The sequence below is a fragment of the Neisseria bacilliformis genome, assembly GCF_014055025.1.
GTDB classification, from domain to species: domain Bacteria; phylum Pseudomonadota; class Gammaproteobacteria; order Burkholderiales; family Neisseriaceae; genus Neisseria; species Neisseria bacilliformis.
The window spans coordinates 1,985,810-2,208,420 of sequence record NZ_CP059571.1 but is presented as its reverse complement, the minus strand read 5'-3'; the positions used below and the strand labels follow the sequence as shown (position 1 = coordinate 2,208,420).

General features: G+C 60.4%; 216 protein-coding genes, 2 tRNA genes, 2 other RNA genes, 4 pseudogenes and 1 riboswitch (2 of these 225 running past the window's edge). Of the genes and pseudogenes, 114 read left to right on the top strand and 110 right to left on the bottom strand.

From position 1 onward, the window contains the following. The 7 genes and pseudogenes from mutM to hrpA form a co-directional block, all read right to left on the bottom strand. A protein-coding gene (gene mutM / locus H3L91_RS10720; RefSeq protein ID WP_007343900.1) for a bifunctional DNA-formamidopyrimidine glycosylase/DNA-(apurinic or apyrimidinic site) lyase crosses the window boundary here: on the bottom strand, positions 1-541 show its 5' portion. The gene continues 278 nt to the left of window position 1, outside the view; 541 of the gene's 819 nt are visible here — the first part of the coding sequence; it begins with the start codon at positions 539-541; the stop codon falls past the left edge of the window. Positions 542-562: 21 nt separating this feature from the next. Then, on the bottom strand, positions 563-1,042 hold the full coding sequence (locus tag H3L91_RS10715) for a DUF4747 family protein (protein WP_483406984.1): 480 nt from the start codon (positions 1,040-1,042) through the stop codon (positions 563-565). Positions 1,043-1,124: 82 nt separating this feature from the next. Beyond that, on the bottom strand, positions 1,125-3,380 hold the full coding sequence (locus H3L91_RS12580) for a GNAT family N-acetyltransferase (protein WP_169310114.1): 2,256 nt from the start codon (positions 3,378-3,380) through the stop codon (positions 1,125-1,127). A 246-nt stretch (positions 3,381-3,626) separates the two neighbouring features. Beyond that, positions 3,627-5,720, bottom strand: a pseudogene (locus tag H3L91_RS12575) (GNAT family N-acetyltransferase); the annotation flags it as partial. Positions 5,721-5,948: 228 nt separating this feature from the next. Then, positions 5,949-6,476, bottom strand: a complete 528-nt coding sequence (locus H3L91_RS10705; protein WP_007343896.1) for an REP-associated tyrosine transposase — start codon at positions 6,474-6,476, stop codon at positions 5,949-5,951. A gap of 96 nt (positions 6,477-6,572) precedes the next feature. Further along, positions 6,573-7,148, bottom strand: a complete 576-nt coding sequence (locus tag H3L91_RS10700; RefSeq protein ID WP_081458618.1) for a cold shock domain-containing protein — start codon at positions 7,146-7,148, stop codon at positions 6,573-6,575. A 93-nt stretch (positions 7,149-7,241) separates the two neighbouring features. Beyond that, positions 7,242-8,639 carry an ATP-dependent RNA helicase HrpA gene (gene hrpA, locus H3L91_RS10695; RefSeq protein WP_007343893.1) on the bottom strand — a complete coding sequence of 466 codons (1,398 nt, stop codon included), beginning with the start codon at positions 8,637-8,639 and terminating at the stop codon, positions 7,242-7,244. A 134-nt stretch (positions 8,640-8,773) separates the two neighbouring features. On the opposite strand from hrpA, the gene H3L91_RS10690 reads away from it, so the two are divergent. From H3L91_RS10690 to H3L91_RS10680, 3 genes are read left to right on the top strand one after another with little or no spacing between them, the layout of a single operon-like run. Continuing rightward, positions 8,774-9,085 (top strand): TonB-dependent receptor plug domain-containing protein, encoded by a 312-nt coding sequence (locus H3L91_RS10690; RefSeq protein WP_007343892.1) that lies wholly within the window; start codon positions 8,774-8,776, stop codon positions 9,083-9,085. After that, on the top strand, positions 9,082-9,837 hold the full coding sequence (locus H3L91_RS10685) for a TonB-dependent siderophore receptor (RefSeq protein WP_154647225.1): 756 nt from the start codon (positions 9,082-9,084) through the stop codon (positions 9,835-9,837). Before H3L91_RS10690 ends, H3L91_RS10685 begins: the two co-directional genes overlap by 4 nt. Next, complete coding sequence (locus H3L91_RS10680) at positions 9,822-10,934, top strand: TonB-dependent receptor domain-containing protein (RefSeq protein ID WP_007343890.1); 1,113 nt, start codon at positions 9,822-9,824, stop codon at positions 10,932-10,934. The genes H3L91_RS10685 and H3L91_RS10680 overlap by 16 nt, the downstream gene beginning before the upstream one ends. Here H3L91_RS10680 and H3L91_RS10675 read toward each other — a convergent pair. Together H3L91_RS10675 and efeB are read right to left on the bottom strand one after the other, a co-directional pair. Then, complete coding sequence (locus H3L91_RS10675; RefSeq protein WP_040659723.1) at positions 10,922-11,707, bottom strand: hypothetical protein; 786 nt, start codon at positions 11,705-11,707, stop codon at positions 10,922-10,924. The two genes, H3L91_RS10680 and H3L91_RS10675, sit on opposite strands and share 13 nt — an antisense overlap. 135 nt (positions 11,708-11,842) lie before the next feature. Continuing rightward, positions 11,843-13,135, bottom strand: coding sequence for an iron uptake transporter deferrochelatase/peroxidase subunit (gene efeB / locus H3L91_RS10670; RefSeq protein WP_040659153.1), 1,293 nt, complete (start codon positions 13,133-13,135; stop codon positions 11,843-11,845). Positions 13,136-13,407: 272 nt separating this feature from the next. On the opposite strand from efeB, the gene H3L91_RS10665 reads away from it, so the two are divergent. Then, positions 13,408-13,893 carry a CinA family protein gene (locus H3L91_RS10665; protein WP_007343886.1) on the top strand — a complete coding sequence of 162 codons (486 nt, stop codon included), beginning with the start codon at positions 13,408-13,410 and terminating at the stop codon, positions 13,891-13,893. A gap of 199 nt (positions 13,894-14,092) precedes the next feature. Continuing rightward, positions 14,093-14,968, top strand: coding sequence for a DegV family protein (locus H3L91_RS10660; protein WP_007343884.1), 876 nt, complete (start codon positions 14,093-14,095; stop codon positions 14,966-14,968). Between the two features lie 405 nt (positions 14,969-15,373). On the opposite strand, the pseudogene H3L91_RS12395 reads toward H3L91_RS10660, so the two are convergent. From H3L91_RS12395 to folP, 7 genes and pseudogenes are all read right to left on the bottom strand, one after another. Further along, positions 15,374-16,222, bottom strand: a pseudogene (locus H3L91_RS12395) (amidohydrolase family protein). Between the two features lie 729 nt (positions 16,223-16,951). Next, on the bottom strand, positions 16,952-17,377 hold the full coding sequence (locus H3L91_RS10645; protein ID WP_370992039.1) for a DDE-type integrase/transposase/recombinase: 426 nt from the start codon (positions 17,375-17,377) through the stop codon (positions 16,952-16,954). Then, positions 17,358-17,918 carry a helix-turn-helix domain-containing protein gene (locus H3L91_RS10640; protein ID WP_218915629.1) on the bottom strand — a complete coding sequence of 187 codons (561 nt, stop codon included), beginning with the start codon at positions 17,916-17,918 and terminating at the stop codon, positions 17,358-17,360. Before H3L91_RS10640 ends, H3L91_RS10645 begins: the two co-directional genes overlap by 20 nt. Positions 17,919-18,133: 215 nt before the next feature. Beyond that, a complete protein-coding gene (locus H3L91_RS10635; RefSeq protein WP_007343876.1) occupies positions 18,134-18,838 on the bottom strand; it encodes a DedA family protein in 705 nt (234 codons plus the stop codon). Between the two features lie 120 nt (positions 18,839-18,958). Then, complete coding sequence (gene glmM, locus H3L91_RS10630; protein WP_007343875.1) at positions 18,959-20,299, bottom strand: phosphoglucosamine mutase; 1,341 nt, start codon at positions 20,297-20,299, stop codon at positions 18,959-18,961. 34 nt (positions 20,300-20,333) lie between these two features. After that, positions 20,334-20,714, bottom strand: coding sequence for a hypothetical protein (locus H3L91_RS10625; protein ID WP_007343874.1), 381 nt, complete (start codon positions 20,712-20,714; stop codon positions 20,334-20,336). Between the two features lie 270 nt (positions 20,715-20,984). Further along, positions 20,985-21,830: a dihydropteroate synthase gene (folP, locus tag H3L91_RS10620; protein WP_007343872.1), complete on the bottom strand. Its 846-nt coding sequence runs from the start codon at positions 21,828-21,830 to the stop codon at positions 20,985-20,987. 220 nt (positions 21,831-22,050) lie between these two features. Between folP and rnc the strand changes: the two genes are divergently transcribed. After that, on the top strand, positions 22,051-22,779 hold the full coding sequence (gene rnc, locus H3L91_RS10615; RefSeq protein ID WP_040659150.1) for a ribonuclease III: 729 nt from the start codon (positions 22,051-22,053) through the stop codon (positions 22,777-22,779). A 532-nt stretch (positions 22,780-23,311) separates the two neighbouring features. Here rnc and H3L91_RS10610 read toward each other — a convergent pair. Both H3L91_RS10610 and H3L91_RS10605 read right to left on the bottom strand, forming a co-directional pair. Beyond that, complete coding sequence (locus H3L91_RS10610; RefSeq protein WP_007343869.1) at positions 23,312-24,625, bottom strand: CAP domain-containing protein; 1,314 nt, start codon at positions 24,623-24,625, stop codon at positions 23,312-23,314. Positions 24,626-24,770: 145 nt separating this feature from the next. Next, on the bottom strand, positions 24,771-26,066 hold the full coding sequence (locus H3L91_RS10605) for a D-alanyl-D-alanine carboxypeptidase family protein (RefSeq protein WP_040659719.1): 1,296 nt from the start codon (positions 26,064-26,066) through the stop codon (positions 24,771-24,773). A gap of 226 nt (positions 26,067-26,292) precedes the next feature. Here H3L91_RS10605 and ilvA point away from each other — a divergent pair, with 226 nt between their 5' ends. Then, positions 26,293-27,813: a threonine ammonia-lyase, biosynthetic gene (gene ilvA, locus H3L91_RS10600; RefSeq protein ID WP_007343867.1), complete on the top strand. Its 1,521-nt coding sequence runs from the start codon at positions 26,293-26,295 to the stop codon at positions 27,811-27,813. A gap of 387 nt (positions 27,814-28,200) precedes the next feature. On the opposite strand, the gene argA is transcribed toward ilvA, so the two are convergent. From argA to pyrE, 3 genes are all read right to left on the bottom strand, one after another. Further along, positions 28,201-29,535: an amino-acid N-acetyltransferase gene (gene argA, locus H3L91_RS10595; RefSeq protein ID WP_007343865.1), complete on the bottom strand. Its 1,335-nt coding sequence runs from the start codon at positions 29,533-29,535 to the stop codon at positions 28,201-28,203. Between the two features lie 9 nt (positions 29,536-29,544). Then, the gene (locus H3L91_RS10590) at positions 29,545-30,003 is read right to left on the bottom strand and encodes an MJ0042-type zinc finger domain-containing protein (RefSeq protein ID WP_049255526.1); all 459 of its coding nucleotides are present in this window, start codon (positions 30,001-30,003) and stop codon (positions 29,545-29,547) included. Positions 30,004-30,071: 68 nt separating this feature from the next. Further along, positions 30,072-30,710 (bottom strand): orotate phosphoribosyltransferase, encoded by a 639-nt coding sequence (gene pyrE, locus H3L91_RS10585; protein WP_007343862.1) that lies wholly within the window; start codon positions 30,708-30,710, stop codon positions 30,072-30,074. Positions 30,711-30,867: 157 nt separating this feature from the next. Here pyrE and H3L91_RS10580 point away from each other — a divergent pair, with 157 nt between their 5' ends. From H3L91_RS10580 to H3L91_RS10535, 10 genes are all read left to right on the top strand, one after another. Further along, positions 30,868-31,644: an exodeoxyribonuclease III gene (locus tag H3L91_RS10580; protein WP_007343861.1), complete on the top strand. Its 777-nt coding sequence runs from the start codon at positions 30,868-30,870 to the stop codon at positions 31,642-31,644. Next, positions 31,634-32,050: a hypothetical protein gene (locus tag H3L91_RS10575; protein WP_007343860.1), complete on the top strand. Its 417-nt coding sequence runs from the start codon at positions 31,634-31,636 to the stop codon at positions 32,048-32,050. Before H3L91_RS10580 ends, H3L91_RS10575 begins: the two co-directional genes overlap by 11 nt. Positions 32,051-32,116: 66 nt before the next feature. Beyond that, on the top strand, positions 32,117-32,626 hold the full coding sequence (locus H3L91_RS10570) for a hypothetical protein (protein ID WP_007343859.1): 510 nt from the start codon (positions 32,117-32,119) through the stop codon (positions 32,624-32,626). A gap of 108 nt (positions 32,627-32,734) precedes the next feature. Beyond that, complete coding sequence (locus tag H3L91_RS10565) at positions 32,735-33,400, top strand: hypothetical protein (protein ID WP_049255521.1); 666 nt, start codon at positions 32,735-32,737, stop codon at positions 33,398-33,400. 356 nt (positions 33,401-33,756) lie between these two features. Continuing rightward, positions 33,757-36,033 carry a bifunctional acetate--CoA ligase family protein/GNAT family N-acetyltransferase gene (locus H3L91_RS10560; RefSeq protein ID WP_007343856.1) on the top strand — a complete coding sequence of 759 codons (2,277 nt, stop codon included), beginning with the start codon at positions 33,757-33,759 and terminating at the stop codon, positions 36,031-36,033. Between the two features lie 57 nt (positions 36,034-36,090). Beyond that, positions 36,091-36,339 (top strand): 30S ribosomal protein S16, encoded by a 249-nt coding sequence (gene rpsP / locus H3L91_RS10555; RefSeq protein ID WP_007343855.1) that lies wholly within the window; start codon positions 36,091-36,093, stop codon positions 36,337-36,339. 3 nt (positions 36,340-36,342) lie between these two features. Then, a complete protein-coding gene (gene rimM / locus H3L91_RS10550) occupies positions 36,343-36,852 on the top strand; it encodes a ribosome maturation factor RimM (RefSeq protein ID WP_007343854.1) in 510 nt (169 codons plus the stop codon). Beyond that, complete coding sequence (gene trmD / locus H3L91_RS10545) at positions 36,852-37,622, top strand: tRNA (guanosine(37)-N1)-methyltransferase TrmD (protein ID WP_007343853.1); 771 nt, start codon at positions 36,852-36,854, stop codon at positions 37,620-37,622. The genes rimM and trmD overlap by 1 nt, the downstream gene beginning before the upstream one ends. After that, entirely contained in the window at positions 37,619-37,990 is a 372-nt protein-coding gene (rplS, locus tag H3L91_RS10540; protein WP_007343852.1) for a 50S ribosomal protein L19, read from the top strand. The genes trmD and rplS overlap by 4 nt, the downstream gene beginning before the upstream one ends. Before the next feature lie 236 nt (positions 37,991-38,226). Further along, positions 38,227-39,936 carry a molecular chaperone HscC gene (locus tag H3L91_RS10535; RefSeq protein WP_007343850.1) on the top strand — a complete coding sequence of 570 codons (1,710 nt, stop codon included), beginning with the start codon at positions 38,227-38,229 and terminating at the stop codon, positions 39,934-39,936. A gap of 76 nt (positions 39,937-40,012) precedes the next feature. Here the strand turns inward: H3L91_RS10535 and H3L91_RS10530 are convergent, their stop codons facing one another. Beyond that, positions 40,013-40,306 (bottom strand): chaperone modulator CbpM, encoded by a 294-nt coding sequence (locus H3L91_RS10530; protein WP_007343849.1) that lies wholly within the window; start codon positions 40,304-40,306, stop codon positions 40,013-40,015. Positions 40,307-40,329: 23 nt separating this feature from the next. Further along, on the bottom strand, positions 40,330-41,286 hold the full coding sequence (locus tag H3L91_RS10525) for a DnaJ C-terminal domain-containing protein (protein ID WP_007343848.1): 957 nt from the start codon (positions 41,284-41,286) through the stop codon (positions 40,330-40,332). A 198-nt stretch (positions 41,287-41,484) separates the two neighbouring features. Between H3L91_RS10525 and H3L91_RS10520 the strand changes: the two genes are divergently transcribed. Next, positions 41,485-42,273 carry a transferrin-binding protein-like solute binding protein gene (locus tag H3L91_RS10520; RefSeq protein ID WP_007343846.1) on the top strand — a complete coding sequence of 263 codons (789 nt, stop codon included), beginning with the start codon at positions 41,485-41,487 and terminating at the stop codon, positions 42,271-42,273. 373 nt (positions 42,274-42,646) lie between these two features. On the opposite strand, the gene pnp is transcribed toward H3L91_RS10520, so the two are convergent. The 3 genes from pnp to H3L91_RS10505 all read right to left on the bottom strand — a co-directional run bounded on the left by pnp (position 42,647) and on the right by H3L91_RS10505 (position 47,438). Further along, complete coding sequence (gene pnp / locus H3L91_RS10515; protein WP_007343844.1) at positions 42,647-44,752, bottom strand: polyribonucleotide nucleotidyltransferase; 2,106 nt, start codon at positions 44,750-44,752, stop codon at positions 42,647-42,649. A gap of 570 nt (positions 44,753-45,322) precedes the next feature. Next, complete coding sequence (locus H3L91_RS10510; protein ID WP_007343842.1) at positions 45,323-46,720, bottom strand: HAMP domain-containing sensor histidine kinase; 1,398 nt, start codon at positions 46,718-46,720, stop codon at positions 45,323-45,325. A 40-nt stretch (positions 46,721-46,760) separates the two neighbouring features. After that, the gene (locus H3L91_RS10505) at positions 46,761-47,438 is read right to left on the bottom strand and encodes a response regulator transcription factor (protein ID WP_007343841.1); all 678 of its coding nucleotides are present in this window, start codon (positions 47,436-47,438) and stop codon (positions 46,761-46,763) included. Between the two features lie 222 nt (positions 47,439-47,660). Between H3L91_RS10505 and trmA the strand changes: the two genes are divergently transcribed. Next, positions 47,661-48,755: a tRNA (uridine(54)-C5)-methyltransferase TrmA gene (gene trmA / locus H3L91_RS10500; RefSeq protein ID WP_007343839.1), complete on the top strand. Its 1,095-nt coding sequence runs from the start codon at positions 47,661-47,663 to the stop codon at positions 48,753-48,755. Positions 48,756-48,853: 98 nt separating this feature from the next. Here trmA and H3L91_RS10495 read toward each other — a convergent pair. From H3L91_RS10495 to H3L91_RS10465, 7 genes are all read right to left on the bottom strand, one after another. Then, positions 48,854-48,929, bottom strand: a tRNA-Asn gene (locus H3L91_RS10495). Between the two features lie 150 nt (positions 48,930-49,079). Beyond that, the gene (locus H3L91_RS10490) at positions 49,080-49,415 is read right to left on the bottom strand and encodes a DUF4298 domain-containing protein (protein ID WP_040659711.1); all 336 of its coding nucleotides are present in this window, start codon (positions 49,413-49,415) and stop codon (positions 49,080-49,082) included. A gap of 84 nt (positions 49,416-49,499) precedes the next feature. Beyond that, the gene (gene hemW / locus H3L91_RS10485) at positions 49,500-50,675 is read right to left on the bottom strand and encodes a radical SAM family heme chaperone HemW (RefSeq protein ID WP_007343837.1); all 1,176 of its coding nucleotides are present in this window, start codon (positions 50,673-50,675) and stop codon (positions 49,500-49,502) included. After that, positions 50,672-51,034 (bottom strand): DUF6568 family protein, encoded by a 363-nt coding sequence (locus H3L91_RS10480; protein ID WP_007343836.1) that lies wholly within the window; start codon positions 51,032-51,034, stop codon positions 50,672-50,674. Before H3L91_RS10480 ends, hemW begins: the two co-directional genes overlap by 4 nt. 226 nt (positions 51,035-51,260) lie before the next feature. Next, positions 51,261-52,064 carry a carbon-nitrogen hydrolase family protein gene (locus tag H3L91_RS10475; protein ID WP_007343835.1) on the bottom strand — a complete coding sequence of 268 codons (804 nt, stop codon included), beginning with the start codon at positions 52,062-52,064 and terminating at the stop codon, positions 51,261-51,263. A gap of 68 nt (positions 52,065-52,132) precedes the next feature. Further along, positions 52,133-53,002 (bottom strand): DUF808 domain-containing protein, encoded by an 870-nt coding sequence (locus H3L91_RS10470; RefSeq protein WP_007343834.1) that lies wholly within the window; start codon positions 53,000-53,002, stop codon positions 52,133-52,135. Positions 53,003-53,071: 69 nt separating this feature from the next. Then, the gene (locus H3L91_RS10465) at positions 53,072-53,968 is read right to left on the bottom strand and encodes a LysR family transcriptional regulator (protein WP_007343833.1); all 897 of its coding nucleotides are present in this window, start codon (positions 53,966-53,968) and stop codon (positions 53,072-53,074) included. Between the two features lie 234 nt (positions 53,969-54,202). Between H3L91_RS10465 and H3L91_RS10460 the strand changes: the two genes are divergently transcribed. The 3 genes from H3L91_RS10460 (at position 54,203) to H3L91_RS10450 (ending at position 56,319) form a co-directional block, all read left to right on the top strand. Then, positions 54,203-54,859, top strand: a complete 657-nt coding sequence (locus tag H3L91_RS10460; protein WP_007343832.1) for an NAD(P)-dependent oxidoreductase — start codon at positions 54,203-54,205, stop codon at positions 54,857-54,859. A gap of 219 nt (positions 54,860-55,078) precedes the next feature. Further along, positions 55,079-55,558 carry a nuclear transport factor 2 family protein gene (locus H3L91_RS10455; RefSeq protein WP_007343831.1) on the top strand — a complete coding sequence of 160 codons (480 nt, stop codon included), beginning with the start codon at positions 55,079-55,081 and terminating at the stop codon, positions 55,556-55,558. Positions 55,559-55,800: 242 nt separating this feature from the next. Next, positions 55,801-56,319 (top strand): Lrp/AsnC family transcriptional regulator, encoded by a 519-nt coding sequence (locus H3L91_RS10450; RefSeq protein WP_007343829.1) that lies wholly within the window; start codon positions 55,801-55,803, stop codon positions 56,317-56,319. 292 nt (positions 56,320-56,611) lie between these two features. On the opposite strand, the gene lpxB is transcribed toward H3L91_RS10450, so the two are convergent. Then, positions 56,612-57,769 (bottom strand): lipid-A-disaccharide synthase, encoded by a 1,158-nt coding sequence (lpxB, locus tag H3L91_RS10445; protein WP_040659707.1) that lies wholly within the window; start codon positions 57,767-57,769, stop codon positions 56,612-56,614. A gap of 188 nt (positions 57,770-57,957) precedes the next feature. On the opposite strand from lpxB, the gene prfB reads away from it, so the two are divergent. The 11 genes from prfB (at position 57,958) to H3L91_RS10390 (ending at position 65,711) form a co-directional block, all read left to right on the top strand. Continuing rightward, on the top strand, positions 57,958-59,061 hold the full coding sequence (gene prfB / locus H3L91_RS10440) for a peptide chain release factor 2 (protein WP_040659147.1): 1,104 nt from the start codon (positions 57,958-57,960) through the stop codon (positions 59,059-59,061). 90 nt (positions 59,062-59,151) lie between these two features. After that, complete coding sequence (locus tag H3L91_RS10435; RefSeq protein WP_007343826.1) at positions 59,152-59,583, top strand: hypothetical protein; 432 nt, start codon at positions 59,152-59,154, stop codon at positions 59,581-59,583. Positions 59,584-59,675: 92 nt separating this feature from the next. Continuing rightward, entirely contained in the window at positions 59,676-59,981 is a 306-nt protein-coding gene (locus H3L91_RS10430; RefSeq protein ID WP_007343825.1) for a GIY-YIG nuclease family protein, read from the top strand. Further along, entirely contained in the window at positions 59,974-60,513 is a 540-nt protein-coding gene (gene ruvC, locus H3L91_RS10425; protein WP_007343824.1) for a crossover junction endodeoxyribonuclease RuvC, read from the top strand. The genes H3L91_RS10430 and ruvC overlap by 8 nt, the downstream gene beginning before the upstream one ends. A gap of 278 nt (positions 60,514-60,791) precedes the next feature. After that, a complete protein-coding gene (locus H3L91_RS10420) occupies positions 60,792-61,538 on the top strand; it encodes a UDP-2,3-diacylglucosamine diphosphatase (protein ID WP_040659706.1) in 747 nt (248 codons plus the stop codon). 151 nt (positions 61,539-61,689) lie between these two features. Then, a complete protein-coding gene (gene rpmB / locus H3L91_RS10415) occupies positions 61,690-61,923 on the top strand; it encodes a 50S ribosomal protein L28 (protein ID WP_040659145.1) in 234 nt (77 codons plus the stop codon). A gap of 30 nt (positions 61,924-61,953) precedes the next feature. Further along, entirely contained in the window at positions 61,954-62,109 is a 156-nt protein-coding gene (gene rpmG / locus H3L91_RS10410) for a 50S ribosomal protein L33 (protein ID WP_003684373.1), read from the top strand. A gap of 657 nt (positions 62,110-62,766) precedes the next feature. Beyond that, positions 62,767-64,134 (top strand): Na+/H+ antiporter family protein, encoded by a 1,368-nt coding sequence (locus H3L91_RS10405; RefSeq protein WP_040659704.1) that lies wholly within the window; start codon positions 62,767-62,769, stop codon positions 64,132-64,134. Further along, complete coding sequence (locus H3L91_RS10400; protein ID WP_007343817.1) at positions 64,135-64,353, top strand: SlyX family protein; 219 nt, start codon at positions 64,135-64,137, stop codon at positions 64,351-64,353. Positions 64,354-64,547: 194 nt separating this feature from the next. Next, a complete protein-coding gene (gene rpmE, locus H3L91_RS10395; RefSeq protein WP_040659702.1) occupies positions 64,548-64,766 on the top strand; it encodes a 50S ribosomal protein L31 in 219 nt (72 codons plus the stop codon). 135 nt (positions 64,767-64,901) lie between these two features. Next, entirely contained in the window at positions 64,902-65,711 is an 810-nt protein-coding gene (locus H3L91_RS10390; RefSeq protein ID WP_007343814.1) for a competence/damage-inducible protein A, read from the top strand. A 246-nt stretch (positions 65,712-65,957) separates the two neighbouring features. Here the strand turns inward: H3L91_RS10390 and H3L91_RS10385 are convergent, their stop codons facing one another. Then, positions 65,958-66,431, bottom strand: a complete 474-nt coding sequence (locus H3L91_RS10385) for an FKBP-type peptidyl-prolyl cis-trans isomerase (protein ID WP_040659141.1) — start codon at positions 66,429-66,431, stop codon at positions 65,958-65,960. A gap of 497 nt (positions 66,432-66,928) precedes the next feature. On the opposite strand from H3L91_RS10385, the gene H3L91_RS10380 reads away from it, so the two are divergent. The 6 genes from H3L91_RS10380 to H3L91_RS10355 all read left to right on the top strand — a co-directional run bounded on the left by H3L91_RS10380 (position 66,929) and on the right by H3L91_RS10355 (position 71,214). Further along, complete coding sequence (locus H3L91_RS10380) at positions 66,929-67,195, top strand: hypothetical protein (protein ID WP_007343810.1); 267 nt, start codon at positions 66,929-66,931, stop codon at positions 67,193-67,195. Positions 67,196-67,370: 175 nt separating this feature from the next. After that, positions 67,371-68,738, top strand: a complete 1,368-nt coding sequence (locus H3L91_RS10375) for an FAD-binding oxidoreductase (RefSeq protein WP_007343809.1) — start codon at positions 67,371-67,373, stop codon at positions 68,736-68,738. A 151-nt stretch (positions 68,739-68,889) separates the two neighbouring features. Beyond that, the gene (gene rnhA, locus H3L91_RS10370; RefSeq protein WP_007343808.1) at positions 68,890-69,336 is read left to right on the top strand and encodes a ribonuclease HI; all 447 of its coding nucleotides are present in this window, start codon (positions 68,890-68,892) and stop codon (positions 69,334-69,336) included. Positions 69,337-69,358: 22 nt separating this feature from the next. Then, positions 69,359-69,808 carry a DciA family protein gene (locus H3L91_RS10365; RefSeq protein ID WP_007343807.1) on the top strand — a complete coding sequence of 150 codons (450 nt, stop codon included), beginning with the start codon at positions 69,359-69,361 and terminating at the stop codon, positions 69,806-69,808. A gap of 113 nt (positions 69,809-69,921) precedes the next feature. Continuing rightward, positions 69,922-70,521, top strand: a complete 600-nt coding sequence (azu, locus tag H3L91_RS10360; protein ID WP_007343806.1) for an azurin — start codon at positions 69,922-69,924, stop codon at positions 70,519-70,521. Between the two features lie 183 nt (positions 70,522-70,704). Next, entirely contained in the window at positions 70,705-71,214 is a 510-nt protein-coding gene (locus H3L91_RS10355) for a hemerythrin domain-containing protein (protein ID WP_040659700.1), read from the top strand. A 763-nt stretch (positions 71,215-71,977) separates the two neighbouring features. Here H3L91_RS10355 and H3L91_RS10350 read toward each other — a convergent pair. Both H3L91_RS10350 and H3L91_RS10345 read right to left on the bottom strand, forming a co-directional pair. After that, positions 71,978-72,478: a MarR family transcriptional regulator gene (locus H3L91_RS10350; RefSeq protein WP_040659139.1), complete on the bottom strand. Its 501-nt coding sequence runs from the start codon at positions 72,476-72,478 to the stop codon at positions 71,978-71,980. 508 nt (positions 72,479-72,986) lie between these two features. Beyond that, positions 72,987-74,216, bottom strand: a complete 1,230-nt coding sequence (locus H3L91_RS10345) for a YihY family inner membrane protein (protein ID WP_007343803.1) — start codon at positions 74,214-74,216, stop codon at positions 72,987-72,989. A gap of 291 nt (positions 74,217-74,507) precedes the next feature. On the opposite strand from H3L91_RS10345, the gene H3L91_RS10340 reads away from it, so the two are divergent. After that, positions 74,508-75,953 (top strand): subtype B tannase, encoded by a 1,446-nt coding sequence (locus H3L91_RS10340; RefSeq protein ID WP_007343802.1) that lies wholly within the window; start codon positions 74,508-74,510, stop codon positions 75,951-75,953. A gap of 77 nt (positions 75,954-76,030) precedes the next feature. Here the strand turns inward: H3L91_RS10340 and H3L91_RS10335 are convergent, their stop codons facing one another. Further along, complete coding sequence (locus tag H3L91_RS10335) at positions 76,031-76,273, bottom strand: hypothetical protein (protein WP_007343801.1); 243 nt, start codon at positions 76,271-76,273, stop codon at positions 76,031-76,033. 284 nt (positions 76,274-76,557) lie between these two features. Here H3L91_RS10335 and H3L91_RS10330 point away from each other — a divergent pair, with 284 nt between their 5' ends. Together H3L91_RS10330 and pepN are read left to right on the top strand one after the other, a co-directional pair. Next, positions 76,558-76,806, top strand: a complete 249-nt coding sequence (locus H3L91_RS10330; protein ID WP_007343800.1) for a helix-turn-helix domain-containing protein — start codon at positions 76,558-76,560, stop codon at positions 76,804-76,806. Between the two features lie 121 nt (positions 76,807-76,927). Next, on the top strand, positions 76,928-79,537 hold the full coding sequence (gene pepN / locus H3L91_RS10325; protein WP_007343799.1) for an aminopeptidase N: 2,610 nt from the start codon (positions 76,928-76,930) through the stop codon (positions 79,535-79,537). Between the two features lie 368 nt (positions 79,538-79,905). Here pepN and H3L91_RS10320 read toward each other — a convergent pair whose 3' ends face one another. The 8 genes from H3L91_RS10320 to rpsT all read right to left on the bottom strand — a co-directional run bounded on the left by H3L91_RS10320 (position 79,906) and on the right by rpsT (position 87,383). Next, positions 79,906-80,142, bottom strand: a complete 237-nt coding sequence (locus H3L91_RS10320; RefSeq protein WP_244958462.1) for a hypothetical protein — start codon at positions 80,140-80,142, stop codon at positions 79,906-79,908. Positions 80,143-80,251: 109 nt separating this feature from the next. Then, complete coding sequence (pyrC, locus tag H3L91_RS10315) at positions 80,252-81,286, bottom strand: dihydroorotase (protein ID WP_007343797.1); 1,035 nt, start codon at positions 81,284-81,286, stop codon at positions 80,252-80,254. A 374-nt stretch (positions 81,287-81,660) separates the two neighbouring features. Beyond that, positions 81,661-83,469: an aspartate--tRNA ligase gene (aspS, locus tag H3L91_RS10310; protein ID WP_007343795.1), complete on the bottom strand. Its 1,809-nt coding sequence runs from the start codon at positions 83,467-83,469 to the stop codon at positions 81,661-81,663. Positions 83,470-83,661: 192 nt separating this feature from the next. Then, complete coding sequence (locus H3L91_RS10305) at positions 83,662-84,189, bottom strand: Ivy family c-type lysozyme inhibitor (RefSeq protein ID WP_007343793.1); 528 nt, start codon at positions 84,187-84,189, stop codon at positions 83,662-83,664. 116 nt (positions 84,190-84,305) lie between these two features. Next, positions 84,306-84,782, bottom strand: a complete 477-nt coding sequence (locus tag H3L91_RS10300) for an Ivy family c-type lysozyme inhibitor (RefSeq protein WP_007343792.1) — start codon at positions 84,780-84,782, stop codon at positions 84,306-84,308. 227 nt (positions 84,783-85,009) lie between these two features. Continuing rightward, on the bottom strand, positions 85,010-85,693 hold the full coding sequence (locus H3L91_RS10295; RefSeq protein WP_007343791.1) for a DUF502 domain-containing protein: 684 nt from the start codon (positions 85,691-85,693) through the stop codon (positions 85,010-85,012). Positions 85,694-85,856: 163 nt separating this feature from the next. Beyond that, positions 85,857-86,993, bottom strand: coding sequence for a phospholipase A (locus H3L91_RS10290; RefSeq protein WP_007343790.1), 1,137 nt, complete (start codon positions 86,991-86,993; stop codon positions 85,857-85,859). A gap of 126 nt (positions 86,994-87,119) precedes the next feature. Continuing rightward, complete coding sequence (gene rpsT, locus H3L91_RS10285; RefSeq protein ID WP_007343788.1) at positions 87,120-87,383, bottom strand: 30S ribosomal protein S20; 264 nt, start codon at positions 87,381-87,383, stop codon at positions 87,120-87,122. A gap of 295 nt (positions 87,384-87,678) precedes the next feature. Here rpsT and H3L91_RS10280 point away from each other — a divergent pair, with 295 nt between their 5' ends. The 4 genes from H3L91_RS10280 (at position 87,679) to H3L91_RS10265 (ending at position 91,486) form a co-directional block, all read left to right on the top strand. After that, the gene (locus H3L91_RS10280) at positions 87,679-88,818 is read left to right on the top strand and encodes an extracellular solute-binding protein (RefSeq protein WP_040659135.1); all 1,140 of its coding nucleotides are present in this window, start codon (positions 87,679-87,681) and stop codon (positions 88,816-88,818) included. Positions 88,819-88,994: 176 nt separating this feature from the next. After that, positions 88,995-89,327, top strand: a complete 333-nt coding sequence (locus H3L91_RS12195) for a hypothetical protein (RefSeq protein ID WP_220457344.1) — start codon at positions 88,995-88,997, stop codon at positions 89,325-89,327. A gap of 22 nt (positions 89,328-89,349) precedes the next feature. Further along, positions 89,350-89,958 carry a transferrin-binding protein-like solute binding protein gene (locus H3L91_RS10270; RefSeq protein ID WP_040659131.1) on the top strand — a complete coding sequence of 203 codons (609 nt, stop codon included), beginning with the start codon at positions 89,350-89,352 and terminating at the stop codon, positions 89,956-89,958. Positions 89,959-90,070: 112 nt separating this feature from the next. After that, a complete protein-coding gene (locus tag H3L91_RS10265; RefSeq protein WP_007343784.1) occupies positions 90,071-91,486 on the top strand; it encodes a porin family protein in 1,416 nt (471 codons plus the stop codon). A 358-nt stretch (positions 91,487-91,844) separates the two neighbouring features. Here the strand turns inward: H3L91_RS10265 and H3L91_RS10260 are convergent, their stop codons facing one another. Further along, a complete protein-coding gene (locus tag H3L91_RS10260; RefSeq protein WP_040659129.1) occupies positions 91,845-91,946 on the bottom strand; it encodes a methionine/alanine import family NSS transporter small subunit in 102 nt (33 codons plus the stop codon). Next, entirely contained in the window at positions 91,943-93,469 is a 1,527-nt protein-coding gene (locus tag H3L91_RS10255; RefSeq protein ID WP_007343782.1) for a sodium-dependent transporter, read from the bottom strand. Before H3L91_RS10255 ends, H3L91_RS10260 begins: the two co-directional genes overlap by 4 nt. 396 nt (positions 93,470-93,865) lie before the next feature. Between H3L91_RS10255 and H3L91_RS10250 the strand changes: the two genes are divergently transcribed. From H3L91_RS10250 to H3L91_RS10230, 5 genes are all read left to right on the top strand, one after another. Further along, entirely contained in the window at positions 93,866-94,105 is a 240-nt protein-coding gene (locus H3L91_RS10250) for a hypothetical protein (protein ID WP_040659695.1), read from the top strand. A 41-nt stretch (positions 94,106-94,146) separates the two neighbouring features. After that, entirely contained in the window at positions 94,147-94,464 is a 318-nt protein-coding gene (locus H3L91_RS10245) for an NGK_0946 family protein (protein WP_040659127.1), read from the top strand. Between the two features lie 336 nt (positions 94,465-94,800). Continuing rightward, positions 94,801-95,184 (top strand): hypothetical protein, encoded by a 384-nt coding sequence (locus H3L91_RS10240; protein WP_154647223.1) that lies wholly within the window; start codon positions 94,801-94,803, stop codon positions 95,182-95,184. Then, on the top strand, positions 95,181-96,659 hold the full coding sequence (gene ubiD, locus H3L91_RS10235; RefSeq protein ID WP_040659693.1) for a 4-hydroxy-3-polyprenylbenzoate decarboxylase: 1,479 nt from the start codon (positions 95,181-95,183) through the stop codon (positions 96,657-96,659). Before H3L91_RS10240 ends, ubiD begins: the two co-directional genes overlap by 4 nt. Before the next feature lie 303 nt (positions 96,660-96,962). Continuing rightward, positions 96,963-97,505, top strand: coding sequence for a hypothetical protein (locus H3L91_RS10230; RefSeq protein WP_007343775.1), 543 nt, complete (start codon positions 96,963-96,965; stop codon positions 97,503-97,505). Between the two features lie 65 nt (positions 97,506-97,570). Here H3L91_RS10230 and H3L91_RS10225 read toward each other — a convergent pair whose 3' ends face one another. After that, on the bottom strand, positions 97,571-98,050 hold the full coding sequence (locus H3L91_RS10225; RefSeq protein WP_007343774.1) for a DUF2004 domain-containing protein: 480 nt from the start codon (positions 98,048-98,050) through the stop codon (positions 97,571-97,573). 202 nt (positions 98,051-98,252) lie between these two features. Here H3L91_RS10225 and H3L91_RS10220 point away from each other — a divergent pair, with 202 nt between their 5' ends. Further along, the gene (locus H3L91_RS10220; protein ID WP_040659125.1) at positions 98,253-99,593 is read left to right on the top strand and encodes a DUF2868 domain-containing protein; all 1,341 of its coding nucleotides are present in this window, start codon (positions 98,253-98,255) and stop codon (positions 99,591-99,593) included. Positions 99,594-99,957: 364 nt separating this feature from the next. Here H3L91_RS10220 and H3L91_RS10215 read toward each other — a convergent pair whose 3' ends face one another. Together H3L91_RS10215 and pqiB are read right to left on the bottom strand one after the other, a co-directional pair. Further along, entirely contained in the window at positions 99,958-101,688 is a 1,731-nt protein-coding gene (locus H3L91_RS10215) for a Na/Pi cotransporter family protein (RefSeq protein WP_244958461.1), read from the bottom strand. Between the two features lie 869 nt (positions 101,689-102,557). Further along, entirely contained in the window at positions 102,558-104,183 is a 1,626-nt protein-coding gene (pqiB, locus tag H3L91_RS10210) for an intermembrane transport protein PqiB (protein ID WP_007343770.1), read from the bottom strand. 211 nt (positions 104,184-104,394) lie between these two features. Here pqiB and H3L91_RS10205 point away from each other — a divergent pair, with 211 nt between their 5' ends. Then, the gene (locus H3L91_RS10205; protein ID WP_007343769.1) at positions 104,395-104,841 is read left to right on the top strand and encodes a four-helix bundle copper-binding protein; all 447 of its coding nucleotides are present in this window, start codon (positions 104,395-104,397) and stop codon (positions 104,839-104,841) included. Between the two features lie 568 nt (positions 104,842-105,409). On the opposite strand, the gene H3L91_RS10200 is transcribed toward H3L91_RS10205, so the two are convergent. From H3L91_RS10200 to H3L91_RS10185, 4 genes are all read right to left on the bottom strand, one after another. Further along, positions 105,410-106,204, bottom strand: coding sequence for an ABC transporter ATP-binding protein (locus tag H3L91_RS10200; protein ID WP_007343766.1), 795 nt, complete (start codon positions 106,202-106,204; stop codon positions 105,410-105,412). Then, positions 106,201-107,106: an ABC transporter permease gene (locus H3L91_RS10195; protein WP_007343765.1), complete on the bottom strand. Its 906-nt coding sequence runs from the start codon at positions 107,104-107,106 to the stop codon at positions 106,201-106,203. Before H3L91_RS10195 ends, H3L91_RS10200 begins: the two co-directional genes overlap by 4 nt. Before the next feature lie 118 nt (positions 107,107-107,224). After that, complete coding sequence (locus tag H3L91_RS10190; protein WP_007343764.1) at positions 107,225-108,235, bottom strand: ABC transporter substrate-binding protein; 1,011 nt, start codon at positions 108,233-108,235, stop codon at positions 107,225-107,227. A gap of 122 nt (positions 108,236-108,357) precedes the next feature. Continuing rightward, positions 108,358-108,633: an accessory factor UbiK family protein gene (locus H3L91_RS10185; RefSeq protein WP_040659122.1), complete on the bottom strand. Its 276-nt coding sequence runs from the start codon at positions 108,631-108,633 to the stop codon at positions 108,358-108,360. A gap of 220 nt (positions 108,634-108,853) precedes the next feature. Here H3L91_RS10185 and H3L91_RS10180 point away from each other — a divergent pair, with 220 nt between their 5' ends. Together H3L91_RS10180 and H3L91_RS10175 are read left to right on the top strand one after the other, a co-directional pair. Next, a complete protein-coding gene (locus tag H3L91_RS10180) occupies positions 108,854-109,417 on the top strand; it encodes a YceI family protein (protein ID WP_040659691.1) in 564 nt (187 codons plus the stop codon). A 560-nt stretch (positions 109,418-109,977) separates the two neighbouring features. Further along, a complete protein-coding gene (locus H3L91_RS10175) occupies positions 109,978-111,177 on the top strand; it encodes an IS4 family transposase (RefSeq protein ID WP_182109834.1) in 1,200 nt (399 codons plus the stop codon). Positions 111,178-111,623: 446 nt separating this feature from the next. On the opposite strand, the gene bamC is transcribed toward H3L91_RS10175, so the two are convergent. From bamC to H3L91_RS10155, 4 genes are all read right to left on the bottom strand, one after another. Then, positions 111,624-112,748, bottom strand: a complete 1,125-nt coding sequence (gene bamC, locus H3L91_RS10170; protein WP_007343760.1) for an NlpB/DapX family lipoprotein — start codon at positions 112,746-112,748, stop codon at positions 111,624-111,626. Between the two features lie 16 nt (positions 112,749-112,764). Further along, positions 112,765-113,640, bottom strand: a complete 876-nt coding sequence (gene dapA / locus H3L91_RS10165) for a 4-hydroxy-tetrahydrodipicolinate synthase (protein ID WP_040659120.1) — start codon at positions 113,638-113,640, stop codon at positions 112,765-112,767. A 229-nt stretch (positions 113,641-113,869) separates the two neighbouring features. Then, positions 113,870-114,733, bottom strand: coding sequence for an RNA polymerase sigma factor RpoH (rpoH, locus tag H3L91_RS10160; protein ID WP_007343757.1), 864 nt, complete (start codon positions 114,731-114,733; stop codon positions 113,870-113,872). A gap of 440 nt (positions 114,734-115,173) precedes the next feature. Next, the gene (locus H3L91_RS10155; protein WP_007343756.1) at positions 115,174-117,591 is read right to left on the bottom strand and encodes a penicillin-binding protein 1A; all 2,418 of its coding nucleotides are present in this window, start codon (positions 117,589-117,591) and stop codon (positions 115,174-115,176) included. Positions 117,592-117,740: 149 nt separating this feature from the next. Between H3L91_RS10155 and pilM the strand changes: the two genes are divergently transcribed. The 7 genes from pilM to H3L91_RS10120 all read left to right on the top strand — a co-directional run bounded on the left by pilM (position 117,741) and on the right by H3L91_RS10120 (position 126,070). Then, a complete protein-coding gene (gene pilM / locus H3L91_RS10150) occupies positions 117,741-118,838 on the top strand; it encodes a type IV pilus assembly protein PilM (protein WP_007343755.1) in 1,098 nt (365 codons plus the stop codon). Positions 118,839-118,840: 2 nt separating this feature from the next. Then, positions 118,841-119,503, top strand: a complete 663-nt coding sequence (locus H3L91_RS10145; protein ID WP_007343754.1) for a PilN domain-containing protein — start codon at positions 118,841-118,843, stop codon at positions 119,501-119,503. Position 119,504: 1 nt separating this feature from the next. Continuing rightward, positions 119,505-120,140: a type IV pilus inner membrane component PilO gene (locus H3L91_RS10140; RefSeq protein ID WP_007343753.1), complete on the top strand. Its 636-nt coding sequence runs from the start codon at positions 119,505-119,507 to the stop codon at positions 120,138-120,140. After that, positions 120,137-120,646 carry a pilus assembly protein PilP gene (locus H3L91_RS10135; protein WP_007343752.1) on the top strand — a complete coding sequence of 170 codons (510 nt, stop codon included), beginning with the start codon at positions 120,137-120,139 and terminating at the stop codon, positions 120,644-120,646. Before H3L91_RS10140 ends, H3L91_RS10135 begins: the two co-directional genes overlap by 4 nt. Before the next feature lie 29 nt (positions 120,647-120,675). Further along, the gene (locus H3L91_RS10130; protein ID WP_007343751.1) at positions 120,676-122,763 is read left to right on the top strand and encodes a type IV pilus secretin PilQ; all 2,088 of its coding nucleotides are present in this window, start codon (positions 120,676-120,678) and stop codon (positions 122,761-122,763) included. 119 nt (positions 122,764-122,882) lie between these two features. Then, positions 122,883-124,085, top strand: coding sequence for a tryptophan synthase subunit beta (gene trpB / locus H3L91_RS10125; RefSeq protein ID WP_007343750.1), 1,203 nt, complete (start codon positions 122,883-122,885; stop codon positions 124,083-124,085). A 107-nt stretch (positions 124,086-124,192) separates the two neighbouring features. Then, a complete protein-coding gene (locus tag H3L91_RS10120; protein WP_007343749.1) occupies positions 124,193-126,070 on the top strand; it encodes a monovalent cation:proton antiporter-2 (CPA2) family protein in 1,878 nt (625 codons plus the stop codon). A gap of 168 nt (positions 126,071-126,238) precedes the next feature. Here H3L91_RS10120 and H3L91_RS10115 read toward each other — a convergent pair whose 3' ends face one another. Both H3L91_RS10115 and H3L91_RS10110 read right to left on the bottom strand, forming a co-directional pair. Continuing rightward, the gene (locus H3L91_RS10115; RefSeq protein WP_154647222.1) at positions 126,239-126,427 is read right to left on the bottom strand and encodes a hypothetical protein; all 189 of its coding nucleotides are present in this window, start codon (positions 126,425-126,427) and stop codon (positions 126,239-126,241) included. Between the two features lie 360 nt (positions 126,428-126,787). After that, positions 126,788-127,114: a pirin-like C-terminal cupin domain-containing protein gene (locus tag H3L91_RS10110; protein ID WP_007343747.1), complete on the bottom strand. Its 327-nt coding sequence runs from the start codon at positions 127,112-127,114 to the stop codon at positions 126,788-126,790. Positions 127,115-127,172: 58 nt separating this feature from the next. On the opposite strand from H3L91_RS10110, the gene miaA reads away from it, so the two are divergent. Beyond that, positions 127,173-128,114 carry a tRNA (adenosine(37)-N6)-dimethylallyltransferase MiaA gene (miaA, locus tag H3L91_RS10105; RefSeq protein ID WP_007343746.1) on the top strand — a complete coding sequence of 314 codons (942 nt, stop codon included), beginning with the start codon at positions 127,173-127,175 and terminating at the stop codon, positions 128,112-128,114. Positions 128,115-128,332: 218 nt separating this feature from the next. On the opposite strand, the gene H3L91_RS10100 is transcribed toward miaA, so the two are convergent. The 10 genes from H3L91_RS10100 to era form a co-directional block, all read right to left on the bottom strand. Then, positions 128,333-128,408 (bottom strand) — tRNA-Ile (locus H3L91_RS10100). 76 nt (positions 128,409-128,484) lie between these two features. Beyond that, positions 128,485-128,844, bottom strand: coding sequence for a YkvA family protein (locus H3L91_RS10095; protein WP_007343744.1), 360 nt, complete (start codon positions 128,842-128,844; stop codon positions 128,485-128,487). Positions 128,845-129,171: 327 nt separating this feature from the next. Next, positions 129,172-130,464, bottom strand: coding sequence for an MFS transporter (locus H3L91_RS10090; protein WP_007343743.1), 1,293 nt, complete (start codon positions 130,462-130,464; stop codon positions 129,172-129,174). Beyond that, the gene (ccoS, locus tag H3L91_RS12390; RefSeq protein ID WP_007343742.1) at positions 130,461-130,679 is read right to left on the bottom strand and encodes a cbb3-type cytochrome oxidase assembly protein CcoS; all 219 of its coding nucleotides are present in this window, start codon (positions 130,677-130,679) and stop codon (positions 130,461-130,463) included. Before ccoS ends, H3L91_RS10090 begins: the two co-directional genes overlap by 4 nt. A 1-nt stretch (position 130,680) precedes the next feature. Beyond that, positions 130,681-130,998 (bottom strand): HLGFF motif protein, encoded by a 318-nt coding sequence (locus tag H3L91_RS10080; RefSeq protein ID WP_007343741.1) that lies wholly within the window; start codon positions 130,996-130,998, stop codon positions 130,681-130,683. A gap of 65 nt (positions 130,999-131,063) precedes the next feature. Beyond that, positions 131,064-132,176, bottom strand: a complete 1,113-nt coding sequence (locus H3L91_RS10075; RefSeq protein ID WP_040659683.1) for a PilT/PilU family type 4a pilus ATPase — start codon at positions 132,174-132,176, stop codon at positions 131,064-131,066. Positions 132,177-132,353: 177 nt separating this feature from the next. Next, positions 132,354-132,725, bottom strand: coding sequence for a SirB2 family protein (locus tag H3L91_RS10070; RefSeq protein ID WP_007343738.1), 372 nt, complete (start codon positions 132,723-132,725; stop codon positions 132,354-132,356). 10 nt (positions 132,726-132,735) lie between these two features. Further along, positions 132,736-133,323: a tRNA 5-(aminomethyl)-2-thiouridylate-methyltransferase MnmM gene (mnmM, locus tag H3L91_RS10065; RefSeq protein ID WP_040659681.1), complete on the bottom strand. Its 588-nt coding sequence runs from the start codon at positions 133,321-133,323 to the stop codon at positions 132,736-132,738. A gap of 351 nt (positions 133,324-133,674) precedes the next feature. Continuing rightward, a complete protein-coding gene (locus H3L91_RS10060) occupies positions 133,675-134,037 on the bottom strand; it encodes a hypothetical protein (protein ID WP_007343736.1) in 363 nt (120 codons plus the stop codon). A 20-nt stretch (positions 134,038-134,057) separates the two neighbouring features. Further along, the gene (gene era / locus H3L91_RS10055) at positions 134,058-134,969 is read right to left on the bottom strand and encodes a GTPase Era (protein WP_040659118.1); all 912 of its coding nucleotides are present in this window, start codon (positions 134,967-134,969) and stop codon (positions 134,058-134,060) included. Between the two features lie 150 nt (positions 134,970-135,119). Here era and H3L91_RS10050 point away from each other — a divergent pair, with 150 nt between their 5' ends. Beyond that, the gene (locus H3L91_RS10050) at positions 135,120-135,947 is read left to right on the top strand and encodes a basic amino acid ABC transporter substrate-binding protein (protein ID WP_007343734.1); all 828 of its coding nucleotides are present in this window, start codon (positions 135,120-135,122) and stop codon (positions 135,945-135,947) included. 78 nt (positions 135,948-136,025) lie between these two features. Here H3L91_RS10050 and H3L91_RS10045 read toward each other — a convergent pair whose 3' ends face one another. Beyond that, positions 136,026-136,295: a hypothetical protein gene (locus H3L91_RS10045; RefSeq protein ID WP_007343733.1), complete on the bottom strand. Its 270-nt coding sequence runs from the start codon at positions 136,293-136,295 to the stop codon at positions 136,026-136,028. Positions 136,296-136,537: 242 nt separating this feature from the next. Between H3L91_RS10045 and H3L91_RS10040 the strand changes: the two genes are divergently transcribed. Beyond that, the gene (locus H3L91_RS10040; RefSeq protein WP_040659116.1) at positions 136,538-136,948 is read left to right on the top strand and encodes an MliC family protein; all 411 of its coding nucleotides are present in this window, start codon (positions 136,538-136,540) and stop codon (positions 136,946-136,948) included. A 133-nt stretch (positions 136,949-137,081) separates the two neighbouring features. Here the strand turns inward: H3L91_RS10040 and H3L91_RS10035 are convergent, their stop codons facing one another. Then, positions 137,082-138,146, bottom strand: a complete 1,065-nt coding sequence (locus tag H3L91_RS10035; RefSeq protein ID WP_007343731.1) for a 2,3-butanediol dehydrogenase — start codon at positions 138,144-138,146, stop codon at positions 137,082-137,084. 253 nt (positions 138,147-138,399) lie between these two features. After that, positions 138,400-140,748, bottom strand: a complete 2,349-nt coding sequence (gene recQ / locus H3L91_RS10030) for a DNA helicase RecQ (protein WP_007343729.1) — start codon at positions 140,746-140,748, stop codon at positions 138,400-138,402. A gap of 58 nt (positions 140,749-140,806) precedes the next feature. Here recQ and H3L91_RS10025 point away from each other — a divergent pair, with 58 nt between their 5' ends. From H3L91_RS10025 to H3L91_RS10010, 4 genes are all read left to right on the top strand, one after another. Beyond that, the gene (locus tag H3L91_RS10025; RefSeq protein ID WP_007343728.1) at positions 140,807-141,244 is read left to right on the top strand and encodes a surface-adhesin E family protein; all 438 of its coding nucleotides are present in this window, start codon (positions 140,807-140,809) and stop codon (positions 141,242-141,244) included. 104 nt (positions 141,245-141,348) lie between these two features. Beyond that, positions 141,349-141,669 carry a hypothetical protein gene (locus H3L91_RS10020; protein ID WP_040659114.1) on the top strand — a complete coding sequence of 107 codons (321 nt, stop codon included), beginning with the start codon at positions 141,349-141,351 and terminating at the stop codon, positions 141,667-141,669. A gap of 175 nt (positions 141,670-141,844) precedes the next feature. Continuing rightward, an RNA gene (gene rnpB / locus H3L91_RS10015) (RNase P RNA component class A) lies at positions 141,845-142,208 on the top strand. A 72-nt stretch (positions 142,209-142,280) separates the two neighbouring features. Next, positions 142,281-142,964 (top strand): 2,3-diphosphoglycerate-dependent phosphoglycerate mutase, encoded by a 684-nt coding sequence (locus H3L91_RS10010; protein ID WP_040659112.1) that lies wholly within the window; start codon positions 142,281-142,283, stop codon positions 142,962-142,964. A 334-nt stretch (positions 142,965-143,298) separates the two neighbouring features. On the opposite strand, the gene H3L91_RS10005 is transcribed toward H3L91_RS10010, so the two are convergent. Beyond that, a complete protein-coding gene (locus H3L91_RS10005) occupies positions 143,299-143,946 on the bottom strand; it encodes a tetratricopeptide repeat protein (RefSeq protein WP_050783144.1) in 648 nt (215 codons plus the stop codon). A 149-nt stretch (positions 143,947-144,095) separates the two neighbouring features. Here H3L91_RS10005 and truA point away from each other — a divergent pair, with 149 nt between their 5' ends. Both truA and H3L91_RS09995 read left to right on the top strand, forming a co-directional pair. After that, on the top strand, positions 144,096-144,905 hold the full coding sequence (gene truA / locus H3L91_RS10000; protein WP_007343724.1) for a tRNA pseudouridine(38-40) synthase TruA: 810 nt from the start codon (positions 144,096-144,098) through the stop codon (positions 144,903-144,905). A 58-nt stretch (positions 144,906-144,963) separates the two neighbouring features. After that, positions 144,964-145,590, top strand: a pseudogene (locus H3L91_RS09995) (phosphoribosylanthranilate isomerase); the annotation flags it as partial. A gap of 580 nt (positions 145,591-146,170) precedes the next feature. Here the strand turns inward: H3L91_RS09995 and H3L91_RS09990 are convergent. Further along, complete coding sequence (locus H3L91_RS09990; RefSeq protein WP_007343721.1) at positions 146,171-147,538, bottom strand: DEAD/DEAH box helicase; 1,368 nt, start codon at positions 147,536-147,538, stop codon at positions 146,171-146,173. After that, positions 147,535-147,804, bottom strand: coding sequence for a hypothetical protein (locus H3L91_RS09985; RefSeq protein WP_007343720.1), 270 nt, complete (start codon positions 147,802-147,804; stop codon positions 147,535-147,537). Before H3L91_RS09985 ends, H3L91_RS09990 begins: the two co-directional genes overlap by 4 nt. Before the next feature lie 157 nt (positions 147,805-147,961). Between H3L91_RS09985 and H3L91_RS09980 the strand changes: the two genes are divergently transcribed. The 5 genes from H3L91_RS09980 to pta all read left to right on the top strand — a co-directional run bounded on the left by H3L91_RS09980 (position 147,962) and on the right by pta (position 154,943). After that, a complete protein-coding gene (locus H3L91_RS09980; RefSeq protein WP_007343718.1) occupies positions 147,962-150,163 on the top strand; it encodes a TonB-dependent siderophore receptor in 2,202 nt (733 codons plus the stop codon). A gap of 248 nt (positions 150,164-150,411) precedes the next feature. Continuing rightward, positions 150,412-152,280 carry an ABC transporter ATP-binding protein/permease gene (locus H3L91_RS09975; protein ID WP_007343715.1) on the top strand — a complete coding sequence of 623 codons (1,869 nt, stop codon included), beginning with the start codon at positions 150,412-150,414 and terminating at the stop codon, positions 152,278-152,280. Between the two features lie 165 nt (positions 152,281-152,445). Beyond that, positions 152,446-152,934 carry a ribonuclease E activity regulator RraA gene (gene rraA / locus H3L91_RS09970; RefSeq protein WP_007343713.1) on the top strand — a complete coding sequence of 163 codons (489 nt, stop codon included), beginning with the start codon at positions 152,446-152,448 and terminating at the stop codon, positions 152,932-152,934. Between the two features lie 15 nt (positions 152,935-152,949). Then, entirely contained in the window at positions 152,950-153,372 is a 423-nt protein-coding gene (locus H3L91_RS09965; RefSeq protein WP_007343712.1) for an OsmC family protein, read from the top strand. Between the two features lie 89 nt (positions 153,373-153,461). Beyond that, on the top strand, positions 153,462-154,943 hold the full coding sequence (gene pta / locus H3L91_RS09960; RefSeq protein WP_007343711.1) for a phosphate acetyltransferase: 1,482 nt from the start codon (positions 153,462-153,464) through the stop codon (positions 154,941-154,943). Positions 154,944-155,534: 591 nt separating this feature from the next. Here the strand turns inward: pta and dnaJ are convergent. Then, on the bottom strand, positions 155,535-156,692 hold the full coding sequence (gene dnaJ / locus H3L91_RS09955) for a molecular chaperone DnaJ (RefSeq protein WP_007343708.1): 1,158 nt from the start codon (positions 156,690-156,692) through the stop codon (positions 155,535-155,537). 112 nt (positions 156,693-156,804) lie between these two features. Then, positions 156,805-157,299: an FxsA family protein gene (locus tag H3L91_RS09950; RefSeq protein ID WP_007343707.1), complete on the bottom strand. Its 495-nt coding sequence runs from the start codon at positions 157,297-157,299 to the stop codon at positions 156,805-156,807. Positions 157,300-157,689: 390 nt separating this feature from the next. Here H3L91_RS09950 and H3L91_RS09945 point away from each other — a divergent pair, with 390 nt between their 5' ends. The 12 genes from H3L91_RS09945 to rpsI all read left to right on the top strand — a co-directional run bounded on the left by H3L91_RS09945 (position 157,690) and on the right by rpsI (position 166,836). Continuing rightward, a complete protein-coding gene (locus H3L91_RS09945; RefSeq protein WP_007343705.1) occupies positions 157,690-157,899 on the top strand; it encodes a helix-turn-helix transcriptional regulator in 210 nt (69 codons plus the stop codon). Further along, entirely contained in the window at positions 157,880-158,386 is a 507-nt protein-coding gene (locus H3L91_RS09940; RefSeq protein WP_007343704.1) for a hypothetical protein, read from the top strand. The genes H3L91_RS09945 and H3L91_RS09940 overlap by 20 nt, the downstream gene beginning before the upstream one ends. A gap of 333 nt (positions 158,387-158,719) precedes the next feature. After that, entirely contained in the window at positions 158,720-159,583 is an 864-nt protein-coding gene (locus H3L91_RS09935) for a murein hydrolase activator EnvC family protein (protein ID WP_050783143.1), read from the top strand. Positions 159,584-159,815: 232 nt separating this feature from the next. Beyond that, complete coding sequence (locus H3L91_RS09930) at positions 159,816-160,079, top strand: hypothetical protein (protein ID WP_007343701.1); 264 nt, start codon at positions 159,816-159,818, stop codon at positions 160,077-160,079. 79 nt (positions 160,080-160,158) lie between these two features. Then, positions 160,159-161,526 (top strand): bifunctional UDP-N-acetylglucosamine diphosphorylase/glucosamine-1-phosphate N-acetyltransferase GlmU, encoded by a 1,368-nt coding sequence (glmU, locus tag H3L91_RS09925; protein ID WP_007343700.1) that lies wholly within the window; start codon positions 160,159-160,161, stop codon positions 161,524-161,526. A 162-nt stretch (positions 161,527-161,688) separates the two neighbouring features. Next, a complete protein-coding gene (glmS, locus tag H3L91_RS09920) occupies positions 161,689-163,527 on the top strand; it encodes a glutamine--fructose-6-phosphate transaminase (isomerizing) (protein ID WP_007343698.1) in 1,839 nt (612 codons plus the stop codon). Positions 163,528-163,826: 299 nt separating this feature from the next. Beyond that, positions 163,827-164,816 carry an NAD(P)H-dependent glycerol-3-phosphate dehydrogenase gene (locus H3L91_RS09915; RefSeq protein ID WP_007343696.1) on the top strand — a complete coding sequence of 330 codons (990 nt, stop codon included), beginning with the start codon at positions 163,827-163,829 and terminating at the stop codon, positions 164,814-164,816. 212 nt (positions 164,817-165,028) lie between these two features. Next, positions 165,029-165,388 (top strand): hypothetical protein, encoded by a 360-nt coding sequence (locus H3L91_RS09910; protein WP_007343695.1) that lies wholly within the window; start codon positions 165,029-165,031, stop codon positions 165,386-165,388. Beyond that, the gene (locus H3L91_RS09905; protein WP_007343694.1) at positions 165,385-165,684 is read left to right on the top strand and encodes a cell division protein ZapA; all 300 of its coding nucleotides are present in this window, start codon (positions 165,385-165,387) and stop codon (positions 165,682-165,684) included. The genes H3L91_RS09910 and H3L91_RS09905 overlap by 4 nt, the downstream gene beginning before the upstream one ends. 18 nt (positions 165,685-165,702) lie before the next feature. Continuing rightward, positions 165,703-165,882: non-coding RNA, 6S RNA (ssrS, locus tag H3L91_RS09900), on the top strand. Positions 165,883-166,002: 120 nt separating this feature from the next. Beyond that, positions 166,003-166,434 carry a 50S ribosomal protein L13 gene (gene rplM, locus H3L91_RS09895; RefSeq protein WP_007343693.1) on the top strand — a complete coding sequence of 144 codons (432 nt, stop codon included), beginning with the start codon at positions 166,003-166,005 and terminating at the stop codon, positions 166,432-166,434. 9 nt (positions 166,435-166,443) lie between these two features. Then, positions 166,444-166,836, top strand: a complete 393-nt coding sequence (gene rpsI / locus H3L91_RS09890) for a 30S ribosomal protein S9 (protein ID WP_007343692.1) — start codon at positions 166,444-166,446, stop codon at positions 166,834-166,836. Between the two features lie 552 nt (positions 166,837-167,388). Here the strand turns inward: rpsI and argB are convergent. The 5 genes from argB to H3L91_RS09865 all read right to left on the bottom strand — a co-directional run bounded on the left by argB (position 167,389) and on the right by H3L91_RS09865 (position 172,107). After that, positions 167,389-168,267 (bottom strand): acetylglutamate kinase, encoded by an 879-nt coding sequence (argB, locus tag H3L91_RS09885; protein ID WP_007343691.1) that lies wholly within the window; start codon positions 168,265-168,267, stop codon positions 167,389-167,391. Positions 168,268-168,848: 581 nt separating this feature from the next. Then, complete coding sequence (ptsP, locus tag H3L91_RS09880; RefSeq protein ID WP_007343689.1) at positions 168,849-170,600, bottom strand: phosphoenolpyruvate--protein phosphotransferase; 1,752 nt, start codon at positions 170,598-170,600, stop codon at positions 168,849-168,851. A gap of 1 nt (position 170,601) precedes the next feature. Next, positions 170,602-170,871, bottom strand: coding sequence for an HPr family phosphocarrier protein (locus H3L91_RS09875; protein WP_007343688.1), 270 nt, complete (start codon positions 170,869-170,871; stop codon positions 170,602-170,604). Positions 170,872-170,875: 4 nt separating this feature from the next. Further along, the gene (locus H3L91_RS09870; RefSeq protein WP_007343687.1) at positions 170,876-171,286 is read right to left on the bottom strand and encodes a PTS sugar transporter subunit IIA; all 411 of its coding nucleotides are present in this window, start codon (positions 171,284-171,286) and stop codon (positions 170,876-170,878) included. Between the two features lie 380 nt (positions 171,287-171,666). Then, positions 171,667-172,107, bottom strand: coding sequence for a hypothetical protein (locus H3L91_RS09865; RefSeq protein WP_007343685.1), 441 nt, complete (start codon positions 172,105-172,107; stop codon positions 171,667-171,669). A gap of 259 nt (positions 172,108-172,366) precedes the next feature. Next, positions 172,367-172,476: riboswitch (TPP riboswitch) on the top strand. A gap of 95 nt (positions 172,477-172,571) precedes the next feature. On the opposite strand from H3L91_RS09865, the gene cytX reads away from it, so the two are divergent. The 9 genes from cytX to glnA all read left to right on the top strand — a co-directional run bounded on the left by cytX (position 172,572) and on the right by glnA (position 182,789). Next, the gene (gene cytX, locus H3L91_RS09860; RefSeq protein WP_007343683.1) at positions 172,572-173,765 is read left to right on the top strand and encodes a putative hydroxymethylpyrimidine transporter CytX; all 1,194 of its coding nucleotides are present in this window, start codon (positions 172,572-172,574) and stop codon (positions 173,763-173,765) included. A gap of 91 nt (positions 173,766-173,856) precedes the next feature. After that, entirely contained in the window at positions 173,857-174,948 is a 1,092-nt protein-coding gene (locus H3L91_RS09855) for an FAD-dependent oxidoreductase (protein WP_007343682.1), read from the top strand. A gap of 236 nt (positions 174,949-175,184) precedes the next feature. Continuing rightward, complete coding sequence (locus tag H3L91_RS09850; protein ID WP_007343680.1) at positions 175,185-175,631, top strand: META domain-containing protein; 447 nt, start codon at positions 175,185-175,187, stop codon at positions 175,629-175,631. 117 nt (positions 175,632-175,748) lie between these two features. Next, on the top strand, positions 175,749-176,372 hold the full coding sequence (locus tag H3L91_RS09845; RefSeq protein WP_239669485.1) for a nuclease-related domain-containing protein: 624 nt from the start codon (positions 175,749-175,751) through the stop codon (positions 176,370-176,372). Between the two features lie 103 nt (positions 176,373-176,475). After that, the gene (gene thiE, locus H3L91_RS09840; protein WP_007343678.1) at positions 176,476-177,090 is read left to right on the top strand and encodes a thiamine phosphate synthase; all 615 of its coding nucleotides are present in this window, start codon (positions 176,476-176,478) and stop codon (positions 177,088-177,090) included. A 77-nt stretch (positions 177,091-177,167) separates the two neighbouring features. After that, complete coding sequence (gene thiS / locus H3L91_RS09835) at positions 177,168-177,362, top strand: sulfur carrier protein ThiS (protein ID WP_007343677.1); 195 nt, start codon at positions 177,168-177,170, stop codon at positions 177,360-177,362. A 59-nt stretch (positions 177,363-177,421) separates the two neighbouring features. Continuing rightward, positions 177,422-178,210: a thiazole synthase gene (locus H3L91_RS09830; RefSeq protein WP_007343676.1), complete on the top strand. Its 789-nt coding sequence runs from the start codon at positions 177,422-177,424 to the stop codon at positions 178,208-178,210. 366 nt (positions 178,211-178,576) lie between these two features. Further along, positions 178,577-181,048 carry a heavy metal translocating P-type ATPase gene (locus tag H3L91_RS09825; protein WP_007343675.1) on the top strand — a complete coding sequence of 824 codons (2,472 nt, stop codon included), beginning with the start codon at positions 178,577-178,579 and terminating at the stop codon, positions 181,046-181,048. Between the two features lie 322 nt (positions 181,049-181,370). Continuing rightward, positions 181,371-182,789, top strand: coding sequence for a type I glutamate--ammonia ligase (gene glnA / locus H3L91_RS09820; protein WP_040659109.1), 1,419 nt, complete (start codon positions 181,371-181,373; stop codon positions 182,787-182,789). Positions 182,790-182,990: 201 nt separating this feature from the next. On the opposite strand, the gene mltG is transcribed toward glnA, so the two are convergent. Then, positions 182,991-183,983 (bottom strand): endolytic transglycosylase MltG, encoded by a 993-nt coding sequence (gene mltG, locus H3L91_RS09815; protein WP_007343671.1) that lies wholly within the window; start codon positions 183,981-183,983, stop codon positions 182,991-182,993. A 162-nt stretch (positions 183,984-184,145) separates the two neighbouring features. On the opposite strand from mltG, the gene H3L91_RS09810 reads away from it, so the two are divergent. The 4 genes from H3L91_RS09810 to H3L91_RS09795 all read left to right on the top strand — a co-directional run bounded on the left by H3L91_RS09810 (position 184,146) and on the right by H3L91_RS09795 (position 187,468). Beyond that, entirely contained in the window at positions 184,146-184,520 is a 375-nt protein-coding gene (locus tag H3L91_RS09810) for a DUF4870 family protein (protein WP_040659667.1), read from the top strand. Between the two features lie 79 nt (positions 184,521-184,599). Beyond that, positions 184,600-184,998, top strand: coding sequence for a DUF4870 family protein (locus H3L91_RS09805; RefSeq protein ID WP_007343669.1), 399 nt, complete (start codon positions 184,600-184,602; stop codon positions 184,996-184,998). A 163-nt stretch (positions 184,999-185,161) separates the two neighbouring features. Further along, positions 185,162-186,505: an NCS2 family permease gene (locus H3L91_RS09800; RefSeq protein WP_007343668.1), complete on the top strand. Its 1,344-nt coding sequence runs from the start codon at positions 185,162-185,164 to the stop codon at positions 186,503-186,505. Positions 186,506-186,610: 105 nt separating this feature from the next. Then, on the top strand, positions 186,611-187,468 hold the full coding sequence (locus H3L91_RS09795; protein WP_007343667.1) for a DUF817 domain-containing protein: 858 nt from the start codon (positions 186,611-186,613) through the stop codon (positions 187,466-187,468). Between the two features lie 411 nt (positions 187,469-187,879). On the opposite strand, the gene H3L91_RS09790 is transcribed toward H3L91_RS09795, so the two are convergent. From H3L91_RS09790 to H3L91_RS09775, 4 genes are all read right to left on the bottom strand, one after another. After that, positions 187,880-188,677, bottom strand: coding sequence for a BUD32 family EKC/KEOPS complex subunit (locus H3L91_RS09790; RefSeq protein WP_007343666.1), 798 nt, complete (start codon positions 188,675-188,677; stop codon positions 187,880-187,882). Positions 188,678-188,785: 108 nt separating this feature from the next. Then, complete coding sequence (locus H3L91_RS09785) at positions 188,786-189,445, bottom strand: hypothetical protein (protein ID WP_040659107.1); 660 nt, start codon at positions 189,443-189,445, stop codon at positions 188,786-188,788. A 175-nt stretch (positions 189,446-189,620) separates the two neighbouring features. Beyond that, a complete protein-coding gene (gene thrC, locus H3L91_RS09780) occupies positions 189,621-191,033 on the bottom strand; it encodes a threonine synthase (protein WP_007343663.1) in 1,413 nt (470 codons plus the stop codon). 75 nt (positions 191,034-191,108) lie between these two features. After that, positions 191,109-191,519 (bottom strand): hypothetical protein, encoded by a 411-nt coding sequence (locus tag H3L91_RS09775; protein WP_007343662.1) that lies wholly within the window; start codon positions 191,517-191,519, stop codon positions 191,109-191,111. A 121-nt stretch (positions 191,520-191,640) separates the two neighbouring features. Between H3L91_RS09775 and H3L91_RS09770 the strand changes: the two genes are divergently transcribed. Next, positions 191,641-192,954: a replication-associated recombination protein A gene (locus H3L91_RS09770; protein ID WP_040659105.1), complete on the top strand. Its 1,314-nt coding sequence runs from the start codon at positions 191,641-191,643 to the stop codon at positions 192,952-192,954. A 277-nt stretch (positions 192,955-193,231) separates the two neighbouring features. On the opposite strand, the gene murB is transcribed toward H3L91_RS09770, so the two are convergent. The 4 genes from murB to H3L91_RS09750 all read right to left on the bottom strand — a co-directional run bounded on the left by murB (position 193,232) and on the right by H3L91_RS09750 (position 197,079). After that, the gene (murB, locus tag H3L91_RS09765) at positions 193,232-194,251 is read right to left on the bottom strand and encodes a UDP-N-acetylmuramate dehydrogenase (RefSeq protein ID WP_007343659.1); all 1,020 of its coding nucleotides are present in this window, start codon (positions 194,249-194,251) and stop codon (positions 193,232-193,234) included. Continuing rightward, positions 194,252-195,631, bottom strand: coding sequence for an MATE family efflux transporter (locus H3L91_RS09760; protein WP_007343658.1), 1,380 nt, complete (start codon positions 195,629-195,631; stop codon positions 194,252-194,254). It abuts the gene before it with no gap. Positions 195,632-195,960: 329 nt separating this feature from the next. Beyond that, on the bottom strand, positions 195,961-196,401 hold the full coding sequence (locus H3L91_RS09755; RefSeq protein ID WP_007343656.1) for an acyl-CoA thioesterase: 441 nt from the start codon (positions 196,399-196,401) through the stop codon (positions 195,961-195,963). Between the two features lie 102 nt (positions 196,402-196,503). Further along, complete coding sequence (locus tag H3L91_RS09750; protein WP_040659661.1) at positions 196,504-197,079, bottom strand: opacity family porin; 576 nt, start codon at positions 197,077-197,079, stop codon at positions 196,504-196,506. A 185-nt stretch (positions 197,080-197,264) separates the two neighbouring features. Here H3L91_RS09750 and H3L91_RS09745 point away from each other — a divergent pair, with 185 nt between their 5' ends. From H3L91_RS09745 to mtgA, 3 genes are read left to right on the top strand one after another with little or no spacing between them, the layout of a single operon-like run. Continuing rightward, entirely contained in the window at positions 197,265-198,800 is a 1,536-nt protein-coding gene (locus tag H3L91_RS09745) for an AmpG family muropeptide MFS transporter (RefSeq protein WP_040659102.1), read from the top strand. Then, on the top strand, positions 198,797-199,609 hold the full coding sequence (gene aroE, locus H3L91_RS09740; protein WP_007343653.1) for a shikimate dehydrogenase: 813 nt from the start codon (positions 198,797-198,799) through the stop codon (positions 199,607-199,609). The genes H3L91_RS09745 and aroE overlap by 4 nt, the downstream gene beginning before the upstream one ends. 1 nt (position 199,610) lies before the next feature. Next, complete coding sequence (mtgA, locus tag H3L91_RS09735; protein ID WP_007343652.1) at positions 199,611-200,294, top strand: monofunctional biosynthetic peptidoglycan transglycosylase; 684 nt, start codon at positions 199,611-199,613, stop codon at positions 200,292-200,294. Positions 200,295-200,847: 553 nt separating this feature from the next. Here mtgA and H3L91_RS09730 read toward each other — a convergent pair. The 11 genes from H3L91_RS09730 to H3L91_RS09680 form a co-directional block, all read right to left on the bottom strand. After that, entirely contained in the window at positions 200,848-201,468 is a 621-nt protein-coding gene (locus H3L91_RS09730) for an alpha-ketoglutarate-dependent dioxygenase AlkB family protein (RefSeq protein WP_007343650.1), read from the bottom strand. Then, the gene (locus H3L91_RS09725; RefSeq protein ID WP_007343649.1) at positions 201,465-202,148 is read right to left on the bottom strand and encodes a methylated-DNA--[protein]-cysteine S-methyltransferase; all 684 of its coding nucleotides are present in this window, start codon (positions 202,146-202,148) and stop codon (positions 201,465-201,467) included. The genes H3L91_RS09730 and H3L91_RS09725 overlap by 4 nt, the downstream gene beginning before the upstream one ends. Positions 202,149-202,277: 129 nt before the next feature. Continuing rightward, positions 202,278-202,454: an AraC family transcriptional regulator gene (locus H3L91_RS09720; protein ID WP_007343648.1), complete on the bottom strand. Its 177-nt coding sequence runs from the start codon at positions 202,452-202,454 to the stop codon at positions 202,278-202,280. A 181-nt stretch (positions 202,455-202,635) separates the two neighbouring features. Then, positions 202,636-203,163, bottom strand: coding sequence for a hypothetical protein (locus tag H3L91_RS09715; protein WP_007343646.1), 528 nt, complete (start codon positions 203,161-203,163; stop codon positions 202,636-202,638). A 311-nt stretch (positions 203,164-203,474) separates the two neighbouring features. After that, complete coding sequence (locus tag H3L91_RS09710) at positions 203,475-204,236, bottom strand: SDR family oxidoreductase (RefSeq protein ID WP_007343644.1); 762 nt, start codon at positions 204,234-204,236, stop codon at positions 203,475-203,477. Between the two features lie 255 nt (positions 204,237-204,491). Further along, the gene (locus H3L91_RS09705; protein ID WP_182109832.1) at positions 204,492-205,145 is read right to left on the bottom strand and encodes an IS1595 family transposase; all 654 of its coding nucleotides are present in this window, start codon (positions 205,143-205,145) and stop codon (positions 204,492-204,494) included. 467 nt (positions 205,146-205,612) lie between these two features. Beyond that, the gene (locus H3L91_RS09700; protein ID WP_007343642.1) at positions 205,613-206,359 is read right to left on the bottom strand and encodes a peptidylprolyl isomerase; all 747 of its coding nucleotides are present in this window, start codon (positions 206,357-206,359) and stop codon (positions 205,613-205,615) included. A 233-nt stretch (positions 206,360-206,592) separates the two neighbouring features. Further along, positions 206,593-207,465 (bottom strand): peptidyl-prolyl cis-trans isomerase, encoded by an 873-nt coding sequence (locus H3L91_RS09695; RefSeq protein ID WP_007343641.1) that lies wholly within the window; start codon positions 207,463-207,465, stop codon positions 206,593-206,595. 16 nt (positions 207,466-207,481) lie between these two features. After that, on the bottom strand, positions 207,482-207,766 hold the full coding sequence (locus H3L91_RS09690; protein ID WP_007343640.1) for a BolA family protein: 285 nt from the start codon (positions 207,764-207,766) through the stop codon (positions 207,482-207,484). A gap of 1 nt (position 207,767) precedes the next feature. After that, the gene (locus tag H3L91_RS09685) at positions 207,768-208,064 is read right to left on the bottom strand and encodes a YciI family protein (RefSeq protein WP_007343639.1); all 297 of its coding nucleotides are present in this window, start codon (positions 208,062-208,064) and stop codon (positions 207,768-207,770) included. Then, a complete protein-coding gene (locus tag H3L91_RS09680) occupies positions 208,057-208,608 on the bottom strand; it encodes a septation protein A (RefSeq protein WP_007343638.1) in 552 nt (183 codons plus the stop codon). The genes H3L91_RS09685 and H3L91_RS09680 overlap by 8 nt, the downstream gene beginning before the upstream one ends. A 316-nt stretch (positions 208,609-208,924) precedes the next feature. Between H3L91_RS09680 and H3L91_RS09675 the strand changes: the two genes are divergently transcribed. Then, the gene (locus H3L91_RS09675; RefSeq protein ID WP_169310112.1) at positions 208,925-211,858 is read left to right on the top strand and encodes a FimV/HubP family polar landmark protein; all 2,934 of its coding nucleotides are present in this window, start codon (positions 208,925-208,927) and stop codon (positions 211,856-211,858) included. A gap of 189 nt (positions 211,859-212,047) precedes the next feature. Here the strand turns inward: H3L91_RS09675 and H3L91_RS09670 are convergent, their stop codons facing one another. From H3L91_RS09670 to folB, 3 genes are all read right to left on the bottom strand, one after another. After that, positions 212,048-212,260: a hypothetical protein gene (locus H3L91_RS09670; RefSeq protein WP_007343635.1), complete on the bottom strand. Its 213-nt coding sequence runs from the start codon at positions 212,258-212,260 to the stop codon at positions 212,048-212,050. Positions 212,261-212,336: 76 nt separating this feature from the next. Then, a complete protein-coding gene (locus tag H3L91_RS09665; RefSeq protein WP_007343634.1) occupies positions 212,337-212,540 on the bottom strand; it encodes a cold-shock protein in 204 nt (67 codons plus the stop codon). Positions 212,541-212,851: 311 nt separating this feature from the next. After that, positions 212,852-213,202, bottom strand: coding sequence for a dihydroneopterin aldolase (folB, locus tag H3L91_RS09660; RefSeq protein WP_007343633.1), 351 nt, complete (start codon positions 213,200-213,202; stop codon positions 212,852-212,854). A 59-nt stretch (positions 213,203-213,261) separates the two neighbouring features. On the opposite strand from folB, the gene plsY reads away from it, so the two are divergent. The 4 genes and pseudogenes from plsY (at position 213,262) to H3L91_RS12565 (ending at position 216,345) form a co-directional block, all read left to right on the top strand. Next, a complete protein-coding gene (gene plsY / locus H3L91_RS09655) occupies positions 213,262-213,867 on the top strand; it encodes a glycerol-3-phosphate 1-O-acyltransferase PlsY (protein ID WP_040659100.1) in 606 nt (201 codons plus the stop codon). Between the two features lie 106 nt (positions 213,868-213,973). Continuing rightward, complete coding sequence (locus tag H3L91_RS09650) at positions 213,974-214,693, top strand: hypothetical protein (RefSeq protein WP_007343631.1); 720 nt, start codon at positions 213,974-213,976, stop codon at positions 214,691-214,693. A 154-nt stretch (positions 214,694-214,847) separates the two neighbouring features. Next, a pseudogene (locus tag H3L91_RS12570) lies at positions 214,848-215,720 on the top strand (patatin-like phospholipase family protein); the annotation flags it as partial. A 118-nt stretch (positions 215,721-215,838) separates the two neighbouring features. Next, positions 215,839-216,345 (top strand): hypothetical protein, encoded by a 507-nt coding sequence (locus tag H3L91_RS12565; protein ID WP_007343629.1) that lies wholly within the window; start codon positions 215,839-215,841, stop codon positions 216,343-216,345. A gap of 91 nt (positions 216,346-216,436) precedes the next feature. Here H3L91_RS12565 and H3L91_RS09640 read toward each other — a convergent pair whose 3' ends face one another. Beyond that, the gene (locus H3L91_RS09640; protein ID WP_040659657.1) at positions 216,437-216,970 is read right to left on the bottom strand and encodes a GbsR/MarR family transcriptional regulator; all 534 of its coding nucleotides are present in this window, start codon (positions 216,968-216,970) and stop codon (positions 216,437-216,439) included. A 96-nt stretch (positions 216,971-217,066) separates the two neighbouring features. Here H3L91_RS09640 and upp point away from each other — a divergent pair, with 96 nt between their 5' ends. From upp to H3L91_RS09625, 3 genes are all read left to right on the top strand, one after another. Next, on the top strand, positions 217,067-217,693 hold the full coding sequence (gene upp / locus H3L91_RS09635; RefSeq protein ID WP_007343627.1) for a uracil phosphoribosyltransferase: 627 nt from the start codon (positions 217,067-217,069) through the stop codon (positions 217,691-217,693). Between the two features lie 105 nt (positions 217,694-217,798). Next, positions 217,799-218,116 carry a DUF2322 family protein gene (locus H3L91_RS09630; RefSeq protein WP_007343626.1) on the top strand — a complete coding sequence of 106 codons (318 nt, stop codon included), beginning with the start codon at positions 217,799-217,801 and terminating at the stop codon, positions 218,114-218,116. A 164-nt stretch (positions 218,117-218,280) separates the two neighbouring features. Beyond that, the gene (locus H3L91_RS09625; RefSeq protein WP_154647220.1) at positions 218,281-218,466 is read left to right on the top strand and encodes a hypothetical protein; all 186 of its coding nucleotides are present in this window, start codon (positions 218,281-218,283) and stop codon (positions 218,464-218,466) included. A gap of 373 nt (positions 218,467-218,839) precedes the next feature. On the opposite strand, the gene H3L91_RS09620 is transcribed toward H3L91_RS09625, so the two are convergent. Continuing rightward, complete coding sequence (locus H3L91_RS09620) at positions 218,840-219,880, bottom strand: nuclease-related domain-containing protein (protein WP_007343623.1); 1,041 nt, start codon at positions 219,878-219,880, stop codon at positions 218,840-218,842. A gap of 259 nt (positions 219,881-220,139) precedes the next feature. Then, on the bottom strand, positions 220,140-222,044 hold the full coding sequence (gene mutL, locus H3L91_RS09615) for a DNA mismatch repair endonuclease MutL (protein WP_040659655.1): 1,905 nt from the start codon (positions 222,042-222,044) through the stop codon (positions 220,140-220,142). A 304-nt stretch (positions 222,045-222,348) separates the two neighbouring features. Here mutL and H3L91_RS09610 point away from each other — a divergent pair, with 304 nt between their 5' ends. After that, positions 222,349-222,611, top strand: the start of a protein-coding gene (locus tag H3L91_RS09610) for a DUF2339 domain-containing protein (protein WP_182109830.1). The gene runs 3,169 nt beyond the window's last position; only the first 263 of its 3,432 coding nucleotides appear in the window; it begins with the start codon at positions 222,349-222,351; its stop codon lies off the right edge, out of view.

Here is a 222,611-nt window from a genome sequence, read left to right as displayed (position 1 = left end):
GAAACAGGCTTTCGTTGGCATAAATATTGCCCACGCCCACCACGATTTTGTTGTCCATCAGCGCGGTTTTGATGGGGCTACCGCGCTTTTGCAGGGCTTGGAACAGGTAATCCGCCGTAAAATCATCGCTTAACGGCTCTACGCCTAAATCTTTCAATAAATCATGATGTTCCGCCACGCCCGCCAGCCACAAAATTGCACCAAAGCGGCGCGGGTCGTGGTAGCGCAGCAGCGTGCCGTTGGCAAACGCAATGTCCACATGATCGTGCTTGTCCGCTGCGGGCGCGTTGCCCTGCCAAATCCGCAGGCTGCCCGACATGCCCAAATGTATCAGCAGCACGCCTGTGTCAAAACGAATCAGCAGGTATTTGGCGCGGCGGCGGCATTCGCGCACCGTAAGCCCGTGCAGGGTTTCGGGCAGCGCGGGCGGGATTTGCCAGCGCAGCTTGGGCTGGCGGATGGTTACGGCAGAGACGGTTTGGTTAAGGATATGCGGCGCGATACCGCGCAGGGTGGTTTCTACTTCGGGGAGTTCGGGCATGGTGGAGTATTTTGTAAGTTTCTAAGAGATATTACTATATGTGTAGTGCAATCTGATTGCATTATACTCTTTTGAGAATAAGGTAGTAAATAATCGTTCTACAAAATTGGGAGATAATGTTTCAGTTTTCTTGGAGTTTGAATTTCGTGATTTACTAATATAAAACAATCTATGTGAGGTTCTTCTTCCAGTTGTGTGGAAGATAAAAGGAAACAATGCACCATTGGGACGAAGATGTGAAGGGAGTTTAGGGACATCTCCGTCTTCTGCAAGTTTCCCAGATGTAATATCAACCCATTGGGCATGTTCATCAATATTGGAGAATTTTACCAATTCTCCCTCTATACCTGTTGACCAATCATTATTCAGATGAGGACGAAGACCTGAAATCATCAAATATTCATTTCCACGAACAGGAACAGCTTTTTGATTAATAGAACGAATAATTTCAACATATTTATTAGGAGAGTGTGGTTGAGTAACAATATTAACTCCTGATATCTCAATGGTTTTTTTTGCGAGACATAGATAAAATCCTTTGGTAGAGTTTGTTAATAAAGGCTAACAATAAATGTCCGTTATTCTACACGTACTTTTCCCACTCCTTCATCAACCGCTTCACCGACACCGGATACGGCGTCTTCAACTCCTGTGCAAACAGCGACACTCTCAATTCTTCAATCATCCATTTAAACGCGGCGAGGTCGTCTGAAACGGGTTGTCCTTGTTTCACCAAGCCGTCGGTTTTTTCCTGCCACATCTGTTCCAGCTCTTGAATATCGGCTTCGCGGGCTGCGTCGCGGGCGGGGTTGCTGCTGTATTTGTCTAGGCGCAGGGTCATGGCTTTGAGGTAGATGGGGAGGCGCGGCCATTGTGCCCACGGGGTGCGGGTGGCGAAGCCGGCGGCGAGCAGGGTTTGCAGGCGTTGGCGCAGAAGGTGGGTGAGCGGGTGTTTGCCGAGTTTGCCGTTGAGTTCGGCGTAGGCGGCAGCGGTTTCCTGCAAGTAGCGGCTGAGGGCTTCTTTGACGGCAGGCAGGCGGCTGCGGGCGCGTTTGATTTGCTCTTTGAAGGCTTTTTCGTTGCGCGGCAGCTCGTCTTCGCCGATAAAGGCGCGGTCGCAGACGGCTTGGGTGAGGTCGTCGCGCAGGGTGTCGGCATTGATGTGTTTGAGCAGCATGGCGGCTTGGGTGAAGCCTTGGATGCCTTTGTTCAGGTATTTAACTTGTTCTTTTAGTTGTAGTTTCATGAGTTCGATCACGCCTAATCTGTGGGCTTGTTCGGCGGCGGCGGACGTGTCGAACAGGCGCAGGGCGATGCGGCCGTCTTTTTCTTTTTGCAGGCCGAGGTAGCCGGTGAGCTGTTGTTTGCCGCGGGCGAATTTGATGGATTCGGGCAGGGTGCCGATGTTCCATGCGGTAACGTTGTCGCGCTCGAATTCTTGGGTGTTGTCGCGGAAGGTGGTGGCAGCAGCTTTGCCAAGTTGTTGTTGGATTTGGATTAAATCGCGTCCCATGGCTAATTCTTGCCCGCCGTCGTCGATGATGCGGAGGTTGAAATAGCAGTGTTCGGGCAGCCTGAACGCGGCCCATTCGTCTTGGTTGATTTGCTCTAGTATGCGAATGTCGCCTGCGGTTTTGGCGATGGTTTGGGCGAGTTGGGGCAGGATGGGGGCGTTGCGGTCGGGGTTTTGGCTTAAAAATTGGGTGATGAATTCGGGCACGGGCACGCAGATGCGGCGGATTTGTTTGGGCAGCACTTTGATTTGCAACTGGATTTTTTCGCGTATCATGCCGGGCACGAGCCATTCGAGGGCGGCGGGGCTGATGCGGTTGAGCACGGTAAGCGGCAGGGTGAGGGTCACGCCGTCGAGCGGGTGGTGCGGCTCGAAGCGGTAGCTGAGTTTGAATTTGCCGTCTGCGGTTTGCCAGTGTTTGGGGAATTGTTCTTCGGTGATGTGCGCGGCGGCGTGCTGCATGAGGTCGTCGCGGCTGAGGAACAGCAGGCGCGGGTTGTCGCGCTCGGCGGTTTTGAGCCAGGCTTGGAAGGTGCGGATGTCGGCAAGGGGTTTTTCAGACGGCGTTTGGGGTTTCAGGCTGCCTGAAAGGCGTGTAGGTCGGATACTCGTATCCGACGTTTGTGCAGCGTCAAAAGTTTTGTCGGATTCAAGAATCCGACCTACGGTTTCAGGCTGCTTTTGGGCATGGTTTGCCTGACGAACCATGCGGTAATTGGTCAAAACCAAGCCGTTGCGCGGGATTTGGTTTTCGTGTTGCCGCACAAAGCCTTGTTTTTGAAAAAATGCCAATGCGGCTTTGGACACGTCTGCCGTTATGGTTTTGCCGCTGTCTGCCGATGGCAAAACGGCATTCAGCAGCGCGGTAGCGATGCCCTGCCGCTGGTGGTGCGGGTCGGTAAAGAGACAGTTTAGGTGGCTTTGTTCGGGCTGGTATTCAATGAAACCGAGCACGCGCCCGTTGTGCGTGGCGACGCGGACATTGCCGCCGTCGATGTGTTTTTGCCAGAAATCGGCATCGTCTGCGCCTTGCAGCCATGCGTTTTTTTCCTGCTCGCTGTAATGGCTGTTTGAAATATGTTTGACGGCGCGGCGGAATAATTCGGCAACGGCGGCGGCATCGCTAGTTGTGGCGGGGCGAATATGGGGTTTCAGGCTGCCTTTGAGGTCGTCTGAAAGGTGGTTTTCAGGCTGCCTGTTGTCTTTTAGGCTACCTGAAAAGTGTGTAGGTCGGATACTCGTATCCGCTCGTGCCAATAAGATGAGTTCGCAGGCAGTCTCAGCATCGGGATAGTGCACCAAACCTGCTTCATCAAATTGCGCCATTACGCCGCTTTGTAATGTCGCCCATTCTTCGGCAGAACCGATGGACGGGTCGCATTGCTGCTCGGCAATCAAGGCAACGATTTTGCCGTGCCATTGTTTGCTGTCGATCGTTACACGGTCACCCAGCAGGATAGGTTGACCGTCAGCGTAGCATAGGGGGTTTTCAGGTAGCCTTTGGGCTTTGGGGGCGTTTGAAACCGTTGAAACTCCGGCACCTTGTTCCCTCTCCTGCGGGAGAGGGTTTGCTGTGGCTGCGGAAAAGTTGGTTTGGGCGGCAACTGTTTTGCCCCCTCCCCGGCCCTCCCCCACGGGGGAGGGGGCAGTTTGCTGAGGGTTTGCAGGACGCAGGTCGTCTGAAAGTGTTGAAATTGCGGCACTCTGCTCCCTCTCCTGCGCTTGCGCGGGGGAGGGTTGGGGTGGGGGTGCTGTTTCGGCAGAAACAGAATTTGCGGGTGCATCGGATGTTTGCCCCCACCCTAGCCCTCCCCCGCAAGCGGGAGAGGGGTCGTCGCGGGTTGCAGGATTGGTAGTTTCAGACAGCGTTTTACGGTTTTCAGGCTGCCTTTCAGACGGCAAACATCGCGACATGGTTATTAAATTTGCGCCGCCCTGTTCTTCTGCTTCATCGATTTCGCCTGTTTCGGCAAAGCCGTTTTTTAACCAAAATGCGCGGCTTTGGGCGTTGCCTTCGGCGTAACTCAAAATGATTTCGCGGCAGCCTGTTTTAGCCGAAAACGCCGCCAAGTTTTGCACAATGTTTGAACCGATGCCCGCGCCTTGGGCAGATTTGTCCACCATCAACAAGCCGATTAACAAGGTTTTTTCATCGGGATAGGCAAAAATGATTTCCAGCGCGGCTTTCAGGCTGCCTTGCTGCCAAAAGCCGATGAAATGTTTGTTTTCACGGCAGGCTTGTGGTGGCAGTGCGGTAAGGCTGCGGGCAAGTTTTTCGCGCGTGAGCGGTTCGCCCAAATGGCGGTAATAATCTGGCTGGCTTTGGCACAAGCCGTAAAGCGCATCTAAATCGGCGGCGGTCATTTGGCGTGCAGCGAAACCTTTGGGCGCAAGGCATTCGGCGCGGAACGGGGTTTCAGACGACCTTTGCCCGTTTTCAGCCTGCCCGACAATCTCGCCGCGCTCTTTAAACACGGCTTTCGGCAGCCGCGCATCGTAAAAAGCGAACAGGGCTTCTTCATCCACCAGCACATCTTGGCGGCGCGATTTGTGTTCCAGCTCGGCGATTTCGCGTATCAATTTTTGGTTGTGCACGAAAAACGGCGCGTTGAAATCCGCAACTTCTTGGGCGACGAGTGCGCTGCGGATAAAGATTTCGCGGGCTTCTTCGGGCGCGATTCTGCCGTAGGCGACGGGGCGGCGCGGCAGCACGGTCAGGCCATAAAGCGTAACGCGTTCGCTGGCGACGACTTCGCCGCGTTTTTGCTCCCAATGCGGCTCGAAATAGTGGTAGCGGACGAGGTGCGGCGCTTCCTGCTCGATCCATTCGGGCTGGATGGCGGCTACGTCGCGGGCGTAAAGTTTTGTCGTTTCAACGAGTTCTGCCGCCATCACCCATTTGGGTTTGGCTTTGAACAGGGCGGAGGCGGGGAAAAGGTGGAAGCGGCTGCCGCGCGCGCCGGTGTAGTCGTTGCCGTCGGGCGATTTCATGCCGACGTTGGCGATGAGGCCGGTGAGCAGAGCGCGGTGGATTTGTTCGTAGCCCGCTTCTTTGGCGGCGCGGCGCTCGTTGCGGGCGTGTTTTTTGTCGAGTTCTTTTTGTTTTAAGCGGGCGGACAGGTCGGCAGACTGTTTTTCAGACGGCGTTTGTGCTTTCAGGCTGCCTGAAACCTGCGGCGCGGGAGGCAAAGGTCGTCTGAACGCACGCTCCTTATCCGTCAAACCCATTTCAACCGCAATCTGCGCCAACTGCGCGTGCAGCTCGCGCCATTCGCGCATCCGCAGGTGCGACAGGAAATACTGATGGCACCACGCCACCATCTGACGGTTGGACAAACCCTTGTCGCGCTCGCGCTGGAAACTGTCCCAAATATTCAGATAGGTAAGAAAATCCGACTGCTTGTCGGTAAACCGCTCGTGCGCCTTGGCAGCGGCTTCACGGGCTTCCAGCGGGCGTTCGCGCGGGTCTTGAATCGACAGCGCGGACACGATAACCAGAATTTCCGCCATGCAGTCGTGCTTTTGCGCGGCAATCAGTATGCGGGCAACTTTGGGGTCGATAGGCAGACGCGCCATTTGCTCGCCGAGGCGGGTGAGGCGGTAGCGGGGTTTGGGGCTGCCTGAAAGGTTTTCAGACGGCGTGTTGGGGGTTTTGGTGTTTTGCATAAATTTAGTTGTAGGTCGGGCATTTATGCCTGACGGTTTTTAAATTGGTTGGTGGGCGTCGGGCATAAATGCCCGACCTACCCGAATTTTCTAGATAAATACCTGTTTCCACATTTTTGAAATATGGAAAACGGCTAATTTTTGCCTAGCGGGGCAACTTGTAGGTCGGGCATAGATGCCCGACGTTTTTAACATTTGTCGGTTATCAGTCGGGCATAAATGTCCAACCTACTCGTAATCGAAATTTTGGGCAACTCCACCCCAATCTTCCGGATAAATGCCCTGTTGCACATATTTTTGAAACGTGGAAAACGGCCAATCTTTGGCCGCCTGCACATAACCGTGCTTCACAGGGTTGTAATGAATGTAGTCCATACAGTTTGCCAAATCTTCATCATCGCGTATGCAATGCTCCCAAAACCGCTGCTGCCAAATGCTGCTTTGACGCTTTTTGACCTCGTTGGCGGTTTTTTCAATGCTGTCGTAATGCCTGCAATGATAGCTGACATAACGCTTGATTTGGTTCCAGCGTGTTGAAAAATCGGCATCGTTGGCGGGCATTTGCCAAATGGTGTGCAGATGGTCGGGCAAGATAACTAGGGCCTCTATTTTAAAAGGATATTTCTGCCGCACCGTTTTCAATGCCGTTTTTAAAACGGGCATCACATCAGGATTGGTTAATATCGGGCGGCGTTGGTAAGTAACCACCGTAAAGAAATATAACGAGCCTTGTCGGTAAAAGCGGCGGTATTGCATGTTTGTTTCGTGTGTGTTTGGCGGGGCGGGCATTGATGCCCGATGTTTTTTAATTTGTTGGCGGGTGTCGGTTTTTGTCGGGCATGAATGCCCGACCTACTCACTGCATAAGCTGCTTTCGCAGGGGATACCGTCTCCATCGCCATCTATTTGCGTATCTGCACAGTTGCGTAGAAACCATTTTGCTTCTTCACAAGATTTCATTTGCGAACAATGTTTTCGTCCGTCACAGCGATATTGTGTATTGTTCAATGGAATAGATGTATTGATGGGTTGTGGATTGTTTTCTTGTTTGGGTGTCAATTTGGCAGCGGCAAACTGATAAACTTGATAACCGATTAATCCTACAAAAATCAAGCCTAATATGCCTGACACCAAATCACCCAATGATGTGGTGTTGTTCTGATATTTGTTTCCCGCATTTTTTCTTTTATGACGTATTGGTGGCACAAATTCTTGATGAGCTGGTCGGTCAAGGTAACGGATTCCCTTTGCAGAAGTTTTTCCTTTTTCATCGGCAACAACATCAAAAGAAACATTTTCTCCTTGAGTCGGACGCGGTTGTTTTTGAACAAAGTTTGAAATATGGCAAAAGACTTTTTGACTACTGTTATCTATTTGAATGAACCCGTAACCTTTATCATCATGCCACTGCGTAATTTTACCTTTCATTTTCATCCCTTCTTAATATCGTAGGTCGGGCATTCATGCCCGACATTTTTCAATTTATCGTTTGTCAGTTTTTGTCGTGCATAAATGCCCGACCTACTTACATTCTTCTACCGCCCCTAATTCCAACAACACCTGAAACCCGTCATTGATATACCTTTGGTCGGGCGCTTCGAGAAACGGAAACGCCGCCACGTCGCCCAGTTTCAAGGCGGTCATGCGCAGAATCACGGCGGCGAGGTTGCTGCGGACGATTTCGGGGTCGGTGAACGGGGGGCGTTGGTTGAAATCGTCTTCGCCATACAGGCGGATGCACACGCCGGCGGACACGCGCCCGCAGCGGCCGGCGCGTTGGCGGGCGGCGGCTTGGGAGATTTTTTCTACGTGAAGCTGTTCCACTTTGGCGCGGGCGGAATAGCGTTTGACGCGCGCCAAACCGGTGTCAATCACGTACTTGATGCGCGGCACGGTGAGAGAGGTTTCGGCAACGTTGGTGGCGAGGATGATGCGCCGCCGCGAGCCGCTGGGGTGGAAGATTTTGTGCTGCTCCTGCGCGGAAAGGCGGGCGAACAGCGGCAGGATGTCGTCGTTGCGCCGCAGCGGGGATTTGCGCAGGGCTTCGGCGGCTTCGCGGATTTCGCGCTCACCGGGCAGGAACACGAGAATGTCGCCCTCGCCCAGTTGCGCCAGTTCGTCCGCCGCGTCTGCGATGGCTTCGGGGATGTCGATTTCCGCTTCGTCTTCGTCGTGCTCGTTAATCGGGCGGTAGCGGATTTCCACGGGATAGGTGCGCCCGCTCACTTCCAGCACGGGCGCGTTGTTGAAATGTCGGGAAAAGCGCTCGGCGTCAATGGTGGCGGAGGTGATGATGACCTTTAAATCGGGGCGGCGCGGCAAAAGCTGCTTCAAATAGCCCAACAGGAAATCAATATTCAGGCTACGTTCGTGCGCTTCGTCGATAATCAGCGTGTCGTAGGCGGCAAGGTAGCGGTCAGTTTGGGTTTCGGCGAGCAGGATGCCGTCGGTCATCAGCTTGATGTTGGCATCGCGCGAGGTGTTATCGTTAAACCGTACTTTGTAGCCCACCGCCTGCCCAATCGGCTGCCCCAATTCTTCGGCAATGCGCTCGGCAACGGAACGCGCGGCAAGGCGGCGCGGCTGGGTGTGCCCGATTAAACCCGCCGCCCCGCGCCCGAGTTCCAAGCAGATTTTGGGCAACTGCGTGGTTTTGCCCGAGCCTGTTTCGCCGCAGATGATGGTTACTTGGTGGTTGGCGATGGCGGTTTTGATGTCGTTTAAACGTTCGTGGACGGGGAGGGTGTGGTCAAACGAGGGCTTGGGGAGGGCGGCTTGGCGTTTGAGAAAAAGGGCGTGGGATTTTTGGTATTTTTCTTCAATTTTGGGCAAGCCGCCGTATTTTTTCGGGTTTTTCAAGGCAGATTGCAGGAAATGGCGGTCTTTGGAGAGGACTTGGGAAAGATCGGGCTGGGACATGGTTGAGGTGTGGAATTTGTAGTAAAAACAAGGGGGGGATTATAGCAGAGAGGCTGTCTGAAAAGCCCTGCTGCGGTTTACCGACACGCGGGAGGCCGTCTGAAAACTAAAATCCCGCCGAAACTACCGCAGCCGTGGAAGCCGAAGGCCGCGTAGTCGCCGTGGTGGTGCGCGGCAGCCGCAACACCCCGCGCCAGAGCGGCGACAATTACACCGTCAAAGGCAGTACCTCCGCCGCCAAGCTCGATTTGAAACTCAAAGAAACCCCGCAAAGCCTCAGCGTGTTCACCCAGCAGCAGATGCAGGATCAGAATCTGAAAAGCCTCAACGACATTCTCGAAGAAACCCCCGGCATCACCGTTTTGAACGATTCCATACCCGGCGTGAGCGATGCGGAGTATTACTCGCGCGGCTTTCCGGTAAACAACTACCAGCTCGACGGGTGATGGTCAGCCGTGCCATGCTCGGCAACCGCACCATGCAGGACAGTTTTCTTTACGACCGTGTGGAAGTGGTGCGCGGCTCGATGGGGCTGACAACGGGCGCGGGCGATCCGTCCGCCAGCATCAATTTCGTGCGCAAACGCCCCATCGCCGAAAAAGCCGGTGCGCTGAATCTGAAATACGGCTCTTGGAACGACAAGCGCATCGAATTCGACTACGGCGGCGCATTAAACGAATCGAAAACCCTCAAAGGCCGCTTTGTTTCCACGTTCGGGCATGGCGGCAGTTTTATGGACAGGGTGAAACAGCGGTCAAACGCGCTTTACGGCGTAATTGAATGGTCGCCCGGCGACAAAAATTTCCTCACCATCGGCCATCGGCATCAATATCAAATCGTGCGCGGTGCGCCGCGCAAGGGGGCATCTCGCTATTCCAAACTGACATTCGGACTTGATCCGAATACTGGGGAAGTCATTGAGAAATGGATAAATGCCGGCAACACACCGCCCAGTTTCAACAATGGTGCAAACTGGGCGTTCGACAAACAAAAAACCGAAAATTCCTTCATCGAATACAAACACTTCTTTTCCCCCGATTTTTCCCTGCAAGCCTCCTACAACCGCACCCACTATAAGACCACTTTCTCTACGGCGACATCGGTACGCTTACCTATACGCCTGAATACAATGCTGCCACTTATACATGGGGCAGGGAAAAACACAGCTTTACCGGACAGGCATTGGATATTTTCTTAGACGGTAAATTCAAACTTTTTCATCAGGAACAGCAGATTATCGCCGGCATCAGCGGCGAACGCTCGACGGTGCGCGGCTTGTATTATCCCGAAAAATCAGCACTGCCGGATTTGGATATTGATAATATCCGACCCGAGGCTATTGCTTGGAACGGAAGACCCTATGTCAATCATAACTACCTTGTCAGAGCAATGCCTTTGGATTATTGGAATAACGGCGATTTTCCAATGATGGCTTGGCCAAAACTTGCTTATGTGGCTCTTGTTGGCCCGGAAGACACTATATCAGGCGGCATTAAAAGCACGGTGCGCCAATTCGGCCCGTATTTTGCTCTCAAACTGAAACCGCACAAACGGATTACCGCCGTTTTAGGCGGTCGCTGGCTGAATTGGAAGATTAGAGGGGGTAAAGAGTGGTTTGATCCGACCAAACGTCCCTACCGTAAACGAGAAGACTTTCAAAATAGCGATGTAAACGATATTTACGAGCTGGATATAGGCACGCATTCCCTGCGCAAATTCGTCCCCTACGGCGGCCTGATCGTCGATATTACGCCGTCGCTGACGGCCTACGCCAGCTATACGGGCATCGTCAAACTGCAAGACGCACTCCAAGACGGTTACGGCGGCTACCGCAAAGACGGCGGCGAACCGCCTCCGATTACCGGCAACTCGAAAGAAGTCGGCCTCAAAGGCGGCCTGTGGAACGACAGGCTCAATTTTTCGCTGGCTTATTTCACCATGACGCAGAAAGGCTATCCGTCGTTTGAAGCCGAATGGATAGACGAGGCTAAGCTGGGCTACGACTTCGGCAGAGGCTACAAAAACAGCGGCTACTACATCAACATCGCAGGGAAAATTACGCCCAAGTGGCTGGTGAATGCGGGTTTCACAAAATTGAAAATGGGCAGGCCTTTTGAAGACCAACCGGCCTCTGCAAATGATATGGGTGCGGATTTGAATCTGGATTGTGGCTGTGCCACACACCCTACCTTAGCGGAGAGGCCGTCTGAAAACGCAGCGGGTAGCTTGGGTTGCAAACCTAACATCGGCGGGTTGCTCGGGTATCGGGGTCTCGACCCAATCTACCTTGGCTGATAATAACCACCATATTCCTGCTCTATCTGCTGCAATAAGGTTTTAGCAGGCAAGGGCAACCAATCTGGGGAAAGATGAAATTCTGGCTTGTTGAGAAACGCTTTGCGCTCATGCGGGGGAATGTTGCTTAGATACGGCTCGGGGTGTTTGAGTTTGATGGTTAAGCCATGAGAATAAGGCAATTCAAAAAACACCTGTATGCTTTCAATATCTTGCCATGCGATTGTGCCAAGCTGCGCAGCGGTTAAGCCGTGTTCATCAAGATGAAACAGGTAATAGCTGCCGTATTCTTGCGCGATTTGTTTCACTATTTTCTTAGCGGTCAGTGGCAATAATACTCGGGGAATTTTCAAGATGTGAAGCCTCTGAAACGATTTGCGTTTGTGAGGCTTGATTTTGCCAGCATAAATCTCAGGATTTTTAATTTTGATTTCAACACCATAAATGTAAACAGGACCTCTGTTATTTTCCAAATAGGGCTGTATATATTCAATATCTTGCCATGCGATGATGCCAACGGGGGCGTAGTTTATGCCCTGCTCATCAATCACAAACAGCGATTTTTGGCGATAAGTATCTAATACATCAACTACATTACGAAAGGATATGCCAACAGTCAAAATGAAAAGCAAAGCGCAAAAAACCATTATCCCAAAGGACGAAGCGTTAGATGCTTTGTATAAAATTAATAGCAGGGTAAATAACCCAAACAGTAATGACGAGGTAATTAAAAAGCGGTTAAATGGTACAACAATGGGCTGGGGTTTAGACATGGTTTTCTCCTGTTTCAACAAGCGTAGCCTTATGGCTTAAAGCAGAGTATGCCGCCCTAGCAACGCACGCGCCCTATACCATAAAGGCCGTCTGAAAAGCTATAAAACGCGTTTTCAGACGGCCTGTTGCCGTGTTTACTCCGCCAGCAGCCTTTGGGCGAGGAAGCCGCCTTTTTCCACGCCCGGGAGGGTGAAGAAGTAGCCGCCGCCGAAGGGTTTGATGTATTCCTCCAAGGGTTCGAGGTTGAGGCGGTTTTGTACGAAGATGAAGCCGTCGTCGAGGTTGGCCTGGTACATAACGAGGATAAGGCCGACGTTGAGCTGGCCGTTTTTGGCCAGGCCGAGCGAGTAGTTGAAGGGGCGGCGGAAGAGCAGGTGTTTTTTCATGAACTCGGGGTCGCGCGGGTCGCCCAGGCGGATGTGGCTGTCTTTGGGGATGACTTTGCCTTCGGGGTCGGCGGCGTAGTTGGGGATGTCGCTCTCTTTTTTCTGTCCCAGCGGCGCGCCGCTGTATTTTTCGCGGCCGAAGATGTCGTTTTGTTCCTGCAAGGGGGTTCTGTCCCAGAATTCGACGAAGTGGCGGATGAGGCGCACGGCCTGATAGCTGCCGTTTTTCGCCCATGCGGGTTCGTCGAGGCTGTTGGCGGCCACGCCCGTCCATAAGACCTGATCGGCAATTTTGGGGTCGGACACGTCGGGGTTGCCGGTGCCGTCGCGGAAGCCCAAGAGGTTGCGGGCGGCAATCGCGCCGGGTTCGGGCTTGGGCAGCCAGCCGTCAAGCGACCAGCGGATGACGGCGTATTTGGCGGTTTGTTTGATGATGTCGCGCAGGGCGTTTTGGCAGGTTTCGGGGGAGAAGGCGCAGATTTGGATGCCGATGTCGCCGTCGCACCATTCTTTGCGTAATTCGTCGTTGGGAAAATCCTTCATTTCTTGCAGGTGTTTGGGCTTTTTGCCGGCGAGGCCGAAGCGGTCGTCGAACAGGCTGTTGCCGACGGACACGGTTACGGTGAGGCCGTCGGGCGGGACGGTTTTGCCCAACAGGCCGCTGCCGGCGGGGGGGAGTTTGTCGTCGCCGTCGATGAGTTCGCCGCCTTTGGTGAGAAATTCGATGCGGGCGGTGAGGGTGCGGAAAAAGTCGGTGAGGCGGGCGCGGCTGTCGGCGGTGATGTCGAAGGCGCAGAGGATGCCGAAGGGCTGGTGCGGGGTGGTGATGCCGGCCTGGTGGACGCCGTAGCAGTCGTAGGCGGTTTGGCTGTGGCGGTCGAACTGCCCGCCTTCGCCGTTGCCGCCCGGGTTTTCAGACGGCCTCTGCGCGGCATCGCCCGTGCGGGTGTTCTGCCCGCAGGCGGCCAGCGCGGCAGCGGCGGCCGTGGCGACGGCGGTTTTGAGCAGGCGGCGTTTGGCGGGGTCGTTGGCGTGTTTCATTCTGTGCTCCTTGTATCGTGTTTCGGTAAACATAAAGCAGAGGCCGTCTGAAAAACAGCGGCCGTGCGGCAAATGCGAATTATATAGCGAAACGGGTTTCCGCCGCCTGTTTGCGCCGCCGCAAAGCGCATTGGTTTTTTTCAGACGGCCTGTGTTCTACAATCGCGCCGTTTGCCATACACGGTGAAACAACGTCAAACGCAGGCGCGGATGTGCCGTACAGGCCGTCTGAAAACGCGTGCCGCACCAACTATAAATAAGGAGTGTCCGCCATGAACCAAATACTATTGCGCCAAGCCGCCGCCGCCCTTGCCGCAGGCCGCCTGAAAATCACCTGCGCCGAATCGTGCACCGGCGGCCTGCTCGCGGCGTCGTTCACCGAACTGCCCGGCAGCTCGGCCTGGTTTGAAACCGGCTTCGTTACATACAGCAATGAGGCGAAACAGCGGCTCTTGGGTGTATCCGCCGAGAGCCTGCGGCGCGAAGGCGCGGTGAGCGAAACCGTGGCGCGGGAAATGGCCTCGGGCGCGTGCGCCGCCGCCGCCGCCGATTACGCTCTCGCCATCACCGGCATCGCCGGCCCTGGTGGCGGCAGCGCGGAAAAACCCGTCGGCACAGTATGTTTCGGCCTCGCCTGCCGCGAGGGCGCGTCTGCCCGTACTGCCCACTTCTGCGGCACGCGCAGCGAAATCCGCCGCCAAGCCGCCGACTTCGCCATCGCCTGGCTGGCGCAAACCCTTGCGCAGCGGCAAGGATAGGCGGCGCGGCGGCACGTTTTCAGACGGCCTTTGCGCCCCGTTGCGCGGTAAAATCTATCGCGCATATTTTTTACATAAATTTCACTCGTTTATACCGAACATCCCGCTGGACAACCGCCCGTAAAAGCCGTAGTATCCGCGCCCATCGCCATCCGGCCATATCTTTAACCGATTGATTTTTGAATTTTAAAAACAACACATGCCCGACACACAAAACGAACCGCCCATACGCTGCGCCGTCGTCGCCACCTCCACCGGCTCGCTCGACGAGCTGCCCGAACTCGACGACCTGCTCTACATCCTGCGCCTGAACGTCCACATGGACGGGCTGGTGTACGCCGACGGCTACGACCTCCACCCCGAAGCCTTCTACCTCTGGCAGGCCGAAACCCCCGAAGGCACCGCCTCCATCTCGCCGCCCGCCGAATCCGCCGTGCGCGACCTGTTCAAAGAAATCATCGACCTGGGCTACCGCGAAATCATCGTAACCACCCTCAGCGGCCGCATCAGCGGCACCGTGGACACCGTGCGCAAAGTGGCTGCCGAAATGGCGCGCGACATCCAAACCTACATCATCGACACCGGCACCGCCTGCATCGCCGAAGGCCATTTCGCCCTCGAAGCCGTGCGCCTGTTGCGGCTCGGTTTCGCCGCCGCCGACGTGGCCGAACACCTCGAACGCCTCAAACCCACTGCCGAAATCGTATTCAGCGTCAACAGCCTGCGCCGTCTGCACCATCTGAACACCACCGAAAAATTCTTCGCCGGCCTGCTCGACCTCAAACCCGTGCTGCGCTTTTACGACGGGCAGTTTTCCCGCGCCGGCATCGGCATGGGGCGCAAAACCGAAGACACCCTCGACGCGCTGGCCGACACCGCCGCCCGCGCCGCCCGCGCCAAACCCGTCCGCCTCTACGGCCTCTACGGCGGCGACCGCGCCCTCTACGAACGCCTCGCCGAAAAACTGAAAAACAAAACCGGCCTCACCCCCGCCGCTTTCCCCATCTCCCCCGTTATCGGCGCGCACATCGGCGCGAACGCGGTGGGTGTGTGCTGGGTGGACGAACCGCTGTAAACGCCCGCGCACCGTGCGCCGCCACAGGCAAAGGCCGTCTGAAAACACCGTTTCGCCGCAGTCAAATCCGTTTTCAGACGGCCTTATCCCAATCCCGACAGCGGCCCGCAACCAAAAAAATGCCGTCATTCCCGCGCAGGCGGGAATCTTGGTTGGTATTCGGTATTTTAAAAAAAACAAAGATTTGCTTGGATTCCGACAAGATTCCCGCCTGCGTGGGAATGACGGCGGTCGGAAAGGTTGGGGGGGCAAGTTGGTAGGTCAGGTATTGATGCCCGACGTTTTTGAAATGTGCCGGTTTTCGGGCATAAATGCCTGACCTGCTTTGAATGTTGCCAACCGCGTGCGCGGCAGAGCCGCACACCCTACGGCGTTTTCCGGATAACGTTTGCGCTTCTCTCTGCCTCACAGCCCCAGCAGTTTCTCCGCATTTTTATACGCAATCATCTCTTTTTCAGACGACGCAACCGGCAGGCTGTCGATAAATTCGTGCGCACCGTCAAGGCTTTGATAGGGATAATCCAGCGAGAACAGAATGCGCTCCGCGCCCAGCAGCGTGTAGATAAAGTCAAAATGCGCTCGGGTGAGCATACCGCTGGGGGTTACATACACCTGCTCGCGGAAGGTGTCGGTGATGCTGCGGCGCAAGCCCGAAGCTGCTTGCGGAATGGAATCGTCCAGCCGTTGCAGGTAAAACGGCAGCATTTCGCCCCAGTGGCCGCTGATGATTTGCAGATTGGGGTTGCGGTCTAACGCGCCGCTTAAAATCAGGCGCATTAAATGAATGCCTGCTTCGTTGTGCCAGCCTCATGCAAACATGGACAATCGGGCGGTGAGTTCGGGCGTGAAACCGCTGTAATAGGCAGCCTGAACGGCGGGCACGGGGATGCCGGGGTGCAGATAGAGTGGTACGCGCAGTTCGTTGAATTTGGCGAGCAGTTCGGCGTATTCGGGCGCGTCTAAAAAATGGTCATTGGGGCGACCATTCAAGAGTGCGCCTTTTAGCCTGAGCTGTTTGACGGCGCGTTCCAGTTCGGCGACGGCGTTTTCAGGCTGCCCCCACGGCAGGGTGGCGAAGGCGGCGAAGCGGGTGGGGTGGTCGGCAACGGTTTGGGCGAGGCGGTCGTTCACGCTTTGGGCGAGCGACAATTCTTTGTCTTTGGGGGCGAACTGCGGAAAGCCGCCGAGCGAGAGGATTTGCATGTCCACGCCCGCCGCGTCCATATCGGCAAGGCGTTCGCCCGTCCAGTCCATGCCCTTGCGCAGGAAGTCGGCATTGTCGATCACTTGCGGGCGGGTGCGCGGGCGGTTGCCGTCTTTCACGGTTTTGCTCCAATCGCTCAGATAGGGCGCGGCTTTGAGGGCGGCAGACATGGCCTGCAAAAAGGTGCGGCGGGTGAGCTGCATCAGGTTTCCTTTCAGACGGCCTGTTTGGAAACGAGATGATAGGCGGCGTGTGGCGCGGCTGCTAATCGTAAAACGGTATGGGCGGTATCGTGCTGGGCGATGGTCGTCTGAAAGGGTTTCAGACGGCGTTTGCAGTTTTCAGGCTGCTTTTGAGGCCGTCTGAAAACCTGTGTGCAACACAGACATCCTTTACACCTTTCCTTAAAGACATCCTTTACATCATCAAGGCTTTGAAGGTTCCGCATGCCAGTGTGTTGCAGGAATAATTTTCCCTTCCCGCTCATCAAACTGACCGAGAAAGTGAAAACGGTAAAAAATACGCCACACCCTATCCGCATAAGGCACAAACGCCACCGCTTCATGGGCAGGTACTTGGCTTAAATACAAGGTGTTACCCTTCCATTTGATTTCGCCGCCGCCTTTCACTTGGCGTAATGCAACACCCTCGCCATAGTCATAAGGCTCTATCCTGCCTGTGTATAAACGGTTGGACGGGGTATAGCATTCGGATGGCGTTTTACGTCCGATACCCTTGTGGGAACGTTCATGGTTGTATTCGCGGACAAAGGCATCAAACTACACTTGTTGGGCGCACAAGTCTTGTTCCATTTTGTCCAGACGAGCATGAAGACTGTCTTTCAGGCTGCGGTGCATTCGTTCGTGCCGTCCGTTTTGTTCGGGATGGGCAGGTTGAATACGCTCCGGGCGAATGCCCAAGTCAATCCACCATTTAGACAAGTGGCTGATACCGCCCAATGCGGTTGAAGCAAAGGGTGCGCCGTTGTCGGAACAGATTGCCCGTGGTAAGCCGAATTCGGTAAACAGACGCTCAAACAAAGCGGTTACGGGCGCACGCTGAGTGCCGCTTAACGCCTGACACAGCAACAGGTAACGGTTGAAATTATCGGTTACGGTCAAGGGATAGCAGAGTTTGTTGTTCCCTAGGGTCTGTTGACATTCAACTTTTGACGCGGATTTTGCGTCATAAAACGGCAGATGCAAGGCGAAAATGCGAACCTATGCCGTCCATAGGCGAGTATTTGCAACGCGGCAGATGCCGTTTTAGGGCGTAAAAGCCGCCAAAACGTTGATTGTCAACAGACCCTGGCAGAAACTGTCCTTTGAAGTCTGCGCTCCATGTGCTGTTGGCGGCGGTGCATTCGTTAAAGGGCTGTGTATCTGCGCTGACTTTGCGGCGGCGTTTGCGCGGTTTCACCAAACCTGCGCGGGCAAGGATTAAGTCGCCGGTGCTGTCTGCGGGTTTGTGTTGCTCGGGAAAGGTGTGGACAAACAGGTTAAGTGCGCTCCAATCGGGACGTTTGAGCTTCTCGGCAACCAGCCATTCGCTTATCCATTGCGGTGTGGCATTGGGGCTGTGTTTGGGTCGGCGGGATAGCTCAGCCAGTCCGTCAACCCCCACCTGTTGATGGCGTTTGATCCATTTGTCAGCCGTCGGGCGGCTGATGTTGAATTGTCTGCATAGCTCGGTTTTGGTGTAACGTCTGGTGAGCCATGCTTGGATAAATCGGATGCACTGCTGCATGATGTTCGTTTCTTTCCAAGGTAGTGTGGCTTTCATCATTTTGTGGCGGGCTGAATGATGAAAATCTGCCTGTGGATGTAAACGATGTCTTTGGGGTGTAAAGGATGTTATCGGGTTGTACCCGCGCAGGGCGCAGGGGCGCAGGGGAGGGAGGATTGGCGGCGGGTGCGAAAAAGGTTTTCAGACGGCCGTCTGAAAACCTTGCGTGTGGCGGGTCAGGGTTGCCCGGTGTTTTGCCGCGCGTTTTGCTTGGCGGCTTTTTTTTCCGCTTTGGCGGCTTTGCGGCGGGCGCGGGATTCGGCGAGTTTTTCGCGGTAGAAGCGGCGGCGGCTGCGGGTTCTCCACCAGAACCAGCCCAGCAGCACCGCGCCGATGCCGATGGCGGCAAAGAGGCCGTGCTGCACTTGGTGCACGGTTTTCATCAGCCATTCGCGGTTGGTCGCGCCGTAGTTGCCCAGGTACACCCAAAGCGGCACGGAGATGAGGGCGGCGAGGCCGTCCATCAGGATGAAGCGCAGCACGGACACTTTGCGGCTGATGCCGGCGGTCATATAGATGGGGGTGCGCAGGCCGGGGAGGAAGCGGGCGACGAATAAAACCCAGTTGCCGTATTTTTCAAATTTTTCTTCCACTTGGGCGTAGCGTTGCGGGGTCATGACGCGGGCGATGAAGCGGAAACGCATGATGTTGTCGCCCCAGAAGCGGCCGGCGGAGAACACGAGGCCGTCGCCCGCCAGCACGCCGGCGATGCCGACGGCCACCATGATGTGCGGGTCGGTGTAGCCGAGGCCGGAGATGATGCCGCCGGTTACGAGGGTGATGTCTTCGGGTATCGGCACGCCGAATCCGCAGGCGATGAGTACGGAAAATACGGCGGCGTAGCCGTATTGGAGGAAGAAACTTTCTAGAAAGGCTGCCATAAATCCTGTTTCCTCGTAATTGCGTGTTTCGGTGCGAACCTGTGCGGCAAAAGGCCGTCTGAAAAGCGCGGATTATACCGTAACGCCTGTTTTTCAGACGGCCTTTCAGACGGCCTTATCCTATTTTTGCGCGGCTTGGCGGATGGCCTCGGCGATGCGTTCGGCGGCGCGGCGGGCGGCGTCGGCGCGGCGGGCTTCGGCCATGACGCGCACCACCGGTTCGGTGCCGGAGGCGCGCAGGACGATGCGGCCTTCGGCGGCCAGCTCTTTTTCGGCTTCGGAGAGCGCGGGCGCGGCGGCGGCCTGCCAGTCCTGCCCTTTGCTGATGCGCACGTTGATCATGGTTTGCGGGAAGGCTTTCCAGTCTACCGCCGCTTCCAGATCCTGCCCCAGCGTTTTGAGGGCGGCGAACACTTGCAGGGCGGAGATGATGCCGTCGCCGGTGTTGTGTTTGTCGAGGCACAGGATGTGGCCGCTGGCTTCGCCGCCCACCTGCCAGCCGCGTTCGTGGAGCTGTTTGAGCACGTAGCGGTCGCCGACTTTGGCACGGGCGAAGGGGATGTTTTTTTCGGCGAGGGCCAGTTCCATCGCCATATTGGTCATCACCGTGCCGACCACGCCGCCGCAGAGCCGGCCTTCTTGGGCGCGGGCTTTGGCGATGACGTAGATGAGTTTGTCGCCGTCGTACACTTTGCCGTTTCTGTCCACCATTAAAAGGCGGTCGCCGTCGCCGTCGAGGGCGACGCCGTAGTCGGCTTCGTTTTGCAGCACGGCCGCTTGCAGGGTTTTGGGGTGGGTTGCGCCGCATTTGTCGTTGATGTTGTAGCCGCTGGGCGCGTCGGCGATGCTGACCACTTCCGCGCCCAGTTCGTGAAACACTTTCGGGGCGACGTTGTAGCCCGCGCCGTTGGCGGTGTCGACGACGATTTTCAGGCCGTAGAGGTCGAGCTGGTTGGGGAAGGCGGATTTGCAGAACTCGATGTAGCGGTCGTCTGCGCCGCTGATGCGGCGGGCGCGGCCGAGGCGGTCGGAGTGTTCGGTGGCGATGGCTTTGTCCAGCTCGGCTTCGATTTCCAGCTCGATTTTGTCGGAGAGCTTCACGCCGCCTGCGGCGAAGAATTTGATGCCGTTGTCGGCATAGCCGTTGTGCGAGGCGGAAATCATCACGCCGGCGGCCAGGCGCAGGGCGCGGGTGAGGTAGGCGATGCCGGGGGTGGGCAGCGGGCCGGTTTGGATGACGTTCGCGCCGGCGGCGGTGAAGCCGGCCACCAGCGCGGCTTCGAGCATGTAGCCGGAAATGCGGGTGTCTTTGCCGATAATCACCGTCGGCCTGCCCTTGCCGTCGTGCTGCACCAGCACCCGTCCGGCCGCGTAGCCGAGTTTCAACACGAAATCGGGGGTAATCGGAAACTGCCCCACTTCGCCGCGCACGCCGTCGGTGCCGAAATATTTTTTGGCCATAAGCCGCTCCTTGGTTGGAAATACGATAAAACAATCAGTTGGTCAAATAGCGGTTGAACGCGTAGTAAACCGCCATGTTGAGGCACGCCGCCAAAAACGGCAGCGTGATAAACAGAGCCGCGCCGCCGCCGTCTGTGTCGCCGTAATGCACCCAGGCAGCCATGGGCAGCAGGGTGAGGGGAAACAGCGCGCCGCGCCGCGCGGCGTCTTTCTTGCGGCCGTCGGCAAACTCGTCGAGCAGGCCGTCTGAAAATCCGCGCACGAAGCCGAAGCAGAGATAAACGGCTGCCGCCGTGAGCAGGAAACCGTAAGGGCCGATGCCTGCGCCGATATGCCGCCACACGGTCAGGCCGCCGCACACGGCGGCTGCGGCGGCGCAAACGGGCGGCAGGTATTTTCTGATTGCCGGATTCATGCAGTGTCCTTTTCTTGCTTTTGTTTGGCGGCGGAGGCCGTCTGAAACCTTTGTTTCGGGCAAGCGTTTGCGTTCCGAAGAATATCGGCGGGGCCGACGTAGGGTGTGTGGCGCAGCCACGCACGCGGTTTGATTGTTGGGGAAACGTGCGGATTTGTTATGTGGCAGGGAACGCGTGCGTGGCTTGCGCCGCACACCCTACGCCATCCCCGCCTGCCGGTGCATCAACGTGAAAACGCCAAACCGTTTTTCAGACGGCCTGTTGGCCGTTCAATCCAAATCCCCGCCCAAGGCCGCCCATACGTTCAGCGCGTCGGCGGTGGCCTTCACGTCGTGCACGCGCAGGATGCTTGCCCCGCGCGACACCGCCGCCAGAGCCGCCGCCACGCTGCCCGCCGCCCTTTCAGACGGCCTCTGTTCGCCCGTGAGCTCGCCGATCATGCGTTTGCGCGATACGCCGATCAAAAGCGGCAGGCCGCATTCGGCCGCCAGCGCGCGCAGGCCGCGCATCAGGGCGGTGTTGTGCGCGAGCGTTTTGCCGAAACCGAAGCCGGGGTCGAGCACCAGCCGCCGCCGCGCGATGCCCGCCGCTTCGCAGGCCGCCGCCCGATCGTTCAGATAGGCCGCCACTTCGGCGGCCACATCGCCGTAAGACGGGTTGTTTTGCATGGTTTGCGGCAGACCTTTCATGTGCATCAGGCACACGCCGACCGTCGGATGCCGTGCCAGCAGTTCCGCCGCGCCCGCGTCTTCCAGAGCCTGCACGTCGTTGATAATGTCCGCCCAGCCCGCATCGAGCACGCGGCGCATGATTTCGGCGCGGCGGGTGTCCACGCTGAGCGGCACGCCCCAGCGCGCCATTTCGGGCAACACCGCCGAGAGCCGCCGCCATTCCTCTTCGGGCGGCACGAAATCCGCGCCCGGGCGCGTGGATTCGCCGCCCGCGTCCAAAATGTCCGCCCCCCCGCGCAGCAGCTTTTGCGCGTGTTCGAGCGTGTGTTTCACGCTTTGCGCATAGGTGCCGCCGTCGGAAAACGAGTCGGGGGTAACGTTGACAATGCCCATGATTTTCGGCTTGTCCAAAGCCAATTCAAAGCGTCCCGCCTGCCACATCATGCCGCCCTCCGCGCGCGTTATACCGAAACGCGCGATTATACATGCAGGCGCGGCGCAAAACCGCCCGATCCGCTACAATGCCGCGTTTTCCGGACGCGCCCCGAGGCCGTCTGAAAACGCCGTCCAACGAAGTTTGAACCGCCCCAATGCTTTTGCGCTTTCCGTTTGCAAAACGAGTGTGCAAAAGCATTCGGGTTTTTCCCTACCGGAAAGGAAACCGATGAAACCCAGCCCGCGCGATGCCGCCGTGCGCCGCCTGCAAGCGGCCATAGGCCACACCTTCGCCGATCCCGCCCTGCTCGACCGCGCCCTCACCCACCGCAGTTTTTCCTCGCGCCACAACGAACGCTTCGAGTTTGTCGGCGACGCCATCCTCAACTACACCGTCGCCCGCATGCTGTTCGACGCCTATCCCCAGCTGCCCGAAGGCCGCCTCTCCCGCCTGCGCGCCAACCTCGTCAACCAAACCGTGCTGGCCGAAACCGCCGCCGCGCTCAATATCGGCGACGCGCTGCTTTTGGGTGCGGGCGAACTCAAAAGCGGCGGTTTCAGACGGCCTTCCATCCTCGCCGACGCAATGGAGGCGGTGTTTGCCGCCGTATCCTTCGACGCGGATTTTGCCGCCGCCGAAGCCGTCGTCCGCCGCCTGTTCGCCGAGCGCGTGGCCAACATAGACTGCGGCGAAAAAGAGGCCAAAGACGCGAAAACCCGCTTGCAGGAAGCCTTGCAGGCGCAGCGTTTCGCCCTGCCCAAATACCGCATCGACAAGCAGGAGGGCGAAGGCAGCGGGGCGTGGTTCACCGTGTCCTGCGACTTGGGCGAGCTGGGCTTCGTCTCCACCGCCCAGGCCGCCGGCCGCCGCGCCGCCGAACAGGAAGCCGCCAAAACCGCCCTCGAATGGTTCGCCGCCAAATATCCGGCGGCGGGGGCGAAACACAGGCGCAGGTAGCAATACGGTTGAGGCCGTCTGAAAACACGAATTTTGGTTTTTCAGACGGCCTGTTTGCATCCCGCCATACCGAACATGCCGTAGGGTGTGTCGCCCTGAGGCGACGCACGCGTTCTCTGCTGCATAACGGATTTTGTCTTCTTCAAAAGCCGAAACCGCGTGCGTGGCTTGCGCCACACCCTACCTCGATGGTGGAGGCCGTCTGAAAGCGCAGCTTCGGCGCAGCCAAAACCTTGTTCCATCATTCCCGCACAGGCGGGGATCTTTCCTTTCGTTTGCTCATGTTTGAATAAACAATAAGTTGTCTGAATCCGACAAGATTCCCGCCTGCGCGGGAATGACGGCGGGAGGGCGGACGTAGGGTGTGTCGCCCCTAGGCGACGCACGCGTTCTCTGCTGTGCAGCGAATCCGTGTTTTCCCGCAAACCCGAAACCGCGTGCGTGGCTGCGCCACACACCCTACCTTAACGGCGGAGGCCGTCTGAAAACCTGTTTTTGGTTTTTCAGACGGCCTGTTGTGTCTGCGGCAGGTTTACTGCACGAGCAGGGCGGTTTCGCGTTCGCTGTTTTTGGGGCGCACGCGCACGCCGCTGCCTCTGCTGCCGGTTACGGCGAGGACGATGCCGTCGTATTCGCTGAGGTGGACGGCGAGGGCGGCGTCGCCGTATTCGGTGTATTGGACGGTGCCGCAGTCGGGGGCGCAGTCGGCGGGGTTCCAGCGCAGGTAGTAGGTTTTGCCGGATTCGACGGCGAGGTTTTCGCCGCCTTTGAGTTTGAAGTAGGGGTAGTCGGGCTTGCGGGTGTGGAAGCTCCATTGGGCGGTTTTGTCCTGCGTTTTGGCGGTTTCCCAGTCGGTTTCGCGGTAGCGGAAAACGGCGCGGTATTCGGTGTCGTAGTCGAGGGGGTCGAGGGGGAAAAGGGCGAATTGTTGTTCGGTGAGGTGTTTGTTGGGGTCGGTGGCGGCGGTGAGGATGCGGGTGTTGGTGATTTCGCGTTTGCCTTGGAAGAGCCGGAAGGACTGCATTTCGATGAGTACGTCGCGGTTGTTGAAGGAGATGCTGACGGGGTTGCCGCTGTATTCGCGGTCGGGCAGGGGGTTGGGGGTTTCGTTGGAGAAGACGGGGTGGGCGAGGTGGCCGACGGGGTAGACGGTGTATTCGGGCGGGTTGTAGTCGATTTCGTCGCTGTATATGACGGCGTTGTTGGCGCACCAGTCGTCGTAGTAGGGGCGCTCTTCCTGAACGTGGGTGCGCGCTTTGCGGCAGAGCCGCTCGCCGGTGCGGTTGCCCTGGTTGACGACGAGGGCGTGGCGGTTGCGGCGGCTGGAAAAGCCGATGCCGGCTTCGTCGGCGGCGGGGTCGAGCAGGGAGAAGCGGTGGTAGATGGCGGTCATGAGGCCGTCGAGGTATTGCTGTTGCAGGCGGCGCGCGCCGGTGAGGTTTTCGTGTTCGCCGGTGCTGAGGTTTTCCTGTACGCCGAGATAAAGATAACCCGCGCGTTTGGTGCGCTGGTCGAGTTCTTTGCCGCGAAAATGGGGGTTGCCGGGGTGGTTTTCGTCGTGCATGTCGGCGGGGTAGTCGTTGAGGTAGCGGGCATGGTCGGCGGCGGCGCGGGCGAGCAGGGAGGAGTGGGCGAAGGGGGTGAGGCCGGCTTCGCGGCGCAGGTGGTTGAGGTAGCCGAGGGCGTCGAGGCCGGCGTAAGGGGCGGGGTCCTGGCCGGGGCGGGGGTAGACGAGTTCGACGGGTTCGGGTTTGAGCAGGCGGGTGGCGGCAAAGAGGAGCAGGGCGATCAGGGCGAGCCAGACGAGCAGGGCTTTGAGCCAGCCGCCGGTGTGTGTTTGTGCCATATCATTCGAGGATGTAGAGCCCCACGGCGAGGGTGGTTACGGTGAGGCAGAAGAGGAGGATGACGGAGATGATGAATCGTTTCATGGCATTGGGAGGCCGTCTGAAAAGGGGTGCGGGGTGTTTTTCAGACGGCCTTTGCGGGGATTAGTTGTCGGCGAACATGTTTTTGAACCAGAGTTTGACGCTGTCCCACAGGCGGCCGAAGAAGCCGGCTTCCGGCACGGCGTCGAGGGCGACGACGGGGCGTTCGGCCAGCACTTTGCCGTCGTAGGAGATTTTGAGTTTGCCCAGCACCTGGCCTTTTTCCACGGGGGCGACGACGGGCTGGACGGTTTCGAGCACGGTTTTGACTTTGCTGCCTTCGCCGTGGGGGATGGTTACGTAAACGGGTTCGGCAAAGCCGACGTTCACCGTGTCGGCCTTGCCTTTGTATACCTGGGCGGCGGAGACGGCTTTGCCGGCGTCGTAGGCTTTGGGGGTGTCGAAGGCCTGCAAGGCCCAGTTGAGCAGTTTGCTGCTTTCGCCGGCACGCGCTTCGATGCTTTCGGTGCCGACGACGACGGAGACGACGCGGCGGCCGTTGCGTTTGCTGGACGCGACGAGGTTGTAGCCCGCGCTGTTGGTGTGGCCGGTTTTGAGGCCGTCCACGTTCGGGTCGCGGTAGAGCAGCAGGTTGCGGTTGGGCTGTTCGATGTTGTTGTATTTGAAGGACTGCATCGAGTAGATGGGGTAATACTTGGGATAGTCTCTGATGATGGCGGCGGCGAGGATGGCAAGGTCGCGCACGGTGGTGAAGTGGCCGTCGCCGGGCAGGCCGGTGGCGTTGGTGAAGTGGGTGCCGTTCATGCCCAGCCGCTTGGCTTCGGCGTTCATCATTTTGGCGAAACCCTCTTCGCTGCCGCCGAGGGCTTCGGCCAGGGTGATGGCGGCGTCGTTACCCGACTGGACGATCAGTCCTTTGAGCAGATCGCCCACGGCAACGGGTTTGCCCGCGTTGAGGAACATGCGCGAGCCCTCGGCGCGCCAGGCTTTTTCGGAGGGCGTGAGGGTGTCGGTTGCGTTGAGCTTGCCGCTTTCGAGGGCTTTGAAGGCCAGATAGGCGGTCATCAGCTTGGTGAGCGAGGCCGGTTCGACCGGTTTGTCCAAATCGCGGCCGGTGAGGATCTGGCCGCTTTGCAAATCCTGCACCAGATAGGCGGCGGCGGCGATTTCCGGCGCGGCGGCGGCCTGCGGCTTGGGCTCGTCGGGCAGCACGTCTTCCGGCGCGGAAGCCGCCTGCTCGGGCGCGGAGGCCGCTGCTGCGGCCGCGCCCGCCGCTGCGGGGGCGGCGGCAACGGCGGCGCGTTTGTAACGGGAATGGCGTTTTTTGTAATGGGCGGCGGAGGCCGTCTGAAAAGAGAGCGCGGCGGCAAGGGCCGTCAGAACGAGGTATTTTTTCATCATGCTGGGAAACTGCTACACGGATTGCGGGAGAAGGCGGCGCGAACCCGTTTGAGGCCGTCTGAAAACGCGCCGCGCGGCAGCGGCGCGGCGGCAGAAGCGGCACGGGCATCGTGCGCGAAAAGCGGGCATTATACCCACGAGCCCCGTGTTTGCTAACTTTTTCTTGCCTTTGCCCTGCACCGCAGGTATGGTTTTACCTTTCGTAAAATAATTTAACATCATCATGGACACCCGCCATTCGCACTACCTCACCGCCATCCTCACCTCCGCCGTTTACGACGCCGCCGCCGAAACCCCGCTCGAAGCCGCCCGTAACCTTTCAGGCCGTCTGAAAAACAACATCCTGCTCAAACGCGAGGATTTGCAGCCCGTTTTCTCCTTTAAAATACGCGGCGCGTACAACAAAATGGCCGCGCTGGGCGAAGCGGAGCTCAAACGCGGCGTCATCACCGCCAGCGCGGGCAACCACGCCCAGGGCGTCGCCCTCTCGGCGCAGAAACTCGGCTGCGAAGCCACCATCGTCATGCCCGAAACCACCCCGCAGATCAAAGTGGACGCGGTTAAATCGCGCGGCGGCAAAGTCGTCCTCCACGGCACCTCCTACAACGACGCCTACGACCACGCCATGCGCCTCGTCGCCCAAAGCGGCCTCACCTACATCCCCCCCTTCGACGACCCCGCCGTGATTGCCGGACAAGGCACCATCGGCATGGAAATCATCCGCCAGCACCCCAAACACATCGATGCCGTCTTCGTCCCCATCGGCGGCGGCGGCCTGGCCGCCGGCGTGGCCGCCTTCATCAAAAACGTCCGCCCCGAAATCAAAGTCATCGGCGTGGAAACCTATGACGCCTGCGCCATGAAACAATCCATAGACGCGGGGCAACGCATCGAACTCAAAGACGTCGGACTGTTTGCCGACGGCACGGCGGTCAAACTCGTCGGCGAACACACCTTCGCCCTCTGCCGCGACCTGCTCGACGAAATCATCCTGGTGGACACCGACGACATCTGCGGCGCGGTCAAAGACATCTACGACGACACCCGCAGCATCACCGAACCCTCCGGCGCGCTCGCCCTGGCTGGCCTCAAAGCCTACATCGCCCGCGAAGCCTGCGAAGGCCGCACCCTCATCGCCATCAACAGCGGCGCAAACATGAACTTCCACCGCCTGCGCCACGTTTCCGAACGCAGCGAACTGGGCGAAGGCAACGAAGGCATCTTCGCCGTCTCCATTCCCGAGAAGCCCGGCAGCTTCCTCAAATTCATCAACCTCCTGGGCAACCGCAGCATCACCGAGTTCAACTACCGCTACGGCGACGAGGCCGCCGCCCACATCTTCGTCGGCATCCAAACCACCGGCGCGGCCGACCGGCGCACCATCGGCGCGGAACTCACCGCCGCCGGCCTGCCCAACACCGACCTCACCGAAGACGAAATCGCCAAAATCCACATCCGCTACATGGTGGGCGGGCGCAGCCACAAAGTGCGGCACGAACGCCTCATCAGCTTCGAATTCCCCGAACGCCCCGGCGCGCTGCGCCACTTCCTCAACCACATGCAGAGCGGCTGGAACATCACCCTCTTCCACTACCGCAACCACGGCGCGGACTACGGCCGCATCCTCGTCGGCATCGACGTCCCCCCCGCCGACACCACCGCCTTCGCCGCCTTCCTGCAAAATGTCGGCTACGTCTGCGAAGACCAAACCGCCAACGCCGCCTACCGCCTGTTTCTCAACTGAACGGGCACAAAGGCGAGAGGCCGTCTGAAAACCGCAAATCCGGTTTTTCAGACGGCCTCTCTTTGCAACGAACAGCCGAAACCGCGTGCGTGGCTGCGCCACACACCCTACCTTCGCGGCCGAGTCCGCCCGTGCCGAACCCGCCGTAGGGTGTGTCGCCCCAAGGCGATGCGCGCGGTTTTTGTGCCGCAGCACATCCGCGCGTTTCCAGAGAAATACAGCAAAGCAGGCGTGCCGCCCAAACGGTTGCGGGTTTGGCGGTGGGTGTCTGAGTTGATAGGAAACATTGAGGCCGTCTGAAAAACGTTTTTCAGACGGCCTCTTTGCGGCAAACAGCGAAACCGCGTGTGTGGCTTGCGCCACACGCCCTGCCTTGGCGGCTGCTTTTTATTTTGTTTCGCTGTGGAGCTGCCGCACGAATACGGCCGATTGGCGGCCGCTTTGGCGGTGGTCTTCGCGGCGGGTGGGGGGGAGGTCGGCGGGGGAGGCCGTCTGAAAACCACGTTCGGCGAACCAGTCGCCGGTTTGGGTGGAGAGGGCGAAGAGGCGTTTGAGGCCGCGTTGGCGGGCTTGGGCGAGCAGGTGTTCGAGCAGCATTTCGCCGAGGCCGCCGCGCTGGGCTTCGGGGGAGACGGCCAGGCAGGCGATTTCGCCGCTTTCGGGGGCTTCGGGGAAGGTTTTGAGGGCGGCGCAGCCGTAGATTTGGCGGTCGTATTCGAGGACGAAGAAGCGGCGGATGTGGGTTTCGAGGTATTCGCGGCTGCGGTGGATGAGGATGCCGGCTTGTTCCAGCGGGCGGATGAGGGCGATGAGGGCGGGGATGTCGCCTGCGGCGGCGGGGCGGATGGCGGCGAAGGGGTTTTGGGAGACGGATGTACCGGTGCCGCTGCGGGTGAAGAGTTCGCCGATGAGTGCGCCGTCGCTGCGGCCGGAGAGGATTTGGCAGCGGGGCACGCCGCCGGCGACGGCTTCGAGGGCGGTGCGCAGGAGGTTTTGCTGGGGGGGAAGGATGCGGCCTTGTTGCAGGAGGGTTTCGGCTTCTTGGGCGGAGAGGTTGGCGAGGCGGCGGCCTTGTTCGTCCAAGATGCCTTCTTCTTCGATGAGGAAGAGGAGTTTTTCGGCTTTGAGGGCGCAGGCGGCGGCGCGGGCGGTTTCGGTCATGGAAAGGTTGAAGGTTTTGCCGCCGAGGGAGGGGGCGAGGGGGCCGATGAGGGCGAGCGCGCCGCTGTCGAGGGCGGCTTCGAGAGCCCGGGTGTCGGTGTTGCGCACGCATCCGGTGTGGCACATGTCGATGCCGTCGATGATGCCGGCGGGGCGGGCGCAGACGAAGTTGCCGGCGGCGGTGCGCAGGCGGCTGCGGCGGGGGGCGTGGGGAAGGGCGGCGGTGAGGGCGGCGGTGATGTCGGCATCGAGGCGGCCGCAGACTTGTTTGGCGATGTCGAGGATTTCGGGTGTGGTGATGCGGCGGTTGCGGTGGTAGCGGGTTTGGATGCCGGCTTGGTCGCAGGCCGCGCTGATTTGGCTGCGGCTGCCGTAGACGAGGACGAGGCGGATGCCGAGGGCGGCGAGGAGGGCGAGGTCGGCGGCGATGGGGCGGAAGGTGCCGGTGTCGAGCAGGCTGCCGGTAACGCCGACCACCAAGGTTTTGCCGCGCAGCCCTCCGATATATGGGGCGGCTTCGCGGAAGTGGCGGGCAAAGGCGGGGAAGTCGGCAGTATCCATCGGTGCGGGTCAGCGGGTGAGCAGGATGTAGAAGAGTTGCAGGATGAGGATGGTGAGGGCGACGAGGGTGGCGAGCGTCCAGTTGGTGTCGCCGCTTTTGGCCGCTGCGGGGGCGGCGCGTTCGGGCGGCGCGGGCAGGGGGACGGCGCGGGCGGCGAGGCGTTCGCGGTCGTGCGGCACGGCGGCGGCTTGGCCGCCGTCGGCGGGGTGTTCGAGCAGGTAGTCGATTTGCTGTTTATCGAAGGCGTTGCGCCCGCGCACGTAGGTGCCGAGGCGGCGCACGGTTTCGATGTCGCTCACGCCGTCGGCCATCCAGTCGATGGAGGAGACTTGCTGTTTGGCGACGAAGTCTTTGGCTTTGAACAGACCCTGGCAGTCGGTGCAGCGCACGAAGCCTTGGGCGACGTTGAGCTGGCTTTCTTTGACTTTGAGGAAGGTGTTGCAGTGGGGGCAGGAGCAGATGGGCATAATGTGTTTCGGTTTTTATGTGTTTGGCGTGAGGCCGTCTGAAAACCTGTTTTCAGACGGCCTGCGGTTTATGCGCCGTAGCGTCGGCGGTAGGCTTGCACCGGCTCTAAGAAGCGGGCGAATTCGGCGTTGTTTTGCAGCAGAGTGAACAAATCGTCGAGGGTGGCGATGGCGACGACGGGCAGGCCGTACTGCCGTTCCACTTCCTGTACGGCGGATAGTTCGCCGGTGCCTTTTTCCATGCGGTCGAGGGCGATGGCGACGGCGGCGGGGGTTGCGCCTTGGGCTTGGATGAGGTTTACCGATTCGCGCACGGAGGTGCCGGCGGAGATGACGTCGTCGATGATCAGCACGCGGCCTTGAAGCGGCGCGCCCACCAACACGCCGCCTTCGCCGTGGTCTTTGGCTTCTTTGCGGTTGTAGGCGAAGGGGACGTTCACGCCCTGTTCGGCCAGCATCATGGCGGTGGCGGCGGCGAGGACGATGCCTTTGTAGGCCGGGCCGAACAGCATGTCGAATTTTATGCCGCTTTCAAGGACGGTGCGGGCGTAAAAACGCGCCAGCGCGAGGGTGGACGCGCCGTCGCGGAACAGGCCGGCGTTGAAGAAATAGGGCGACTGCCGGCCGGCTTTGGTGGTGAACTCGCCGAATTTGAGCACGTTTTGCGCCAGGGCGAATTTTAAAAAATCTTGACGGAAATCGGACATTCTCGCGCTTTCTGTTGGCACACGGAAAGGGCGGATTATAGTGGAATAGGGCGCAAACGGGCAGACTTTACTTTTTCAGACGGCCTCTGATGCGCAGAGGCCGTCTGAAAAATCGGTTACAATGCCGCCGTCCTGAATTTACCCGTTTTCACCGTTCATGCTCAAAATCGTCTCCGCCAATGTAAACGGCATCCGTTCCGCCTATAAAAAAGGCTTTCTCGACTACATCGCCGCCTCGGGCGCGGACATTGTCTGCGTGCAGGAGCTCAAAGCCCAAGAGGCCGACCTCGCGCCCGAAATGAAAAACCCGCACGGGATGTACGGGCATTGGCACTGCGCGGAAAAACGCGGTTACAGCGGCGTGGCGGTGTACAGCAAACGCGCACCCGACCGCGTGCAGGTGGGCATGGGCGTGGAAGAGTTCGACCGCGAAGGGCGGTTTGTGCGCTGCGATTTCGGCAATCTTTCGGTGATTTCGCTGTACCTGCCCAGCGGCAGCAGCGCGGAAGAACGCCAGCAGGCCAAATTCCGCTTTCTCGACGTGTTCTACCCCATGCTGGCCGACCTGAAAGCCGAAGGGCGCGACATCGTGGTGTGTGGCGACTGGAACATCGCCCATCAGAACATCGATTTGAAAAACTGGAAGGGCAACCAGAAAAACTCGGGCTTCCTGCCCGAAGAGCGCGAGTGGATCGGCAAGGTGATCAACGATTTGGGCTGGACGGACATCTGGCGCACGCTCTACCCCGACCACCCGGGCTACACATGGTGGAGCAACCGCGGGCAGGCGTATGCCAAAGACGTGGGCTGGCGCATCGACTACCAAATGGTAACGCCCGAACTGGCCGCCAAAGCCTTGAATGCCCACGTTTACAAAGACGAAAAATTTTCCGACCACGCGCCCTTGGTTGTGGAGTACGACTATGGCTGCTGACCGACGCAACAGGCCGTCTGAAAAACGGCAGGCCGCCGCGCAGAGGCCGTCTGAAAAGCCCGCCGCGCAAGGCAAAGGCCGCGTAATCGCTTTCACCCCCGCCTTCAAAAGCGGCCTGCTGTGGATGGCCGCCGCCTTCCTGCTGCCGCTGCTTTTGTGGACGCTGTTTACCGCCGCCACCTTCGCCGGCCTGATTCCCGTATACCGCCCCAACCCCGGCTGGGCGGCCGCCTGGCTCTTCATCGCGCTGCCCTGCCTCCTGAACGCCGCCCGCCGCTTCAATTGGCGCGGCTTCGACAAATTTGGCTGGCTCGTTTCCGCGCTGGCCGGATTCGCCATCCTCACCCTCCCCGCCGCCCTGCTGGTTTATTTCACACTGGCGCAGTGGATGGGCGTGAAGCTGTGAACACGGTTTGAGGCCGTCTGAAAAAGTTTGCGCCGCTTAAAGGCCGTCTGAAAAAAGGAGCAAAACATGACCCCCGCCGAACGCCGCGACTTCCTGTGGGAGCTCGCATCCGGCATCTTGTGGAGCTTCGCCATCACCGCCCTGTGGATATGGACGGACGCGGGCATGTTCGCCTTCGCCTCCATCGCCCTCGTCATGCTGCCCGCCATCGCCTCCTGCCTGTTCAATGCCGTTTTCAGACCGCCGCAGCGCACGTTCTACCTCGCCAAAGCCGCAATCTGGTTCTGCGCCGCCGCCCTCACCGCCCTGTGGATCAAATACGCCGACGACTTCGCCCAAACCCGCGCCCTCGAAGCCGCCGCCAAAATCGAAAAATTCCACGCCGAACAAGGCCGCTGGCCGGACAGCCTCGCCGCCGTCGGCGTAGAACAAGAAGGCCGCCCCCGCCTCTACTATCTCCCGCCCAACCCGCCCGCGCAACCGCAGCCTTTCCTGTTCTACCCCGCCTTTACCAGCCCCTCCGACCGCTACTTTTACGACTTCGACCGCCGCCGTTTCGAGTTTCAGCCCGATTAAGCCCTTACATTAAACCTTTCAGACGGCCTCAAAGCACAAAAGGCCGTCTGAAAGCGCAGCTTCAACGAAGTTAAAACCGACCCGCCCCAACCCAAAGGAAAACGCAACATGAAAAAAGCCCTCCTCCTCTGCGCCCTCGCCGCCACAGCCACAGCCGCCGCCGCGCCCGCCGCCGCCAAACGTTACGCCACCGCCGAAGGCGACGACGTCGAAGGCATGCTCACCATCACAGGCAGCCGCTTCGGGCTGGTGTCCTTCGCCAACGGCGACGAATGCGAACTCGAAGGCCGCATCAAAAACGGCACTTGGCGCGACGGCAGAGGCTGCGTCGTCCGCTTCAAATTCAGCGGCAAAAACCAAGACACCGTCGAAGTCCGCGACGATGGGGAATGCAGCAGCTACTGCGGCGTCAAAGCCCGCTTCGAGAGCGTCTACACCGCCCTCCCCGCCCTGTGCACCAAAGAGGGTAGCAAAGCCAGCGACCAACGCTACCGGGCCGCCTACCGCGCCAAACGCTACCCCGAAGCCCTCAAAATCAAACAGCAATACGTAGACCGATGCATCCGCTTCAACGGCTACACCGCCAGAATCCGACCCTACAACGACCTCGCCGAAAGCCAGCTCCACACCGGCGACAAAGCCGCCTGCCGCAGCACCCTCGCCCAAATCGAGCACTGGTTCGAGCCAGAAATCCCCTCCACCTACCTCGACGACAAAACCTTCCGCCGCGAACAAAAACGCTACGAAGCCGCCGTCAAAGCCTGCGCCAAATAAAGCCGCGCGGCAGAGGCCGTCTGAAAGCACAGCTTCGGCGCAGCCAAAACGGGATTTCGGTTTTCAGACGGCCTCCGCCGCTCAGGTAGGGTGTGTGGCGCAGCCACGCACGCGGTCGGACGTTTGGAGCTGACGGAGAATGTCGAGGCTGTCTGAAAACAGGTTTCGGCTGCACCGAAGCCGCGCTTTCAGACGGCCTCAACACATACCGAACCTGATGTAGGGTGTGTCGCCCGAGGCGATGCACGCGTTCCCTGCCGCAACACGAACGCCGCCCACATCGGGCAAACCCGCTTTTCAGACGGCCTCAAACAGAATCTATAATAGAGGCCGCCTGAAAACGCAGTTTCAACGAAGTGAAAACCGAAAACCCCGCCAAACAGGAGTCCGCCATGCTTACCCCGCCGCTGCACGAGCTGTTTGAAGCCCGCCACATCGCCGTCGTCGGCGCGAGTGCGCGCATGGAAACGGCGGGCGGGCGGGTGTTTGCCGCGCTGCTGCGCCGCCCCTTCGCCGGCCGCCTCACGCCGGTGAACCTGCGGCGCAAAACCGTGGCCGGTCTGCCCGCCTTCGCCCATGTCGGGCAAATCGGCGAAAAGCCGGATGCGGTCGTGGTCGCCGTGCCGCCGCAGGCGCAGGCGGGCGCGGTGGCGGCCTGCGCGGCCTCGGGCGTGCCCTATGTACTGCTGCTGGCCGACGAGGGCGGCGAGCCGGACGACGAGCAGTGCGCCAAACTCTTTAAGGCGGCTGCGGGCGGCGCGGGGAAAACGCAGCTGGTGTTGTGCGCGGGCGACGGCTTCAACCTGCCGCACGCGGGGCTGTATGCCGACTGTTTCGGCGGCTTTCCCGCAGCGGGGCGGGTGGCCGTGCTGGGGCGGCAGGCGGGCTTCTGCGGCGGCGTACTGCGCGCGCTGGCCGGTGTGCCGGTCGGTTTTTCCTTTACCGCCAACCTGTTGCCGCAGTCGCCCGCCGCGCCCTGGCTCGACCGTTTTCGCGAGGACGGCCACAGCCGTCTGCTGGTCTGCCAGTATCTGCCGCAGCAGCCTGCGGCGTTTTTCTCTGCGCTGCGGCAGGCGGCGCAGGACAAAAACGTGCTGCTTTACGCGCCGCAAAGCCTGGATGCGCGGGAAGACGCGCTGTTTCGCGCGCTGGCGGAACACTGCGGCGCGCTGCCGGTGCGCACGCCGCAGGAGTTGCAGGCCGCCGTCCGCGCCGCCCTGCTGCCGCGACGGCCGGGGCAGGGCGGGGTGTGCATCCTGTCCGACGGCGAAAGCGGCTGGCTGGCCGACGCGGCGCAGGCAGCGGGCGTGCGCGTGCAGGTGCTGCCCACTCTGCCGCGCCGCGCCAACCCGCTGCAAATTCGCGATGCCGCTGCTGCCGCGCTGCAAGACGACGGCTGCCGCGCCCTGTTGCTGCGGGCAAACGATGCCGACACGGCGGCGCAGCTGGCGCAGTTGCAGCAGGGCAGCGACACGCCGCTGTATGCCGTGCTGCCGCCCGACAGCGGCGCGGAACACGCGTTTTCAGACGGCCTCTGTGCGTTTTCCGGCGAAGAAGAGGCCGTGCGCACCCTCGCGGCGCAGGCGGCGTGGCAGCGGCTGCACAAAATGCGGCAGACAACCGCCAAGCCGCACAGGCCGCCCTGCCTGACCCCCGATTTGCGCCAGGCCGCGCTGCTGGTCGGCCGCCCCGCCGGGCTGGCCGCCGTGCTGCACCTGCCGCCGCAGGATGCGGGCGGGTTTTCAGACGGCCTGTTGTCCTACACCGTCCTGCCGCACACGGGCGCGGTGCTCGAAGCGCGTTACAACGGAGAAACCCGCCTGCTGCTGCCGCCTTTCGACACCCGCCACGCCCTGCTGCTGGGGCGTTTTTTCGCCGCCGCCGCGCTGCGCCCCGCGCTCGAACAGCTTTTATTGTCGCTGAACGCCGCCGCCTACGGCCTGAGTGCCCTGCAATCGCTGCGCATACGTGTTGACACGCAAAACGCGCGGCTCTGCACCGAAAGCCTGTCCGCCGACGCAGACGTGCCGCCCGTCGCGCCCCTGTTCGCCGCCGCCCCGTTTTCAGACGGCCGCTTCTTCACCGCCGCCAACGGCGAAACCCTGCTCGTGCGCGCCCTCCTGCCCGAAGATGCCGAAGCCTTGCAGCGGTTTGTGCGCGGCATGGACGAGGCCGACCGCAGAACCCGTTTTATGAGCCACATCAAAGAGCTGCCGGCCGGCCGCCTCGCCCGTTTCACCCTCATCGACCACGCGCGCGACTGCGCAATCGCCGCCTGGCGCGGCAGCGGCGAAATCGCCGGTTGGGCGCAGTACGCCTGCCTGCGCTTCCCCGAAGCCTGCGAGTTCGGCATCGCCGTGGCCGCCGACATGAAAGGGCAGGGGCTGGCCGCCTTCCTGCTGCGCCAGCTCGTCGCCCAAGCGGGCAGGCAGAGCTACCGCGCCGTGTGCGCCGAAATCCTCGCCGACAACGCCGCCATGCGCGCGCTGGCCGCCAAACTCGGCTTCAAAACCGCCCCTTCGCCCGAAGACGCGCGGCTCGTTGCCGCCCGCCTCGCCCTACAACGCGAAAAACGCCCGAAAAGCCGCCTGCTGCCCAACAAAGGCTTGCGCGGCGGCGGTAAAACAGTCTAAAATCCGCGCTTTTGCATATCCGGCAGACTTTTGTCTTTCATTTAAGGAAAAAATAATATGGTAGTTATCCGTTTGGCCCGAGGCGGCTCGAAAAAACGTCCCTTTTACAGCGTCGTCGTAACCGACAGCCGCAACCGCCGCGACGGCCGCTTCATCGAGCGCGTCGGCTTCTACAACCCCGTCGCCAACGAAAAACAGGAACGCGTCCGCCTGAACGCCGAACGCCTGAACCACTGGGTCGGCCAGGGCGCGCAGGTCAGCGATGCCGTTACCAAACTGATCAAAGAACAGCAGGCCGCCGCTTAATCCATGGCGCAGGAAACGCAATGGGTGGCCATGGGCTACATCAAAGGCGCGTTCGGCATCAAAGGCTGGGTGAAAGTCGCCGTCGACACCGAATACGCCGACAGCCTTTTGGACTATCCCGAATGGCGTTTGAGCAGAAACGGTAAAGCCGTTTCTGTCGTTTTGGAGGCCGGCAAAACCGCCGCCGACGGCCTGCACGTCAAATTCCAAGGCATCGGCGACCGCGACGCCGCGCAGCTGCTGCGCGGTTATACCGTCGAAATCAACCGCGCCGACTTTGAAGAAACCGAAGAAGGCGAATACTACTGGGCGGATCTGGTCGGCATGACCGTCATCACGCCCGCCGGCGAAACCCTCGGCACGGTCAGCGGCCTGATGGAAACCGGCGCGCACGACATACTGGTCGTGCGGCATGAAGGCGGGGAAACCCTGATTCCGTTCGTGGCGCAGTTTGTCGGCGAAGTCAACCGCGAAACCCGCACCATCACCGCCGACTGGGCCGCCGACTACTGATGAAAATCCAAGCCGTTACCCTGTTTCCCGAAATGTTCGCCGCCATCACAGGCTGCGGCGTAACCGGACGGGCTTTCAAACAGGGCATATGGCGGTTTGAAACAATCAACCCGCGCCGCTTCGCCGACAACAAGCTCGGCTACATCGACGACCGCCCCTTCGGCGGCGGGCCGGGCATGATTATGATGGCGCCGCCGCTCGAAGCCGCCATCCGCGCCGCGCAGGCGCAAACCGAAAGCGGGCGGGGCAGGGTGGTGTACCTCAGCCCGCAGGGGCAGCCGATGAGCCACGCCAAAGCGGCCGAGCTGGCCAAACTGCCCGACCTTATTTTGCTGTGCGGCCGTTACGAAGGCATAGACGAACGCCTGCTGCAAAGCAGCGTGGACGAGGAAATCGCCATCGGCGACTTTGTCGTCTCCGGCGGCGAACTGCCCGCAATGATGCTGATGGACGCAGTGCTGCGCCTCGTTCCGGGCGTATTGGGCGACATGCGTTCGGCCGAGCAGGACTCGTTTTCAGACGGCCTCTTGGACTGCCCGCACTACACACGCCCGACAGAATTTCAGGGCATGGCTGTTCCGGCGGTTTTACGCTCGGGCAACCACGGCCTGATAGCCGAGTGGCGGTTGGAACAATCGCTGCGACGCACTTTGGCGCGCCGGCCGGATTTGCTGGCACGGCGCAGTTTGATCCCACAGGAAGCCCGCCTCTTGCGCAAAATTGAAGAAGAGCAACGGGCAATCCCATTAGACTTAGGAAATAAACAATGAACCTGATCCAGCAACTCGAACAGGAAGAAATCGCCCGCTTGGGCAAACAAATCCCCGAATTCGCACCGGGCGACACCGTTGTCGTGCACGTGCGCGTGGTCGAAGGCACCCGCAGCCGCTTGCAGGCTTACGAAGGCGTGGTTATCGCCCGCCGCAACCGCGGTCTGAACAGTAACTTCATCGTGCGCAAAATTTCCAGCGGCGAAGGCGTGGAGCGTACCTTCCAGCTCTACTCGCCCACCGTTGAAAAAATCGAAGTCAAACGCCGTGGCGACGTGCGCCGCGCCAAGCTGTACTACCTGCGCGGCCTCACCGGCAAAGCCGCCCGCATCAAAGAAAAACTGCCCACCCGCAAAGCGCAGGGCTGATACGCCAAGACCGAACCTGCCGCCTCTGCGGCAGGTTTTTTTGCACCATGCGGCGGCTGGATGGGAATAGGCCGTCTGAAAACCGGTAAAAGCGTTTTCAGACGGCCTTTCCGTTACAAATCCTCCCTAAACCGCCGTTTCCGCCACACGGCAGCGCAGCAGGCAAGCAAAAGCCAGCGTTTCCGGCTGCATTGCTTTACAATGCGCCCTTTCTTCACAAACACTTAACGGACACCATGACCCTGCAAATCGGCATCGACCTGGGTACCACTAACAGCCTCGTCGCCCAGTTTCTTGACGGCGAAACCCGCCTGATTCCCAACCGCCTCGGCCACTTCCTCACCCCATCCGTCGTCAGTGCCGACGACGCGGGCAACATCCTGGTCGGCCTTGCCGCCCGCGAGCGGCTGCGCACCGCGCCGCAGTCCACCGCCTCAGCCTTCAAACGCTTTATGGGCACCGACAAAACCTTCCGTATCGGCGGCAAAACCTTCCGCGCCGAAGAATTGTCCGCGCTGGTTTTGAAACAGCTCAAAGAGGACGCCGAAGCCTTTTTGGGCGAAACCGTTACCGACGCGGTGATTACCGTGCCCGCCTATTTCAACGCCATCCAACGGCAGGCCACGCGCAACGCCGCGCAGATGGCCGGGCTGAACGCGCTGCGTCTGTTGAACGAGCCCACCGCCGCCGGTCTGGCCTACGGCTTGCAGGAACGTCCCGACGATACCCGTTTTCTGATTTACGACCTCGGCGGCGGCACGTTTGACGTGTCCGTGCTCGACTATTTCGACGGCGTGGTGCAGGTGTCCGCCAGCGCGGGCGACAACCATTTGGGCGGCGAAGACTTCGTGCAGGTGCTGCGCCACTGCTTTTTGCGCCAGTGCAAGGATCTGAACGACGACGAGCGCGCCAGACTCGCCGACAGCAGCGAATTGTGGCAGGCACTGGAAACTGCCAAACGCAAACTCGGCGAAGAAATGCAGGCCGAAATCGCCGTCAACGTCGGCGGCCGCATGGTTGCCGCCACCGTTACCCGCCACGAGTTCCACGAAGCCGCCAAGCCGCTGATGGCGCGTCTGCGCCGCCCGCTCGAACGCGCCCTGCGCGACGCCAAGCTGCGCCCCGACCAGATCGACAGCATCATCCTCGTCGGCGGTGCGACCCGTATGCCATTGATTCGCCAGAGCATCGCCCAACTGTTCCGCCGCATCGCCAATGTTTCCGTCAACCCCGACGAAGCCATCGCGCGCGGCGCGGCGGTTCAGGCCGCCCTGATTGCTCGCGACCAAAGCGTGGACGAAGTGGTGCTCACCGACGTGATGCCCTTCTCGCTGGGCGTGAACAGCAGTATCACGGCGGATGACGGCGAGCTGATCGTCGGCCGCTTTTCGCCGATTATCGAGCGCAACATGCCCGTGCCCGTTTCCCGCGTCGAACGCTACGTTACCGTGCGCGACAACCAGGACGCGCTGGAATTTGAAGTGTTCCAGGGCGAATCCGCCATCGCCCGCGAAAACCTGCTGCTGGGCACGATGAAAATCAAAATCCCGCCGCGCCCCGCCGGCGAAGTGCATGCAGACGTGCGTTTCAGCTACGACATCAACGGCCTGCTCGACGTGGACATCACCAACGACGAGTTCGACATCCGCGCCAACCAGACCTTCCGCCACAACAGCGCGAATTTGAGCGAAGCCGAAATCCAAGCCTCGCTGGCCAAACTCGCCGCCCTTAAAGTGCACCCGCGCGAGCAGCAGGAAAACGTTTATCTTTTGGAAAAAGCCAAACGGCTTTACGAGGAATACCTCGGCGACCAACGCCAAACCATCAGCCACGCCCTCGCCCAATTCGAGCGCGTGCTGGAAGGCCAGGATCCCACCGCCATCCGCAGGGCGCAAAAAGAATTCGGCGAGTTTCTCGAACACTACGACGGCGGCTGGCTGTTGTAGAGGGTGTTGTCCCGCACGCCGAAAGGCCGTCTGAAAAGGTGTTTTGATGCTTTTCAGACGGCCTCTTGCCTATCGTTTAGCGGCTTTCGTCCAGTAAAACCGTCGGCGGCTGCGATTTGCGCAGTTCTTCCACTTCGTCCAGCAGCCGCATAATCAGGCCCAGCGCGGGGATGCCGGCTTCAAAATCGCGGCTGAGGCGTTGGGCGCGGCGGATGCGGGCGAGTTGGAAGCCGCTGAACAGGGTGTGTTCGGGTGCGCCGTCGATGCTGATGATGTCTTCTTCGATCAGTTGCAGCAGCCAGTCGCGGCGGCAGCGGCTGGCGGCGATGATTTCTTCAAAGGTGAGGGTGATGTCGGTGTGCTGCGTCATGGGGTATCCTTTCGTATCGTGCCTTATGCGGTTTTGGCGGCGAAGTGTTCGGCAAGCCGCGCCCATGCGGCGCGGTCGGCTTCGCTCTCGGCGGGCGGAACGCTGATGCGGATGTTGAGATACAGATCGCCCGCTTCTTTAGCGGGGATGCCTTTGCCTTTGAGGCGGATGCTTTTGCCGTTTTGGCTGTTGGCGGGCAGGTTCACCTGCAAACGGCCTGCGGCGGTGGGGACGATGATTTTGCCGCCGAGCACGGCTTCCCACGGCTTCACGTCTATGGTCTGGTACACGTCTTTTTTGTTTTTAACATATAAATCGGGGCGGTCGTGAAACTTGATTTTCAAGTACAAATCGCCGTTCGCGCCGCCGTTGTAGCCCGGCAGCCCCTGCCCGCCGAGACGGATTTGCTGGCCTTCGCTGATGCCTTTGGGGATTTTGACGTTCAGGGTTTTGGCCTGATAGGCGGCGCGGCCGTATTCGTCGATGGTGGGCACGTTCAGCGTCAGCGTGCGCTCCGCGCCGACGTAGGCGGCGTAAATATCGACGGCCAGCTCGGCGTGCTGGTCTTCGCCTTTTTGCGGGCCGGTTTGGCGCGGCGGCTCCTGATAATGACTGCGGCCGAAGTGTGAAAACAGGTCTTCAAAATTGAAATCGCCCGCGCCGAAAGGCTCGCCGCCACTGCGGTATTCGTAATGGAAGCCGCCGCCGTCCTGCGCGCCGCCGAAGCCTTGTCCGAACGGGCTGCCGCCCGCGCTGCGGCCGTAGGGGTTGGCCAGCATTTCGTCGTATTCGGCGCGTTTGTCCTTGTCGGACAGGGTTTCGTAGGCGCGGTTGATTTCGGCGGTGCGCTCGGCGGCGTCGGGCTCTTTGCTGACGTCGGGATGGTATTTGCGCACCAGTTTGCGGTAGGCTTTTTTAATGGTGTCGGCGTCGGCGGTTTTTTCCACGCCGAGTATGTCGTAATAGGTTTTTTCTGCCATGTTTTTTATCGCTGCAAAAGTTGTCCAATGTGCGCCATTGTTGGGGCAGGCGCGGCGAATTCAACCGCAGAGGCCGTCTGAACACCTTTTCAGACGGCCTGTATGAGAAAAATGGCGCGGCGGTTTGCCTAAAACGCCTGTTTTCTTTACAATGACCGACGCATTTTGCTGTTTTTTAACGACAACCGGAGGGGAACCATGAACAAAACGTCTTTGGGCATTCTGATTGGCGCGGCTGTGCTGCTGGCGGCATGCGGCGGCGGGGGCGGCGACGGCCCCAATGTTTCGCTGAACGAAAACGGCGGCAGCCAAAACCAGAACGGCGGCAGCAACAGCGGCAACAACGGCAGCCAGATGCAAAATCCCATCGCGGGCAACTACTACACCGCCAAAATCGGCGGCAGCGTCGAAGCCAACAAGGCCACGCCGGCCACCAATGCCGTCAACGTGCTGAAAATCGGTAATCAGGAAATCCCCTTGGATTTTGGCGGCGGCATCAGCGCGGGAACATTTTATGTCTTAAACGGCAACACGACGATAAACGGCAAACAGGGGTTTGCCGGCGCGGTGAGCGGTGATCATGTGCGCAGCATGAAATACGGCGTGATTGAAAACGGCAGCGGAGGCAAAACCGTGTTCGCGCAGGGCGAGCTGACGCAGAATATGCCCGCAAGCGGCACGGCCAAGTTTTCCGGCTATCATGTTTACACCGACGCATCCGGCGCAATCGTAACCGCCGCCGACAACGGCAAAAGCGCGAATTTCGATGTCGATTTTGGCAAGAAAACGCTGACCGGCAAGCTGGCTTCGGCGGCCAATACGTTTAATGTGTCCGCCAACATCAACGGCAACAGCTTCAAAGGCACGTCGTCCGACAAAACCGTGGTGCAGGGCAATTTCTTCGGCAGTGGTGCGGCCGAGATGGGCGGCACCTTCCGCAACGACGCGAAGAAAATCACCGGCGCGTTCGGTGCGGCAAAGCAGTAAACGTTTGACGTATAAGGTAAAGAGGCCGTCTGAAAGGTTTTAACTTCGTTGAAGCTGCGCTTTCAGACGACCTCTGTGTTTGTAGGGGCTGTTGACAATCAGCCTTGCGGCGGTATTTTTGGCAAAAAACACCCGACTACCGCGTCAAAAATGCTCACAAGGTGTCCAACCTTGCTGCGTTTTTTTCCTTGCAGTGGCGCAGCCGCGCACCGGTCTTGTGGTGCGGACGTTCCGAAACCGTGTGCGCCGCAGGACGATGCTCCCTGCATCGGCGGCGCAAATCCGGTGCAGGCAGGCTTGCCGTATGTTTGAGGCCGTCTGAAAACCTGTAAAACGGGTTTTCAGACGGCCTTTTTGCGCTGCGGATGCTGCCTTATTCTTCGGCGGGCGCGTCAATCAGGGCTTTGATCGATAGGCGCACGCGGCCTCGGTCGTCCACTTCCAAAGCCTTCACTTTCACGACTTGGCCGACTTTGAGGTAGTCGTTCACGTCTTTCACGCGCTCGTGGGCGATTTGGCTGATGTGCACCAGGCCGCCTTTGCCGGGCAGGACATCGACAATCGCGCCGACGTTGTTGTCGAGGATTTTGACTACGGTGCCGTCGTACACTTTGCCCACTTCCACTTCGGCGGTAATTTCTTCGATGCGTTTGCGGGCGGCTTCCACGGCATCCGCGCTGACGGCGGCGATGGTGATGGTGCCGTCGTCTTCGATGTTGATTTCGGTGCCGGTTTCGGCAGTGAGGGCGCGGATGGTTTCGCCGCCTTTGCCGATCACGTCGCGGATTTTGTCCTGATTAATCTTCATGGTGAACAGACGCGGGGCGTGTTGCGACAGTTCCTGCGGGCCTTGCACCGCTTCTTTCATCTGGCCGAGGATGTGCAGGCGGGCTTCTTTGGCCTGTGCCAGCGCGATCTGCATGATTTCTTTGGTGATGCCCTGGATTTTGATGTCCATTTGCAGGGCGGTTACGCCGTCGGTGGTGCCGGCCACTTTGAAATCCATGTCGCCAAGGTGGTCTTCGTCGCCCAGAATGTCGGTGAGCACGGCGAATTTGTTGCCTTCCAAAATCAGGCCCATGGCAATGCCAGCCACGTGGGCTTTCAGCGGCACGCCGGCGGAGAGCAGGCTCAGGCAGCCGCCGCAGACGGAGGCCATCGAAGACGAGCCGTTGGACTCGGTGATTTCGGACACCACGCGCATGGTGTAGCTGAAATCTTCCGGCTCGGGCAGCACGGCCAGCAGGGCGCGTTTGGCGAGGCGGCCGTGGCCGATTTCGCGGCGTTTGGGCGCGCCCATGCGGCCGCATTCGCCGGTGGAGTAGGGCGGGAAGTTGTAGTGCAGCATGAAGCGGTCGGTGTATTCGCCGGAGAGGGCGTCGATAATCTGCTCGTCGCGCTGGGTGCCGAGGGTGGTCACGGCGAGGGCTTGGGTTTCGCCGCGTGTGAACAGGGCGGAGCCGTGGGTGCGCGGCAGCACGTTGGTTTGGATGTTGATGGGGCGCACGGTGCGGGTGTCGCGGCCGTCGATGCGCGGCTGGCCGTCGAGGATTTGGCTGCGCACCACGTCGGCTTCCAAGTGTTTGAAGATACCTTTGATTTCGTTGGCGGCGAGGGTGTCGGTGTCCTCGGTAATCAGGGCAGCCTGAACGGCGGCCCAGGCTTCGGCGATTTTCGCGCCGCGCGCCTGTTTGGAGCGGATTTTGAAGGCTTCGGCGATGGTGTCGCCGGCGATTTCTTTCACTTTGGCAATCAGTTCGGCGTTCGGCTCGGGGGCTTTCCAGTCCCACACTTCGGGGTTGACTTCGTCGGCCAGCTCGTTGATGGCGCGGATAACGGCCTGCATCTGTTCATGGCCGTACACCACCGCGCCGAGCATCACGTCTTCGGGCAGGATTTGCGCTTCGGATTCCACCATTAAGACAGCCTGTTCGGTACCGGCCACCACCAAATCAAGCTGCGATTTTTCGAGCTGGGTTTTGGTCGGGTTCAGCACATAGCCGCCGTCCACATAACCCACGCGCGCCGCGCCGATGGGGCCGGCAAAGGGTACGCCGCTCAACACCAGCGCGGCGGAAGCCCCAATCATGGCGGGGATGTCGGAATCGATTTCGGGATCGACAGATACCACCATCGCAACGATTTGGATGTCGTGGTAGAAGCCTTCGGGGAACAGCGGGCGGATGGGGCGGTCGATCAGGCGGCTGGTGAGGATTTCCTTCTCGCTCTGTTTGCCTTCGCGTTTGAAGAAGCCGCCGGGGATTTTGCCTGCGGCGTAGGTGCGTTCGAGATAATCGACGGTGAGCGGGAAGAAGTCCTGTCCGGCTTTGACTTCTTTGTTGGCGGTAACGGCCACCAGCACTACGGTGTCGCCCATAGCCACTTTCACCGCGCCTGCGGCCTGGCGGGCGATTTCGCCGGTTTCGAGGGTTACGGTTTGGCTGCCGTATTGGAAGGTTTTGACGTGCTTGTCAAACATTTGGGATTCCTTAATGTTGGGATTGCGCCAGTCTAAAACGCTAACGGTGCGTGCTGGGGTTTGTTGGTTGCCAACAGACCCTGAGGCCAACAGGCACGGTTAGGGTTTCAGGCTGCGCATCGGGTTGGAAAAAAGGCTGCGGCGGCCGCCGAAGCCCAGGATATGTTTTACGTTTTCAGACGGCCTAATGTTATGAACAGGCCGTCTGAAAGCGGCGGATTATGCCATAAAAAGGCAGCTTTGCGGCGGCACGCAGGCAGAGAGGCCGTCTGAAAAGCGGTTTCAATTTCGTTGAAGCTGCGCTTTCAGACGGCCTCTTGATATTTGGCGGTTAGCTTGGTTTGCAGACCCAAAACCGGTGGGTTGCACGGATGTCGGGTCTCACTCCAAGCTCCCTTTTGAACCTTTATGCGTGGGAAACCGCGTGCGTCGCCTCGGGGCGATACACCCTACGTAAGCGGCGGGGTGGCTGTTTGTTTTGGCGGGGGGTGTTTGAAAGGTATGAGGCCGTCTGAAAAGCGGTTTTAACTTCGTTGAACTGCGCTTTCAGACGGCCTCTGCCCGCCGCGCTTATTCTTTCGCGTCGTCGGTTTTGCAAGGCTGTTTCGGGAAAACAAAGCGCATCCGCAGGCCGTTGGGGGCGATGTTTTCGGCAAAGATGCGGCCGCCGTGCTGCTCGACGATGTGTTTGGCCAAGGCCAGGCCGAGGCCGGTGCCGGGTTTGCTGCCGCTGCTGTCGGCTCGGTAGAAGGCGGTGAAGATGTGCGGAAGCTGGTTTTCCGCCACGCCCGGGCCGTTGTCGGTGATGTCGACCAGCCAGTTTTTCGCGTCCTGCCGCATTTCCACGCGGATGCTGCTGCCTTCTGGGCTGTAATTCATCGCGTTGCGGATGACGTTGTCGAAGGCGCGGTAGAGGTAGCTTTCGTTGGCGGGCATTTCGGCGTTTTCGGGCATTTTTTCCAGGGTCAGCTCGATGGTTTGGTGGTTTTTCTCGGCAACGGCCTGGCTGTCGTCCACCAGATTGCGCATGAAGGGGATGAGTTTGAGCGGCTCTTTTTCGATTTTGACGTTGGCGGTTTCGAGGCGGGAGAGGGTGAGCAGCTCGCCCACCAGCGTGTCCATGCGCACCAGCTCGTTTTCCAGTTTTTGCAGGTATTGTTCCTGCTTTTGCGGCTGCGACTGGATAAGGCCGACGATGGCCTGCATCCGCGCCAGCGGGGAGCGCATTTCGTGGGAAACGTGGTGCAGCAGGTGGCGTTCTTTGGCGACGAGCTGTTGCAGTTTGTCGGCCATTTTGTCGAATTGGGCGGCAAGCTGGGAGAGTTCGTCGTCGCGGTTGTCCATCTGCTGCGCGATGCGGGTTTCAAAATCGCCTTCGGCCAGCCGGTTCATGCCGCGCCCGAGGATGCGGATGGGGCGGGTGATGTTGCTGGCGAGGATGTAGGCCAGGGTGAGGCCGACCAGGAAGATGAAGCCCAAAATGATGATTTCGTGCCAGGTTTGTTCCAACGGCAGGCCGGGGATGAACAGCGGGCTGGGGCGACGTTGGATTTCGGTGTTGTCCCAGTTGCGGATGAAGAACAGGTATTCTTCGCCCCAGCGGCCGTATTCGAGGTGGACGCTTTTGCTTTCGGGGTTTTCCAGCGCAAAGGCGCGGGCTTTTTCGATGCGTTTGGGATCGACTTTGCGCCCGAGCAGATCGGCCTGGTCGTCGCCGCTGATGATGAAGATTTTTTCCGGCCCCTGCGCTTCGTGCCAGCCTTCGAGCATTTCGCGCGCGCCCGCCTCGCCCCGGACGCGGAAGGCGGCCACGGCGTTGGAGAGCAGGATTTCGTCGATTGCCCGCTGCTGGTTGAAATGGGTTTCGGCCTGCGTCTGCTGCACCAGCCAGAAAGAAAAACTCGCCACGAATATGGCGCAGATGATGACGGCGCAAAACGTGGCGAAAATCCGTTGAAAGAGCTTCATTTAAGCGTCTGCTTTCAAATGGTTTGGGTGGTTTGGAAAATCAGTTTTTCACAAACAGGTAGCCCAGCCCGCGCACGGTCTGGATCAGCGAGGGGTCGCCGAGCTTGTGGCGGATGCTGGAAATGTGCACGTCGATGCTGCGGTCGAACTTGGCCAGCTTGCGGTCGAGGGCTTCGATGGAGAGGGTTTCTTTGCTGACGACCTGTCCGGCGTGGCGCATCAGCACTTCCAAAAGGTTGAACTCAGTGCTGGTGAGTTCCAGCGGCGCGTCGCCGACGGTGGCCTGGCGTTTGGAGGGGTGCAGGGTAACGTTGCTGACGGAAATGCTGTTGGAAATGTTGTTTTGGTCGTGCGTGTGCTGGGCGCGGCGCAGGATGGCGTTGATGCGCGCCAGAAGTTCGCGCGGCGTGCTGGGCTTGGGCACATAGTCGTCCGCGCCCATTTCCAGGCCGATGATGCGGTCGATGTCGTCGCCTTTGGCGGTGAGCATGATGATGGGGATGCTGCTTTGCGTGCGCACGGTTTTCAAAACGTCCAAGCCGTTCATTTTCGGCATCATGGAATCCAGCACCACCACGTCGTACTGCCCCGACAGGATTTCGTGCACCCCGGCCTCGCCGTCGGGCACGCTGCGCACTTCCAAGCCCTCGGCGGTCAGGTATTCGGTCAGAAGCTCGGTCAGTACGGCATCGTCATCTACTAATAATACGCGGCTCATGTTTCTCAATCCTATATGGTTAAAATCCGGTTTGGAAAAAATCTTTACAATTCTATCTTAACACGCGGTTTGCGGTTTGAGATAGCGCAGCCGCCCCGCCGTTTGCGCTTTTTTGCAATAATGCGGCCGTCTTAACATTTTCCGCCTTTTTCAGACGGCCTCTGCCGTGTTTCTGCCGAAAGCCGCTATAATCCGCCCCTTTTTCCCGCCTGTGAAACCGCCATGACTGATTCCGGCTACGCCCGCCAGCTCGCAGACAAAACCGACTTCCTCCGCCGCCTGTTCGCGGGCGTCGCCATGCCCGAATGGGCGGTGTTCCCCTCGCCCGAGAGGCATTACCGGATGCGCGCCGAGTTCCGCATCTGGCACGAGGGCGGCGGCACCAGCTACGCCATGTTTGAAAATGGCAAAAAGGCCGGTGGCGCGTCGGTTGTCCGTCTGGCACAGTTTCCCGCCGCCTCCGCCGCCATCAACGCCCTGATGCCCGAATTGCTGGCCGCCTTGTCGACCAAGCCTGTGCTGAAAAACCGCCTGTTCCAGTGCGAATTTCTTTCCACCTTGTCGGGCGACATGCTGGTGAGCCTGATTTACCACCGCAAACTCGACGACGCATGGCAGGCGGCGGCGCAGGATTTGCAGCGGCGGCTGGGCATCGCCCTCATCGGCCGCAGCAAGGGGCAGAAAATCGTTTTGTCGCGCGACTTCGTAACCGAAGAGCTTGAAGCGGGCGGCCGCATCTTCCGCTACCGCCAACCCGAGGGCGCGTTCAGCCAGCCCAATGCGGCGGTGTGCGCCAAAATGCTGGAATGGGCGTGCGGCTGCGCGGCTGGCCTGGGTGGCGACCTGCTCGAACTCTATTGCGGCAACGGCAATTTCACCCTGCCGCTGGCGCGCCATTTTGGCCGCGTGCTGGCCACCGAAGTGTCGAAAACCTCCGTGCGCGCCGCGCAGTGGAACATCGAAGCCGACGGCGCGGACAACATCCGCATCGCGCGGCTCTCAGCGGAAGAGTTCGCCCAAGCCTACGGGGGTGGCCGCGAATTCCGCCGCCTGCGCGAACAGGGCATCAGCCTGTCCGACTACGCCTTTTCCACCATTTTCGTCGACCCGCCCCGTGCCGGCGTCGACGAGGCCACCCTGCGCCTGATGCAGGGTTTCGACAACATCATCTATATCTCCTGCAACCCCGAAACCCTGCGCGCCAACCTCGATGTGCTGCTGCAAACGCATGAAATCAAAGCCGCCGCGCTGTTCGACCAGTTTCCGTTTACCGCGCACATCGAAAGCGGCGTGCTGCTACGGCGCAAGGCCGTCTGAAAACACGCTCCGGCCAAAGTGGCGTTTTCAGACGGCCTCTTGCCAACAAAACGGCAAAAGAAAAAGCCAAATCGCAAAGATTTGGCTTTTTCCGTATCTGGCTCCCCGACCTGGGCTCGAACCAGGGACCTGCGGATTAACAGTCCGTCGCTCTACCGACTGAGCTATCGGGGAAAGAAGCCGCGCATTCTATAAACGTGTTTTTGCTTCGTCAAGCCGTTTTTTATGGGCGTTTTATAGATGTTTGTTTACAGATGATATTTGAAAACCGTTTGCCGTGTTTGTTCCGGCGGTGCAAGGCCGAAACGCCGTTTTCAGACGGCCTCACGCGCGGTTTTCGGGGTCAAGCGCGGCGGTGGCTTCGCGCAGCCATTGCCATGCAAGGCGGTAGTGGTCGCCGAACGCGTCAAACAGCGCGTCTTCGCTCAACACGCTGTATTCGCCTTCGGTGCGCAGCGACACGGGCAGCCCGTCCGCCACGGCATTCGCGTATGCCATATATTCGGTGGCGTAAAACTTGTCCAGCTCCGTCATGATTTGCGCCGCCTGCCGCCATTGCTGCTGCGCGGCTTCAAGCTGCGGCAAAAGTTGCAGCCAGCGGCGGTAAAGGGCTTGGATTTCGTCAATGCGCTGCTGCGCCTGTTCGGGGGTGGGTAGCATGGTTTTCCTTTCTGACGGTTTCGTGCCGGTCATTATCAAGGCCGTCTGAAAATCGTAAAAACGGGTTTCAGACGGCCTTTGCGTTCACAAAAAGCATTGCAATAAATCGTTTAAAAACAACCGTCCCTGCTCAGTCGGGCAGAACACAGTCGGGTTGGTTTCCAGCAAGCCTTTTTGCCTTGCCGTTTCGATCTGCGCCATGATTTTGGCGGCGGGTACGCCCGTGCGCTCCTGCAACATCGCGGCAGGTACGCCGTCGGTCAGGCGCAGGGCGTTCATCATGAATTCGAACGGCAAATCATCGGCGGCGACGGTTTTGCGTTCGACGGCTTCACTCGGTTGGCTTTGCATTAGGGCGAGATAGTCGTTGGGATGGCGGCGGCGGACGGTGCGCTCGATGCGGTCGGGATAGGAGATTTTGCCGTGCGCGCCCGCGCCTATGCCCAAATAATCGCCGAACTGCCAGTAGTTCAAATTGTGGCGGCACTGCATGGCAGGTTTCGCAAAAGCCGATGTTTCGTAGTGGATAAAACCCGCGCCCTCCAGCGCGCCGTGTACCGCGTCTTCGATGTCGAGAGCCGCTTCGTCTTGCGGCAAACCTTTCGGCGGCGTGTGGCCGAACGGCGTGTTCGGCTCCATCGTCAGATGATACGCGCTGATGTGGGTCGCGCCCGTAGTGATGGCGGTTTGTACGTCGTTTAAGGCCGTCTGAACGGTCTGGTTCGGCAGGGCATACATCAAGTCGATATTGACTTTATCAAATAATTTCAAGGCGGTAGCTATGGCGGTTAAGGCTTCTTTGCCGTTGTGGACGCGCCCCAACCGCGCAAGCATATCGTCGTTGAAACTCTGCACGCCAATAGAAAGCCGCGTAATGCCTGCGTCTTTAAATCCTTGAAATTTCTCGATTTCAAACGTACCCGGATTAGCTTCCAACGTAATTTCCGCTTCGGGCTGCAAGCGCAACAGCGAACGCACGCCGCTCAACAAACGGTCAATCGATTCCGCCTGAAACAGGCTGGGCGTACCGCCGCCGAAAAATATCGTTTCCACCGGCCTGCCCCAAATATTGGGCAATTCAAGCTGCAAGTCGGTCAGCAGCGCGTCGATATAGGCGGCTTCGGGCAGCCCGTTTTTCAGGCTGTGGGAATTGAAGTCGCAATACGGGCATTTTTTGATGCACCACGGGATGTGGATATAGAGCGATAGGGGCGGCAGGGCGGCGAGATGGCCGGGTTTTTGGAAAGTGATTTGGGTCATGACGTTAAAAATTTTTCGATGTCCTGTTCGGACAATTTGGAATTACACACCACATGCAGGCCGTCTGAAAGGATTTTAATCAGCGCGGGCACGGTGTCGATGTCGTGTTCTTCGCGAAAATCCGCCCATGCGGCTTTGTCGCTGCTGTCGGCAAAACGCACGGATACGCCGGTTTGCGCGGCAGCGCGTTGGAGCTTGGGCGCGAAACGGCGGCAGTAGGAGCAGCTTGCGCGGCCGAGGAAAACCACGGCGGTTTGTCTGCATTTGATGATGTGCGCCAACTCGGCGGGGGTAACGGGGGCGAATGCGGCGGTGTGTTCGGCAAAGGTTTGCTGCTCGGCGGCGGTGGGTTTGGGCATGGTCGGGTGTTTTGTGTTTGGGTTGAGGCCGTCTGAAAAGCGTAAAACGGGTTTTTGGCTGCGCCGAAGCTGCGCTTTCAGACGGCCTCAATGTATTTTTGGCAAATCTCCGTTGGTTTGCTTTCTGCACTGCGGCGGGAATGCGGCCGGCGTGTGTTTTCAGACGGCCTTGCATCTGCCGTTTTATGATGCAAAATCCGCTGCAAAAGTTGAATGTCAACAGACCCTACAAGATGCGGTGCGACAGGGCGGGGAGGCGGGTGCGGACGCTGTGCAGGCGGACGGGGTCGAGGGTGGCGGTGATGACGCCTTCGCCTTCGGGCAGGAGGGCGAGGGTGTCGCCCCAGGGGTCGATGATCATGCTGTGGCCGAAGGTGCGGCGGCCGCTTTGGTGATGGCCGCCTTGTCCGGCGGCGAGGACGTAGCATTGGTTTTCCACGGCGCGGGCGCGCAGCAGCAGCTCCCAATGGGCGCGGCCGGTGGTGTGGGTGAAGGCGGCGGGCAGGACGAGGGCGTCGAAGGGGGCTTGGGCGCGGAAGAATTCGGGGAAGCGCAGGTCGTAGCAGATGCCCTGCGCCAGCAGCCAGCCGTCGGCGGCAAGCTGCGGCACGCTTGTGCCTGCGGCGATGGTGTCGGCTTCGGCGTAACGCTCGCCGAGGCCGGAGTAGCCGAAGAGGTGCATTTTGTCGTAGCGGCCGAGCAGTTCGCCGCCGCGCCCGTAAACGAGCATAGTATTGAGCACTTTGCCCGCGTCGCCGCTGTGCAGCGGGACGGTGCCGCCGAAGAGGATGAGGCGGCATTCGGCGGCGGCTTGGGACAAGGCCGTCTGAAAACGGCCTACGCCGAAGGGTTCGGCGAGGGCGAGTTTGTCGCTGTCGCTGCGCCCCATTAGCGGCCAGTATTCGGGCAGCACTGCCCAGTCTGCGCCTGCGTCGGCGGCCTGGCGCACGAGGCGGCGCATGGTGCGGATGTTGGCTTCGGGGTCGGTGGTGGAAACGGTTTGGATGACGGCGGCGCGGATGTTTTGCATGTTTTCTTTTTTCAGACGGCCTGTTGCCGTTGCAGGTATTTGTTTGCGGAGTCGGGGGGTTGCCTGCCTTAATGTCTGCCGAACAGCTTCATCAGCGGCAGCACCACGGCGCAGGCGGCCGTGCCTGCGGCGAGGCCGGTGAGCAGGGAGGCAAGTGCGCCGGGGAGGCCGTCGTGCCAGTGCATGTGGTGCAGCCAGTCGGACAGGACGGGGGCGTTGTGGGCAATGAGGCCGCCGCCGACGAGGAACACGGCCAGTGTGCCGGCCACGCTCAGGCCGCGCATCAGCCACGGCATGGCGGCAATCAGCCCTTCGCCGGTTTTTTTCAGCGCGCCGCCGCGTTTGACGAGGAAGAAGCCGAAGTCGTCGAGTTTGACGATGACGGCCACCAATCCGTACACGAACACGGTCATGCCGATGCCGATGGCCAGCAGCACCAGCGTGCGGTCGGCCAGCGTGGCCTGCGGGGCGAGCGTGCCCAGGGCGATGATGATGATTTCGGCGGAGAGGATGAAGTCGGTGCGCACCGCGCCTTTGATTTTGTCGTCTTCGCTTTCCAACTCGTCGGGCACGGCCTGCGGCGAGTGGCCGGGGGCGGGGCGGTGGAGGAATTTGTGCAGAAGTTTTTCCACGCCTTCAAAGCAGAGGAAGAGGCCGCCGAGCATCAGCAGCGGGGTGATTAAAACGGGCAGCAGGGCGGAGAGCAGCAGGGCGGCGGGGATGAGTATCAGCTTGTTTTTAAACGATCCTTTGGCCACTTTCCACACTACGGGCAGCTCGCGTTCGGCGGCCACGCCGGTTACTTGTCCGGCGTTGAGCGCGAGGTCGTCGCCCACCACGCCGACGGTTTTTTTGGCGGCGGCTTTGGCCATCAGGGAAACATCGTCGAGTACGGAGGCGATGTCGTCGAGCAGGGTGAAGAGGGAGGCGAAGGCCATAGGGCAACCTTTCGATTGAAACGGAAAGCGGCGGATTATAAGGGAAAAGGCCGTCTGAAAACCGCGTTTTCAGACGGCCTTTGCGCTTGTGCGGGCGAATTCTTCCAGCAGGATGCGCAGCACGGCTTCGGTGCGGGCGGACTGCACGCGGTAGGGCGTTACCGCGTACACGTCCACCGCCGACAGCGTCCAGTCGGGCAGGATGCGTTTCAGACGGCCTGAGGCCAAGTCGTCCGCCACGTCGCCTTCGAGGAACACCGCCAGCCCCAGACCCGCGCGCACCAGTTCGAGCAGCGCGCCAAGCTGGGTGCAGCGGATGCCCTCGTCGCCGATCAGCAGGTCGGCAAATTCCGCGCCGCGCCGCATGGGCAGGCGGGCGGGCCGGTAATACAGCCAGCGGCAGGCGGCCAAATCGTGCGGCGCGGACACGCTGTGGCGGGCGGCGTAGGCGGGGGCGGCGCAAATCACCCAGTGCTGGCGGGTAAGAAGGCGGGCGACCAGGTTTTCGTCGTCGAGCGCGTGTTCGCCGCCGCGCAGGGCGATGTCGGCGTTGGCGCGCTGCAAGTCGAGCAGGCCGTCGTCAAACAGCAGCTCGGGGCGCACGGCGGGATGTTCGGCCAGCAGGCGTTCGAGGCTGCGGCGCAGCGCGGGATGGGCGGCCATGCCCGAGGGCAGGGCGATGCGGACGGTGCCGGCGATTTCGCCGTTTACCTGCGCAAGCAGCGCGAAGGCGTCTTCCGAGCAGCGCAGCAGGCGGCGGCAGGACTCGGCCATGGCGCGCCCCGCGTCGGTGGGCGTGAGCGTGCGTGTGCTGCGGTTGAGCAGCTTCACGCCGTATTCGCGCTCCAAATGGGCGACATGCTGGCTGACCGCCGGCGCGCTCATGCCGAGCTTTTGCGCGGCGGCGGTCATCGTGCGGCATTCGAGCAGGGTGGCGAACACCAATAAGGGCTTGATTTCGCGCATGGCGGGGTTCCTTATTTTTGCTTGTTTGAGGCCGTCCCCGCCTGCGCGGGGATGACGTTTCTGAAAACCGATTTTAACTTCGTTGAAGCTGCGCTTTCAGACGGCCTTTTCAGACGGCCATTGTTAAGCGCGGCTTAATCCGCGCATAAGCCGACACGCTATTATCATGCGGCGGCAAAGTCAATAAAATGCACGGCATCGATTCGACAACAGCACTTAAAGAAAGGCAGCATCATGAAAATCGCAGTCATCGGCGCAACCGGCCTGGTCGGCAACGCAGCCGTACAGGAACTCGCCGCACGCGGCCACGAAGTAACGGCTTTCGCCCGCAACACCGACAAAGTGTTCCAAGCCCCAAACGTTACCGCCCGCGCGGCGGATGTGAACGCGGCGGATTTCGCCGAACAGCTCAAAGGCTTCGATGCCGTCGTCAGCGCGTTCAACCCGGGCTGGGACAACCCGAATCTGGCGGCCGATTTCACGCGCGGCGCAAACAGCATTAACGAAGCGGCCAAAGCCGCCGCCGTGCCCTATCTTTTGATTGTCGGCGGCGCGGGCAGCCTGAATGTCGCACCCGGCGTGCAACTGGTCGACACACCCGAATTTCCGCAAGACATCTACCCCGGCGCAAACGCCGCCCGCGAGCTGTTGGACGGTTTGCGCGAACGCCGCGATGTGAACTGGGCCTTCCTCTCGCCCGCCGCGATGTTCGGCAGCCACCCCGACAACACGGCACGCAGCGGCCGATACCGCACCGGCCGAGACGACGTATTGTTTGACGCAAACGGCGCACCCGCCGACATTTCCACCGCCGACCTCGCCTGCGCCATCGCCGACGACGTGGAAAACAAAGCGCATTTGTTTGAACGCTTTACCGTGGCCGAAATGTAAAATACAGGCCGTCTGAAAGCGCAGCTTCAACGAAGTTAAAACCGTTTATCCCCTCTCCCGCTTGCGGGGGAGGGTTAGAGTGGGGCAAACGCCCGACGTACCCGCCGATTCGGTTTCTGCCGAAACCGCACCCCCACCCCGGCCCTCCCCCGCGCAAGCGCAGGAGAGGAGCAAATTTCAGACGGTCTTAAACATTCCATACATTAAAAGGAAACCGACATGAAAAAAACCTTCGCCCTCATCCTCACCGCCGCCGCGCTGGCCGCCGGCACCGCCCACGCCGCGCCCAAAGCCAAAGCCGCCGCGCACAGCCAGAGCCGGGCGCAGCGCAACAAAGCCAATGTTTTGGCGTTTTACGATTTGGCGTTCAACCAACACAAACTCGACGAAGCCGTGCGCAAATACGTGGCCGAGCCCTACATCCAGCACAACCCCACCGTGGCCGACGGCGGCAAAGCGTTTATCGACTCGTTCGTGCCGTTTCTGAAAGAAAACCCGCAGTCCCGCGCCGAAGTCAAACGCGCGGCGGCCGACGGCGATCTGGTGTGGCTGCACGTGTTCAGCCGCACCTCGCCGCAGGATCGGGGCGAAGCCGTGGTGGATATTTTCCGCGTGAACAAAGCGGGCAAAATCGTCGAGCATTGGGACGTGATCCAAGCCGTGCCCGAAAAAACCGCCAGCGGACACTCGATGTTTTAACCGTTGCCAAAACAACAGGCCGTCTGAAAACCGCAAACGGGTTTTCAGACGGCCTTTTTGCCGCGCCCCATTCTTTACACTTCGCCGTTCGCATCGTTTCTCACGGAACAATCTTCGCAAGAGCGCGGCGCAACCGACGGTTTATGCCAACGAAAGCGTGATTTTGGTCTATTGTGCGTTAAGCGGATTTACTTTATATTGCACGGCACTCATCCCATCAGAAAAAACACAAGGAAAACAGTATGGCGCAGTTTGCAATAGACAAAACCGATTTGCGGATTCTGCACGTGGTACAGGCCGAGGGCAGGCTCACCAACGTGGAGCTTTCCGAGCGCGTATCCCTCTCGCCCTCGCCCTGCCTGCGGCGGCTCAAACAGCTCGAAAGCGAGGGCTACATACGCGGCTATGCCGCGCTGCTCTCGCCACAAGCCCTGAAACTGGGCTTGCAGGCGTTTATCCGCGTGTCCATCGACAAATCGGTGGCCGCGCGCGAAGACTTCGCGCAGGCGGTGGGTCTCTGGCCGCAGGTGCTCAGCTGCTTCGCGCTGACCGGGGAAACCGACTACCTGCTGCACGCCTTCTTCCCCGACATGACCGCGTTTTCCCATTTCGTGCTCGACGTGCTGCTCTCGCACCCGGGCGTGCGCGACGCGAAATCCAGCTTCGTGCTCGACGAGTTGAAAAACACGACCGCGCTGCCGCTGGAACATCTGTATGCGGGCATGGAAGCCGAAACGGAAACGGAAGCGCGGCAGGCGTAAGGACGCGGGCTGCGCAAATAATCAGAGGCCGTCTGAAAGCGCAGCTTCGGCGCAGCCAAAACAGGTTTTTCAGACGGCCTCTGTTGCTTTTGTAGGGTGTGTGGCGCAGCCACGCACGCGGTTGGGGTTGTTAGGAAACGCGCGGATTGGTTGAAACAGCAGGGAACGCGTGCGTCGCCTTGGGGCGACACACCCTACGTTTGGTTCGGTATGGGCTGGATGGCAAATAGGCCGTCTGAAAACCTGTTTTGGCTGCGCCGAAGCTGCGCTTTCAGACGGCCTTTTCGCACCTTCAAACCGCCACGCCCGCTTCTTCCAGCACGTTTTGCGCCGCCAGCGCGGCGGTGTCTTTGCGCAGGGTGAGGTGCAGTTCGCGGAAGTCGTTTTCCAGCGCGGCGACGGCTTCGGGCGATTCGTACCACTTGATCAGCGCGTCGGCCAAAAGCGCGGGTTTGGCTTTGCCCTGCAACAGCTCGGGCACGGCTTCGCGTCCGAGCAGGATGTTGGGCAGGCCGACGTGCGGCACTTTGATTTTGCGCTTCACATAGGCGTAGGTGAGCGGCGAGATTTTGTAGCTGATCACCATCGGACGCTTGCACAGGGCCACTTCCAGCGTGGCCGTGCCGCTGGTAACCAGCACGGCGTCGGCGGCGGTGCAGGCCAGGTCGGCGTGGGTGGTCATCAGCTGCACGGGCAGGCGTTTGTATTCGTCTTTGGCCAGGATTTCGAGCAGGCGCACACGGGTGGCGTGGGTGGCCACGGGTAGTAGGAAGCGGGCTTGGGGCAGGCGTTGCAGCACCAATCCGGCCGTCTGAAAAAAGACCGGTGCCATGTAGTCGATTTCGCTGACGCGGCTGCCGGGCAGCAAGGCGAACACGGGCGTGTTTTCGTCGAGTTTCATGCGTTTGCGGGCGGCGGCGCGGTCGGCGTCCAGCGGCAGGGTCTGCGCCATCGGGTGGCCGACAAATTCCGCCCGTCCGCCCGCGTCGCGGTAAAGCTGCGGCTCCATCGGGAAGAGGCAGAGCACGCGGTTGGCCTGTTTCACAATGCTGTTGACCCGCCCGCGCCGCCACGCCCACACCGAGGGGCTGACGTAGTGCACGGTGGCGATGCCCGCCGCTTTCAGACGGCCTTCAACGGCGAGGTTGAAGTCGGGCGCGTCGATGCCGACGAACACGTCGGGGCGCAGGCGCAGCATGTCGGCGGTCAGCCCTTTGCGGATTTTGTGGATTTCGGGCAGGCGTCTGACCACTTCGGCAAAGCCGCGCACGGCGAGTTTTTCCTGTTCGTACAAACTCTCGAAACCGAGCGCGGCCATGCGCGCGCCGCCGATGCCGGTAAAGCGCGCCTGCGGGCAGCGGGCACGTATGGCTTCGATCAGATGCGCGCCGAGCAGGTCGCCGGAGGCTTCGCCGGCGCACAGGGCGATGAGGGGGGAGGGGGCGGTCATGTGTTTGGCCAAAGGGTTTGTTTTTGTAAAGCGGCGCATTGTACTGGAAAACCGCGTTTGAAGCCGTCTCCGCCTGCGCGGGGATGACGTTTCTGAAAGGCTTTCAGACGGCCTCAAATGGCAAGGCGGGGCGAAATCCTTTAAAATGCGCCCCTTATTTCAACAATAGAACCCACAGCAGAACCACTATGGAAGCCGAACGCATCAACCAGTTAAACAACCATCTGAACGACCTCGAACAGCGCAGCGCGGCCATCCGCAGCTATATGGACTATCAGGGCAAAAAAGAACGTTTGGAGGAAGTAATCGGCCTCTCCGAAGATCCGGAATTGTGGAACGACCCCAAACGCGCCCAGGAAATCGGCAAAGAGCGCAAGCTGCTCGAAGGCGTGGTGCTCACGCTGGACAACATCGGCGGCGGCATCGAAGACAACCGCATGCTGATTGAAATGGCGGTCGAAGAAAACGACGAAGACGGTTTCGCCGCCATCGAAAGCGACGTGGCCGAACTCGAAAGCCAAATGGCCGGCCTCGAATTCAAGCGCATGTTCAACCAGCCCGCCGACCACAACAACTGCTTTGTGGACATCACCGCAGGCGCAGGCGGCACCGAAGCCGAAGACTGGGCGGGCATGCTGTTCCGCATGTACAGCCGCTACGCCGAGCGCAAGGGCTTCAAACTCGAAATCATCGAAGAAGACGACGGCGAAATCGCCGGCATCAACCGCGCCACCCTGCGCGTGGAAGGCGAATACGCCTACGGCCTGTTGCGCACCGAAACCGGCGTGCACCGCCTGGTGCGCTACTCGCCCTTCGATTCCAACAACAAACGCCACACCTCGTTCGCCTCCGTGTTCGTGTATCCCGAAGTGGACGACAGCTTCGAGATCGAAATCAACCCCGCCGATTTGCGCACCGACACCTACCGCGCATCCGGCGCGGGCGGCCAGCACATCAACAAAACCGACTCCGCCGTGCGCATCACCCACATTCCCACCGGCATCGTCGTCCAGTCGCAATCCAGCCGTTCGCAGCACGAAAACCGCCGCATCGTGATGGAAATGCTGCGTTCCAAACTGTTCGAGCTGGAAATGCGCAAGCGCAACGAAGAAAAACAAGCCCTCGAAGAAGGCAAGGCCGATGTCGGCTGGGGCAGCCAAATCCGCTCTTATGTGCTCGATTCCTCGCGCATCAAAGACCTGCGTACCGGCTATGAAGTCGGCAATACCAAAGCCGTGCTCGACGGCGACTTGGACGGCTTCATCGAAGCCAGTTTGAAACAGGGCGTATAATGCCCTTCGAGGCCGTCTGAAAACGGCGGATAACGTGTTTTCAGACGGCCTCAACGTTCCACCAACCTGCAAAGCAGAAAGGAAACCCGTATGAAAAAAACCGCCGCAGCACTCCTCGCCCTCGCCGCCGCCGCGCAGCTTGCCGCCGCCCCCCTCACCGCCGCCGACCAGGGCGACTACGTCCTGCTCGACCAAAACGAAAACCCCACCCCCATGCAGATGCAGTTTGCCCTGCAAGGATCGCAATGGATTATGAACGGGCGCGAAGCCGGCGGCCAATGGCAGCCCGTATGCAGAGGCACGGGCGAGTGCCGCCTTGTCGTTTCGTCCAAAGCTGACGTGGACAAATGGAAAAAACACCTGCCCGCAAGCTGGCAGCCGCACAACTTCGGCTGCATCAACAACAAAGCCTTCGCCTTCTGCCGCGTCGACCACGCCAGCGAAGCCGGCCGCACCGGCTACTGGTGGTTTGCCCTCACCGACGGCCGCGTCGTCCCCCTGCCGGCCAACCGCATCAAATAAACCGCAGAGGCCGTCTGAAAACCCCGCTTCGGTACGCCTGAAACGGGTCTGCCCTTTTCAGACGGCCTCTTTGCTTTTTCAGACGGCCTCAAATGACCCAAACCCCGCCCGATGCCGACGGCACGTGGAGCGTCTACCTCGTCCGCTGTGCAAACGGCGCACTCTATTGCGGCATCAGCAACCGCCCCGCGCAACGCTACGCCGCCCACCTCGCCGGACGCGGCGCGCGCTACACCCGCATGCACAAACCCGAAGAAATGCGCCTCACCGACAGCGGCCTTACCAAAAGCGCGGCACAAAAACGCGAAGCCGCCATCAAACGCCTGCCCAAAAGCGCAAAAACCGCGCTCTGGCACACCGCCGCCCCGTTGGTCGGTACGGAAAAACCAAATGAATAACAAACCCCTGCGCATCCTCGGCATCGACCCCGGCAGCCGCACCACCGGCTTCGGCATCATCGACCTTATCGGCCGCGAACACCACTATGTCGCCTCCGGCTGCATCAAAACCATCGCCGGCGACGAACTGGCCGGCCGCATCGGCGTCATCGTGGAAAACCTCGCCGAAATCATCGACTGCTACCGCCCGCAGCAGGCCGCCGTGGAAAAAGTGTTTGTCAACGCCAACCCCGCCTCCACCCTCATGCTCGGCCAGGCGCGCGGCGCGGCCGTCGCCGCCCTCGTCATGCGCGGCCTGCCCGTGTACGAATACACCGCCCTGCAAGTCAAACAGGCCGTCGTCGGCCAGGGCAAAGCCGCCAAAGAACAAGTGCAGCACATGGTGGTGCGCATGCTGCGCCTCTCCGGCACCCCCCAGCCCGACGCTGCCGACGGCCTCGCCACCGCCCTCACCCACGCCCTGCGCAACAACAGCCTCGCCGCCCGCCTCAACCCCGACGGCCTGCAAATCAAAGGCGGGCGTTTCAAATAGCAAACAGGAAGACATAAACGGCATGCGCCCGCTGCCGTGCAACAAAAAAAGGCCGTCTGAAAGCGCAGCTTTCAGACGGCCTCATGCTCGCCAACCGGACAAAAAAATCCCGCAAAACACAAAATTTTGCGGGCGATTAATTAAGAAAGGAATTTACGATGAAATGTGAGGCCGGATTATACCGATAAAACCGCGCCTGTCAAATCACGTCTGCCCCCGTTTTCAGACGGCCGCCGATGGCGGGTATAATCGCCGCCCGCCTTCCCCGCCCGACTGCCATGCGCCAAACCGTCTTCATCGCCGACCTCCACCTCTCCGACGACACCCCCGACCTCAACCGCCTGTTCGCCCAAGCCCTAAACCTCTGGCGGGAAAACACCGACGCGCTTTATATCTTGGGCGACCTCTTTGAAGCCTGGCTGGGCGACGACATGCCCGACGCGGCGGCACGCGACGCGGCGGCGCGGCTCAAAGCCTTTTCCGCCCATGCCCCCGTGTACTTCATCTGCGGCAACCGCGACTTCCTGCTCGGCCGCCGCTACGCCGCGCAGGCGGGCATGACCCTGCTGCCCGAAGTGCGCCAAATCAGCCTCTACGGCCAAACCTACCTGATTTCGCACGGCGACGAAATGTGCACCGCCGACACCGCCTACCAACGCTTCCGCCGCATCATGCGCAACAGGGCCGTGCAGAAAATCCTGCTGTCGCTGCCGCAGAAATGGCGCAGGAAAATCGCCGCCGACATGCGCGCCGCCAGCCGCCGCCGCAAACGCGAAACCGGCCTTAGTGCCGTCTCCGACGTCAGCGAAAGCGGCGTGCAGGCCGCCCTCGCGCGCCACCCAGAGGCCGACGCCCTCATTCACGGCCACACCCACCGCCCCGCCATCCACAGCCACAGCTTCGCCGGCCGCGAAGTCAAACGCTACGTGCTGCCCGACTGGCACGACGGGCGCGGCGGCTATCTTGCCGTGTCCGAAGCGGGCTGCGAAATCCGGCCGCTGGCAAACCGGGCAGAGTCCGTCTGAAAAGCGGGTAGGGCAGGGCGGTTGGCAAAAAGCCACATTTTCAGCGGTTTGGCAGACAGATTGCACCGCGCAGGCAAACGCGGGCTTGAAGCGGCGGGCGGATTCGTGGTATAAACCGCGTTTTATTTTTTCAGAAGTTTGGAGTCCAACCATGGCACGAGTTTGTAAAGTGACCGGAAAACGCCCGATGAGCGGGAACAACGTGTCGCATGCCAACAATAAAACCAAACGCCGTTTTTTGCCTAACTTGCAAACACGCCGTTTTTGGGTTGAAAGCGAAAACCGCTGGGTGCGTCTGCGCGTATCCAACGCCGGCCTGCGCACTATCGACAAACTGGGCATCGACGCCGTTCTGGCCGATTTGCGCGCGCGCGGCGAAGCCTGATTTTCACGATTTTCGATAAGGAATTAAGCAATGCGCGACAAAATCAAACTGGAATCGAGTGCGGGTACCGGTCATTTCTACACCACCACCAAAAACAAACGCACCATGCCCGGCAAACTGGAAATCAAAAAATTCGATCCCGTTGCCCGCAAACACGTTATCTATAAAGAAACCAAATTGAAATAATCCGGTTTCTGCCGCCGCCTCCCGCCAGCCACACGCCTGCGGGAGGCTGTTTCGTTTGCGGCCGTGCCGTTTTGCCGCATGAGGCTGTCTGAAAACACCGTCCGCCGCGCTCCCGTTCTGCCGTTCGCACTGCGGGCAGAAACTTTGCTAAGCCTGGTACTTCATAAAAGCCGTCATTCCCGCGCGGGCGGGAATCTTGGTTGGATTTCAATAATTTCCGAATAAACAAACTGTTGAAATTCTGGCAAGATTCCCGCCCGCGCGGGAATGACGCCGTTTGGCAACACCCGAGGTTTGCCGAGGTTTCTGCCTGCCGCGCAAACGGCGGGACGGATATTTTCGTGCCGTTCCGTCGTGTCCCGCCAAACAAAACATTGCAGGGCGCAGGGGATTCCCGCCCGCGCGGAAACGACGTCGCCCGAACGAATCCCGTGGCTTTTCAAAGTTGCGGATTGTTGGTGCGGCTGCGGCAATATGTTAATATTCGCAAAATGTTTACAATCTGAAATCCGCCGACAGCGGATTTCGCCGGATGCCGGTTCCGTCTGAAAACGCCGCACGCAAACGCCCGCGCGCCCCAAACCGTTTTTCAGACGGCCTTTTTGCTTTCCCAATCCGCAAAACAAAGGAGTGAAGATGGATTTTATCGCAGCACACCTGAACGCCGTGGTGGCCGCCGTCGTCATCATGCTGGCCTTGTCGCTGGCGCGGGTGCATGTGGTGTTGAGCCTGACTGTGGGCGCGTTTGCCGGCGGCCTGCTGGCGGGAATGCCGCTGGCCGACACGGCCGACGCCGCCGGAAACGTATCGCGGCAGGGCATCATCACCGTGTTTCAAAACGGCCTGTCGGGCGGGGCGAAGATTGCACTCTCCTATGCCATGCTGGGCGCGTTTGCCATGGCGATTACCCATTCCGGCCTGCCGCAGCAGCTTGCCGGCGCGGTGGTGCGCAGGCTGAACCAAAACAGCGCGTCGGGCGCAGGCGCGGTGAAGTGGACGCTGCTGATATTGTTGTTGGCGATGGGCATCATGAGCCAGAACGTCGTGCCCATCCATATCGCCTTTATCCCGATGGTGGTGCCGCCGCTGCTGCTGGTGTTCAACCGCCTGAAAATCGACCGCCGCCTGATTGCCTGCGTCATTACCTTCGGGCTGGTAACCACCTATATGTTCCTGCCCTACGGCTTCGGCGCGATTTTCCTAAACGAAATCCTGCTGGGCAACATCAAATCCTCGGGCATGAACGTGGACGGCATCAACGTGATGGAAGCCATGGCGATTCCCGCGCTGGGCATGGTGGCCGGGCTGCTGCTGGCCTTTGTCCATTACCGCAAACCGCGCGTTTATGAAGACAACCAGGTCGATGCCGACGACAACCGCGCCGCCGCCGACCAGCCCGAACCCTCGTCTTACCGCAGCCTGGTGGCGGGCGTGGCCATCGCCGTCTGCTTCGCCATCCAGCTTGTTTACAACGACGCGCTGCTCTTGGGCGCGATGCTCGGCTTTGCCGTGTTCATGACCCTGGGCGTGGTCAAACGCCACGACGCCAACGACGTGTTCGGCGCGGGCATCCGCATGATGGCGATGGTCGGCTTCATCATGATTGCCGCGCAGGGCTTCGCCGCCGTGATGCAGGCCACCGGCGACATCCAGCCGCTGGTGGACGGCAGCATGAAAATGTTCGGCGGCAGCAAAGGCATGGCCGCCTTCGCCATGCTGTTTGTCGGCCTTTTGGTAACCATGGGCATCGGCTCCTCCTTCTCCACCCTGCCCATCATCACCGCGATTTATGTGCCCCTGTGCATCAGCCTCGGCTTCTCGCCGCCGGCCACCGTCGCCATTGTCGGCACCGCCGGCGCGCTGGGCGACGCCGGCTCGCCCGCCTCCGACTCCACCCTCGGCCCCACCATGGGCCTGAACGCCGACGGCCAGCACGACCACATCCGCGACTCCGTCGTCCCCACCTTCATCCACTACAACATCCCGCTGCTGATTGCCGGCTGGATTGCCGCGATGGTGCTGTAAATGGACGAACTCGAACAACGCATCACCGAATTGGAAATTCAGACGGCCTTACAGGAAGACACCATCGCCGACCTTAACGGCACCATCGCCAAAATGCGCGAAACGCTCGACTTGCAGCAGGCGCAGCTGAGGCTGCTCTACCGCCGCATGCAGGACAAAAGCACGGACGGCGGCGCAGAAACATACAGCCTGCGCGACGAAATCCCGCCGCATTATTGACTGCCTTTAAACGCAGGCCGTCTGAAAGCGCAGCTTCAACGAAGTTAAAACCCGCCCCCGCATTTTTCAGACGGCCTCACTTGCCAAAACAACGCATTTGCGCAATAATCCGCCGCTTTCCCGACGGCACGAAGCCGCCGTTTCTTTGAAGCATAGGCACAACCCCTATGCCCGCCACCCGAAAGGACAAACACATGAAACAAAACATCCACCCCAACTACCACGAAGTCAAAGTAACCTGCTCCTGCGGCAACCAATTCGTTACCCAGTCCGCCATGGAAAAAGACAACTTCACCATCGAAGTCTGCTCCCAGTGCCACCCCTTCTACACCGGCACCCAGAAAATCGTCGATACTACCGGCCGCGTCGACAAATTCAACAGCAAATTCGGCAAACTGTTCAAACGCAGCTAAACCCGCCGGAGAAACAAAAAAAGACTGCTCCGGCAGTCTTTTTTTACAAACCGGACAAAGCAGACCGTCTGAAAACACAGCAAAACCCCATTTCAGACGTCCGCCCGCCGCAACCCATTTCAGACGGCCACCAACATGACCCGCGACTTCAACCTCATCATCATCGGCGACGAAATTCTCCACGGCAGCCGCCAAGACAAACACTTCCCCTACTTCAAAAACCTGCTCGAAACACACGGCCTGCGCCTCAACAGCGTCCAATACCTCCCCGATGAACGCCCCCAGCTCGCCAAACAGCTCGAACGCAGCTTTTCAGACGGCCTGCCCGCCTTCGTAACCGGCGGCATCGGCGCCACACCCGACGACCACACCCGCCAGGCCGCCGCCGAAGCCGCCAAATGCCCGCTCCAACGCCACCCCGAAGCCGCCGCCCTAATCGAAGCCGTAACCCGCAAACGCGGCGAATCCACCGACTCCCCCGAACACCGCCAACGCCTGCACATGGCCGATTTCCCTCAAGGCGCGCAAATCATCCCCAACCCCTACAACGGCATCGCCGGCTTCACCCTCCTGCACCACCACTTCCTGCCCGGCTTCCCCGTCATGGCGCACCCCATGGCCGAATGGGTGCTGCACACCCACTACGCCGAGAGCTTCCACCGCGTCCCAACCGACCAACGCGCCATCCTCGTTTACGGCCTGCCCGAATCCCGCATCACCCCACTGATGGAACACATCGAACACACCTACCCCGGCATCCGCACATACAGCCTACCCAGCGTCGGCTGCACCACCCCCGACGGACAACACACCCGCCCCCACATCGAATTCGGCCTCAAAGCCGAAGGCGAAGCCTGCACCTATATCGACACTGCCTGGACATACGCCCTCGACACCCTGCGCCGCCTCGGCGCACAACTGCACGACACGCAAGAGGCCGTCTGAAAGCGCAGCTTCTGCGCTTTCAGACGGCCTCTTGCGACAAGCAGCCTAAATCGTGGGCATGGCTTGCGCCACACTCCTATCTTTACAGCCGAATCCGCCCGCGCCGAAGCATCCGTAGGGCGTGTCGTCCCAAGGCGACGCACGCGGTTGCGGGCTTGGGCGGATGTTTGGGCTGATAGGAAACGTTGAGGCCGTCTGAAAACCGTAACGGATTTTTCAGACGGCCTGTCCGTATTCATGCCGATGCTAATGATGATGACCGTGCGGGCCGTGGACGTGGCCGTGTTCGGTTTCTTCCTTGGTGGCTTCGCGGATGCTTTCCACTTTGGCTTTGAAGCGGATTTTCATGCCTGCCAGCGGGTGGTTGCCGTCCACAACCACTTTGCCCTCGGCCATATCGGTAACGCGGAACACCACCACATCGCCGTCGGGCATGTCGGCCTCGAACATCATGCCCGGCTTCACTTCCGACGGGAAGGCGTCGGCCGGCTCGATGCGCACCAGCTCGGGATCCTGTTCGCCGAAAGCGTCGTCCGGTTGCAGGACGATGTCCACTTCGTCGCCGACGGTTTTCCCGTGCAGGGCTTCCTCCACCAGCGGGAAAATGCCGTCGTAACCGCCGTGCAGGTACACGATGGGCTGCTGTGTTTCGTCGATAAGCTGGTCGTTGGCATCGAACATTTGGTAATGCAGGCCGACAACGGTGTCTTTTTTAATCATGGCTGTCTTTCGGAACAGGAATTGGAAAGCGGGCATTGTAACATCATGGTGGCGGCGCGGCCTGTTTATTTGCCCCGCGCCGCGTGCATGCGCGGCCTTGCGGCGGCGGCCTGCGCGCGGCGTTTTTCAGACGGCCGGCAGGAAAATGTTGCTTTTTTGCCACCGAAGCGGCGGCGGGGATAGGCGGCGGCAAAGCTCACTCGGGCGGCATATCGGGGCGATACAGGATAACAATAAACCGTCAAATTTGAATAAGCGGTCGGATTATTGCGCCGGACGGCGTGAAAAGGTATTTTGCTGTCGCAAAAAACCGCGCATCGTATCCCGCGCTGCGGCGGCGCATTGTGATTCAAATCAAGGCGCGAATTGATTTTAGGCGTGCACATGGGCATAATGGCGGCGTTCAGCACAAGCAAAAGCCCGTAACCATGCTGTTGCGGGCAACATTATTTGCTGATGTTTTATCAATTTAGTTTATTTCGTAAGGTATTTGAAAAATGAAAAAATCCCTGTTAGCCGCTACCCTGATGTCCCTGTTCCTGGCCGCCTGCGGCGGTGAAAAAGCCGCTACCGATGCTGCAAACGCAGCATCCGAAGCTGCCACACAAGCCGCTTCTGCCGCCGCTTCCGCAGCCGAAGGCGCGGCTTCTGCCGCCGAAGGTGCCGCTTCCGCAGCCGAAGGCGCAGCTTCCGCCGCTATGGATGCCGCCGCCGCCGCTTCTGCTGCCGATGCCGCCGCTTCCGACGCAGCCGCCAGCAAATAAGCCGCTTTTGCAGCATGGCAAACGGGACGCGCAAGCGTCCCGTTTGTCTATCCGCCGCCTTTATTCCTTTATATTTGGGATACGGGCGGCAGGCCGTCTGAAAGCACCGCTTCGGCGCAGCCAAAACGGCTTTCGGCAAAGCTCCAACCCGTCTGCACATCAAAAAACACAAACCATGCACACCCCCTACCGCCGCCTCGCCGCCCTGCTTGCGCCCGACGAAATTTCCGACAACGCCGCCCTGCTCACCGACCAACGCCGCCGCTACACCGGGCGGGCGGATTTGCTTTTGCAGCCGCGCGACACCGAATCCGTGCGCAAAATCATGCGTTTCTGTTTTGAGCGCCGCCTGCCCGTTACCCCGCAGGGCGGCAACACCGGCCTGTGCGGCGCGGCCGTGCCGCAGGGTGGCGTTTTGCTCAATTTAGGCCGTCTGAACCGCATCCGCAGCGTCAGCACTGCCGACAACGCCCTCACCGCCGAGGCCGGCTGCATCCTGCAAAACGTGCAGGACGCGGCGGCGGCTTCGGGGCGGCTGTTTCCGCTGAGTCTGGCCAGCGAAGGCTCGTGCCAGATCGGCGGCAACATCGCCTGCAATGCCGGCGGGCTGAACGTGCTGCGCTACGGCACGATGCGCGATTTGGTGATGGGTTTGGAAGTGGTACTGCCGGACGGCGAACTGGTGTCCCACCTCGCGCCGCTGCACAAAAACACCACCGGCTACGACCTGCGCCAGCTTTTCATCGGCAGCGAGGGCACGCTGGGCGTGATTACCGCCGCCACGCTGAAACTCTTCCCCCTGCCGCAAACGCGCGAAACCGTTTGGGCGGGCGTGGGCAGTATCGCGCAGGCGGTGGAGCTGCTGGCTTTGGTCAAAAGCCGTTTCGGCGAACGCCTGGTCAGCTTCGAGTTGGTCGGGCGTTACGCGCTCGAATTGTCGTCCGCCTTCTGCCGCGCCGCGCCGCCCGCCGATGCGCCGTGGCACGTCCTGCTGGAACTGACCGACAGCGAGTCGCGCGCCGACCTTGGCGGCCTCTTGGCCGAGTGCCTTCTGGAAAACGGCTTTGACAACAGCGTGTTGGCGCAGTCGGAAACCGAGCGGCGTACCCTGTGGGCTTTGCGCGAAAACATCTCCGCCGCCCAGCGCGGTCTCGGCGCGAGCATCAAACACGACATCGCCCTCCCCATCGCACGCGTCGCCGAATTTGTCAAACGTTGCGGCGCGGCCTTGCAAGCGGCCTTCGACGGCATCCGCATCGTCGTGTTCGGCCACCTCGGCGACGGCAGCCTGCACTACAACACCTTCCTGCCCGGTGTGTCCGACAACGGTGTATACGCCTTTGAAAACGCGGTGAACGACATCGTGTACGCACACGTCCTCGCCTGCGGCGGCACTATCGCCGCCGAGCACGGCATCGGTCAAGTCAAACGCCACCGCCTGAGCCAAGTACGCAGCGCGGCGGAAATCGCCCTGATGAAGGCTGTAAAAACCGCCTTCGACCCGCACGGCATCATGAACCCCGGCAAACTGCTGCCCGATTGAACACAGGCCGTCCTCACCTGCGCGGGGATGACGTTTCTGAAAATACCGTTTTCAGACGGCCTCCAAGCATTCCGCAGCGGCCGCGCCGTGTTTTTCATACGGCCTGCTATAATCCGCCGCCTCCGTCCGAGCCATACGAAAGAAAACCCATATGGAACAAACCGTTTACCTCTACACCGACGGCGCGTGCAAAGGCAACCCCGGCGCGGGCGGCTGGGGCGTGCTGCTGCGCTACGGCCGCCACGAAAAAGAACTGTTCGGCGGCGAAGCCGAAACCACCAACAACCGCATGGAGCTCACCGCCGTCATCGAAGGGCTCAAAGCCCTCAAACGCACCAGCTGCGTGGAAATCTGCACCGACTCTCAATACGTCAAAAACGGCATGCAGAGCTGGATACACGGCTGGAAGAAAAACGGCTGGAAAACCTCGGCCAAACAGCCGGTGAAAAACGAAGACCTGTGGCGTGAACTCGACCGCCTCGCCGCCGCCCACAACGTCAGCTGGAAATGGGTCAAAGGCCACGCCGGCCATCCCGAAAACGAACGCGCCGACGCGCTGGCCAACCGGGGCGCAGCAGAAGCGGCAGGACGCGGGTAACAAGACAGAGGCCGTCTGAAAAATGGATTTCGCACACATCGGCAAACGCAGCGGGACGGGCGACGACCCCTCCGCCGCCGCCCAACTCAAATTCCTGCTGCAAAGCGCGCAGGCATGGCGGCAGCTCGACCAAGCCGTCAAACAGCACCTGCCCGCCAACCTCCATCCCCACATTCGGACGGCCTGCATCGACCCCGACGGCAGCCTCGTGCTGCTGGCCGCCAACAGCACCGCCGCCGCCCGCCTCAAAATGCTCGCCCCCGCCCTCCTGCCACAGTTACAGGCATACGGCGGCCTGATTCGCGCCGTGCGCGTCAAAACCGTTCCCAAACCGTCCGCCCCGCCCAAACAAAACACCCTCAAACTCAGCCCCGCCGCCCTCGAAGCCCTCGCCGACGGCGCAGACAGGCTGCAACACCACCCCGGACTGGCCGCCGCCCTGCGCCGTTTGGTCGGCAAATATCAAAAATAGTTATCCCTCAATTGCCGAATCGTGGTACATTGCGCCCGGTTCCGTTGGTTGTTTACGACGGATTGTTTTTTGTTTCCGATTATTTTCCACCATCATCATTAAGGAGCTAAAACATGAAAGCATATCTGGCACTGATTTCCGCAGCGGCACTGGCATTGAGCGCGTGCGGCGACAACAAACCCGCCGAAACCCCGGCCGCCCCGCCCGCCGCCTCCGAAGCGCCCGCCGCCCCGGCCTCCGAAGCACCCGCTTCCGAAACCCCCGCCGCGCCCGCCTCCGAAGCCGCCCCCGCCGCTTCCGAAGCGGCCGCAGCCCCTGCCGCCGGCGCGTGTGAAACCGTGGTCGAATCCGACGACGCGATGAACTTCAACACCAAAGAGCTGGTCATCGACAAAACCAACTGCAAAGAATTCAAAGTAACCCTCAAACACACCGGCAAAATGCCCAAAACCGCAATGGGGCACAACATCGTGATTTCCAAAGCCGAAGACACCAAAGGCGTGCTTGCCGACGGCGCGGCTGCCGGCGCGGATGCCGACTACGTCAAAGCCGGCGACGCGCGCGTCATCGCCCACACCAAACTGATCGGCGGCGGCGAAGAAACCAGCGTTACCGTGGACACTTCCAAACTGGCCGACGGCGGCAAATACGAGTTCTACTGCTCCTTCCCCGCCCACTCCGCGCAAATGCTCGGCCACGTTACCTTGAAATAAGGTTTGCGCCATTTTCAGACGGCCTGCACACGCAGGCCGTTTTTGCGTGCGCGGCCTGCACGACACAGAGGCCGTCTGAAAAGCCCGTGCGGCGCGGCGCGCGATTCACTATACTGCGCCCTTCGCCAATCAAGAGGAAAGGCCGCCGAAACCATGTTTTCAGACGGCCTCAAACGGAAAAACATGAATCTTTTCAACACAAAAAGCGTAACATTCGACGAGCCGGTGGAAATGCTCTACGCCTGCCACGGCAAAGTGCGCCGCTTCTGCGAACAGGTCGGCATGCTCGACAACTACATCGCCGAACACGGCCGTAACGACATCGTGATGCAGGCCGTGCGCCAGATCGCCCAGTATTTCAACGTTGCCGCCCCGCTGCACCACGAAGACGAAGAACAGGACTTCTTCCCGCTGCTGCTGCGTTACGCGCCGCAGGCGCAGGCCGACGTGGACGAACTCCTGCGCCAGCACGGCCTGCTGCACGCCAACTGGTCTGCTGTGGCCGCCGAGTTCGCCAAACTCGAAGCCGACGCGGCCTACCGCCCCGACGCCGCCGCCTTCAAAGCCTTCACCGACGGCTACGCCGTGCATCTGGCCCTGGAAGAAGGGCTGTTCGAGCTGGGCAAAACCCACATCCCCGCCGACGAGCTGGCGCGCATCGGCAAAAACATGGCGCGGCGCAGGAAAGGGTAGGGCGCACGGGCGGCGGATTCCGCCGTAAAGGCAGAATGCGCGGCACAGCCGCACCGTGTTCATGCCGCAACGGCGCAAAAGAGGCCGTCTGAAAAGCGGGTTTGCTTTTTTTAGACGGCCTCTGCCGCCAAGGTAGGGTGTGTGGCAAGCCACGCACGCGGTTTGGACTTTGGGGAAATGCACGGATTGGTTATGCGGCAGGGAACGCGTGCGTCGCCTCGGGGCGGCACACCCTACCTTAGGGTGGAAACCGCATGTGTGGCTTGCGCATACCCCACCCCAACGGCAGAGGCCGTCTGAAACCCCTATCCTGTCATTCCTGCGCAGGCGGGAATCTTCTTTGGCATTCGGCACTTTTTGGGAGGAACAACCATTTGCCCAACCCTGCCGCGCGGGTGTCGGATACAAGTATCCGACCTACGGCTTAACGGCAGCGGGTAGCTTGGGTTGCAAACCCAACATAGGCGGCTTGTGCGGGTGTTGGGTCTCGACCCAAGCTACTTTGCTGAAAAACAAGTTTTCAGACGGTCTCTTATCGTACCGTAGGCCGGGCTTCAGCCCGGCGAACCCGCTGTTACCCGCTATTTTGCCGGGCTGAAGCCCGGCCTACATTGCCTCCGTTTGCCAATGCGCCCAACGACCGCCGCACCCGGAACCGCGTGCGTGGCTTGCGCCACACACCCTGCATAAACGGTAAACGGCAGAGGCCGTCTGAAAATCTGTTTTTCAGACGGCCTTTTTATTGCGATTGCGGCGGGGCGGTTCAGTCTTTGAATTTTTCGAGCAGGCGGCCGAGGAGGTGTTGCAGTTCGGCGTGGTCGGCGTCGGTGAAACCGGCCCAGATGCGGTCGCGTTTGGCGGTGATGAGGGGCTGGATTTTGCGGATGAAGGCTTCGCCTTCGGGGGTGAGGCGCAGGAGGATTTGGCGGCGGTCGCAGTTGTTGCCGCCGCGTTCGCGCCGTATCCAGCCGCGCGCGGACATTTCGTCGGCCAGGCGGGTGGCGCTGGTGCGGGTGAGGTTGAGCAGGTCGCTCAGGTGGGAGGGCATGATTTCGCGGTTGGGGCTGACGTAGACGAAGAGGAGGGCGTACCACAGGCTTTCGGTGATGCCTTCGGCTTTGAGGCAGCGGTTCATGTGGGTGCTGAGGCATTCGGCGGTTACGCGCAGCAGTTGGGCGGTGAGGGTGCGGGGAAGGTTGAATTCGGGCAGGCTGCCGGCGAGGAGGGCGAAGCGTTTGCTCAGTTCGGTGTGGGAAAAACTCATGTCGGTTCCGGTTCGTTAATGGATTTTAGCGGGGGATTTTGTGGGAAATCCGTGTCTTTGGGTGGAAAATCATAAGCTCGGTAACAGGTGAATGAGTTGCGCCGCCGATAATCGGTTGCGGATTTTTTTCCGGCGGTAGGCAGGACGGGTGCTGTGCCAAGCGGTGTATGCGTTCTTTGTCAGGCGGGGCGGAGGCCGTCCCCGCCTATGTTTCTGAAAGCGCAGCTTCGGCGCAGCCAAAACAGCAGTAGGGTGGGTCTTGACCCGCCACAATCACTGCAACCATGCCGCTTCCCGCAAACGGTGGGTCGAGACCCACCCTACCCAATCTCTGCCGATGTGGAGTGTGCAGCTCCGAGGCAACGCACGCGGTTTGTGCCGTGCAATAAATCCGCGCGTTTCCCGAAAAATCCAAACCGCGTGCGTGGCTGCGCCACATACCCTACCTCAACGACAGAGGCCGTCTGAAAAACATGAAAACGGGTTTTGGCTGCGCCGAGCGGTGCTTTCAGACGGCCTCTGTGCCGTTTTCGGTTTGGACGGCGGCGAAGGCTTCGAGGCTGGTGTCCATGTTGGCGAGGGCGGGGGCGAGGAGGCGGGAGACGGCGTCGGCTATGCGGTCTTGGCCCGGGGGGGCGGGGCGGTAGACGAAGAGGGCGAAGAGGTCGGCGAGGCGGATGCGGGCGGCGTCGGTTTTGAGCGCCCAGCCGCGCCGGCCGCTGCAAACGTAGCCGTGGCGGGCGAGTGTGTCGAGCAGGTCGCCCAGTTCGTCGTAGCCCATGCTGATGCGGCGGCGGAAGTCTTGGATGCGCAGGCTGCGGCTTTGGCTTTGGGCGCGGTGGAGCAGGAGGAGGATTTTGAGTACGTCGTCGAAGCGGGTGCGCGCGCCGTAGGTGGTGCGGAAGGCGTCGCCCTGCCAGTAGGAGAGGGAGGAGGTGAACACTGCGCCGGTGAGCAGCAGGGTCCAGACGAGGTTGAGCCAGAGGAGGAAGACGGGGATGGCGGCGAACGCGCCGTAAATGAGGGTGTAGCTGTTGAAGGTGCCGATGTACCAGGCGAAGCCGCGCCGCAGCATTTCGAGCAGGACGGCGGTGGCGGCCGCGCCGGTGAGGGCGTGGCGGGCGGGAACGTGGCGGTTGGGGACGAGGCGGTAGAGGAGGAAGAGGGCGAGGGTGCCGCCGGCGGCGGCGGCGAGGGTGCGCAGGGCTTCGGAGAGGGGGTTTTGCGCGGAGAGGATGTTGTCTTTGATGAGGATTTCCCAGGCGGCCAGCCCCGCGCCGACGGCCAGGGGGGCGAAGGCGAGCAGCAGCCAGTAAACAAGAAACTGCATCCATAAGGGGCGCAGGTTTTGCACCTGCCAGATGCGGTTGAAGGTGTGGTCGATGGTGCGGATGAGCAGCAGGGAGGTGAGGGCGAGGAAGGCGAGGCCGATGGCGGTGAGGTTGGCGGCGTTGCTTTGGAAGGTGGCGAGGTAGCCGCGCACCGCGCCTGCGCCCTGGGGGACGAGGTTGCTGTCGATGAAGTGGAGCACGGCGGCGGCGAGGCGGTCGTACATAGGGAAGGCGGAGAGGACGTAGAGGGCGACGGTGAGCACGGGCACGAGTGCCAGCAGGGTGGTGAAGGTGAGGCTGGCGGCCACTTGCGGCACTTCGAGCGCGTCGAAGCGGCGGCAGAGGAAGGCGGCGAAACCGAGCGTGCGCGAGCGGCGCAGGGCTTGGCGGAGACGGGGGAGGGGCATGGGTTTTCCGTAATGCGGGCGGCCGTTTGAAAGTTGAAAGTTGAAAACGCGGCGGCGGCATTGTAGCGGAAAAGGGCGGCAGAGGCCGTCTGAAAACGGGTTCCGGCTGCGCCGAAGCCGCCCGGATGTATTGAAAGGCCGTCTGAAAAGCGTGAAACACGGTTTTCAGACGGCCTTTTGTATCCGCCGCGCGTTCGCAGCCGCCTGAGACCCGCCGCCCGCCTGCCGTTTGACAGGCCCCCCCGCCGCGCCTACCCTGCCGCCTTTCCCACCCTGAAACGGAGTTTTACCATGCCATTCAAACCCTTTGCCCTTGCCGCCCTTACCGCGCTGGCCACCCACGCGCAGGCGGCGGATTTGGATTTTTCCAAACAGCCCTACACCGCGCAAACCGCCGAGGTAAACGGCCAAACCGTGCAGTACCGCGCCTTTGAAAACATCCCCTATGTGAAAAACCCCGTCGAAGCCGACTATCAGACCATCAACATCTACATCCCCGAAGCCTATTTCAACGGCGGCAGCGTCAACGGCTACACCGCTGCCACCGCGCCCGTGTTCCTGCCCAACCGGATCGGCGGCTACATGCCCGCCAAAGCCGGCGTGCCGGGCAAAGGCGGCCACGGCCAAAGCAAAGGCGCGGACGCGATGCAGACCGCCCTCGCACGAGGCCTCGTCGTCGCCAGCCCCGGCGCGCGCGGGCGCACTTCGTCCACCGGCAAAGCCCCCGCCGCCATCGTCGATCTGAAAGCCGCCGTGCGCTACCTCAAAGCCAACGACCGCGCCATGCCGGGCGACGCGCGCAAAATCATCTCCAACGGCACCAGCGCGGGCGGCGCGTTGTCGGTTCTGCTCGGCGCGTCCGCCAATCAGGCCGACTACGAAGGCAGCCTGAAAGCTCTCGGCGCGGCTGAAGCCGACGACAGCATCTTCGCCGTGTCCGCCTACTGCCCGATTTCGATACTCGACCATGCCGACGCGGCCTACGAATGGCAGTTCAACGGCGTAAACGACTATCAGAAAATGGACATCTCCATGCTCGATTACAAAGTCGAACGCAAGCTGGTCAAAGGCACGCTCAACGAAGCCGAACAATCCCTTTCAGGCCGTCTGAAACCGCTGTTCGCCCCCTATCTCAACAGCCTCAAACTCAAAGACGCGCAAGGCCGAGTGCTCACGCTCGACAAAAACGGCAACGGCAGCTTCAAAAACTACGTCGCCTCCTTCCTGGCCAAATCCGCGCAAGGGCAGCTTGACGCAGGCAAAAACCTCTCCGACCGCCGCTGGCTCACCGTGAAAAACGGCAAAGTAAGCGCCGTGGATTTCGACAAATACGCAGCCGCCGCAGGCCGCCAGAAAACCCCGCCCGCCTTTGATGCCGTGGATTTGTCTGCCGGCGAAAACCAGCTTTTCGGCAGCGCAACGCAAGACACGCGCCACTTCACCGAGTTCGGCGCGCAAAACAGCACCGTCAAAGGCGCGGGCAGAGCCGACGCGCAAACCGTGAAAATGATGAACCCCATGCACTACATCGCCAAAACGCCCACGCAGCACTGGCGCATCCGTGTCGGCACCGCCGACCGCGACACCTCGCTGGCCGTGAGCGCGATTCTGGCCGCCAAACTGCAAAACAGCGGCAAATCCGTCGATTACGCCCTGCCGTGGGACGTGCCGCACAGCGGCGATTACGATTTGGACGAGCTGTTTGCCTGGGTGGACAAAGTGGCCAAAGGAAAATAGGCCGTCTGAAAGCTGTTGCATAAAAAGGCAGCCTGAAAACCGGATTGGGGTTTTCAGGCTGCCTTTTTACATCGGGGTTATTCGTCGTTCTCTTCCCGGCTTTCCTGCGCCTTTTGCCTACGCGCTTTCAGAATTTTTACGGCAATCGCTTTTTCTTCATCCGATGGAGAAAACCAACCGTCTGATTTGACAATATTTACTAAATCAGAAGAGTCTTTTTCTTCATATCGCATTCTCGTAGCTTCTCTTCTGTTGTTATTCTCCTCTGCCATGGCAGCGAAATCCTTTAATAATGAACCCAGCATACTCCAAAAGCCCATTTTGCTTCCTCCTTAGCCGATCGGACTGGAAGAAATACGTTTACTGTTGCATTTCGGGCAGCGGTCAGGCGTTCCCCGCCCTTGCCTGCTTGTCCATTCGTGTTTGCAGTCTAAACATTTTGCCCTGTAAAGGATGCTCATTTGATATTCCTTATGGTTGGTTATGGAAAGTAGGATGAATGGCCGAAATTTTATCTCTACCTGCTTTAAAAGTCAATTATAGTTGTCTTTATGAAATTTATGGTTGATTGTTTGTAAGGCGGATAAAATCAATACTGCCGTACATGGATGAAACACAAAACTCCCCGCACGCGTATCGGATGATCTTCGCGCAAAACATCAGGCAAATAAGGAGAATGAAGGAAATCTCCCAAGAAGAATTGGCTTTTGCTGCGAATATCAGCAGGGTTTATATCGGAGAAGTGGAGCGTGGAAGCAGAAATGTAACCATCGACGTAATGGGCAGAATATCCGATGCTTTGGAAGTTCCTTTGGACAAACTGCTGTTACAGGATTTGACAAAAATCGGATAAGCTAAAACAGAGGCCGTCTGAAAACCGCAAAACGCGTTTTCAGACGGCCTTCTGCCTTTCTCCGCCGCCGCCGAAAGGCTAGAATGCGCGTTTTCGTTTACATTGCATTGGAAAGCGCGTCATGAGTAAAACCGTACATTATCTGAAAGACTACCAAGCCCCCGCCCATTCGGTTTCCCGCACCGATTTAACCTTCGACATCCAAGAGAGCCACACCGACATCACCGCCCGCCTCGCCATGCGCGGCGAGCGCGCGGGCGCGCCGCTGGTGTTGGACGGCACGGCGGAGCTTATATCGTTCAAAATCAACGGTGAAGACGTGCCCTACACGCTGGACAACGGCCGGCTCACCGTGGCCGCGCCGCCCGAGGGTGAGTTTGCCGTTGACATCCGCACCTGCGTGAAGCCGTCTGAAAACAAAACCCTGATGGGGCTTTACGAGAGCGGCGGCAATCTTTACACCCAGTGCGAGCCGGAGGGCTTCCGCAAAATCACCTTCTATCCCGACCGCCCCGACGTGATGGCCAGGTTTTCCACCACCATCATTGCCGACGAAAAACGCTATCCGGTGCTGCTCTCCAACGGCAACAAAGTGGGCGGCGGCCGCTTTTCAGACGGCCGCCACTGGGCCAAATGGGAAGACCCGTTCAAAAAGCCGTGCTACCTCTTCGCGCTGGTGGCGGGCGATTTGGTCTGCACCGCCGACCGTTTCCTTACCCGCAGCGGCCGCAGCGTGGCCATCGAATTTTTCACCCGCAAAGAAGACGCAATCAAGGTGCGCTTCGGCATCGAGTCGCTCAAACACGCGATGAAATGGGACGAAACCCGCTTCGGCCTCGAATACGATTTGGACGTTTACATGGTCGTGGCCGTGGGCGACTTCAACATGGGCGCGATGGAAAACAAGGGCTTGAACATTTTCAACACCGCCTGCGTGCTGGCCGACAGCCGCACCGCCACCGATGCCGACTTCGAGCGCGTCGAAGGCGTGATTGCCCACGAATACTTCCACAACTGGACGGGCAACCGCGTAACCTGCCGCGACTGGTTCCAGCTCTCCCTCAAAGAGGGTCTCACCGTGTTCCGCGACCAGGAATTCTCCGCCGACCGCGCCAGCCGCGCCGTGCGCCGCATCGAAAACGTTTCCCGCCTGCGCGCCTTCCAGTTTCCCGAAGACGCCGGCCCGATGGCGCACCCCGTGCGCCCCGCCAGCTATGAAGACATGAACAACTTCTACACCATGACCGTCTATGAAAAAGGCGCGGAAGTGGTGCGCATGTACCACACCTTCCTCAGCGAAGCGGGCTTCCAAGACGGCATGAAACTGTATTTCCAACGCCACGACGGCCAAGCCGTAACCTGCGACGACTTCCGCGCCGCCATGGCCGACGCCGACGGCTTCGATTTCAACCGGTTTGCCCTGTGGTACAGCCAGGCCGGCACGCCCGTTTTGGACGTTTCAGGCCGTCTGAAAGACGAAAATTTCGTCCTCAACGTGAAACAGACCGTGCCGCCCACCCCCGACATGGCCGCCAAACAGCCCATGCAGATGCCGCTCAAAACCGGCCTCATCGGCCGCGACGGCGCAAGCCTCGAATTCGAATACCAAGGCAAACGCGGCCGCGAAGCCGTGCTCATGCTCACCGAAGCCGAACAGGAATTCGTCCTCGGCGGCGTGGCGCAGGACGCCGTCCCCTCCCTGCTGCGCGGCTTCTCCGCCCCCGTGCGCCTCAATTACGCCTACACCGACGCCGAACTCGCCCTGCTGCTCGCGCACGATCCCGACCCCTTCGCCCGCTGGGAAGCCGGCCAAACCCTGTTGCGCCGCGCCGTGTCCGCCAACATCGCCGCCGCCGCCGAAAACCGCCCGCTGCCCGACCATGCCGCCCTGCTCGAAGCCCTCGGCCACGTCCTCGCCGCCGACATCGACCCCGCCTACAAAGCCGTGCTGCTTGCCGTGCCGCCCGAAGCCGAGCTGTGGTCGGACATGGAAAACTTTGACCCGCTCGCCGTCCACCGCGCCCGCAAAGCCCTGCTCGACCTTATCGCCGCACGCTTCCTCAACGAATTCCACGCCCTCAACCAAACCGCCCGCGAGCGCGAAGAAGCCTGCCCCAACCCCTACGAATACGCCCCCGAACCCGCCGGCTGGCGCGCCCTGCGCAACGTCTGCCGCGCCTTCATCCTGCGCGCCGACCCCGCCCACATCGAACTCGCCGCCCGCAACTACGGCGCGATGGCGCACAACATGACCCACGAATGGGGCATCATGAGCGCAGTCAACAGCAACCCCTCGCCCCTGCGCGACGAACTGCTTGCCCGCTTCGGCGCAAAATTCGCTGCCGACCCGCTGGCGATGGACAAATACTTCGTCCTCACCGCCTCCTCCCGCCGCGCAGATACCCCCGCGCAGATACAGGCCGCCCTGCGACACCCGCAGTACAACGCGCAAAACCCCAACAAAGTCCGCGCCCTCATCGGCGCGTTCGCCCGCAACGTGCCGCACTTCCACGCCGCTGACGGCGCGGGCTACCGTTTTCTGGCCGACAAAATCATCGAAACCGACCGCTTCAACCCCTCCCTGGCCGCCGGTCTCGCCCGCGCCTTCAACCTCTGCCGCCGCCTCGAACCCCAGCGGCAGAAACTGATGCAGGCCGAGCTCCAACGCATCGCCGCCGTGGCAGACCTCTCCGCCGAAACCGGCGAAATCGTCGGCAAAATCCTCGCCTGAACGGCGGGTAACAAAGAGGCCGTCTGAAAAGCCGGTAAACCGGTTTTTCAGACGGCCTCTTTGCCATCCCGCCCATGCCGAACCGAAGGCAGGGTGGATCATACGTAGGGTGTGTGGCGCAAGCCACGCACGCGGTTTCCACCACACAAAGGCCGTCTGAAAAATCCCCAAACCCGATTTTCAGACGGCCTTCCGTTTTCCAACACATCTGACGACCGCCGCACCCCAACAACCGCGTGCGTTGCCTTGGGGCGACACACCCTACCTGAACGGCAGCAAGGTAGGTTGGGTTGCAAACTCAACATTGGCAGGTTGCGCAGGTGTTGGGTCTCGACCCAACCTACCTTGGCTGTTGAACGATTTGCGGTCTAACTCATGGCGGCATACGCGCCCCAGGCAGCCAAAAAGCTGATGCCGAGCCACAGCAGCAGCTTGATGCCCGCCCATTGGTCTTCCAACCATCTGCCCTGCCACGCGCTGATGATGTCGGGGATGAACGAGAGTTTGATGCAGTCCCACACTTCGTCCCAGCCGTCGAACAGCAATATAAACAGCAGCCAGGCAACGGCGAGACCGACGGCGATACTGAAAAACAGTGGTGGCATGATGCGCTCCTTTTTGTGCAAACCTGCGCCGATTTTATACATAAAAGGCCGTCTGAAAACCTGTTTGTAGATTTTCAGACGGCCTTTGCTGTTTTGCTGCGGCTGTTGTTCAGTATTGCACCGTCCAGCCCACGGTCTGACCCGCACGCATGGGGACGAGCCGGCCGCTGCCGTAGGGGATGCTTTCGGGAATCTGCTGCGGCTGTTTTACCAGCGTGATGGTGCCGCTGTTTTCGGGAATGCCGTAAAAGCGCGCGCCGTTTTTCGAGGCGAAGGCTTCGAGTTTGTCCAATGCGCCGGCCTGCTCGAATACTTCGGCGTAAAGCTCGATGGCGGTCATTGCGCTGAACATGCCGGCGCAGCCGCAGGCGTTTTCTTTGGCGGCTTTTTCGTGCGGGGCGGAATCTGTGCCGAGGAAGAATTTGTGCGATTTTTCGCCGGTAACGGCGGCGACGAGGGCTTGGCGGTGGGTTTCGCGTTTGAGCACGGGCAGGCAGAAATGGTGCGGGCGCACGCCGCCGACCAGGAGGTCGTTGCGGTTGAGCAGCAGGTGTTGCGGGGTTACGGTGGCGGCCACGTTGTCGCCCGCTTCCAGCACCAGCCGCGCGGCTTCGGCGGTGGTGATGTGCTCGAATACGACTTTCAGGTTCGGCACTTGCGCCAAAACGGGTTTCATCACGCGCTCGATAAAGGCGGCTTCGCGGTCGAAAATGTCGATTTCGGGGTCGGTTACTTCGCCGTGGACGAGAAACAGCACGCCCTGCCGCGCCATTTCTTCCAACACGGGAATGAGTTTGAACAGGTCGGTTACGCCGGAATCGGAATTGGTGGTCGCGCCTGCGGGGTAGAGTTTGAAGGCGGCGATGCCGGCGGCTTTGGCCTCGCGCACGAGTTCGGGCGTGGCTTTGTCGGTGAGGTAAAGCGTCATCATCGGCTCGAAGCGGCTGCCCTCGGGCAGGGCGGCGAGGATGCGCTGTTTGTAGGCGAGCGCGTCGGCAACGGTGGCGACGGGCGGTTTGAGGTTGGGCATAATCACGGCACGCCCCATCTGGCGGGCGGTGTAGGGGGCGACGGCTTGGAGTGCGTCGCCGTCGCGCAGGTGCAGGTGCATGTCGTCGGGGCGGGTGATGGTGAGGGTTTGCATGGTCGTTCCTTGGGATTGTTTGCGAAACGGTTTGCAAGATACTTGCGGGGCTGTGCTGCTTTATCGCGGATAGGCGGTGATATGTCGAGACCGCGTGCGTGGCTGCGCCACACACCCTACGAAGGGCTTGTTTTGTTTCGCTGTTTTGTAATTGAGGCCGTCTGAAAACCGGCAAACGGGTTTTCAGACGGCCTTTTCGGCTGTTTCGGCGTTAGGGCGTGTTGACAATCAACATTTTGGCGGCTTTTACGCCCTAAAACGGCATCTGCCATGTTGAAAATACTCGCCTATGGACGGCATAGGCTCGCATTTTCGCCTTGCATCTGCCGTTTTATGACGCAAAATCCGCTGCAAAAGTTGAATGTCAACACGCCCTAGACTTCTTTACTCTCCGCCGCTTTCTGCCGCAGGCGCAGGCCGAGTTCGCGCAGTTGCTTGTCGTCCACTGCGCCGGGGGCGTTGGTGAGCAGGCATTGGGCGCGCTGGGTTTTGGGGAAGGCGATGACGTCGCGGATGGATTCTGCGCCGGTCATCAGGGTTACCAGCCTGTCCAAACCGAAGGCGAGGCCGCCGTGCGGGGGCGCGCCGAATTTGAGGTTGTCCAAGAGGAAGCCGAATTTTTCCTGCTGCTCTTCGGGGCTGATTTTGAGCGCGGCGAACACTTTTTCCTGAATGTCGGCACGGTGGATACGGATAGAGCCGCCGCCGATTTCCCAGCCGTTTAGCACCATGTCGTAGGCGCGAGCCAGGCAGTTTTCAGGGTCGGATTCCATCAGGTCTTCGTGGCCGGGTTTGGGCGAGGTGAACGGGTGGTGCATGGCGGCCCAGCGGTCGTTTTCCTCGTCGTATTCGAACATCGGGAAATCCACCACCCACAGCGGTTTCCATTCGTCCACGAAGTAACCATTTTCTGCGCCGTGTTCTTTGCCGATTTTAATCCGCAATGCGCCGATGGCTTCGTTCACCACTTTGGCTTTGTCTGCGCCGAAGAAGATGATGTCGCCGTTTTGCGCGCCGGTGCGCTTAATGATTTCGTGCAGGCTGCTTTCAGACAAGAATTTAACGATGGGTGACTGCAAACCGCTGTTTTCGCCGTTGCTCAAATTGCTTACATCGTTCACCTTGATGTAGGCCAGGCCTTTCGCGCCGTAGATGCCGACAAATTGGGTGTATTCGTCGATTTCCTTGCGGCTGAGTTTCGCGCCGTTCGGCACGCGCAGAGCCACCACGCGGCCGCCTTTCATATCGGCAGCGCCACGGAACACTTTGAACTCTTCCGTTTTCATCAAATCGGTCAGCTCGGTGAATTTCAGGTTGATGCGCATATCGGGCTTGTCGGAGCCGTAGTAGAACATGGCTTCGGAATAGGGCATACGCGGGAAATCGCCCAGTTCCACGCCCAAAGCTTCTTTGAATACCTGTTTGGCCATGCCTTCGGTGATGTCCATGATTTCATCCTCGTTCAAGAACGAGGTTTCCAAGTCGATTTGGGTGAATTCGGGCTGACGGTCGGCACGCAAATCTTCGTCGCGGAAGCATTTGGTGATTTGGTAGTAGCGGTCGAAACCTGCCACCATCAACAGTTGTTTGAACAATTGCGGCGATTGCGGCAAAGCGAAAAACTCGCCCGGATGAACGCGGCTCGGCACGAGATAGTCGCGCGCGCCTTCGGGGGTGGAGCGGGTCAGCATCGGGGTTTCGATATCGATGAAGCCTTGCGCGTCCAAATAGCGGCGCACGCCCATGGCTACCTGATAACGCAGGCGCAGGTTGCGCTGCATCACGGGGCGGCGCAGGTCGATGACGCGGTTTTGCAGGCGCACGGTTTCGCTGATGTTTTCGTCGTCAATCATGAACGGCGGCGTGGCGGCGGGGTTCAGGATTTCGATTTCTTTGGCCAAAATCTCGATTTTGCCGGACACCATTTTGTCGTTGGTCGTGCCTTCGGGGCGGTTGCGCACGCGGCCGGTGATGCTCAAAACGTATTCGTTGCGGGCAGAATCGGCCAGCTTGAACGCTTCGGGCGTATCGGGGTCAATCACGACTTGGACGATGCCTTCGCGGTCACGCAGGTCGATGAAAATCACCCCGCCGTGGTCGCGCCGGCGGTGCACCCAGCCTTTCACGGTTACGGTTTGGTCGAGATATTGTTCGCTGATTAAGCCGCAATAGTTGGTACGCATGTTTTGGGTCTTTCTGTTAGTCGTCAATGTAAATGGGGCTGGGGGCTTTCAGACGGCCTTTCAGGCAGCCTGAAAAAGGTTTATTCGTTTTGATAGTGAACCAAAATAGAAAATCTACGGCGTTGCTGCGCCTTGCCGTATTACCTGTACTGTCTGCGGCTTGCTGCCTTGTATCTTTCCTATTTTGTTTCACTATGGTGCTCGGTTTTGCCGGGCGTTTTTTTCTGCTTCCGCTTTCCATTCCTGAAACATCAGCTCTCTCAGGGCTTCTTTTTCGGCTTGGTCGGGCCGGCCGTAGTAGCGGAGGGTGAAGGCTTCGGTGCGTTTTCCGGATTCGTTGTGTGCAGGCATCCGGTCCGCTTCGTGAAACTGCGCGTGTGCCGCCACGGCACGTTGCTCGTTGATTAGGATATAGAGCTTGTTGTCGTCGCGTGGATGGCGCAGGGTGGAAGCGAGATAGCGTTGGCCGTTTATCCTTATTTCGCCGTGGGGGCCGCTCGAACTCAGGGCGTCTTCAATCCAAACCTGATCTTCTGCGGGGATTTCGGACAGGATTTGGCTGCGCCAGACTTGGCGGTAGGCGGGTTTTTTGAGCAGCTCGGACAGATGGCGATCGGCCATCCATTCGATTTCTACGGATTTGGCGGCGGCGGGAGCGGAAACGGCCAGCATCAGGGCAAGGACGGCGGCAATTCGGGCAAGGCGGGGCATGGCGGGCATTTGATAAAGCGGGTTAAAGCCTTTTCAGGCTGCCTGAAAAGGTAAACGGGCGGATTGCAAAACTTTGTGCGGTTTTATCGGGCTTTCAGACGGCCTCTGAGGCCGTCTGAAAAGGTTTATTTTTCTTCTTCGTCGGCGGCGAGTTTCTGCAGGGCGGCTTTTTCGGCATCAGTGGGTTTGCCGTAGTAACGGGTGGCGAGGATTTCTTGGGTGCCGTTTCTTTCGACATGCAGCACCACGGCGCGCTGTTTGTTCAGCAGGATGTAGATGCTGTTGCTGATGCAGTTGTGCGGCTGGCACATGGTGGTGACGATGTAGCGTTTGCCGTCCACAGTTATCGCACCTTTGGGGACGGTGGGGCCATCGGCGTCTTTAATCCAATATCTGTCGCTTTGGGGCGTGTGTGGCACGATTTGGCTGCGCCACACTTTGCGGTAGGCGGGTTTTTCCAGCAGGTAGAACAGGTAGGTGTTGGCGTCTTTTTCGCTGACCTGTTGAGATGCCTGGCCGGTTTGCGCGGACTTGGCGGCGGTGGGGGCGGCAACGGACAGCGCGAGGGTGAGGACGGCAAGGGTTTTTAGGGTGCGGGTCATGGGATGTCCTTTCTCAAAGGGGTTGGGTTGCGGCAGTGGCCGTTCCCGCCAGTACTCCTGCGGAGCATAAACGCGGGGATGGTGTTTCTGAAAGCGCGGCTTCGGCGCAGCCAAAAGCGGAAACGGTGTTGCGTTTTGCGGATAAAAAATGCAAAACGGGCGGATTTTAATGCTTTGCGCGGCGTTCAGGTAGGTTTGCGGGGTTTTCCGTGCCGCAACCGCGTTTTTCAGACGGCCTCCTGCGTGCCGTTTTGCGTTTTGGCGGGGGCGTCGTCGGGCAGTACCATGCCCAGCGAGATGACGTATTTTAGGGCTTCGTCCACGCTCATATCGAGTTCGCGGATGTCGCTTTGTTTAACCAGAATATAGTAGCCGCCGGTGGGGTTGGGGGTGGTGGGGACGTACACGGGGATGCGCGGTGCGGCGTCGGGCAGGACGGCGGCGATGTTGTCGGGCAGGCTGCCGGAAACGAAGCCGATGGTCCAGATGTTGCGCTGGGGGAAGGGGACGAGCACAGGGGTTTTGAAGGAGCGGCTGTTGTCGGAGAGCAGCGATTCGGACACTTTTTTGACGCTGGAATAGATGGATTTGACCACGGGGATGCGGCCGAGCAGGCTGTCCCAGCCTTCGAGGATTTTGCGGCCGAGCACGTTGGCGGCGAACACGCCGGTGAGGAAGAGGACGATGACGGCAACGATGAAGCCGGTGCCTGGGATGTTGAAGCCGAGGTAGCGTTCTGGCTGCCACTGGGCGGGGATGAGGGCGGCGAGGCGGTCGGTGGCGGAGATGATGTAGCCGATGACCCATACGGTTACGGCGATGGGCATCCATACGAGCACGCCGGTGAGCAGGTATTTTTTCAGTGCTTTGCCGACGGTGGTTTTTTCTTTTTCTGTTTTGGGGTCTGCCATGTTGGTTTTCGGTGTGCAAATGGGTTGGGGCGGGGGCGGTTTTTTCAGACGGCCTGTTGCGCTTTGCGGCCTGCGGGTTGGTTTTCCGTGCGGGGCTGGTTTCAGACGGCCTTTTGGGGTGTGAGGCCGTCTGAAAAAACGTTTTTGCGGCTTTCAGACGGCCTCAGAGGCCGTCCCAGCCTTGGAACATCAGGCCGAAGCCGATGCCGTTTTGCTTGTGGTTGTAGTCGATGAGGCTTTCGCCGTAGCCGTGGAAGCCGCGCACGATGCCTTGCAGCTTGCCTTTGATGGGGAAGGTGTAAGCCGCTTCGGCCGCGCCGTAGCCGGTGCGCGGGTTGTAGCGCAGCGTGGCGGACAGGTTTTTTTTGTCGTTGAAGCGGTATTGCAGTTTCAAATCGCCGTAGCCCATGTAGTCGGCCAAATCGGGGTTGTCGTTTTTGTCGCCCTTTTCATCGAACACGCGCGTCCACACGCGGGGGATGACGGTGAGCCGCCCCCATTCCATGCCCGCCATGGCGTAAACCCTGTTCCACGAGCGCGATTCGGGGCGGCTCTGGCCGTTGGACTGGTGGGCGAAACCCGCGCCGATCATGCGCAGGCGGCCGCCGAAGGGCAGCTTGGAGCGCACGGGCTGGGTGATGAAGATTTCGGGTTCGTAGTCGGTGTTGCGGAAGGGGGCGGAGCGGCGGCCCTGGGTGTAAATCTGCCAGTCGGATTTCTGCGTGTAGCCGAACCATAGGTCGGCGCGGCTTTTGAACAGGTCTTCGGCGATTTTGCTTTTGAAGGAAACCTGCATTTTGGTTTCGGTGCGTTTTTGGTCGGTAAACCGCTCTTGGGTGGTGGTACCGCGCGTGGGCGAGGAGGGCGTGCGGTTGGGGCTGCTGTTGTACCACACGGGCATGAGGTACATCGGGTTGTGTTCGCGCACAGTGAGGATGCCTCCGGGGCTGTTGGCGTCCAAATCGTACATGCGGCTCAGCGGCGTGTAGGCCTGCGCCGCGTCGGCCAGTTCCGCCGTGGGCACCGCTTCGCCGTTTTGGTGCTCCACCAGCACCGGCTCGCGCAATTGCACGCTTTCGCGCACGCTCTCCACGATGTCCGGCTGCGGCTTGGCCTCGGGCTGTGGCGATTGCACGCTGCGCTCGGGCGGAAACTGGGCGGCGAAGATTTTGTCGTAGCAGGCCAGGCGCAGCGCGTCGTCCTGCAACAGGGCGCATTGCAGGGCGGCATCGTCGGCGGCGCGGGCGGCTGGCAGCAGCAGGGCGGGGAGGAGGGCGGACAGGTAAAGCGTTTGTTTCATGCGGCTTGCTCCGGAAAAGGCGGTTGCGCGTGCGCCGTTATACACGGTTCGGGCGGCTGCAAAAAGCCCCCGCCAACCGCATGGCGGCGGCTTTCGGGGGCTGGTGTGCTTTCACGCGCGACTGCGTCAGGCCATGGCTTTGATTTTGGCCGACAGGCGGCTTTTGTGGCGTGCCGCTTTGTTTTTGTGGAACACGCCTTTGTCGGCGATGCGGTCGATGATTTTTACCGACTGCACGTAAACGGCCTGGGCGGCGGCTTTGTCGCCGGCTTCGACGGCTTTGAGGACTTTTTTCACTGCGGTGCGGAATGCGGTGCGCAGACCGGCGTTGTGGGCGCGGTTTTTCACCGCCTGACGGGCGCGTTTGCGGGCTTGTGCGCTGTTGGCCATATTGGTTGTCTCCTGAATAAGTGGAATTTTGCAAACCGCGCATTCTAATAAGCAAACCGCCCGAAAGCAAGGGTTTTTAGCATCGGGATCTGCCGGCATTCGGCTTGCGGGCGGCTTTTCAGACGGCCTCTGCGGCCGAAGCGGCACGCGCGATTGGCGGTCGTTTGCGCGGGCGGCGGGGAGACGGTTTGTTTAATATTTTGTTTTTTTGTAAAAAAACCGTTACAATCCGCCGCGTACCGGAATGTTCCGTTCCGGCGGATTTTTATATCAACAGCAAGGAATGATAGCCATCATGAAAAAAACCTTATTGACTGCAACGATTGCACTGGCACTGGCCGCCTGCGGTGGAAACGCCGGACAGACCGATCCGAAAGCCGAAGGCCAAACCCCTGCAACTGCCGCCAATAGCGGCGCGACCGACGCGCTGAATATCTACAACTGGTCGAACTACGTCGATGAAGAAACCGTTGACGATTTCAAAAAAGCCAACAACATCAAGCTGGTTTACGACCTCTACGAAAACAACGAAGCCCTTGAAGCCAAGGTGCTGACCGGCAAATCGGGCTACGATTTGGTTGTGCCCGGCATCGCCTTCCTGCCGCGCCAGATTCAGGCGGGGGCGTATCAGAAAATCAACAAAGACCTGCTGCCACACTATAAAGACATCAATCCCAAGCTGCTCGAAATGCTGGCCACTGCCGATCCGGGCAACGAATACGCCGTGCCCTATTTCTCCGGCGTGAACACCGTGGCGATTACCGCCAAGGGCAAAGAGGCTTTGGGCGGCAAGCTGCCGGAAAACGGCTGGGATCTGCTGTTCAAGCCCGAATACACGTCCAAACTCAAAGGCTGCGGTATCGCCATGTGGGACAGCCCCAGCGAAGTGTTCCCGATTCTGCTCAAATATTTGGGCAAAGACCCGGCCGGAAAAAATCCCGCCGACATCGCCGAAGCGGGCGAAGTGCTGAAAAAAGTGCGCCCCGACATCAAACGGTTCAGCCCCTCGCTGATCGACGAGCTGGCGCGTGGCGACGTGTGCCTGGCGGTGGGCAACGGCGGCGATTTGAACATGGCGAAAAAACGTTCCGAAGAAGCAGGCAACAAATTCGGCATCGAAGTGCTCAACCCCAAAGGCATGGGCTTTTGGATTGAATCATGGCTGATTCCGGCCGACGCGAAAAACGTGGTCAACGCGCACAAATACATCGACTACACCTTACAGCCGGAAGTGGCGGCGAAAAACGGCAACTACGTAACCTTCGCCCCCGCCAGCCTGCCGGCCAAAGCCCTGATGGATCAGAAGCTCACCAAAGTGCGCTCGATTTTCCCCACCGACCAGGACATGGCCGACGGCTTTGTGATGCCGCAGATGAGCAATGAGGCGAAAAAACAAACCGTTGATTTGTGGCAGAAAATCAAAGCGGGTAGCTAAACCGAGTGCCTGATTGGAAGCATGAAGAGGCCGTCTGAAAACCGCAAAACACAGTTTTTCAGACGGCCTCTTCGCAACAAAACTTAAAGAAATCATACACAGAAACAATGTTTTCCGTTATAATTGCGCCTCGTCGTTAAGACATTTCACAATATTTATTTTAAGGAAACTGCATTATGAAAAAATTGAAACTGACCGCCCTTGCTTCCGTCCTCGGCCTCGCCGCGTGCAGCAGCGGGGGGGGGGGACGACCGGCCCAATGTAAACCCCACGCCGAACACCAACGGCAACCAGAACAGCCAAAACGGCAACAGCAGCAACAACCAGTCGAAACCTTCTACACCTTCCAATCCGGGCACGCCCTCGCAGCCTGCCAATCCCTCCAAACCGGCAACGCCGAGCACACCGTCGAAGCCTTCCAATCCGACAACACCGTCGAAACCCTCCACACCAAGTACACCGTCCAAACCGAATACGTCTGCCTCAGCCCAAGGCGGCAATGCTTATGATGTTACTGGTTTGGCTAGGCATTTGCCCGAAAAAGTAACAAAAGCCAGTATCAGCGGCGACAAAGATTCCGTTATCACGATTGGCAGCCATAAGATTACTGTTGTCCGCCTGGGAATGACAGCCGGTAAATTACTGAAAGTTATTGATAAAAATGGCAGTATCGAAGTTAGCGGAAGCAACTTGAGCTATGTCCGTTTCGGTATGGCCACAGTTTTCACTTCAAGTGGAGCTGAGGAAAAAACGTATGAATTTGCTTACGGCAAGCTGACAGTCGCCAATGATGTGCCCGCATCCGGCAAGGCCACCTATAAAGGTTATGTGCATACCGAAACTGCTCTCGCAGGGTATCTTAATGCGTCTTTATTTAATGTTGATTTCGGCGAAAAAACTATTGACGGAAAGATTTATGACGCATCTGATGTGGCACCTTCCAAGGCTTATGTGGCTTTATCCGGAAAAATCAGCGGCAACTCGTTTAGCGGCACAAAAGGCGCAGTGGAAATGCAGGGCAATTTCTACGGCCCGAAGGCGGCCGAGTTGGGCGGCATTTTTAAAGGACAAACTGATTATGGCGAGAATAATGGAAACTATCTTGGCATAGTCGGCTCCTTCGGCGCGAAAAAACAGTAAGCCCGTCCGCCTTGCCAAGCGTCAGCCCGTCCGCCATACCGGCCAGACGGGTTTTTCCCTTTTTTTTCAGAAACGCCATCCCCGCACAGGCGGGGACGGCCTCTTTACCGCCATGCGCTATCCCATCCTGATACTCTGCGCCGCCGCCTGCGCGGCTGCCGCCGATCCCCTTTCCACGCCGCACGACGACAACCCCGACCCCAACCGTAGCCAAATCCGCCAAATGCAGCACGAAGCCCGTCTGCCCGCGTCCGAACATGAAGGAGACGACGGCTCTGTTTCCATGAGCGAAGACGAGCTGATCGCGCAGCCCGATTTGCTGCAAAACGTCCTCGACACCGCCGTGGCGCGGCAGCAGGTTGAAAACATCCGCTTCCTGCTGCCGCTTTACCGCCGTTTGGACGAAGAACGGCGCGACGCGGTGCTGGAAGACTACGCCGAATCCTTCCTGCTGCGCGAAGACGGGCAATATGCCCGCGCCGAAGAAAAGCTGCGCGGCATCCTTGCGCAAAACCCGGGCTACGCCCCCGTACGCCTGCAACTCGCGCTCACCCTGTCGCAAAGCGGCCAAACGCGCGAAGCCGCCGCCGAAGTGGCGGAAGTGAAGGAAACCTCCGAACTGCCGCCCGATGCGGCCGCCTTTCTCAACAGCTTTTCCGACTACCTCAAACGCGACCGCGCCTGGCAGTTTGACGCCAACGCCTACTACCTCGCCGATCGCAATGTCGGCCGCGCGCCGAAAGAGCGCGAATACGGCCCCTGGCGTTTCCCCGAACCCCGCGCCGCGCACGGGCTGGGCTACGATGCCTCCGCCGTCAAAACCCTGCCCGTAAAAAAACACTGGGCGGCGCGGGTGCAGGCTTCCGTTTACGGCAAATTCTATTGGGACGCGCACGATTACGACGATTTGAACGCCCGCATCGAAGCCGGGCCGGTGTACCGCAGCGGCAGCGGCGAAACCGCCCTGACGCCCTTTGCCGAAAAACGCTGGTACGGCACGGAAGCCTATTCGCACACCGCAGGCGGCGTGCTGCGCCGCTCGCACAATCTGTCGCCGAAAACCATGCTGTTTGCAAGCTGGCAGACGGGCTATAAAAAGCATGAAGAACGCGACTATCTCGACGGCGCAAGCCACGGCGGCGCACTCTCGCTGGTGTACCAAAGCTCGCCGCAGCAGTATTTCGTGTTCGGCGCGGGCGCGGGGCGCGAAAACGCCCGCGACCCTGCGGAAGCCTACCGCCACGCAAGCCTGCGCGCAGGCTGGACGCGCCGCTGGTCAGGCGGCGACGGCCTGCTTACTTCGCTTAACGGCAGCATCCGCCGCAGCCTTTACCGCAGCGAGGATTTTTTCAACATCCGCCGCCGCGACACGGAATATTTCGTCCTCGCCGCCGTCGGCCACAAAAAACTGTCGTGGAAAAGCTTCACCCCGCACCTGAACTGGACATGGTCGTATCTGGCAAGCAACCATTTCTACTACCGCCGCCACGAAAACCGCGTGTTTTTGGACGTGTCCAAACAGTTCTGACGAACCGCTCCATGTCCCGCTATGCCGAATCCGCCGTAGCCGAAGCAGGGTGTGCGGCGCAGCCACGCACGCGGCCTATGCCTTTCAGACGGCCTCCGCCGTGTACGCGGATTCAGCCTCCTAAGGCAGGGTGTGTCGCCACGAGGCGACGCACGCGGTTTTTATTGCGCAAAGGCCGTCTGAAAAATGCAAACCCGTTTTTCAGACGGCCTATCGTTTTCCAACACCGAATGCCGCCGTCCGCAGCAACCGCGTGCGTGGTTTGCGCCACACACCCTACCTAAGGGCAGAGGCCGTCTGAAAACCGTGTTTTACGGTTTTCAGACGGCCTCTTTGTTTGCGTTTCCGGCGCGGCGGTTTATTCGCCGTCTTCTTCGGGCAGGCGCAGGATGGCGAGGACGAAGCCGCCCCAGATCACCACCAGCGCGACCAGCATCATGACAATGGCGGAAGCGTTCATTTTTCGTCTCCTTTCACGTCTTCGGCGTCGGCGTCAAACGGTTCTTCCTTTTTCCACGGCAGCGCGCTCAGAAGCAGGCCGCCGGCAACCAGGGCCAGCGACATGCCCCAGCCGAATATGTTGAGAAACCAGTCGGGATAGCCGCCGTAGTTTTTGTCCAGCAGGCTGATGCTGTCGGAAACCAGCATGTAGCCGAGGATGCCGAAGGTGGCCGCCACGCAGGCGTACCAGATTTTGCCGACTTTGAACGAGGAGATGCCGTTGATGTGCGCGGCCAGCTTGGGTAGGGTTTTGGTGGCCGCCATCAGCAGCACATACAGGAAGCCCGAGGCGACGATGCCGTAGGCGTTGACGAATTTGTCGAGCACGTCGAGCACGGGCAGGCCGGTGGTTGTGCCGAACAGCAGCGAGGAAACAATCATCATCGGGATGCCCACGGCCAGTGTGGCGGATACGCGGCCGAGCCGCCATTTGTCCTGCACCGCCGCCACTATCACTTCCACAATCGAAATCATCGAAGTGATGCCGGCAAACACCAGCGAGGCGAAAAACAGCAGCCCCAAAAGCGTACCGAAGGGTGCCTGGTTAATGATGGTGGGGAAGGCGACGAAGGCCAGCCCCAGACCGGAGGCGGCCACTTCCGACACTTCCTTGCCCGCCGCCTGCGCCATAAAGCCCAGCGCGGCGAACACGCCGATGCCGGCGAGCACTTCAAAGCTGCTGTTGGCAAAGCCGACCACCAGCCCCGTGCCCGCCAAATCGGATTTTTTCTTCAAATAGGAAGAGTAGGTAACCATGATGCCGAAGCAGATGGAAAGCGAGAAGAAAATCTGCCCGTAGGCGGCAATCCACACGCCCGAGTCGCCCAGCTTCGACCAGTCGGGCGTAAACAGCGCGTCCAGCCCTTTGGCCGCGCCCGGCAGCGTCAGGGCGACGCCCACCATAATCAGGAACATAATCACCAAAAGCGGCATGAACACTGCCGAGGAGCGCGCCACGCCTTTTTGCACGCCCAGCACGATAATGGCGATGGTAAACAGCCACACGCCCAAGAGCGGCAGGAACACCGGCCACACCATGTCCAGGCTCACACCGGGGTCTTTGGCCATGCGCAGGTAGTCGTTGTAGAAAAACGCCTGCGGATCCGCGCCCCATGCGGCGGTGAAGGAAAACCAGGTGTAGCTGGCCGCCCAGCCGAGGATGACGGCATAGTAGATGCAGATGACGACGTTGGTCATCACGTTCCACCAGCCCAAAGGTTCGAGCCATTTGCGCACGCGGCGGAAGGCCAGCGGGGGCGAGCCGCGATAGCGGTGGCCGATGGCGTATTCCAAAAGCAGAAGCGGGATGCCCGCCGTGAGCAGGGCGACGAGGTAGGGGATGACGAACGCCCCGCCGCCGTTGTCGTAGGCGACATAGGGAAACCGCCAGATGTTGCCCAGCCCCACGGCCGAGCCGATGGCGGCGAAGATAAACGCCTTGCGGCTGGAAAAGGTTGCGCGTTGTTCTTGTTGTTCCGACACGGAACGCCTCCTTGATGTTGGCCTGCCCGTTTGCCGCCGTATGCAAAAGCAGAGGCCGTCTGAAAAACGGGCGGCGGGCAAAACGGGATAATAAAAAAGGCTGCCATCATACTGGTTTGTGTAAAGTTTTGCGAGTGCCAATTGCAAACAGATCCCGGCAGACAACAGTGGACAGAGAGCAGGCAAACAGGCTGTCTGAAAACGCAGCTTCGGCGCAGCCGAAACCGTCCGGCGCGGCGGCGCAACGCGCCCGCAAAGCAACGGCGTTTTCCCGTTACAGCAGAGGGCGGGCGGAATATGGTTTCATGGAGGAATTACTTGATGGACGGCAGCATTTTGGTTAAATTCGGTAAACAGAATTTTGTTGTTTTTAATCATCCGAACAAAGGAACAACCATGTTGAAATCCGCCGTTTTGGCCTTGGCCGCCGCCGTTTCGCTCAGCGCGTGCGTCGGCAGCCAGCCTTATGTCAGCCGCCTTTCCCCCGCCGAGTTGGAACAAAACGCCGAGGCCGTCAACCGCGCCGAGCGTGCCGAACGCGCCGAACGCCGCGCCGAAGACCGCGAAGAAATGATGAACGCCGCCGACGCCGTGCGCCGCGCCAACGAAGGCCGCCGCGTCTATATCCTGCGTTAAACCGCAAACATATTAAATAACAGGAACATAGGAGTTTGAACATGAAAGCATTAGCCGCCTCCCTGATGATCGCATTGGCCTTATCCGCCTGCACCAGCCCCGGCCAGTCGGTCGGCGACTACGCCATCGGCGACGACAACGCCGCCATCAACGCCGGCCGCAACCGCAAAGAAGCGCAAATCAGCCGCGCCCAGCTCGAACAGCACCGCCGCCAGCGCGCCAACGTGTCCGAAGAGCTGGCACTGGAACGCGAAAAACGCGCCAACAAGCACGACAGCATCCGTCAGGGCATGGGCACCGCCGCCGGTGCGGTCGGCCTGATCGGCGGCACGGCAGCCATCATCCGCGCCTTCCGTTAGGGTCTGTTTGCATTTGGTGTTACGGCGGTTTTTGCGCCATAAAACGGCAGCCATAAAACGGCATCTGCCGCGTTGCAAATCCCCGCAAGGTGTCCAACCTTGCTGCGGTTTGCGCCTCGCATCTGCCGATTTCTGACGCAAAACCCGCTGCGCAGACCAATTGCAAACAGCCCCCGGGCAAAACAGCGCAGCGCAAACCGTCGGCAGTGGGGTATCATTGCCGGCGGTTTTTGTCTTTTTGCCGAAAATAACAAGAGGCCGTCTGAAAAACCGTATCGCAGCTTTCCGGCTGCCTGCCCCCCCCCCATTCACCCTCCAAAGAAAGCGAGAAACCCCGTGAAACCGTTTATGTCCGCTGCTGCTGCCGCCCTCCTGCTGCTGGCCGCGTGCAGCCTGCCTGCTTCCGACGCAGGCGACGCAGACAAAACCACCCGCCAACAAATCGCCGCCGCCAAAGCCCAATGGCAAAACCGCGTGGACGAGCTGCCTGTCGGCGCAGATGAGGCGCAGATTAAAGACTGGCAGGCACGGCACGGCGTGAAACTGGACTACGACGCCGCCACCGCCAGCTACTCCTCCACCAACCTGCCGGACGGCCGCGCCGAAGTCCATGCCAAAAACAGAATCTGCGACGGCTATTTCCTTGTACTCAAACTGAAAATGGACAAGCAAAACCGCTTGCAGGGCAAAGAACTCAACTCATGGGGCAGCTGCCTGTGAAATATCAAGACCTGCGCGACTTCCTCGCCCAACTGGAACAACAAGGCAGCCTGAAACGCATCGCCGCCCCCGTCTCCCCCCATCTGGAAATCACCGAAATCGCCGACCGCGTGCTGCGTGCGCAAGGGCCCGCGCTCTTGTTTGAACACCCCGTGCGGCAAGACGGCAGCCGCTACGCCTACCCCGTGCTCGCCAACCTGTTCGGCACAACTGAGCGCGTCGCCCTCGGCATGGGCGCAAGCGACATCAGCCAGTTGCGCGAAATCGGCAAAACGCTCGCCTACCTCAAAGAACCCGAGCCGCCCAAAGGCATCAAAGACGCCTTCGCCAAACTGCCGCTGCTCAAAGACATTTGGAGCATGGCACCCAAAATCGTCAAAAACGCCCCCTGCCAGCAAATCGTGCTGGAAGGCGACGCGGTAAACCTGTACGACCTGCCCATTCAGCACTGCTGGCCGGGCGACGTCGCCCCGCTGGTAACGTGGGGCTTGACGGTAACGCGCGGGCCGCACAAAAAACGGCAAAACCTCGGCATCTACCGCCAGCAGCTGCTTGGCAAAAACAAACTCATCATGCGCTGGCTCGCCCATCGCGGCGGCGCGTTGGACTACCAAGCCTTCCGCGCCCAAAACCCCGACGCGCCCTATCCTGTTGCCGTTGTCCTCGGCTGCGACCCCGCCACCATACTCGGCGCAGTAACCCCCGTGCCCGATACCCTCAGCGAATACCAGTTCGCAGGATTATTGCGCGGCGCACGCACCGAACTCGTGAAGTGCCTCGGCAGCGATTTGCAAGTGCCCGCCCGCGCCGAAATCGTGTTAGAGGGCGTAATCCACCCCAACGAAACCGCGCTGGAAGGCCCCTACGGCGACCACACGGGCTACTACAACGAGCAAGACCACTTCCCCGTGTTCACCGTCGAGCGCATCACCATGCGCGAAAACCCGATTTACCACAGCACCTACACCGGTGCGCCGCCCGACGAACCCGCCGTGTTGGGAGAGGCTTTGAACGAAGTCTTCGTGCCGCTGTTGCAAAAACAGTTCCCCGAAATCGCGGACTTCTATCTGCCGCCCGAAGGTTGCTCCTACCGCATGGCAGTGGTGAGCATGAAAAAACAATACGCCGGCCACGCCAAGCGCGTGATGATGGGCTGCTGGTCGTTCCTGCGCCAATTTATGTATACCAAATTCATCATCGTGGTGGACGACGACATCAACGTGCGCGACTGGAAACAAGTCATCTGGGCCATCACCACGCGCATGGACCCTGTGCGCGATACCGTGTTGATGGAAAACACGCCGATTGATTATCTGGACTTCGCCAGCCCCGTCAGCGGCTTGGGCGGCAAAATGGGCTTGGACGCGACCAACAAATGGGCAGGCGAAACCAGCCGCGAATGGGGCGTGCCGATTACGCGCGACGCGGCGGTGGTGGCGAAAGTGGACGGGATTTGGGGGGAGCTGGGGTTGTGATACGGGTTTAAAATCGGTTTTAGCTTCGCAACTCCGCTGCGCTCCGCAGGCTGCCTCTGATGCCGTCTGAAAAATACGGAAAGGCCGTCTGAAAAAGCGGTTTCGTTTTTTCAGACGGCCTCTGCCGTTAGGGGCTGTTAACATTCAGCTTTTGACGCGGATTTTGCGTCATAAAACAGCATCTACCGCGTTGCAAATACTCTCAATGGGCGGTATAAGCTCGCATTTGCGCCTTGCATCTGCCGTTTTATGACGCAAAATCCGCGTCAAAAGCTGATTGCCAACAAACCCTAAGGAATCCCCATGCCCCGCCGCATCATTGCGTTTGTTTTTCTCGCCCTTTCCATCGTGTTTGTGGAACAAGCATTGGTGAACCATGCGTTTCAGGATTGGCTGTTTGCGCGGCATCACAACGTATTAAGCTGGTATGTCCGTCCGCTGCTGCTGATTCCCATCATGTTGGCGGCGTGGCGGCGCAGTTGGGCGGGGCTGATGGCGGGCATCTTCGCGCTGCTCACCAGCATGGCGTGGTTTCCCGCGCCCGCTGTTGCCGATGCCGATGTGGCGCGTTTTCTTGCCGATGAAATTGCTTTTTTGCGCGGCGGCTGGACGCTGCAAACCGGGCTGTACACGCTTGCCGTGCTGGCGTATTTCGCGCTGCTGGTCGGTATGGCATGGCAGCGCAGCGGCAAGGGCTTGGCAGCGGTTTTGGCCGCGGCGGCCTTGGGCAAAGTGGCGTTCAGCCTGATGGGCAGCGGCGCATCCGCCCGCGCCTTGGTTGCGCCCGCGCTGCTGGGCTTGGCGGCCGGGCTGGGCGCGGTGTGGTGGCGGGTGAGGCAGAAGTAAACAGGCGTAGCGTTAAGGCAGAGGCCGTCTGAAAAACAGGTTTTCAGACGGCCTCTGCGCGTTGTTCAGCTTTCCCAGCTGATTTCTTGGATTTCGCCGTCCGCCGCTACGGAAACCGCCAGAATCTCATCGCTGTTGTCGGGGTCTATCATATAGTCCAGCACCAGCGGGCTGCCTTCTTCATACGGGTCTTGGTGCCACAGCGCGATGCTGTGCAGGGTCATGGCGGCAACAAAGGCGGCGGGCGTGTCGGGCAGGGCGTCGCCGCCTTCCATTTCTTCGCGGTGGCAGGTGATGTAGATGTTGTCCTTTTCCAGATAGGCTTGCAGCGCGGCGCGGGCGCGGCTGTTCAGTTCGGCGAGGTTTTGCAGGCGTTCGGCAAACTGATCCAATTCGGCGGCATCCGGTTCGGTTTCTGCCGCCGCCCAAAGCTGGGTATTGACGGCCTGTCCGTTCAAATCGGTTTCGCTCTCCCAGAGTACGTCCACTTCTTCCAGCGCGTCGGTGTCAAGCTCGCCGAAATAGGGGTGGTTTAGGCTTGGCATTTTTTTTGCTCCTTAACGGGTAAAAAGGGAATGGAGTGATACAGTAAAGGCCGTCTGAAAGCGCGGCTTAGCCGCAGCCGAAACGGCAAATCCGTTTTTTCAGACGGCCTCAAAGCACGAAAAGGCCGTCTGAAAAGGTATGTTAGAATCCACAGCTTTTCAGACGGCCTGCATCCGCTGCGCCGCCATCAGAATCCGAACCATGTTATCCGACCCCGCCTGCCGCCTGGCCGAACTTGTCCGCCTGCTCGAAGAAGACGGCCATGTTTTCCCCGCCGACCCCGAAACCGTTACCGAATCGCTGCGCTATGAGGGAGGCGGGGCGGAGCAACGCCTGCTGCGCCGCGCCGCGCTGATCGACAGCGACGGCCGCCTCGCCGACGCGCTGCAACGCAGCCGCAGCGGCGTGTTCTGGCTGTGGGTGGTGGCCGCCACTCTGCTGTTTTCCGCCTCCTTTTCCGCCACTTACGCCCTGATGGACGAAAAAGGGCTGAATTTCTTCCTCGTCCTTGCCGGCGTGCTGGGCACCAATACCGTGATGCTGCTGGCCTGGCTGGCTGCCGCCGTTCTGCTGCGGCGCAAAGGCACGCTGCCGGTATCGAGTCCCACCGGCTGGCTGCACGGGCGCGATCCGGTCAGCCTCGCCCTGCTGCGCCTCACCGCCGCCGAATGGCGCAGGCCGGAAGCCCGCTGGCTGGCCGGCGCGGCCGCGCACAGCCTGTGGCTGGCCGCGCTTTGCGGCATGCTGGTGTGCATCCTGCTGCTGCTTTCCGTGCGCCAGTACACCTTCAATTGGGAAAGCACCCTGCTCGACGGCTCCGCGCTCGCGGGCATCGTCGCCGCGCTCGCCCGCCTGCCCGCCGCGCTCGGCTTCCCCGCGCCCGATGCCGCCGCCGTGCTGCACGGGCGCACGCACGGCAACGCCGCCGACGCGCAGGCTTGGGCGTGGCTGCTGGTCGGCTGCATCCTCTGCTACGGCATCCTGCCGCGCCTGATTGCGTGGGCGGCGTGCAAACTGCTGCTGCGCCGCGCCGCTTCTGGCCTGCCGCTGGACAAACCGTATTACCAAAACATCATCCGCCGCTGGCAGACGCAGATTACCGATGCCGACACGCAGGGCGAAAGCGTGCCCGTGCTGCCGCCCCCGCCGGCGGACACCGGCGCGGCGCAGTGGGCGGTGATGCTGGAAACCGCGTGGCCGGACAAAAACTGGCACCGCAGCGTGGCGGCGCGGCAGTGGCTCGATAAAGGCGTTGCCGACAGCCGCGACGCCGTGGCCGCGCTGCTGGCCGAATTGGCCGCGCAGCCGGTGCAGCTCCTGATCGGCATCCGCGCCCACACCGTGCCCGACCGGGGCATTCTGCGCCAAACCGCCGCCCTCGCCGCCGCCGCGCAAGGCGGCGCAATCGTGCAGCTATTGCAAGCCGACCCCGTACCCGAAGACGCGGATGACATCCTCAGCCAATGGCAGGCTGCCCTGTCCGAACGCAACATCCCCAGCCTGCTGCCGCCGCAGGCCGCGCAGCGGCGGCGCAAAACGTAGGCAGGGCAGGGGAACGAGGCCGTCTGAAAGCGCAGCTTCGGCGCAGCCAAAACCCTTGTTGTTCCGTCATTCCCGCGCAGGCGGGAATCTTTTTTGAAATTAGACAATGTTTGAAGAAACAAGCATTTGTCCAACCGCCAAGATTCCCGCCTGCGCGGGAATGACGGAAGGGTGGAATCATACGTAGGGTGTGTCGCCCGAGGCGACGCACGCGGTCTCTGCCATGCAACGGATTCTGTGTTTTCCCAAAAATCCGAAACCGCGTGCGTGGCTTGTGCCACACACCCTACTTCAACGGCAGAGGCCGTCTGAAAAGGCCATAAACGGCTTTTCAGACGGCCTCCAATGTATCCGTGCTGTCTCTCTACGCCGCCGCCGCGCCTTCCTCCTGCGCCGCGTTTTCGATCGTGCGCGATTGCAGGATTTCGGCCACGCCCAGGCCGATGCGGCGGGCGTAGTTGATGTCGTTGAGCAGCGAGGACGCCTGCCAGCCGTTGAGTTCCTTGTTGCGCAGTTTCACCATCACGCGGCCGCGGAAGGTTTCCAGCGAGTCGGTGTGGGTGCGCAGCTTGTCCAGCAGCGCGGCGCGTTCTGCGCCCGAGGGCAGATCGTCGGCGCGGCAGAAGAGGCGCAGGGTTTGGAACACGTGGCGGCGCAGGCGCAGGTAGTCGGCGGCGGCGGGCGAGGCGGCATCGGTCAGATACTGTTGCATGTTTTTCTGCAAATGCTGGCTTTCCTTTACCGTTTCCACGATGCGCCAGGCGGCAGTGTGGTCGCGCGTGAGCTGTTCCTGATGCGCGTTTTCCGACAAATCCAGCCGGCCGGTGAAGTCGAGTATCGCGCTGAACAGCGGCTTGATGCGCGTCTCGTAAAGCTGGGGCACGTCCAAATGCAGCGGCGGCACGGGCGCGGGCAGGTTTTTGCCGTCGGTTTCATCGTCGTACAAAAGCTGCGGCGGCACAAACAGCGCGTGGCACATCACCTCCATGCCCGCTTTGTCCAGATGGCGGATTTCGCGGCTCAACGCCATCAGCGCGGTTTCGGCCGACAGGAGCATATTGGCGTTGAGATACTGCGGCGCGGCGGCCGCTTCGGCGGGGGCTTTGTCGGGCAGGCGGCGGCATAGTTCGGCGGCCAGGCGGTTTTGCAGCTTCCAGAACACGGCGATGCCCAACAGGTTAAACAGGGTGTGGAACAGGGCCAGTTGCAGCAGCTCGTTCAGCCCCAGCCACTGCCCGGCCGCCATCACGAAATGCGTCAGCGGCCACCACGCGGCCAGCGACAGAGCCGCCGTTACCACGTTGAACAGCACGTGCGCCACAGCCAGCCGCTGTCCGCCGCGCTCGCTGCCGAGCATGCCCACCAGCGCGGTGGACACGCTGGTGCCCACGCAGGAGCCCACCGCCACGGCAAAGCCCTGCATCAGCGTGAGCTGCCCGCCCGACAAGGCCGCCAGAGCCAGAAGCAGCGTGGCGTGCGACGACTGCAACACCACCGTCAGCAGAAAGCCGACGGCGAAAAACAGCAGCACTTCGCCCATGCCGCCGATCTGCGTGCCGGAAAAATCGATGCCCGCGCCAAAGGCGTGGAAGCCGTTTTTGATTTCGTCCACGCCGAGGAAAATCAGCGCGACGCCCACCAGCACCCGCCCGAACGCGCCGCGCCGCTCGCCGAAAAAGCCCATCAGGATGCCGAACACCATCATCGGCAGCGCGGCGGGCGACAGGCTGATGTTCTGCCCCGCCGCCGCCAGCAGCCACACCCCGCCCGTCGCCCCCAGATTGGTGCCCAAAATAATCGCAATCCCGCCCGCGAGCGAAATCATCCCCGAGCTTAAAAACGCCATCGCCAGCAGCGCGACCAGCGTGCTCGACTGCAACACCAGCGTCGCCCCCGTGCCGAACAGCACGCCTTTGAACGGCGTGGAAGTGGACGCGCGCATCCAGCTTTCCAGCCGCCCGCCCGCCGCGTTGCGCAGCCCCTCTTCGATGTTCTGCATCCCGAACAGAAACAGCGCGAGTCCGTAGCACAGCCGCAGCCACGGTGGGCTGTATGCGAAACTCGCCGCCAGAGCCAGCAGCAGGACGGCGAACAAAAAATACTTCTGAACCAGCCTGACCATCTTTCGATTTCCCCTTTGCGCGTGCAGCCGAAAACGCCGCCATTCTAACCGAAAAGGCCGTCTGAAAAGGCAGCGCGGAGGCGTGAAGTGGTGCTTTCAGACGGCCTCTGCCGCGAAGGTAGGGTGTGTGGCGCAGCCACGCACGCGGATGATGGATTTCAGACGGTCTCTGTTGCCACAACACAGACCGCGTGCGTCGCCTTGGGGCGACACACCCTACGTTAGCCCCGTCCTTTCGTCATTCCCGCGCAGGCGGGAATCTTGTCGGGCTTCAAGCAATGGTTTGTTTCTTCAAGAATTGTTGAATATCAACCAAGATTCCCGCCTACGCGGGAATGACGGCATTTTTTGATTTTCTGCGGGCGTAGGTGTGGCGCAGCCACGCACGCGGCTTCGGATTTTGGGGAAGGCGCGGATTCGTTGCGCGGCAGGGAGCGCGTGCGTCGCCCCGGGGCGGCACACCCTACGTATGTTCCCGCCTTTCGTTATAGTGGATTAAGAGTAAAAATACCCAGTCGTAGGCCGGGCTTTAGCCCAGCAAAATTTCAGAGAAATAGTGGGTTAGCTGGGCTGAAGCCCAGCCTACGACGGATAGTTTTTATTTTATTCAACTATATTCCCGAGCAGGCTGGAATGAGGTTATTTTTTCAGACGGCCTCTGCTGCGAAGGTAGGGTGTGTGGCACAGCCACGCACGTGGTTTGGATTTTGGGGAAGGCGCGGATTCGTTGCGCGACAAAGACTGCGTGCGTCGCCTTGGGGCGACACATCCTACTTAAACGGCAAAGGCCGTCTGAAAAACCGTAAAACGCTTTTTCAGACGGCCTTTTCCTGCGCGCGCGCCTATTGCCCTTTGGGCACGGTGTCTTTGCTGTTTTGGTTGAAAATCAGAGAATTGGGTTTTTCTTTCAGCGTGTCGAGCAGGGGCTGCGCGTCGCCTAAGGTTCGGTCGATGCGGCGCAGGGTGTCCTGCACGTCGCGGTACACGGGCGAGGCGGGGGAGACGCCGCGCAGGGTTTGGCGCAGTTCGGCGAGGGTTTGGTTCAGCTCGGCGGGGATGGCTTGGGTTTGCGGTTTGGCCAGCAGGCTGTTGGCTGATTTGAGGGTGTGTTTGAGCTCGGCGAGGCTGCCGTTGAGTTCGCCCACGGTTTTGTCCAGCGGCAGGCGGTTGAGTTTGTCGAGCAGGGCGGAGAGCTGGTTTTGCAGGTCGTCGAGGCCGCCGCCGCTGCGGGTGGCGATGACGGGCACGCCGGCGTATTCGGCGGCGGGTTTGAGCGGCGCGCCGCTGCCGTTGTCGGCCAGTTCGATCATTTTGCTGCCGAGAATGAGGTTGTCGGCGGCGAGGGAGGCGGTGAGGCCGCGCGCGAAGGCAGTTTGCAGGGCGTTCTGCCAGTATTCGCGGCTTTCGTGGTCGGCGTTTTTCTCAATCAGGTGCGGTTCGATGCGCAATCGCACGGGGATGAGGCCGTCTGAAAACAGTTTGAGGCTGTCGCCGGGGGCGAAGTAGGGCACGTCGGCGACGCTGCCGACGCGCAGCCCTTTGTATTCCACGGGTGATCCGGCGGCGAGGCCGCGCACGGACTGTTTGAAAAAGGCGGTGTAGTAGATGGCGCGTTCGCCCGGCAGGCTGTCTGCGGCGGCGCGGTTGGCATACAGTTCGAACTGCTGGCCTTCGGCGGCGGCTTTGGCGGTTTTGTCGGGGGTGGAGAAGGCGATTGCGCCGGAGATGAGCGCGCCCAGCGGCGCGCTGTCGAGCTGGAAGCCGCCGCCGTCGGTGCGCAGGCGGATGCCGCTGTCGAGCCAGAAGCGGCTGCGGGCATTGATGAGGGTGTCGTTGGGGTGGCCGATGAAGACGGTGTAGTCGGTGCGGCGGGTTTCGGGGTCGAAATGCACGCTTTCCACCTGGCCGACGGGCAGGCTTTCGTACACCACGGGCGCGCCGATGTCGAGCATTTTGCCGACGCCGCCGGAGAGTTTCAGCCGCAGGCCGTCTTGGCCGAGCGCGGCCACGGGCGGGATGTCGGACACTTCGAAGGTGTCTTTGCTCTGCTCGGCCTTGCCGGGGATGAAGGCGATGTAGGAGCCGGAAACCAGGGTGTTGAGGCCGGAAATGCCGCTGCCGTCGATGCGCGGTTTCACCACCCAAAACTGGGTGTCGGTTTTCATCATGTCTTTCACGTCGGCATTGAGCTGGGCGGTAAGCTCCACGCCCTTGCCGTCGCCGCGCAGGCGGATGTTGGTGATTTTGCCGACGTTCACGCTCAGCACGCGCACCACGGTGTTGTTGACTTCCAGCCCTTCCGCGCTGTCGAGGTAGAGGGTGATTTTCGGGCCGGTGTTGCGGATGTGGTCGAACAGCAGCCAGCCGCCGACCAAAAAGGCCAAAAGCGGCACAATCCAGACAAGGGAGGCGGCGGCGTTGCTTTTGCGGACGCGCGAACGGGCGGGGACGGGGCTGGGCTGGGACATGGAAATGGGTGCGGTGCGTGGACAAAGGCGGCGATTATGCCGTTTCGCTGCGGCGATGGCAAACGCTCGCGGCATTCGGCGGCGCGGGCGCGTTTTCAGACGGCCGTAACGTATGTTAATATCCGTCCGCGAAAACGCGGCCTTTTTTAACAAAAGGCTTTTCTAATGTTGCAATTCAATCTGTTGAAACCAAGCAAATAAGGATAAAGAAATGAACCGTCGTCAGTTTATCGGCAGCACCGCCGCCGTTTCCCTCGCCGCCGCCGCCTCGCTGGCCAAAGCCCACGACCACGCCGGCCACAGCCACGCCGCGCCCGCCGCCGCCAACCCCTACGAAGCCGCCCGCGCCGCCGCCGGCCACTGCGTCGCCGCCGGCCAGGTGTGCCTTGCCCACTGTATCGCTTTGCTGAACAAGGGCGACACTTCCATGAAAGACTGCTCCGTCGCCGCCAACCAGATGCTCGCCCTGTGCGGCGCGCTGCAAAACCTCGCCGCCCAACGCTCGCGCCTGACCCCCGCGCTGGCCAAAGTGTGCGCCGAAGCCTGCAAACAATGCGCCGCCGCCTGCAAGGAACACGCCGCCCACCACGCCGAGTGCAAAGCCTGCTACGAATCCTGCACCGCCTGCGCCAAAGCCTGCGAAGCCATCGCCGCTTAAACGTTTGCGGTTTTGACGGGATTTAAAAGTGTTAAGAGGCCGTCTGAAAACCTGTTTTACGGGTTTTCAGACGGCCTCTTGTTGTTTGGGCAGAGTGTGTGGCACGGCCGCGCACGCGGTTGGGGTTTTGGGAAAAGGCGCGGATTTGTCGGGCGGCAGGGAACACGTGCGTGGCTGCGCCACACACCCTACGTAAGGCGCGGGCGGCAGTGGGAGGCCGTCTGAAAAACGGTTTTAAGGATTTTCAGACGGCCTCTTCCATTCGGGTAGGGTGGGTCTTGACCTGCCATAATCGCCGCAACGTGCCGATCCCGCAAACGGTGGGTCGAGACCCACCCTACGAATCGCGCAAAACGCAGAGGCCGTCTGAAAGTCGGCTTCAATGAAGTTAAAACGTGAAAACGGGTTTTGGCTGCGCCGAAACTTTTTTTCAGACGGCCTCTGCCATTCGGTAGGGTGTGTCGCCCGAGGCGACGCACGCGGTTGGGATTGAAGGGGCGGGGCGGTTTGTGCAACAAAGACTGCGTGCGTGGCTGCACCACACACCCTACGTAAGGCACGGGTGCGTTCAGTCCAGCAGCAGGCTGTCGTCGGTGATTTCGCCGCCGCGCGTTTGGCCGAAGAGTTCGAGCAGGTCGGGCACGTCGAGGCCGGCGCGTTTTTCGCCGCCGACGTCAAGGACGACGCGGCCCTGGTGGAGCATGACGGTGCGGCTGCCGTAGTCGAGTGCCTGGCGCATGGAGTGGGTAACCATCATGGCGGTGAGGCGGTTTTCGGCGATGGTTTTTTCGGTGAGTTCGAGGACGAAGGCGGCGGTTTTGGGGTCGAGGGCGGCGGTGTGTTCGTCGAGCAGGAGGATTTTGCTCGGCTGCAGCCCGGCCATGAGCAGGCTGACGGCCTGACGCTGGCCGCCGGAGAGCAGGCCGATGCGGTCGCTGAGGCGGTTTTCGAGGCCGAGTTTGAGGGTGGCGAGTTTTTCGCGGAACAGTTCGCGCTTTTGGCGGTTGAGGGCGGGGGCAAGGCTGCGGCGGCGGCCGCGCGAGTAGGCCAGCGCCATGTTTTCTTCAATGCTGAGGGTGTCGCAGGTGCCGGTGAGGGGGTCTTGGAAGACGCGGGCGACGAGGCCGGCGCGTCGGCGGGCACCGAGGCGGGTTACGTCGCGGCCGCCGATGCGGATGCGGCCGCCGTTTACCATGATGTCGCCGCTTATGGCGTTGAGCAGGGTGGATTTGCCCGCGCCGTTGCTGCCGATGACGGTGATGAATTCGCCTTCGGCGATGTTGAGGCTGATGCCGCGCAGCACGGGGGTGGCGGCGGGAGTGCCGGGGTGGAAGGTTACGGTGAGGTTTTCGGCCTGCATCATGGCGCGTGTTTCCTTTTCAGACGGCCTTTGACGGCGGGGATTTGCAGGGCGGCGACGACGAGCAGGGCGGTGATGAGGTTGAGGTCGGTGGGGCGCACGCCGAGGTTTTGCAGGGCGTCGTTGCCCAGGGCGAAGGCGATGATCAGGCGGTAGACCACTGCGCCGAGGACGGCGGCGAGGGTGAGCAGGACGATGCGGGAGGAGGGGAGCAGGTTTTGGCCGATGATGACGGCGGCCAGGCCGATGACGATGGTGCCGATGCCGCCGGTGATGTCCGCGCTGCCGCTGGTTTGGGCGAAGAGCGCGCCGCCGAGGGCGACGAGGGCGTTGGAGAGTGCCATGCCGAGGATGATCATGCCGCCGGTGTTGACGCCCTGGGCGCGCGCCATGCGTGCGTTGACGCCGGTGGCGCGCACGGCGAGGCCGGTTTGGGTGTTGAAAAACCAGTCGAGCAGCAGTTTGGCGGCGAGGACGAAGCCGGCGGCCACGAGGGGCTGCACCCAATACTGGTTGGAAAAGTCGGCGGCGACGAAGGGGGAGAACACGCTGGGGGTGTCGATAAGGGGGAGGTTGGGCGAGCCGCCGGCGATGCGCAGGTTGAGCGAGTAGAGAGCGACCATGACGAGGATGCCGGAGAGCAGGGGCAGGATGTTGAGGCCGACGTGCAAGAGGGCGGTGGCCGCGCCCGCCGCCGCGCCGGATGCGAAGGCGAGGAGGCAGGCGAGCCAGGGGTTTATGCCCGCGCCGACGGACACGGCGAACACGATTGCGCCCAGCGGGAAGCTGCTGTCGGCGGTGAGGTCGGGGAAGTCGAGGATGCTGAATGAGATGAGCACGCCGAGGGCGACCAGGGCGTAGATCAGGCCGGTTTCGATGCCGCCGAAGAAGGCGATAAGGGACATGGGCGGGGGTCTTTCGTGGGGGCGGGCGGGTGGGCGGTTTCGCTTTGCCGGAACTTTGTTTTCAGACGGCCTGCGCCGCCGCTGCGGTGGAGGCCGTCTGAAAACGGGGTTTGGCGGTTTATTCTTTGATTTTTTTGGCTTCGGAGAGCAGCTCGGGCGGCAGGGCGATGCCCAGCGCGGCGGCGTGTTTTTTGCTGAGGTAGAGTTCGAGGCGGTCGAGTTTTTCCGAGGGCATGTCGCCCGGTTTCGCGCCTTTGAGGATGGCGGCGGTCATGCGCCCGGCCTTCTGCCCCGTGCCGAAGGAATCCATGCCCATCGCCGCCACCGCGCCGCGCGTTACCGAGTCGGCATCAGAGGCCACCAGCGGGATTTTGCTCTCGCTTGCGGCTTTGTACATCGATTCGTAGGCGGCGACGACGTTGTTGTCGAGCGAGGTGAAAATCACGTCGGCCCTGCCCGCGAGGCTGCGGGCGGCGGTGAGCACGTCGGCGGAGCGGGCGGCGGGGGCTTCGGCCACCTGCAAGCCCTCTGCGGCGGCTTTTTCTTTCAGGCGGTTGAGCACGGTAACGGAATTGACTTCGCCCGGGCTGTACACATAGCCGATGGTTTTCAGATTGGGCACCAGTTTTTTCATCAGGCCGATTTGCGGGCCTACGGGCAGTTCGTCCGACACGCCGACGATGTTGGTGCCCGAGGGGGCGAAGCTGCCGACCAGTTTCGCGCCCACGGGGTCGGTAACGGCGGTGTAAACGACGGGGACGGTTTTGGTGGCGGCTGCGGCGGCCTGCGCGCTGGGGGTGGTGATGGCGACGATGGCGTCGGGCTGGTCGCCGGCGAATTTTTTGGCGATTTGCGCGGCGTTGGCGGTGCTGCCCTGCGCGCTTTGGAAATCGATGACCAGGTTTTTCCCTTCTTCAAAGCCTTCGGCTTTCAGGCCGTCGATTACGCCGGCGCGGATGGTGTCGAGGGCGGGATGGTCGGCGATGGCGGTGATGGCCACTTTTTTCACCGCCGCCGCAGCGGGGGCGGACGCGCCGGATCCGGCGGCGGTTTTCTGTTCGGCGGGCGAGCAGGCGGCCAGCACGGCGGCGGCGAAAAGGGAGCATACGGCGGCGGTTTTTGCGTTCATGGCGGCGGGTTCGGGGCGGATGAAAAGGCGCGATTATAGCGTTTTTTTGTAAGGATTTGTCAGCGAAGAGGCCGTCTGAAAAACAGTTTTCAGACGGCCTCTTCGCCAAATCGGCGGCGTGTTCAGACGGCCTGCGCGCCATCTGCCTGCGCGGCGGCCTCCTGCGGCTGCGCGGCTTCCAGCCTGGCCAGCCGCGCTTCCAAGTCGGCCAGCTTGGTGCGGGTTTTCACCAGCACCTGCTGCTGGATGTCGAATTCCTCGCGGGTAACCAAATCCATCTTGCCGAACGCGCTGCCGAGCATGGCCTTGATGTTTTTCTCCACATCTTTGGCCGGGCTGTTGGCGATGGTTTCGCTGATTCTGCTTGAAATCTCTTCTAAAACGGTTGAACCGAACATGGCTGTTTCCTTATATATAACGTGCGTTGCGAAAGACGCGGCATTGTATAGCGAAACCGGCGGCAGGCAAAATCCCGCAGGGGAAGAGAGGCCGTCTGAAAACGCATGCGGCGGCGTTTCCGACGGGGAAACGCCGCTTTTCTCCTGATAATGCTTACCAAACTGCGCAAACTTGCTACAATCGCCGCTTTCCAACCATCCCGCAAGGAGACCCGCCATGATGAAAAAAACCATGTTCGCCGCCGTATTGGCCGCCGCAGCCGCTGTTTCGTCCGCCGCGCAGTACGAAATCGACCCCTTCCACTCCAACGCCCGCTTTGAAATCGACCACTTCGGCACCAGCAGCAACGTGGGCGGCATCTACAAAGTGAGCGGCACGGTGGACTTCGACGCGGCGAAAAAAACCGGCAAAGTGGAAGCCCTGCTGCCGCTGGCCAACCTGCAATCGGGCAGCGACGAGTTTACCCACCATCTGAAATCGGCCGACATCTTCAACGCCGAAAAATACCCCGAAATCCGTTTTGTGTCCGACAAATTCGTCTTCAACGGCAACAAAGTCGCCGCCGTGCAGGGCCGCCTGACCATGCTGGGACAGACCCATCCGGTTACCCTCAAAGCCACCAAGTTCAACTGCTACCAGAGCCCGATGAAAAAAACCGAAGTGTGCGGCGGCGACTTCTCCGCCATGATCGACCGCACCAAATGGGGCGTGGACTACCTGGTCTCCGCCGGCATGACCAAAAACGTGAAGCTGAACATCCAAATCGAAGCGGCCAAGAAATAAGGCCGTCCCCGCCGGTACTCTTTCAGAGCATAAACGCGGGGATGACGCTTCCGAAAACAGGCTTTGAGGCCGTCTGAAAACCGCAAATACGGTTTTCAGACGGCCTTTTATTTGCCGCCCCTGACGAATCCAAGGCAGGGTGTGTCGCCCGAGGCGACGCACGCGGTCTCTGCTGCATAACCAATCCGCGCGGTTTCCCCACAAACCCGAAACCGCGTGCATGGCTTGCGCCACACACCTACCTTGGCGGCAACGGGTAGTTTGGTAGGTCGGGCATTTATGCCCGACATTTTTTAGTTGTCGGCGGTTGTCCGTCGGGCATGAATGCCCGACCTACGGATCTGAAACCCCTTGTTCCGTCATTCCCGCGCAGGCGGGAATCTTGTCGGGTGTGAACAAATGCTTGCTGCTTCAAGAATTGTCGAACAGCAGAAAAGATTCCCGCCTGCGCGCACTACTGTCCGGAATAAAAATCCCCACCCCAAAACAAAAAGGTTGCAGCCCAACGTTTTTACGGGTAAACCCCGGAGCGTCAACTCAAAAACATCAGGACTGCAACCATGTACGGCATAAGCCGACTCCAACAAATCATCAAGCCCATCATGCACGGACGCTTCCGGCACCACATCCGCAAATATCAGGCAGACAAACACAATAAAGGCTTCGGCTGCCACAACCTACTGGTTTCCATGGTTTACGCCCACCTCAGCCACAGCAACAGCCTGCGCACCCTGGAACAATCCTTTAACGCCAACAGCAGCCACCACTACCACCTCAACGTCCGCAGCATCCGCCGCTCCACCCTGTCCGAAGCCCTCGCCAAACGCGACACCCGCCCCTTTGCCGATATGCTCGCCGAACTGATGCGCACATGCAGCCGCACCCTGCGCAAACCCACACAAGAAACCGCCGACTTACCCTACCTCATCGATTCCACCCCCATCGCCCTCAAAGGACGCGGCTTTGACCAATGGGTCAGTAACAACGGACGCATTGCTGGTTTAAAGATTCATATACTGATGAACCATGCCAACGGCTGTCCCACCGCCCAAAGCATCACCGATGCCACCATCAACGACATCGACCAACGCCACATCGTGCAGCCTGAAAAAGGCGCAACCTATGTTTTTGACAAAGGCTATTGCGATTACAACTGGTGGGCAGAATTGGATAACGCAGGAGCCTGTTTCGTTACCCGTCTTAAAACCAATGCCGCCGTTCAAGTGGTAGAACGCATAATGCCGTCTGAAAACCCAAACACCAACGAAAATACCCATAAAAACACCAATGCAACCATCTTGGCAGACGAATACATCCGCTTCAAACACAAGAAGAACAGCAACCGACTCAACCATTACCACAGCAAAACCCTACGCCGCATTACCGTCAAACGCGAAGACAAAGCCCCTTTGGTGCTAGTGAGCAATAACCTGACCGCCCCCGCCCAAGAGATTGCCGATACCTACAAACAACGCTGGCAGATTGAATTACTGTTCAAATGGCTCAAACAACATTTGCAGCTCAAACGCTTTTTCGGACGCAATGCCAATGCGGTGAAACTGCAACTGTTGTGCGCGATGATGGCGTATCTGCTGTTGAAGCTGTACCAGCAAAACACACGAACCTACGACAACCTGCATTTGCTGTACGCACGGATTGCGGGTTGTTTGTTTGAACGACCGCAAACACTGTATGCCTGCTATGCGCAGCGAAGGCGGGAGAGGGAGGTGTGGATGGAGGCGCAGGAAAGGTTGTTTTGATGTCAAGTGTGTAGGGTGTTGATGTTTAAGGGGGACTTATTCCGGACAGTAGTGCGCCTGCGCGGGAATGACGGCAGGTGGGCTGATGTAGGGTGTGTGGCGCCGCACGCGGTTTCTTCCGTTCAAAGGCCGTCTGAAAATCTACAAACTCGATTTTCAGACGGCCTCTTCACCATCCGGCCAATACCGAATCCAAGGTAGGGTGTGTTGCCCCAAGGCGATGCACGCGTTCCCTGCCGCATAACCAATCCGCTCGTTTTCTCAAACACAGAAACCGCGTGCGTGGCTTGCGCCACACACCCTACCTTGGCTCGACCCACCGTTGCAGGAAGCGGCATGTTGCAGCGGTTTTGGTGGGTCAAGACCCACCCTACCTGAACAACAGAGGCCGTCTGAAAATCGCAAATACGGTTTTCAGACGGCCTTTTGTTTGCGCTGGGGGCGGGTTAGCGCAGTTCGGTGTGCAGGCGGGAGAGCCAGGCGGAGGCTTCGGGGCCGGTGTAGCGGCTGCCGTCTTTGTTGAGGATTTGCAGGCGCGCGCCGCCGTTGGCCGGTTCGAGGAAGACGATGAGGTCGGGGACGGGCGCGGGGGCTTTGGCTTTTTTGCCGAACAGGCGGCCGATGAGGCCGGGTTTTTTCTCTTGCAGGGACGCGCTTTCGTTTTGCGCGGGCTGGACGAGGAAGGCGTGTTTTTCGGTGTTCTGTCCGGTTACGGTGAGGCCGACGCGGTCGAGGGCAAGGGCGGTGCGCCGCCAGTTGCGCGCGTAGTCGCCGGTGAGCAGCAGGCTGCCGTTTTCGAGTTTGGCGAGGCCGGCGGCGTTGCTGTTGTCGGCGGCGGCGGTGCGTTCGAGCTGGTTTTGGATTTGCTGCTCGTCCGCGCCGAGGTATTGCATGAAGCGGGCGAGGAAGGCGGCTTCGAGGTTGGGGTCGTTGGCGCGGGGCTGCCACATGGTGGTGTCTTTGTTGCGATCGGCGTAGGTTTCGCTCATGCCTTTGTGGGCGAAGAAGATGTCGGTGCCGCCGTTTTTGGCTTTTTCGACGCGGACGATGAATTTGTCGCGTTCGCTGGTGGAGTAGATGCCGCCGAGGCCGATTTTTTCGAGGATGCTGCGCAGGCCGCCGCCGCCGAGTTTGGCGCGGTTTTCCGCCCAGTCGGTTTCCATTTGGCCGATGGCGGGTTCTTCGCTGGCGATGGTGAAGCCGTTTTCCTGCCAGAAGGCTTTGAGCAGGGGCCAGAGTTCGGCGGGCTGGCGGCCGGAGACGGAGAGCCAGCGTTGGCTGCCGTCGCGTTCCATTTTGACGCCTTTGACGCCGGTGAGGACTTTTTGGCCGGCGGTTTGTCCGGCGGCGGTGCGGCGGGCGACGTCGCTGGCGCGGACTGCGCCGCTGCCTGCGGGGAGTTGGTAGAGGTTTCCCTGGTTGGGGTTGGTGAGGTCGGGGGGGACTTCGAGGTTGACGATTTTGCGGTTTTCCGACTGGTAGTCGAGCTTGGGTTGTTCTTTTTTGCTGCCGGAGCAGGCGGCCAGGCTGAGGGCTGCGGCGGCGATGAGGGTGGGTTTGATGGGGTTCATGCGGACTCCGTGTGGATTAAATCAGGCCGGTTTGGGTAAGTGCGGCGCGCACTTTGGCTTGTCCGGCCGGGGTAAGGGGGAGGATGGGCAGGCGGACGTGTTCGGAACACATGCCCAGTTGGGCGGCGGCCCATTTTGGGGCGGCGGGGCTGGGTTCGCAGAACATGACGTCGTAAAGGGGGGTGAGGCGGCGGTTGAGTTCGCGGGCGAGGGGGATGTCGCCTGCGAGGGCGGCGCGGCACATGTCGGCGAAGAGTTTGGGGGCGGCGTTGGCGGCGACGGAGATGACGCCGTGTCCGCCGCATAACAGGAAGGGTAGGGCGGTGGGGTCGTCGCCGGAGTAGACGGCGAAGCCTTCGGGGGCGCGGTTGATGAGGTCGGTTTCGCGGGCGAGCGCGCCGCTGGCTTCTTTGACGCCGGTGATGTTGGGGATTTGGGCGAGGCGCAGGATGGTGTCGTTGTCCATGTTGACGACGGTGCGGCCGGGCACGTTGTAGACGATCATGGGGATGTCGACGGCTTCGGCGATGGTTTTGAAGTGGCGGTAGATGCCTTCCTGGGAGGGCTTGTTGTAGTAGGGGACGACGGAGAGGGTGGCATCTGCGCCTGCCTGTTGTGCGGCGCGGGAGAGTTCGACGGCTTCGGCGGTGTTGTTCGCGCCGGTGCCGGCGATGAGGGGGATGCGTTTGGCGGTATGTCTGACGGCCGCTTCGATGACGGCGGTGTGTTCGGCAACGGAGAGGGTGGCGGATTCGCCGGTGGTGCCGACGGCGACGATGGCGTCGGTGCCATCGGCGATGTGCCAGTCGATGAGTTTTTCAAGCTGCGGGAAGTCGACGCTGCCGTCTTCGCGCATGGGGGTGATGAGTGCGACCAGGCTGCCTGTCAGCATGTTGGAACCTTTGTGGTGGGTGGTTGGAAAAAACGGGCGGATTGTAGCCAAGTTTGGTTTTCGGTGCAAAAAGGCGGTTGGGACGGGGCGTGAGGCGGGCGGGCTGCTCTGTGTCTGTGTTTTTCAGACGGCCTTTTTGGTTGTGTTTTGTGCTGTTTGAGGCCGTCTGAAAAAGGGCTGTGCTTCATTTGAGTTTTAACTGTGTTTTCAGACGGCCTCTGCGGCGGGTTCAGCATTCGGCTTCTTCGGCGAGGAAGCCGCGCAGTTTCTGCATGGCTTTGGCTTCGATTTGGCGGATGCGCTCGGCGGACACGCCGTATTCGGCGGCCAGTTCGTGCAGGGTGAGGCCGCCGTCGTCTTGCAGCCAGCGGGTTTCGACGATGCGCCTGCTGCGCTCGTCGAGTTTGGCGAGGGCGTTTTGCAGGCCTTCGGTTTGCAGGGCGTGGTGGGCTTTGCGTTCGATTTGGCGGGTGGGTTCGTTGTCGTGGTCGGCCAGCCAGTCGATGGGGGCGAAGCTGTCTTCGTCGTCGCTGTTGTCGGCCAGAAGGGCGATGTCGCGGCCGGTCATGCGCTGTTCCATTTCCATGACTTCGGAGAGTTTCACGCCCAGGTCGTCGGCGATGGCCTGCGCTTCTTTGGGGGAGAGGGCGGAGAGGGATTTGCGCATGGAGCGCAGGTTGAAGAAGAGTTTGCGCTGGGGCTTGGTGGTGGCGACGCGCACGAGCCGCCAGTTGCGCAGGATGAATTCGTGGATTTCGGCTTTGATCCAGTGGACGGCGAAGGAAAAGAGGCGCGCGCCGCGGTCGGGTTCGTAGCGTTTGACGGCTTTCATCAGGCCGATGTTGCCTTCCTGGATGAGGTCGGCCTGGTTGAGGCCGTAGCCGTCGTAGCCGCGCGCGATGGAGACGACGACGCGCAGGTGGGAGAGGATGAGACGTTTGGCGGCTTCGACGTCGCCTCCCATTTTGCGCTCGGCGAGGTTGTGTTCTTCTTCGGGGGTGAGCAGGGGGATGCTGTTGACGGTGTGGATGTATTGTTCCAGGCTGCCGTGTCCGCTGGGGACGGGAAGGGTGGTGGTTTGGCCTGCGGTCATCGGTGTTCCTCGGGTGGGTTGTGGTGCGGCGGGTGCGCTGCAAGCAGGCAGGCCGTCTGAAAAGGGGCGTAGTTTACGCTATTTCTGCGCTAAGAATTGCTTTCGGTTGTTAAAAAGCCGTTCAAATTTTCGGCGGCCGGTGTGTATTTTGCCGGAGGGCCAATCTGTATTGGCGCACGCTTGTGTTCGGGCAGAAGTCTGCCGCCATGTCGGAAAAAGCCGGTAGGGTTGGAAACGATGCCGAGCTCAACGTTTGCGGCGTAAGCAGCCGAAGGAAGTTTGCATATTGATACGCCTGCGGGTGTTTGAGGCCGTCTGAAATTTTTTCAGACGGCCTCTTTTTCAGACGGCCTCTGCTGCTGCGGACGCTTGTATGGCAGGTGTGCGGGCAAAAAAAAACGGCCGCGTCCTTGCGGATGCGGCCGTTGCGCGGGTGCGGGTCAGAACAGGTCGTCCAAGTCGGACGACGGGGCGGGTCTGCGGTTGGTGGGTTTGACTTCGTGCTCGCCGCCGGTGTTGGTGGGTTTGAGCTCGCGTTCGCCGATGTCTTCCGCGCCGTTGTCGGCGGCGGCGGGTTTGGGCGTGCTGCTTTCGCTGCCGTCGGCATCGGAGCGGCTGCTGCTGTTGTCGATTCTGAGGGCGGGGTCGGTGCTTTGGCGTTCTTTATAGAAGTATTCGCCGTTGCGCAAGACCATGCCGGCGGGCACTTTCATGCCGGTGGTGGGTTTGCCTTTGAGGGCGTAGCGCATGTATTCGACCCAGACGGGCAGGGCGATGGTGCCGCCGTAGCCGGCGCGCCCCATGCTGCGGGGTTTGTCGAAGCCGATGTAGACGGCGGTTACGATATCGGGGTTGAAGCCGACGAACCATGCGTCTTTGTTGTCGTTGGTGGTGCCGGTTTTGCCGGCGATGTCGTTGCGGCCGAGGGAGAGCGCGCCGCGCGCGGTGCCGTATTTGACGACGTCCTGCATCATTTTGTACATGATGTAGGCGTTGCGCGGGTCGATGACCTGCGGGGCGTTTTCGCCGGCGACAAGGGGCTGCATCTGGGCTTTGAGGTGGTCTTGCGAGTCGTAGATTTTGTCAATGACGTAGGCGGAGACACGGTAGCCGCCGTTGGCGAAAACGGCGTAGCCTTCGGCCATTTGCAGGGGGGTGCTCGATCCCGCGCCCAGTGCCATGGAGAGGTTGGCGGGGTGGTTGTTGGGTTTGAAGCCGAATTTTTGGATGTACTGCTGGGTGTAGTTAAGGCCGGTTGCCATCAGGATGCGGATGGAGACCATGTTTTTCGAGCGGGTGAGGGCTTGGCGCAGGGTGATGGGGCCGTCGTAGCGGCCGTCTGAATTTTTCGGTGTCCAAGGGCGGCCGCCGCGTCCCGCGCCGGGGATGGAGATCGGTTCGTCGTTGATCAGGGTGGCCGCCGTCATGCCGCGCGAGAGGCCGGCGGAGTAGATGAAGGGTTTGAACGAGGAGCCGGGCTGGCGCAGTGCCTGGGTGGCGCGGTTGAAGTTTTTGCTGTGGAAGTTGTAGCCGCCGACGAGGGCTTTTACCGCGCCGGTGCGGGCGTCTAAGGCGACCAGTGCGCCTTGCAGGGCGGGTTCTTGCCCGATGCGCCAGCCGCTTTTGGTTTTTTGCAGGCGGATGACCGCGCCGGGGCGGATTTGCGCGTCTTCGAGTTTGGCGTTGAGGATGGCGTTGCGCGCGCCGCCCATTTGCGCGGGCGTGAGACGGACTTGGTCGCCGCCTGTGGTTTGGGCGGTGATGCCTTTGCTTTTCGAGGCTTCGATGACGACAGCGGGTTCGAGCCCGTCTACGGCGTGCATGGTGGAGAGGTATTTGCCGACGGCTTCTTCGATGTCTTCGTCGGTGTCTTTGCCCAAGTCCAAATAGCCTTCCGCGCCACGGTAGCTGCTGCTGCGGTCGAAGCCGCGCAGGGTTTTGCGCAGGGCGTTGGTGGCGACGCGCTGGCTTTCGGTGTCGACGGTGGTGTATACCTTGAAACCCTGGGTGTAGGCGTCTTCGCCATATTTTTCAAACAGCTCCTGCCGCGCCATTTCGGCGACGTAAAGCGAGGTTTGGTCGATGTCCTGTACGTGGCGTTCGTAGTGCAGCTCTTCTTTAAAGGCGGCGTCTTTTTCCGCTTGGGTAATCATGCCCAGCTCGACCATGTTGTTCAGGATGTATTCCTGCCGCTGTTTGGCGCGTTTTGGGTTGACCAGAGGGTTGGCGGCGGACGGGAATTTCGGCAGGCCGGCCAGCATGGAGGCTTCGGCCAGGGTCAGCTCTTGGACGGGTTTGTTGAAGTAGACTTGTGCTGCGGCTGCGAACCCGTAGGCGCGCTGCCCCAAGTAGATTTGGTTGAAGTAGAGTTCGAGAATCTGGTCTTTGGTTAAAGACTGTTCGATTTTGTAGGCGAGCAGGGCTTCGTTGAATTTGCGGGTAAGCGTGCGTTCGTTGGTCAGGTAAAAGTTGCGGGCTACCTGCTGGGTAATGGTGCTGGCACCGGACTGGACGCCGCCGCCGCGTATGTTGCCGATAACGGCGCGGGCGACGCCGATGACGTCTACGCCCCAGTGGTCGTAGAAGCGTTTGTCTTCGGCGGCAATCACGGCGTTTTTCAGCACCTGCGGGAATTCTTTGATTTCGGTAAACGCGCGGCGTTCCTCACCATACGAGCCGATGAGTTTGCCGTCGGCGGAGTAAATGGTCAGCGGCATTTTCGGCTGGTAGTTTTGCACTGCGTCCAAAGAAGGGAGTTTGGGATAGGTCGTCAGCACTGCGATAGCGAGCAGTCCGACGGCAAAAAGAGCCAGGCCGATAGACAGGCCGAGAAGGGTGGTGAAAATTTTTTTAATCATGACTGGGTAATATTTGCCCAAAAGGGCATTAAATAAAGTAAAATGGTCTTAACGTTTCGGCAGTAAGGCAACACAGCTGCCGGACATTCTTATCAACCGCTTACGGAAGCCAGTATTGTAACCAATAACACTTGGCAGGGAAATGAGTTATGCGTTTAACAAAAAGTGAAAAAAATACAAAAGGTAAGGCCTCTTCCGGTTTTTCCTCTCGTACGTCTGTGGGTATCGACCTCACTCAGGATGCCGTCCGAATCGTACAGCTTTCGGGACGTAATCTGAATCAGGTGCAGCTGGACAAATATGCCATTGCACGGCTGCCTAAAAATGTCATCAAGGGCACTACGATACATGATTACGACCAACTTGTCGCATACTTGCAACATGCATATACCCAAGTGGGCGGGAGCAGCCGCAACATCGTCGCTGCTGTTCCCCAAACCTCGGCTACTATAGAAACGGTTGTCTACAACCAGCGCGATGCCGATGTCGGTTTGGAAGATTTTGTCGAATTGGAAATTTCGCAGCAAATGCCGCTGGACGAAGTGAATTATGACTATCAGGATTTGGGCAAATCCCAAGGTTCTATCGGACAGAAAGTTTTGGTTGTCGCAGCGCGGAAAGAAGAAATAGAACCGCGCTTGGAGGCTTTCGACAGTGCAGGGTTGTCGTTGCAGTTTTTAGATGTGGATGTTTTGGCGCAGGCCAACGCCTTTAATTACTGGATGGACAAGCAGTATCCCGAATTGGTATCCGACAAAGTAATGGCTGTTCATATTTCTGAAAACGAAATGTCTTCGCTCGTGTTGCAAAACGGCCAGATTTTGTACCGGCAGGAATCTTCCTTAGGCGGCGAACAGTTGAACCAATTGATTCAGAGAACATATCAGGTAAGCGAAGAGCAGGCGAAAGTGATGCGTAAGAGTGATGACAAGCCGGCCGATTATCAAGTCCAGATTGCTGATCGCTTTAATGCACAGATTGCCCAAGAGATTCAGCGCGTCCTGCAATTTTATTACACGACGCAGTCGGGTGATCAGTTCTCGAATGTCAGAAATATTTTCCTATCTGGGTCTGCTTCGTTGCAGGCGAATTTGGCAGAAACGATTTTTTCACAAACGAATACTGCGGCGGAGTGTATTAATCCGATTGTTTCAGTTTCTTATGGGGCTAAGGTGGATATCTCCGAATTGCAATACGATGCGGCCGAATTGACGGTTGCGTTTGGCTTGGCTTTGAGAGGGGTGTAAATATGATTGATTTGATTAAGATTAATCTGCTTCCTTACCGGGAAGAAATAAGTCAGAAGAAGAAGCAGAAATTTAAAGTAATGATGATAGCGGCCGGCTTGATCGGGCTTGGCCTTTGCGGGGCTGTTTATGTCGGTATCAGCCAGGCAATTTCCTCTCAGGAAGATCGAAACAGATTCTTGGAAAGTGAAATTGCTAAAATGGACGAAGCTATTAAGGAAATCGCGACGCTTAAAGCCGAAAAAGCCGATTTCTTGGCGAAGAAGCAAAAAGTTGAAGAGCTTCAAAACAAAAGGTTTGAGGGTGCGCGTATTATTGATACGTTGAACCAATTGCTTCCTGAGGGGGCTTATATTACGGCGATTTCTGCTAAGGATGAGAATTCTTACGAGATAACCGGTAAGGCATCCAGCGATAACCGTATCGCAATGTTCATGCGGGTTTTGCCGTCGACGGGGATTTTTAATCAGCCGGAGTTGTTAAGTATCGAAAAAACAGATAGTGGCCAGAAATTCGTTATTAAAACAGTGCTTAATCCGTCTGCTGGTGCTCCTTTGGCAAATGTGAACGAGCAGAGTGCATCAAGTCCTTCTGATGGCTCGGATGCTGCGTCTTCTCCTAATGCGGCGGCTTTGGAACAAAACTCTGCAAGTGAAGGAAAATAAGATGGCAAAGAATAAACAAAATTTTGATTTGCAAAATTTGCATGAATTAAATGCTCCAATAAAATTAGGCATTGGTGCTTTGCTGATTTTAGCGATTCTCGGATTGGGTTATTTCCTTTTATTTAAGGATCAGCTTGCAGAGTATGATGCGGCTAAAGCCAAAGAAGCAGAATTGAAAGAGTCATACGCCAGCAAAAGCGTACAGGCGGCAAGTTTGGAAAATTTAAAAGCGGAATTGGCAGCGTTGCATACATCGTTTAACCAGTTGTTGCAACAGCTTCCGACTGATAAAGAAATTCCAAATTTGATTCAGGAATTGAACCAGGCTGCATCAACAAACAATTTGCGCTTGGGTGCTTTGTCTCCGCTCGAGCCTGTTAATGATGGTGCGATTCAAAGGTTGCCGTATAAATTGGCGATCAGCGGGCAATATGACCAAGTTGCGAAATTTGCACGTGATATAGGCGGACTTTCTCGAATCATTACGTTGAGTCAGTTGGATATGGCTAAGGATGATAAAACAGGGCAAATCAATTTGAATGCCATTGCAAATACCTATAAGGCACGTCCCGCTGAAGAGCTGGCTGCGGAACAGGCTAAGGCGGCTTCTGCGGCAGATAAAGGGGATCAAAAATGATGAAAAAGATTATTTTATTGTCGGGCTTTTTATTCTTGGCGGCATGTGAGGAAGAGCCGGGTGATTTGCGTGCTTGGATTGATAGTACCAAAAAAGAAGCCGAAAAAAAGATTAAGCCTGTTGAGATACCTGAGGGTGTGCCCATGCTGACATATACGCCGGCTCCTCAGCCTGCGTTGGATGCGTTCAACAGTAAACGACTGAGCACCAATCAGAAAGGTGTGAATGCTCCGGATCCGAACAGACCTAAAGAAGTATTGGAGGCTTTTAATCTGGAAAGCATCAAATATGTCGGATCGTTCAAAAAATCAGGTTTGGTTTCGGCCTTTGTTGAAGTGGACGGACATGTATATACGATAGGGAAAGGCAACTATATCGGTCAAAACTATGGCCGGGTCAGCGAAATTCGTGATGACGCACTGCTTATCACGGAATTGGTTGAAGATGCTTACGGCAATTGGACCTATCGTCCGGCTGAATTGGTATTGAGTAGTTCTGAACAATAGGAAATTAAAATTTTAAGGGGTTTTTAATTATGAAAAAAGCAACAGTATTTAACCAAGTGATCCCGGCATTGGGTCTGGGTTTGATCGGACAGTTGGCACTTGCAGGCAATATCACAGATATTAATGTCTCTGCTTTTCCAAACAATCAAAAAATTGTTAAGATAAAATTTGATAAAGGCGTTGTTTTGCCTAAGGCTTCTGCAGTAGGTGGAGCAACACAGCTGGCATTTGATTTCCCTGCTACGTCTTTGGCAGTATCCCAGCCTGTTTTTGAATATGAAGACTCCTTGCTTAACCGGATTGCAACCGCTCCTAATAATGGTGCAGCTCGTGTTTTGGTGGGGCTGAATCGGGAAGGACGTTATACGGCTGAGGTAAAAGGGAATGAGGTTTGGATTCATATTACTGAAAATGCCGCTGCTCCGGTTCAGGCCAGCCAAGGGCAGCGTAACCGCCAAACGCAAAATGCTGCTTCTGCGATGATTGATTTTAGAAAGTCGGGCAAAGGTGGGGTTGTTGACATAACTGCTCCCGGATTTTCCGGACAGCCTGATATTAAACAGAATAGCGGTAATGTTACAGTTACGTTGAAAAACTACCCGTTGCCCACGCAGGCGCAACGGAATTTGGATGTAAGCGATTTTGGTACACCTGTGCGCAATATCGTTATGAAACGTATTGGTAACGATACCCAAGTGGTTATTAAAAATCAAGGAAGCTGGGCGTCCAATCATAAGGTAGTAAACGGACATATATCGCTTGATATTTCTCCGAAACTGAATGCGGAAGAGGCAGGTCTGCAAGCGAAAAACAAATCATTCAAGGGGGGGCGTGTCTCTTTTGATTTCCAAGATGTTGATGTGCGTACCATTTTACAGATTATTGCCAAAGAGTCGGGCATGAATATTGTTGCCAGCGATACTGTTACAGGCAAGATGACACTTACGCTCAAAGACGTACCTTGGGATCAGGCTCTGGACTTGGTAATGCAAGCCCGTAATCTTGATATGAGGAAATCCGGCAACATTATTAATGTTGCTCCGCGTAAAGAATTGCTGGCTAGAGATATAGAAACTCTGACTCAGGAAAGAGAAATTAATGAATTAGGACCTCTGTATTCACGTACTTTCCAGTTGCGTTATAAAAATGTTGAAGAGTTCCGTAAGATATTGAAATTAGATGATTCAAACAGCGGTTCTTCCGGAACTAGCAAAACTATTTTGAGCAGCCGAGGAAGCGCATTAATTGACCCGGCAACCAATACGTTGATCATTACTGACAATTCGTCCATTTTGCGGAAATTTGAGAAAATTCTTGAAGAACTAGACGTTCCGGCACGCCAAGTAATGGTTGAGACCCGTATTGTTGAGGCTTCCGATGGGTTCTCCCGCGAAATTGGTGTGAAATTCGGTTACGCGGGATCAAACGGTAAGAACAGTTGGGGTAGCAACTGGGCGAATGCTCAGGCTAATAACAATACAAATGTTAATGCTAGCCAAAACAATACCAATCGTACGTGGACGCTGAATCCTAATATCAACCTGCCTACAACAGCAGCAACTTCCAGTGTTGCTTTGGTTCATGCTCTTTCATCCGGTGCATTGGCATTGGAATTGTCCGCCCAACAGGCGCAAAACAAAGCGAAAGTTATTTCTTCGCCGCGCGTCTTGACGCAAGACCGCAAAGAAGCGGTCATCGAATCAGGTACGGAAGTTCCTTACCAAGAAGCCTCTTCAAGCGGTGCGACTTCTACATCGTTCAAAAAAGCGGTTTTGGGTATGACTGTAACGCCGCAAATCACGCCTGACGGCCAGATTATTATGGATATTAAGGTCAATAAAGACTCGGTTAACCGTAACTGTGGCGCATCCGAACCCTGTATCGATACCAAGCGTTTGGATACGAAAGCGATGGTTGAAAACGGCGGGACGCTGATTCTTGGCGGTATTTACGAGGAAGAGAACTCGGAAGGTGTCAGCAAAGTGCCGTTGTTGGGTGATATTCCTGTCGTAGGAAACCTGTTCAAGTCCCGCTCGCGCAATACCAGCAAGAAAGAGCTGTTGATCTTTATTACCCCGCGCATCGTGGATAATGTCGGCAGCACATTGCGTTATTGATAAGGTAAATTGAAAAATGGTCTAAGGTTTATTTAAAATAAGCCTTAGACCATTAATTTGCTTGTCGCATCCATATCTAACATGCTTTTGAATCTGTTTTATTTACAAGGACGAAACCGATGAAAAACTATCATGCGCCAAACAAGCAGGGCTTTTTCGGCGAACACGGCGGATTATATGTTTCCGAAACCCTGATTCCCGCTTTGAAAGAATTGGCCGCCGCCTACGAAGAAGCGAAAAACGACCCCGCATTTTGGGAAGCGTTCCGCCGCGATTTGAAACACTATGTCGGCCGCCCCAGCCCTGTTTACCACGCCGAACGTTTGTCGGCGCATTTGGGCGGTGCGCAAATCTGGCTCAAACGCGAAGATTTGAATCACACCGGCGCGCACAAAGTAAACAACACCATCGGTCAGGCACTCTTGGCCAAACGCATGGGCAAAAAGCGCGTGATTGCGGAAACCGGCGCGGGTCAGCACGGCGTAGCTTCGGCCACCGTGGCCGCCCGCTTCGGCATGACTTGCGATGTGTATATGGGCGCGGACGACATCCAACGACAAATGCCCAATGTGTTCCGCATGAAATTGTTGGGCGCGAACGTGGTGGGCGTGGAAAGCGGCAGCCGCACGCTCAAAGACGCAATGAACGAAGCCATGCGCGAATGGGTTGCCCGCGTGGACGACACGTTTTACATCATCGGCACGGCCGCCGGTCCCGCGCCGTATCCCGAAATGGTGCGCGATTTTCAGTGCGTGATCGGCAACGAAGCCAAAGAGCAGATGCTCGAAGCCGTCGGCCGCCAGCCCGATGTGGCCGTGGCCTGCGTGGGCGGCGGCTCGAACGCCATCGGCCTGTTCCACCCCTATATCGAAGAAGCGGGCGTACGGCTGGTGGGCGTGGAAGCGGGCGGACGCGGTGTCGATACCCCCGATCATGCCGCGCCGATTACCAGCAAAGCCCCCATCGGCGTATTGCACGGTTTCCGCAGCTATTTAATGCAGGACGAAAACGGCCAAGTGCTCGGCACACATTCGGTTTCCGCCGGCCTCGACTACCCCGGCATCGGCCCCGAGCACAGCCATTTGGCCGACATCGGCCGCGTGGAATACACCGCCGCCAATGACGATGCCGCGCTGGCCGCGTTTGATCTGCTCTGCCGCTTCGAGGGCATTATCCCCGCGCTCGAATCCAGCCACGCGCTCGCATGGGCGGTGGAAAACGCGCCGAAAATGGGCAAAGACCGGATTATTTTGGTCAACCTCTCCGGTCGCGGCGACAAGGACATCAACACCGTTGCCAAACTCAAAGGCATCGAGATTTGAGTTTTCAGACGGCCTCACGCCCTTGTGAGGCCGTCTGAAAATATGGCCGCCATGCCGCATATTTCCCGCTTTCCGCCCGCAACATTGAAAAAAGAAAAGAACAAACCATGACCGAAATACTGCTGTACACCTTCATTTACATGGCGTTTGCCGTTGCCGTCGTTTTGGCCTCGCAGAAACTGGGCTTGGGGTCGGTGCTCGGCTACCTGATGGCGGGCATCATGATCGGGCCGGTGCTCGGCCTGGTCGGCAAAGAGGCCGAATCCATCCAGCACGTGGCCGAATTCGGCGTGGTCATGATGCTGTTTCTGGTCGGTTTGGAACTTGCCCCGCAAATGCTGTGGCGGCTGCGGCACAAACTCTTGGGGCTGGGCGGCTTGCAGGTCGTGCTGACACTGGCCGCCATTACCGGGCTGGCCATCGCCTTGGGGCAGACCTGGCAGGTCGGCGTGGCAATCGGCTGCATACTGGCTTTGTCGTCCACCGCCATCGTATTGCAGACCTTCGGCGAGAAAAACCTGCTGCCCACGGCGGGCGGTCAGGCGGGCTTTGCCGTACTGCTGTTTCAAGACGTGGCCGCCATCCCCATGCTCGCCCTGCTGCCCCTCTTGGGCACTGCCGCCGCCAAGCCGCAGCACGGCCACGAATCCGCCAACATCCTGGCCGGACAGCCCGGCTGGGTAACCGCCCTCGTAAGCGTGGCCGCCATCGCCATCATCGTCATCGGCGTGCGCTACCTCGTGCCCGCCACCTTCCGCTTCATCAGCAAAACCCGCCTGCGCGAAATGTTCACCCTGTTCACCCTCGCGCTGGTCGTCGGCATCGCCACCCTCATGTCCCTCATCGGCCTCTCCCCCGCGCTGGGCGCGTTCATCGCCGGCGTCGCGCTGGCCAACAGCTCCTACCGCCACGAAATGGAAAGCCACCTCGAACCCTTCAAAGGGCTGCTGCTCGGCCTCTTCTTCATCACCGTCGGCGCGGGCATGAACTTCGGCCTGCTGGGCAAAGAATTCCCGCTGGTACTCGGCCTCACCCTCGGCACCATGCTGCTCAAAGCCCTCATACTCTTCATCCTCGGCAAACTGTTCCGCCTGCCCGCCACCGCCGGCAAACTCTTCGCCCTCAGCCTCGCGCAAGCCGGCGAATTCGGCTTCGTACTGCTGTCCATCTCCGACCAAAACCGCGTCCTGCCGCACGCACTCTCCGACCGCATCGCCCTCGTCGTCGCCCTCTCCATGCTGCTCACCCCCCTGCTGTTCATCTTCTACGACAAAGTCGTCGCCCCGCGCGGCATCGCCGAAGAAAACCAAAGCCGCCCCAACGACGAAGTGCACGAAGAAAACCCCATCATCCTGCTCGGCCACGGCCGCTTCGGCCAACAAATCAACAGCATGCTCACCGGCTGCGGCTTCCACACCACCGTCATCGACTTCCACGCCGAAACCGTCGAAGGGCTCACCAAATACGGCAGCAAAACCTACTACGGCGACGCCACCAGCCCCGAGCTGCTCAACTCCATCGGCCTGGGCAAAGCCAAACTCCTGATCGTTGCCATCGGCGACGACAAACAGTCCACCGAAGTCGTCGAATTCGTCCGCCGCCACTACCCCGACCTCACCATCATCGCCCGCGCCCACGGCCGCCAGCACGCCTACAACCTGCACCACGCCGGCGCCGACTTCATCGTGCGCGAAACCTTCGACGCCGCCATCCGCAGCGGCCGCATCGCCCTCGAAAGCCTCGGCGTATCGCAGGAACGCGCCAAAGAACTGAGCGACTTCTACGCCGCCCGCGACCGCTACCACCTCTTCACCCTGTCCGAACTCTACGACCCCGAAGTCCCCCCCTTCGCCAACGAAGCCCTGATGAAAAAAGCCCGCGAACTCGACAAAGAAACCGCCAACATGATGCAAACCCTGCTCGGCGGCGGCGAAGTGGACTGGCAGCGCGAAGCCGCCGACTGGGCGCACACCAAAAAGAACTGACACCGCCCCGTGCGGGCAGACAAAGGCCGTCTGAAAACGCAGCTTCGGCACAGATTGCGTAGGGTGGGTCTTGACCCACCATTCCCATATATTTTCAGACGGCCTCTGCCGCTCGGGTAGGGTGTATGGCACAAGCCACGCACGCGGTTTGGGGTTGCGACGGGAAGATTAAGAGGCCGTCTGAAAATCGGGTTTGAGGATTTTCAGACGGCCTTTAAACAGCGGAAACCGCGTGCGTCGCCTCGGGGCGACACACCCTACGTCTGATTCGGCATGGGCGGATGGAGAAGAGGCCGTCTGAAAGCAGATTGTGTTTTTCAGACGGCCTCTGCCGCTAAGGTAGGGTGTGCGGCGCAAGCCACGCACGCGGTTTGGGATTTGGCGGGAGACAGGGATTCGTTGTGCGGTACAGACCGCGTGCGTCGCCTCGGTGCGACACACCCTACGTCCGGTCCGGCATGGGCGGATGGAGAAGAGGCCGTCTGAAAAGCGGATTTTGTTTTTTCAGACGGCCTCTGCCGTGAGGTAGGATGTGTGGCGCAGCCACGCACGCGGTTTTTGGGTTTTGCAGGGTGCGGCCATTTGCTGCCGAACAAAGAACGCGTGCGCCACAAGGCGACACACACTTACGGCGTGGCGGACACGGAAAGGCCGTCTGAAAACAGTTTTGGCTGCGCCGAAACTGCCCTTTCAGACGGCCTCTTGGCTTGCTGCGGCCTAATCCAACGAACCGTATTTGCCCGCGTTGTATTCGCGGATGCTTTCGGCCAGTTCGGCTCGGGTGTTCATCACAAACGGGCCGTAGGCGGCGACGGGTTCGTCAATCGGCAGGCCGGAGAGCAGCAGCAGTTCGGCGGTGCCGCTGCCGGTGTTGCGGATGCGGATTCCGCCGGCTTCGCGCTCGAACACGGCCAGCTGGCTTGGGCTGATGGCGCGTTCGCCGTGGAGTGCGCGGGGCGGCGCGAAACGGGCGCGGATAAAGGAAAAGAGGCCGTCTGAAAACGGTTTTTGACTACGCCGAAGCCGCGCTTTCAGAAACGTCATCCCCGCGTAGGCGGGGACGGCCTGCTATATAATCGCGCCTTTTTCAGGCCGTCTGAAAATGAGTCCGACCAAAGTATTCGCCATCCCCGGCCCCACCGCCTCCGGCAAAACCGGCCTCGCCCTGCGGTTGGCCGCGCGGTTTCCCGTCGAAATCGTCAGCCTCGATTCCGCGCTGGTGTACACGGGCATGGACATCGGCACCGCCAAGCCCTCCAAGGCCGAGCGCGCCGCCGTGCCGCACCACCTCATTGACATCATCAGCCCGCTGCAAACATACAGCGCGGCGCAGTTCGCCGCCGACTGCGCCCGCCTGTGCCGCGAAATCGCCGCGCGCGGCCGCCTGCCACTTATCGTCGGCGGCACCATGATGTATTTCCACGCCCTCACCTGCGGCCTGAACGAGTTGCCCGAAGCCGATCCCGCCGTGCGCGCGCAGTTGCAGGCCGACAAAGCCGCGCGCGGCCTCGCCGCCCTCTACCGCCGTTTGCAGGAAGCCGACCCCGCCACCGCCGCCCGCCTGCAACCGGCCGACAGCCAGCGCATCGAACGCGCCCTCGAAATCTTCCTCATCACCGGCCGCCCGATGAGCGAACACCTCGCCGAACGCGTATCCGCCCCGCCGCCGCTCGACCTGTACACCTTCGCCCTCATCCCCCACGACCGCGCCCGCCTGTACCAAACCATCGCCGCCCGCTTCCAAACCATGCTGGAACAAGGCTTTACCGACGAAGTGCGCCGCCTGCGCGCCGACTATCCCGCCCTCACCGCCGAACACCCGTCCATGCGCTGCGTCGGTTACCGCCAGGCGTTGGACTACCTCGACGGCGCGGTTTCATACCGCGAGTTTGCCGAACGCGCCACCGCCGCCACCCGCCAGCTCGCCAAACGCCAGCTCACCTGGCTGCGCAAAACCCACGCCGACACCACCGCCGACCCCTGCGGCACAGCCGATATTTTTCAAACGGCCTCAAACGCTCTGGCGCGGCATTTCGGCATGTGATTCAGTTCGTGGGAAACAGGGGAGGCTGGGCTTCGGGAAAGAACAACAGGCCGTCTGAAAACCGGGTTTGGCAGGCAAACCGGGTTTTCAGACGGCCTGTTGCGTTTGTTTGCAGAGGGTAGGGCGGAAAACGGGCGTTTCGGACACAATTTGGACACATCCAATCATGTGTCGGAAGAAAGAAAAAGCCCAAACAGTTGTTTGGGCTTGGAAATTTTTGGTGGGTCGGGTGGGGATCGAACCCACGACCAAGGGATTATGAGTCCCCTGCTCTAACCCCTGAGCTACCGACCCGCTTGGAGGTGTGGAGAGAATGAAGCGGCGGATTCTATCTGTAATCGCTGTTTTGGGCAAGTGCGGCGGGCGGGGTTTAGCGGCGCAGGAGTTGGTCGGCGGCGGCGCGGGCGCGGTGGCGGATGTCGTCGGTGAGGTGGGTTTTGATTTGGTTGTAGGCGAGAGCGAGGACGGCAAGGTCGTCGGTGAAGCCCAGGGGCAGGAGGAGGTCGGGGATGGTGTCGATGGGGCTGACGAAGTAGAGCAGGGCGGCGGCGATGGTGAGTTTGGCTTTGGCGGGGGTGGCGGGGGAGCGGTAGAGGTAGTAGAGGGCGTAGATTTGGCGAACGGCGGGTGCGCCGAGGTCGGCGGCGTGGCGGGCGAGTTTGCGCAGCAGGCCGGGTTCGTCGATTTTGCGGCGGCGGAAGGCGGGGATGTAGTTTTCGGGGGTGGTCATGGGGCGGCCTTTCGGGGGTGTCTGGGGGTTGGCAACGATGGTTTATATGGTTTTCAAACGGCCTGTATCAATGCAGGCCGTCTGAAAAGTTTGGTAAGGCTGTGGAGGGGCTTTTGTGGGGGACAATATGGAAGCGGGCATTTGTTGCCAAGCAGGGAACGCGTGCGTCGCCTTGGGCGACACACCCTACCTAAGCGGCAGAGGCCGTCTGAAAACCGCGTGCATGGCTTACGCCACACGCCCTACCTTAATGGCAGAGGCTGTCTGAAAGCGCAGCTTCGGCGCAGTCAAAACCGAAGCCGCAGTTTTCAGACGGCCTTTTGTGTTTCAGGCGCGGCGGATGAAGCGGAGGTCGAGTTTGACGAGGTAGGCGAGCAGGCCGAGGTTGCCGAGGGCGGCGGCGAGGTAGAGGAGGGCGATGCTGTCGGTGAGCAGGAGCAGGAGCGCGCTGAGGAGGGCGGCGGCCACCATGAAGATGCCGTTGACGATGTTGTTGGCGGCGATGGCGTTGGCGCGGAATTCGTCGCTGCTGGCGGTTTGCAGCCAGGTGTAGAGGGGGACGGAGAAGAAGCCGCCGAAGAAGCCGATGGCGGCCATGCAGAGGATGACGGGGTAGGCGTCGGCGCGGGTGAGGAAGGCGGCGATGCCTTGGAGTTGGTCGGGTTCGTAGTGTTGGCCGTGGGTGAGGCGCACGAGGAGGACGCCGAATACGGTGAGGCCGATGGTGCCGACGGAGACGAGGCGCAGGTGGAGGCGGTGGCGGCTGATTTTGCTGCACAAAACGGAGCCGGCGGCGATGCCTATGGAGAAGAGGGCGAGCATGAGGTTGTAGACGTTGTCGTTGCCGCCGAGGTGTTTTTGGGTGAAGGTGGGCAGCTGGGTGGTGTACACCGCGCCGATGAGCCAGAACCAGGAGATGCCGATGATGGCGGTGTAGAGTTCTTTTTGGGCGAAGGTGTCTTTGAGGAGTTGTTTGGTGCTGCGGATGATGTCGGGGTCGATGTGCTGGCGGGGGTTGGCCGCGCCGACGTAGGGCATGAAGAAGGAGGCGGTTGTGCCGAGGAGGGCGACGAGGACGACGAGGGTCATGATGATGCCGTGCGGCCAGCCCGCGGCCATGGTGCCGAGGATTTGGCCGAAGAGGATGGCGAGGAAGGTGCCCGATTCGATGAGGCTGTTGCCCATCATGAGGTCTTTTTCGCCGAGGTAGTCGGGCAGGATGGCGTATTTGAGGGGGCCGAACAGGGTGGAGTGGGTGCCCATGCAGAAGAGCATGGCCAACAGCAGGGGAGCGGACTGGATGTAGAAGCCGTAGGCGGCGGCGGCCATGATGAGGATTTCGAGGATTTTGACGGCGCGGGCGAGGCGGGCTTTGTCGTAACGGGTGCTGATTTGGCCGGAAATTGACGAGAAGAGGAAGTAGGGCAGGATGAAGAGCAGCGAGCCGAGGTTGAGCATTTGCGCGGGGGGCAGGATGCTGTTTGCGCCGAGGCCGTGGTAGCTGATCATGACGAAGAGGGCGGTTTTGAACAGGTTGTCGTTGAGCGCGCCGAGGAACTGGGTGCAGAAGAGGGGGGCGAAGCGGCGGCTTTTGGCGAAGGCGAAGCTGTTGTCGCTCATGGTTGTTCTCCGTGTTCGGGGCGGTTTTTTTCAGACGGCCTGTCGGGTTGCGGTGTCTGCGGCGGTTCGTGGTAGCTGTCGTCGTCCATCAGGATGCGGTGGGCGGGGCCTTCGAGGTCGTCGAACTGGCCGGTTTTGCCCGACCACCAGAAGAAGTAGATGATGAGCGCGCCGAGTATGAGGCTGATGGGGACAAGGATGTACATGCTTTCCATGTCAGAGGACTCCGGTGAGGTCGTTCAGCAGGAAGGTTTGGCCGCCGAGGGTGAGGTGTTCGTTGCGGATGCGGCCGGCGGGGCTGCCGTCGGCGGCGGAGAGATTGACACGGTCGCCTGCCAGCTGCCAGATGCCGGGGTTTTCGCTGTCGCAGAAGGGGGCGAGTGCTTGGGCGGCGGCCGTGGGCGGCGGGGTTTCGCTTTGCAGTTTGACGAGGAAGCGGCCGGATTGGGGCGGCTGTTCGTGTTCGTTGTCGGCGGTCATGACGAAAAAGCCGAGGTGGGTGTCGCTGCCGGTGTGGAGGCTGAAATAGTGCATGGCGGGAAGGCGGGAGGGGAGAGGCCGTCTGAAAAAAGGGTTTTCAGACGGCCTCTTTTGCGGGTTTACAAAAGCTCGAAGTCGATGCCGGCGTTTTGGCCGCGACGGCTTCTGAGCTGGATGGCCAGGCGCAGGTCGTTGGCGGAATCGGCGTTTTTGATGGCTTCGGCGTAGGAAATCTGGCCGCTTTCAAAGAGTTCGTACAGTGCCTGGTCGAAGGTCTGCATGCCGATGTCGGTGGATTTTTTCATGATTTCTTTGATGCCGTGCACTTCGCCGCGCAAGATCAGGTCGGAAATGAGCGGGGATTGCAGCAGGACTTCCACCGCCGCCGCGCGGCCTTTGCCGTTTTCTTTGGGCACGAGGCGTTGTGAAACAAAGGCTTGCAGGTTGAGCGAGAGGTCGGTGAGCAGCTGGGTGCGTTTTTCTTCGGGGAAGAAGTTGATGATGCGGTCGAGTGCCTGGTTGGAGCTGTTGGCGTGCAGGGTGGCCATGCACAGGTGGCCGGTTTCGGCAAAGGCCAGGGCGTATTCCATGGTTTCCTGGTCGCGGATTTCGCCGATGAGGATGACGTCGGGTGCCTGGCGCAGGGTGTTTTTCAGGGCGGCGAACCAGTTTTCGGTGTCCACGCCCACTTCGCGCTGGGTGATGATGCAGTTTTTGTGCGGGTGGACGAATTCGATGGGGTCTTCGATGGTGATGATGTGGCCGTAGCTGTTTTCGTTGCGGTAGTCGATCATGGCTGCCAGCGAGGTGGATTTGCCCGAGCCGGTGCCGCCGACGAAAATCACCAGCCCGCGTTTCTGCATGGCGACTTTTTTCAGGATTTCGGGCAGGCGCAGGTCGTCCATTTTCGGGATGACGCTGTTGATGATGCGGATGACGAGGGCGGTTGCGCCGCGCTGGATCATGGCGTTGACGCGGAAGCGGGCGACGCCGTCGATGCTGACGGCGAAATTGCATTCTTTTGTGTTTTCAAACTCTTCGCGCTGCTTTTGCGTCATCAGGGCCTGGGCGATTGCGCCGCAGGTGCCGGCGGTGAGCGGCTTGTCGGTAATCGGTGTGAGTTTGCCGTCGAGCTTGACGGCGGGGGGAAATTCGGCGGTGATGAAGAGGTCGGAGGCTTTGTTTTCGTACATATAACGCATCCAGCTGTGGATGGTTTCCTTGACGCTCATCGGTTCGGCGGTTGTTGTCATGATGCGGTCCCTGTAATGTGGAAAAAGGCCGTCTGAAAAGGCGGCGGCGGTTGGTCGGAGCGGAAAAAAAACGGGCGGATTATAGCCGACAATGCGGTTGCGGCATATTGTCCGAAAGGCCGTCTGAAAACGGATTTTCAGACGGCCTTGATGCGTTTAAAACGGCTTGTAGGTGGCCAGATAATAAATGATGCCGACGATGGCCATGCTTGCCGCGTAACACAGCCACGCTTTGGCCGAGCGCGGGCGCGATTTGAGCGCGGCCATGCCGACGAACACATAGGCCACGACCAAAAGCAGCTTCACGCCCAGCCAGTTGGCGTTGCCGAACGGCGTCCAATGCGCGATGGTCATCACCCACAATCCGGTGAACAGCAGGGTGGTGTCGTTCAGGTGCGGCAGCACTTTGAGCACCGCCGGCAGCGGTTTTTCCGGCTTGGCAAAGCGCATCCAGTAGCGCAGGTTGAAGAGCAAAACGGTCATGGCGACAAAAAACAGATGGCCGTTTTTCGCCCAAATGTACATCATGGCGTGTTCCTTATTTATTGTTGCTTGTTGGATTTCCGGCGCGTTTTTCCACCGCAAGCAAAAGCGGCGGGCAGTTGCGCTGGTTGGCGAAACCGTAGCGCAACACGGCGAACCGCTCCTGCGGCAGCGCGGCCGCCCAAGCCTGCACCGCCGCGCTTTCGCGCGCGCCTTCGGCGTGGCCGTCGTACAGCACCGCCGTAAGGATGCCGCCCCCGGCCAGCAGCGAAACGGCGGCTTCGAGGGCGGCGACGCTGGTGTCGGCGCGGGTGGTGAGGTTTTTGCTGCCGCCGGGCAGGTAGCCGAAGTTGAACATGGCGGCATCGAGCGGCTCGGCGACGTAATCGGCCAGACGCGCGTGGCTGGCGCAAATCAGGCGCACCTGTTTGTCCGCGCCCGCCGTTTTCAGACGGTCTTTTGTGTTTGCCAGAGCCTGCGGCTGGACGTCGAACGCCCACACAATGCCGTCTTCCCCGGCCAGCCACGCCAAAAGCAGCGTGTCGTGCCCGTTGCCCGCCGTGCCGTCGAGGGCGCGGCCGCCGCTTTTCAGACGGCCTTCGATCAGGCTGCGGGCAAACGCAAGGGCGGGAAGCAGGGGCATGGCGGCGGCGGGCAAAAAAACGCGGGCAAGTATAAGAGTTAAAGCCGCCGCTGCCAACTGCGGCGCGGCGGCGCGAGGCCGTCTGAAAGCGCGGGATGAGGCCGTCTGAAAACGCGGTTTACGGCGCAGTGGCACGCGCGGCCTTGCGTTCGTATTCCCGCGCCCGTGTTTCGGATATGTCGCCCGTGCCTTAGGGTCTGTTGACAATCAGCCTTGCGGCGGTGTTTTTGGTAAAAATCCACGTCTGCCGCGTCAAAAATGCCCGCAGGTGCCCAACCTTGCTGCGCTTTTTTCCTTGCATACGTGGATTTTTCCTCAAAAAACCGCTCGCAAGCTGAATGTCAACAGACCCTAGGTTTCCTGATTCAGGTACGGCTCTTTGGTCAGCCCGCGCCAGCCTTGTCGGTTCATTTCGGCGGCATCGAGGCAGGCTTGGCGGCTGCCCATTTCGCACATTTTGTGGTGGGTTTCGATGGCGAAACACGCGCCCGATGTCCATGATGCGCTGCGGCTGAGGGCGGTGGGGCAGTATTTTCGCGCTTCGGCGAGGCTGGAGGCGAGATGGCAGGCACTCATCGCATAACTGTTTGCTTCGTAATGTTTTTTCTGTTTCACCGCGCGTTGGTATCTGCGCCATTCGCTCTGTGCCGGTTGCGTTGCGGCTTGGGTTTGGACGGCAAGCAATACGGCGCACCAAAGCAGGATTTTTTTCATTTTCAGACGGCCTTTTCGGTTTACAGACCCAATTCGTTCAGGAAACGGACATCGTCCGCCCAGCCTGATTTCACTTTCACCCACACTTTCAAAAACACTTTGCAGCCGAACAGTTTTTCCATATCGAGCCGCGCTTCGGTAGAGATTTTTTTCAGTTTTTCGCCGCCTTTGCCGATCACAATCGGCTTTTGGTTTTCTTTATCCACCAGCACGGCGATGTAGATGTGGTGGATGCCCTCGCCCTCGTCGAACTTTTCCACTTCCACGTTCATCGCATAAGGCAGCTCTTCGCCCAGATAGCGGAACAGTTTTTCGCGCACGATTTCCATGGCGAGGAAACGGGCGGATTTGTCGGTAACCATATCGTCGGGATAGAGCGGAATGCCTTCGGGCAGGAAGGGTTTGAGCGTTTCGAGCAGGTTGGCGATGCGCAGGCCGTGTTTCGCGCTCACCACTTCGCAGGCGGCAAATTTAAATTCGGCTCGGATGCCATCGATAAAGGCTTGCAGAGCGGTTTTGTCTTTCGCTTTGTCTTTGTCGATTTTGTTGACCACCAAAATCACGGGCGTGTGCTTGGGCAGTTGTTTCATCACTGTGCGGTCGGCCTCGGTAAAGCGCATGGCTTCGACCACAAACACCACCGCGTCCACGCCGCTGAGGGCTTCGGTAACGTTTTGATTCAGACGGTCGTTCAGCGCGTTGCGGTGGTCGGTTTGGAAACCGGGGGTATCGACAAACACAAACTGCGCGGTGTCGTCGGTGTAGATGCCGGTTACGCGGTTGCGCGTGGTTTGCGCCTTTTTGCTGGTGATGCTGACTTTTTGGCCGATTAGATGGTTCATCAGCGTGGATTTGCCCACATTGGGGCGGCCGACGATGGCGATAAAGCCGCAGCGGTAACCGGCGGGGGCGGTTTGGGTAAATTCGTCCATAACATAATCCTGCGGCCGTCTGAAAAAGAGGCCGTCTGAAAAAAGAAGCCGCCATTTTGCCCGCGCACGGCGGCGGCTATCAAGCCGCTTGCCGCCCGCAGGCGCATTCTGTATCATCCCGCGCCTGTTAAAAATCTTTAAGGACATGCCATGTTTGAGAAAACGTTTGCCGCTGCGGCGGCTTTGCTGCTTTTGGCGGCCTGCTCGCACGAAGGCGCGGCGCAGAATGCCGCTTCGGGCGTGCAGGGGGCGCAGCAGGAATACATCGTCGCCACCGACGCGGCCTACGCGCCCTTGGAATACATGGAGGGCGAACAGGTGGTCGGCTTCTCGCGCGACATCCTCGCGGCGGCGGGCGAGAAGGAAGGCATTAAGTTCAATTTCGTCAACACGCCGTTTGAAGGCATCTTCGCCAACGTGCAGAAAGGCGACAGCGACGTCGCCCTCGCCAGCATCACGATTACCGACGAGCGCAAACAAATCGTCGATTTCACCGACCCCTATTTCGAGGCGACGCAGATGATTGTTACCGCCGACAAGGGCAGCGACATCAAATCCTTCGCCGATTTGAAAACCCGCAGCGCGTCGGTGCAGAACGGCACCACCGCCGATTTGATTTTGCAGGACTTGCAGGGCAAAGACAGCAAACTCATCCGCCGCTTCGAGAACATGCCGCTGGCCTTCAAAGAGCTGGCCGCCGGCGGCGTGGACGCCACCGTGGGCGACAACGGCGTGGTGCAGTATTTTGTTGCCAACAATCCGGGCGTGAACTACCACATGTTCGTCGATCCCTCCTTCCCGAAAGAGTTTTACGGCTTCGCGCTGAAAAAAGGCCGCAGCGACGGCTTGCGCGAGAAAATCAACAAAGGGCTGGCCGCCATCAAGGCCGACGGCACCTATGCCAAAATTGAAGAGAAATGGTTTAAAAACAACGCGCCGCAGGAAAACGCCGCCTCCGCTGCTTCGGCAGGAAAATAAAGCGCGCGATTGCGCCGCATATCAAAAGGCCGTCTGAAAACAGGTTTTCAGACGGCCTTTTTGTATGGCGGGGTTTATTTATTTGCAGCTTACGCCGGCGATTTTGCCGTCGTTGAGCTTGATGTTGCAACGCGTGGCGTTGCTGCCCGAAATGCTCACGCCCTCCCCGGATTTTTTAATCGTCAGCGGCTCCTGCACGCCCATCGACACGGCGGTGTTGGCCAGATTCTGCGTCAGCGGCGCGGGCAAGCCGGCGGAGTTTTCCTGGATTTTGATGTCTTTGGCCTGCGCGGCGTGCACCGAGGCGGCCAAAACGAGTGCGGTCAGTAAAGCGGTTTTTTTGTTCATCTTGCTGTTTCCTTTATGTGTCGCCCGAAGTTTCAGGCGGGCGCAGGGTAAAGCAGTTTTTGCGGCGCGGCAAGCGTTTAACCTGTTTTTATCGTGCGGCAGACAGCGTGCGCGGGACGTAAATTCGGGTTAAACGCCCTTGCCCGCGCACGCGGCCTGCCCATAATATGGCGCGGCAGTCTGATTCGGACAACGGATTCAGGCTGCGTTTTCCGTTTTATTTGTTTTACAGGAGTGTACACATGAAAGCAAAAATCCTCACCGCCCTGGCCGCCGCGCTGGCTCTGGCCGCCTGCGCCGCCCCCGAACATGACCACGACCACGAACGCGGCCATGAGCACGAACACCGCCACGACCACGCCCACGAGCACCGTGGCGGCGAAGGCCGCGAAGGGCAGGGCGGCGGCCGCTTCGAGTGCGAAAACGGTCTCTCCGTCCAAGCCCGCCGCGCCGGCGGCAACCGCATGGAGCTGAACATGGACGGCAAAACCGCCGTGCTCTCCGGCGACATCGCCGCTTCGGGCGAACGCTATGTTTCCGCCAACGGCCTCTACGGCAAAGCGACCGAGTGGCACCAGAAAGGCGGCGAAGCCTATTTCGAGTTCACCGACCCCTACGGCAACAAAGTGGAAACTTCCTGCCGCGCGCGCTGATGCTTTTTCAGAAACGTTATCCCCGCGCAGGCGGGGACGGCCGATTCCCGCATGAGGCCGTCTGAAAACACGAAAAGGCCGTCTGAAAACCCCGAAACAAGGTTTTCAGACGGCCTTTATTACATCAAACGGCTTACAGATTTGGGTTTACGATAATCTTCACCGCCGATTCGTTGTTGTGGATCAGACGCTCGAAGCCTTCGGAAATCAGCTCGTCCAACTTGATGCGCTGGGTGATGAAGGGTTCGAGGTTGATTTTGCCTTCTTCCACCAGCTTGATGGTTTCCTGATGGTCGTTGCAGTAGGCAATCGTGCCGCGCACGTCCAATTCCTTCATCACCACGCTGTGCACGTTGATGGTGGCCGGATGGCTCCAAATCGACACAATCACCATTTTTGCGGTGGGTTTGCAGGCTTCAATCAGCGTGTCCATCACTTTGTTGACGCTGGTACATTCAAACGCCACGTCCACGCCTTCGCCGTTGGTGAGTTTCTTCACTTCTTCCACTACGTCCACTTCCGACGGGTCGAGAATGTGGTCGGCCACACCGGCTTCGCGGGCTTTGTCTTTGCGCGCTTTGCTCAATTCGGTGATGATGACTTTCAAGCCTTTGGCTTTCAACACCGCCGCCAGCAGCAGACCAATCGGACCCGCGCCGCCCACCAGTGCCGTGTCGCCCGCTTTCGCGCCGCTGCGCACATAGGCGTGGTGGCCGACGGACAGGGGCTCGATCAATGCGGCCTGGTCAAGCGGGATTTTGTCGGAAATCGGGTGCACCCAGCGGCGTTTGACGGCGATTTTTTCGGACAGGCCGCCGCCACAGCCGCCCAGGCCGATGAAGTTCATGTCTTTGGAGAGGTGGTAGTTGCTGCCCGGGCCGGTGGGTACGTCGTCGCGCACGATATAGGGTTCGACCACAACGTGCTGGCCGACTTTGATGTCGTCCACGCCTTCGCCGACGGCATACACCACGCCGGAAAATTCGTGTCCCATCGTTACCGGCGCGGATTCGCCGGAAATCGGGTGCGGGTGGCCGCAGGGCGGAATGAAGATCGGGCCTTCCATAAATTCGTGCAGGTCGGTGCCGCAGATGCCGCACCAGGCCACATTGATGCCGACCGTGCCGGGGGCGACGGTGGGTTCGGGGATGTCTTCGATGCGGATGTCGCCTTTGTTGTGGAAACGTGCTGCTTTCATGGTGAAGTTCCTTCAAACTGAGGTTTTGGAAAACCGGACGGGTTTGCGGGCAGGCTCGTTTGGCAGCGGGTCTGCCGGAAAACCGCCGGCAGGAAAGGTATTGCACGGGCGGGATTGTACGCTTCTCGGGCGGGATTGGTAAGGCGGGGATAAGGCGAGGCCGTCTGAAAGCGCAGCTTCGGCGCAGCCAAAAGCGGGAGTTCGGGTTTCGGCTGCGGCGAATCTGCGTTTTGGCTGCGCCGAAGCTGTGCTTTCAGACGGCCTCTTGGCGGCAGATTTCGAGCAGGGCTGCGCCGTAGCGGGCGGCTTTGTCTTCGGTGATGCCGTAGATTGCGGCAAGTTCGGCTGCGGTTTGCGGCTGTTTGGCGGCGAGGGCGCGGAGGGTGTTTTTGCTGAGGATGCGGAAGGGTTCTTCGTTTTCGGCCTCGGCGGTGGCGGCGCACCACGCGCCCAGGCGGCGTACGAGGGCGCGGCGGTGCTGCGCGGCGGGGGGGAGGCCGTCTGAAAAGGGTTGGCAGAGGGCGAGGATGTCCGCGCCGTATTTGGCGATGCGGGTGTCGCCGAGGCCGTAGACGGCGGCGAGGTCGCCGGCTTGGGCGGGGGGGAAGGCGGCGAGGTCGGCGAGGCTGTCGTCGGGGCAGACGGTGTGTTCGGCGGTGTTTTCGGCTTCGGCGCGCTGCCGCCGCCATTGGCGCAGGGCGGTTTCGAGTTCGGCGCGGCGGGGGTGGAGCTCGGCGGGCGGCTCTGCGGGGGCTTGGAGGCCGTCTGAAAACGGGTTTTGCGGGTTTTCAGACGGCCTTTGGCCTTCGGAGGCGGCGTTTTGGCAGACGGCGAGCAGTTCCGCGCCGAATTTTTGGATTTTGGCTTCGCCCAGGCCGTAGATGTCGTGCAGGGCGGCGGGGGTTTGCGGCTGTTGTTCGACCAGTTCGCGCAGGGTTTTGTCGCCGCAGATGACGTAGGCGGGCACTTCTTCGGCGCGGGCGTGCGCCTGCCGCCATTGGCGCAGTGCCTGCCAGAGGCGTTCTTCGCGTTCGGTGCGCAGCCAGGTTTCTTTGGGGCTGCGTTCGGCGGCTTTGGCGCGTTTGAGCGGGCGCAGGAGGACGGTTTGCACGCCTTTGAGGACGGGGACGGCGGCTTCGGTGAGGCGCAGGGCGTGGTAGTGCTGCGCGTCGGTTTCGAGGTAGCCCAGGCCGATGCACTGGCGGATGACGGCGCGCCATTCTTTGTCGGACAAATCCGCGCCGATGCCGTAGGTGGTGAGCTGCTCGTGGCGGTTGTCGCGTATCCACTGGTCGGCTTTGCCGCGCAGGAGGTTGGCGATGTAGCCGGCGGGGAAGCGTTGGCCGGCGCGGTAGACGCAGCTGAGGAGTTTGCGCACGTTTTCGGTGGCGTCGGCGCGCTCGGGGGGGTGCAGGCAGTTGTCGCAGTGGCCGCAGGGGGGGATGGTTTCGCCGAAGTGGCGCAGGAGGGCGGCGCGGCGGCATTCGGCGGTTTCGCACACGGCAAACATGGCGTCGAGTTTTTGCAGTTCGATTTGTTTTTGAAACTCGCCGCTGCTGCCGGTTTGGATGCGTTCGCGCAGCAGGGCGTAGTCGTTGAGGCCGTAGCACAGCCAGCTTTCGGCGGGCAGGCCGTCGCGGCCGGCGCGGCCGCTTTCCTGATAGAAGTGTTCGATGCTCTGGGGCATGTCGAGGTGGGCGACGAAGCGTACGTCGGGTTTGTCTATGCCCATGCCGAAGGCGACGGTGGCGACGATGACGAGGCCGTCTTCGTGGGTGAAGCGGTGCTGCGCGGCTTCGCGCTCGGCCATGCCCATGCCCGCGTGGTAGGCAGCGGCGGCGATGCCGTTTTCGTTTAAAAACGCGGCGGTGTCGTCCACTTTTTTGCGGCTCAGGCAGTAGACGATGCCGCTTTCGCCGTTTTGCTGTTTCACAAACTGCAAAAGCTGCTTTTTGCCGCCGTTTTTTTCGACGACTTGGTAGTAGATGTTGGGGCGGTCGAAGCCGGCGACAAATTCGGCGGCGTTTTCCAGGTGCAGGTAGTGTTTGATGTCGGCGCGGGTTTCGGCGTCGGCGGTGGCGGTGAGGGCGATGCGGGGGACGGCGGGATAGCGGTCGGCCAGAAGGCCGAGCTGGCGGTATTCGGGGCGGAAGTCATGCCCCCACTGGCTGACGCAGTGGGCTTCGTCGATGGCAAACAGGCTGACGGGGGTGTGGTCGAGAAAACGCAGAAAGCGTTCGGTAACCAGGCGTTCGGGCGAAACATAAAGCAGTTTCAGACGGCCTTGGGCGATGTCCTCGGCAATCTGCCGCGCCTCTTCGGCCGAAGTGCCGCTGTGCACCGCCGCGCAGTGCACGCCCGCCGCGCGCAGGTTGGCGACTTGGTCGTTCATCAGCGCGATCAGCGGCGAAACGACGATTGCCGTACCATCAAGCATCAGCGCGGGAATCTGGTAACACAGCGATTTGCCGCCGCCGGTGGGCATCAGCACCATCAGGCTCTGCCCCGCCGCGAGCGTTTCGACGATTTCCTCTTGGCTGCCGCGAAACGCCGGGTAGCCGAACACCTCGTTCAGTATCTCAATCGCACGCGGCTTGGACATAAAGGGTTTTCCGTTATAATGGGCGCGTTATTGTAAAGGCCGTCTGAAAGGATAGCAAATGAACGCCCAACGCGCCCTGCGCCTGTCCGCAACCGCCCTCGCCGCCGCCCTGATACTGGCCGGCTGCCCCGCCAACGTGCCGCAGGCCGGCGGCGACTGGCACAACCTCGGCGAAGCGGGCAACGGCAATCTGATGCTCGCGCTCGACAAAAACAGCATCCGCCGCAACGGCCCGCTCGTTACCTTCCGCGACCGCAAAATCGTCGTCGATATGAAAAACGAACGCTTCGTCAACGTGCCGCCCTACAAAACCGCCATCAGCACCTGGGAAATGCACTGCGCCAACAAAACTTTCCGCCTCGTCTCCTCCACCCTCTACGACGACAAAGGCAAAATCATCTCCGAAGAAACCTACACCGCCGTGGACATCCGCCCCATGGCCGTGCCGCCCAACTCGCTCACCGACGAACAGCGCAAAATCGTCTGCGCCGGATAGCGTGCGCCGCAGGCCGTCTGAAAGCGCATTTTCGCCGCCGCAACCGTTTTCCCGTCTTTTCAGACGGCCTCATCAGAATACCCACCCCAGATCAGGAGAACGACATGACCGCCCGCCCCGCCCTCGCCGCCCTCATCCTCGCCGCCGCCTTCGCCCAAGCCGAAACCTCCGACGAACTGCTCAGCGCGCAGGCCGCTTTCCGCCAGGCACTGTCCGAACAAAACAGCATCGGCTCCAAACTCACCTTCGCCGAAGAAAAACTCACCAACGCCCGCCAGCGCAAAGCCGCCGCCGAAGCCGACATCCAAACCTACACGCAGCAGCTCGAACAGATGCAGCAACAGAAAGCCGCCAACGACACCGCCCTGCAACAGGCGGGCGAACGCCTCAACGCCGCCTGGCAGGCCGCCCACGGCAGCCGTTGAAACCCGTATCCGAAGGCCGTCTGAAAACCCACCCATGCCGTCCCACAAAATCCGAGTTTCCCGCAAAACCGAAACCGTGTGCGTGGCTTGCGCCACACCCCCTACCCCAACGGCAGAGGCCGTCTGAAACTTTCAGACGGCCTCTGCCCGTTTCCGCTATAATCCGCGCCGCACACGGGTCGGACAGACAGTCGCCGCGTATCGCGTAAGGCATACGGGGAGGAAAGTCCGGGCTGCACAGGGCAGGATGCCGGCTAACGGCCGGGCGTGGCAACGCGACGGAAAGTGGCGCAGAAAGCAAAACCGCCGACGGCCGCTTGAAAAAGCAGCACGGGCAAGGGTGAAAAGGTGCGGTAAGAGCGCACCGCGCATCCGGCAACGGATGCGGCAGGCCAAACCCCATCCGCAGCAAGGCCAAACAGAACGCAAAGACGCTGCCCGCCGAGCGTTCGGGTAGGCCGCTCGAACCCGCCGGCAACGGCGGGTCTAGATGAATGACTGTCCGACGACAGAACCCGGCTTACCGTCCGTCCCGCGTGCCCCCATTGCGGCCGTCTGAAAAACCGTTTTTCAGACGGCCTTTCCCCAACCCGAACCCAAAGGAGCAAACCATGGAACTCGTCTTCATCCGCCACGGCCAGAGCGAATGGAACGCCAAAAACCTCTTCACCGGCTGGCGCGACGTCAACCTCAGCGCACAGGGCGTCGCCGAAGCGCAGGCGGCCGGGCGCAAACTCAAAGAAAACGGCTACGCCTTCGACCTTGCCTTCACCTCCGTGCTCACCCGCGCCATCAAAACCTGCAACATCGTGCTCGAAGAATGCGGCCAACTGTATGTTCCGCAAATCAAAAGCTGGCGGCTGAACGAACGCCACTACGGCCGCCTGCAAGGCATGGACAAACAACAAACAGCCGAACAATACGGCGACGAACAAGTGCGCATCTGGCGCAGAAGCTACGACACCCTGCCGCCCCTGCTCGATGCCGACGACGAATTCTCCGCCCGCAAAGACCCGCGCTACGCCCACCTGCCGCAAAGCGTCATCCCCGACGGCGAAAACCTCAAAACCACCCTCGAACGCGTGCTGCCCATCTGGCAGGACCGCATCGCCCCCGCCGTTTTGGCGGGCAAACGCGTCCTCGTCGCCGCCCACGGCAACAGCCTGCGCGCCCTGGTCAAACACCTCGAAGGCATCTCCGACGACGACATCATGGGTGTGGAAATCCCCACCGGACAACCGCTGGTGTACCAACTCGGCGACAAACTGAACGTGTTGGAAAAATTCTATCTGTAAACCGCCAAGCGGCGCACCGTCCGCAACACAAAGAGGCCGTCTGAAAATCTTGTTTTCAGACGGCCTCTTGCCGTTGGCAGAGTGCGGCGCAAGCCGCGCATGCGGTTTGGGTTTGCGGGGAAAACCGGGTTCGTGATGCGGCAGCGCGCAGGGCGGGTCTCAACCCACTGTTTCCATCCGCATCGTTATGGCGGGGCAAGTTCCCCTGCAACGCTCCGAATATTGCCCAAGCCGCAACCGCCCCACCCCAACCCTCCCCCTGCAAGCGGGAGAGAGGCAAAGTTTCAGGCTGCCTCAGGGGTTTTGCAAGGTTTTCAGGCTGCCTGCCTGCCGCTTACCGCTCCCCGTCCTGTTCCGCCCTGCGCCGCCATTTTTCCGCCTCGCGTAAGTCCCGCTTCACGCCGACGCCCTGCGCGTACATCTGCGCGAGCACCGCCGCCGCATTCGGTTTGCCCAGCTCCGCCGCCTTCCGGTACCACCTGGCGGCGGCGGCCATGTCCTGCGGCAGGCCGTCCGCGCCCTCTTCGTATATTGACGCCAGCGTCAGTGCGGCGTCGGCGTGTCCCTGCTCTGCGGCTTTGGCAAACCATTTGGCCGCCTGCGCTGCGTCGGGTTTGATGTCGAAATCCCTGTCGCGGCCGCGCAGATAGAGCAGCCCCAGATAATACTGCGAACCTATGTCGCCGCCCTCGGCCGCCTTGTGCAGCCAGCGGGCGGCTTCAGCCGGGTTTTTCACCCCCTCCGGGCCGAGCACGTAAATCTGCGCCAGCTTGGGCTGCACAATGGAACGCACGGTGTAGTCGCCGTTGTCGGCCAGCGGCAGCAGGATTTGCAGCGCGCGGCGGTAGTCGCGGTTGAGATATGCGGTTTCGCCTTCGTGCAGCTGTTTCCAGTGCGGCGGGTCGGCAAATACCACATCGGCCTGCGCAGGGGGCAGGCAGAGAGCGAGGATCAGGGCGGCGGCGGACAGCCTCGTTTTCATACGGTTTCCTTTTTTCAGACGGCCACAAAGGCGCAAACGGCGCGATTATAAAGCACGGCGGCATAACGTGCGGATGCGCAACCGCCCTTTCAGACGGCCTCTTCCTTTCTTTATAATGCCGCGTTTTTCCCGCCCGCCGCCCGAGTGCCATGACCGAACCGCCCAAAACCCGCCGTGCCCTAATCGTCGCCTACGACGGCAGCCGTTTTTTCGGCTGGCAGAAACAGGCCGGCGGCGTGCCCACCGTGCAGGCCGCTTTGGAAGAGGCGTTAAGCGGCATCGCTGGCGAGCGCATTGCCGTAACCGCCGCCGGCCGCACCGACACCGGCGTGCACGCCGCCGCCCAAGTCGTCCATTTCGACACCGCCGCCGAGCGTCCCGGCCAAGCCTGGGTGCGCGGCACCAACAGCCTGCTGCCCGAAGGCGTGGCCGTGCTGCGCGTGCACAACGTCCCCCCGCATTTCCACGCCCGCTTCGATGCCTGCGGCCGCCGCTACCGCTACGTGTTGCAGTCCGCCCCCGTGCGCTCCCCGCTCTTAGCGGGCAGGGCAGGGTGGACGCACACCCCGCTCGACCCCGCCCCCATGCGCGAGGCCGCCGCCCTTTTGGTCGGCACGCACGACTTTTCCAGCTTCCGCGCCGCCGAGTGCCAGGCCAAATCCCCCGTCAAAACCCTGTATTCCGTGCGCCTGAGCGGCACGGCGCGGTTTATGGCACTCGATTTGCACGGCAACGCCTTTCTGCACCACATGGTGCGCAACATCGTCGGTGCGCTGGTGTACGTTGGCAGCGGCAGGCTCAGCGTGGCGGGCTTCGCCGAACTCATCGCCGCCAAAAGCCGCCTCAAAGCCCCGCCCACCTTCATGCCCGACGGCCTCTACCTCACCGGCGCGGATTACCCGCCCGAGTTCGGCCTCGACACCCCGCCGCTGCCCGACTGGCTGTGGCCGCAGCTTTGAGGCCGTCTGAAAACACAGCTCCCGCGCAGCCGAAACCCGAAAACACCCCGAAAGGACAAGCATGCCCGCCAAAATCCGCACCAAAATCTGCGGCATCACCCGCCCCGAAGACGCCGCCGCCGCCGCCCGCCTCGGCGCGGACGCCGTCGGGCTGGTGTTCTACCCGCAAAGCAAACGCGCCGTAACCCCCGCGCAGGCCGCGCAAATCGTGGCCGCCCTGCCGCCCTTCGTGTCGGCGGTTGCCCTGTTTGTCAACGAAAGCGCGGACAACATCCGCGCCGTCCTGCGCCAAGTGCCGATCGACACCATCCAGTTTCACGGCGACGAAGACGACGCCTTCTGCTGCCAGTTCGCCCGTCCCTACCTCAAAGCCGTGCGCGTGCGCCATGCCGAGGATATTCGGACGGCCTCATCCCGCTTCCCGAACGCCCGCGCCATCCTGTTCGACGCCTACCACCCGCAGGCATACGGCGGCACGGGGCAGAGCTTCGACTGGACGCTGCTGGCGCGGTACACCGGCAAACCGTGGATACTCGCCGGCGGGCTGACCCCCGAAAACGCCGCCGAGGCCGTGCGCATCTCCGGCGCGGCGGCGGTGGACGTGTCCGGCGGCGTGGAAAGCGCGGCAGGCATCAAAGACGCGGCCAAAATCGCCGCGTTTCTGCGCTCGGTCGAGGCCGTCTGAAAGTCCAAATCCGTCCATACCGAACCTGACGTAGGGTGTATCGCCCCGAGGCGACGCACGAGGTTTCTGCCGCTTCAACCAATCCGTGTCTTTCCCCAACCCCCAAACCGCGTGCGTCGCCTCGGGGCGACACACCCTACCTTAGCGGCAGAGGCCGTCTGAAAAACGTTTTTTCAGACGGCCTCTTTGATGTTTGGCGCGGGTGGCAGCGGGTAGCTTGGGTTGCAAACCCAACATTGGCGGCTTGCACGGATGTTGGGTCCGACCCAAACTACCTGCTGCCCGCTGCGGCGGGAATCCGTAGGTCGGGCATTTATGCCCGACTGATAACCGTCGGCAAATTGAGCAATGTCGGGCATAAATGCCCGACCTACAACTGCCCCGCCCATGCCGAACCTAAGGTAGGGTGTGTCGCCCCGAGGCGACGCACGCGGTCTGTGCTGTTTCAACCAATCCGCGCGTTTTCCCAAAATCCGAAACCGCGTGCGTGGCTTGCGCCACACACCCTGCCTCAACGGCAGAGGCCGTCTGAAAAAGCATTTTTCAGACGGCCTCTTTTATGTTTGGCACGCGCGGCGGTTTATTTCACGCCATAGTTGGCCTGGACGAGGGCGCATTTGACGCGTTCGCCACGGCGGCTGCGGCGGCCTTCGATGCGGCCGCAGGCTTCGGGGGCGTCGTGGCGGCGGGGTTCGGCGGTGTCGCGCTCTTTGCCGTTGCGGGCATCGCGGCGGGTTCTGCCGTCGCGGCCGTTTTCAGACGGCCTCTGTGCGTTTTGCGGCTGCGCGGCCTTGTTCCACCATTGCGGCTCGAAGCCTTCGATGCGTTCGACGGGGACGCTGTTGCCGGTGAGGATGCAGACGGCTTCAAACATTTTCTGTTCGTTTTCGTCCATCAGCGAGATGGCGACGCCGTCGGCACCGGCGCGGCCGGTGCGGCCGATGCGGTGGACGTAGTCTTCGGGCTGGGCGGGCATTTCGTAGTTGATGACGAAGGGCAGCTCGGCGATGTCCAGCCCGCGCGCGGCCACGTCGGTGGCGACGAGCACGCGCAGGCCGCCTTCTTTGAAGGCGTTGAGGGTTTCGAGGCGGGTCTGCTGCGATTTGTCGCCGTGGATGGACTGGGCGGCGAGGCCGCGCCGCTGCAAGTCGCGCGTTACCTGGTCGACGCTTTGCTTGGTTTTGCAGAAGACGATGACCTGTTTGATGTCCAAATCGACAATCAGGCGTTCGAGCAGGCGGCGTTTTTCAAAGGTGTCGACGGCGATGACGTGCTGTTCGACGTTGGCGTTGGCGGTGTTCTGCGCGGCCACTTCGACGGTTTCGGGGGCGTTCATGAAGTCCTGCGCCAGCTTGCGGATCGGGTCGGCGAAGGTGGCGGAGAAGAGCAGGGTTTGGCGTTCGCGCGGCAGCATGCCCATGATGGCGCGGATGTCGTCGATGAAGCCCATGTCGAGCATACGGTCGGCTTCGTCCAGCACCACGGTTTCGATTTTGGCGAAGTTGATGTTTTTTTGTTTGACGTGGTCGAGCAGGCGGCCGACGGTGGCGACGACGATTTCGCAGCCGACGCGCAGATCGGCGGTCTGTTTGTCCATGTTCACGCCGCCGAACAGCACGGTGTGGCGCAGCGGCAGGTTTTTGATATACGCCTGCACGTTTTTGTCGATTTGGTCGGCCAGCTCGCGGGTGGGGGTGAGTACCAGCATGCGCACGGGGTGCATGGCGGGGGAGGCGGAGGTGTTGGCGTAGCGTTTGAGGCGTTCGAGCGCGGGCAGCATGAAGGCGGCGGTTTTGCCGGTGCCGGTTTGCGCGGCGGCTAAAAGGTCGTGTCCGGCCAATACTTTTGGAATGGCGGCGGCCTGGATGGGGGTGGGGGTTTCGTAACCCTGTTCGGCCAAGGCGGAGACGATTTCCGCGCCCAGGCCCAGTGAGGAAAAGGCGTTCATTTCGGGATGCTTTCTGTGTTTTTCAGACGGCCTCGGGGGCTGCCGGGGCGGCGCGGCGGGAAATCCGCGCCGGAAAAGGGTAATGGAACAGGTTTTGTGCGGCGGCCGCAAACGGGTTTCAGACGGCCTCTGCCGTGTGCGCGCACGGCAAACGGCGGCGCAGGCGCAAGGGGCACATTATGCCACAAAAGGCCGCTTTTTTTGCCTGCGGGCGCGGTGGGCGGGCGGCGGGCGTTTGCGCCGACTGCCGCCGGAGTTTGCGTCATCCGTTTGATTTGTATCAAAGTATGGTTAATGTTACATTATTACAATGCACGATGTTATGTTGTAACTGCATGAGGCCGTCTGAAAAACCGTTTTTCAGACGGCCTGTATCCGGCCTGATGCCTGATTTTCCACCGCCAACCATAAGGAACACCGCCTGTGAAACCGAAACATACCGCCCTGCGCCCCGCCGCGCTCGCCTTGTGTCTTGCCGCTTTGCCCGCCGCCGTGTGGGCGGATGACGTGGTAGAGGGGGAAACGCCGCCGCAGGTTACCGTAAGCGGCAAAAGCCGCAGCCTGCGCACGGAAAACCGCGACAGCTACGGCGTGTCCGTGCTGCGCTCCACCACCGGCCTGATTTTGTCGCCGCGCGAAATCCCGCAGTCGGTAACCGTGATCACCAAAGACCAAATCGCCGACCAGGGCATCACGCGGCTGGAAGACGCGCTGAAAACCGCCACCGGCATTAATGTGTTCCAATCGGGCGGCCGCACGCATTTTATGTCGCGCGGCTATTTTATCGAACAGCTCGAAGAAGACGGCATCGCCTCGCAGATCGGCTCGCCCGGCGGCTTCGGCCTCGGCGGCCCGCAGGGCGACCCGATGGCGGGCACCGACATGGCGATGTACGACCACATCGAAGTGATACGCGGCGCGGCCGGGCTGACGCAGGCAAACAGCGAGCCGGGCGGCACCATCAACGTGGTGCGCAAAAAGCCCACCGCGCAAACGCAGCTTTCCGCCGAGCTGCTGGCCGACCGCTTCGGCAAGGTAAACGGCGTGTTCGACGCGTCGGGCACATTGAGCGCGGCGCACGGCCTGCGCGGCCGCTTCGTCGGCTCGGCCACGCGCAACAAAACCTTCCGCGAACGCTCGCGCGGGCGCGACTTCATGCTGTACGGCGTGCTGGAAAAACGCATCGGCGAGGCGGGACGGCTCACTTGGGGCGCAAGCCATCTGAACCAGTCGTCCAATCCCGACCTCGTCGGCCTGCCGCTGTATGCCGACGGCGGCGGCCTGCCGCGCGACCGCTACCTCGGCGCAGAGTGGAACGACAGCCGTCTGAAAAAAAACAACCTGTTTGCCGAATACGAACATTATTTCAACGACAACTGGAAACTCGTCAGCAAACTCGACTGGCGCAAAACCCGTTTCGACAAAGAATACTATTTCCTCGGCGGCATCAGCGGCATCGGCGCGGACGGATTGGGCGAAACCTACGCCGACGACCGCTACGACAACGACTCGCGCCAGTTCTCCTTGCAAAACAACCTCACCGGCCGCTTTCAGGCACTCGGCCGCAGCCACGACGTATTTTTCGCCCACACCTTCTCGAAAGAAAAACACAACACCCTCAACCGCTGGCCGGACGACAGCCGCCGCTTCAACGCCGACAGCTTCGACGGCAGCGAGCCGGGCAAACCCGACTGGGATGCGGCCGATGCCAAAGCGCGCGGCGGGCAGGGACGCTATAAAACCCACGCCTTCGGCCTGGGCATCCGCTTCAACCCCGCCGAGCGGCTGCACATCATCGCCGGCGGCCGCTACACCCGCTGGTACCGCTACCTCTATTGGGACAGAAACCTGAAAGACGGCAACCCCGGCAGCGTGCAGGAGCTCAAACGCAACCGCTTCATCCCCTACGCCGGCATCACCTACGACATCACCCCTGCGCAAAGCCTGTACGCCAGCTACACCGCCATCTTCAAGCAAACCATGAACCGCGACGCCAACGACAACCTGCTGCCGCCCATCATGGGCAAAAACTACGAGCTGGGCTGGAAGGGCGAATGGAACGGCGGCCGGCTCAACACCGCTCTCGCCCTCTACTTCACCGACAAAGAAAACGAAAACTTCCGCGTCAACGCCCGCGATCCCTACTGGGTGGCACTCGACCGCCGCAGCAAAGGCGTGGACGCGGAAATCTCCGGCAGCCTGACGAGCCGCTGGAAAATCTTCGCCGGCTACACCTTCAACCGCAGCACCAACCGCAACACCGTCCCCGGCGGGATGCCCGGCAGGGAGAAAGGCTACAATTTCAGCACCCACACGCCCAAACACATGTTCCGCCTCTACACCGCCTACACCCTGCCCGCAGGCGGCGGCAAATGGACGGTCGGCCTGGGCGTCAACAGCAGCAGCAAAACCGGCAATTCGAGCCGCACCCTGTTCCAGGGCGGCTACACCCTGTGGAACGCCAACCTGCAATACCGCCCCAACCCGCACATGCAGCTCAGCCTCGCCGTGAACAACCTTACCGACAAACGTTACTACACCAGCCAATACAGCAGCGGCTTCAACAGCGGCAACTACTACGGCGAACCGCGCAACGTCTTGTTCGGCTTCAAATGGAAAATGTAACGGCTTCTGTCGCAAAGAAAAAGGCCGTCTGAAAACCGCAGTTTCGGCGCAGTCAAAAACGGTTTTAACTTCATTGAAGCTGCGTTTTCAGACGGCCTTTTGCATAAGAACGGCGCAACAAACAGCAAAGAACGCGTGCGCCGCCTGGGCAACAACGCCCCATATAAGCGCAGAGGCCGTCTGAAAACCGTTTTTGGCTGCGCCGAAACCGCGTTTTCAGACGGCCTCTGCCCGCCATTCAAACCCATATGAACCTGCTCAAACAATTCTTCCGCCTCGCCCGCCCGTTTTGGGCAGGGAAATCGCAATGGCGCGAGTGGCTGCTGCTCGCTTCCGTTATCGGCTTCACGCTGTTTTCCATTTTTATGAGCGTGAAAATCGCCGCGTGGGACAAGCGTTTTTACGACGCGCTCGCCGCGTTTGACGGCAAAGCCATGCCAGCCTTAATCGTAGAATACTGCGGCTATATGGGGCTGATTATCGCCTGCATCGTCTGCGGCGACTGGCTGCAAAAGCGGCTGATTTTCCGCTGGCGCACGCATTTGACCGAGCGTTTCCAGTCAAACTGGCTGGGCAATCACAAACACTACCGCCTGCAACTCACAGGCGAGCCCGACAACCCCGACCAGCGCATTGCAGACGACATCTACCAGCTTGCCGACAAAAGCATCGTGCTGTTTCGTTCGTTTATCAACAACATCGCCAAATTCAGCGCGTTTGTTGCCGTGCTGTGGGGCTTGTCGGGCACGCAGCATTTCACGCTGTTTGGACACGCGTTTACCGTTAAAGGCTATCTGGTTTGGGTTGCGCTGGCGTATTCCGCCGTCAGCACGCTGATTGCCCACTTGGTCGGGCGCAAACTGAAAGATTTGAACATCGACCGCCAGCACCGCGAAGCCGACTTCCGCGCCGCATTGTTGCGGGTGCGCGACCACGCCGAGCAGGTGGCGTTTTATCAGGGCGCGGATGCCGAGCAAGGCCGTCTGAAACAGCGTTACCGCCAAATCCGCGACAACTGGTTCCGCCTCACCAACTGCGAGTTCCGCCAAGAAACCTTTTGGGCGACCTATGTGCGCATCAGCATTTTTATCCCCATCCTCGCCACGCTGCCGATGTACCTCGCCAAAACGCTCACTTTCGGCGACATGATGCAGACGCGCACCTCGTTCGCCCGCGTGCAGGACAGCTTCGGCTGGTTCACCGATTCCTACCGCCGGCTGGTGGAATGGGCGGCGGTGGTCGAGCGTTTGGGCGGGTTTCAGGCTGCTTTGGAAAGGGTGGAAAGGCAGCCTGAAAATGCCGTAGGTCGGATTCTCGAATCCGACAACACCGCCGCCACGCCCGCCGTAGGTTGGGTCGAGACCCAACAAACAAACCAAAGCCGCGAGAATGTTAGGTCAAGACCCAACCTACCTGCTGCCGCATCCGAACAAAAAACGTCGGATACAAGTATCCGACCTACGCGGCTAGGGTGGGGGCAAACACCTGATGCGCCCGCCCATTCTGTTTCCAACACCGCCGCCATCACCCTCGCCCAAACCACCGTCCACACCCCCGCAGGCAAAACCATGCTGCAAGCCGTCAGCCTTGAAGCCAGCGCGCCCGAGTGGCTGCTCTTGGAAGGCCGCAGCGGCATCGGCAAATCCACGCTGCTGCGCGTGCTGGCAGGCTTGTGGCCGTATTACAGCGGGCATTTCCACATCAACGGCAGCTTCCTGTTTATCCCGCAACGCCCCTACCTGCCGCACGGCAGCCTGCGCGACACCGTCAGCTACCCGCACCCCTGCCGCCTTTCAGACGACCTGTTGCGCGATATTTTGGAACGCGTCGGCTTAGGCCGTCTGAAACACGATTTGAATGCCGAAGCCGAATGGCACAGCCGCTTGTCCGGCGGCGAACAGCAACGCCTCAGCCTCGCCCGCGCCCTCGCCGCCCGAGCGCAAATCCTGTTCCTCGACGAAGCCACCAACCAGCTTGACGACGAGTCTTCCATCGCCCTGATGACCATGCTCAAAACCGAATTGCCCGACACATTGATAGTCGGCATCAGCCACCAAAGTGGCGTGAAAGCCTTGTTTGAGCGCAGCATGGTGTTGCGGCAGGCAGAGGCCGTCTGAAAACCCGTGCCGCCGCCCTTTTCGGCAACGTCATTTCAGCGTTTATGCTCTGAAAGAGTACCGGCGGGAACGGCCTTTCCCTTTCGGCGGCGCGGCCGATTCTATATAATGCCGCCTTTCTTTACACAGGCGCGCCATGTCCGCGCCGCACCACGGAGCTCCCGTATGTTTACCGATTTTTCCACTGCCGACCTCATCGACGCCGCCCCAAACACCCCCTCCTGCGACACCCAGTTCCGCAGCTTCGGCCGCCGCGCCCGTTTCAGCGGCCGCATCCGCACCGTCAGATGCGCGGGCGACAACGGCCTGGTCAAAGAGCTGCTCAACTCGCATTCCGAAGGCGAAGTGCTGGTGGTGGATGGCGGCGGCTCGCTGCACAGCGCGCTGATCGGCGATTTGATCGCCACCGCCGGCGCGGCCAACGGCTGGGCGGGCGCGGTGGTGTACGGCGCGGTGCGCGACAGCGAAGCCCTCAACGAGATCGATTTCGGCATCAAGGCGTTGGGCACGAACCCGCGCAAAAGCGGCAAAAGCGGCGCGGGCGAAACCGACGCCGTGCTCGCTTTCGGCGGCGTGGAATTTGTGCCCGGCCATTTCCTGTACAGCGACGCCGACGGGATTCTGGTGTCGCCCAATCCCATTCGTGCCGAATAAAACAGGAGCAATATCATGCGGATAACAAGCAAGCGTTTGGACAATCTCTGCTTTGTGGGCACCACCGAAGCGGGGCACAGCGTGGTGATGGAAGGATCGGCGGTCGAAGACGGCGTGAAACGCGGCCCCTCGCCGATGGAAATGCTGCTGCTGGGCGTGGCCGGCTGTTCCAGCATCGACGTGGTGATGATCGCGCAGAAACAGCGGCAGGACGTTACCGACTGCCAGGCTACGGTAACCGCCGAACGCGCCGACGAAGCCCCGCGCGTGTTCACCGAAATCCATATCCATTTCAAAGTGTTCGGCCGCAACCTGAAAGAAGCCGCCATCGCCAAGGCGGTGGAATTGTCGGCAGAAAAATACTGCTCGGCCTCGATTATGCTGGGCAAAGCCGCCAAAATCAGCCACAGCTTCGAGCTGGCCGAAGCGCAAACCTGAACGATATACGGAGGCCGTCTGAAAAACAGTTTTCAGACGGCCTGAACCTTTTTGCAACCGCCAAACAGTCCATCGAAAGGAACAAAAAAATGGCCAACATCTTCATCTTCCCCGTCTGCCCGCACGCCGACACCGCAGCGGCCGCCGCCAACATCGCCGCGCAGCTTCCCGACGCCGCCGTTTTCGACGCCGCGCAATACGCCGCCGAAGGCGCAGAGCTTGCCGCCGCAGGCAAGGCCGACGACTGGTTCGACCTGCTCATCGGCCGCGCCGCCGCGCTGGGCAAACAAAATCTGGTGGTACGCGGCATCACGCCTAACGACGAATACCTGTTTTTAAGCCGCCAAAACAACGAACTGGCCGGCGCGTTCAACGCCCGCGTCGTGTTTGCCGTGAGCAGCGGCCACGCCACCGCCGGGCGCGTGCAGATGGCCAAAGCCTCGTTTGCCGGACGCGCCGTCGAATTCGGCGGCGTCATCGGCGCGCCCGAAGATGTGGCCGCAGCCGCCGGACTGGCCTTCCTCGGCAGCATCGGACAGCCGCAAAACACCGCCGCCCTTGCCGCGCCGCAGAGCGTGCGCCTCTCGCCCGCCCAGTTCCGCTTCAACATGATGGAAGCCGCCCGCAAGGCCGGCAAACGCATTGTCCTGCCCGAAGGCGCGGAACCGCGTACCGTGCAGGCCGCCGCCATCTGCCACGAAAAAGGTCTTGCCCGCTGCGTGCTGCTCGCCCCGCGCCAAGAAGTTGAAGCCGTGGCCAAAGATTTGGGCGTCAGCCTGCCCGAGTCGCTGGAAATCCTCAACCCCGCCGAGCTGGTCGAACAATACGTCGCCCCCATGTGCGAGTTGCGCAAATCCAAAGGCTTAACGCCCGAAGACGCGCGCAAACAGCTGCAAGACACCGTTGTTCTCGGCACCATGATGATGGCGCAAAACGACGCGGACGGCCTCGTTTCCGGCGCGGTGCACACCACCGCCAACACCATCCGCCCCGCCTTGCAGCTCATCAAAACCGCCCCCGGCGCGAGCATCGTGTCCAGCGTGTTCTTCATGCTGCTGCCCGGACAAGTGCTGGTGTACGGCGACTGCGCGGTCAACCCCAACCCCACGCCCGAGCAGCTGGCCGAAATCGCCATCCAGTCGGCCGAGTCCGCCCAAGCCTTCGGCATCGAGCCGCGCGTGGCGATGATTTCCTACTCCACCGGCACATCCGGCGCGGGTCCCGACGTGGACGCCGTCGCCCAAGCCACCGCCATCGCCAAGGAAAAACGCCCCGACCTGGCCATCGACGGCCCGCTGCAATACGACGCCGCCTCCGTGCCCGACGTGGCCAAATCCAAAGCCCCCGGCAGCCCCGTGGCAGGCCGCGCCACCGTGTTCGTCTTCCCCGACCTGAACACCGGCAACTGCACCTACAAAGCCGTGCAGCGCAACGCCAACGTATTGAGCGTCGGCCCCATGCTGCAAGGCCTGCGCAAACCGGTGAACGACCTCTCGCGCGGCGCGCTGGTGGAAGACATCGTCTACACCATCGCCCTCACCGCCATCCAGGCCGCGCAAAGCGCGAAATAAGTGGGCTTTGACACAACGGCAGAGGCCGTCTGAAAAACGTGGGAACACGGTTTTCAGACGGCCTTATTCCGTTGTGCGGCATAAACCGCGTGCGTCGCCTTGGGGCGACACACCCTACGTCAACGGCGGAGACTGCCGACGCGTGGGGTAGGGTGTGTGGCGCAAGCCACGCACGCGGTTTGGGCGGTTAGGGTCGGCGGGAAATGCCGAGGCCGTCTGAACATCGTAGGGCGGGTCTTGGCCCACTGTTTGCAGGCTTTTTTTCAAATGCCGCCTGCCGCGTATGCAATGGTGGGTCAAGACCCACCCTACGCCATCCGCCAATCAAAAGGCCGTCTGAAAGCGCAGCTTCGGCGCAGCCAAAACCTGTAAAACGGGTTTTGGCTGCACCGAATAGGTAGGGTGGGAATACGGTTTTCAGACGGCCTTATTCCGTTGTGCGACATAAGCCGCGTGCGTTGTCTTGGGGCGGCACACCCTGCGTCTGGTTAGGCATGGGCGGGATGGAAAACAGGCCGTCTGAAAACCTGTAAAACGGTTTTTCAGACGGCCTGTTTAAACAATCCGCCGCCGGTGCGGGCGGCTTGTCAATCAGCTGAACAAGTCGTTTTTCAGGTCGTTTACCTTGTCTTCCACTTTGTCCCAGAACGATTTTTTGCGCGGGGTTTGGCTGCGGTCGAGGCCGGTGGAGATTTTTTCGAATTCTTCCAGCAGCTCTTTCTGGCGGTCGGTGAGGTTGACCGGGGTTTCGACGAGGACGTGGCAGTAGAGGTCGCCCGTTGCGCTGGAACGCAGGGATTTGATGCCTTTGCCTTTGACGCGCATTCTGCGGCCGGTTTGCGTTTCTTTCGGGATGGTGAGCTTGACTTTGCCTTCGAGGGTGGGCACTTCCACTTCGCCGCCGAGTGCGGCGACGGTGAAGCTGACGGGCAGTTCGCAGTGCAGGTCGAGGCCGTTGCGTTCGAAGATTTTGTGCGCTTTGACGTGGACGACGACATACAAATCGCCCGAGGGCGCGCCGTTGCGGCCGGGTTCGCCTTCGCCGGAGAGGCGGATGCGCTGGCCGTCGTCGATGCCGGCGGGGATGTTCACTTCCACGGTTTTGGCGGTTTTGACGCGGCCTTCGCCACGACATTTGACGCAGGGGTCGCGGATTTCTTTGCCGCTGCCGTGGCAGGCGGGGCAGGTTTGCTGCATTTGGAAGATGGCCTGGCGGATGTGGACGGTGCCCGAGCCGTGGCAGGTGGCGCAGGTGGAGGCGGTGGTGCCGGGTTTCGCGCCGCTGCCGTGGCAGACGCCGCATTCTTCGTGGGTGGGGATGGTGATGCGCCGGCGCGTGCCTTGGGCGGCTTCTTCGAGAGTGATTTCCACGGCGTATTGCAAGTCCGCGCCCTGGTAGTCCTGCTGGCGCGCGCCGCCGCCCCCGCCGCCGAACATCTGGCTGAATATGTCGCTGAAATCAAAGCCCTGCGCGCCGCCGAATCCGCCGAATCCGCCGCCGAACCCGCCCGCACCCGCGCCTTGCTCGAAGGCGGCGTGGCCGATTTGGTCGTACATGGCGCGTTTTTCTTTGTCCGACAGGGTGTCGTAGGCTTTTTGCACGTCTTTGAATTTTTCTTCGGCCGCTTTGTCGCCGGGGTTGCGGTCGGGGTGGTATTTCATCGCCAGTTTGCGGTAGGCTTTTTTGATTTCGTCGTCGCCCGCGCTGCGGGATACGCCGAGGGTTTGGTAGTAGTCTTGGTTGCTCATGTCGGTGTGTTTGCTGTGTTCTGTGGAAAACGCCGCCGCAGGTATGGGCGGCGGCGGGAAAATTAAAGCAGGCCGTCTGAAATTTGTTTTTCAGACGGCCTCTGCGGTTTGGTCAGCGTCCGCGATGGTCTTCGATGCGGCGGGGCGCACCGTTTTCAGACGGCCTCTGCTGTTTGCCGTCCACGGTGTAAAAATCGCCTTCGATGATGTCGTCCTCCTGCGGCCGCGTTTGGGAAAAGCCGCCGAACGATGCCGCGCCGCCGTCCGTGCCGGCGGTTTCCACGGGGCGGCCGCCTTTGAAGGGCAGCATCAGCAGCACGGCCAGCAGGGTGGAGAAGAAGCCCGGGCTGATGAGCAGCAGGGCGGCGACGGCGTAGCGCACCGGCCATAAAAGCTGGTAGGCGGAAACCTGTCCGCCGCCGCGCACGGCCGCAGCGGCCAAGAGCACGCCGGAAAGGCCGAAGCGGCGCAGCATGAAGGAGCCGGCCATCGCGCTGAGGATGATGAGGGCGAGCGTGCCGAACGCGCCGATGCGCGCGCCCACTTGGACGAGGGAGAGGATTTCGAGCGCGCCGAAAACGAGAAAACCGATACCGAAATAGCGCATAAGCGGGTGTCCTTTGTTTGTTGGATTGGTTGGATGGATGTGTTTGGCTGCCCGCGGCCTGTGCCGGCAGAACACGCAAAATACAGACGCACCGGGCGATTTCAACGCGGCAGGCGGCGCGGCAGGCGGTAAAAAAAGGTAAAGCGGAGGCCGTCTGAAAAACAGGCGGTCTGAAAGCGCGGCTGCGGCGCAGCCAAAAAAACGCGCGAGGCAGGGCAGGGCGGCGTTTTGTCGGCGGCTGCCGCATCTGTTATCTTTTGCGCCATGAGTACACGTTTTCCCGCTAATAAGTGCAGGCTGCTTTTGCAGCAATTTTGTCCGATATATTTGACATGAAAACGGTGCAATGCCATACTTATGTCAGATATATAGGACATTTTTATTGAGGCCATGAACAGAGTTCGGCAGTTCCGCAAGCAAAAGCAGCTTTCGCAGCAGGCTTTGGCAGATTTGGTGGAGGTTTCGCGGCAGACGGTGAATATGATTGAAAATCAAGATTATAACCCGACCCTGTCTTTGTGTATCCGCTTGGCAAAAGTATTGGATACGGATTTGAACGCGCTTTTTTGGGAAGAGGAAGATGAACAAATTCAACCGTAAATTGTTGGACGGCATGATTGGTAAGCAAGATGAACGCGAGCGGCTGGAAACGTATGAGCGGATGGCGGTATGTTATGCGTATCTGCATTGGGGTTCGCTGCTGGTGTGTTGGGTCAGTTGGATGATTGGCTGGGAGGCCGGCCAACATGCGGTTTGGCTTTTTCTTTTATTGGGCATTCCGGTGCACGGTTGGGCAAAACTCAACGATATATCGGACGAGGTGATTCCGTATCCCCAAAAGATAACGCCCGAAACGGCCAAAGAGGTGTTGAGAAAAGCACGGAAGGCTGCATTGCTATTAGGCTTGACGGCTGCGGCGGCGGTATTGGTGGCCGGTAAACTCTATGCAAAGGATGTGCCGTTCCTTTTGATTCTGCCTTTTGCGGTATTGCTGTTTTTGGCCATTGCCGGCGGCACATACAGCAGCGCGTGCATACGGGTGAAAAAGACGTTGCGCGAACTGCGTGAAGACGAAGGGGAAGATTGAACGTGCAGGCTGCTTTTGCGGCATGCGCCATCTTGAAAAAAGCAGCCTGCACTTCGGTAATAGCGCATAAGCGGGTGTCCTTTGTTTGTTGGATTCGTTGGATGGATGTGTTTGGCTGCCCGCGGCCTGTGCCGGCAGAACACGCAAAATACAGACGCATCGGGCGATTTCAACGCGGCAGGCGGCGCGGCAGGCGGTAAAAAAAGGTAAAGCGGAGGCCGTCTGAAAAATAGGCGGTCTGAAAGCGCGGCTGCGGCGCGGCCAAAAAAAACGCGCAAGACAGGGCAGGGCGGCATTTTGTCGGCGGCTGCCGCATCTGTTATCCTTTGCGCCATGAGTACACGTTTCCCCGCCTTCCCGCTTCTGCGCTGCGCCGCCGCCCTCGTGCTGGCTGCCTGCGCCTCGTCTTCCCCTTCCTCTTCCGACGGCTACTACCGCGTGCAGCGCGGCGACACGCTCAACCGCATCGCCGCGCGTTTCGGCCAAAGCCCCGCCACACTGGCCAAATGGAACAATCTGGGCGACCCGTCGAAAATCGCCGTCGGCCAGCGTTTGCGCGTCGGCAGAAACGCCCCCGCCGCCGCGCCGCACAAGCCCGCCGAACGCGGCAGCGGCAGCACGCTCGCGCCGAGCAACAAGCTGCGTTTCGCGCCGCCCACGCCCAACCCCGTCATCGCCCGTTTCGGCGGCGGCAACAAGGGCATCGATTTTGCCGGACAGTCGGGCGACCCCGTGCGTGCGGCAGCGGGCGGGCGCGTGGCCTATGTGGGTGACGGCGTGCGCGGCTACGGCAATCTGGTGCTGATCGCCCACGGCAACGGCGTCATCACCGCCTATGCCCACAATTCGCGCATTCTGGTGAAAAAAGGCCAAACCGTGCGTACCGGCGACACCGTCGCCGCAATGGGCAGCAGCGACGCCGAGCGGGTAAAACTGCATTTCGAGGTGCGCATTTCCGGCAAGGCGGTGAACCCCGAGCCTTATCTGCCGCCGCTGAAAGCCGCTTCGCCCGTGCCGTTTCCCGCCGTGCCTGCGGCCAGCGCGCCCGCAGCGGCCAACCCGCCCGCCGCGCCAACAGTTCAGCCTGCGCCGCCCGCAGCGGTCGGTACGCCTGCCGCACCCGCCGTTCAGGCCGCGCCGCCGATGCAGAACATGCCGCCCGAAGAGGCCGCCTCCGCCGCTGCGCCCGTGCAATAACCGGCCATGCTTGCGCATATTTTGTAGAGGCCGTCTGAAATCCGTCTGAAATCCGTTTTGCCGACCCGATGCCGACCGCCTCCGCCGAAACAGGTTTTGGCTGCGCCGAAGCCGTGCTTTCAGACGGCCTGGGCGCGTTTGCCCGCCCGCCGCTGTTTTTCCCCGTCCCAATCGGCTAAAATGCCGCCGATTTTTTTTCCCCGACATCCCGTTTTCAAAAAAAGGAAAAGCCATGCGTTACCTGCTCCCCCTCATCGCCCTTGCCGCCCTCTCCGCCTGTTCGTGGGAAACCTATAAAGATGCCGGCGGCCACACCGCGCTGCGCCAGAAATACCCCAACGGCACCGCTATTTCCTATCAGGACGGCACTTATTCGCGCAATATGCGCAACAACCAATACCGCCCCGAACAGCACGCCGTGCTGCCCGAAAACGGCGGCAAAAGCAACGACGACGAAGTGCGCGGCACGCACTGGCAGAAAATCCGTGCGCAGTAACGCGCCGCAGCGGCACAGGCCGTCTGAAAAAGCGTTTTTCAGACGGCCTGTGCCTTATTTCGAACGATAAGGACGAACCATGCATCCCGAACTCAATATCGTCATCCTCGCCGCCGGCAAAGGCACGCGCATGTATTCCCAAATGCCCAAAGTGCTGCACGAAATCGGCGGCATGCCCATGCTCGCGCGCGTGATCGACACCGCCGCCGCCCTCAAGCCCACGCAAATCTGTGTTGTGGTCGGCCACGGCAAAGAACAGGTCTTAAACACCATCAAACGCGATGTCGTCTGGGCGGAGCAGACCGAACAGCTCGGCACCGGCCACGCCGTCAAAACCGCCCTGCCGCACCTGCCCAAAAACGGCCGCACCCTCGTGCTTTATGGCGACGTGCCCCTTACCGACACCGCCACCCTGCAAACCCTGCTCGATGCAGCCGGCGACGGTGTCGGCCTGCTCACCGACGTATTGCCCGACCCCACCGGCTACGGCCGCATCATCCGCAACCAAGAGGGCAATGTGGTTGCCATCGTTGAAGAAAAAGACGCGAATCCCGAACAAAAAGCCGTGAAAGAAACCAACACCGGCATTCTTGTTCTGCCCAATGCCAAACTCGAAAACTGGCTCGGCCGCCTTTCCAGCAACAACGCCCAAGGCGAGTATTACCTCACCGACCTCATCGCGCTGGCCGTTTCAGACGGCATCGCCGTTACCCCCGTGCAGGTGCGCGCCTCCCACCTTGCCGCAGGCGTGAACAACAAAATCCAGCTTGCCGAACTCGAGCGCATTTTCCAAGCCGAACAAGCCCAAGAGCTGCTCAAAGCCGGCCTCACCCTGCGCGACCCCGCCCGTTTCGATTTGAGAGGCCGTCTGAAACACGGCCAAGATGTCGTGATCGATGTCAACGTCGTCATCGAAGGCGAAGTCGAGTTGGGCGACAACGTCGAAATCGGCGCAAACTGCGTCATCAAAAACGCCAAAATCGGCGCAGGCAGCAAAATCTCCGCCTTCTCCCACCTCGAAGACTGCCAAACCGGCCAAGACACCCGCATCGGCCCCTACGCCCGCCTGCGCCCCAACGCCAACCTTGCCGACGGCGTGCACATCGGCAACTTCGTCGAAGTCAAAAACGCCACCCTCGGCGCGGGTACGAAAGCCAACCACCTCGCCTACATCGGCGACGCCACCGTCGGCAGCAAAACCAACTTCGGCGCAGGCACCATCATCGCCAACTACGACGGCGTGCACAAACACCACAGCCGAATCGGCGACGAAGTGCGCATCGGCTCCAACAGCGTCATCGTCTCGCCCGTAACCATCGGCAACCGCGTTACTACCGGCGCAGGCAGCGCGATTACCCAAGACTGCCCCGAAGGCAAACTCGTCCTTGCCCGCGCAAGGCAGGCCGTGATCGAAGGCTGGGTGCGCCCCGAAAAAGAGCAGAAATAGGTTTTAACTTCGTTGAAGCTGCGCTTTCAGACGGCCTTTCGCGCTTGGGCGGCAGGAGGCCGTCTGAAAAACCGTTTCCCTTTCGCCCCGCGTCCGTCTGAAAGTCAGCGGCGCGGTTTTACCAACGGAGCAGCCGCTCCAATCTGATACTAAGGAACTTCTATGTGCGGTATCGTCGGCGCAATACGCGCCAAACACAATGTCGTCGATTTTTTAACCGACGGCCTCAAACGCCTCGAATACCGGGGCTATGACTCTTCGGGCATCGCGGTCAACGCCAAGGGCAGAATCAAGCGCGTGCGCCGTGTCGGCCGCGTGCAGCTGATGGAAGACGCCGCCCGCGAAAAAGGCGTGTTCGGCCACATCGGCATCGGCCACACCCGCTGGGCGACCCACGGCGGCGTTACCGAGCCCAACGCCCACCCGCATATTTCGGGAGGCATGATTGCGGTGGTGCACAACGGCATCATCGAAAACTTCGAGGCCGAGCGCGAACGCCTGCAAGGCTTGGGCTATACCTTTGAATCGCAAACGGATACCGAAGTCATCGCCCACAGCGTCAACCATGAATACGCGCAAAACGGCGGCGATCTGTTTGCCGCCGTTCAGGCTGCCGCCGCGCGTTTTCACGGCGCGTATGCGATTGCCGTGATGGCGCAGGATCGGCCGTCTGAAATGGTGGTCGCCCGCATGGGCTGCCCGCTTCTGGTGGCCTTTGGAGATCAGGAAACCTTTATCGCCTCCGACGTTTCCGCCGTCATCGCCTTCACGCGCCGCATCGCTTATCTGGAAGACGGTGATATCGCCCTCTTGAGTGCAAACGGCATTGAAAAACTCACCGACAAAACCGGCAATCCCGCCGAGCGCAAAGTGAAAGTGTCCGAACTGTCGCTGGCCTCGCTGGAACTGGGCCCGTACAGCCATTTCATGCAGAAAGAAATCCACGAGCAGCCCCGCGCCATTGCCGACACCGCCGAAGTGTTCCTCGACGGCGGCTTCGAGCCGGAAAACTTCGGCGCGAACGCCCGCGACGTGTTCGGCCAAATCCGCAGTATCAAAATCCTTGCCTGCGGCACCTCGTATTATTCCGCGCTCACCGCCAAATACTGGCTCGAATCCATCGCCAAAATCCCCACCGATGTGGAAATCGCCAGCGAATACCGCTACCGCGACGTGATTGCCGACCCCGAGCAGCTTGTGATTACGATTTCGCAGTCGGGCGAAACCCTCGACACGATGGAAGCCCTGAAATACGCGCAGTCGCTGGGGCAGAAGCACAGCCTTTCGATCTGCAACGTGATGGAATCCGCCCTGCCGCGCGAGAGCGAACTCGTGCTGTACACCCGCGCCGGCGCGGAAATCGGCGTGGCCTCCACCAAAGCCTTCACCACCCAGCTTGTCGTGCTGTTCGGACTGGCGGTAACGCTGGGCAAACTGCGCGGCCACGTTTCAGACGACCTTGCCCGCGCCTACACCGAAGAATTGCGCCAACTGCCCGGCAGCATCCAGCACGCGCTCAACCTCGAGCCGCAGATTGCCGCATGGGCGCAGAAGTTCGCCAAAAAAGACAGCGCACTGTTTCTGGGGCGCGGCATCCACTACCCCATCGCTCTCGAAGGCGCGTTGAAACTCAAAGAAATCACCTACATCCACGCCGAAGCCTATCCCGCAGGCGAGCTCAAACACGGCCCGCTCGCGCTGGTGGACGAAAACATGCCCGTGGTGGTAATCGCGCCCAACGACAGCCTGTTGGACAAAGTGAAAGCCAATATGCAGGAAGTGGGCGCGCGCGGCGGCGAGCTGTTTGTGTTTGCCGATTTGGACAGCAATTTTGCCGAATCCGCAGGCGTGCACGTGATCCGCACCCCGCGCCACGCGGGCGTGTTGTCGCCGATTGTGCACACCATCCCCGTGCAGCTTCTGGCCTACCACGCCGCCCTCGCACGCGGCACCGACGTGGACAAGCCGCGCAATCTGGCCAAATCGGTAACGGTGGAATAAGGCGCAGAGGCCGTCTGAAAAAAGGAAACCGTTTTTCAGACGGCCTTTTTGCCGTGCAACGGCAACCCTGTACACCATCCGTAGCAGCCTGCGCCGCTTGCGTAGGTCTGTGCGCGGGAACGCTTGGCCGTATGGAACACAAGAGGCCGTCTGAAAGCGCAGCTTCAACGAAGTTAAAACCGTAAAACACGTTTTTCAGACGGCCTTTCCCTGCCCAAACCGCCGCCGTTTGAGAAAAAAGCCCCGAAATGCCATAATGCCGCCCGTTTGCAACAGCCCGCTTCACGGGGGACAAAGCCATGAACATCACCGTCATCGGAGCAGGCGCGTGGGGCAGCGCGCTAGCCATACACTTCGCCCTGCACGGCAACCGCGTCTCCCTGTGGACGCGCAGCCGCGAACAAACCGCCGCCATGCAGGCCGAGCGCGAAAACACACGCTACTTCCCCGGCTTCCCCTTCCCCCCCGCCATTACCGTACATACCGAACTCGCCCAAGCCCTGAGCGGCAGCGGCCTCGTCATTGCCGCCACCCCCGTCGCCGGATTGCGCGGCGCAGCCGAACAAATCCAAGCCGCCGGATACGGACAACTGCCCATCCTCGCCGCCTGCAAAGGCTTCGAGCTCTCCACCGGCCTGCTCCCCCATCAGGTGCTGCGCGAAATCCTGCCCGCAAACAACCGAACAGGCCTGCTTTCCGGTCCCAGTTTCGCCCAGGAACTCGCCCGACAGCTCCCCTGCGCCGTCGTCCTCGCCTCCGAAAACGAAGCCTGGGTGTCCGGCCTCGCCCGCGAACTCAACACCGCCATTCTGCGCCTTTATGCCAACACCGACACCGTCGGTGTCGCCGTCGGCGGCGCGGTGAAAAACGTCATGGCCATCGCCACCGGCCTTTCAGACGGCCTCGGCTACGGCCTCAACGCCCGCGCCGCCCTCATCACGCGCGGCCTCGCCGAAATGACCCGCCTCGCCGCCGCCCTCGGCGCGGAACAAAAAACCATGATGGGGCTGGCCGGCATGGGCGACCTCATCCTCACCTGCACCGGCGCGCTCTCGCGCAACCGTCAGGTCGGCCTCGGCCTCGCCTCCGGCAAACCGCTCGCCGAAGTCCTCGCCGAACTCGGCCACGTCGCCGAAGGCGTGCCAGCCGCCGAAGAAGTCCTCAAAACCGCCCGCCGCCTGCACACCGACATGCCCGTAACCCAAACCCTGGTCGAACTCCTGCGCGGCGAACTCGACGCCCGCCACGTCGCCGAACGCCTGATGCTGCGCGAAACCAAAGCCGAATAAACCACAGCCCGTCTGAAAACACTTTTTCAGACGGGCCGGGGGTTGTTTGCAATTGGTCTGCGTAGCGGATTTTGCGTCATAAGGCGACAGATGCAAGGCGCAAACCGCAGCAAGGTTGAACACCTTGCGGGGATTTGCAACGCGGCAGATGCCTCCTTATGACGTAAAAGCCACCGCAATACCAATTGCCAACAGCCCCTCATGGAGCAAACATGAACGAACACCTCGAAAAACTCGAAGCCCGCGTCTACCAGCTTACCCAGAAATTCGACACCCTCCTGGGCGAAAACCGCAAACAGCAAATCGAAAACGTCCGCCTCAAAGCCGAACAGAAACGCCGCGACGACCAGCACCAGGCCGCCGTGGACGAACTGAGCGAAGCCCTGCTCGTGCAAGTGGACAAACTCAAAGAAAACCTGCAAAGCAAAATCGACAAACTCGAAGCCGAAAACCGCGCCTACCGCGCCCTGCTCGAACAGGCCGCCGCCGAAATCCGCCGCGTCCTCGCCCGCCTGCCGCAGCAGAGGCCGTCTGAAAACGAAACCGGCAACAGCAAAGGAACAAACGAATGAGCCGCACCGAACAAATCCCCGTCAGCGTCATGGGGCGCACATTCAGCATCGGCACTCCCGAAAGCGAAAAAGACATCCTCATGCAGGCCGTCGCCCTGCTCAACCAGAAAACCGAAGCCGTCAAAAGCGGCGGGCGCATCGTCGAAACCGACAAAATCCTCATCGTCGCCGCCCTCAACGCCATCCACGACCTCTTGAAAATATCCATACAGGACGGTTTGGCAATCGGCGATTTTGAGCGTAGAATAAGCGACATGGTTCAAGCCTGCGACAAAGCACTCGCCAAAGTGCCCTGAGGCGGCAGACCAAACAGTTTTTCCCTGCGGCGTGCGCCAAGGCATACATTCCTTTGAACCAATAAGTTCGCTTCAGGTCGTCGGGAGTGCGGCGGGCGCGAGCGTTCCTTTGGAAACGCACCCGAAGCCGTCCGAGACGGCCGCCTTGTTTGACAAGGTTCAAGCGGATTGAGCTGAAACGCCGCCTGCGGGGAATCCCCGAAAAAAAGCACCGCATCAAGGCGGTGCTTTTCCTTTCCCACCGCCCGCAGCGCATTGACAGAAGTCCGGCAACACTCTAAAATCCGCAGCTTTCTATATCTCTATTGGATTAACCCTATGAAAACCTTTTCAGCCAAACCGCACGAGGTGAAGCGCGAATGGTTCGTTATCGACGCGCAGGACAAAGTCCTCGGTCGCGTAGCAGCCGAAGTCGCCAGCCGCCTGCGCGGCAAACACAAGCCCGAATACACCCCGCATGTTGACACCGGCGACTACATCATCGTCATCAACGCCGACAAACTGCGTGTAACCGGCGACAAATTCGAAGGCAAAAAATACTACCGCCACTCCGGCTTCCCCGGCGGCATCTACGAGCGCACCTTCCGCCAGATGCAGGAAAAATTCCCCGGCCGCGCATTGGAAAAAGCCGTGAAAGGCATGCTGCCCAAAGGCCCCCTGGGTTACGCCATGATCAAAAAACTGAAAGTGTATGCAGGTGCGGAACACACCCATGCCGCACAACAGCCCAAAGTTTTGGAATTGAAATAAGGACGCAACATGAACGGTAAATACTACTACGGCACAGGCCGCCGCAAAAGTTCGGTTGCCCGCGTATTCCTGCAAAAAGGCAGCGGCCAAATCATCGTGAACGGCCGCCCCGTCGACGAATTCTTCGCCCGCGAAACCAGCCGCATGGTCGTGCGCCAGCCCTTGGTTCTGACCGAAAACGCCGAAGCCTTCGACATTAAAGTCAACGTTATCGGCGGCGGCGAAACCGGTCAGTCCGGTGCCATCCGCCACGGCATCACCCGCGCCCTGATCGATTATGACGCCGCGTTGAAACCCGCCTTGTCCCAAGCCGGTTTCGTTACCCGCGACGCGCGCGAGGTGGAACGTAAAAAACCCGGCCTGCGCAAAGCCCGCCGCGCCAAACAGTTCTCCAAACGCTAACCGGATGTTTGTCAAAACCCTGCCTTCGCGGCAGGGTTTTTGCGTTTGTGTTATCGGTGTGTTATCGGGCAGCGTTCGGGAAGTCGTATCCCTGATGCGGGCTATGCGGATGGTGATGTGTCGCACGACGGCTGGGAACGGATTGAGGCCGTCTGAAAACGCGGTTTCGGTGCAGCCAAAAACGTTTTTCAGACGGCCTCTATGTGTTTCGGAATGGGTGGGCGTTTGTGTGCGGTTGGCTGATGCTGTTTTATGGCGGAACAAAATAAGAAATCCATCATACAGATTGCGTAGGGTGGGTCTTGAGCCACCATTTCCAATAATACAGATAGTTGTATTTAAAGGAGCAACTGTTATTGGTGGGTCGAGACCCACCCTACACAAACCGGATGCTTTCTATTTTTTTCCATATGCGGACGGCGGCATGTGCATGGGCGGGAGCGGATTGAGGCCGTCTGAAAAACGTTTTTGGCTGCGCCGAAACCGCGTTTTCAGACGGCCTCTATCCGTTTCGGGACGGGCATTTTCGTTGTTTCTGTATGCCGCCGCGTTTCAGGCGGAAATCATGGTGCCGATGCCTTCGTCGGTGAGGGTTTCCAGCAGCAGGGCGTTGGGGGTGCGGCCGTCGATGATGTGGACGGCTTTGACGCCGTGGGTTGCGGCGTCGAGCGCGGATTGGATTTTCGGCAGCATGCCGCCAAAGAGGGTGCCGTCGGCGGTCAGTTCGGCGATGCGGCGGGTGTCGAGGCGGGGGAGCAGGCTGCCGTTTTTGTCCATGACGCCGCCGGTGTTGGTCATCATCAGCAGTTTTTCGGCCTGCATTTCTTCGGCCAGTTTGCCGGCCACCAAATCGGCGTTGATGTTGAAGGCCGCGCCGTTTTCGTCTTCGCCGACGGGGGCGATGACGGGGATGCCGCCGTGGGCGATGATGTGGCGCACGAGTGCGGTGTCGATGGCGGCGACGGTGCCGACTTGGCCGATGTCCGCGCTTTTTTGTCCGGGGATGTCGAGCAGCAGTTTTTGTGCGCGGATGAAGCGGTCGTCGCGGCCGGTGATGCCGACGGCGCGGCCGCCGCTGCGGTTGATGAGGGAGACGATTTCTTTGTTGACCGATCCGCCGAGCACCATTTCAACGATTTTCATGGTTTCGGCGTCGGTTACGCGCATGCCTTGGACGAATTCGCCTTTTTTGCCGATTTTTTCCAGCATTTCGTTAATCTGGGGGCCGCCGCCGTGGACGATGACGGGGTGGATACCGATCATTTTGAGCAGGACGGTGTCGCGGGCGAAGCCTTCTTTGAGGTGTTGTTCGGTCATGGCGTTGCCGCCGTATTTGATGACGAAGACGCTGCCGGCGAAGCGGCGGATGTAGGGCAGGGCTTCGGACAGGACGGCGGCTTTGAGTGCGGCGGGGGCGTTGGGGGTGGTCATGTCGGGTTCTCCTTGTTTGCAGTAGTTGCGGGGTGGTTGCGACCGTCCCCGCCAGTACCCCTTCGGGGCATAAACGCGGGGATGACGTTTCTGAAAACGGGGAAACGGGTTTTTGGCTGCGCCGAAGCTGCGCTTTCAGACGGCCTTTGTTACGGGGGCAGGGTGTGTGGTACAGGCCATGCAGGCGGTTCATGCTGTTTGGCACCGCACGGATTCGTTGTGCGGCATAAAACGTGTGCGTCGCTGGGGCAACACACCCTGCCTGAATATATTAGAGGCCGTCTGAAAAACGGATTTTGGCTGTGCCGAAGCTGTGTTTTCAGACGGCCTCTTGCCATGCACGCGTTCTTTGCCGCTTCAACAAATCCGCGCTTTTTCCGACAAGCCAAACCGCGTGCGTGGCTGCGCCACACACTCTACCTAAACGGCAAGAGGCCGTCTGAAAAACGGGTTGCCGCGCATGCAACTTGTGCTGTCTGACACACGGATTCGTTGTGCGGCATAAAACGTGAGCGTTGGCTTGGGGCAACACACCCTGCCTGAATATCAGAGGCCGTCTGAAAACGGAGAAGGGGGTTTTTTCAGACGGCCTCTTCCTGGCTGTTGAGCTGTTTGAGCAGTTTGTCTGCTTTGTCGGGGTCTTCGTTGCGCAGGATGCGCAGGATGTCTTGTTCGAGGCGGTCGATGCTGCTGTGGATGACGATGTCTTTTACGGCGAGGATGTTGTTGGTGTTCATGGAGAAGCTGCGCAGCCCCATGCCCAGCAACAGGCGGGTGTAGAGGGTGTCGCCGGCCATTTCGCCGCACAGGGAGACGGGTTTGTTCATGCGGTGGGCGGTGCGCAGGATGTGGGCGAGCAGGCGCAGGATGGCGGGGTGGGCGGGCTGGTAGAGGTAGCTGACGGCGTCGTCGCCACGGTCGACGGAGAGGGTGTATTGGATGAGGTCGTTGGTGCCGATGGAGATGAAGTCGGCGTGTTTGAGCAGGCTGGACACGGTGAGGGCGGCGGAGGGGATTTCGATCATGCAGCCGGCCTGCACGCTGCCGAAGGTTTCGCCGCGTTCGGCGAGCTGGCGGCGGGCGGTGTCGAGGTGGACGCGGCATTGTTTGATTTCGTCCACGGAGGTGATCATCGGCCACATGATTTTGACGGGGCCTTCGGTGGCGGCACGCAGGATGGCGCGCATCTGGGTGCGGAACATGACGGGTTCGGCCAGGGAGAGGCGGATGCCGGTGAGGCCGAGGGCGGGGTTGAGGCTGCCGTTGGGGGTGGCGTTTTGGCCGAACCAGCGGGGGTTTTTGTCTACGCCCAAGTCGACGGTGCGGATGGTGAGGGGTTTGCCTTTGAGTTTTTTTACGAGGTTGGCATAGACGGCGTATTGTTCTTCTTCGTCGGGCAGGGTGTCGCGGTTGAGGTAGAGATATTCGCTGCGGAAGAGGCCGACGCCGTCGCCGCCGAGGGTGTGCAGGGCTTTGATGTCGTCGGCGGTTTCGATGTTGGCGGACAGTTCGATTTGGGTGCCGTCGGCGGTGGTGGCGGCGGTGTTTTTGAGTTTGTTCAGTTCGCGCTGTTTGCTTTTGTAGGCGCGCAGGCGGCGGCGGTATTCGGCGGTTACGATGTCGTCGGGGTTGATGATGAGGATGCCGTTGATGCCGTCCACAATCACCCATTCGTGTTCGCTGATGAGGCTGCGGGCGTTGGAGAGGCCGATGACGGAGGGGATGTCGAGGCTGCGGCCGAGGATGGCGGTGTGGCTGGTGGGGCCGCCGGCGTCGGTTACGAAGGCGGTTACGCGCTGTTCTTTGAATTGGACGGTGTCGGCGGGGGAGAGGTCGTTGGCGATGAGGATGGTGTCGTCGAGGAGGTTGGCGTCGAGGTTGAGCTCGTTGCCGCTGCCGATGAGGTTGTTGTGGATGCGTTCGGCCACTTGCAGCATGTCTTGTTTGCGCGCCCGCAGGTATTCGTCGTCCATGGCGTCAAACTGGGCGGACAGGCGGTCGGTTTGGATTTTTAACGCCCATTCGGCGTTGATCTGCTGCTCTTCGATGATGTCGGCCGGTTCGCGCGAGAGGGTTACGTCGGTGAGCAGCATCAGGTGCAGGGAGATGAACGCGCCCAGTTCGGTAGGGGCGTTTTCGGGAATCGCGCTGCGGATTTGTTCGAGCTGGCGGCGGGTGGTTTTCACCGCCGCTTCAAAACGCGCGATTTCGGCGGCGGTTTCGTTTTCGGCCAGCGTGTATTGCGGCACTTCGCCGCGCCCGCGCACAACCAGATGGGCGCGGCCGATGGCGATGCCTTTGCCCGCCGCCACGCCGTGCAGCACGATGCCCATATTATTCTCCTTCGCCGAAACGGTCGTTGATCAGGCCGGCCAGTGCCTGCATGGCGGCGGTTTCGTCCGCGCCGTCGGTTTCCAGCGTAACCGTGCTGCCTTTGGCGGCGGCGAGCATCATCAGCCCCATGATGCTTTTGCCGTTGACGCGCTGCCCGTTGCGCGTTACCCAGACTTCGCTTTTGAAGGGGGAGGCCGTCTGAACGAATTTGCTGGACGCGCGGGCGTGCAGGCCGAGTTTGTTGATGATTTCGATGTCTTGTTTGAGCATGGTTTCAGCTTTCTGTTTCGCCCGCCCGGGTAACGGCGATGATGCCGTTTACGGCGGCTTGGCGCACCGATTCGGTGAAGTTTTCCAGATTGTCCGCGCCGACGCAGTATTGCACGGCCTTGATAAGCATTGGCGCGTTCAGGCCGGTGAGCATGGCGACCCGGCCGGGCACGACCAGCTTGCGCGCGCCGTTGCACGGGGTTGCGCCGAAGATGTCGGCCAGCACCAGCGTGCCGTTTGGGGCGGCGGTTTCGTCGATGAGGGCACTGATGCGGCGGATGACGTCTTCGTGGTCTTCGGTGCGCGCCACGCCGAGGATGCGCACGCAGGCGGGCACTTCGGGGAAAAAATGGCAGGCCAGCTCCGCGTAGGCTTTGCCGAGGGTTTCGTGGGTTACGATGATGATGCCGATCATGATGTGTTCCTGCGGCCGTTTTGTTTTTTCAGACGGCCTTTTGGTGTTGTGGGAAGCGGCATTATATGGGAAACGCGTCCGGGCGGCACGTGCGCGGCTTGCGCTTGGGGAAGGATTGGAGTCCGTCTGAAAGCGAAGTTTCGGCGCAGCCAAAACCTGTAAAACGGGTTTTCAGACGGCCTCTTGCCGTTAGGTAGGGTGTGTGGCGCAGCCACGCACGCGGTTTGGGCTGTTGGGAAAAGCGCGGATTTGGTGATACGGCAAAGAACGCGTGCGTCGCCTTGGGGCGACACACCCTACCTGAATATCGGAGGCCGTCTGAAAAACGTGCAAAACGCTTTTCAGACGGCCTTTTGCGTGAATGGCGCGGGGCGTGTGCGTTAATCGCAGGGGCTGCTGATGCTGCCCAGGCCGCTGAGGGCGTCGGCGTGCACGGTGCCGGGGCGGCAGACCAGGGTGCGGGTGCCTTTGCCGGATTTGGCACCGTCCGCCCCGATGCGCAGGGTGGCGCGGGTGTTGGGGCGTTTGGTGCTGTCTTCGACCAGCAGGCGGTAGGCCGTGCCCTCATGCTCGGCATCGAGCGTTTGGCGGCTGTTGCCGTTTTTGCCGGTGCAGCGGCTGTAAACGGCTTCGCTGCTGAATGTTTGTTTGCCGACGCGGTAGCCGAACTGCTGGCCGTCTTGCGGCTTGCCGCTGCCGCGTATTTCGACGGGCTGTCCTTTGGCGGTGGTGCAGGAAAACAGCACGGTATCGTCCGCAGCGGCGGGGAGGGCGGCAAACATCAGGGGAACGGCAAGGGCGTAGGCCAAGCGGTTTTTCATCGGGTTTGCTCCATATCTGGTTGAAAAGAAGAAGCCGGATTTTAAGTATCCGGCATGGTTTTTTCAACAAAGGCCGTCTGAAAACTGCAAAACAGTAGGGTGGGTCGGGACCCACCCTACCGAATCGCGCAAAATACAGAGGCCGTCTGAAAACGCGTTTGCGGCTTGCGCCGTGCGGGCGGCGGGCGGATGTTCCCGATAGCCTCGGCCAATGTCTGCTTTTGCCAAAAGCCGTTATTTTGTGTAAACTGCGCGCCATTCATTCTTGTCGGAGTGCGCCGCCTGTTGTGCGGGGCTGAGACCGCGAAACGTGGAATCCGTTGAACCTGTCGGGGTCGTGCCTGCGTAGGGAGCAAGTGTCAAACGCCTTTTGCGGCACTTCAATTTCTCCGTATTCCGCCATTTCCCCCGACGCGCTCCGGCAATCTGTTTGAAAGTTTCAAAACAATCTGCAAAGGACATTCATGTCGGGCAAACCCCTTTCTGCTTCTTCCGCCGCGCTGATTTGGTTCGGCGCGTCGGTGTCTGTAACCGAAATCGCCGCCGGTACGCTGTTTGCGCCTTTGGGCTGGGAGCGCGGGATGCTGGCGCAGATACTCGGCCACGTCATCGGCGGGCTGCTGTTTTTTGCGGCGGCGTATATCGGCGCGGCCACGGGCAAAAGCGCGATGGAGAGCGTGCGCCTGTCGTTCGGGCGGCGCGGGTCGGTGCTGTTTTCGGCGGCCAATGTGTTGCAGCTTGTGGGCTGGACGGCGGTGATGGTGTTTTACGGCGCACAAGTGAGCGCGGCTTTGGGCGCGGGCTTGTTTGCGGCGGATTCGTATCTGCTGTGGGCTTTGGCGATTGGTGCGCTGATTGTGGTGTGGCTGCTGGCGGGGGCGCGGGAGACAGGTCGTCTGAAAATCATGATTGTGGCGGCGATGCTGCTGATTATGCTGTGGCTCAGTTGGAAAGTGTTCGGCGCAACGCCTGCTGCCGTCGCACCTGCGGGTGAGATGAGTTTCGGCACGGCGGTGGAATTGTCGGCGGCGATGCCTTTGTCGTGGCTGCCGCTGGCGGCAGACTACACGCGCCATTCGCAATGCCCCAAAGCCGCTGCGGCCGCCTCGGCTGTGTCTTACACGCTGACCAGCTGCTGGATGTACGCGCTGGGCTTGGCGGCCGCGCTGTTTACGGGGCAGAGCGACGCGGCGCAGATTCTGCTGGGCGCGGGGCTGGTGTCGGCGGGCGTGTTTGTGGTGGTGGTGTCCACCGTTACCACGGCGTTTCTCGACACTTATTCCGCCGGCGTGAGCGCAAACAATATCTGGCGCGGCTTTGCCGAAATTCCCGTGGCCGTGGCGGTAACGGTCATCGGCACGGTGCTGGCGGTGTTCCTCACCATGAGCGAATACGAGGGCTTTCTGCTTTGGATTGCCTCGGTGTTCGCGCCGATGGCGGCGGTGATGATTACCGACTTTTTCGTGATGAAACGCCGCGACACCGGCCTCGATTTCGACTGGGCGGGGCTGGCGGTGTGGCTGGCGGGCTTTGTGTTATACCGTTATTTACTGGCAACGGGCTGGGAGAGCGGTATCGGCCTGACCGCGCCCGTGATGGCGGCGGTGGCAGTGCTGACCGTGGCCGTGCGCGGTGTATTTGGCAGAAAGGCTGTCTGAAAGAAACACCAAAAATATCCGAATTCGTGCAATGGTGGGTCAAGACCCACCCTACGGATGATTGTCCAACCCAACTAGAAGGAAACCCACCATGACCTCCAACATCGCCATCGTCGGCGGCGGACTCTCCGGCCGCCTCACCGCCATGCAGCTTGCCGAGCGCGGCTGTGCCGTCAGCCTGTTTGAAAAAGGCGGCAGGGCGGGCGAAAACGCCGCCGCCTACGTGGCCGCCGCCATGCTCGCGCCCGCTGCCGAAGCCGCCGACGCCACGCCCGAAGCCATTTTGCTCGGCGAAAAAAGCGTCGCCCTCTGGCGCGGCATCATCGGCCGTCTGAAAACCAGCGCCATGATGCAGGAAAACGGCAGCCTGATTGTGTGGCACACGCAGGACAAACCTCTTGCCGTGCAGTTTGAACAGCGGCTGAACAAAGCCGGCGCACAAAGCGTGCACTGGCATTCAGACGACATCGCCGCCAACGAGCCGCAGCTTGCGGGGCGTTTTTCAGACGGCCTTTATCTGCCTGACGAAGGCCAGCTTGACAACCGCCAAGTGTTGAACGCCCTGGCCGACCAGCTCGACACCCTCGGCGTAAAAACGCATTGGCACACCGAAACCGCGCCCGAGAAGCTCGCAGGGCAATACGACTGGATCATCGACTGTCGCGGCTACGGCGCAAAAGACGCTTGGAACAACAGGCCGTCTGAAAACGGCAGCCGCTTGCGCGGCGTGCGCGGCGAAGTCGTGCGCGTGTATGCCCCCGAAGTCGAATTGCGCCGCCCCGTGCGCCTGCTGCACCCGCGCTATCCGCTCTACATCGCCCCGAAAGAAAACCACCTGTTTGTGATCGGCGCAACCCAGCTCGAAAGCGAAAGCCAAGCCCCCGTGAGCGTACGCAGCGGCTTGGAGCTGTTGTCGGCACTCTACGCCGTCCACCCCGCCTTCGGCGAAGCGCAGGTGGTGGAAACCGGCACCGGACTGCGCCCCACGCTCAACCACCACAACCCCGAAATCCGCTACGACACCGCCGCGCGTATCATCGAAATCAACGGCCTGTTCCGCCACGGCTTCATGATCGCCCCCGCCGTAACCGCCGCCGCCGTGCGCCTGGCCGACTGTTTGTTTGACGGCAAGCCCGCGCCCGATTTCGACGAAGAGAGCGGATTGGCGTATATTAGGTTGTGAGTTTTCAGACGGCGGCGGATTTGCCGTGCTGACGTAGGGTGGGTCTTGACCCACCGCAGCCATGAAGCATGATTCCTGCAAACGGTGGGTCAAGACCCGCCCTACCGAATCACGCACAACGCAAAGGCCGTCTGAAAGCACAGCTTCGACGCAGCCGAAACGCTTTTTCAGACGGCCTCATGCCTGTTTGAGGCCGTCTGAAAAAACATCCGGCCAATTTATAAGGAGACCGCATCATGAAAACCATTCTGCCAACCGCCGCACTCTTCGCCCTCGCCGCCTGCGCCGCGCCCGAAGCCCAGCAGGCCGCCGAACCCGCCCCTGCGCCGCAAACCCGCGCCCAAGCTCCCGCACCGACGCTGGCGGGCGAATGGCGCATTGCCGAGTTGGGCGGCCAAACCCTGCCTGCCGATGCCCGCGCCCGCATCTCGTTTGATGCGGCACGTTCCGCATTCAACGGCAGCGCGGGCTGCAACAGCCTGTTCGGCAGCTATCAGGCCGACGGCGCAAGCCTGAAATTCGGCGACACCGCCTCCACCCTGATGGCCTGCGAACCCGCGCTGATGAAGCGCGAACAGGCGCTGTCGTCCGCCCTGCGCCGAACCGCCGCCTACGGATTTGACAACGGCGCGCTGGTGTTGAAAAACAAACAGGGCAAAACGCTGCTCAAAGCGGTGAAATAGGGCAGAGGCCGTCCCCGCCTGCGCGAGGGCGGCCTCTCGTAGGTCGGATACTTGTATCCGATACCACAGACTGTTCCAAGGCCGTCTGAAAATAAAAAAAAGATAAGGGAAAACAATATGGGCAATCTGATGTGGCTGCTGCTTTTAGCAATCGCCGTATCGCTGTTGGGCGCGTTTTTACGCAGTCCGACAGTAAAGGGAAAAATGGGCGAAGCTGCCGTGCGTTCGCGTTTGGGCGGCGAGCTGGATGGAAGCGTGTATCGGGAATTTCATGATCTGATTATTCCTTCGCGCAACGGCACAACCCAAATCGATCATATTTATGTATCGGCATACGGGATATTCGTGGTCGAAACCAAAAATTACTCCGGCTGGATTTTCGGTGGCGAAAAACAGGCGCGGTGGACACAGACGATTTATAAAGAAAAGCACTATTTTCAAAACCCGCTGCGGCAGAATTACGCCCATATCAAAGCACTCGCCGCGCTGCTGAAACTGCCCGAAGCCAAATTTCATTCGCTGGTCGTGTTTCTCGGCGATTGCGAGTTTAAAACCGAAATGCCGCCGAACGTCTGCCGCTTGCGTCGCGCCGCCGAATATATTGAAAGTTTTCAGACGGCCTTATTAAGCGAAAATGAGCTTGAAGCCGTTATCCGCACACTCTCATCGGAAGAATACAGAGCCGACAGCGGGAAATTGCGCGAACATAAAGCCCGTTTGCGCGAACGCCATCGGAATTAAAATTCGTCAGCAAAATATTGGGTAGCGACCCAAGCTACATCATTGGCTTTTCAGACGGCCTCTCCAAATCAAAAGGCCGTCTGAAACACAAAAAAGGACAAACATGACATTCCCGCCCTTAAAATCCCCGCTCAAATTCTACGCCGTCGTCTCCACCGCCGAGTGGGTGGCGCGGATGGTAAAAGCGGGCGCGGACACGGTGCAGTTGCGCTGCAAAACCTTATCGGGCGAGGCGTTGCGCCGCGAAATTGCCGAATGCGTCGCCGCCTGCGCGGGCAGCAAAACGCAGCTTTTTATCAACGACCATTGGCGCGAAGCCATCGCGGCGGGCGCATACGGCGTGCATCTCGGGCAGGAAGACATGGACACCGCCGACCTGGCCGCCATCGCCGCCGCAGGGCTGCGCCTCGGTTTGAGCACGCATTCCGTTGACGAGCTTGCCCGCGCCCTGTCGGTGCACCCCAGCTATGTGGCCAGCGGCGCGATTTTCCCCACCACCACCAAGCAAATGCCCACCGCGCCGCAGGGCTTGGACAAACTGCGCGAATATGTGCGCCAGGCGGGCAGCACGCCCGTAGTCGCCATCGGCGGCATCGATTTGGGCAACGCCGCGCAAGTGCTGCAAACCGGCGTGTCGTCGCTGGCGGTCGTCCGCGCCGTTACCGAAGCCGAAAACCCCGAAGCCGTGGTGAAGGCGTTTCAGGCGTTGTGGGAGTAGGGTGGGTCTCGACCCGCCACAAACATCCGAATCTGTGCACCGGTGGGTCAAGACCCACCCTACATTAGGAACACCCGATGAACATTATCCTCAACGGCGAACACGCCGAACTCAACGGCCGTACCGTTGCCGACCTGATTGCCCAAACCGCGCCACAAAAGCCCTTTGCCGTGGCGGTGAACACCGCGTTTGTGGCCAAATCCGCCTACGCTGAAACCGTGTTGAACGAAAACGACAAAATCGACATCGTCCGCCCCGTGGTGGGCGGATAGGCCGTCTGAAAATGCAGGGTGGGTCTTGACCCACCAAAATAACGCCCCAAGGAACAACCATGCTGAAACTCTACAACCAAACCTTCCCCTCGCGCCTGCTGCTGGGCACGGCCGCCTATCCCAGCCCTGACGTATTGCGCCAGTCCGTCGAAGCCGCGCAGCCGGCGATGATTACCGTTGCCCTGCGCCGCGCCCAAAGCGCGGGCGAAACCCACGGGCAGGGTTTTTGGGAGCTTTTGCAGCAGACCGGCATCCCCGTGCTGCCCAACACCGCAGGCTGCCAGAGCGTGCAGGAAGCCGTTACTACCGCCCAAATGGCACGCGAAGTGTTTGAAACCGACTGGATTAAATTGGAACTCATCGGCGACGACGACACCCTGCAACCGGACGTGTTCCAGCTCGTCGAAGCCGCCAAAATCCTGATTGACGACGGTTTCAAAGTGCTGCCCTACTGCACCGAAGACCTCATCGCCTGCCGCCGCCTGCTCGACGCGGGCTGCCAAGCCCTGATGCCTTGGGCAGCCCCCATCGGCACCGGTTTGGGCGTGGTGCACGGCTACGCCCTGCGCGTGTTGCGCGAACGCCTGCCCGACACGCCGCTGATCATCGACGCAGGCTTGGGGCTGCCCTCGCAGGCCGCGCAGGTGATGGAATGGGGTTTTGACGGCGTGTTGCTCAACACCGCCGTCTCCCGCGCGGGCGACCCCGCCAAAATGGCGTGCGCCTTCGCCCAAGCCGTTGCCGCCGGTCGTGCCGCCCGCGAAGCCGATCCCGTTGAAGCCCGCGAACAGGCGCAGGCTTCCACGCCCACTGTCGGCCAGCCGTTTTGGCATTCGGCGGAATATTGAACGCCCGTTTGTCAGCAAAGAGGCCGTCTGAAAAAGCGTTTTGTACGTTTTCAGACGGCCTCTGCCTTTTGCGCGATAGGGTAGGGTGGGTCTCGACCCACCGTTTGCGGGAAGCGGCATGGCTGTGGTGGGTCAAGACCCACCCTGCGTCCCGCCGCCAAGGTAGGGTATGTGGCGCAAGCCACGCACGCGGTTTGGCTTTTCGGAAAACGCGCGGATTGGTTGAAGCGGCAGGGAACGCGTGCGTCGCCTGGGGGCGACACACCCTACCTTGGGTTCGGCATGGGCGGGATGGAACAGGCCGTCTGAAAAACCGTTTCGGGCTTTTCAGACGGCCTGTTTGCGAAGCGTGTACAATCCGCCGCCATGAAAAACGAAGCACACGAAACACAGGAAACACGCTGTTTCCACTGCGGCCTGCCCGTGCCGCAGGGGACGCATCTGCCCGTCGTTTATGAAGAAATCGAGTATCCGACCTGCTGCGCGGGTTGTCAGGCGGTGGCGCAGGGGATTATCGGCGCGGGTTTGGGCAATTATTACAAACAGCGCACCGCCGATGCCGCGCAGGCCGCGCTGCCGCCGCCGGAACTGCTGGCGCAGTTGAAGCTCTACGATCTGCCCGAGGTGCAGCGCGATTTTGTCGAAACGCCCGAGGGCGGCGGGCGCGAGGCGGTGCTGATGCTGGACGGCGTTACCTGCGCCGCCTGCGTGTGGCTGATCGAACAACGCCTGCTGCGCCTGCCGGGGGTGGTGTCGGCCGAACTCAATTACAGCACGCTCAAAGCCCGCGTGCGCTGGGATGAAGAACGCGCCGCGCTCTCGGACATCCTGCTGGCGGTGCGCCAAACCGGCTATGCCGCGCTGCCCTACGACGCGCACAAAGCCGAGGAGGCGGCGCAGAAGTCGCGCAAAAAAGCCATCGTGCGGCTGGCGGTGGCGGGGATGTGCATGATGCAGACCATGATGTTCGCCCTGCCCACCTATCTTTACGGCGACATCGAGCCGCAGTTTCTCACCATCCTGCACTGGGGCGGCTTTCTGATGGTGCTGCCCGTGGTGTGCTATGCCGCCGTGCCGTTTTACCAAGGCTGCCTGCGCGACTGGCGCAACCGCCGCGCGGGCATGGACACGCCCATCGCGCTTTCCATCTGGCTGGCCTTCGGCGCGGGCGTGTACGCGCTTTTGACCAACGCCGGCCAGGGCATGTATTTCGAGGGGCTGGCGATGCTGGTATTCCTGCTGTCGCTGGGGCGGTTTATGGAACAGAGCGCGCGGCGCAAGGCGGGCGACGCGGCCGAGCGGCTGGTGAAACTCGTGCCCGCCTTCTGCCATCTGCTGCCCGATTATCCGCACAGCAGCGAAAGCGAAGAAGCGGCGGTGGTGCGGCTGAACGCGGGCGACACCGTGCTGGTGAAGGCAGGCGAAGTGTTCCCCGCCGACGGAGAAGTGCTCTCCGGAGCGAGCGAGGCCGACGAAGCCATGCTCACCGGCGAGAGCCTGCCCGTGGCCAAAGGAGAAGGCGACGCGGTAACCGCCGGTACGCTCAACACCGCCGCGCCGCTGATTGTGCGCGTGGTGCGCACCGGCGCGGACACCCGCCTCTCGCACATCGCCCGCCTGCTCGACAAAACCCTGTCGCAAAAACCGCGCATCGCCCTGGCCGCCGACCGCTACGCCTCGCGCTTCGTCTCGGCCATGCTGCTGTTTGCCCTGCCTGTGTTTCTCGGCTGGTGGTGGTACGCGGGCATCCATCAGGCACTGTGGGTAACCGTGTCCCTGCTGGTCATCACCTGCCCCTGCGCCCTCTCGCTGGCCACCCCCGCCGCGCTGGCCGCCGCCACCGGCGCATTGGCGCGGCAGGGCATCCTCGTCGCGGGCGGCAGCGCGCTGGAAACCCTCGCCGCCGCCACCGACGCCGTGTTCGACAAAACCGGCACGCTCACCGAAGGCCGTCTGAAAATCGAAGAAACCATCCCCACAGGCAGCCTCACCCGAAGCGAAGCCCTGCACATCGCCCACGTGCTCGAAGCCCAGTCCGAACACCCAGCCGCCCGCGCCTTCGCCGTGCAAACACCTTTTTCAGACGGCCTCGACATCCAAGCGCGCGAACGCGGCAACCGCCCCGGCGGCGGCGTGTGCGCCGTGCTCGACATCAACGGCCAAAGCGGCGAATGGCGTTTGGGCAAACCCGCCTACGTTGCCGAACTCGCGGGCACAGTCCCGCCGCAGGCCGCGCAATACGCCGGATGCGGCACACTCGCCGCGCTGGGCAGCAGCCAAGGCTTCCAAGCCCTGTTTGTCCTGTCCGACCAAACCAAACCCGCCGCCGCCGCCATGCTCGCCGAGATCAAACAGGCCGGCCTCGCCCCCCACCTGCTCAGCGGCGACCGCCAAGCCGCCGTGGCCGCGCTGGCCGCAAGCCTCGGCATCGCCGCCTTTTGCGCCGAAGCCGCCCCCGAAGACAAACCCGCCTACATACAGGCTTTGCAGGCGCGGGGGCGCGTCGTGCTGATGGCGGGCGACGGCATCAACGACGCCCCCGCGCTGGCCGCCGCCGACGTCTCCTTCGCCGTGGCCGGCGGCGCGGACACCGCCCGCTCCGGCGCGGACATCATCCTCTTGAACGACGACTTGTCCTCCATCCCCGACGCCGTGCGCTGCGCCCGCCGCACCGCCGCCGTCATCCGCCAAAACCTCTGGTGGGCGGCCGCCTACAACCTCGCCGCCGTCCCGCTGGCCGCTGCCGGCCTCGTAACCCCCTGGCTCGCCGCGCTGGGCATGAGTTGCAGCTCCCTGCTGGTGCTGGCCAACGCCCTGCGCCTGCGCAAGGCCGTCTGAAAAAAGGTTTTGCCGTTTTCAGACGGCCTTTCCACGATTCCGCCGTGGCGAATCATACGTAGGGTGTGTGGCGCAGCCACGCACGCGGTTTGGGTTTGCAGGAAAATGCGGATTTGTTGAAGCGGCTGGGAACGCGTGCGTCGCCTTGGGGCGACACACCCTACGTAAGCGGCAGAGGCCGTCTGAAAACGCAGCTTCGGCGCAGCCAAAACGCTTTTTCAGACGGCCTCCGTGCCCCGCCCGCCGCGTAAAATTGTTGATAATTTCAGGCAGCGTGTTTATATTCCCGCCCGTCTTTTTCCCAGCCACTCAGGAGCCAACCATGTCCGTCCAATCCGCCGTGCAACTCATCGAAGAAAACGAAGCCCGCTTTGTCGATTTGCGCTTTACCGACACCAAAGGCAAGCAGCACCATTTCACCGTCCCCGCCCGCGTGGTGCTCGACGACCCCGAAGAATGGTTTGAAAACGGGCAGGCGTTTGACGGCTCGTCCATCGGCGGCTGGAAAGGCATTCAGGCTTCCGACATGCAGCTGCGCCCCGACCCCGCCACCGCCTTTGTCGATCCGTTTTACGACGATACCACCGTCGTCCTCACCTGCGACGTGATCGACCCTGCCGACGGTCAAGGCTACGACCGCGACCCGCGCTCCATCGCCCGCCGCGCCGAAGCCTACCTCAAATCCTCCGGCATCGGCGACACGGCATACTTCGGCCCCGAACCCGAATTCTTCGTCTTCGACGGCGTAGAGTTTGAAACCGACATGCACAAAACCCGTTACGAAATCACGTCCGAAAGCGGCGCATGGGCAAGCGGCCTGCACATGGACGGTCAAAACACCGGCCACCGCCCTACCGTCAAAGGCGGCTACGCCCCCGTCGCTCCGATTGATGCCGGACAGGACCTGCGCTCCGCCATGGTGAACATTTTGGAAGAACTCGGCATCGAAGTCGAAGTCCACCACGCCGAAGTCGGCACCGGCAGCCAAATGGAAATCGGCACGCGCTTCGCCACTCTGGTCAAACGCGCCGACCAAACCCAAGACATGAAATACGTTATCCAAAACGTCGCCCACAACTTCGGCAAAACCGCCACCTTCATGCCCAAACCCATCATGGGCGACAACGGCAGCGGTATGCACGTCCACCAATCCATCTGGAAAGACGGCCAAAACCTGTTCGCAGGCGACGGCTATGCCGGCTTGAGCGACACCGCGCTCTACTACATCGGCGGCATCATCAAACACGCCAAAGCCCTGAACGCGATTACCAATCCGTCCACCAACTCCTACAAACGCCTCGTGCCGCATTTTGAAGCACCGACCAAACTCGCCTACTCTGCCAAAAACCGTTCCGCGTCCATCCGCATCCCGTCCGTGAACAGCAGCAAGGCACGCCGCATCGAAGCGCGTTTCCCCGACCCGACCGCCAACCCATACTTGGCGTTCGCCGCCCTGCTGATGGCGGGTTTGGACGGCATTCAAAACAAAATCCATCCGGGCGACCCAGCCGATAAAAACCTCTACGACCTGCCGCCGGAAGAAGACGCGCTCGTCCCAACCGTCTGCGCCTCTTTGGAAGAAGCCCTCGCCGCGCTCAAAGCCGACCACGAATTCCTGCTGCGCGGCGGCGTGTTCAGCAAAGACTGGATAGACAGCTACATCGCCTTCAAAGAAGAAGACGTGCGCCGCATCCGCATGGCGCCGCATCCGCTGGAATTTGAAATGTATTACAGCCTGTAAGGCCGTTTTTTAAAGCAAAGGCCGTCTGAAAAACCTGTTTTACAGTTTTTTCAGACGGCCTTTCCGATATCCCGCCTGTGGCGAACCAGACGTAGGGTGCGTCGCCTTGGGGCGACATACCCTGCCTAGGCGGTGAAAGGCCGTCTGAAAATGTGTTTTCAGACGGCCTTTGCGCATAAAACACCTGCCGGCGCGCGTTGGCTATTTCTGTTTCAGAATATAGCGGCGCACGGCGGCGTTGTGTTCGTCGAGGGTGTGGCTGAACGCGCTTTTGCCGCTGCCGTCCATTTGCGAGACGAAGTAGAGGTATTGTTCGGCCGAGGGGTGGGCGGCGGCTTCGAGGGCGGCTTTGCCGGGCAGGGCGATGGGGGTGGGGGTGAGGCCGGCGCGGGTGTAGGTGTTGTAGGGCGTGTCGCGCTGCAAGTCGGCTTTGCGGATGCGGCCGGTGTAGGCTTTGCCCATGCCGTAGATGACGGCGGGGTCGGTTTGCAGCTTCATGCCGCTGTTGAGGCGGTTGACAAACACGGCGGCAACGTGGCGGCGGTCGTCGGGGTGGCCGGTTTCTTTTTCGATGATACTGGCGAGGGTGAGCATTTCGTAGGGGGTTTTGTAGGGCAGGCCGCTTTGGCGTTCTTCCCAGGCGCGGTCGAGGTTGCGGCGCATGGTACGGTAGGCGAGGCGGTAGATTTGCAGGTCGCTGCCGCCGGCTTCGGTTTCGTAGGTGTCGGGGGCGAACAGTCCTTCGGGGCTGCCGGTGGCTTGGGGATCGACGGCTTTGAGGATTTGTTCGTCGCTCCATGCTGCGGTGTCGTGCTGCAAATCGGCGGTTTGGGCGATGGCTTGGCGCATTTGGGAAAAGCGGCTGCCTTCGGCGATGCGCACGCTGACGGTGTCGCTGTTGCCTTGTTTGAGGCGTTGCAGGATTTGCCAGGCGGACACGCGCTGCGGCAGTTTGTAGCTGCCCGCGTGCAGTTTGTTGTGGATGCCGAGGAAATAGGCGGCGGCGGTGAGGATGTGGCGGTTGTAGACGATGCCGTCGGCTTGGAGGCGGGCGGCGGCCGTGCCGATGCCCTGCCCGCCGCCGATTCTGAGGCGGTATGGGTCGGGGTGGGTTTTGGGGGCGAACAGCAGGAAGGCGGCGGCAAGGGCGGCAAGGAGGGCGAGGGTGAAAACGGTGTAAAACGCTTTTTTCATAAAGGGATGGGCGCGGGGAAAGGGCGGCAGTATAGCGTAATTTCAGACGGCCTGTTTGCTTTGCGGCGTGCCCGGGGGTAAAGTGGCCGCCGTTTTTCCGGTGTTTTGAAAGGATGTTTTATGGACAGGCGTTACCGTGGGCGCGACGACGATGTGATCGATGTGGAGCCCGTAAACCCGCAGGCGCGGCAGCCGGACTGGCGCGAGGAGCGTCGGCGCAATTATGTGTATCTGGTGTACGGGCTTTATGCGGCGAGTATTTTCACGGTGGGGATGGCGGCGGTGGCCGGGGTGGTGGTGGCCGCCTTGAAGCAGGGCGAGATGGCGGGCACGCTGTATGAGAGCCATCTGCGCTATCTGATCCGCACGTTTTGGGGCGCGCTGATCGGCTTGGCCGTGGGCGGGGTGCTGTCGGTGATCCTGATCGGGATTCCGATTGTGTGGCTGACGGGGGTGTGGTACGTGTTCCGCGTGGCCTACGGCATCGTGCGCCTGCTCGACGGGCGGCCGGTTACCGCCGAGGGCTGGCTGATGTGAACTTTTCAGACGGCCTCCTGCCGCGTGTGAAGTTTGGTTAAAATGACGGCTTGATTATTTTCCAGCAAGGACAAGCAAAATGGACAACCTGCCCGCCAATTCTTCCGCCAACGCCGAGCGCGACAAACAGCGCAATTTCCTGTATCTGGTTTACGGCCTCTACATCGTAACCGTTTTCACCGCCGGCATCGCCGCGCTGATCGGCCTGATCATCGCCTACGCCAAGCGCGACACCGTTACCGACGCGGTGTACGCCACGCATATCCCCTATCTGATCCGCACCTTCTGGGGCACGCTGTTGGGCTTTATCGGCCTGCCGATACTGCTGGTGGCTTTGAGCTATGCGGTTAAGTTTCCGCTGTTTTTCCTCTACCCGCTGGTTGGCCTCACCGGCCTGTGGTATCTGTTCCGCGTGATTTTCGGCATCGTGCGCCTGATCGACAACCAGCCGGTTACGCCGACCGGCTGGTTTGTCTGAACCCCTTTTCAGACGGCCTCCTGCCTGCGCAGAGGCCGTCTGAAAACATTTGCGCCGCATTCCCGGGGTCTGTCGGCATTCAGCCTTGCGCCCCTGCGCGCGGCTTTGTACACAATTAGGCTATAATGCCGCCCCCTTTACCCGACTTAAAGTTTGTTAAATCATGAACCGACCGGCAAACAGCCCGCTCGACCGATTCTTCGGCCTCACCGCCCACGGCACGGGCGTGCGCACCGAAATCATGGCGGGCATCACCACCTTCCTGACCATGTGCTACATCGTCGTCATCAACCCCGCCACCCTGTCGCAAACCGGCATGGACTTCGGCGCGGTGTTCGTCGCCACCTGCATCTCCGCCGCCATCGGCTGCTTCGTGATGGGACTGGCGGCCAACTACCCCATCGCCCTCGCCCCCGGCATGGGGCTGAACGCCTACTTCACCTACGCCGTGGTCAAAGGCATGGGCGTGCCCTGGCAGGTCGCGCTGGCCGCCGTGTTCGTGTCCGGCATCGTCTTCTTATTGTTCAGCTTTTTCAAACTGCGCGAAATGCTGGTCAACGCCCTGCCCATGAGCCTGAAAATGGCCATCGCCGCCGGCATCGGCCTCTTCCTCGCCCTTATCGCCCTGAAAAACGCCGGCATCATCATATCCAGCGACGCCACGCTGGTGAAAATGAACGACATCTACCTCAAAGCCGCCGACGGCGCGAAAAGCCCCAACTGGCCGGTGCTGCTCGCCCTGCTCGGCTTCTTCCTCATCATCTTCCTCGACTACCTGCGCGTGCGCGGCGCGATCATCCTCGGCATCCTCGCCGTAACCCTCCTCGGCATCCCGCTGGGGCAGACCGAATTCAAAGGCATCGTCTCCGCCATCCCCAGCCTGCAACCCACCTTTCTGGCCATGGACTTCAACGGCCTGTTCCACGGCAGCATGATCGCCGTCATCTTCGTCTTCTTCCTTGTCGACCTGTTCGACAGCACCGGCACCCTCGTCGGCACCACCCACCGCGCCGGACTGCTGGAAAACGGCAAACTGCCCCGCCTCAAACGCGCCCTTTTGGCCGACTCCACCGCCATCGTCGCCGGCGCGGCGATGGGCACATCCTCCGTAACCCCCTACGTGGAAAGCGCGGCGGGCGTGGCCGCAGGCGGGCGCACCGGCCTCACCGCCGTAACCGTCGGCATCCTCATGCTCGCCTGCCTGTGGTTCTCCCCGCTGGCCGCCACCGTACCCGCCTTCGCCACCGCCCCCGCGCTGCTCTACATCGGCATCCACATGCTGCGCTCCGTGCTCGAAATCGACTGGGAAGACCTCACCGAAGCCGCCCCCGCCTTCGTCACCATCGTCTTCATGCCCTTCACCTACTCCATCGCCGACGGCATCGCCATGGGCTTCATCAGCTACGCCGCCATCAAACTCCTGTGCCGCCGCGCAGGCGACGTGCCGCCGATGGTGTGGATCGTCGCCGTTTTGTGGGCGGCCAAATTCTGGTTCCTCGGCGTGTAAACACGCAACAGGCCGTCTGAAAACGCAGCTTCGGCGCAGCCGAAACACAGCTTTCAGACGGCCTCTTCCCCTTGCCTGCGCCCGACCCGAAAGGCCGTCTGAAACATGCAGCCCCTCACGCAAAACCCCCTCGACGCATGGCTTACCCGCCATCCCCCGCGCCCCGGCCTGCGCGGCATCCGCCGTTTCGCCCTCGAATTCTGGTTTTTCGGCCTCAAAGAAGCCCGCTCCTGCCTGTTTGCCGGCCTCTTCTTCCTCGCCATATTCGCCGTGCCGCGCGGCGGCTGGCTCGGCGTCGCCCGCTACGACATCCTGCTGCTGTTCGCGCTGGCCGTGCAGGCCGCCATGCTGGTTTGCAAACTCGAAACGTGGGACGAAGTCAAATCCATCACCCTTTTCCACATCGTCGGCTTCGCGCTCGAACTGTTCAAAACCTCCGCCGCCGTCGGCTCGTGGAGCTACCCCGACCCCGCATTCAGCAAAATCGGCGGCGTGCCGCTGTTTGCCGGCTTCATGTATGCCGCCGTGGGCAGCTACATCATCCAAGCCTGGCGGCTATTCGACCTGCGCATCCGCAGCCACCCGCCCTACTGGCTGGCCACCCTCTGCTCCCTGCTGATTTACCTCAACTTTTTCACCCACCACTACATCGGCGACTACCGCTGGTACCTCGCCGCTTTCGCCCTCGGCCTCTACGCCCGTACCACCGTCGTCTTCACCCCCTGCGACATCCCGCGCAAAATGCCGCTGCTTCTGGCCTTCGTCCTTATCGGTTTTTTCATCTGGCTGGCGGAAAACATCGGCACCTTCGCCGGACTGTGGCGTTACCCCAACCAAATCGGCGCATGGTCGGCCGTACACATCGGCAAATGGAGCTCGTGGGCTTTGCTGGTGATGATGACCTTCACCATCGTCGCCAACCTCAAACACATCAAACACACCATCGCCGTATCGCGCGACTGAGGCCGCCCCCGCCTACGCGGGACGGCCTCTGCCGCTTCGCCGCCGACGTAGGGTGGGTCTTGACCCACCACAATCATGCCGTTTCCCGCAAACGGTGGGTCGAGACCCACCCTGCCAAAATGGCAGAGGCTGTCTGAAAACGCAGCCGACGTAGGGTGTGCCGCCCCGAGGCGGCGCACGCGTTCCCTGCCGTCTCACGGATCCCGTCCGGCCATGCGGGCCGCCCAAACCGTGTGCGTGGCTGCGCCACACACCCTACATGCGGCGGAATACGCAGGGTGGGTCTTGACCCACCACAATCATACCGCTTTCCGCAAACGGTGGGTCGAGACCCACCCTACCTAATGGCAGAGGCCGTCTGAAAATACGTAAAACGTTTTTTTCAGACGGCCTCTGTGCTTTACGGCGGTTTCAGTCCGAATCCGCCTGTGCGAACAGGGCGGCGAGGGCGGCGATGCGCAGGACGTCGCGTCCCCATTTGGGGCTGGAAAGGCGGCGCATCCAGGCGACGGGGCGGGCGGTTTGGGCGACGAGGCGGCGGATGTTTTCCGGCCGGGCGGAGCGTTTGTCGTGCCACAGGGCGGCGGCTTGGGCAAGCAGGCCGTGGCGTTTGAGCAGCAGGGCGGTGGAGTGCAGGTAGCAGAGCCAGTCGCGGCTTTGGCATTGTTCGAGGCTGAGGACTTCTGAGGGGTCGTCTTCAAAATCGAGAAAGGCGATGCTGCCGCCGTCGGCCATGATGTTGCGGGCGAAGGCCTGGCTGAGGAACTGGCCGCGCGCGTGCACTTGGCCGATGGCGTCCAGCCCGGCCGCCCAGGCGGTGAGGTGGCCGCCTTTGGCTTCCTGTTCGATACGGTCTTCCAGAGAGATGCCGCCCAAGCTGCCCAAAAGCAGGGCGTCGCTTTGTTCGGCGAGCAGTTCGGGCACGCGGATGCCGGCGGCGGCAAGCTGGCGCAGGCGGCGCGCTTCGGTGGCGACGGCTTTTTCGCCGCCGAGGTTGGGCACGGGTTTGAGTACGCCCAGGCGCAGGGGGCGGGTAATCATGCCCAAAAGGGCGTAACGCCAAGCGGCGTTGCGCGGGCCGGCTTTGCGCACCCAAACGGTAAGGCCGTCTGAAAGGGTGTGGCAGGCGATGCCTGCGGTTTGCTGCGCGGCAAGGCGGGCGAGGATGGCGGGGAAGTCGTGGGCGGGTGCGGGGGTGTTCGGGTTCATGCGGGAAGGCGGGGGGATGTGAAAAAGGGAAACCGGATTTTATCGGGTTTTCCCTTTTCTGCTTCAATCTGAAAACGGGAAACGGGTTTTCAGACGGCCTTAACCGGTTTACAGGCATTGTTTTTTGTTGAAGGCGGCGGCTTCGGCTTCGCGTTTGTAGTCTTCTTCGTAGATGTAGCCGGGATCGAACTCGGGGTCGAGCCAGGTTTTTATGGCGGCGAGGGCGCGGCGGCAGGCGGCTTTGTCGCCGGCGTTTTTGTGGCTGACGGCCAAGTCGTTGGCAGCGTGCATGCGCTCGGTGAAGCTGATGAATTTGCCGCAGCTTGCGATGTACTGCTGCTTGATTTGGGCGGCTTGGCGGTATTGTTTGGCGCGGTAGGCCGTCTGAAAGCGTTTTTCTGCGGCTTTGCCGCCCTGTTCGGTGCAGGCGGCGGGCAGGACGGCGTAGCTGCCGGTAAAGCCTGCGTTCAGGCCGCAGTATTCGCGGCAGGCGGTTTGGGCGGATTCGGGCACTTCAAGTTCGACGCGGTCTTTGCCCGAGAAGCGGAAGCGGACGACGCAGCCTTTGCCGTCGCGGTATTCCTTGTTCTGGATGCTGCCTTCGAGGTCGCAGAGGTTGCCGCGCTGGCTGGCCGTATTGAGGGAAAAACGTTTGCCCGTGATGCTGATGCCGCCGGACTCGGTGGGGCGGTCGTAGAGGGCGTAGTCTTGGGCGGCGGCTGCGGCGGCAAGGGCGCAGATGAGGGCGGCGAAGAGGTTTTTTTTCATATCGGGCTCCTTAGGGGCTGTTGACATTAGGGGTTGTTGACATTCAGCTTGCGAGACGGTTTTTTGAGTAAAAAATGCCCGGATGCAAGGAAAAAAGCACAGCAAGCTTGGACACCTTGCGCGCATTTTTGACGCGGCAGGCGGGTGTTTTTTGCCAAAAACACCGCTTTCCGCTTTAATCGAGCACGCGGCGGATGATGTTTTTCACCGCGTCGGCGTCGGCGGGCACGGTCTGCACGCGCTGGGGCAGGTTTTCCAGCCCTTCGAGTTTGGCGGGACGGGGGATGGCGACGCTGCCGCCGAGGGCTTCGCGGATGGTGTCGGCAAACTTGGCGGGCAGGGCGGTTTCGAGGCAGACGACGGTTTCGCCGTTTTCGCGCAGTTCGCGGGCGACTTTCACGCCGTCGGCGGTGTGCGGGTCGATGAGTTCGCCGTCTTCTTCGTACACCCGTCGGATGGTGGCGAGGCGGTCGGCGTGGGTGGACTTGCCGGAAACAAAGCCGTATTGCCCGCGTGCTTCGTCGAGCAGGCCGCCTAAATCGAAGCCTGCGCCGGAGGCGACTTGTTCCCACAGGGCGCGGATTTCGGCGGGGTTGCGGCCGGCCAGGTCAAACACGAAACGCTCGAAATTGGAGGCTTTGGAGATGTCCATCGAGGGGCTGGACGTAACATGGGTCTGCGCCGCGCTGCGCGGCAGGTAGCGGCCGGTTTTGAAAAACTCGTCCAACACGTCGTTTTCGTTGGTGGCGACCATCAGGCGGCCGATCGGCAAGCCCATCTGTTTGGCGATGTGCCCCGCGCAGATGTTGCCGAAGTTGCCGCTGGGCACGCAGAAGCTGACGGTTTCGGCGTTGCTCTGTGTGGCGTAAAAATAGCCGGCGAAGTAATAGACGATTTGCGCCATCACGCGCCCCCAGTTGATCGAATTGACCGTGCCGATGCGGTATTGCGCTTTGAACGCAGCGTCGTTCTGCACGGCTTTGACGATGTCCTGGCAGTCGTCAAACATGCCTTTCACGGCGATGTTGTGGATGTTTGCGTCGTGCAGGCTGTACATCTGCGCGCGCTGGAACGCGCTCATTTTGCCCTCGGGCGACATCATGAACACGTGCACGCCTTCTTTGCCGCGCAGGGCGTATTCGGCGGCCGAGCCGGTATCGCCGCTGGTCGCGCCGACGATGTTCAGCGTCGCGCCCGCTTTTTTCAGCACGTATTCGAAGGCATTGCCGAGAAACTGCATCGCCATGTCTTTGAAGGCCAGCGTCGGGCCGTTGGAGAGTGCTTGGATTTTGAGGCCGTCTGAAAGGGTGCGCACGGGGGTGATGGCCTGCGTGCCGAAGGCTTCTTCGGTGTAGGTGTTGCCGATAATGGCGCGCAAGTCGTCTTCCGGAATGTCGGTGGCGAACAGGCGCATGATTTCAAAGGATAAATTTGGGTAGGAGAGGCCGCGCCACTTGTCCAGCGTTGCCGCGTCGATCTGCGGGTAACGCTCGGGCAGCATCAGGCCGCCGTCGGGGGCGAGACCCATAAGCAAAACTTCGCTGAATGTTTTGGGCGCGGTGTTGCCGCGCGTGCTGATGTAGTTCATGTTCCGGCCTTTTTTGCGGGTTTTCAGGTTTCAGACGGCCTCTGTCGGCGCGCAGAGGCCGTCTGAAAAAGGGGTTTAACGATAGAGGCGTTTGAAGCAGGCGGTAACCGTTTTGGCGGTAACGTTGGCCATGGCTTGGGTGCGGGTGTTGGCGTTGACCATGCTCATCAGCTCGTTGGCCGAGAGCTGGTTGGGCACTTCCTCGCTGGCGCAGCCGCAGATTTTGTTTTCCCATTCGGCCTGTTTGTCGGCACTCATCGCCAGCGCGATCACGCGCCATTCGTTGCGCCCCTGCAATTCGCTGCGGCACTGGTTTTCGATCACGCTTTTCACCAGCGTGCCGCCCATGCCGCCGAGCATCCCGCCGGAAGAGGCGGACTGCTGCGTATTGCCGCCCATCAGGCTGCCCAGCGACATGCCGCCGCCCGTGTCCGCGCATCCGCCCAACAATACCGCCAAAACCGCTGCTGCAAAAATTTTGTTCATCTCTGTGTCTTTCAATTAAACGTTGTAAAGGTGTGCATTCTACCGCAAACCGCCCGGCTGTATAATGGCCGCAGCCCTTCGAGGCCGTCTGAAAAAAACGTTTCCACACGAAAGCTCCGCCATGTCCGACCTCTTCACCCGCCAACCCGACGCGCCGCTGGCCGAACGCCTGCGCCCGCACACGCTTGCCGACGTCATCGGCCAGCAGCACCTGATCGGCGAGGGCAAACCGCTGCGCGTGGCGGTGGAAGGCGGCAAACCGCATTCCATGCTGCTCTGGGGGCCGCCGGGCGTGGGCAAAACCACGCTGGCGCGGATTCTGGCGCAGAGTTTCAACGCCCAGTTTCTGCCCGTGTCCGCCGTGTTTTCCGGCGTGAAAGACATCCGCGAAGCCATCGACAAAGCCGAAATCGCCCTGCAACAGGGGCGCGGCACGATTTTGTTTGTCGATGAAGTACACCGTTTCAATAAAGCCCAGCAGGACGCGTTTCTGCCCCATGTGGAAAGCGGCCTTTTAACCTTTATCGGCGCAACCACCGAAAACCCCTCGTTTGAAGTCAACCCCGCCCTGCTCAGCCGCGCCCAGGTTTATGTGCTGCAATCCCTGTCCGCCGACGATTTGAACGCGCTTACCGGCAAAGTGCTTGCCCTGCCCGAATACCGCAATTTCGCCATCGAACAAGACGCACGCGAACTGCTTGTCAACACCGCCGACGGCGACGCGCGGCGTCTGCTCAACCTGTTGGAACAACTGTTACGCGCCGCCGCCATGCGCGGCCTGAACACCCTCACCGCCGAATTTCTCGCCGACAGCCTCGGCGCGCAGATCCGCCGTTTCGACAAAGGCGGCGAAAGTTTTTACAACCAAATCTCCGCCCTGCACAAATCCGTGCGCGGCTCGCACCCCAATGCCGCGCTGTATTGGTTTTGCCGTATGCTCGACGGCGGCACCGACCCGCGCTACCTCGCCCGCCGCATCGTGCGCATGGCGTGGGAAGACATCGGGCTGGCCGACCCCCGCGCCTTTCAAATCGCCAACGATGCCGCCGCCACCTACGAACGGCTCGGCTCGCCCGAGGGCGAATTGGCACTGGCGCAGGCCGTTTTGTATCTCGCCGCCGCCGCCAAATCCAACGCGGGCTACTCGGCCTACAACCAAATGCGCCGTTTCGTGAAAGAAAACGCCAGCGACGAAGTGCCCGTCCACCTGCGCAACGCGCCGACCAAACTGATGAAAGAACTCGGCTACGGCCGCGAATACCGCTACGCCCACGACGAACCGCACGCCTACGCCGCCGGCGAAAGCTACATGCCCGACGGCCTCGCCGAACCCGATTTCTACCAACCCGTCCCGCGCGGGCTGGAAATCAAAATCGGCGAAAAACTCGCCTGGCTCAAATCGCTCGACGACGCGGCGGCGGAGCGGGAAAAATAAACAGAGGCCGTCTGAAAAAGCAAAATTCGCTTTTGGCCGCGCCGAAACTTCGTTTTCAGACGGCCTCAAACACGGGAAACACGCCGCCCGATTTGCGCCGCTGACGCAGGGTGTGCCGCCCCGAGGCGACGCACGCGGTCTCTGCCGCCCGACAAATCCGCGCGTTTCCCGAAAACACCGGCAGATTGAAAAATGTCGGGCATAAATGCCCGACCTACTCAAAAGGCCGTCTGAAAATCCCCTAACAAGGTTTTCAGACGGCCTTTTGCATTTTTGTTCACACCCACACCGGTTCGCTTTCCAGCTCTACGCCGAAGCGTTCGGCGACGGTGTTTTGCACCAGCGCGGCGAGGACGGCGACGTCGGCGGCGGTGGCGCGGCCGGTGTTGACCAGCACCAGTGCCTGTTTGTCGTGCACCGCCGCGCCGCCGATGCTGCGGCCTTTGAGGCCGCATTGCTCGATGAGCCAGCCGGCGGCGAGTTTCACCGTGCCGTCGCTTTGCGGGTAGCGCGGCATGGCGGGGTGGGCGGCGGCGAGGGCGGCGGCTTGGGCGGCGGGTACGGCGGGGTTTTTGAAGAAGCTGCCGGCGTTGCCCAGGCGGGCGGGGTCGGGCAGTTTGGCGCGACGGATGCGGCAGACGGCAGCGGACACGTCGGCGGCGGTGATTTCGCGGCCGGGGCAGCTTGCGGCCAGCACGTCGGCCAGATCACCGTAGGCGGTGCGGGGGGTGAAGCGTTCGGCGAGTTTGAACACGACGGAGGTGATGACGTAGCAGCCGCGCCCTTCGCGTTTGAACAGGCTGTCGCGGTAGGCGAAGCGGCATTCGGCGTTGGCGAGGGAGACAAAGCGGTGTTCGGCCAAATCGTAGCAGTTGACCGTGTCGATCAGGTCTTTGGCCTCCACACCGTACGCGCCGATGTTCTGCACGGGCGACGCGCCGACGGTGCCGGGGATGAGGCTGAGGTTTTCCAGGCCGTTCAAGCCCAGCGCGAGGGTGTGGCGCACAAAGCCGTGCCAGTTTTCGCCGGCCTGCGCTTCGAGCCAGACGTGTCCGGGTGCGCGGCGGGTTTCGCGTATGCCCCGGTTGGCGAGGCGCACGGCGAGGCCGGGATAATCGCCGCGCAGGATGATGTTGCTGCCGCCGCCGAGCCAGAGGACTTTTTCCCGCTCGAAAAACGGCAGGGCGCACAGATCGGGCAGCCGCGCGGCATCGGTGAGTTCGGCGAAATAACGGGCGCGGGCGGGCAGGCCGAAGGTGTTGAAGGGGCGCAGGTCGGCGTTTGCAATAATGTCCATTTACGACAGTCCTTTATCAAGCAGCACGGCTTTGCTGTGTTTTTCCAGCAGCCACAAAAGCAGCACGGCGGCGCAGGCGAGCGAGAAGATGAGGGCGGTCCAGAAGCCGAAGATTTTCAACGCGGCGAAGTTGGCCAGCAGCCAGCCGGGCAAGAGGCCGAAGCCCCAAAAGGCCGTGCCGTGGATCAGCATCGGGGCTTTGGTGATTTTGTAGCCGCGCAGGGCGTAGGAGGCGATGCACTGGGTGAAGTCGAAAAGCTGGAACAGGGCGGCAAACAGCAGCACCTGCGCGGCCAGAGCGCGCACCGCCGCATCGGAGGTGTAAACGGACGCCAACGGCCTGCGCAGCAGCATCAGCAGCAGCATGGTGCAGCAGGCCAGAGCCAGCCCCGAGGCGATGCCCGCACCGGCAATGTAACGCGCCCGCCGCTTCTGCCGCCGCCCCAGCGCGAAGCCGACGCGCACGGTAACCGCCGCGCCCAAAGCCTGCGGAATCATATAGATGATGCCGGTGAGGCTGATGACCACCTGCTGCGCGGCCACATAATCCTCGCCGAATTTGGCGATGAGGAACATGATGAAGGTAAACAGGCTTGCTTCGAGAAAATACGACAAGCCCGACGGCCAGCCCAGCTGCCAAAGCTGGCGCAGCATGGCGGAATCGGGTTTGGAAAAGCCGCCCGCGAGGCCGAAGGGGCGGAAAAACGCCGCGCGTTTCACATACAGCCACAGCGCGGCCGCCTCAAACCAGCACACCAGCATCGTCGCCAGCCCGCAGCCCGCCCCGCCCAGCGCGGGCAGGCCGAATCTGCCGTACACAAACACATAATTGAGCGGGATGTTCAGCAGCAGCCCCGCCCAGCTCACCCACATCACCGCCTGCGTGCGCCCGAGGCTGGTGGTGTAGGCGTGCAGCGCGCGGTAGAGCATCATCGCCGGCATCGCGGGCGCGGTAAACCAAAGATACTGCGCCAGCATGTCCTCCACCGGCTGCGGCAGGTCGAGATACCACAAAAAGGGCGGCACCGCCGCCAGAAGCAGTCCCATCCCCGCCAGCCCCAGCAGCAGGCCGAACCACAGCCCCTGCCGCCCCGCCTCGCCCACCGCGCGTGCCTCGCCCGCGCCGTGCAGCTGCGACACCACCGGATTGAGCGCGGCCATCACCCCCATCCAAGTGATGAACACCGTGGCAAATGCCGCGCTGCCCAAAGCCACCGCCGCCAAATCCGCCTTGCCCGCGCCGCCGGCCATCACCGTATCGACAAAGCCCAGCCCCACCGCCGCCACCTGCGCCAGCATCATCGGCCAGGCCAGCGCGGCCAGGGCTTTGGTTTCTTTGGCGAACACGGTAAAGGAATAGCGGTTGATGTCCAGCAGCATAAAGGTTTCCGATTGGCAGGGTTTTCAGACGGCCTCACGCCGCAAGAGGCCGTCTGAAAAAAACGCGGCGCGGGCGCAGGGGCAAAAAGAAGCTGCCGGACGCATCCGGCAGGGCACGCATTTTAGCAAACAAAGCGGCAGGCCGCGTTCTTTGTCCCGCGGCAAAAGGCCGTCTGAAAACAAAGTTTCGGCGCAGCCAAAACGGAGTGGCCGTAGGTCGGATACTTGTATCCGACAGCCGCCAAAACGGGCTTGATTTTTCCCTGCGGGGAAACGTCGGATTCAAGAATCCGACCTACGTTGCTTCGGCGCAGCCAAAAACGTGTTTTTCAGACGGCCTCTGCCAAGGCTGCCAGCCGTTCGCGCAGGGCGTGGGGCAGGCGGCGCACGCGCTCGGCGGGGTAGTCGAAGGCGGCCATGTGGCATTGCGTTGTGGCGACGGGGATGTTGCCGGCGGTGCGTACCAGCGCGGTGTCGAGGCGGAAGCCGGCGGCGGAAAGCTGCGCGATGCCGGTGTCGGCACGCAATTCGTCGCCGTGGAAGGCTTGGGCGTGGTACTGCACGGCGGCGGCGGTCATGATGAGGCCGCAGCCGCCGATGTCCAATTCGCTGAGGCCGAGCGAGGCGAGCCAGCGGACGCGGGCTTCGTGCACCAGCCGCAGCACGGCGTCGTTGGCGAGGTGGCCGCCGTAGTTGAGGTCGCCCACGCGCACGGCGAGCAGGGTTTGGAAACAGACGTTTTGCGGCGGGGCAACGGCGGGACGGGACATGGTTCGCTCCTGTGGTCGGTTTGGCGGTTTTATCTGTGATGAGGCCGTCTGAAAACCGGAAAAACGGGTTTTCAGACGGCCTGTGGTCTTGACGCGCGGCGTTTAGAATTTGACGCGCACGCCGCCGTGGAATTCGTTGCTGTGGACTTTCACGCCGTCGAATTTGCCCCAGTGGTTGTAGCGGTAGCCTGCGTCGAGGGCGATGTTGTCGCTGATGTCGTAGCTTACGCCGGCCATCGCGCCGAGGCCGAGTTTGGTTTTGCTGTAACTTTCTTTTTCGTAGAAGCCCGGGGCGGTTTCGGTGGCTTCGAGGGAGATGCGGTTGATGCCGATGCGCGCGCCGACATAGGGTTTGACCGGGGTGCCGGTGTCGAAATCGTAAATGCCCGATACGCCGATGCTGCGGGCTTTGGCTTCAAAATGATCCGTGCCGAACTGGTCGGTTAAGGTTTCGTCGTATTTTTTATAGTGGGTGTAGTCGGCGGCGACGCGGAAGTCGCCGAAATCGTAGCCGGCGGAGAGGCGCGGGCTGAAACCTTTGGTTTTCCAGCTGTCGCCGTCTTCTTTGTATTTTACGGTGGCATGACCCAAGTCGCCCTGGACGTAGAATCCCGGGGTGTCGGCCAGGGCGGCGGCGGGCAGGAGGGCGGCGAGCGCGATGGCGAGTGTTTTTTTCATGATTTGTTCCTCGTAAAAGGTTAAGAAATGTTGCGCCATGCGGCCGCATGGCGGCAGCATTTTAACATAAAACCCGTTCAAAAGCCCTGCGCGAGTGCCGCGTTTGTTCGGAAACGTCATCCCCGCGCAGGCGGGGGCGGCCTTTTGCTACAATGCCACCTTTGCCGTTTCCCGCCATCCCGCCCATGCCTGCCGCCCGCCATCCCGCCGCCGTTTATCTCGATTCCCGCGTGCTTTCGCTGCTGTTTCTCGGTTTTTCCGCCGGACTGCCGCTGATGCTGGTGTTTTCCAGCCTGTCGCTGTGGCTGCGCGAGGCGGGTGTGGCGCGGGAGACGGTTACCATGTTCAGCTGGGCGGCGTTGGCCTATTCCTTCAAATTCGTCTGGTCGCCGCTTGCCGACACGCTGCCGCTGCCGCTGTTGCGCCGTTTGGGCAAACGCCGCTCGTGGCTGCTGCTGTCGCAGGTTTTGATGATGGCGGCGGCGGCGTGGATGGCCTGCGTGAATCCGGCTTCGGCGGACGCGCTGCCCTATATGGCGGCGGCGGCGGTGCTGCTGGGCTTTGCTTCGGCCACGCAGGACATTGTAATCGACGCCTACCGCATCGAGGCGGCGGGCGGCGACGCGGGCATTCTGACGGCGGCTTCGGCCACGTATAACGCGGGCTACCGCGTGGGCATGATTGTGTCGGGCGCGGGGGCTTTGTTTCTGGCGGCCAAACTCGGCTCGTCGGCGGAACATTATTCCTACGCGGCGTGGCGGCAGACTTATCTGGCGATGGCGGCGGTAATGGGCGCGGGGGTGCTGACGACTTTCTTCATCCGCGAGCCGCAGGCGGGGGCGGGTTTTCAGACGGCCCCCCAGGGCGCGGCGGACAATCTGCGCCTGCTGCTGCTGTTTGCCGCGTCGGCGGCGGCCTTCGCGACGACCTTTGCCTATGCGGGCGATCTGCTGCCGCAGGCGCAAGGCGCGTTCTCCAAGCTGTTTTGGGAAACGCTGCGGCTGGGTGCGGCGGCGGCGGCGGCCTTGGCGGCGGCGCGGCTTTTGACGGCGGCGAAGCTGGTGTCCGCCGACCTGGTGCGCGCCACCTGGGTGTCGCCCGTGGCCGATTTTTTCCACCGCTACGGCCGTGCCGCGCTGCTGCTTTTGGCTCTGATCGGCATGTACCGCGTGTCCGACATTGTGGCAGGGGTGGTGGCGAACGTGTTTTATCAGGACATGGGCTTTGCCAAGGAGGAAATCGCGGCGGCGGTAAAGACCTTCGGCGTGGTGATGGCGGTGGCGGGCGGCCTGCTCGGCGGGCTGTTGTCGCAGCGGTTTTCGCTGATGAAGATGATGACCGCCGGCGCGGTGCTCGCGTCGGCCACCAACCTGCTGTTTGTCGCGCTCTCCTACCGGGGGCACGACGTGTTGTTCCTCTATTTGGCCGTGGGCTGCGACAACCTCGCCTCCGGCCTCGCCGGCGCGGTGTTCGTCGCCTTCCTTTCCTCGCTTACCAGCATCCGTTTCACCGCCGTGCAGTATGCCGTGTTGAGCTCGCTGATGACCCTGCTGCCCAAAACGCTGGGCGGCTACTCCGGCTCCATGGTGCAAAACATCGGCTACCCCGGCTTCTTCCTCTTCACCGCCCTGTTGGGCGTGCCGGTTTTGCTGCTGCTGTGGCTGACCGCCAAATACGTTTACAGGCCGTCTGAAAACACGGCAGACAAGGAACAACCATGACCCCCGCCCCGCTTTACGCCGTGTTCGGCAACCCCGTCGCCCACAGCAAATCGCCGCAAATCCACCAAATGTTCGCCGCGCAGGAGGGCGTGTCTATCCGCTACGAACGCCGCCTGTCGCAGCCCGAAACCTTCGCGCGCGAGATCGCCGCCTTTTTCGCCGAGGGCGGCGCGGGCGCGAACGTAACCCTGCCTTTCAAAACCCGGGCCGCCGAGCTGGCGCACGAATGCGCCGAACGCGCCGCCGCCGCAGGCGCGGCCAACACCCTCATCCCGTTTTCAGACGGCCTCATCCGCGCCGACAACACCGACGGACTCGGCCTCGTCTCCGACATCACGCGCAACCTCGGCATCCCCCTCTGCGGCAAACGCATCCTCGTCCTCGGCGCGGGCGGCGCGGTGCGCGGCGTGTTGCAGCCCCTGCTGGCCGAAAACCCCGCAGAACTCGCCATCGCCAACCGCACCCACGAAAAAGCCCAAGCCCTCGCCCGCCGCTTCGGCATCGCCGCCGTCGAAACAGGCCGTCTGAAAAGCGGTTTCGACATCATCGTCAACGGCACCTCCGGCAGCCTCGCCGGCACCGCCCCCGACATTCCGCCAACCGCCTACCGAAACTGCGCTCTCGCCTACGACATGGCCTACGCCGACACCGCCACCGCCTTCCAAACCGCCGCCGCAAAAAACGGCGCGGCGCAAACCGCCGACGGCCTCGGCATGCTCGTCTGCCAGGCCGCCGAATCCTACCGCCTCTGGCGCGGCCACACCCCCGCCACCGCCCCTGTCATCGCCGCATTGAGAAAGGCCGTCTGAAATGCTCAAATGGATACTCGCCCTCCCGTTCGCCCTCTTCATCCTGTTTAACGCCTACGTTTACGGCGGCATCATCACCTACCGCGCCCTCGCCCCCCACCACAGCGCGTTCATGACCGCCCGCATGGCCGAATTCCGCAGCGAAGGCCGCGACATCCCCCTCGACTACCGCTGGCGCGCCTACCCCGACATCTCCGACAACCTCAAAAAAGCCCTCATCGCCTCCGAAGACGCCGCCTTCGCCGAACACAGCGGCTTCGACTGGAACGGCATCCGCAACGCCGCCCGCCGCAACGAAAAAAGCGGCAAAATCAAAGGCGGCGGCTCCACCATCAGCCAGCAGCTGGCCAAAAACCTGTTTTTGAGCGAATGGCAGAGCTACATCCGCAAAGGCGAAGAAGCCGCCATCACCGCCATGCTCGAAGCCACCACCGACAAAGACCGCATCTTCGAGCTGTATCTCAACATCATCGAATGGGACTACGGCGTGTACGGCGCGGAAGCCGCCGCCCAACACTTCTACGGCAAAAGCGCGGCCAGCCTCAGCAAACAGCAGGCCGCCGCCCTCGCCGCCCGCGTCCCCGCCCCCCTCTTCTTTGCCGACAACCCCAAAAGCCGCCGCCTGCGCGCCAAAACCAACACCATCCTGCGCCGCATGGGCTCGGCCGAACTGCCCGAAGAATAAGGGCGAAAGGCCGTCTGAAAACCTGATGTAGGGTGGATCTCGACCCACTAATCAATAACGGTACCGGTGGAACGGCGGGTCAAGCCGGTAGGTCGGGCATTCATGCCCGACGTTTGTCAAATCTGCTGCCGTTTGTCGGGCATCAATGCCCGACCTACTCTACTACCATATGCCACCGCACAACAGGCCGTCTGAAAACGCTCCGGCAAAACCGAAACCGCGTTTTCAGACGGCCTGTTGTTTGCAGCGCACGCGGGAATATTCAAACGGTAGCCGAAACCGCAAACCGCGTGCGCAGCAAGCCGTACACCCTGCACAAAGACACGAAACCCGTTTTTCAGAAACGTCATTCCCGCGCAGGTGGGAATCTTGTTTGGCATCCGATTGTTTTTGAATAAACAAACTGTTGCTTGAATCCGACAAAATTCCCGTTTGCGCGGGAACGACGGTGTTTGGAGGCAGGGCAGGTTGGGCATTTATGCCCGACGTTTTTCAATTTTCCGGTGTTTGTCGGGCATCAATGCCCGACCTACTACGCCGTTTTCAGGCTGCCCTACCCCTGCGCCAGCATGGTGCGAAAGGTCAGGTTAATACGCGGAGTGTGGATTTTGCTGCTTTTCATAATGGCGTGCCGCCAATGGGTCTGGGTGCTGCCGCGCATGACGATGAGCTGCCCATGTTGCAGCATGAGTTCGCGTTTTTCCTGCGTTTGTTTGTGTTTGAACGCGAATTTCCGCGTCGCGCCGAAGCTGACGGATGCGATAACGGTGTCTTTGCCCAAGCAGGCTTCGTCGTCGCTATGCCACGCCATGCCCTGGCTGCCGTCGGCGTAGCGGTTGAGCAGGCAGGAGTTGAAGCAGACGGGGCTGACGGCGGCAATGTGTTGTTCTACCTGCTGTTTGATGTTGGCTAACACGCTGTCCCACGGTAGTGCGATGCGGGTCGCGCCCGAATAGGTGTAGGCGAAATTTTGTGCGCCGTACCATGCGACTTGGCGGGCGGTGGTGATGTGTTTGCCGTAAATAACGGCTTCGTCGTGCCGCCATGCGATGTGTTCTTCCAAATAGGCAAGGTAATCATCGGCTTGCTGCGGGGTGAAGATGACGCCGTAGTCGTTAATGATGCCGTCGTAGGGCAGCAGGTTGTCGTCGGGGTGCGTGGCAAACAAGTTCATGCTGATTCCAATTCTTTGCCCAACAGGGCGATTTTCCGCCCGCGATGCCAGCGGTAGCCGCCGACCATGCCGGTTTGGCGGATAACGCGGTGGCAGGGTATCAGCACGGCGACGGGGTTGCTGCCGACTGCGGTACCGACGGCGCGGCAGGCTTTGGGATGTCCGATGCGCGCGGCGAGTGTGCCGTAGTCGGCAAGCTGCCCACACGGGATGTTGAGCAAGGCCTGCCAGACTTTGAGTTGGAACGGCGTGCCTTTGATGTGCAGGGCGAGCGGTTGCTGCGGCGGCTGTTGTAGCGCATGCAAGGCTTGCGCCTGCATTTGGCTGGCGGCGTTGCGCAGTTCGGCATTGGGGAAAAGGGCTTGCAGGCGTGCGCGTTCGGCGGCGGGGTCGTCGGCGAAACTGAGGAAGCAGATGCCTTTGCCGGTGTTGGCGACCAACACTCTGCCGTAGGGGCTGGCGGCGAGCTGCCAGTCTATTTGCAGGCCGGCGCCGCCGTTTTTGTATTCGCCCGGGGTCATGCCTTCTATGGTGGTAAAGAGGTCGTGCAGCCGCCCGGTGCCGCTTAGGTCGCTTGCCAGCGCGGCATCCTGCACGCTGCCTTGGGCGTGCAGAATGCGCTTGGCGTTTTCGATGCTGATGTGTTGCAGCATTTTTTTCGGGCCGGGGTGTGTTGACATTTAACTTTTGAAGCGGATTTTTCGTCAGAAAATGGCAGATGCAAGGCAAAAATGCGAGCCTATGCCGTCCATAGGCGAGTATTTTTAACGCGGCAGATGCCGTTTTATGGCGGGAAAGCCGCCAAAACGTTAATTGCCAACACACCCTAAGCCCGCCCACTGCTGAAATTGCCGCTGCAAGTGCTGGGGGCTGATGTGGACGTGTGCGGCAACGGCGGCCAGGTCGGGCTGCTCGCGGTGGTGGTCGTAGAGAAACTCTATCGCGGCGGCGATGCGCTCGAATTGGATTTGTTGGGCGGTGGTCATCGTATTTTCAGTTTGTTTTGGATAAAAGGGAAAACGCTTTTGCAGTTTGCCCGACAGTATTTCAGGTAGCCTGAAACGTTAAAACAAACTTGCTTGCTGTGGATTGGGTGCGGATGGGTTTTCAGGCTGCCTTTGCCGGCGGATTTAAAAAAACCGGGCATGAATGCCCGACCTGTCCTGCTTAACCGTTTGATTTGTCGCGTCCGATAAATTCGTGCTTGATGACGCGGCGCGTTTTCAAATTGAACTGGTTGAGATAGATATCGGCGGCGTAGCGGTTGTCGTCTGCTTCGCCCGTTTCGGGGTCTTTGCCCAGTTCGTTGTTTTTAAAGGTGAGGATTGCGCCGTTTAAGCGGACGCTGTTGACGTCGAGGAAGCGGGTGTTGATGTTGATGCCGGAGAACAAATCGTCGTTCACCACGCGCTTGTTGCGGATTTCGGCCAGCCTGAAGGTAAATGTCGCCTCGCCGCCATCGCAGTGTTCGTGGCTGGGCTTGCTCTGGGAGGCGAAATAGCCGGCCGAGGAATAGAGAACGTAGGTTGCGCCGCCGTATTGGAAGGTTTTTTCAACGGTTAAACCGCATGCGTCGCCTTCTTGCACGTGATAGCGTTCCAAAATGGGCAACATGGGCGACGCTTTGTCGGCGGCCAGGACGGGGACGGCGGCCGTTAAGGCAAGGGCGGCGGTGAGGAGGATGTGTTTTTTCATGGGGATTTCCTTTTGGAAAGGGGGTTGGTCTGGAAAAGAGCTGTTTCAGGCTGCCTGAAACGGCTCGGCCGGATGCGATTGTAAGGACGGGGTAATGACAGCGCAATCTCGGACTGTCCTCAAAAAAGAAACGAAGCGGCCTTTGGGTGCGTTCAGGCTACCTGAAAATGCAGAAAGGCCGAAACCTTTGCAAAACCCGGAACCGCAAAACACGCCGTCATTCCCGCGCAGTTTGCAGGTCGGGCATAAATGCCCGAGCTACGCCACTCTTTCAGGCAGCCTGAAACGCCGTCGGGCAAAGACGAAACCCGCTACTTCACCGACGAATTGCCGCCGTCGGCAAACAGCGATGCGCCCGTTACAAAACTCGCCGCCGGGCCGGCAAGAAAAGCGATCACCGAGGCAATCTCCTCAGGCTGCGCGATGCGTTTGACCGCGTGCAAGCCCGCCGCCCATGCCTTCTGCTCCGCGTTGCCCGCCATATCCGTGTCCGCGCCGCCCGCAAGCACCGCATTGGCACGGATGCCCTGCGCCGCATAATCGGCGGTAATGCCCTTCACCAACGCGCACAACGCCGCTTTTGCCGTGCCGTAAGCCGACAGGTTCGGCAGGGCGACGCTGTTGCCGACAAAGCTGGACGTAAATACCAGCGCACCGCCGCCGCGCCGCAGCATGGCGGGAATCTGGCTGCGTGCACCCAAAAAGGCGGTGGTGAGATTGCTATCCAGCGTGTCGCGCCATTCATCGGGCGACAACTCGGCAAGCGGCTTGTACGCACCCAACGCACCGACATTGTTGACGGCAATATCCAGCCCGCCGAAAACCTGTTCCGCCGTGCGCACCACCGCCGCATGGGTTTCAGGCTGCCGCGCGTCGCCCGCCACCGTTTCCGCCCTGCCACCCGCTTCGCGTACCAACGCCGCCGTCTGCGCCAGTTCGTCCGCCCGCAGCGCACACAACACCACCGCCGCGCCCTGTTTTGCCAACAGCAACGCCGTCGCCCTGCCGATACCCGACGACGCGCCGATAACAGCGGCGACCTTGTTGTTCAGATTCAAAAAATCGTTTTGCATGGTTTTTCCTGTTTTGTCAGTAAGTTGGTAACAGAGGGAATTTTAAGGAAAAGACCGAAGGTGAACGACCCGATTCTTGCGGGTTTTTGGGGTTGGGTTTTCAGACGACCTTTGCGACAGCCTGAAAAACAGGTTTCCATGCCCATGAGTAGGGTGGGCTTTGCCACGCACGCGGCTGGCGGTTTTCAGGCTGCCTTTTGTTTGCCGATTATGTTTTCAGGTAGCCTTTTAATAAGGGGCTGTACTAGATAAGCCCTAAATTCCACACCACCGACGCAGCACTTTGAGCTGCTCGGAAGGTGTGCCAAAGTTAAAACGGAACTCGCATTCTTTCAAGAACAGCGGGAAAGATTTTCGGTCGATTCCGTTGTATTTGCGCAGTACGCGCTTTGCCTGATTCCAGAAATTTTCAATGCCGTTGATGTGGTTCTGCCTGTCGGCAAACAGCTTGCTGTGGTTGATGCGTTGGTGGGTAAAGCCACTCACATCCAATACGTCATAGCTGCCCAGGCAATCCGTATAGACAATGCTGTCCGGCATGATTTTCTTTGTGATAACAGTCAGTAAGGTTTCTCTTTTGGCGTTTTCAACCACTACGGTATAGACCTTGCCGCCGCGTTTGAGAATACCGAAAACCGCCGCCTTGCCTGCCGCACCGCGCCCGCGTTTGCCTTTGCGGTGTCCGCCGAAATAACTCTCGTCCAACTCGACCGAGCCGTTAAAAACCATATCGGCTTCCAACGAGAGATGATGGCTGATGACTACGCGAACCTTGCGGTAAAACAGCACTGCCGAATTGGGGTGGATGCCCAATAAATCGGCAGCTGAACGGGCGGTAACTTCGAGTACAAAAAATTGGAGCAGTTTCTTTTGAATACTCTTTTTTAGTTTACAACGGGTTATCTTCATTTTTACAGTCTAACATGACTGCTTATCTAGTACAGCCCCAAAAGGTTTCAGACGGCCTTTTGCATTTCGGGCAGCAGCGCAGGTCGGGCATAAATACCCGACTGCTCCTTCCTCAATTTTCAGACGGCCTCCTGTTATCCTGACCTCAAATATCACCGCCAAACAAAAACCGCGTGCATCGTGGCGGCACACGCTACGGGGCTTCGGTATGGCCGGATATAAACAGGCCGTCTGAAAATCTGTTTAAGGTTTTTCAGACGGCCTCTTGCATACAAGGCGGTGCAGCCACGCACGCGGTTTTTGTGGGTGGAGCGTGATGGACGGAATACCTGATACAGCAGAGACCGCGTGCGTCGCCTTGGGACGACACGCTCTACGTTGGGTTCGGCGTGGCGGGGTATAAACAGGCCGTCTGAAAATCCGTAAAGATGGTTTTTCAGACGGCCTTCCAGTGTGCCGGCGCGGGCTTAGGGTTCGAGTCCGTTTGCTTTGAGCAGGGTGGCGATTTGTTCCTGTGCTTTGCGCTGTTTGAGCAGGGCGGCGATTTGGTCTTTCAGTTCTTCAAACGGCGGGGCGTTTTCGGCCTGTTCGGTGGCGGCGATTTTCAGCAGGTAGTAGCTGCCTTGGAAGGCGACGGGTTTGTGGCTGATTTGGCCGCGCTGCATGGTGGCGGCTGCGGCGGCGAACTCCGGCGGGAGCTGGGCGAGGGCGACGAAGCCGGAGAGCTGTTCCTGCGCGGGGTTGGGGTGGCGTTTCATCAGTTCTTCAAAGCTGAGCCCTTTGAGCAGGAGCTGTTGGGCTTGCAGGGCTTCGGCCTCGCTGGGGAAGCCGACTTGTTGCAGTTTGACGGCACGGGTTTGTTCGGCGTAGGCGGCGCGGAGTTCTTCGTCGCTGACGGCGGCGGCGGCTTCGAGGTGTTTGGCGTATTGTTCGGCGTAGAAGCCGGATTCCAGATTCTGCCACTGTGCGCGCACTTCGGGCTTTTTGTCGAGGCCGAGTTTGAGAGCCTCGGCTTTAAGGAGGTCGTCGGCGGCCAGGCGTTTTTCGATGGTGGCGCGCAGGTCGGCGGGCGGCGCGCCCGCTTCGGGCGGTGCCATTTCCTGCACTTGTTTGAGCACGGCTTCGACGCGGGTTTTGTCCACAGCGGGGGCGGCGGCGACGGCTATGCCGGCGAAGGCGAGGGTGAGGGTGGTGAGTAGGGTTTTGTGTTTCATGGTTTTTCCTGTTTGTGTTTGCGGCGGCGTGCCTTAGGGTGTGTTGACAATCAGCCTTGCGGCAGTGTTTTTGGCAAAAAACACCCGCCTGCCGCGTCAAAATGCTCGCAAGGTGTCCAACCTTGCTGCGCTTTTTTCCTTGCATTCGGGTATTTTTTACTCAAAAAGCCGCTCGCAAGCTGAATGTCAACAGCCCCAGTGGGAACGCCGCCGTGTCGTTGGCCGGACGGGTTTTATTTGGCCGGGGTGATGGTGGCTTTTTCGGTGAGGCTGCTGATGGCCTGGTTGACTTTCTGCTGCATCAGGCTGCGGGTGATGTTGGCTTTGATCTGCTCGAAGGCGGGGATTTGTACGGAGCGTTTGTCGTTGATATAGAACACGCCGTATGCGCCGTTGCCTTCAACGGGGGTGGTGGTGAACTGGCCTTTTTTGAGGTCTTTGACGGCGTTGTAAACGGGCGGGGCGGCGGCTTCGAGGTCTTTGAGGGGGTCGTATTCTTTGTTGATGCCGCCGGTTTGTTTGACCTGCGGGTCGGCGGAGTATTTGCGGGCGGTTTCGACGAAGGGTTTGTTGGCTTTGAGGTCTTTGATGGCTTTTTCGGCGTCGTCTTTTTTCTGGGTGAGGATTTCGCCGATTTGGACTTCGCTGCTGCCTTTGTAGAAGTTTTGCATTTCTTCGTAGTTTTTGCGCGCTTCGGCGTCGCTGACGGGCTGGGTGCGGACGATGTGGGCGACGAAGGCTTGGTTGAGCAGTTCGTTTTGGTAGTCTTCCCATTGCTGTTTGAAGCCGGGTTTTTTGTCCGCGCCTTCTTTTTGCGCGGCTTTGCGGGCGTTTTCGATGGCGGCTTTGTATTCTTTGCCTTGGTCGAGTTTGAGGCGGCGGGCTTCTTGGACGACGATGGTGCGGGTTACGATGTCGCCCAGGAGTTCGGAGCGGATTTCGGGGCTGTCGGGAACCTGGGGGTTTTGCGCGCGCAGGGCTTTGACGTAGCGGTCGACCTCGCTGCTGTCGATTTTGCTGCCGTTGACGGTTACGAGGGTTTGTGCGGCGAGGCTGCCGGAGAGGACGGCGAGGACGAGTGCCTGGACAAGGTGGGTTTTTTTCATGTTTTCGCTCTTTCGGTTAGGGGTTGCTTCGGTTGAAAAATTCGTCGGGCGTGAGGGCGCGGATGGCGAGGGCGTGGATGCGGCCGGTGCAAAAGTGCGTTTCGAGCGGCTCTTTCACCATGCGCTGGCGCATGATGCGGGAGACGTTTTCAAACGCGCCGCTGACGATGAGGATGCGGTAGTGGCCGCCGCCGCTGTTGCCGGCGTGTCCCGCGTGGAGGTGGCTTTCGTCGGAAAACTCGAATACGTCGGGGTTCAGGTGCGATAAGGCCGTCTGAATTTCGTGTTCCATGCTCTGCATCTTATTTGAACACGGCTTTATAGGGTTTGATGAGGATTTCTTCGTATACGCCCGCTTCGACATAGGGGTCTTGCTCCGCCCACGCCTGGGCGGTGTCGAGCGAGTCGAAGGCGGCAATAATCAGGCTGCCGGACACGCGTTCCGGGTCTTCGGGCATGGGGTTGGGGCCGGCGGTGAGCAGGCGGCCTTCGGCTTTGAGCTGTTCCAAGCGGGCAAGGTGGGCGGGGCGCGCCGCCATGCGCGTTTCGTGCACGCCTTCGCCGTCGGTGGCCAGCAGCATGTAGTATTGTTCAGTCATTTTGCGGTTCCTTGTTGAGGTGGCGGCTCAGGTAGATGCCCTGCGCCAGAAAGAAAAGAAACATCAGCGCGGTGGAGCCGAAGAATTTGTAGTTGTTCCATACGGCTTCGCGTTCGGCGGTAAAGGGGTAGGCCACGGCCAGATTGATTGCGCCCATCACGGCGAGAAACACAATCCAGGCGGCGGTAAGCCTTTTCCACATGTGTTCGGGCAGCTCGATTTCTTTGCCCAGCACGGCACGCAGGCCGTTTTTCTTCATCAGGCTGCCGACAAGCATCGCCAGCGCGCCCGCCCAAAAGAGCAGGGTGGGTTTCCACATAATGAAGGTGCGGTCGCCCGTGAGCACGGTTGCGCCGCCGAAGACGACTATCAGCAGCAGCGAAACCCACTGCATGGTTTCCAGTTTCCTGTATTTCCACCACAAAAACGCCGCCTGCGCCAAGCCTGCAACGATGGCGACGGACGTGGCCAGAATGATGTTTTTGGTGATGATGTAGGTCAGGAAAAACAGGATGACGGCTATCAGGTCGCTTGCTGCTTTCATGCGGTGCGTCTTCAAATGAAAACCGCCATCATACAGCCCCCGGCCTTTTTTTGCACCTGTTTCCGTCGTCTTTCTTTACAAAACAAAGCAAATAAGCCGCCCGCATACTCCGCGCAAACCATACGGCAGGCCGTCTGAAAAACAGCGGCGGCGGGTGGCGGCGCAAAACGTGTAATCGCGTGATAGCAACATTAAAAAGCGTCAAATCTGATTCAAAAGCCGTTAAATTTGGCAATGCGGGGCAAGAAAAGATATGATACGCGGCTGTAAAAGCCTTGCGGCAGGATTGCGCCGCAGTCAGTCAGAGGGATTAATTTTGAAAGCGAACAGTAAAATCAAGCTGATAGCGTTGTCCGTATCGTTGTTGGCCTCGTCGGGAAGCATGGCCGCGCTTGGCGGTTTGCGCGTCAATTCCAGTTTGGGCGAGCCCTTTTCCGCCACCGTGAAAGTTACCGGAAAAGAAGCGAAGGAATTATTGAAAGGCACCAAGCCCACATTTTCAGATGGCCGTCTGAAAGCCACTGTCCGCAAATCCGGCGACGACGCGCTGGTCAGCCTGAGTTCCGCTGCGGCCATCAAAGATCCGGTCATCGTTTTCCAGATGGGCGTGAAAGGCCAGTCGCGCCAGTACACCGCAGTCATCGACCCGTCGAGCGCGAAAGCGAAAGCCGCGCTGGCGGCGGAGAAGAAAGAAAACGCGGCCAAACAGGACAAAGCCGGGCAGGAAAAACAGGATAAGGCCGAGCAGGCGAAAAAAGACAAGGCCGCCAAGGAAGAAGCCGCGCGGCTGGAAAAAGAAGCCCTCGAAAAGAAAAAAGAAGCCGAACGCCTGGCCAAAGCCGCCCGCGCCGAACAGGAAGAAGCCGCGCGTTTGGAACGCGAAGCCAAGGCCAAAGCCGAAAAAGAGCGGCAGGCGCAAAACAGGCAGCAGGGAAAAAGGCTCTACACCGTACAGCCGGACGAAACCCTGTTCATCATCGCCGACAAGCTGCGTCCCGACAACATGACCGCCGACCAGGCCGTGCGTGCCCTCATCAAGGCCAATCCGAAAAAACTCGGCGGCAATCCCAACCGCCTGTTCTCCGGCATTACCCTGACCCTGCCCGCTTCGTTCAAATCCCCGTCCGACGCTTCCCCCGAAGCGGCAGACAGCGCGGCGGACAACAAACCGGCCGCCGCACAGCAGTCCCCCGTCCCCGAAGCGGAAAAGCCCCAAACCGCGCAGGAACAAGAAAACACCCCGCCGCAAACCGATGACGGGCAGGCTGGGCAGGACGCGGCTGAGCAGCAGCCCGCATCCGCAGAAGCCGAAGCCCCGCCGCCCGCGCCAAGCGCACCGAAAGCGGAGCAGCAGCCCGCCGCTGAGGAAGAATCCGACGGCTCGCTGTGGAAATGGCTGCTGGCAGGCGGATTGGGTCTGACCATCGCCTTTTTGGTGTTCAAACTGGTACGCGAAGGCAAGCTGGGTCGCAAACCCGCACCGGAAACCGACGGCGGCGAAACGCCTTTTGACGAGCAGGAAGGCATCCGCCTGCACCAGCCCATCGCCAAGCCCGAGCACCCCAAAGCCCCGATTACCAAAGGCCAAGCCGACAGCGTGCAGGTGCAGGACGGTTTGGACGACAGTGATCTCGAAGACGACGTGGTGTTTTTCAATTCGGTTGACACAGCTGCTGCTGCGGCGGACAACGCGTCGTTCGACCTCGATTTGAGCACGCTCGACATTCCGCAGGCCGGTATTGCCAGCAGCGCGGTAACCGACGACGAAGAAACCCGCCGCCGCCAAAACGCCGACTGGGACAGCATCGAGTCCACCGAAAGCATTTTCGAGCCGGACGAACCCGCCCCCGTCAAACCGCAGCCTGCTGCGGCGAAACCCGCCGCGCCCGCGCATGAGGAAGAAGCGGTTTCTTCGTGGGCGACCGGCGATGCCTTCTCATTGCACGAGAAACAGCGCGCGGCAGAAAAAGCGGCGCGTCCCGCTGAACCCGAGCCGGTCGTTTCTTGGGCGAGCAGTGCAGCATCTGCCGAACCCAAAGCTGCCGAACCTTCAAAACCCGTAGCAGAACCCTTATCGGCAACGCCTGCCGCACCGTCGCCCGAGCCCGAGCCGCTTTCGTGGGCGCAAGACGATATTGCGGCCGCGCCTTTCCAAGAAGCCGCAGCCGAGCCCGCAGCACAAATTCAGACGGCCTCTGCCGCCGCAGAAGCCGAACGCGAAACCCTGCCGGATTTCGATTTCACGCCTGTTGCTGAAACACCCGCACAGGAAACCAGTGCACCCGCGCCCAAAGAAACCGCCCCCGTTTTTGACGACAGCGAAGCCCCGCTGGCATTCGAGCCGTTTGCCGAACCTGCGCTTGAAGAAACTCCGTCAGCCGCAGCGCAGACGATATCTGCGGCGGAAATTCAGACGGCCTCTGTCGAAACCAAAGCCCCGCTGGATTTTGATTTCGAGCCTGCCGCCCCTGTGGCCGAAGAAATTCCCGCGCCTGCCGCCAAACAGCCGGAATTTTTCCAAGGCGAAGAAGTTGTCGAGCCGCCTTTGGAATTTACCGCCGACGCCTTTGCCGCCGACATTCCCAAAGCCGTTGAAGAAAAAGCGGCTTCGGCAGAAACGGCAGCCGTACAGGCAGATGCCGGATTGCCGCCGTTTGATCTGCCTGCGGCAGAGGAAGATGCGGCGAAAATCGAACTGGCGGATGCCTTTGTTCAAGAGCCGGAAGCCGAAACGGTGGTTTCCTTTGGAACACCGGCGGTGGAAACACCGGAAATTCCCGCATTCGAGATTCCTGCCGTGCAGGAAGAAATCCCGCAGGTTCAGACGGCCTCGACCGCGCCGACCGGTTTTGCCGAAGCCGAACCTTTGGCCGATCCGTTTGCCGCCGCCGCGCAGCCCGAACCCGCGCCGCAGCAGCCTGAGCCGGCCGGCTGGCAGGGAGACGATTCCGATGTCGATCTCACCAGCAGCGTTACCTTCGACGACACCCAGCTCGATACTGCCGATGATTTAAACATCGACTGGGGCAGCCTCGAAGCGGCAGACGAGGGCGGCGACAGCAAACCGGCTTTCGTTTCCGAATCCGTCGGCATGACCGCCCCGCTGGAAGCCAAATACGAGCTGGCGGAAATGTACATCGAAATCGGCGACCCCGACGCGGCACGCGAAACGCTGTACGAGCTGATCGACGAATCGCACGGCGAAATCCAAGCCAAATCGAAAGAGCTGCTGGCGCGTATCGGCGGTTGAACAGCCTGAAAGCACAAAGCCCGGAATGGTTTCCGGGCTTTTTTGCGTGCGGCCGAATGGGATTTTGGCGGTGCGGCGGGTAGGGTAGGGCAGCGGTGTTATGTGCAATATGTTTTGCCCTATCGCCAATAAAGAAGAAAGGCCGTCTGAAAAACGTGTTATGGTTTTCAGACGGCCTCTTTCGGTGTTTTATCTGCTGCGCCCAGTGAAAAATTTTTCGTAATACGCGCCGATGCGTTCGATGGTTACGCTGTCGGACGGGGTGAGGATGCGTTGTTGCAGGCTGAGGCGCACGAGGTCGTCGTCTTCTTTTTCGGCGGCGGCGCAGTCGGCGGACTGGTGGGTGCGCAGATATTCGATCATTTCGGCGAGCTGCCGTTGCGCGGTTTGGTAGTCGGACATGTTTTCCCTTTTTTTGCCAAAGAAACGGCGGGTGCAAAACCCGCCGTGTTTCCAACCGGTCAAGCCGGCTATCTGTTTACGCTGCCTGGATGTTGGCGGCTTGCAGGCCTTTGGGGCCGCTGGTTACGTCGAAGGAGACCTTTTGGCCTTCTTTCAGGGTTTTGAAACCGTCCATGTTGATGGCGGAGAAGTGTGCGAACAGATCGTCGCCGCCTTCGTCGGGGGTGATGAAACCAAAACCTTTTGCGTCGTTAAACCATTTGACTGTACCGGTTGCCATAAATCTACTACTTTCCATAAAAAATTAATCAAACCAAGCCTTTCGGGTTTACGGTAAGACGCTGTTATCGTTTTAGAGTAACTGCCCCAATCGGCTTAACCGTCTTTTTACCTTTGTTAAGCGGCAGCGTCAAGCATTAGGCGGGGCAAACGGTTTTTTACGGAAAATTGTGGGAAAAACAATACACAAACGCGAAAAACTGCCTGTTTTTTACGCAAACTATACATCGGCGTATTGTGTGTACGCCAAAAGGAGAGGCCGTCTGAAAAGCGGAAAACGCCGCGCGGCGGCGGTGGCGGAGCGGCTTGTTTTCAGACGGCCTTTTCGCGTTCGATTTCCACGCCGGTTTCGCGCACGTCGGGCAGGATGCCGGGTTTGACCAGCCGCACTTTCACCCACACGGCGGCAAAGCCGTCGAGCACCAGCGCGGCGATGTGTTCGGCCAGCGTTTCCAAAAGGAAGAAGTCCTGGCGGCGCAGGCTGTCGCGCACGGCCTGGCACACTTCGGCGTAGTGCACCGTGTCGGCGATGTCGTCGCTGCCCCTGCGCGGCGGCAGGCCGATGTCAAGGTCGATGACGAGGGTTTGCGGCTGTTTGCGCTCCCATTCGTATACGCCGATCAGGGTTTCGGCCTTCATGCCGTGCAGAAAGATTTTGTCCATTTTGTCGCACTCCGTTTTCGGATAGAATGCGGCGGATTTTAAAGCAATGCGGACGGATTATGTTTGATTTCCTGATTGTTGCGGCGGCCTATCTGATCGGGTCGCTGTCGTTTGCCGTCATCGTGTCCAAAGGGCTGGGGATGGCCGACCCGCGCACTTACGGCTCGGGCAATCCGGGGGCGACCAATGTTTTGCGCAGCGGCCGCAAAACGGCGGCGGTGCTCACGCTTTTGGGCGACGCGCTCAAAGGTGTGGCGGCGGTGCTGCTGGCGAAGCTGCTGCAAGAGCCGCTGGGTTTGGCCGACATCACCGTTGCGCTGGCCGCGCTCTTTGCGCTGGTCGGCCATATGTGGCCTGTTTTTTTCGGCTTTAAGGGCGGCAAGGGCGTGGCCACCGCGCTGGGCGTGCTGCTCGCGCTGTCGTGGCCGACGGCTCTGGTGTGCGCGGCGGTGTGGCTGGTGGCGGCGTTCGGTTTCAAAGTGTCGTCGCTGGCCGCGCTGCTGGCAACGCTGGTCAGCCCGTTTGCGGCGTTTTTCCTGATGCCGCACCGTTCTTGGGCGGCGGTAACGGCGGCCATCGCGCTGTTGGTGCTGTACCGCCACAAGAGCAATATCCAAAACCTGCTCGCGGGCAGGGAAGGCAAAATCGGCGAGAAGGTGCAGTAGCTACATCCCCAAATCAAAGAGGCCGTCTGAAAAGGCATCGTGTTACGCCAAACGCCGTTTTCGGCCGTCTCAACCCCAATCGTTATCCAAACACAAGGACATACTCATGAAACCCGCCTTTATCCTTCTCGCTCTGATGCTGCCCGGCCTGACCCTCGCCGCCCCCGCATGGAAAACCGTCCAACAAGCCAGTGGCGACCTCAACGGCGACGGGCGTGCCGACAAAGTCATCATCGAGCAGGCGCAGGACCCGCAAAAAATCATCAAAAACGAAAACCTCGGCGCACCGACGCTCAACCTCAACCCTCGCCGCCTCACCGTATTGCTTGCCGGCGCAAACGGCTTCCAACCCGCCGCCCGCGCCACATGGCTGCCCGCAGAACACAACCGCGACACCCCCTGTTTGGAAGACCCGCTGGGCGAAAACAGCCTTGCCGTCAAAAACCAAACATTCACCCTCAATATGAACCACTGGCTCTCCTGCGGCTCATACAGCGTCAGCCAAACAGCCTACACATACCGCCTGCAACACGGCAAATTCACCCTTATCGGCGCGGATTCAAGCAGCTATATGCGCAACGGCGGCTACGGCACCGCCGTCAGCATCAATTTCCCCGCCCGCAAAATCAAAGCCACAGGCTACATCCCTATTTTTGAAGAAGAAAACGGCGCAACGCCCAAACCGCAGCAAGACCGCTGGGCAAGGCTCAAAAGCGGCAAACGCTACACCCTTGCCGAACAGCCGCCCGAACCTTACGAACTGTTGGAACAGTCCGATCCGCAACTGGGCGCATGGCTCTCCCGCGCCGACGGGCAGTCGGAGTAAAAATATCGGGACTGCCGGCAATTGGCCTTGCGGCGGTGTTCTTGCCCAAAACACCGCCGCAAGGCCGAATACCGGCAGACCACTGTGTTTTTCAGACGGCCTCAACGTGTCAAAAGGCCGTCTGAAAACAAGTTCTTAAACCAAGGACAACACCATGAACAAACGTTTTTCAGACGGCCTCAAAGCCCTGCTGCTGCCCGCCCTGCTGCTTGCCCTGTCGGCCTGCGCCAAATTCCAATACCAGCCCGTCGCCACCATCGCCAAGGTTGACCGTGCGGAGGGCTACCGCCTGGACACGGCCTACCGCAAAAAGCCCGCCGAAGACGACATGCTGGTGGTGCTGATGTTTTCCGGCGGCGGCACGCGGGCGGCCGCCTTGGGCTACGGCGTGCTGGAAGAATTGGACAAACAGCCGCTTTACAAAGGCGGCCGGCAGCAGACCATGCTTGATGCAGTGGACTTGGTGTACGGCGTGTCGGGCGGCTCGGTGCTGGCGGCCTACTTCTCATTGCACGGCCGAGACACCATCCCCGCCTTCGAGCGGCGGTTTTTAAAACAGAACTTCCAACGCCAGGTTTCCAAACAGATTTTCTCCTTCGCCAACCTGCCGCGCCTCACCTCGCCCGAGTTCGGGCGCGGCGATTTGTTGCAGGAACAGTTTGAAACCACCCTGTTTAAAAACGCCACCTTCGGCGACCTCCACCGCCACGGCAAAGGCCCCTTCGCCGTCATCACCGCCACCGACATGTCCGCCGGCAACCGCTTCGAATTCACCCAGGAATATTTCGACGCCCTGTGCCTGAACCTCTCCGACCTGCCCATCGCCCGCGCCGTGGCCGCATCCAGCGCGGTGCCGCTGGTGTTCGCCCCGCTCACCATCAACAACAACGGCGGCAACTGCGGCTACCGCCTGCCCGAACAAGTGGTTGACGCCGTAACCGACGACAACGGCGGCGACAAACTGCAACAGCAGACCCGCCTCGAAATGGTGATGCAGAACATCATGAACTACCAGGACGGCAAAAACCGCCCCTACATCCACCTGCTCGACGGCGGCCTCACCGACAACCTCGGCCTGCGCAGCCTTTTGGACATGAGCGACCTCTACGGCGCGTCGCTCTACTCGCGCGTGCGCAACAACCAGCGTGCGCAAAATAGTCATCATCAACGTCAACGCGCAAAACGATCCCGCCAACGGCATCGACAAAACTGCCGCCGTGCCCGGCCTGCGCGCCGTAACCAACGCCATCATCGACATCCCCATCGACAAATACTCGCAGGAAACCCTGCGCCGCTTCCGCGCCTTCGTCGACCAATGGAACACCGACGTGAAAAACGGCAAAAACAGCAGCAAACCGGTGGACATGTATTTCGTCAGCCTCAACCTGCGCGACCTGCCGCAATCGGGCCTGCGCGAGCGCGTGCTCAACATCCCCACCAGCTTCTACCTGCCCGCCCACGACGTGAACAACCTCAAAGAAGCCGGCCGCGTCCTGCTCTCGCGCTCCGACGAATACCGCCGTCTCACCAAAGACCTCGCCCTGCCCGAACCCGCCACCGCCCCCATCCCCGAGCCGGAAACCGCAGGCGGCAAAGACGCGGGCAAAAGCAAAGAAACGCCGCCCGAACAGGCCGCTTCGGCGGCGATGTGAATGCGCAATACCGCATTTGTCTGCGGCAAAGAGGCCGTCTGAAAACCCGTTCTATTGGTTTTTCAGACGGCCTTTTTCATACCGTGCAAGCCTACTCCTTGCGCCCCCCGCTTAAAAACCGCTGCACCTTCGCCCCCAGTTTCAGCACCTGCGCCAGCGTGCCTGCGGGCAGCCGGATCATCTCGCGCGTCCAGCCCGTGGCAATGTCCATAAACTCGCGCGTGTCGCGGATGCGTTTTTGCACCTGCTCGTTTTCCTGCGCGAATTCCGGCGTGGCGATCAGCTCGTTGAGAAAATGCAGCGTCGGCTCGATTTCCCGCTGCTGGCGTTGCTCCACAATCGTTTTCACCAGCACCCACACATCGTCGGACGTGGTGAAATAATCGCGCCGGTCGCCCAGCTGGTGCACCGTCTGCACCAGTTTCAGGCTTTGCAGCTCCCTGATGCTATTGCTCACATTCGAGCGCGCGACGGTGAGCGTTTCGCTGATTTCCTCCGCGTTCATCGGTCGGCCGATGATGTAGAGCAGCGCGTGGATTTGCGCCACCGTGCGGTTTACGCCCCATTTGGAGCCCATCTCGCCCCAGTGGAGCACGAATTTTTGCGTGGTCGGGTTCAGTTTCATGGCGCGCATTATTCGGTTTTCCCCAATTTCCGTCAAGACAGAAATCCGCCGCGCCGCTATAATCCGCGCCGTTTTCCACCCTCAAACCAATCCGCCATGAACATCCGTATCATCGACCACCCCCTTGTCCGCCACAAACTCGCCCTGATGCGCGAAGCCGATTGTAGCACCTACAAATTCCGCACCCTCACCGGCGAGCTGGCGCGGCTGCTGGCCTACGAAGCCAGCCGCGACATCGAAACCGAAACCTACACCCTGCAAGGCTGGTGCGGCCCCATACAAGGCGAGCGCATCAAAGGCAAAACCCTCACCGTCGTCCCCATCCTGCGCGCCGGCCTGGGCATGCTCGACGGCGTGCTCGACCTCATCCCCACCGCCAAAATCAGCGTCGTCGGCCTGCAACGCGACGAAGAAACCCTCAAACCCGTGTCCTATTTTGAAAAACTCGTCAGCAAAATGGACCAGCGTCCCGCCCTGATCATCGACCCCATGCTCGCCACCGGAGGCTCGATGGTGGCCACCATCGACCTCTTAAAAAAGAAAGGCTGCCCCAACATCAAAGCCCTCGTCCTCGTCGCCGCCCCCGAAGGCGTGAAACTGGTGAACGAAGCCCATCCCGACGTAACCATATACGCTGCCGCCCTCGACAGCCACCTCAACGAAAACGGCTACATCATCCCCGGCCTGGGCGACGCGGGCGACAAAATATTTGGCACCAAATAGCATTTGAGGCCGTCTGAAAAAGCGCAAACCGCATTTTCAGAAACGTCATCCCCGTGCAGACGGGGACGGCCTCCCGTCTTCCCAACCGCCTCCAAAGGAAACCCCATGAGCTTTCAAGACAGCCTCGCAACCATGAGCGACATCGCCCACCTGTCCGGCCTCAACGTGCGCGACGCGGCGGGCAACATCGTCCGCACCATCCCCGCCGCCCCCGGCAAACTCGGCTCGCTCAAACTCTACAACGCCCTCGCCCAAGAATACTCCGGCCGCCTGAATGCCGAATCCGCCGAACGCGGCCTCACCCTCTTCGCCGAACACACCACCGACGCGGCGGCCAACCCAGGCAAACACCCCAACATCGACCTGCTGTTTGAAGTGAAAGCGAAAAAACTGAACCTGACACTCGAACCGATCGAAGCCTGAACAGAACGGCGCGAAAACAGAGAGGCCGTCTGAAAACCGAAAATCCGGTTTTCAGACAGCCTCAAACCTTATCGGCAAAGCGTTTTCAAAAACGCAGCTTGCGTAGGGTGGGTTTTGACCCACCGTTGCATACACGGCGGCATTTGCAGGGAAGTTTGCAAACGGTGGGTCAAGACCCACCCTACAAGGTTCAGACGGCCTCAACATTTTCCGCCAGTCCCAACCGCTCCAACCACGTGCGTGGCTTGCGCCACACCCTACCAAGCGGCAGAGGCCGTCTGAAAAATCGGTTTTCAGACGGCCTCAAACCTTATCGGCAAAGCGTTTTCCAAAAAACGCAGCTTGCGTAGGGTGGTTCTTGACCCACCGTTGCATACACGGCGGCATTTACAGGGAAGTTTGCAAACGGTGGGTCGAGACCCACCCTACAAGGTTCAGACGGCCTCAACATTTTCCGCCAGCCCCAACAGCCCCAACCGCGTGCGTGGCTTGTGCTATGTTGACATTCAACTTTTGCAGTGGCTTTTTCGCCCTAAACCGGCATCTGCCGCGTTAAAAACATTCGCCAATGGATGGCATTGGCTCATGTTTTCGCCTTGCATCTGCCGTTTTATGACGCAAAATCCGCTGCAAAAGTTGAATGTCAACAGACCCTGCCAAGCGGCAGAGGCCGTCTGAAAAAACACTTTTCAGACGGCCTCTGCCTTTATACGGGGCGGCCGGCTATTTCGGCTGCGGGTGGTTTTTCTGGCAGTTGAAGCAGTACAACTTGCCGTGGAAGCGGTTTTTGTTGTTCCAGCAGAAGCGGGCGACGGTTTCGGTAACGGTTTTTTTGCAGTCGGCGCAGAACAGGCGCAGGCGGGGTTCGGCGGCGGCTTGCGCGGGTGGCGGGGCGGGTGCCGGATCGGGCGGCGGGGCGCAGGTGGGTGCGGCGGCGGGCGGCGGGGTATGCGGCTGCGCGGTTTGCCGCCCCGGGCTTTGGTGTTGCGGCCGCGCCGGTGTGGCGGGCTGCGGCGCGGGGTCGGTGATGCCGAAGCGGGCTTTCCAGTTGTAGCGGGGCGGGCAGTGGAAGGAGGCGAGGTATTCGGCGAAGTCGCGCAGGGTTTCGCAGGAAATCAGTTTGGCGACGGCAAGCGTTCCGACGATGCTGACTTCGTCTGTATCTTTGTTGATTCTTTTGCGCACTTGCTCGTTCTTGATGATTCTGTCCAGGTGTTTGACGTTTTTGCCATTGTTCGGACGGATGATTCGTGCGGAGTTGCCGACCAGAATCAGGCTGTAAAAGTTGGGTTTCATGCGCAGGCCGAGGCGGGTGGGCACTTCGATTTCGCCGTCGTCGAACATGCGTTTGAGCAGCAGGCGGTGGCGTTCGTTTTGTTCGATGGGCGAGGGGATGCCGTAGGGGCGGCCTTGGTAGAAGGCAGAAAATTCGCCGTGTTCGTTGACGGCCACGCCTTCGCCGAACTGTTTGCTTTCGCAGAGGTAGATTTCCAGAAAGCGGTTGATCAGCAGGTGGTCGATTTGGGCGGTGCTGCCTTGGTATTCCACGCGCAAGTCGTGGATGACCACCCAGTTTTCTTTGTGTTCGCCGTAGTGGAAGTCGATGTTGTAGGCGGCTTCCTTTTCTCCGGCCATGCCGGCGCGGATTTTGCGGATTTCGCTTTCGATTTTGCGCTTGGTTGCGCTGCCGACGTGGGGCAGGGCGAGCAGGGCGGTGAGTTCTTCGATGTCGCGGTCGCGGCTTTGCGCGTGTTTGATGATCATGGTTTTCCTTTGTTTGCGTTTGGGTTTTCAGGCCGTCTGAAAAGCTGTTTTGCGGTTTTCAGACGGCCTTTTGGTTTGGGTTGCGTGCGGTGTCGGGCAAACCGACGGCAGACAGAAACCGCGTGCGTGGCTGCCGCACACTCTACGGCAGCTTACGTAGGGTGGATCTTGACCCACCATTCCATGCACGGCGGTATTTGCAGGGAAGTCTGCAAACGGTGGGTCGAGACCCACCCTACTGTTCGGACGGCCTCCTGCGTTACTGGCCGCGCAGGAAGAGGGCGTCGAGTTCTTTGAGGGTGAGTTTCACCCAGGTGGGGCGGCCGTGGTTGCATTGGTTGCTGCGGGGGGTGTGTTCCATGTCGCGCAGCAGGGCGTTCATTTCGGGCAGGGTGAGGCGGCGGCCGGCGCGCACCGAGCCGTGGCAGGACATGGTAGCGAGGAGGCGGTTTTCGCGCGCTTCGATTTGCTGCGACGCGCCGTGTTCGGCGAAGTCGCGCAGCATGTCGCGGGCGAGGCTTTCGATGTCGGACGTGCCGAGCATTTGCGGCACGGCGCGCACGGCGATGCGGTTTTCGCCGACGGCGGAGAGGTCGAGGCCGTAGGCGCGCAGGCTGTCGGCGTGTTCGGCGAGGGCGGCGGTTTCTTCTCGGCTGGCGGCGAAGGTAACGGGGATGAGCAGGCTTTGGCTGTTGAGGCGGCCTTGGGTGTCGCGCTGGCGTTTCATTTTTTCATAGTTGACGCGTTCGGCGGCGGCGTGCATGTCGATGAGCAGCAGGCTGTCTTCGGCCTGGGCGAGGATGTAGATGCCCAAAAGTTGGGCGATGGCGTAGCCGAGGGGGTGTTCGGGCGGGTTGTCGGACGGGTTTTCAGACGGCCGCTCAGGCGGGAGGCGGCGGCTGTGTTCGAGGGCGGCGAGTTCGTGGTCTTCCTGCGGGCTGCGGCGGTAGAGTTCGGCGTAGGTGTCGAGGGCGCGGCGGCTTTCGTTGAGGCCGAGGCTGCGCTGCTGCGGGGCGCGGGCGTAGGGGGCGGGGGCGGTTTTGCCGCCGCCGGTTGGGGCGTTTGGGGCGTCTGAAAACGGGTTTTGCGGGTTTTCAGACGGCCTGTCTGCGTCGGGGATGCCGGCGATTTGGTGCAGCAGCGCGCCGGCGTTGCCGATGCTTTCGGTGCGGTCGGCGCGGGTGTCGGCGAGGGCTTTGTCGAGGGTGTGGAAGACAAACTGGTGCACCGCGCTGCTGTCGCGGAAGCGGATTTCGGTTTTGGCGGGGTGGACGTTGGCATCGACGGCTTCGGGGGGGAGATCGAGGAAGAGGACGAAGGCGGGGACGAGGGCGTGGTGGAGGACGTCGCGGTAGGCTTGTTTGACGGCGTGGAGGATGACTTTGTCGCGCACGCAGCGTCGGTTGACGAAGCAGTATTGCTGCGTGCTTTTGCCTTTGGCGAAGGTGGGTTTGGCAATGAGGCCGTAAAGCGTCATGCCGCCGGCTTGGGCGGAAACGGGCAGGGAGGCCGTCTGAAAATCGTGTCCGACGATGGCGGCGGCGCGCGCTTCCAGCGTTTGCGGGGGGAGTTTGAAAACGGGTTTGCCCTCGCGGGTGAGAGAGAAGGCGGTGGCGGGGAAGGCGAGCGCGAGGCGTTCGAGCATGGCGGCGCAGTGGGCGGCTTCGGTGTTGTCGGATTTGAGGAATTTGCGGCGGGCGGGGGTGTTGAAGAAGAGGTCGGCCACTTCGACGGTGGTGCCTTCGGGCGCGGCGGCGGCGGATACGGGGGAGAGGCTGCCGTCTTCGGCGCGGATGGTGCGGGCGTGGCCCTCGCCGCTTTGGCGGCTGGTGAGGGTGAGGCGGCTGACGGAGGCGATGCTGGCCAGCCCTTCGCCGCGAAAACCCATGCTGGCGACGCGTTCCAAATCGCGCAAACCGCTGATTTTGCTGGTGGCGTGGCGCGAGAGGGCGAGGGCGAGGTCGTCGGGGTGGATGCCCGCGCCGTTGTCGGTAACGCGCAGCAGTTTCACGCCGCCGCCTTCGATTTCGACGGAGATGGCGGTTGCGCCGGCGTCTATGCTGTTCTCGACGATTTCTTTGAGGGCGTTGGCGGGGCGTTCGACCACTTCGCCGGCGGCGATTTGGTTGACAAGGTGGTCGGGCAGGGCGGCGATGCGGGGCATGGCGGGTCTCGTGCGGGCGGGAAAAGGCGGCATTATAAGGCATGGGGCGTAGGGGAGGCCGTCTGAAAAACGGCTTACGGACGGGGCGCATGCGTTTTCAGACGGCCTTTTTGCTGCGCTGCGGATTTGTGTTTGCGCCATGCCGCTGCTGTGTCGAAACCGCGTGCGCGGCTTGCGCCGCACAGCCTGCTTCAACGGCAAAAGGCCGTCTGAAAAAGCGAAATCCGTTTTTCAGACGGCCTTTTTGCCGTGCGGCGGTTTGGCGTTTACAATCCGCCGCAGATTGTTCCTGCGGGAGAATGGTATGAAATACATCCTGTTTTGCGCGGCCGCGCTGATTGGTTTGCTGGTTGGCGACGCAGTGGCGGGGCTGCTGACCGGCGCGGCTTTGTGGGCGGCGGCCTGGCTGTTTGAAGCGGAGCGGGGGCGCGGGCGGGATGAGGCGGACGCGCTGCGCCGCGAGGTGGACGATTTGCGGCGGCGGGTGGCGCGGCTGGAAGGTTTACGGGCCGCGCCGCAGGCGGATGCCGCGCCGCCGCAGACGTTGGACGCGCCCGCCGCCGTGCC

What these genes read in the sequence shown, in the direction of transcription:
- H3L91_RS12580 (WP_169310114.1), bottom strand. Translation starts at nt 3,380, where the DNA reads ATGGCGCAATTTGATGAAGCAGGTTTGGTGCACTATCCCGATGCTGAG.
- H3L91_RS10705 (WP_007343896.1), bottom strand. Translation starts at nt 6,476, where the DNA reads ATGCAATACCGCCGCTTTTACCGACAAGGCTCGTTATATTTCTTTACG.
- H3L91_RS10700 (WP_081458618.1), bottom strand. Translation starts at nt 7,148, where the DNA reads ATGAAAGGTAAAATTACGCAGTGGCATGATGATAAAGGTTACGGGTTC.
- hrpA (WP_007343893.1), bottom strand. Translation starts at nt 8,639, where the DNA reads ATGTCCCAGCCCGATCTTTCCCAAGTCCTCTCCAAAGACCGCCATTTC.
- H3L91_RS10675 (WP_040659723.1), bottom strand. Translation starts at nt 11,707, where the DNA reads ATGTCTAAACCCCAGCCCATTGTTGTACCATTTAACCGCTTTTTAATT.
- efeB (WP_040659153.1), bottom strand. Translation starts at nt 13,135, where the DNA reads ATGAAACACGCCAACGACCCCGCCAAACGCCGCCTGCTCAAAACCGCC.
- H3L91_RS10665 (WP_007343886.1), top strand. Translation starts at nt 13,408, where the DNA reads ATGAACCAAATACTATTGCGCCAAGCCGCCGCCGCCCTTGCCGCAGGC.
- H3L91_RS10660 (WP_007343884.1), top strand. Translation starts at nt 14,093, where the DNA reads ATGCCCGACACACAAAACGAACCGCCCATACGCTGCGCCGTCGTCGCC.
- H3L91_RS10640 (WP_218915629.1), bottom strand. Translation starts at nt 17,918, where the DNA reads ATGCAGCAGTGCATCCGATTTATCCAAGCATGGCTCACCAGACGTTAC.
- H3L91_RS10635 (WP_007343876.1), bottom strand. Translation starts at nt 18,838, where the DNA reads ATGGCAGCCTTTCTAGAAAGTTTCTTCCTCCAATACGGCTACGCCGCC.
- glmM (WP_007343875.1), bottom strand. Translation starts at nt 20,299, where the DNA reads ATGGCCAAAAAATATTTCGGCACCGACGGCGTGCGCGGCGAAGTGGGG.
- H3L91_RS10625 (WP_007343874.1), bottom strand. Translation starts at nt 20,714, where the DNA reads ATGAATCCGGCAATCAGAAAATACCTGCCGCCCGTTTGCGCCGCCGCA.
- folP (WP_007343872.1), bottom strand. Translation starts at nt 21,830, where the DNA reads ATGATGTGGCAGGCGGGACGCTTTGAATTGGCTTTGGACAAGCCGAAA.
- rnc (WP_040659150.1), top strand. Translation starts at nt 22,051, where the DNA reads ATGAAACCCAGCCCGCGCGATGCCGCCGTGCGCCGCCTGCAAGCGGCC.
- H3L91_RS10610 (WP_007343869.1), bottom strand. Translation starts at nt 24,625, where the DNA reads ATGGCACAAACACACACCGGCGGCTGGCTCAAAGCCCTGCTCGTCTGG.
- H3L91_RS10605 (WP_040659719.1), bottom strand. Translation starts at nt 26,066, where the DNA reads ATGAAAAAATACCTCGTTCTGACGGCCCTTGCCGCCGCGCTCTCTTTT.
- ilvA (WP_007343867.1), top strand. Translation starts at nt 26,293, where the DNA reads ATGGACACCCGCCATTCGCACTACCTCACCGCCATCCTCACCTCCGCC.
- argA (WP_007343865.1), bottom strand. Translation starts at nt 29,535, where the DNA reads ATGGATACTGCCGACTTCCCCGCCTTTGCCCGCCACTTCCGCGAAGCC.
- H3L91_RS10590 (WP_049255526.1), bottom strand. Translation starts at nt 30,003, where the DNA reads ATGCCCATCTGCTCCTGCCCCCACTGCAACACCTTCCTCAAAGTCAAA.
- pyrE (WP_007343862.1), bottom strand. Translation starts at nt 30,710, where the DNA reads ATGTCCGATTTCCGTCAAGATTTTTTAAAATTCGCCCTGGCGCAAAAC.
- H3L91_RS10580 (WP_007343861.1), top strand. Translation starts at nt 30,868, where the DNA reads ATGCTCAAAATCGTCTCCGCCAATGTAAACGGCATCCGTTCCGCCTAT.
- H3L91_RS10575 (WP_007343860.1), top strand. Translation starts at nt 31,634, where the DNA reads ATGGCTGCTGACCGACGCAACAGGCCGTCTGAAAAACGGCAGGCCGCC.
- H3L91_RS10570 (WP_007343859.1), top strand. Translation starts at nt 32,117, where the DNA reads ATGACCCCCGCCGAACGCCGCGACTTCCTGTGGGAGCTCGCATCCGGC.
- H3L91_RS10565 (WP_049255521.1), top strand. Translation starts at nt 32,735, where the DNA reads ATGAAAAAAGCCCTCCTCCTCTGCGCCCTCGCCGCCACAGCCACAGCC.
- rpsP (WP_007343855.1), top strand. Translation starts at nt 36,091, where the DNA reads ATGGTAGTTATCCGTTTGGCCCGAGGCGGCTCGAAAAAACGTCCCTTT.
- rimM (WP_007343854.1), top strand. Translation starts at nt 36,343, where the DNA reads ATGGCGCAGGAAACGCAATGGGTGGCCATGGGCTACATCAAAGGCGCG.
- trmD (WP_007343853.1), top strand. Translation starts at nt 36,852, where the DNA reads ATGAAAATCCAAGCCGTTACCCTGTTTCCCGAAATGTTCGCCGCCATC.
- rplS (WP_007343852.1), top strand. Translation starts at nt 37,619, where the DNA reads ATGAACCTGATCCAGCAACTCGAACAGGAAGAAATCGCCCGCTTGGGC.
- H3L91_RS10535 (WP_007343850.1), top strand. Translation starts at nt 38,227, where the DNA reads ATGACCCTGCAAATCGGCATCGACCTGGGTACCACTAACAGCCTCGTC.
- H3L91_RS10530 (WP_007343849.1), bottom strand. Translation starts at nt 40,306, where the DNA reads ATGACGCAGCACACCGACATCACCCTCACCTTTGAAGAAATCATCGCC.
- H3L91_RS10525 (WP_007343848.1), bottom strand. Translation starts at nt 41,286, where the DNA reads ATGGCAGAAAAAACCTATTACGACATACTCGGCGTGGAAAAAACCGCC.
- H3L91_RS10520 (WP_007343846.1), top strand. Translation starts at nt 41,485, where the DNA reads ATGAACAAAACGTCTTTGGGCATTCTGATTGGCGCGGCTGTGCTGCTG.
- pnp (WP_007343844.1), bottom strand. Translation starts at nt 44,752, where the DNA reads ATGTTTGACAAGCACGTCAAAACCTTCCAATACGGCAGCCAAACCGTA.
- H3L91_RS10510 (WP_007343842.1), bottom strand. Translation starts at nt 46,720, where the DNA reads ATGAAGCTCTTTCAACGGATTTTCGCCACGTTTTGCGCCGTCATCATC.
- H3L91_RS10505 (WP_007343841.1), bottom strand. Translation starts at nt 47,438, where the DNA reads ATGAGCCGCGTATTATTAGTAGATGACGATGCCGTACTGACCGAGCTT.
- trmA (WP_007343839.1), top strand. Translation starts at nt 47,661, where the DNA reads ATGACTGATTCCGGCTACGCCCGCCAGCTCGCAGACAAAACCGACTTC.
- H3L91_RS10490 (WP_040659711.1), bottom strand. Translation starts at nt 49,415, where the DNA reads ATGCTACCCACCCCCGAACAGGCGCAGCAGCGCATTGACGAAATCCAA.
- hemW (WP_007343837.1), bottom strand. Translation starts at nt 50,675, where the DNA reads ATGACCCAAATCACTTTCCAAAAACCCGGCCATCTCGCCGCCCTGCCG.
- H3L91_RS10480 (WP_007343836.1), bottom strand. Translation starts at nt 51,034, where the DNA reads ATGCCCAAACCCACCGCCGCCGAGCAGCAAACCTTTGCCGAACACACC.
- H3L91_RS10475 (WP_007343835.1), bottom strand. Translation starts at nt 52,064, where the DNA reads ATGCAAAACATCCGCGCCGCCGTCATCCAAACCGTTTCCACCACCGAC.
- H3L91_RS10470 (WP_007343834.1), bottom strand. Translation starts at nt 53,002, where the DNA reads ATGGCCTTCGCCTCCCTCTTCACCCTGCTCGACGACATCGCCTCCGTA.
- H3L91_RS10465 (WP_007343833.1), bottom strand. Translation starts at nt 53,968, where the DNA reads ATGCGCGAAATCAAGCCCTTATTGGTGTTCGCCACCCTGCTCGAATGC.
- H3L91_RS10460 (WP_007343832.1), top strand. Translation starts at nt 54,203, where the DNA reads ATGAAAATCGCAGTCATCGGCGCAACCGGCCTGGTCGGCAACGCAGCC.
- H3L91_RS10455 (WP_007343831.1), top strand. Translation starts at nt 55,079, where the DNA reads ATGAAAAAAACCTTCGCCCTCATCCTCACCGCCGCCGCGCTGGCCGCC.
- H3L91_RS10450 (WP_007343829.1), top strand. Translation starts at nt 55,801, where the DNA reads ATGGCGCAGTTTGCAATAGACAAAACCGATTTGCGGATTCTGCACGTG.
- lpxB (WP_040659707.1), bottom strand. Translation starts at nt 57,769, where the DNA reads ATGACCGCCCCCTCCCCCCTCATCGCCCTGTGCGCCGGCGAAGCCTCC.
- prfB (WP_040659147.1), top strand. Translation starts at nt 57,958, where the DNA reads ATGGAAGCCGAACGCATCAACCAGTTAAACAACCATCTGAACGACCTC.
- H3L91_RS10435 (WP_007343826.1), top strand. Translation starts at nt 59,152, where the DNA reads ATGAAAAAAACCGCCGCAGCACTCCTCGCCCTCGCCGCCGCCGCGCAG.
- H3L91_RS10430 (WP_007343825.1), top strand. Translation starts at nt 59,676, where the DNA reads ATGACCCAAACCCCGCCCGATGCCGACGGCACGTGGAGCGTCTACCTC.
- ruvC (WP_007343824.1), top strand. Translation starts at nt 59,974, where the DNA reads ATGAATAACAAACCCCTGCGCATCCTCGGCATCGACCCCGGCAGCCGC.
- H3L91_RS10420 (WP_040659706.1), top strand. Translation starts at nt 60,792, where the DNA reads ATGCGCCAAACCGTCTTCATCGCCGACCTCCACCTCTCCGACGACACC.
- rpmB (WP_040659145.1), top strand. Translation starts at nt 61,690, where the DNA reads ATGGCACGAGTTTGTAAAGTGACCGGAAAACGCCCGATGAGCGGGAAC.
- rpmG (WP_003684373.1), top strand. Translation starts at nt 61,954, where the DNA reads ATGCGCGACAAAATCAAACTGGAATCGAGTGCGGGTACCGGTCATTTC.
- H3L91_RS10400 (WP_007343817.1), top strand. Translation starts at nt 64,135, where the DNA reads ATGGACGAACTCGAACAACGCATCACCGAATTGGAAATTCAGACGGCC.
- rpmE (WP_040659702.1), top strand. Translation starts at nt 64,548, where the DNA reads ATGAAACAAAACATCCACCCCAACTACCACGAAGTCAAAGTAACCTGC.
- H3L91_RS10390 (WP_007343814.1), top strand. Translation starts at nt 64,902, where the DNA reads ATGACCCGCGACTTCAACCTCATCATCATCGGCGACGAAATTCTCCAC.
- H3L91_RS10385 (WP_040659141.1), bottom strand. Translation starts at nt 66,431, where the DNA reads ATGATTAAAAAAGACACCGTTGTCGGCCTGCATTACCAAATGTTCGAT.
- H3L91_RS10380 (WP_007343810.1), top strand. Translation starts at nt 66,929, where the DNA reads ATGAAAAAATCCCTGTTAGCCGCTACCCTGATGTCCCTGTTCCTGGCC.
- H3L91_RS10375 (WP_007343809.1), top strand. Translation starts at nt 67,371, where the DNA reads ATGCACACCCCCTACCGCCGCCTCGCCGCCCTGCTTGCGCCCGACGAA.
- rnhA (WP_007343808.1), top strand. Translation starts at nt 68,890, where the DNA reads ATGGAACAAACCGTTTACCTCTACACCGACGGCGCGTGCAAAGGCAAC.
- H3L91_RS10365 (WP_007343807.1), top strand. Translation starts at nt 69,359, where the DNA reads ATGGATTTCGCACACATCGGCAAACGCAGCGGGACGGGCGACGACCCC.
- azu (WP_007343806.1), top strand. Translation starts at nt 69,922, where the DNA reads ATGAAAGCATATCTGGCACTGATTTCCGCAGCGGCACTGGCATTGAGC.
- H3L91_RS10355 (WP_040659700.1), top strand. Translation starts at nt 70,705, where the DNA reads ATGAATCTTTTCAACACAAAAAGCGTAACATTCGACGAGCCGGTGGAA.
- H3L91_RS10350 (WP_040659139.1), bottom strand. Translation starts at nt 72,478, where the DNA reads ATGAGTTTTTCCCACACCGAACTGAGCAAACGCTTCGCCCTCCTCGCC.
- H3L91_RS10345 (WP_007343803.1), bottom strand. Translation starts at nt 74,216, where the DNA reads ATGCCCCTCCCCCGTCTCCGCCAAGCCCTGCGCCGCTCGCGCACGCTC.
- H3L91_RS10340 (WP_007343802.1), top strand. Translation starts at nt 74,508, where the DNA reads ATGCCATTCAAACCCTTTGCCCTTGCCGCCCTTACCGCGCTGGCCACC.
- H3L91_RS10335 (WP_007343801.1), bottom strand. Translation starts at nt 76,273, where the DNA reads ATGGGCTTTTGGAGTATGCTGGGTTCATTATTAAAGGATTTCGCTGCC.
- H3L91_RS10330 (WP_007343800.1), top strand. Translation starts at nt 76,558, where the DNA reads ATGGATGAAACACAAAACTCCCCGCACGCGTATCGGATGATCTTCGCG.
- pepN (WP_007343799.1), top strand. Translation starts at nt 76,928, where the DNA reads ATGAGTAAAACCGTACATTATCTGAAAGACTACCAAGCCCCCGCCCAT.
- H3L91_RS10320 (WP_244958462.1), bottom strand. Translation starts at nt 80,142, where the DNA reads ATGCCACCACTGTTTTTCAGTATCGCCGTCGGTCTCGCCGTTGCCTGG.
- pyrC (WP_007343797.1), bottom strand. Translation starts at nt 81,286, where the DNA reads ATGCAAACCCTCACCATCACCCGCCCCGACGACATGCACCTGCACCTG.
- aspS (WP_007343795.1), bottom strand. Translation starts at nt 83,469, where the DNA reads ATGCGTACCAACTATTGCGGCTTAATCAGCGAACAATATCTCGACCAA.
- H3L91_RS10305 (WP_007343793.1), bottom strand. Translation starts at nt 84,189, where the DNA reads ATGCCCGCCATGCCCCGCCTTGCCCGAATTGCCGCCGTCCTTGCCCTG.
- H3L91_RS10300 (WP_007343792.1), bottom strand. Translation starts at nt 84,782, where the DNA reads ATGACCCGCACCCTAAAAACCCTTGCCGTCCTCACCCTCGCGCTGTCC.
- H3L91_RS10295 (WP_007343791.1), bottom strand. Translation starts at nt 85,693, where the DNA reads ATGGCAGACCCCAAAACAGAAAAAGAAAAAACCACCGTCGGCAAAGCA.
- H3L91_RS10290 (WP_007343790.1), bottom strand. Translation starts at nt 86,993, where the DNA reads ATGAAACAAACGCTTTACCTGTCCGCCCTCCTCCCCGCCCTGCTGCTG.
- rpsT (WP_007343788.1), bottom strand. Translation starts at nt 87,383, where the DNA reads ATGGCCAACAGCGCACAAGCCCGCAAACGCGCCCGTCAGGCGGTGAAA.
- H3L91_RS10280 (WP_040659135.1), top strand. Translation starts at nt 87,679, where the DNA reads ATGAAAAAAACCTTATTGACTGCAACGATTGCACTGGCACTGGCCGCC.
- H3L91_RS12195 (WP_220457344.1), top strand. Translation starts at nt 88,995, where the DNA reads ATGAAAAAATTGAAACTGACCGCCCTTGCTTCCGTCCTCGGCCTCGCC.
- H3L91_RS10265 (WP_007343784.1), top strand. Translation starts at nt 90,071, where the DNA reads ATGCGCTATCCCATCCTGATACTCTGCGCCGCCGCCTGCGCGGCTGCC.
- H3L91_RS10260 (WP_040659129.1), bottom strand. Translation starts at nt 91,946, where the DNA reads ATGAACGCTTCCGCCATTGTCATGATGCTGGTCGCGCTGGTGGTGATC.
- H3L91_RS10250 (WP_040659695.1), top strand. Translation starts at nt 93,866, where the DNA reads ATGTTGAAATCCGCCGTTTTGGCCTTGGCCGCCGCCGTTTCGCTCAGC.
- H3L91_RS10245 (WP_040659127.1), top strand. Translation starts at nt 94,147, where the DNA reads ATGAAAGCATTAGCCGCCTCCCTGATGATCGCATTGGCCTTATCCGCC.
- H3L91_RS10230 (WP_007343775.1), top strand. Translation starts at nt 96,963, where the DNA reads ATGCCCCGCCGCATCATTGCGTTTGTTTTTCTCGCCCTTTCCATCGTG.
- H3L91_RS10225 (WP_007343774.1), bottom strand. Translation starts at nt 98,050, where the DNA reads ATGCCAAGCCTAAACCACCCCTATTTCGGCGAGCTTGACACCGACGCG.
- H3L91_RS10220 (WP_040659125.1), top strand. Translation starts at nt 98,253, where the DNA reads ATGTTATCCGACCCCGCCTGCCGCCTGGCCGAACTTGTCCGCCTGCTC.
- pqiB (WP_007343770.1), bottom strand. Translation starts at nt 104,183, where the DNA reads ATGTCCCAGCCCAGCCCCGTCCCCGCCCGTTCGCGCGTCCGCAAAAGC.
- H3L91_RS10205 (WP_007343769.1), top strand. Translation starts at nt 104,395, where the DNA reads ATGAACCGTCGTCAGTTTATCGGCAGCACCGCCGCCGTTTCCCTCGCC.
- H3L91_RS10200 (WP_007343766.1), bottom strand. Translation starts at nt 106,204, where the DNA reads ATGATGCAGGCCGAAAACCTCACCGTAACCTTCCACCCCGGCACTCCC.
- H3L91_RS10195 (WP_007343765.1), bottom strand. Translation starts at nt 107,106, where the DNA reads ATGTCCCTTATCGCCTTCTTCGGCGGCATCGAAACCGGCCTGATCTAC.
- H3L91_RS10190 (WP_007343764.1), bottom strand. Translation starts at nt 108,235, where the DNA reads ATGAACGCAAAAACCGCCGCCGTATGCTCCCTTTTCGCCGCCGCCGTG.
- H3L91_RS10185 (WP_040659122.1), bottom strand. Translation starts at nt 108,633, where the DNA reads ATGTTCGGTTCAACCGTTTTAGAAGAGATTTCAAGCAGAATCAGCGAA.
- H3L91_RS10180 (WP_040659691.1), top strand. Translation starts at nt 108,854, where the DNA reads ATGAAAAAAACCATGTTCGCCGCCGTATTGGCCGCCGCAGCCGCTGTT.
- H3L91_RS10175 (WP_182109834.1), top strand. Translation starts at nt 109,978, where the DNA reads ATGTACGGCATAAGCCGACTCCAACAAATCATCAAGCCCATCATGCAC.
- bamC (WP_007343760.1), bottom strand. Translation starts at nt 112,748, where the DNA reads ATGAACCCCATCAAACCCACCCTCATCGCCGCCGCAGCCCTCAGCCTG.
- dapA (WP_040659120.1), bottom strand. Translation starts at nt 113,640, where the DNA reads ATGCTGACAGGCAGCCTGGTCGCACTCATCACCCCCATGCGCGAAGAC.
- rpoH (WP_007343757.1), bottom strand. Translation starts at nt 114,733, where the DNA reads ATGACCGCAGGCCAAACCACCACCCTTCCCGTCCCCAGCGGACACGGC.
- H3L91_RS10155 (WP_007343756.1), bottom strand. Translation starts at nt 117,591, where the DNA reads ATGATTAAAAAAATTTTCACCACCCTTCTCGGCCTGTCTATCGGCCTG.
- pilM (WP_007343755.1), top strand. Translation starts at nt 117,741, where the DNA reads ATGCGTTTAACAAAAAGTGAAAAAAATACAAAAGGTAAGGCCTCTTCC.
- H3L91_RS10145 (WP_007343754.1), top strand. Translation starts at nt 118,841, where the DNA reads ATGATTGATTTGATTAAGATTAATCTGCTTCCTTACCGGGAAGAAATA.
- H3L91_RS10140 (WP_007343753.1), top strand. Translation starts at nt 119,505, where the DNA reads ATGGCAAAGAATAAACAAAATTTTGATTTGCAAAATTTGCATGAATTA.
- H3L91_RS10135 (WP_007343752.1), top strand. Translation starts at nt 120,137, where the DNA reads ATGATGAAAAAGATTATTTTATTGTCGGGCTTTTTATTCTTGGCGGCA.
- H3L91_RS10130 (WP_007343751.1), top strand. Translation starts at nt 120,676, where the DNA reads ATGAAAAAAGCAACAGTATTTAACCAAGTGATCCCGGCATTGGGTCTG.
- trpB (WP_007343750.1), top strand. Translation starts at nt 122,883, where the DNA reads ATGAAAAACTATCATGCGCCAAACAAGCAGGGCTTTTTCGGCGAACAC.
- H3L91_RS10120 (WP_007343749.1), top strand. Translation starts at nt 124,193, where the DNA reads ATGACCGAAATACTGCTGTACACCTTCATTTACATGGCGTTTGCCGTT.
- H3L91_RS10110 (WP_007343747.1), bottom strand. Translation starts at nt 127,114, where the DNA reads ATGACGTTTCTGAAAGCGCGGCTTCGGCGTAGTCAAAAACCGTTTTCA.
- miaA (WP_007343746.1), top strand. Translation starts at nt 127,173, where the DNA reads ATGAGTCCGACCAAAGTATTCGCCATCCCCGGCCCCACCGCCTCCGGC.
- H3L91_RS10095 (WP_007343744.1), bottom strand. Translation starts at nt 128,844, where the DNA reads ATGACCACCCCCGAAAACTACATCCCCGCCTTCCGCCGCCGCAAAATC.
- H3L91_RS10090 (WP_007343743.1), bottom strand. Translation starts at nt 130,464, where the DNA reads ATGAGCGACAACAGCTTCGCCTTCGCCAAAAGCCGCCGCTTCGCCCCC.
- ccoS (WP_007343742.1), bottom strand. Translation starts at nt 130,679, where the DNA reads ATGGAAAGCATGTACATCCTTGTCCCCATCAGCCTCATACTCGGCGCG.
- H3L91_RS10080 (WP_007343741.1), bottom strand. Translation starts at nt 130,998, where the DNA reads ATGCACTATTTCAGCCTCCACACCGGCAGCGACACCCACCTCGGCTTT.
- H3L91_RS10075 (WP_040659683.1), bottom strand. Translation starts at nt 132,176, where the DNA reads ATGAGCGTCAAGGAAACCATCCACAGCTGGATGCGTTATATGTACGAA.
- H3L91_RS10070 (WP_007343738.1), bottom strand. Translation starts at nt 132,725, where the DNA reads ATGATGTACATTTGGGCGAAAAACGGCCATCTGTTTTTTGTCGCCATG.
- mnmM (WP_040659681.1), bottom strand. Translation starts at nt 133,323, where the DNA reads ATGCCCCTGCTTCCCGCCCTTGCGTTTGCCCGCAGCCTGATCGAAGGC.
- H3L91_RS10060 (WP_007343736.1), bottom strand. Translation starts at nt 134,037, where the DNA reads ATGAAAAAAATCCTGCTTTGGTGCGCCGTATTGCTTGCCGTCCAAACC.
- era (WP_040659118.1), bottom strand. Translation starts at nt 134,969, where the DNA reads ATGGACGAATTTACCCAAACCGCCCCCGCCGGTTACCGCTGCGGCTTT.
- H3L91_RS10050 (WP_007343734.1), top strand. Translation starts at nt 135,120, where the DNA reads ATGTTTGAGAAAACGTTTGCCGCTGCGGCGGCTTTGCTGCTTTTGGCG.
- H3L91_RS10045 (WP_007343733.1), bottom strand. Translation starts at nt 136,295, where the DNA reads ATGAACAAAAAAACCGCTTTACTGACCGCACTCGTTTTGGCCGCCTCG.
- H3L91_RS10040 (WP_040659116.1), top strand. Translation starts at nt 136,538, where the DNA reads ATGAAAGCAAAAATCCTCACCGCCCTGGCCGCCGCGCTGGCTCTGGCC.
- H3L91_RS10035 (WP_007343731.1), bottom strand. Translation starts at nt 138,146, where the DNA reads ATGAAAGCAGCACGTTTCCACAACAAAGGCGACATCCGCATCGAAGAC.
- recQ (WP_007343729.1), bottom strand. Translation starts at nt 140,748, where the DNA reads ATGTCCAAGCCGCGTGCGATTGAGATACTGAACGAGGTGTTCGGCTAC.
- H3L91_RS10025 (WP_007343728.1), top strand. Translation starts at nt 140,807, where the DNA reads ATGAACGCCCAACGCGCCCTGCGCCTGTCCGCAACCGCCCTCGCCGCC.
- H3L91_RS10020 (WP_040659114.1), top strand. Translation starts at nt 141,349, where the DNA reads ATGACCGCCCGCCCCGCCCTCGCCGCCCTCATCCTCGCCGCCGCCTTC.
- H3L91_RS10010 (WP_040659112.1), top strand. Translation starts at nt 142,281, where the DNA reads ATGGAACTCGTCTTCATCCGCCACGGCCAGAGCGAATGGAACGCCAAA.
- H3L91_RS10005 (WP_050783144.1), bottom strand. Translation starts at nt 143,946, where the DNA reads ATGAAAACGAGGCTGTCCGCCGCCGCCCTGATCCTCGCTCTCTGCCTG.
- truA (WP_007343724.1), top strand. Translation starts at nt 144,096, where the DNA reads ATGACCGAACCGCCCAAAACCCGCCGTGCCCTAATCGTCGCCTACGAC.
- H3L91_RS09990 (WP_007343721.1), bottom strand. Translation starts at nt 147,538, where the DNA reads ATGAACGCCTTTTCCTCACTGGGCCTGGGCGCGGAAATCGTCTCCGCC.
- H3L91_RS09985 (WP_007343720.1), bottom strand. Translation starts at nt 147,804, where the DNA reads ATGACGCAAACTCCGGCGGCAGTCGGCGCAAACGCCCGCCGCCCGCCC.
- H3L91_RS09975 (WP_007343715.1), top strand. Translation starts at nt 150,412, where the DNA reads ATGAACCTGCTCAAACAATTCTTCCGCCTCGCCCGCCCGTTTTGGGCA.
- rraA (WP_007343713.1), top strand. Translation starts at nt 152,446, where the DNA reads ATGTTTACCGATTTTTCCACTGCCGACCTCATCGACGCCGCCCCAAAC.
- H3L91_RS09965 (WP_007343712.1), top strand. Translation starts at nt 152,950, where the DNA reads ATGCGGATAACAAGCAAGCGTTTGGACAATCTCTGCTTTGTGGGCACC.
- pta (WP_007343711.1), top strand. Translation starts at nt 153,462, where the DNA reads ATGGCCAACATCTTCATCTTCCCCGTCTGCCCGCACGCCGACACCGCA.
- dnaJ (WP_007343708.1), bottom strand. Translation starts at nt 156,692, where the DNA reads ATGAGCAACCAAGACTACTACCAAACCCTCGGCGTATCCCGCAGCGCG.
- H3L91_RS09950 (WP_007343707.1), bottom strand. Translation starts at nt 157,299, where the DNA reads ATGCGCTATTTCGGTATCGGTTTTCTCGTTTTCGGCGCGCTCGAAATC.
- H3L91_RS09945 (WP_007343705.1), top strand. Translation starts at nt 157,690, where the DNA reads ATGAACAGAGTTCGGCAGTTCCGCAAGCAAAAGCAGCTTTCGCAGCAG.
- H3L91_RS09940 (WP_007343704.1), top strand. Translation starts at nt 157,880, where the DNA reads ATGAACAAATTCAACCGTAAATTGTTGGACGGCATGATTGGTAAGCAA.
- H3L91_RS09935 (WP_050783143.1), top strand. Translation starts at nt 158,720, where the DNA reads ATGAGTACACGTTTCCCCGCCTTCCCGCTTCTGCGCTGCGCCGCCGCC.
- H3L91_RS09930 (WP_007343701.1), top strand. Translation starts at nt 159,816, where the DNA reads ATGCGTTACCTGCTCCCCCTCATCGCCCTTGCCGCCCTCTCCGCCTGT.
- glmU (WP_007343700.1), top strand. Translation starts at nt 160,159, where the DNA reads ATGCATCCCGAACTCAATATCGTCATCCTCGCCGCCGGCAAAGGCACG.
- glmS (WP_007343698.1), top strand. Translation starts at nt 161,689, where the DNA reads ATGTGCGGTATCGTCGGCGCAATACGCGCCAAACACAATGTCGTCGAT.
- H3L91_RS09915 (WP_007343696.1), top strand. Translation starts at nt 163,827, where the DNA reads ATGAACATCACCGTCATCGGAGCAGGCGCGTGGGGCAGCGCGCTAGCC.
- H3L91_RS09910 (WP_007343695.1), top strand. Translation starts at nt 165,029, where the DNA reads ATGAACGAACACCTCGAAAAACTCGAAGCCCGCGTCTACCAGCTTACC.
- H3L91_RS09905 (WP_007343694.1), top strand. Translation starts at nt 165,385, where the DNA reads ATGAGCCGCACCGAACAAATCCCCGTCAGCGTCATGGGGCGCACATTC.
- rplM (WP_007343693.1), top strand. Translation starts at nt 166,003, where the DNA reads ATGAAAACCTTTTCAGCCAAACCGCACGAGGTGAAGCGCGAATGGTTC.
- rpsI (WP_007343692.1), top strand. Translation starts at nt 166,444, where the DNA reads ATGAACGGTAAATACTACTACGGCACAGGCCGCCGCAAAAGTTCGGTT.
- argB (WP_007343691.1), bottom strand. Translation starts at nt 168,267, where the DNA reads ATGACCACCCCCAACGCCCCCGCCGCACTCAAAGCCGCCGTCCTGTCC.
- ptsP (WP_007343689.1), bottom strand. Translation starts at nt 170,600, where the DNA reads ATGGGCATCGTGCTGCACGGCGTGGCGGCGGGCAAAGGCATCGCCATC.
- H3L91_RS09875 (WP_007343688.1), bottom strand. Translation starts at nt 170,871, where the DNA reads ATGCTCAAACAAGACATCGAAATCATCAACAAACTCGGCCTGCACGCC.
- H3L91_RS09870 (WP_007343687.1), bottom strand. Translation starts at nt 171,286, where the DNA reads ATGATCGGCATCATCATCGTAACCCACGAAACCCTCGGCAAAGCCTAC.
- H3L91_RS09865 (WP_007343685.1), bottom strand. Translation starts at nt 172,107, where the DNA reads ATGAAAAACCGCTTGGCCTACGCCCTTGCCGTTCCCCTGATGTTTGCC.
- cytX (WP_007343683.1), top strand. Translation starts at nt 172,572, where the DNA reads ATGTCGGGCAAACCCCTTTCTGCTTCTTCCGCCGCGCTGATTTGGTTC.
- H3L91_RS09855 (WP_007343682.1), top strand. Translation starts at nt 173,857, where the DNA reads ATGACCTCCAACATCGCCATCGTCGGCGGCGGACTCTCCGGCCGCCTC.
- H3L91_RS09850 (WP_007343680.1), top strand. Translation starts at nt 175,185, where the DNA reads ATGAAAACCATTCTGCCAACCGCCGCACTCTTCGCCCTCGCCGCCTGC.
- H3L91_RS09845 (WP_239669485.1), top strand. Translation starts at nt 175,749, where the DNA reads ATGGGCAATCTGATGTGGCTGCTGCTTTTAGCAATCGCCGTATCGCTG.
- thiE (WP_007343678.1), top strand. Translation starts at nt 176,476, where the DNA reads ATGACATTCCCGCCCTTAAAATCCCCGCTCAAATTCTACGCCGTCGTC.
- thiS (WP_007343677.1), top strand. Translation starts at nt 177,168, where the DNA reads ATGAACATTATCCTCAACGGCGAACACGCCGAACTCAACGGCCGTACC.
- H3L91_RS09830 (WP_007343676.1), top strand. Translation starts at nt 177,422, where the DNA reads ATGCTGAAACTCTACAACCAAACCTTCCCCTCGCGCCTGCTGCTGGGC.
- H3L91_RS09825 (WP_007343675.1), top strand. Translation starts at nt 178,577, where the DNA reads ATGAAAAACGAAGCACACGAAACACAGGAAACACGCTGTTTCCACTGC.
- glnA (WP_040659109.1), top strand. Translation starts at nt 181,371, where the DNA reads ATGTCCGTCCAATCCGCCGTGCAACTCATCGAAGAAAACGAAGCCCGC.
- mltG (WP_007343671.1), bottom strand. Translation starts at nt 183,983, where the DNA reads ATGAAAAAAGCGTTTTACACCGTTTTCACCCTCGCCCTCCTTGCCGCC.
- H3L91_RS09805 (WP_007343669.1), top strand. Translation starts at nt 184,600, where the DNA reads ATGGACAACCTGCCCGCCAATTCTTCCGCCAACGCCGAGCGCGACAAA.
- H3L91_RS09800 (WP_007343668.1), top strand. Translation starts at nt 185,162, where the DNA reads ATGAACCGACCGGCAAACAGCCCGCTCGACCGATTCTTCGGCCTCACC.
- H3L91_RS09795 (WP_007343667.1), top strand. Translation starts at nt 186,611, where the DNA reads ATGCAGCCCCTCACGCAAAACCCCCTCGACGCATGGCTTACCCGCCAT.
- H3L91_RS09790 (WP_007343666.1), bottom strand. Translation starts at nt 188,677, where the DNA reads ATGAACCCGAACACCCCCGCACCCGCCCACGACTTCCCCGCCATCCTC.
- H3L91_RS09785 (WP_040659107.1), bottom strand. Translation starts at nt 189,445, where the DNA reads ATGAAAAAAAACCTCTTCGCCGCCCTCATCTGCGCCCTTGCCGCCGCA.
- thrC (WP_007343663.1), bottom strand. Translation starts at nt 191,033, where the DNA reads ATGAACTACATCAGCACGCGCGGCAACACCGCGCCCAAAACATTCAGC.
- H3L91_RS09775 (WP_007343662.1), bottom strand. Translation starts at nt 191,519, where the DNA reads ATGAACAAAATTTTTGCAGCAGCGGTTTTGGCGGTATTGTTGGGCGGA.
- H3L91_RS09770 (WP_040659105.1), top strand. Translation starts at nt 191,641, where the DNA reads ATGTCCGACCTCTTCACCCGCCAACCCGACGCGCCGCTGGCCGAACGC.
- murB (WP_007343659.1), bottom strand. Translation starts at nt 194,251, where the DNA reads ATGGACATTATTGCAAACGCCGACCTGCGCCCCTTCAACACCTTCGGC.
- H3L91_RS09760 (WP_007343658.1), bottom strand. Translation starts at nt 195,631, where the DNA reads ATGCTGCTGGACATCAACCGCTATTCCTTTACCGTGTTCGCCAAAGAA.
- H3L91_RS09755 (WP_007343656.1), bottom strand. Translation starts at nt 196,401, where the DNA reads ATGTCCCGTCCCGCCGTTGCCCCGCCGCAAAACGTCTGTTTCCAAACC.
- H3L91_RS09750 (WP_040659661.1), bottom strand. Translation starts at nt 197,079, where the DNA reads ATGAAAAAAACACTCGCCATCGCGCTCGCCGCCCTCCTGCCCGCCGCC.
- H3L91_RS09745 (WP_040659102.1), top strand. Translation starts at nt 197,265, where the DNA reads ATGCCTGCCGCCCGCCATCCCGCCGCCGTTTATCTCGATTCCCGCGTG.
- aroE (WP_007343653.1), top strand. Translation starts at nt 198,797, where the DNA reads ATGACCCCCGCCCCGCTTTACGCCGTGTTCGGCAACCCCGTCGCCCAC.
- mtgA (WP_007343652.1), top strand. Translation starts at nt 199,611, where the DNA reads ATGCTCAAATGGATACTCGCCCTCCCGTTCGCCCTCTTCATCCTGTTT.
- H3L91_RS09730 (WP_007343650.1), bottom strand. Translation starts at nt 201,468, where the DNA reads ATGAACTTGTTTGCCACGCACCCCGACGACAACCTGCTGCCCTACGAC.
- H3L91_RS09725 (WP_007343649.1), bottom strand. Translation starts at nt 202,148, where the DNA reads ATGTCAACACACCCCGGCCCGAAAAAAATGCTGCAACACATCAGCATC.
- H3L91_RS09720 (WP_007343648.1), bottom strand. Translation starts at nt 202,454, where the DNA reads ATGACCACCGCCCAACAAATCCAATTCGAGCGCATCGCCGCCGCGATA.
- H3L91_RS09715 (WP_007343646.1), bottom strand. Translation starts at nt 203,163, where the DNA reads ATGAAAAAACACATCCTCCTCACCGCCGCCCTTGCCTTAACGGCCGCC.
- H3L91_RS09710 (WP_007343644.1), bottom strand. Translation starts at nt 204,236, where the DNA reads ATGCAAAACGATTTTTTGAATCTGAACAACAAGGTCGCCGCTGTTATC.
- H3L91_RS09705 (WP_182109832.1), bottom strand. Translation starts at nt 205,145, where the DNA reads ATGAAGATAACCCGTTGTAAACTAAAAAAGAGTATTCAAAAGAAACTG.
- H3L91_RS09700 (WP_007343642.1), bottom strand. Translation starts at nt 206,359, where the DNA reads ATGAAACACAAAACCCTACTCACCACCCTCACCCTCGCCTTCGCCGGC.
- H3L91_RS09695 (WP_007343641.1), bottom strand. Translation starts at nt 207,465, where the DNA reads ATGAAAAAAACCCACCTTGTCCAGGCACTCGTCCTCGCCGTCCTCTCC.
- H3L91_RS09690 (WP_007343640.1), bottom strand. Translation starts at nt 207,766, where the DNA reads ATGCAGAGCATGGAACACGAAATTCAGACGGCCTTATCGCACCTGAAC.
- H3L91_RS09685 (WP_007343639.1), bottom strand. Translation starts at nt 208,064, where the DNA reads ATGACTGAACAATACTACATGCTGCTGGCCACCGACGGCGAAGGCGTG.
- H3L91_RS09680 (WP_007343638.1), bottom strand. Translation starts at nt 208,608, where the DNA reads ATGAAAGCAGCAAGCGACCTGATAGCCGTCATCCTGTTTTTCCTGACC.
- H3L91_RS09670 (WP_007343635.1), bottom strand. Translation starts at nt 212,260, where the DNA reads ATGTCCGACTACCAAACCGCGCAACGGCAGCTCGCCGAAATGATCGAA.
- H3L91_RS09665 (WP_007343634.1), bottom strand. Translation starts at nt 212,540, where the DNA reads ATGGCAACCGGTACAGTCAAATGGTTTAACGACGCAAAAGGTTTTGGT.
- folB (WP_007343633.1), bottom strand. Translation starts at nt 213,202, where the DNA reads ATGGACAAAATCTTTCTGCACGGCATGAAGGCCGAAACCCTGATCGGC.
- plsY (WP_040659100.1), top strand. Translation starts at nt 213,262, where the DNA reads ATGTTTGATTTCCTGATTGTTGCGGCGGCCTATCTGATCGGGTCGCTG.
- H3L91_RS09650 (WP_007343631.1), top strand. Translation starts at nt 213,974, where the DNA reads ATGAAACCCGCCTTTATCCTTCTCGCTCTGATGCTGCCCGGCCTGACC.
- H3L91_RS09640 (WP_040659657.1), bottom strand. Translation starts at nt 216,970, where the DNA reads ATGAAACTGAACCCGACCACGCAAAAATTCGTGCTCCACTGGGGCGAG.
- upp (WP_007343627.1), top strand. Translation starts at nt 217,067, where the DNA reads ATGAACATCCGTATCATCGACCACCCCCTTGTCCGCCACAAACTCGCC.
- H3L91_RS09630 (WP_007343626.1), top strand. Translation starts at nt 217,799, where the DNA reads ATGAGCTTTCAAGACAGCCTCGCAACCATGAGCGACATCGCCCACCTG.
- H3L91_RS09620 (WP_007343623.1), bottom strand. Translation starts at nt 219,880, where the DNA reads ATGATCATCAAACACGCGCAAAGCCGCGACCGCGACATCGAAGAACTC.
- mutL (WP_040659655.1), bottom strand. Translation starts at nt 222,044, where the DNA reads ATGCCCCGCATCGCCGCCCTGCCCGACCACCTTGTCAACCAAATCGCC.